This window comes from Nocardia sp. NPDC059180 (genome assembly GCF_042754945.1).
Lineage (GTDB): Bacteria > Actinomycetota > Actinomycetes > Mycobacteriales > Mycobacteriaceae > Nocardia.
This window is the reverse complement of record NZ_JBHZBU010000007.1, coordinates 208344-385422: the sequence shown is the minus strand read 5'-3', so window position 1 is coordinate 385422 and position 177079 is coordinate 208344. Positions and strand designations below refer to the sequence as shown.

162 protein-coding genes, 1 rRNA gene, 3 pseudogenes and 1 riboswitch (1 of these 167 running past the window's edge) are annotated in these 177079 nt (G+C 66.4%); of the genes and pseudogenes, 78 read left to right on the top strand and 88 right to left on the bottom strand.

Annotated features, from left to right (window positions below):
- The first annotated feature begins 227 nt into the window (after positions 1 to 227).
- Positions 228 to 344 (top strand): 5S ribosomal RNA (gene rrf / locus ACFXNW_RS22815).
- Positions 345 to 392: 48 nt separating this feature from the next.
- Here the strand turns inward: rrf and ACFXNW_RS22810 are convergent.
- Positions 393 to 836: a DUF1801 domain-containing protein gene (locus ACFXNW_RS22810; protein ID WP_379419755.1), complete on the bottom strand. Its 444-nt coding sequence runs from the start codon at positions 834 to 836 to the stop codon at positions 393 to 395.
- Positions 837 to 1055: 219 nt separating this feature from the next.
- On the opposite strand from ACFXNW_RS22810, the gene ACFXNW_RS22805 reads away from it, so the two are divergent.
- Complete coding sequence (locus ACFXNW_RS22805; RefSeq protein ID WP_379419754.1) at positions 1056 to 2513, top strand: alpha-L-fucosidase; 1458 nt, start codon at positions 1056 to 1058, stop codon at positions 2511 to 2513.
- Positions 2514 to 2537: 24 nt separating this feature from the next.
- Positions 2538 to 3161: a TetR/AcrR family transcriptional regulator gene (locus ACFXNW_RS22800; protein ID WP_379419753.1), complete on the top strand. Its 624-nt coding sequence runs from the start codon at positions 2538 to 2540 to the stop codon at positions 3159 to 3161.
- A 122-nt stretch (positions 3162 to 3283) separates the two neighbouring features.
- Here the strand turns inward: ACFXNW_RS22800 and ACFXNW_RS22795 are convergent, their stop codons facing one another.
- From ACFXNW_RS22795 to ACFXNW_RS22785, 3 genes are all read right to left on the bottom strand, one after another.
- A complete protein-coding gene (locus tag ACFXNW_RS22795) occupies positions 3284 to 3652 on the bottom strand; it encodes a hypothetical protein (protein WP_379419752.1) in 369 nt (122 codons plus the stop codon).
- Between the two features lie 239 nt (positions 3653 to 3891).
- Positions 3892 to 4548, bottom strand: a complete 657-nt coding sequence (locus ACFXNW_RS22790) for a response regulator (protein WP_379419751.1) — start codon at positions 4546 to 4548, stop codon at positions 3892 to 3894.
- Complete coding sequence (locus ACFXNW_RS22785) at positions 4545 to 5558, bottom strand: histidine kinase (protein ID WP_379419750.1); 1014 nt, start codon at positions 5556 to 5558, stop codon at positions 4545 to 4547. Before ACFXNW_RS22785 ends, ACFXNW_RS22790 begins: the two co-directional genes overlap by 4 nt.
- A 175-nt stretch (positions 5559 to 5733) precedes the next feature.
- On the opposite strand from ACFXNW_RS22785, the gene ACFXNW_RS22780 reads away from it, so the two are divergent.
- The 4 genes from ACFXNW_RS22780 to ACFXNW_RS22765 all read left to right on the top strand — a co-directional run bounded on the left by ACFXNW_RS22780 (position 5734) and on the right by ACFXNW_RS22765 (position 8447).
- Entirely contained in the window at positions 5734 to 6009 is a 276-nt protein-coding gene (locus tag ACFXNW_RS22780; protein ID WP_379419749.1) for a hypothetical protein, read from the top strand.
- Positions 6006 to 6503, top strand: coding sequence for a CBS domain-containing protein (locus ACFXNW_RS22775; RefSeq protein ID WP_256668273.1), 498 nt, complete (start codon positions 6006 to 6008; stop codon positions 6501 to 6503). Before ACFXNW_RS22780 ends, ACFXNW_RS22775 begins: the two co-directional genes overlap by 4 nt.
- 28 nt (positions 6504 to 6531) lie before the next feature.
- Positions 6532 to 7815 carry an SLC13 family permease gene (locus ACFXNW_RS22770; protein ID WP_379419748.1) on the top strand — a complete coding sequence of 428 codons (1284 nt, stop codon included), beginning with the start codon at positions 6532 to 6534 and terminating at the stop codon, positions 7813 to 7815.
- Between the two features lie 200 nt (positions 7816 to 8015).
- On the top strand, positions 8016 to 8447 hold the full coding sequence (locus ACFXNW_RS22765) for a hypothetical protein (protein ID WP_379419747.1): 432 nt from the start codon (positions 8016 to 8018) through the stop codon (positions 8445 to 8447).
- A 121-nt stretch (positions 8448 to 8568) separates the two neighbouring features.
- Here the strand turns inward: ACFXNW_RS22765 and ACFXNW_RS22760 are convergent, their stop codons facing one another.
- Together ACFXNW_RS22760 and ACFXNW_RS22755 are read right to left on the bottom strand one after the other, a co-directional pair.
- Positions 8569 to 9804 carry an FAD-dependent monooxygenase gene (locus ACFXNW_RS22760; protein ID WP_379419746.1) on the bottom strand — a complete coding sequence of 412 codons (1236 nt, stop codon included), beginning with the start codon at positions 9802 to 9804 and terminating at the stop codon, positions 8569 to 8571.
- Between the two features lie 99 nt (positions 9805 to 9903).
- Positions 9904 to 11367: an MFS transporter gene (locus tag ACFXNW_RS22755; RefSeq protein WP_379419745.1), complete on the bottom strand. Its 1464-nt coding sequence runs from the start codon at positions 11365 to 11367 to the stop codon at positions 9904 to 9906.
- A 209-nt stretch (positions 11368 to 11576) separates the two neighbouring features.
- On the opposite strand from ACFXNW_RS22755, the gene ACFXNW_RS22750 reads away from it, so the two are divergent.
- Together ACFXNW_RS22750 and ACFXNW_RS22745 are read left to right on the top strand one after the other, a co-directional pair.
- Entirely contained in the window at positions 11577 to 12218 is a 642-nt protein-coding gene (locus ACFXNW_RS22750; protein WP_379419744.1) for a TetR/AcrR family transcriptional regulator, read from the top strand.
- 149 nt (positions 12219 to 12367) lie between these two features.
- Positions 12368 to 12811 carry a hypothetical protein gene (locus ACFXNW_RS22745; protein WP_379419742.1) on the top strand — a complete coding sequence of 148 codons (444 nt, stop codon included), beginning with the start codon at positions 12368 to 12370 and terminating at the stop codon, positions 12809 to 12811.
- Between the two features lie 48 nt (positions 12812 to 12859).
- Here ACFXNW_RS22745 and ACFXNW_RS22740 read toward each other — a convergent pair whose 3' ends face one another.
- Positions 12860 to 13702, bottom strand: a complete 843-nt coding sequence (locus tag ACFXNW_RS22740) for an alpha/beta fold hydrolase (RefSeq protein ID WP_379419741.1) — start codon at positions 13700 to 13702, stop codon at positions 12860 to 12862.
- An 89-nt stretch (positions 13703 to 13791) separates the two neighbouring features.
- On the opposite strand from ACFXNW_RS22740, the pseudogene ACFXNW_RS22735 reads away from it, so the two are divergent.
- Positions 13792 to 13887: pseudogene (locus ACFXNW_RS22735) on the top strand (class I SAM-dependent methyltransferase); the annotation flags it as partial.
- Positions 13888 to 13913: 26 nt separating this feature from the next.
- Here the strand turns inward: ACFXNW_RS22735 and ACFXNW_RS22730 are convergent.
- From ACFXNW_RS22730 to ACFXNW_RS22710, 5 genes are all read right to left on the bottom strand, one after another.
- Positions 13914 to 14474: a dihydrofolate reductase family protein gene (locus tag ACFXNW_RS22730; protein ID WP_379419740.1), complete on the bottom strand. Its 561-nt coding sequence runs from the start codon at positions 14472 to 14474 to the stop codon at positions 13914 to 13916.
- Positions 14475 to 14570: 96 nt separating this feature from the next.
- A complete protein-coding gene (locus tag ACFXNW_RS22725) occupies positions 14571 to 14789 on the bottom strand; it encodes a DUF397 domain-containing protein (RefSeq protein ID WP_379419739.1) in 219 nt (72 codons plus the stop codon).
- 39 nt (positions 14790 to 14828) lie between these two features.
- Positions 14829 to 15035 carry a DUF397 domain-containing protein gene (locus ACFXNW_RS22720; RefSeq protein ID WP_379419738.1) on the bottom strand — a complete coding sequence of 69 codons (207 nt, stop codon included), beginning with the start codon at positions 15033 to 15035 and terminating at the stop codon, positions 14829 to 14831.
- 31 nt (positions 15036 to 15066) lie between these two features.
- Positions 15067 to 15273 carry a DUF397 domain-containing protein gene (locus tag ACFXNW_RS22715; RefSeq protein WP_379419737.1) on the bottom strand — a complete coding sequence of 69 codons (207 nt, stop codon included), beginning with the start codon at positions 15271 to 15273 and terminating at the stop codon, positions 15067 to 15069.
- Positions 15270 to 16151: a helix-turn-helix domain-containing protein gene (locus ACFXNW_RS22710; RefSeq protein ID WP_379419736.1), complete on the bottom strand. Its 882-nt coding sequence runs from the start codon at positions 16149 to 16151 to the stop codon at positions 15270 to 15272. Before ACFXNW_RS22710 ends, ACFXNW_RS22715 begins: the two co-directional genes overlap by 4 nt.
- Positions 16152 to 16468: 317 nt before the next feature.
- On the opposite strand from ACFXNW_RS22710, the gene ACFXNW_RS22705 reads away from it, so the two are divergent.
- Positions 16469 to 16906 (top strand): DNA-directed RNA polymerase subunit beta, encoded by a 438-nt coding sequence (locus tag ACFXNW_RS22705; protein ID WP_379419777.1) that lies wholly within the window; start codon positions 16469 to 16471, stop codon positions 16904 to 16906.
- Positions 16903 to 17463 carry a hypothetical protein gene (locus ACFXNW_RS22700; RefSeq protein ID WP_379419735.1) on the top strand — a complete coding sequence of 187 codons (561 nt, stop codon included), beginning with the start codon at positions 16903 to 16905 and terminating at the stop codon, positions 17461 to 17463. Before ACFXNW_RS22705 ends, ACFXNW_RS22700 begins: the two co-directional genes overlap by 4 nt.
- On the opposite strand, the gene ACFXNW_RS22695 is transcribed toward ACFXNW_RS22700, so the two are convergent.
- The 5 genes from ACFXNW_RS22695 to ACFXNW_RS22675 form a co-directional block, all read right to left on the bottom strand.
- Entirely contained in the window at positions 17460 to 18494 is a 1035-nt protein-coding gene (locus ACFXNW_RS22695; RefSeq protein ID WP_379419734.1) for a hypothetical protein, read from the bottom strand. The two genes, ACFXNW_RS22700 and ACFXNW_RS22695, sit on opposite strands and share 4 nt — an antisense overlap.
- Positions 18495 to 19061: 567 nt before the next feature.
- Positions 19062 to 19478: a MerR family transcriptional regulator gene (locus tag ACFXNW_RS22690; RefSeq protein ID WP_379419733.1), complete on the bottom strand. Its 417-nt coding sequence runs from the start codon at positions 19476 to 19478 to the stop codon at positions 19062 to 19064.
- Complete coding sequence (locus ACFXNW_RS22685) at positions 19475 to 19822, bottom strand: hypothetical protein (RefSeq protein ID WP_379419732.1); 348 nt, start codon at positions 19820 to 19822, stop codon at positions 19475 to 19477. Before ACFXNW_RS22685 ends, ACFXNW_RS22690 begins: the two co-directional genes overlap by 4 nt.
- Before the next feature lie 102 nt (positions 19823 to 19924).
- A complete protein-coding gene (locus ACFXNW_RS22680; RefSeq protein WP_379419731.1) occupies positions 19925 to 20401 on the bottom strand; it encodes an SRPBCC family protein in 477 nt (158 codons plus the stop codon).
- A gap of 11 nt (positions 20402 to 20412) precedes the next feature.
- On the bottom strand, positions 20413 to 20715 hold the full coding sequence (locus ACFXNW_RS22675) for an ArsR/SmtB family transcription factor (protein ID WP_379419730.1): 303 nt from the start codon (positions 20713 to 20715) through the stop codon (positions 20413 to 20415).
- A 162-nt stretch (positions 20716 to 20877) separates the two neighbouring features.
- Between ACFXNW_RS22675 and ACFXNW_RS22670 the strand changes: the two genes are divergently transcribed.
- Positions 20878 to 21018, top strand: coding sequence for a hypothetical protein (locus ACFXNW_RS22670; RefSeq protein WP_379419729.1), 141 nt, complete (start codon positions 20878 to 20880; stop codon positions 21016 to 21018).
- 199 nt (positions 21019 to 21217) lie between these two features.
- On the opposite strand, the gene ACFXNW_RS22665 is transcribed toward ACFXNW_RS22670, so the two are convergent.
- The 4 genes from ACFXNW_RS22665 to ACFXNW_RS22650 form a co-directional block, all read right to left on the bottom strand.
- On the bottom strand, positions 21218 to 22042 hold the full coding sequence (locus ACFXNW_RS22665; protein ID WP_379419728.1) for an alpha/beta fold hydrolase: 825 nt from the start codon (positions 22040 to 22042) through the stop codon (positions 21218 to 21220).
- 100 nt (positions 22043 to 22142) lie between these two features.
- Positions 22143 to 22613, bottom strand: a complete 471-nt coding sequence (locus ACFXNW_RS22660) for an arsenate reductase ArsC (protein ID WP_379419727.1) — start codon at positions 22611 to 22613, stop codon at positions 22143 to 22145.
- Between the two features lie 147 nt (positions 22614 to 22760).
- The gene (arsB, locus tag ACFXNW_RS22655; protein ID WP_379419726.1) at positions 22761 to 23867 is read right to left on the bottom strand and encodes an ACR3 family arsenite efflux transporter; all 1107 of its coding nucleotides are present in this window, start codon (positions 23865 to 23867) and stop codon (positions 22761 to 22763) included.
- Positions 23864 to 24238, bottom strand: coding sequence for an ArsR/SmtB family transcription factor (locus ACFXNW_RS22650; RefSeq protein ID WP_379419725.1), 375 nt, complete (start codon positions 24236 to 24238; stop codon positions 23864 to 23866). The genes arsB and ACFXNW_RS22650 overlap by 4 nt, the downstream gene beginning before the upstream one ends.
- Before the next feature lie 184 nt (positions 24239 to 24422).
- Here ACFXNW_RS22650 and ACFXNW_RS22645 point away from each other — a divergent pair, with 184 nt between their 5' ends.
- Both ACFXNW_RS22645 and ACFXNW_RS22640 read left to right on the top strand, forming a co-directional pair.
- Positions 24423 to 24713: an antibiotic biosynthesis monooxygenase family protein gene (locus ACFXNW_RS22645; RefSeq protein ID WP_379419724.1), complete on the top strand. Its 291-nt coding sequence runs from the start codon at positions 24423 to 24425 to the stop codon at positions 24711 to 24713.
- Positions 24714 to 24775: 62 nt separating this feature from the next.
- Positions 24776 to 25348, top strand: a complete 573-nt coding sequence (locus ACFXNW_RS22640; RefSeq protein WP_379419723.1) for a DinB family protein — start codon at positions 24776 to 24778, stop codon at positions 25346 to 25348.
- A gap of 139 nt (positions 25349 to 25487) precedes the next feature.
- Here ACFXNW_RS22640 and ACFXNW_RS22635 read toward each other — a convergent pair whose 3' ends face one another.
- Complete coding sequence (locus tag ACFXNW_RS22635) at positions 25488 to 25886, bottom strand: MerR family transcriptional regulator (RefSeq protein WP_379419722.1); 399 nt, start codon at positions 25884 to 25886, stop codon at positions 25488 to 25490.
- A gap of 113 nt (positions 25887 to 25999) precedes the next feature.
- Between ACFXNW_RS22635 and ACFXNW_RS22630 the strand changes: the two genes are divergently transcribed.
- The 3 genes from ACFXNW_RS22630 (at position 26000) to ACFXNW_RS22620 (ending at position 29384) form a co-directional block, all read left to right on the top strand.
- On the top strand, positions 26000 to 26722 hold the full coding sequence (locus ACFXNW_RS22630; protein ID WP_379419721.1) for a VTT domain-containing protein: 723 nt from the start codon (positions 26000 to 26002) through the stop codon (positions 26720 to 26722).
- Between the two features lie 276 nt (positions 26723 to 26998).
- On the top strand, positions 26999 to 28363 hold the full coding sequence (locus tag ACFXNW_RS22625) for a hemolysin family protein (protein WP_379419720.1): 1365 nt from the start codon (positions 26999 to 27001) through the stop codon (positions 28361 to 28363).
- Positions 28356 to 29384 carry a hemolysin family protein gene (locus ACFXNW_RS22620; protein WP_379419719.1) on the top strand — a complete coding sequence of 343 codons (1029 nt, stop codon included), beginning with the start codon at positions 28356 to 28358 and terminating at the stop codon, positions 29382 to 29384. The genes ACFXNW_RS22625 and ACFXNW_RS22620 overlap by 8 nt, the downstream gene beginning before the upstream one ends.
- A 16-nt stretch (positions 29385 to 29400) precedes the next feature.
- Here the strand turns inward: ACFXNW_RS22620 and ACFXNW_RS22615 are convergent.
- The 8 genes and pseudogenes from ACFXNW_RS22615 to ACFXNW_RS22580 all read right to left on the bottom strand — a co-directional run.
- A pseudogene (locus tag ACFXNW_RS22615) lies at positions 29401 to 29609 on the bottom strand (SDR family oxidoreductase); the annotation flags it as partial.
- A gap of 13 nt (positions 29610 to 29622) precedes the next feature.
- On the bottom strand, positions 29623 to 30684 hold the full coding sequence (locus ACFXNW_RS22610) for a glucose 1-dehydrogenase (protein ID WP_379419718.1): 1062 nt from the start codon (positions 30682 to 30684) through the stop codon (positions 29623 to 29625).
- Between the two features lie 166 nt (positions 30685 to 30850).
- Positions 30851 to 31441: a DUF6328 family protein gene (locus tag ACFXNW_RS22605; RefSeq protein WP_379419717.1), complete on the bottom strand. Its 591-nt coding sequence runs from the start codon at positions 31439 to 31441 to the stop codon at positions 30851 to 30853.
- Positions 31442 to 32259: 818 nt separating this feature from the next.
- Positions 32260 to 32463, bottom strand: a complete 204-nt coding sequence (locus tag ACFXNW_RS22600) for a CDGSH iron-sulfur domain-containing protein (RefSeq protein WP_379419716.1) — start codon at positions 32461 to 32463, stop codon at positions 32260 to 32262.
- Complete coding sequence (locus ACFXNW_RS22595; protein WP_379419715.1) at positions 32441 to 33097, bottom strand: HemK2/MTQ2 family protein methyltransferase; 657 nt, start codon at positions 33095 to 33097, stop codon at positions 32441 to 32443. The genes ACFXNW_RS22600 and ACFXNW_RS22595 overlap by 23 nt, the downstream gene beginning before the upstream one ends.
- A 28-nt stretch (positions 33098 to 33125) precedes the next feature.
- Positions 33126 to 34148: an iron-containing redox enzyme family protein gene (locus ACFXNW_RS22590; RefSeq protein WP_379419714.1), complete on the bottom strand. Its 1023-nt coding sequence runs from the start codon at positions 34146 to 34148 to the stop codon at positions 33126 to 33128.
- 242 nt (positions 34149 to 34390) lie between these two features.
- Positions 34391 to 34477: pseudogene (locus ACFXNW_RS22585) on the bottom strand (hypothetical protein); the annotation flags it as partial.
- A 213-nt stretch (positions 34478 to 34690) separates the two neighbouring features.
- Complete coding sequence (locus ACFXNW_RS22580) at positions 34691 to 35818, bottom strand: alcohol dehydrogenase catalytic domain-containing protein (protein ID WP_379419713.1); 1128 nt, start codon at positions 35816 to 35818, stop codon at positions 34691 to 34693.
- Positions 35819 to 35980: 162 nt separating this feature from the next.
- Here ACFXNW_RS22580 and ACFXNW_RS22575 point away from each other — a divergent pair, with 162 nt between their 5' ends.
- The 3 genes from ACFXNW_RS22575 to ACFXNW_RS22565 are packed head-to-tail and all read left to right on the top strand — an operon-like array spanning position 35981 to position 39259.
- Positions 35981 to 37843: a helix-turn-helix domain-containing protein gene (locus tag ACFXNW_RS22575; protein ID WP_379419776.1), complete on the top strand. Its 1863-nt coding sequence runs from the start codon at positions 35981 to 35983 to the stop codon at positions 37841 to 37843.
- 43 nt (positions 37844 to 37886) lie between these two features.
- Positions 37887 to 38447 (top strand): TetR family transcriptional regulator, encoded by a 561-nt coding sequence (locus ACFXNW_RS22570; protein ID WP_379419712.1) that lies wholly within the window; start codon positions 37887 to 37889, stop codon positions 38445 to 38447.
- Between the two features lie 47 nt (positions 38448 to 38494).
- Positions 38495 to 39259 carry a glucose 1-dehydrogenase gene (locus ACFXNW_RS22565; RefSeq protein WP_379419710.1) on the top strand — a complete coding sequence of 255 codons (765 nt, stop codon included), beginning with the start codon at positions 38495 to 38497 and terminating at the stop codon, positions 39257 to 39259.
- Positions 39260 to 39369: 110 nt separating this feature from the next.
- On the opposite strand, the gene ACFXNW_RS22560 is transcribed toward ACFXNW_RS22565, so the two are convergent.
- Positions 39370 to 40266, bottom strand: a complete 897-nt coding sequence (locus ACFXNW_RS22560) for an SDR family NAD(P)-dependent oxidoreductase (RefSeq protein ID WP_379419709.1) — start codon at positions 40264 to 40266, stop codon at positions 39370 to 39372.
- A gap of 211 nt (positions 40267 to 40477) precedes the next feature.
- Between ACFXNW_RS22560 and ACFXNW_RS22555 the strand changes: the two genes are divergently transcribed.
- On the top strand, positions 40478 to 41398 hold the full coding sequence (locus ACFXNW_RS22555; RefSeq protein ID WP_379419707.1) for an alpha/beta hydrolase: 921 nt from the start codon (positions 40478 to 40480) through the stop codon (positions 41396 to 41398).
- 3 nt (positions 41399 to 41401) lie between these two features.
- Here the strand turns inward: ACFXNW_RS22555 and ACFXNW_RS22550 are convergent, their stop codons facing one another.
- Entirely contained in the window at positions 41402 to 41998 is a 597-nt protein-coding gene (locus ACFXNW_RS22550) for a TetR/AcrR family transcriptional regulator (RefSeq protein WP_379419705.1), read from the bottom strand.
- A gap of 263 nt (positions 41999 to 42261) precedes the next feature.
- On the opposite strand from ACFXNW_RS22550, the gene ACFXNW_RS22545 reads away from it, so the two are divergent.
- Positions 42262 to 42825 carry a PadR family transcriptional regulator gene (locus ACFXNW_RS22545; RefSeq protein ID WP_379419704.1) on the top strand — a complete coding sequence of 188 codons (564 nt, stop codon included), beginning with the start codon at positions 42262 to 42264 and terminating at the stop codon, positions 42823 to 42825.
- 71 nt (positions 42826 to 42896) lie between these two features.
- Here the strand turns inward: ACFXNW_RS22545 and ACFXNW_RS22540 are convergent, their stop codons facing one another.
- The 4 genes from ACFXNW_RS22540 to ACFXNW_RS22525 form a co-directional block, all read right to left on the bottom strand.
- Positions 42897 to 43766, bottom strand: a complete 870-nt coding sequence (locus ACFXNW_RS22540; protein WP_379419703.1) for an SDR family oxidoreductase — start codon at positions 43764 to 43766, stop codon at positions 42897 to 42899.
- The gene (locus ACFXNW_RS22535; protein WP_379419775.1) at positions 43766 to 45229 is read right to left on the bottom strand and encodes a flavin-containing monooxygenase; all 1464 of its coding nucleotides are present in this window, start codon (positions 45227 to 45229) and stop codon (positions 43766 to 43768) included. Before ACFXNW_RS22535 ends, ACFXNW_RS22540 begins: the two co-directional genes overlap by 1 nt.
- 86 nt (positions 45230 to 45315) lie before the next feature.
- Positions 45316 to 46365 carry a PDR/VanB family oxidoreductase gene (locus ACFXNW_RS22530; protein WP_379419702.1) on the bottom strand — a complete coding sequence of 350 codons (1050 nt, stop codon included), beginning with the start codon at positions 46363 to 46365 and terminating at the stop codon, positions 45316 to 45318.
- Positions 46359 to 47282: a metal-dependent hydrolase gene (locus ACFXNW_RS22525; RefSeq protein WP_379419701.1), complete on the bottom strand. Its 924-nt coding sequence runs from the start codon at positions 47280 to 47282 to the stop codon at positions 46359 to 46361. Before ACFXNW_RS22525 ends, ACFXNW_RS22530 begins: the two co-directional genes overlap by 7 nt.
- Before the next feature lie 99 nt (positions 47283 to 47381).
- On the opposite strand from ACFXNW_RS22525, the gene ACFXNW_RS22520 reads away from it, so the two are divergent.
- Positions 47382 to 47984, top strand: a complete 603-nt coding sequence (locus tag ACFXNW_RS22520) for a TetR/AcrR family transcriptional regulator (RefSeq protein ID WP_379419700.1) — start codon at positions 47382 to 47384, stop codon at positions 47982 to 47984.
- Here ACFXNW_RS22520 and ACFXNW_RS22515 read toward each other — a convergent pair.
- Positions 47974 to 48579, bottom strand: a complete 606-nt coding sequence (locus ACFXNW_RS22515; protein WP_379419699.1) for a TetR/AcrR family transcriptional regulator — start codon at positions 48577 to 48579, stop codon at positions 47974 to 47976. The two genes, ACFXNW_RS22520 and ACFXNW_RS22515, sit on opposite strands and share 11 nt — an antisense overlap.
- A 103-nt stretch (positions 48580 to 48682) precedes the next feature.
- Here ACFXNW_RS22515 and ACFXNW_RS22510 point away from each other — a divergent pair, with 103 nt between their 5' ends.
- The 8 genes from ACFXNW_RS22510 to ACFXNW_RS22475 all read left to right on the top strand — a co-directional run bounded on the left by ACFXNW_RS22510 (position 48683) and on the right by ACFXNW_RS22475 (position 58711).
- Positions 48683 to 50215 carry an MFS transporter gene (locus ACFXNW_RS22510; protein WP_379419698.1) on the top strand — a complete coding sequence of 511 codons (1533 nt, stop codon included), beginning with the start codon at positions 48683 to 48685 and terminating at the stop codon, positions 50213 to 50215.
- Positions 50216 to 50385: 170 nt separating this feature from the next.
- Entirely contained in the window at positions 50386 to 52026 is a 1641-nt protein-coding gene (locus tag ACFXNW_RS22505) for an ATP-binding cassette domain-containing protein (RefSeq protein ID WP_379419697.1), read from the top strand.
- Positions 52027 to 52140: 114 nt separating this feature from the next.
- Positions 52141 to 52566, top strand: coding sequence for a hypothetical protein (locus tag ACFXNW_RS22500; RefSeq protein WP_379419696.1), 426 nt, complete (start codon positions 52141 to 52143; stop codon positions 52564 to 52566).
- Between the two features lie 177 nt (positions 52567 to 52743).
- Positions 52744 to 54585 carry a glycoside hydrolase family 15 protein gene (locus ACFXNW_RS22495; protein ID WP_379419695.1) on the top strand — a complete coding sequence of 614 codons (1842 nt, stop codon included), beginning with the start codon at positions 52744 to 52746 and terminating at the stop codon, positions 54583 to 54585.
- Between the two features lie 430 nt (positions 54586 to 55015).
- The gene (locus tag ACFXNW_RS22490; protein ID WP_379419774.1) at positions 55016 to 56785 is read left to right on the top strand and encodes a hypothetical protein; all 1770 of its coding nucleotides are present in this window, start codon (positions 55016 to 55018) and stop codon (positions 56783 to 56785) included.
- Entirely contained in the window at positions 56782 to 56982 is a 201-nt protein-coding gene (locus tag ACFXNW_RS22485; protein ID WP_379419694.1) for a hypothetical protein, read from the top strand. Before ACFXNW_RS22490 ends, ACFXNW_RS22485 begins: the two co-directional genes overlap by 4 nt.
- Positions 56979 to 57377, top strand: a complete 399-nt coding sequence (locus tag ACFXNW_RS22480; protein WP_379419693.1) for a hypothetical protein — start codon at positions 56979 to 56981, stop codon at positions 57375 to 57377. The genes ACFXNW_RS22485 and ACFXNW_RS22480 overlap by 4 nt, the downstream gene beginning before the upstream one ends.
- Entirely contained in the window at positions 57374 to 58711 is a 1338-nt protein-coding gene (locus ACFXNW_RS22475; RefSeq protein WP_379419692.1) for a hypothetical protein, read from the top strand. Before ACFXNW_RS22480 ends, ACFXNW_RS22475 begins: the two co-directional genes overlap by 4 nt.
- Positions 58712 to 58723: 12 nt before the next feature.
- Here ACFXNW_RS22475 and ACFXNW_RS22470 read toward each other — a convergent pair whose 3' ends face one another.
- Positions 58724 to 61684 (bottom strand): crotonase/enoyl-CoA hydratase family protein, encoded by a 2961-nt coding sequence (locus tag ACFXNW_RS22470; protein WP_379419691.1) that lies wholly within the window; start codon positions 61682 to 61684, stop codon positions 58724 to 58726.
- A 101-nt stretch (positions 61685 to 61785) separates the two neighbouring features.
- Here ACFXNW_RS22470 and ACFXNW_RS22465 point away from each other — a divergent pair, with 101 nt between their 5' ends.
- Entirely contained in the window at positions 61786 to 62436 is a 651-nt protein-coding gene (locus tag ACFXNW_RS22465) for a TetR/AcrR family transcriptional regulator (protein WP_379419689.1), read from the top strand.
- Positions 62437 to 62453: 17 nt separating this feature from the next.
- Here the strand turns inward: ACFXNW_RS22465 and ACFXNW_RS22460 are convergent, their stop codons facing one another.
- From ACFXNW_RS22460 to ACFXNW_RS22420, 9 genes are all read right to left on the bottom strand, one after another.
- Entirely contained in the window at positions 62454 to 63902 is a 1449-nt protein-coding gene (locus ACFXNW_RS22460) for a flavin-containing monooxygenase (protein ID WP_379419688.1), read from the bottom strand.
- A 143-nt stretch (positions 63903 to 64045) separates the two neighbouring features.
- Positions 64046 to 64702: a GAP family protein gene (locus ACFXNW_RS22455; protein ID WP_379419687.1), complete on the bottom strand. Its 657-nt coding sequence runs from the start codon at positions 64700 to 64702 to the stop codon at positions 64046 to 64048.
- On the bottom strand, positions 64702 to 65691 hold the full coding sequence (locus ACFXNW_RS22450; RefSeq protein WP_379419686.1) for an HAD family hydrolase: 990 nt from the start codon (positions 65689 to 65691) through the stop codon (positions 64702 to 64704). The genes ACFXNW_RS22455 and ACFXNW_RS22450 overlap by 1 nt, the downstream gene beginning before the upstream one ends.
- Complete coding sequence (locus ACFXNW_RS22445; protein WP_379419685.1) at positions 65688 to 67385, bottom strand: SulP family inorganic anion transporter; 1698 nt, start codon at positions 67383 to 67385, stop codon at positions 65688 to 65690. Before ACFXNW_RS22445 ends, ACFXNW_RS22450 begins: the two co-directional genes overlap by 4 nt.
- Positions 67385 to 68044: a GAP family protein gene (locus ACFXNW_RS22440; RefSeq protein ID WP_379419684.1), complete on the bottom strand. Its 660-nt coding sequence runs from the start codon at positions 68042 to 68044 to the stop codon at positions 67385 to 67387. Before ACFXNW_RS22440 ends, ACFXNW_RS22445 begins: the two co-directional genes overlap by 1 nt.
- A 60-nt stretch (positions 68045 to 68104) precedes the next feature.
- Entirely contained in the window at positions 68105 to 69784 is a 1680-nt protein-coding gene (locus ACFXNW_RS22435) for a SulP family inorganic anion transporter (protein ID WP_379419683.1), read from the bottom strand.
- A 46-nt stretch (positions 69785 to 69830) separates the two neighbouring features.
- Complete coding sequence (locus ACFXNW_RS22430) at positions 69831 to 70241, bottom strand: hypothetical protein (RefSeq protein WP_379419682.1); 411 nt, start codon at positions 70239 to 70241, stop codon at positions 69831 to 69833.
- 91 nt (positions 70242 to 70332) lie between these two features.
- Positions 70333 to 71508 carry an AI-2E family transporter gene (locus tag ACFXNW_RS22425; protein WP_379419681.1) on the bottom strand — a complete coding sequence of 392 codons (1176 nt, stop codon included), beginning with the start codon at positions 71506 to 71508 and terminating at the stop codon, positions 70333 to 70335.
- Between the two features lie 41 nt (positions 71509 to 71549).
- Complete coding sequence (locus ACFXNW_RS22420) at positions 71550 to 72038, bottom strand: DUF1269 domain-containing protein (RefSeq protein ID WP_379419679.1); 489 nt, start codon at positions 72036 to 72038, stop codon at positions 71550 to 71552.
- Between the two features lie 320 nt (positions 72039 to 72358).
- Between ACFXNW_RS22420 and ACFXNW_RS22415 the strand changes: the two genes are divergently transcribed.
- From ACFXNW_RS22415 to ACFXNW_RS22405, 3 genes are all read left to right on the top strand, one after another.
- The gene (locus ACFXNW_RS22415; RefSeq protein WP_379419678.1) at positions 72359 to 74944 is read left to right on the top strand and encodes a LuxR C-terminal-related transcriptional regulator; all 2586 of its coding nucleotides are present in this window, start codon (positions 72359 to 72361) and stop codon (positions 74942 to 74944) included.
- Between the two features lie 121 nt (positions 74945 to 75065).
- Positions 75066 to 75281, top strand: coding sequence for a hypothetical protein (locus ACFXNW_RS22410; protein ID WP_379419677.1), 216 nt, complete (start codon positions 75066 to 75068; stop codon positions 75279 to 75281).
- Between the two features lie 210 nt (positions 75282 to 75491).
- Entirely contained in the window at positions 75492 to 76577 is a 1086-nt protein-coding gene (locus ACFXNW_RS22405; RefSeq protein WP_379419773.1) for an alpha/beta hydrolase, read from the top strand.
- 217 nt (positions 76578 to 76794) lie between these two features.
- On the opposite strand, the gene ACFXNW_RS22400 is transcribed toward ACFXNW_RS22405, so the two are convergent.
- Positions 76795 to 79008: an MMPL family transporter gene (locus ACFXNW_RS22400; RefSeq protein ID WP_379419676.1), complete on the bottom strand. Its 2214-nt coding sequence runs from the start codon at positions 79006 to 79008 to the stop codon at positions 76795 to 76797.
- A gap of 583 nt (positions 79009 to 79591) precedes the next feature.
- On the opposite strand from ACFXNW_RS22400, the gene ACFXNW_RS22395 reads away from it, so the two are divergent.
- From ACFXNW_RS22395 to ACFXNW_RS22380, 4 genes are read left to right on the top strand one after another with little or no spacing between them, the layout of a single operon-like run.
- Positions 79592 to 86059 carry a type I polyketide synthase gene (locus ACFXNW_RS22395; RefSeq protein WP_379419675.1) on the top strand — a complete coding sequence of 2156 codons (6468 nt, stop codon included), beginning with the start codon at positions 79592 to 79594 and terminating at the stop codon, positions 86057 to 86059.
- 17 nt (positions 86060 to 86076) lie between these two features.
- On the top strand, positions 86077 to 87480 hold the full coding sequence (locus tag ACFXNW_RS22390; protein WP_379419674.1) for a condensation domain-containing protein: 1404 nt from the start codon (positions 86077 to 86079) through the stop codon (positions 87478 to 87480).
- Between the two features lie 13 nt (positions 87481 to 87493).
- Positions 87494 to 88192, top strand: a complete 699-nt coding sequence (locus ACFXNW_RS22385) for a hypothetical protein (protein ID WP_379419673.1) — start codon at positions 87494 to 87496, stop codon at positions 88190 to 88192.
- Positions 88189 to 89607 carry an MFS transporter gene (locus tag ACFXNW_RS22380; RefSeq protein WP_379419672.1) on the top strand — a complete coding sequence of 473 codons (1419 nt, stop codon included), beginning with the start codon at positions 88189 to 88191 and terminating at the stop codon, positions 89605 to 89607. Before ACFXNW_RS22385 ends, ACFXNW_RS22380 begins: the two co-directional genes overlap by 4 nt.
- A gap of 158 nt (positions 89608 to 89765) precedes the next feature.
- Here the strand turns inward: ACFXNW_RS22380 and msrA are convergent, their stop codons facing one another.
- Positions 89766 to 90233 (bottom strand): peptide-methionine (S)-S-oxide reductase MsrA, encoded by a 468-nt coding sequence (gene msrA, locus ACFXNW_RS22375; protein ID WP_379419772.1) that lies wholly within the window; start codon positions 90231 to 90233, stop codon positions 89766 to 89768.
- Positions 90234 to 90482: 249 nt separating this feature from the next.
- Entirely contained in the window at positions 90483 to 92009 is a 1527-nt protein-coding gene (locus tag ACFXNW_RS22370; protein ID WP_379419671.1) for an alpha/beta hydrolase, read from the bottom strand.
- 244 nt (positions 92010 to 92253) lie between these two features.
- Here ACFXNW_RS22370 and ACFXNW_RS22365 point away from each other — a divergent pair, with 244 nt between their 5' ends.
- The 7 genes from ACFXNW_RS22365 to ACFXNW_RS22335 all read left to right on the top strand — a co-directional run bounded on the left by ACFXNW_RS22365 (position 92254) and on the right by ACFXNW_RS22335 (position 101126).
- Entirely contained in the window at positions 92254 to 94077 is a 1824-nt protein-coding gene (locus ACFXNW_RS22365; RefSeq protein ID WP_379419670.1) for an alkyl/aryl-sulfatase, read from the top strand.
- 22 nt (positions 94078 to 94099) lie between these two features.
- Entirely contained in the window at positions 94100 to 94507 is a 408-nt protein-coding gene (locus ACFXNW_RS22360) for a hypothetical protein (protein WP_379419669.1), read from the top strand.
- 79 nt (positions 94508 to 94586) lie between these two features.
- Complete coding sequence (locus tag ACFXNW_RS22355; RefSeq protein ID WP_379419668.1) at positions 94587 to 95009, top strand: DUF6325 family protein; 423 nt, start codon at positions 94587 to 94589, stop codon at positions 95007 to 95009.
- Between the two features lie 11 nt (positions 95010 to 95020).
- A complete protein-coding gene (locus ACFXNW_RS22350; RefSeq protein WP_379419667.1) occupies positions 95021 to 95329 on the top strand; it encodes an SHOCT domain-containing protein in 309 nt (102 codons plus the stop codon).
- Positions 95330 to 95859: 530 nt separating this feature from the next.
- Entirely contained in the window at positions 95860 to 98226 is a 2367-nt protein-coding gene (locus ACFXNW_RS22345; protein ID WP_379419666.1) for a sulfatase-like hydrolase/transferase, read from the top strand.
- Between the two features lie 2 nt (positions 98227 to 98228).
- Positions 98229 to 99443 carry a DUF2254 family protein gene (locus ACFXNW_RS22340; RefSeq protein ID WP_379419665.1) on the top strand — a complete coding sequence of 405 codons (1215 nt, stop codon included), beginning with the start codon at positions 98229 to 98231 and terminating at the stop codon, positions 99441 to 99443.
- Between the two features lie 213 nt (positions 99444 to 99656).
- Positions 99657 to 101126, top strand: a complete 1470-nt coding sequence (locus ACFXNW_RS22335; protein ID WP_379419663.1) for a glyceraldehyde-3-phosphate dehydrogenase — start codon at positions 99657 to 99659, stop codon at positions 101124 to 101126.
- 90 nt (positions 101127 to 101216) lie between these two features.
- On the opposite strand, the gene ACFXNW_RS22330 is transcribed toward ACFXNW_RS22335, so the two are convergent.
- Positions 101217 to 101951: a flavodoxin family protein gene (locus ACFXNW_RS22330; protein ID WP_379419662.1), complete on the bottom strand. Its 735-nt coding sequence runs from the start codon at positions 101949 to 101951 to the stop codon at positions 101217 to 101219.
- A 713-nt stretch (positions 101952 to 102664) separates the two neighbouring features.
- Positions 102665 to 103243 carry a TetR/AcrR family transcriptional regulator gene (locus ACFXNW_RS22325; protein WP_379419661.1) on the bottom strand — a complete coding sequence of 193 codons (579 nt, stop codon included), beginning with the start codon at positions 103241 to 103243 and terminating at the stop codon, positions 102665 to 102667.
- A 95-nt stretch (positions 103244 to 103338) separates the two neighbouring features.
- Between ACFXNW_RS22325 and ACFXNW_RS22320 the strand changes: the two genes are divergently transcribed.
- Positions 103339 to 104586 (top strand): MFS transporter, encoded by a 1248-nt coding sequence (locus ACFXNW_RS22320; RefSeq protein ID WP_379419660.1) that lies wholly within the window; start codon positions 103339 to 103341, stop codon positions 104584 to 104586.
- A 56-nt stretch (positions 104587 to 104642) separates the two neighbouring features.
- The gene (locus ACFXNW_RS22315) at positions 104643 to 105032 is read left to right on the top strand and encodes a nuclear transport factor 2 family protein (RefSeq protein WP_379419659.1); all 390 of its coding nucleotides are present in this window, start codon (positions 104643 to 104645) and stop codon (positions 105030 to 105032) included.
- 99 nt (positions 105033 to 105131) lie between these two features.
- Here ACFXNW_RS22315 and ACFXNW_RS22310 read toward each other — a convergent pair whose 3' ends face one another.
- Positions 105132 to 106454, bottom strand: coding sequence for an FtsX-like permease family protein (locus ACFXNW_RS22310; protein WP_379419658.1), 1323 nt, complete (start codon positions 106452 to 106454; stop codon positions 105132 to 105134).
- The gene (locus ACFXNW_RS22305; protein WP_379419657.1) at positions 106451 to 107224 is read right to left on the bottom strand and encodes an ABC transporter ATP-binding protein; all 774 of its coding nucleotides are present in this window, start codon (positions 107222 to 107224) and stop codon (positions 106451 to 106453) included. The genes ACFXNW_RS22310 and ACFXNW_RS22305 overlap by 4 nt, the downstream gene beginning before the upstream one ends.
- 74 nt (positions 107225 to 107298) lie before the next feature.
- On the opposite strand from ACFXNW_RS22305, the gene ACFXNW_RS22300 reads away from it, so the two are divergent.
- Positions 107299 to 107856: a TetR/AcrR family transcriptional regulator gene (locus ACFXNW_RS22300; RefSeq protein ID WP_379419656.1), complete on the top strand. Its 558-nt coding sequence runs from the start codon at positions 107299 to 107301 to the stop codon at positions 107854 to 107856.
- Positions 107857 to 107896: 40 nt separating this feature from the next.
- On the opposite strand, the gene ACFXNW_RS22295 is transcribed toward ACFXNW_RS22300, so the two are convergent.
- The 5 genes from ACFXNW_RS22295 to ACFXNW_RS22275 all read right to left on the bottom strand — a co-directional run bounded on the left by ACFXNW_RS22295 (position 107897) and on the right by ACFXNW_RS22275 (position 112616).
- Positions 107897 to 108313, bottom strand: coding sequence for a hypothetical protein (locus tag ACFXNW_RS22295; RefSeq protein ID WP_379419655.1), 417 nt, complete (start codon positions 108311 to 108313; stop codon positions 107897 to 107899).
- A 114-nt stretch (positions 108314 to 108427) separates the two neighbouring features.
- A complete protein-coding gene (locus ACFXNW_RS22290; protein WP_379419654.1) occupies positions 108428 to 108991 on the bottom strand; it encodes an LGFP repeat-containing protein in 564 nt (187 codons plus the stop codon).
- Between the two features lie 140 nt (positions 108992 to 109131).
- The gene (locus tag ACFXNW_RS22285; protein WP_379419653.1) at positions 109132 to 109347 is read right to left on the bottom strand and encodes a dodecin; all 216 of its coding nucleotides are present in this window, start codon (positions 109345 to 109347) and stop codon (positions 109132 to 109134) included.
- Between the two features lie 58 nt (positions 109348 to 109405).
- The gene (locus ACFXNW_RS22280; RefSeq protein ID WP_379419652.1) at positions 109406 to 111199 is read right to left on the bottom strand and encodes an FAD-dependent oxidoreductase; all 1794 of its coding nucleotides are present in this window, start codon (positions 111197 to 111199) and stop codon (positions 109406 to 109408) included.
- On the bottom strand, positions 111192 to 112616 hold the full coding sequence (locus ACFXNW_RS22275; RefSeq protein ID WP_379419651.1) for an NAD(P)/FAD-dependent oxidoreductase: 1425 nt from the start codon (positions 112614 to 112616) through the stop codon (positions 111192 to 111194). Before ACFXNW_RS22275 ends, ACFXNW_RS22280 begins: the two co-directional genes overlap by 8 nt.
- 64 nt (positions 112617 to 112680) lie before the next feature.
- Between ACFXNW_RS22275 and ACFXNW_RS22270 the strand changes: the two genes are divergently transcribed.
- The 6 genes from ACFXNW_RS22270 to narI all read left to right on the top strand — a co-directional run bounded on the left by ACFXNW_RS22270 (position 112681) and on the right by narI (position 121071).
- Positions 112681 to 113451 (top strand): TetR/AcrR family transcriptional regulator, encoded by a 771-nt coding sequence (locus ACFXNW_RS22270; protein WP_379419650.1) that lies wholly within the window; start codon positions 112681 to 112683, stop codon positions 113449 to 113451.
- A gap of 111 nt (positions 113452 to 113562) precedes the next feature.
- Positions 113563 to 113853: a hypothetical protein gene (locus tag ACFXNW_RS22265; RefSeq protein ID WP_175583219.1), complete on the top strand. Its 291-nt coding sequence runs from the start codon at positions 113563 to 113565 to the stop codon at positions 113851 to 113853.
- A 462-nt stretch (positions 113854 to 114315) separates the two neighbouring features.
- Complete coding sequence (locus ACFXNW_RS22260; RefSeq protein ID WP_379419649.1) at positions 114316 to 117999, top strand: nitrate reductase subunit alpha; 3684 nt, start codon at positions 114316 to 114318, stop codon at positions 117997 to 117999.
- Positions 117999 to 119672 carry a nitrate reductase subunit beta gene (gene narH / locus ACFXNW_RS22255; protein WP_379419648.1) on the top strand — a complete coding sequence of 558 codons (1674 nt, stop codon included), beginning with the start codon at positions 117999 to 118001 and terminating at the stop codon, positions 119670 to 119672. Before ACFXNW_RS22260 ends, narH begins: the two co-directional genes overlap by 1 nt.
- On the top strand, positions 119669 to 120337 hold the full coding sequence (narJ, locus tag ACFXNW_RS22250; RefSeq protein WP_379419647.1) for a nitrate reductase molybdenum cofactor assembly chaperone: 669 nt from the start codon (positions 119669 to 119671) through the stop codon (positions 120335 to 120337). The genes narH and narJ overlap by 4 nt, the downstream gene beginning before the upstream one ends.
- 2 nt (positions 120338 to 120339) lie before the next feature.
- Positions 120340 to 121071, top strand: coding sequence for a respiratory nitrate reductase subunit gamma (gene narI, locus ACFXNW_RS22245; protein ID WP_379419646.1), 732 nt, complete (start codon positions 120340 to 120342; stop codon positions 121069 to 121071).
- Between the two features lie 47 nt (positions 121072 to 121118).
- Here the strand turns inward: narI and ACFXNW_RS22240 are convergent, their stop codons facing one another.
- The 12 genes from ACFXNW_RS22240 to ACFXNW_RS22185 form a co-directional block, all read right to left on the bottom strand.
- Positions 121119 to 123815, bottom strand: a complete 2697-nt coding sequence (locus tag ACFXNW_RS22240; RefSeq protein WP_379419645.1) for a fumarate reductase/succinate dehydrogenase flavoprotein subunit — start codon at positions 123813 to 123815, stop codon at positions 121119 to 121121.
- A complete protein-coding gene (locus tag ACFXNW_RS22235) occupies positions 123812 to 124549 on the bottom strand; it encodes an ABC transporter ATP-binding protein (protein WP_379419644.1) in 738 nt (245 codons plus the stop codon). The genes ACFXNW_RS22240 and ACFXNW_RS22235 overlap by 4 nt, the downstream gene beginning before the upstream one ends.
- The gene (locus tag ACFXNW_RS22230) at positions 124546 to 125370 is read right to left on the bottom strand and encodes an ABC transporter permease (RefSeq protein ID WP_379419771.1); all 825 of its coding nucleotides are present in this window, start codon (positions 125368 to 125370) and stop codon (positions 124546 to 124548) included. The genes ACFXNW_RS22235 and ACFXNW_RS22230 overlap by 4 nt, the downstream gene beginning before the upstream one ends.
- 302 nt (positions 125371 to 125672) lie before the next feature.
- Complete coding sequence (locus ACFXNW_RS22225) at positions 125673 to 127055, bottom strand: ABC transporter substrate-binding protein (RefSeq protein WP_379419643.1); 1383 nt, start codon at positions 127053 to 127055, stop codon at positions 125673 to 125675.
- 8 nt (positions 127056 to 127063) lie between these two features.
- Positions 127064 to 127291: a ferredoxin family protein gene (locus tag ACFXNW_RS22220; RefSeq protein WP_030519968.1), complete on the bottom strand. Its 228-nt coding sequence runs from the start codon at positions 127289 to 127291 to the stop codon at positions 127064 to 127066.
- Positions 127292 to 128065, bottom strand: coding sequence for a GntR family transcriptional regulator (locus ACFXNW_RS22215; RefSeq protein WP_379419642.1), 774 nt, complete (start codon positions 128063 to 128065; stop codon positions 127292 to 127294).
- Between the two features lie 161 nt (positions 128066 to 128226).
- Positions 128227 to 128868: a QsdR family transcriptional regulator gene (locus tag ACFXNW_RS22210; RefSeq protein WP_379419641.1), complete on the bottom strand. Its 642-nt coding sequence runs from the start codon at positions 128866 to 128868 to the stop codon at positions 128227 to 128229.
- 43 nt (positions 128869 to 128911) lie between these two features.
- A complete protein-coding gene (locus ACFXNW_RS22205) occupies positions 128912 to 130705 on the bottom strand; it encodes an acyl-CoA dehydrogenase (RefSeq protein ID WP_379419640.1) in 1794 nt (597 codons plus the stop codon).
- 96 nt (positions 130706 to 130801) lie between these two features.
- On the bottom strand, positions 130802 to 131344 hold the full coding sequence (locus tag ACFXNW_RS22200) for a dihydrofolate reductase family protein (RefSeq protein ID WP_379419639.1): 543 nt from the start codon (positions 131342 to 131344) through the stop codon (positions 130802 to 130804).
- A 223-nt stretch (positions 131345 to 131567) separates the two neighbouring features.
- The gene (cysC, locus tag ACFXNW_RS22195; protein ID WP_379419638.1) at positions 131568 to 133400 is read right to left on the bottom strand and encodes an adenylyl-sulfate kinase; all 1833 of its coding nucleotides are present in this window, start codon (positions 133398 to 133400) and stop codon (positions 131568 to 131570) included.
- Entirely contained in the window at positions 133400 to 134332 is a 933-nt protein-coding gene (gene cysD, locus ACFXNW_RS22190; RefSeq protein ID WP_379419637.1) for a sulfate adenylyltransferase subunit CysD, read from the bottom strand. The genes cysC and cysD overlap by 1 nt, the downstream gene beginning before the upstream one ends.
- Positions 134333 to 134341: 9 nt before the next feature.
- Positions 134342 to 135241, bottom strand: a complete 900-nt coding sequence (locus ACFXNW_RS22185; protein ID WP_379419636.1) for a helix-turn-helix domain-containing protein — start codon at positions 135239 to 135241, stop codon at positions 134342 to 134344.
- An 82-nt stretch (positions 135242 to 135323) separates the two neighbouring features.
- Here ACFXNW_RS22185 and ACFXNW_RS22180 point away from each other — a divergent pair, with 82 nt between their 5' ends.
- The 3 genes from ACFXNW_RS22180 to ACFXNW_RS22170 are packed head-to-tail and all read left to right on the top strand — an operon-like array spanning position 135324 to position 138441.
- Positions 135324 to 136487 (top strand): hypothetical protein, encoded by a 1164-nt coding sequence (locus tag ACFXNW_RS22180; protein ID WP_379419635.1) that lies wholly within the window; start codon positions 135324 to 135326, stop codon positions 136485 to 136487.
- The gene (locus tag ACFXNW_RS22175) at positions 136487 to 137263 is read left to right on the top strand and encodes an SDR family oxidoreductase (protein ID WP_379419634.1); all 777 of its coding nucleotides are present in this window, start codon (positions 136487 to 136489) and stop codon (positions 137261 to 137263) included. The genes ACFXNW_RS22180 and ACFXNW_RS22175 overlap by 1 nt, the downstream gene beginning before the upstream one ends.
- Positions 137264 to 137277: 14 nt before the next feature.
- On the top strand, positions 137278 to 138441 hold the full coding sequence (locus ACFXNW_RS22170; RefSeq protein ID WP_379419633.1) for a sulfotransferase family protein: 1164 nt from the start codon (positions 137278 to 137280) through the stop codon (positions 138439 to 138441).
- 118 nt (positions 138442 to 138559) lie between these two features.
- Here the strand turns inward: ACFXNW_RS22170 and ACFXNW_RS22165 are convergent, their stop codons facing one another.
- Entirely contained in the window at positions 138560 to 139228 is a 669-nt protein-coding gene (locus tag ACFXNW_RS22165) for a PaaI family thioesterase (protein ID WP_379419632.1), read from the bottom strand.
- 52 nt (positions 139229 to 139280) lie between these two features.
- Complete coding sequence (locus ACFXNW_RS22160) at positions 139281 to 139877, bottom strand: TetR/AcrR family transcriptional regulator (RefSeq protein ID WP_379419631.1); 597 nt, start codon at positions 139875 to 139877, stop codon at positions 139281 to 139283.
- Here ACFXNW_RS22160 and ACFXNW_RS22155 point away from each other — a divergent pair.
- From ACFXNW_RS22155 to ACFXNW_RS22140, 4 genes are all read left to right on the top strand, one after another.
- The gene (locus ACFXNW_RS22155; protein ID WP_379419630.1) at positions 139857 to 140267 is read left to right on the top strand and encodes a hypothetical protein; all 411 of its coding nucleotides are present in this window, start codon (positions 139857 to 139859) and stop codon (positions 140265 to 140267) included. The two genes, ACFXNW_RS22160 and ACFXNW_RS22155, sit on opposite strands and share 21 nt — an antisense overlap.
- Entirely contained in the window at positions 140264 to 140755 is a 492-nt protein-coding gene (locus ACFXNW_RS22150; RefSeq protein WP_379419629.1) for a hypothetical protein, read from the top strand. The genes ACFXNW_RS22155 and ACFXNW_RS22150 overlap by 4 nt, the downstream gene beginning before the upstream one ends.
- Positions 140756 to 141082: 327 nt before the next feature.
- Positions 141083 to 142402 carry a cytochrome P450 gene (locus ACFXNW_RS22145; RefSeq protein ID WP_379419628.1) on the top strand — a complete coding sequence of 440 codons (1320 nt, stop codon included), beginning with the start codon at positions 141083 to 141085 and terminating at the stop codon, positions 142400 to 142402.
- A gap of 82 nt (positions 142403 to 142484) precedes the next feature.
- Positions 142485 to 142997 carry a DUF664 domain-containing protein gene (locus tag ACFXNW_RS22140; protein WP_379419627.1) on the top strand — a complete coding sequence of 171 codons (513 nt, stop codon included), beginning with the start codon at positions 142485 to 142487 and terminating at the stop codon, positions 142995 to 142997.
- A gap of 8 nt (positions 142998 to 143005) precedes the next feature.
- Here ACFXNW_RS22140 and ACFXNW_RS22135 read toward each other — a convergent pair whose 3' ends face one another.
- Positions 143006 to 143809, bottom strand: a complete 804-nt coding sequence (locus ACFXNW_RS22135; protein ID WP_379419626.1) for an ABC transporter ATP-binding protein — start codon at positions 143807 to 143809, stop codon at positions 143006 to 143008.
- The gene (locus ACFXNW_RS22130) at positions 143806 to 144477 is read right to left on the bottom strand and encodes a FadR/GntR family transcriptional regulator (protein WP_379419625.1); all 672 of its coding nucleotides are present in this window, start codon (positions 144475 to 144477) and stop codon (positions 143806 to 143808) included. Before ACFXNW_RS22130 ends, ACFXNW_RS22135 begins: the two co-directional genes overlap by 4 nt.
- A gap of 175 nt (positions 144478 to 144652) precedes the next feature.
- Between ACFXNW_RS22130 and ACFXNW_RS22125 the strand changes: the two genes are divergently transcribed.
- Entirely contained in the window at positions 144653 to 146419 is a 1767-nt protein-coding gene (locus ACFXNW_RS22125) for a 2-isopropylmalate synthase (RefSeq protein WP_379419624.1), read from the top strand.
- 121 nt (positions 146420 to 146540) lie between these two features.
- On the opposite strand, the gene ACFXNW_RS22120 is transcribed toward ACFXNW_RS22125, so the two are convergent.
- Positions 146541 to 147062, bottom strand: coding sequence for a DinB family protein (locus tag ACFXNW_RS22120; RefSeq protein WP_379419623.1), 522 nt, complete (start codon positions 147060 to 147062; stop codon positions 146541 to 146543).
- A 100-nt stretch (positions 147063 to 147162) separates the two neighbouring features.
- A complete protein-coding gene (locus ACFXNW_RS22115) occupies positions 147163 to 147792 on the bottom strand; it encodes a maleylpyruvate isomerase family mycothiol-dependent enzyme (RefSeq protein WP_379419622.1) in 630 nt (209 codons plus the stop codon).
- A gap of 224 nt (positions 147793 to 148016) precedes the next feature.
- On the opposite strand from ACFXNW_RS22115, the gene ACFXNW_RS22110 reads away from it, so the two are divergent.
- The 3 genes from ACFXNW_RS22110 (at position 148017) to ACFXNW_RS22100 (ending at position 151141) form a co-directional block, all read left to right on the top strand.
- Positions 148017 to 148478: a thioredoxin family protein gene (locus ACFXNW_RS22110; protein ID WP_379419621.1), complete on the top strand. Its 462-nt coding sequence runs from the start codon at positions 148017 to 148019 to the stop codon at positions 148476 to 148478.
- Positions 148479 to 148576: 98 nt separating this feature from the next.
- Entirely contained in the window at positions 148577 to 150067 is a 1491-nt protein-coding gene (locus tag ACFXNW_RS22105) for a serine/threonine-protein kinase (RefSeq protein ID WP_379419620.1), read from the top strand.
- Positions 150068 to 150310: 243 nt separating this feature from the next.
- Positions 150311 to 151141 (top strand): IclR family transcriptional regulator, encoded by an 831-nt coding sequence (locus tag ACFXNW_RS22100; RefSeq protein ID WP_379419619.1) that lies wholly within the window; start codon positions 150311 to 150313, stop codon positions 151139 to 151141.
- A gap of 87 nt (positions 151142 to 151228) precedes the next feature.
- On the opposite strand, the gene ACFXNW_RS22095 is transcribed toward ACFXNW_RS22100, so the two are convergent.
- Together ACFXNW_RS22095 and ACFXNW_RS22090 are read right to left on the bottom strand one after the other, a co-directional pair.
- Positions 151229 to 152902: an FAD-binding dehydrogenase gene (locus ACFXNW_RS22095; protein ID WP_379419618.1), complete on the bottom strand. Its 1674-nt coding sequence runs from the start codon at positions 152900 to 152902 to the stop codon at positions 151229 to 151231.
- Between the two features lie 2 nt (positions 152903 to 152904).
- On the bottom strand, positions 152905 to 153576 hold the full coding sequence (locus ACFXNW_RS22090; protein WP_379419617.1) for a TetR/AcrR family transcriptional regulator: 672 nt from the start codon (positions 153574 to 153576) through the stop codon (positions 152905 to 152907).
- Positions 153577 to 153726: 150 nt separating this feature from the next.
- Between ACFXNW_RS22090 and ACFXNW_RS22085 the strand changes: the two genes are divergently transcribed.
- Positions 153727 to 154758 (top strand): zinc-binding alcohol dehydrogenase family protein, encoded by a 1032-nt coding sequence (locus ACFXNW_RS22085; RefSeq protein ID WP_379419770.1) that lies wholly within the window; start codon positions 153727 to 153729, stop codon positions 154756 to 154758.
- Positions 154759 to 154915: 157 nt separating this feature from the next.
- Complete coding sequence (locus ACFXNW_RS22080; RefSeq protein WP_379419616.1) at positions 154916 to 155575, top strand: cutinase family protein; 660 nt, start codon at positions 154916 to 154918, stop codon at positions 155573 to 155575.
- A 9-nt stretch (positions 155576 to 155584) separates the two neighbouring features.
- On the opposite strand, the gene ACFXNW_RS22075 is transcribed toward ACFXNW_RS22080, so the two are convergent.
- The 3 genes from ACFXNW_RS22075 to ACFXNW_RS22065 form a co-directional block, all read right to left on the bottom strand.
- Complete coding sequence (locus ACFXNW_RS22075; RefSeq protein WP_379419615.1) at positions 155585 to 157615, bottom strand: SDR family oxidoreductase; 2031 nt, start codon at positions 157613 to 157615, stop codon at positions 155585 to 155587.
- A gap of 382 nt (positions 157616 to 157997) precedes the next feature.
- Complete coding sequence (locus ACFXNW_RS22070) at positions 157998 to 158690, bottom strand: heme oxygenase (biliverdin-producing) (protein WP_379419614.1); 693 nt, start codon at positions 158688 to 158690, stop codon at positions 157998 to 158000.
- A gap of 149 nt (positions 158691 to 158839) precedes the next feature.
- On the bottom strand, positions 158840 to 160402 hold the full coding sequence (locus ACFXNW_RS22065) for a threonine/serine exporter ThrE family protein (RefSeq protein ID WP_379419613.1): 1563 nt from the start codon (positions 160400 to 160402) through the stop codon (positions 158840 to 158842).
- 189 nt (positions 160403 to 160591) lie between these two features.
- Here ACFXNW_RS22065 and ACFXNW_RS22060 point away from each other — a divergent pair, with 189 nt between their 5' ends.
- Complete coding sequence (locus tag ACFXNW_RS22060; RefSeq protein ID WP_379419612.1) at positions 160592 to 162523, top strand: acyl-CoA dehydrogenase; 1932 nt, start codon at positions 160592 to 160594, stop codon at positions 162521 to 162523.
- Positions 162524 to 162563: 40 nt separating this feature from the next.
- On the opposite strand, the gene ACFXNW_RS22055 is transcribed toward ACFXNW_RS22060, so the two are convergent.
- From ACFXNW_RS22055 to ACFXNW_RS22045, 3 genes are all read right to left on the bottom strand, one after another.
- Complete coding sequence (locus ACFXNW_RS22055) at positions 162564 to 163232, bottom strand: phosphatase PAP2 family protein (RefSeq protein WP_379419611.1); 669 nt, start codon at positions 163230 to 163232, stop codon at positions 162564 to 162566.
- A gap of 34 nt (positions 163233 to 163266) precedes the next feature.
- Positions 163267 to 164145 (bottom strand): nuclease-related domain-containing protein, encoded by an 879-nt coding sequence (locus tag ACFXNW_RS22050; protein WP_379419610.1) that lies wholly within the window; start codon positions 164143 to 164145, stop codon positions 163267 to 163269.
- Positions 164146 to 164276: 131 nt separating this feature from the next.
- Positions 164277 to 165686, bottom strand: coding sequence for a DUF2252 domain-containing protein (locus ACFXNW_RS22045; RefSeq protein ID WP_379419609.1), 1410 nt, complete (start codon positions 165684 to 165686; stop codon positions 164277 to 164279).
- A 217-nt stretch (positions 165687 to 165903) separates the two neighbouring features.
- On the opposite strand from ACFXNW_RS22045, the gene ACFXNW_RS22040 reads away from it, so the two are divergent.
- From ACFXNW_RS22040 to ACFXNW_RS22005, 8 genes are all read left to right on the top strand, one after another.
- Positions 165904 to 166494, top strand: a complete 591-nt coding sequence (locus tag ACFXNW_RS22040; protein ID WP_379419769.1) for a CDP-alcohol phosphatidyltransferase family protein — start codon at positions 165904 to 165906, stop codon at positions 166492 to 166494.
- Positions 166495 to 166558: 64 nt separating this feature from the next.
- Positions 166559 to 166957: a glycine cleavage system protein GcvH gene (gene gcvH / locus ACFXNW_RS22035; protein WP_379419608.1), complete on the top strand. Its 399-nt coding sequence runs from the start codon at positions 166559 to 166561 to the stop codon at positions 166955 to 166957.
- A 166-nt stretch (positions 166958 to 167123) separates the two neighbouring features.
- The gene (locus ACFXNW_RS22030; RefSeq protein ID WP_379419607.1) at positions 167124 to 167609 is read left to right on the top strand and encodes an FHA domain-containing protein; all 486 of its coding nucleotides are present in this window, start codon (positions 167124 to 167126) and stop codon (positions 167607 to 167609) included.
- Positions 167610 to 167663: 54 nt separating this feature from the next.
- On the top strand, positions 167664 to 168470 hold the full coding sequence (locus ACFXNW_RS22025; protein ID WP_379419606.1) for a MerR family transcriptional regulator: 807 nt from the start codon (positions 167664 to 167666) through the stop codon (positions 168468 to 168470).
- A gap of 145 nt (positions 168471 to 168615) precedes the next feature.
- Positions 168616 to 169089: a bifunctional nuclease family protein gene (locus ACFXNW_RS22020; RefSeq protein WP_163821623.1), complete on the top strand. Its 474-nt coding sequence runs from the start codon at positions 168616 to 168618 to the stop codon at positions 169087 to 169089.
- 228 nt (positions 169090 to 169317) lie between these two features.
- Positions 169318 to 169875, top strand: coding sequence for a MerR family transcriptional regulator (locus ACFXNW_RS22015; protein WP_379419605.1), 558 nt, complete (start codon positions 169318 to 169320; stop codon positions 169873 to 169875).
- Positions 169876 to 170192: 317 nt separating this feature from the next.
- Positions 170193 to 170289: riboswitch (glycine riboswitch) on the top strand.
- Between the two features lie 213 nt (positions 170290 to 170502).
- The gene (gcvP, locus tag ACFXNW_RS22010) at positions 170503 to 173253 is read left to right on the top strand and encodes an aminomethyl-transferring glycine dehydrogenase (RefSeq protein ID WP_379419768.1); all 2751 of its coding nucleotides are present in this window, start codon (positions 170503 to 170505) and stop codon (positions 173251 to 173253) included.
- 482 nt (positions 173254 to 173735) lie between these two features.
- Complete coding sequence (locus ACFXNW_RS22005) at positions 173736 to 174593, top strand: virginiamycin B lyase (protein WP_379419604.1); 858 nt, start codon at positions 173736 to 173738, stop codon at positions 174591 to 174593.
- A gap of 113 nt (positions 174594 to 174706) precedes the next feature.
- Here ACFXNW_RS22005 and ACFXNW_RS22000 read toward each other — a convergent pair whose 3' ends face one another.
- The 3 genes from ACFXNW_RS22000 to ACFXNW_RS21990 form a co-directional block, all read right to left on the bottom strand.
- On the bottom strand, positions 174707 to 176317 hold the full coding sequence (locus tag ACFXNW_RS22000; protein WP_379419603.1) for a VWA domain-containing protein: 1611 nt from the start codon (positions 176315 to 176317) through the stop codon (positions 174707 to 174709).
- Between the two features lie 144 nt (positions 176318 to 176461).
- On the bottom strand, positions 176462 to 176710 hold the full coding sequence (locus ACFXNW_RS21995) for a WhiB family transcriptional regulator (RefSeq protein WP_379419602.1): 249 nt from the start codon (positions 176708 to 176710) through the stop codon (positions 176462 to 176464).
- Positions 176711 to 176738: 28 nt separating this feature from the next.
- Positions 176739 to 177079: the 3' portion of an HNH endonuclease gene (locus ACFXNW_RS21990; RefSeq protein WP_379419601.1), read on the bottom strand. Its footprint extends 208 nt past the window's final position; 341 of the gene's 549 nt are visible here — the last part of the coding sequence; its start codon lies beyond the right edge, outside the window; its stop codon occupies positions 176739 to 176741.

The window sequence follows — 177079 nt, the reverse complement described above, 5'->3', positions numbered from 1 at the left end:
CCAGGTAACTGGTGGAGGTGACCGGTACTAATAGGCCGAGGACTTACCAACAAAGAAGCTACGCGTCCACTGTGCAGTATCTGAAACAACACACAACTTCGTGTGCTGGTGAAGAACCCCCGGGAAGATATTCTGGGTGCTCTCTTCATCATGGATCGGGTGCTCGAGGGCCAAGCCCTCGAAACCACCCCTGATCCGTCACGCGGAGTGTGACAGTTTCATAGAGTTACGGCGGCTATAGCGGTGGGGAAACGCCCGGTCCCATTCCGAACCCGGAAGCTAAGGCCACCTGCGCCGATGGTACTGCACTCGACAGGGTGTGGGAGAGTAGGACACCGCCGGAACATCCTTTCACGAAAGCCCCCGACCACGGTCGGGGGCTTTCGTCGTTTCTACATCTTTTCGCCGGGCAGTTTGCTTGCCTGGCCGATCCAGGAGACGAGCTGGTCCTCGTCGAGGTCGTCGTCCTCGTAGATATCGAGGTAGCGCACCTCTTCGTGCTTGGACGCCTTGGGCGGAACAGGATCGAGTGAAGTGCCGCGAAAGAACTGGATCTGAACGTAGTTCGTGTAGCAGCGGAAGGACAGGAACCAGCCCTCGCCTTCGTGGCCGTAGAACGGCTGGTTCCACTTCACGGCCTTGTGCACGTCGGGGACGGTGCCCACGATCAGGCCGTCGAGTCGCTCGCCTAGCGGACGCTTCCACTCGGGCATGGCTGCGATGTAAGCCTGCACCGGCCCGTTGCCCTCGCCCTTCGGGATCTGCGGGTTGCCTCCCGAGAGGAGCCTCGGGGCGGAGTCGGAGTTCTTCTGAATGTTCTTCGTGGTTTTCGACATCGATCCTCCGTTGTTTCTCGTCAATCGCCGAGGTGTCGTTCGAAGGCGTCGTGCTGACCGGGCTGACTCATGGAGTCATTTGCTCACGCTATGTTCACGCCTGCGCGATGGCAACGCGTGTCGGACCCACCAGCGGACCGAGTGTTGCAAGGCCTCGGCGTTCTAGCTTGCTCGTGCTATTTTTGCTTGGACAAGCAAAAATAACGTGGAGGAGTCGTCGTGGCTTACGCGCCGGACAGGGAATCGCTGGGGGCGCGGCCGCTTCCGGAGTGGTACGGCAAGGCCAAGCTGGGCATCTTCGTGCACTGGGGCCTGTACTCGGTGCCCGCGTTTGCGGAGCGCACCGACGCGGATTACTCGGTGTTCATGCGGGACTTGTCAGCAGGGAAAACCACCGCGGACCGGATCCCCTATGCCGAGTGGTATCTCAACTCGATGCGGGTGCCGGGCTCGCCGACGGCAGTACATCATGCGGCGACCTACGGTGAGCAGGCCCCCTACGACGACTTCCGCTCGTCATTCGACGGGGCGGCTCGGTCGGTCGATTTCGCCGACTGGGCGGAGCTTTTCGCCGAGGTGGGAGCCCGGTATGTCGTCATGGTCACTCGGCACCTGGACGGATATCCGTTGTGGCCCACCGGTGTCGAGCATCCCCGCAGAACCGGCTCCTATCGTTGCGATCGTGATCTGGTGGGTGAGCTGACGCAGGCGGTGCGGGCGCACGGCATGCGGATGGGGCTGTACTACTGCGGCGGGATGGACTGGTCGTTCCGGGAGCAGCCGATGCGGACCATGACCGATCTGATCAGGCATCAGGCGCTGGGGCCGCAGTATGCGCGGTATGCGGCCGCGCAGTGGCGGGAGCTGATCGACACCTATCGGCCGTCGATCCTGTGGAACGATATGGGCTGGCCGGCGGAGATCGACCCGCACGAGATCATGGCCCACTACTACGACACGGTCGACGACGGCGTGGTCAACGATCGCTGGATTCAGCCGAATCTGCCGGGCAACCGCCTTGTTCGCGCCGCGTATCTGGGGTTCATCGGTGTTGCCCTGAAGGCAATGGCGAAGCGGGGCCGCGAGATTCCCGAACCAGCCAAGAACTTCCACTATGACCTGGCAACCCACGAGTATGCTGCGCCCGCCACCGTGCAGACCGGGGCGTGGGAGCTCACCCGCGGGCTGGGCAGTTCCTTCGGATACAACGCTCAGGAAACGAGTGCGGACACCCTCACCGGCGCCCAGTTGATCCATCTATTCGCGGACGTGGTCGCCAAGGGTGGCAATCTGCTGCTCAATGTCGGTCCCGATGGTGCGGGCCGGATTCCGGAATTGCAGTTGGTGCCGTTGCGTGCGCTCGGTACCTGGCTGTCGCGTAACGGGGACGCGATCTACGACACCACGCCCTGGGAGCAGGCTGCGACCACCACAACCGCGGGTGATGACGTCCGGTTCACCTGCGAGGGCGGCACCGTCTTCGCGATCGTGCTGGCCGACCAGCCCACCGGAGAGATCACGGTCAGTGACCTTCGAATCCCATCGTCCTCCACGGTCGGACTCCTCGGTGGGGCCGCGGAACTGCGCTGGCACCAGCGCGACAGCGACCTCACCATCCAGCTACCGGCGGATGCGGAGCCCCAAGAGCACGCCTACGTCCTAACGATTACCCGGTGAGGGCGTCCGTGCTAATTTTCGCTTGTGCAAGCAAGAAAGCAGGGTGAGCTGACTGCGATCGAACGCGCCCGCCGAGCGCAGATCGTGCGGGCCGCGATCGACACCATCGCGGAAATGGGCTATGCGCGTGCGTCGTTCACCGCCATCGCACGCGCCGCCGGACTGAGCAGCACCGGCATCATCTCCTACCATTTCGCCGGCAAACAGAACCTGATGGCCGAGGTGATGGACACGATCCTGGCCGAATTCACCGCGTACGTCTCCACGCGCAGCGACCACGGCACCCCGGCCACACGCCTCAACGCCTTCGTAACAGCCAACTGCGAGTTCATCCAAGGCCACCGCAACCACCTGGTGACCATGCTGCACCTGCAAACCGCCACACCAGACACCGAAACCCGTGACCGGCAAGCGAACTCGGACCGATCGAAACTGGCCGAACTGCTCGCGGGCGGGCAGCGCGAGGGCGATTTCCGGGAGTTCGATCCGGACCTGATGGCCGGATTCATCCTCTCGCTACGCAACGGCGTCATCCTGCGCGCCGCCTCCCAGCCCGACTTCGACTTAGACGCATGCACCGCCGAACTCCTCACCACGATCCAGCTCGCCACAAGCCCGTCGCCAGTGGGTCGATCGATCCCCTGCTGAGTTCGGCAGGGAGTCGGTGGACTCTCCGTCGGGGCCGGTCGCCAGGGACGCGGTCGGTAGCGTCGTTCCATGTTGTGTTGAGCGGATCGCGCGGCGCATCCGCGGGTCGTAGAGCTTCCGGGCTATAGGCGTCGTATCCGGCTCGGATCGGGCAGCGAGTGCGGTCGTTTGTCGGTGTACCAGGCGTACTCGATCCCGCTCAACCAGCCGCCCTCGACCCACAGGATGACCTCCCCGACCGGCGTACCGTTTCGATCGCTCACCGCACCGCTGGCAAAGATTCCGTCCATCGACTCGGATGCCGGCGCCACACCGGGTTCCACCGCCAAGTCGACGCTGGGCGATCCCGGGCCCCAGGTGGCGACCACCCGCGCATACGGCACTTGCGCCAGGTACTCACTCGCCCCTGGTGCGTCGGACGACAGCAACGTCCTGACAACTCCGGCCTCCAGATCGGTCAGCGCCCGCGGCGGTATGGGAGTGTTGCTCATCTATCTCCTTGGTTCTCGCGCTACGTCACGGAATGTATGCGGTGCCGATTTTGAAGACGTCGCGAATACGGACCGTGTGGCTGCCGATCGTGCGCACCAGAGGACTCGACCCGTTGGGAACGCCGTCCGGAGCCCTGTGTCACGCCTATGTCATGCGGATTATGAGTCCACGTGTCCAATCGCTCATCAAGGAGGGGTTGTCATTATCGGCTCGGTTACCGGGCCGAATTCTCCACGTCCTACGGCTCTATCAGCCCAGCACGAATCGCGTAGCGGGTGAGGGCGAGGCGGTCTCTGAGGCCGAGTTTCTGCAGGATATTCGCGCGGTGGCGGTCGACGGTTTTGATGCTGATCACCAGGTCGTTGGCGATTTCGCGGGAGGAGTTGCCCTCGGCGACGAGTTTGACGATCTCCTCCTCGCGTGGGGTGAGGATGGTTTGGGGGAGTGGGTCGCCTTGGTTGGCGCGTTCTAGCCAGTCGCGGATGAGGGAGTTGACCGCGCCGGGGTAGAGGTACGGTTCGCCACGCAGTGTGGCTCGGCAGGCCTCGAGCAGGTCGCGGTCGGCGACGGATTTGAGGACGTAGCCGGAGGCGCCTACGCGCAGGGATTCGAAGAAATATTGCTCGTTGTCGTACATCGACAGCATCAGGATGCGAACGCCCGGGTTGTTGCGGTTGATTTCGCGGGCCGCCTGGATCCCGGTCATCCGTGGCATGGCGATATCGAGGATCGCGAGATCGACGGGCACCTGCCCTAGCTGCTGCACCGCTTCATAGCCGTTGGCGGCTTCGGCGACGACGGTGAGATCGGGTTCGGCGTCGAGGATCATTCGCAGGCCGGAGCGCACGAGGGCGTGGTCGTCGGCGAGCAGAATCCGGGCCGGGGCGGTGCTCATGATCTGCTCCCTCCGTTCGGATGCGGGATTGTCAGGCATACCTCGGTGCCTTGTTCCGGTGGGGATTCGATGGTCAGGTCGGCATCGACGAGCAGGGCGCGTTCGCGCATACCGCGGATGCCTGCGCCGTCGTCGTCGACACCGCCGCGGCCGTCGTCGCGTACCCGCAGTACGAGGGAATCCCCGGCAATCCGCAAACTCAATTCGACGCGCTCGGCCTCGGCGTGCCGGGCGATATTGGTCAAGCTCTCCTGCGCGATGCGATAGCAGACCAGCTCGACATCGGGAGCCAAGCGAGGCAGATTCCGGTCGACGTCGCGGGTCACGGTGATGCCTGCGGTGGAAGCGAACTCGGTGCACAGGGCGGCGAGCGCACTGGACAGGCCGAGATCGTCGAGGACGTCGGGCCGCAGCCGGCGCGCGATCCCACGCACTTCGTCCAGACAGGAGCGCACGGTCTCTTGCGCGCCGTGCAGCACATCGACGACGTCGTCGGGCGCGCGGTCGGCGGCGCGTTTCATGGACAACAGTGCGACGGTGAGGCTTTGGCCGATCTCGTCGTGCAGCTCTCGGGCGATGCGCTGACGTTCGCCCTCCTGCGCGGCGAGCGCCGAGGCGCTGGCGGTCGCGCGTTCGGACTCCAGCCGTTGCACCATGGCGTTGAACGAGTCGATCACCCGGGACATATCGCCGTTGCCGTGTTCGTCGAGCCGGCCGCTGCGTCGCAGTGGATCCACCCGCTGCATGGACGCGATCAGCTTTTCCAACGGCGCCAGACTCGACCGCAGCAGGAACGCGTTCGCCGCCAGGATCACCGCCAGCCCGACCAGGAGTACCGGTATCTCGGTCAGCCGCACCCGCGAGGACACCGTGGCGGGGGACAGCGCGAGCACCAAGGTGCCGAAGGTGAACACCAGACCGTTGATGAGAAAAATCCGCCGGAACAGGGCATCCGCCGGTGTCCGGGTGTGTCGCCGGAACAGGCCGATTCCACTTCCCGGACGGTCCATGACCTCAGTGTGGCCGCTGGTGCACATGGTGTCCATGGGGTGCGGCACCCATTCCGCGTCGGGCCTCTACATAGCGTCGGCCCGCACAGATGGGTGTGAGCACCGATAGTCGCGGACCCGGCCCGTCACCAAGACTGAAATCGAAACGCAGACGGTCGCGGGAGGAGTGCTCGACATGGACGTCGATCGCGCCACCGTGCCGGGCCAGGGCACTGTGCACCATCTGCTGACCCGCAGCGGGGCACGGTTCGCCCTGGTCGCAGGCAGTGACGGCAGCAAGCACGTGCTCGTCTACGACCGTGTCCGCGACGAACCCGTCCAGTCCATCGCCCTGGAACCCGACGAGGCCGATCAGTTCGCCGAACTGCTGCACAGCGCGCCGATCCCTGATCGGGTCGCTCGCCTGGAACGGCTGATGGACCAGCTCACCGGCGAGCGGAGCCGCTCATGACCACTGTCTCCCCGCACGCGCGACGGGACCAACCGATGCAAGCACACGAGATCGCGATCCAGCTGCCGACCGTCCACCCCGGTGATCCGGTGGCCAAGGCGATGCGGTTGATGGTCGTCAACCGGCTACCGGGCATGATCGTCGTCGACGATGACGACCATCCCATCGCCGTCCTCCCGGGCACCCAGGTGCTGCGGCTGGCGATCCCCAGCTCCTATCAGGACGATCCCGCGCTGGCGCGCACCATCGACGAGGTGCACGCTGAGTTGTTCTGGCGTGAACCCGGCCATCTGACGGTGGGTGATTGCCTGCCGGAACGATCGGCCAAGCCCGCGATCGTCCGCCCGGACGCGACGCTGCTCGAGATCGCTGCCTTGATGGCGCAGCGGCACAGCCCGCTGGTCGCGGTGGTGAACCATTCGCGCACGCTGCTCGGGGCGGTGACCCTCGAACGTCTGCTGATCAGCCTGGCCGTTGCCGGTCCCGACGACTGACCGCCACCCGGCCCAGGCGAGGTGAGCGATGAACCAGCTGTTGGCCGTTGCCATATTCGTCGGCGCGTTCTGGTGTATCGCGACCGAACGTGCGGACAAGGTCAAGATCGTGCTCATCGCCGCGGGGCTGATGACCGTGCTCGGTCTGGTGCCGGGCGAGGAGGTCTTCTACAACGCGCATGCGGGCATCGACTGGAATGTCATCTTCCTGCTGCTCGGCATGATGATCATCGTCGGTGTCGTCAAGCAGACCGGGCTGTTCGACTTCCTTGCCATCTGGGCTGCGAAACGTTCGCACGGAAATCCGTTCCGGCTCATGGTGATGCTGATGATCATCACCGCGGTCGCTTCACCGATCCTGGACAATGTCACGATCATCATGCTGATCGCGCCGGTCACGATCGTCGTCTGCGATCGGCTGGGGATGGCCGCACAGCCGTTCATCATCGCCGAGGTACTCGCGGCGAATATCGGCGGTGCTGCCACGCTGGTCGGCGATCCGCCGAACATCATCATCGGCAGTCGAGCGGGCTTGAGCTTCAACGACTTTCTCATTCATATGGCGCCCGCCGTGGCCGTGATCTTCGTGCTGTTCGTGGTGTTCACCCGCTGGTTGTTCCGCGCGCACCTGCGCCACGATTCCGAACACATCACCACCGTGATGGCGTTGCAGGAACGCCGGGCCATCACCGATACTCGGTTGCTCACGCGAGCATTGCTCGTGCTCGGCGGTGTGATCATCGGTTTCGGGCTGCATTCGGTTCTGCATGTCGCGCCGTCGATCATCGCGTTGCTCGGTGCCGGGGCGATGGTGCTGATCTCCCGGCTCGATATCGGCGACATTCTGCGCGAGGTGGAGTGGGGCACGCTGGTGTTCTTCATGGGGTTGTTCGTGATGGTGGCGGGGCTCGTGCATACCGGCGTCATCGACCGCATCGGTGATGCCGCGGTTGCCGCATTCGGGGACAACCCGCTACTCGCGTCGGCGACGCTGGTATTCGGCTCGGCGGTCGTCGCGTCGTTCATCGACAACATCCCGTATACGACGACGATGGCGCCCGTTGTCGAAGGGCTCGTCGCGCAAACTCCGGATCCTGTGCAGGGCCAAGCCCTTTGGTGGTCTTTCGCTTTCGGTGCCGACTTCAGTGGGAACGGGACGGCGGTCGCCGCGAGCGCCAACGTCGTCGCTTTGGATATCGCCCGCCGTGCCGGTCATCCGATCACCTTCTGGCAGTTCACGCGGTACGGGATCGTGGTGACGGTGTTGAGCAGCGTACTTGCGTGGATCTATATCGTGATGCGCTACTTCTGAGCGGCTCGACGGCGTGCACGGCATGGTTTGCATCGGGACGTCGCCTACTTCCGTTCACGGGCGTGTCCGTCCGCGACCCGATTTCTGTTCGAACAGGAGCGCGAGATGTCGACGCCGACCGCGCGGATATTCTCCGGTCGCCTGCGCTCCATCCATGGCAGACTCGGCACGAACCGACCGTTCGACGAGAAGGATCAACGATGCGCATCCACATCCGGCGATTCGGACTCGCCGCCACCCTCGGCGTTCTCGGGCTGGCGACGACCTTTGCGGCGCCCGGAGCCACCGCCGCGGTGACCGGCGTGAGCGTCGCCGCCGGCGCAGAAGGTCTGCGGGCCGGCTGTGCCTATACGGTGACAGCCACCGTCGACGCTCCGCCCTCCGAGGCCGGCGAGATCACGATCATCAACAGCGGTGGTTCGGTCCCGGGCAACGGTGACCGCCTTGGCCAGGCCGAGTACCACGCCGAAAACGGGACAGCTACTTTCAAGTGGACGCCCAAATACACGGGCCGACAGAACATCACCGCCCAGCAGTTCAAGCCCGGGCAGTACACCTCCTCGAAGTACATCGAGGTCGACGTGCAGGGGCGCGGAATCGACGCCGGAAGTTCCTGCCTGCCAATGCCATAGATGCCTGAGCGCAGCATCGACCCGGCACGCTCAGCGCGCAGCGGGCGCCCTCCGCAGCTAGCGAGTTCGATCAGCAGTCGGCCACGACGCGATCGGCTGGGTTCTCAGCTCGCGAACCTGATCAACAGGACCGAGTCCCGCGCACCGCGAATCTCCGCGGAGCGACATAAGGTTCGGGCAAAGTCAGGGCTGTGTGGGCTGGGCGCCCGGTTTCCGATGGCATGGCGGTGAGGCCGCGAAGTGTGTTGTTGCGTTTCTCGAGGGCGTCGGCGGTGGCGGGGAACAGTGCTGCGTCACCTTTGCCGACCTGGGCCTGGTTCAGTTCGACGAAACCGCGGATGTCGCGTGCGTAGGCGGCGAAGGCCGCGGTGTGGTCGCGATGGGCGGCCAGCGAGCCTGCGAGCATATAGGCGCCGACGAGGGCGAGACTGGACCCTTGCCCGGTCAGGAACGACGGGGCATAGGCGGCGTCGCCGACGAGCGCAACCCGGCCACTGGACCAGCACGGCATGTGGACTTGGCTCACGGTGTCGAAGAACGGATCGTCCGCGTCGACCATGGCGTCGACCATGGCCGGGATTTCCCATCCGTCGTCGGCGAAGGTGGTGGCGACGAGATCGCGTTGCGCCTCGGGGTCGCGGAGGGCCTCGTATGGCGGTTCGGGATGAGCGAAGTTCAGGAATGCGTGTAGCTCGTTGCTGTCACCGACCGCGTAGAGCGCCGCGCCTCTTCCGGGAGTGTTCCAGATGAGTGCTTCATGGGAGAGCCCAAAGGTGTTGGGCATGGCGAATATAGCGAAACAGTACCCGAGGTAGCGGTGGAATCGGTGCTCCGGGCCGAATACGAGCTCCCGGGTACGCGAGTGCAGGCCGTCCGCACCCAACACCAGGTCGAAGCTACGCTGGACGCCGCTGCGGAAGGTGACGTCGACACCGTGCTCGTGTTCGTCGAGCGCGGCAATGGAGTCGTCGAACACGAATTCCACCTCGTCGCGGACGGCTCCGTACAGGACTTCTGTCAAATCCCCGCGCGGCACCTCGATGTCGCGTCCCTCGACCCCGCCGGCCACCGCCTGCGGATGAACCACCGCCGCCGCACTGCCATCGGCATCGAGGAAGGTCAGCCGGCGCGACTCGATATGCGCTTGCCGGAGCTGCGGCAGGATTCCCATCCGGCGAGCCACCTCCACCGCGGTGCCACGCACGTCGATCGGGTACCCACCGCCCCGCAGTCCGGTGGACTTCTCCACCACCGTGACCGCGAATCCATACCGATGCAGCCAGAACGCCACGGCGGGGCCCGCGATGCTCGCGCCGGAAACCAGGACCTTACCTTTCGAATCGGTTCTTGCCGCCATCAGTCAACCTCCTGAAGTTCGTTCTGAGACATTCGACATCGAGTTCGGATTGCCTTGTACGCGAGGAACTCTCGCCTGGTGTCCGCCTCTTCAGAGACATCACAACGCGTCGCGCGCGAGGTCGAGCGCCGGCGAGTTGCGGCTGAGGCGTGTACTTCGCATGAGCATGACGGCCAGGACGGCGGCGATCGCGAACGCGCCAGAAGCGATCGCGATATAGCTGAACACGCCCGTGGCCGAGTTCGTTGTGTCGCCGTCGACGACTGTGGCCGTCGACTCGAGCACGGCAGCGCCTACGAAGTCCAGCACCACCGATCCGATCGCGACCATGACCATGACCAGGCTGGACACGATGCCCTGCCGTTCGGCGGGCGCCAAACTGCCCGCCATGTTGAAGCCGGATGTCCCCAGCGCTCCTACCGTGACACCAAGCAGGAATGCGAAGAAGAGCGCGGCGGGAAGCTGGGAAGCCCCGAGGAACATCCCCATGGTCGCCACCGTTCCGAGCAGGACTGCCCCGGCCAACGTCGAGGCCGGTCCGATGCGTGCGGCAAGCCATCCGGCCCCCGGACCTCCGAGCATGACCCCGAATCCGGGCGCCGCGAGCAGCAGTGCCACCGATCCCTGGTCGGCCAGTCCGTACCCGAGTTGCTGATCCGCCGAGACGTCACCGATGAGGGAGATGAGCTGAAGCATGCTCTGGTACGAACCGGCTCCGAGGAAGACGATGAGGAGCGTGAGCGCCAATGGCCCGCCGAGGTCCCTGACGTCGATCAGCGGGTCGGGCTTTCGACTCGAGACCAGCAACCATCTGGCCAAAGCCGCAACGCCACCGACGAGGAGGGCCAGCGGGCCGACGGCGAGCCAGCCGAGGTCCGAGCCCAGACTGAGGTAGCTGAGCGCCCCGGCGAGACCGCCGCCGAGGAGTAGAGCGCCGCTGACATCGATCTTGCCGGGTGTCTTGACCGGGGATTCGGGAATGACGTTGTGCACGCAGATTGCCATTGCGGCCGCAACGAAGGCCGATACCAGGAACAAGATCTGGAAGCCGGATTCCATGGCCAGTTTCTCGATGAGGAAACGGGACGCGATGTTGAGCACCGCGGAGCCGGAGGTCACGATGCCGACGATGATCATCGCGATGCGGGGTGCGCAGACGCTTCGAACGATGGCGACGGAGAGGAACACCGCGGCCAGAGATGCTCCCTGCAACATGCGCCCTGGTACGAATACCCAGATGTTGGGGGCCACGGCGCACACGATGGCGCCCGCGCAGCTGAGCAGCAAGGTCAGCACGAGCATCGTGCGCTTGCCGTAGATGTCGGCACTCTTTCCGAGCAAGGGCGCCCACAGCACTCCCGCCAGCATCGCGGTGGCGTTGAGCCACGCCGCCTGGTCGGTGTCGAAATGGTCGAGCATCTCCGGGAGGACGAGCAGCGGCGCGGCTATAGCCGAGTCGACCACGAAGTTCACCATGACCAGGACGGCCACCAGGCCGATGAGCTGCACGTTCCATCTCGTGTGCAGTCCGGCGTCTGTGCTTGCGGTCCTGCTCTGCTGCATCAAGGGCTCCCTACTACGGGCTCGCGACGGTGCCGGTACGGCCTGAGGTGTTTCGACTGGAACTGGGGGACAGGGTGATTGATGGATCCATCCCCGCAGTCGGCCGAGGAAGAGCGCCGAACGACGATGGCATTTAAGATACGAATAGGTTTCTTAACCACCAGAGTAGGGTACGGCGATAAGAAACGTCAAAGGTTCTAAGGAGAGTTGTGGGACGACGGCGCGGCGAAGCGCTCGAGGCAGCGATCCTCGAAGCGGCGTGGGACGAGTTGAGCGAGCGGGGGTATGCAAACCTGACCATCGACTCCGTCGCCCGGCGCGCCGGCACCAGCAAACCGGTGCTCTATCGGCGCTGGGCGGACAAGCAGAAGCTGGTCGAGGCGGCCGTTGTACGCCGCAATGTCATCCAGCTGATCACCCCGGCCGACACCGGGTCCCTGCGCGGCGACCTGATCGCCACCCTCACCGAGGCGAGCGAGAAACAAGGTCCGTTCCTCGCCCAGCTCAGCCTGCTGCTCGCCGGCTACTTCACCGAGACCGAAACGAGCTTCGCCGAGCTACGCGAGATGATCGTCGCCGGACGCCGCTCCGGACGCGACGAGATCATGGAGCGCGCCATCGAGCGCGGCGAACTCGACCCGGCCAAGCTCACGCCACGGATCGCCGCACTGCCCTTCGACCTGCTTCGAGGCGAGACGATGATGACGCTACGGCCGGTCGCACCCGAGGTGATCGAGGAGATCGTCGACACGATCTTCCTCCCCCTGGTCAGCGGGACTGATTCCCGCGAGCCGCGAAACTCCGTGGAGCGACAAAAGGTTCGTCGCTCCATGGAGATCAAGGGCGGTTGAACCGATGAATTCGCCGGATCCGAATCGTCTAGGTGAATGATGTGTATCGCCAGGGCACGTCGGTTTCGCCAGGGCGCCGCCCACGCCGCCCGGCGCGCACTGAGCACTGCGTTGAACGGCGCGGACAATCGAGTGGAAAGGCGTGTGGAATGCCCGAGGCCCAAGCGATGCAACGGTTCGCACCGATCATCGGTCGATGGAAGACCTCCGGTGTGGTCCTCGACGAGGACGGTCGAGCGGTGATGACCATCGACGGCACTGACGTCTATGAGTGGATGCCCGGACGGCAGTGGATCCTGCACCACGTCGACGTACTGATGGGCGAGGAACGCACCCGCGCTCTCGAACTGATCGGCGACCACGACCCACGCACCGACACCTACGCCATGCGCGCTTTCGATGCGTCGGGCGCCTACGGGAACATGACCGCCCACCCGAACGCGGACGGCACCTGGCTTTTCGACGGCGACGCGATGCGCAGCACCCTGCGGATCGCCGACGACAGATCCTCGATGTCGGCGTTCTGGGAACGCGAAATCAGCCCGGACACCTGGATTCCCTGGATGCGGATGATCTTCGCTGCGATCGAGTAGGGCCGCGGCGTCCAGCTGGACCCATACCGCTCACGCCCTCCTAGCCCCTCAGGTGCGCCCTAGGTGCTTGTGCAGCTCCGGCACAACCACGTCCCACACGGCAGGCGGCGGGATCTCATGGCCCATCCCTTCCAGCCGTACAAGCCGGGCTCCTGGGATCGCTCGCGCGAGTGCCTCTCCGTGCGGGAGCGGAAACATCGGGTCGTCGGCGCTGTGGAGGACGAGGGTCGGCACGCGAATTTCGGCCGGGTCGACCGAGTTACCGGGCTCGGCGATGAAGTGGTTCGCCATCGACGATGCCATATTGCGGCTGCGGCGGACCTCGAGCGTCGCGAGGGCGCGCACGCGCGCCTCGTCGAGCCCGAGCGGGCCGGTGTAGGGCCGCTCGGCGTCGACGCGGTAGTTGATGACCGCGTTCTCGTCGGCCCAGTCGATCTCCGGTTCGGGCTCCTCCCAGGTTGCGGCGACCTCGGGGCTCGGCGGGGGCAACTCACCATGGTCGCCGCCGGTGGGGCTGGTTTCGATAAGCGTCAGTGAGCGCACTCGCTCGGGGGCATTGACGGCGATACTTTGCGCGATACCGCCACCCATCGACATGCCGATCAGGTGTGCCTTCTCGATACCGAGGGCGTCGAGAATGCGCAGCGGATCGGCGGCAAGGTCATCACCCGTATAGTCGGGCTGCCCTGGCTTGGAGGTGGTCGATTGACCGGTATCGCGGTGGTCGTACCGAATCACTTGCAGCTCACCGCCGCCGAGCAGATCGCAGAACTCGGGCGTCCACCAGTCCATCGACTGGGCCCCGCCTGCGATGAGCAGCAGTGCGGGGGCGCCCTCGGGGCCGCGGCGCTCGATCGCCAGCTCGATGCCGTCGAGTTCGAGGATCTCCATCAGTTCTCCAGTGCTTGTGGAATGCAACCACTCGTACCTTAGATTTTCTGATTGTGAAATGCAACCAGTCGTCGCTTCATGCAGGTGCAGGGCCGCAATTCGACCCGGAACGCGTGGTGCCTGAACGAGACGGCGTGAGCTTCGCCCCCGGTGGCTTCGAACTCCGCGGGCTGCGGCCGGTGCTGGAATCGCCTGACGCCTGGTGCCGAACTCAGCGGATGCGCTGGTAGCGAAGGAAGACGACTCGGGAACCCATGATCTGGGACTCGACCAGCCGCAGGTCGAGGGGCCTGGCGAGCGGTGGAAAGTAGGGGGTGCCGCCGCCGAGGATGATCGGGTTCACGAACTGGTGGTACTCGTCGACCAGGTCCTCGGCGATGGCGGCGGCGGCGAGGTCCGCTCCACCGATGCCCACCGCGCCCTCGCCCGGCTGGTCACGCAGGCGAGTGATCTCTGTGGCGATATCGTCGGTGGCCAGGCGTGCATTGCCCTCCACCGACTCCAGCGTCCGGGAGAACACCACCTTCGGGATCGGCCGCCAGATCCGGGCGAACTCCAGTTCCGCCTCATCGGACATGGTCTGCTCGGCGGTCTCCCACACCAGCATGGCCTCGTACAGGCGGCGCCCGCACAGATGCGCTGTGATGCCGCGGGTCTGCTCGATGTGGAAGCGAAACAGCTCCGCATCCGGCGCGGTCCAGCTGATGTCGTCACCCGGTGCTGCGGTGAAACCGTCCAGCGACACGCTCATCGAGTAGATGATGGGATGCATCAGGACCTCCTCAGCTGGGCGGTGCGTTGGACCAGGTGAGGTCGCGAACGTCGCAGTGACGCTCGCGATCACCCCAAACCCTAGCCCCGGTGCTGCTCAGCCGCGGTCGAATCCGGCCTGACGGATGCGGGTGGTGAAGGCGTCCCATTCGGCGGGGTGGAAAACGAGGGCCGGGCCTGTGGGGTTCTTTGAGTCGCGGACCCCGACGTGATTTCCGTCGAGGAACGCGACTTCCACACAGTCCTTGGTGGCCGAGCTGCGAGTGCTCTTGCGCCACACCGCGCCGGAAAGGTCGACGAGGTACTGGTTGGTCACCTGGCTGCTCCCTTGGCTGTCTGGAGGATTTAGTGGTGCTTAGCTGTGCTCGAGCCCGTCGTGGCGCAAGCAGGTTGTGAAGGCGTCCCATTCGGCCGGGTTGAATACGAGGGCCGGGCCGGTGGGGTTCTTGGAGTCGCGGACCCTGACCATTCCACCGCCGAGATGGGCAACTTCCACGCACTGGGCGTTCGATTCGCTGTGGCGACTCTTGAACCACCGCGCCCCGGCTAGGTCGACGTTCACCGTGCCTCCGCAAACCTCTCGGCGCTGATGGTCAGCCGCGGCCAAGCTTGCCGGCGTGGATGGCCGCAGTGAACTCGTCCCAGGCAGTCGGAGCGAAGACGAGTGCTGGGCCGGTGGTGTTTTTAGAGTCGCGGACGCCGACGGCATCGCTGTCGAGGAATGCGACCTCGACACACTCCTTCGCGCCACCGCTGCGGCTGCTCTTGAACCAGTTGGCTCCAGATAGGTCCACGCTCACGCCAGGTACTCCCTTGCCTTGTTCCGCAACAAACTCCTGCTGGCGACCTCATCCAACGCTGCGTCGCGGAGGAGTGCGTATGCCTGCTGGTACCGCTCGACAATACCGACTTTTTCGGAGTACATATCGCTGGTGTAGTTCTCGGCGTACACGATCGTTGGCTCGACCGGATTGCCTTGGCTGTCGGTGTCGAACTCGAGGATCACGAATGGGCCGATCTGGTCTCCGGTGGGCATGCCCGCACTGAACGGCAGAACGCGAACCGTGATGTTCGGCCGCGTACCTGCGTCTGCGAGGTGCCTCAGCTGTACGGCCATGACTTCGCGCCCACCGACGACTCTGCAGAGTGCGCTCTCGAAGAGGATCACCTCCAGTTGGGCGGGACGGATGCTGCGAGTGACCAACTTCTGCCGGAGCATCCGGGGTTCGACCCGACTGGAGATTTCAGCATCGGACTCTGTGGGGAATGCGTTGCGGACGAGGGCTCGCGCATAGTCCCTGGTTTGCAGCAGGCCGGGCACCAGGTCCGGTTGGTAGCTAGTCAGGCACTTGGCGGCGGATTCCATGCCCATGTAGACGCTGAAGTTGTCTGGGATGACGCCCCCATATTCGTGCCACCACGACTTTTCGGCTGCCTGCTGGGCGAGGCCCCTGAGACCTGCAGCGCGATCGTCCCCGATTCCGTATATCTCGATCATCCCGTCCAGATCGCGGATCCGGACTTTCTGGTTCTGCCCCTTCTCGATTCGTTGCAGGCTGCTCTTACCCCACTCCATGAGGCCGGCGGCCTCTTCGAGCGTCATACCGATCGCTTCGCGCGCCTCTCGCAAGTACCTGCCGAGCTGGCGACGGGTGATGCTGCTGTCCCTGTCGGACATGCGGTCCCCTTATGAGTGGGTGAGTACTCCCGATTGGGGAACATCGTCACATGCCAATCGGCACTCGTGCAGCGGTTTTGGGCGTCTTTTTTGGGAATCCGATTCGGGCTTCCGGTCGCTGGCGATCGTGAGGTCTCCTAGTGGAGCGCCCGGCAGGGAGGACGCCAACCCGAACCCCTCCGCAACTCCCGTCCCCGGTGCCGGTCATCCACCGGGCCGGGCGCACCCAACACTTTCCGACTACCTGACGAGGTCTGCTCATGGAGCGCATGGCTTTTGGTGACACGCCTGTGTCGCGGTGCGAGTTCTACCGCAGGGTGTGTGGTTTGGCTGCTGTTGTTCGTCCCGGGTCCGGGCGGATTGTGATGCCTGCGGGGTCGGTGTGGGCGTTACGGATGACGGCGGTGCTCGGGCAGGCGGTGCGCCATGATCTGCTCAGCCGGCGGTACGCGGTGGGGCCCATCGTGTCTCATCCACGTTCGGGGACCTGGATGTTTCTGGTTCGGCCGGATCTGCCGGAATCCGATCGCCTCTTTGCCCAGTTGTACGGCGTGCGGGTTGCCGTGCATCGGCATGGTGGGGAGATTCCGCTGCCGTCGCCGGGGGATCGGCCGTTCACGATGCGGCAGTGGGTTGATCCGCTGCGCGATCAGTTCCGGCCGTCGGCGGCAATGGTGGTGGCGTCGGTGAGCCGGTGCCTGCCCGCGGGGAAGATTGATCTGCGGCTTCTCGATGATGAGCCGACAAGGCGGTGACTGATGTCGACGCCTCCGGTGATGCGATACCGAACATTCTGGGCGACGGTGGTTCTGATGTCTCGGTCGGTGCGGTACGTCCGACACTTCCGGACGCGGGCCGGTTGTTCCGGGTCTTCTGTGCAGTTGATCCTGTGGATGATCCACTGGTGCATTCAGCGGTCGCGGTGCTGTCGGTCTGGGTCCGGCACTACGAGTCCCGTCGCAGACCCATGCTCGGCCGCCTCGCCGGCCAACTCGATCTCTACATATACCTGATCGACTGCCACGCCGAAGACATCATGGCCAACCACTCCAGCAACCTCGCGGCCGACGAGATGCACTACACCTACGGCGAACACGTCGCCCTACTCACCTCGGATTTCGTCCGCTACAAAGGCGAACAATCCAGCCAAGGCGGCGTCACCGACGACCAGGCCCTCCACCACCACCGCCACTGGCGTGGCTTCGACACGATGGTGGCCGCGGTCCACGCCGGTACCGTGCGGTTGAAACCGCCGCGGGACCCGTCGTCGCCTCGGTTCACCGCACCGCGCCATCCTCGGCTGGTGGACTAGCAGCGTTCGTACTGACGCGCAAAGGGCTCCGACTCCGGTGAAACCTCGCGGCCGGGCTCTGGGCAACCGCCGACGAGGACGGCGAAACTGAAGTTGTTGCGGGTGATGATGGTGTAGTCGACCACGCCACCGCGCTGGGACAAGTGGCGCAGATGCCGGTCGGCGAGTTGTGCCGCCTGCGCAGCGCTGAATTCCTCTCCGGCGGGCGGGAACACCTTGACGTCCAGTGTGCGGCCTGCCGTGTCCGCCGGGTCGTATACCGACAGCCAGGCAATTGCCGAGGTGGGTTGATCGGTCAGGAACCACTCCCACAATTCGAGTTCGCTACTGGATGGGAAGCGGGGGCGGCTGTCCAGGTGAGTCACACTGGGTTCCAGTCTCGAGTGGTTATCACCCGAGCCCAAGCTCTCCTCATAAGTGGGGGACACCGTCCAGTTGTTGGATGCCAGTTCCGGGAAGTCCTGGATGATTCGGCGCATCGCCGCGGTGGCCTGGTGGGGTTCCGCCTCGGAGCCCGCTCGGACATCGATGGAATGGGTCACTCCGTCTGCGTCTCCGGTCGCTTTGTCGCCGCCGGTGGACAAGTGAATCTCCGCACCGGTATCGGCCGATGACACTCGGGTCCAGGTGGATGCCGCGTTCGCTTCCACGTTCACGTCCTGCCCGAACCGCCAGCCCCCGAAGTAGGAGTCTGTCATCCGGTGGATTGTGACCAAGGTCGAGTCGCCTTGATAGTGCGGCGGAAGCTGCTGGGCGCCCATAACACGCACGACAGACGCGGCCTCGGCTGGTGTGGCGTCATCGTCGAGCTGAACATCGAGTTTGGAGGTGTAGTACGAATTGGGGCCGTACGGGAAGTACTGGAACTTATGCGACGCGTCGGCCACCCCCGGAAGGTCCTCGATGGCCGTCTCGATCACCTGCGACCAGCTGTCACGCTCGTCCTGATCGGGCCCTTGCGGAAAGAGTGAACATCCGGTCAGCAGGACTGCTGCCATCATCAACACGATGGTGGGCACGGTGAAACGCATAGCAGTTCATCCTGCCAGCAGTTGGCTGCTGGGAAGGATGCTGTCGAATGTCCTTGGTTCTGCGGCTATGGACCGACTTCGACTGGGGCGCACGGGATCAGCGCCGGGCAGTCGGGGCGTCAGCCCTTCTCGACGCGGCACTAGGCATCAGTTGAGGTAGTAGCTCTTTCCGTCGTTGCCGGTACCTTCGGTCCAGGGGCGTTTGAACCCCGACTTCATGGCCAGGCCTAGAGTCGTGGGCGGCACCCAGCGGGATCGATCAGCGGACGCGCGTCCAGCCGCAGAAAACCGGCTGCAGCTCGATCACCGTCCGCAGCAACGGACTGGACTGGCTACCGGTCACCGCCACCAGCAGTGAGGCCGGGTAGGAATACATCGTGCAGAGTGAAGGCGCCGGGGCCGGATTCGCGTGTGCAGTTCCGGCCGTGACAGCAGCACCGGCGAGTACCGCGCCGACTGTGGCAACACTGGACATGAGTTTTCGCATCCCGCTCACCTCTTTGGTCAACGTGCACGGATCTTCTGTTGGAAGCGATCTGGAATATGGCTGGTGGATCTTCAGTAGCGTCAGTGGTCGGTGGTGTCGAACGGCACGGGACAAGCCGGTCGTCCGCTGCATTCGAGCAGATCGTCGCAACCTGCCGCCAGCGCCGCGAGCAGGGTGCCACGCGTCGCGGTCAGCTCGGCAAGTCTAGCGTCGACCTCGGCCAGCTTGCCTTCGACGTGGGCGTGCAACCCGGTGTCGTTGCGGCGACCGCCCGATTGGGGTGCAGCGAGCAGCTCGGCGACTTCGTCAAGGCTGAACCCGAGCCGTTGGGCCGCCTTGATTGTCCGGAGGACCGTCACCGACTGCTCCGGATACAGCCGGTGCCCGCCCAGTGACCGATCCGGTTCGGCGAGTAGGCCGCGGCGTTCGTAGTAGTGCAGAGTCTGTGCGTTCACGCCCGCTGCGGCCGCGAGCTGGCTGGTGCGCAATCCACTCATCGGTGTTCACCGCCGAGCGCGGCATCCACCCTCATCGCGAACGCATCCAGTACCTCAACGTAGGTGGCGGGAACCCCGACATGCATGACAAGCCCGGTCTCGGAGGTGTCGAAACCGAAGGTGAAGAACGAGCAGCAGCCCGTCTCCCGCGCTGCGAGATCACGGGCTGCGTCCTCGGCGTCGGCTTCGAAAAACAGATCGAGCTGGATCGGGCTCGGTCGGTGAGCGCGCTGCACTGACCCGGCGAAGAACCGGTCGAACTCCGCAACGCGGATCGGTTGCTCCACCGTCGGCAAGGTGCACGCATCCGGCACCCAATCCCCTTGAGCAGGCGAAATCATCATGAATCCACGGTAAGCCTGTACCCAGGTACAAGATGCAACCCGACGGCCGGGTGATGAACCCGTCGGTGGCCAGGATTGGCCGGCGAGGGTTTGCCTTGCGGCTTATGGCGCAGTCAGCTCGGCGAACCGCTGCAGGTAGAGCGGCCAGCCGCCATCGGTGCCCAGGCTGTCGCGCTCGCTCTGCCAGTCGTCGCCGTGACGGTCCAGGTATCGGTGCTCGAGTTCGACCCGGGTCCGCGCGGGCGCTTCGGCCACGAAGCGCACTTCGACCTCGCTGCACCGGTCGGGGTCGGTCTCGATCTGCCATTGGGGGCTGATGTCCCAGCTGATAACGAACCGGTGCGGTGGCTCGAATGCGAGTACCCGCGCAAAGCGGCATACCGATCCATCCTCGCCGCGGTCGTAGACAGCGCCACCCGGCCGGGGTTCGAACACTGTCTCAGCGATCGGAACGGCCAGCATGTTGTGTTCGCGAGGCTTGATCCGGTCGAACTGCTCGGTGAAAACGGCGAAGGCTCGCTCGACCGGGACGGCGACCTCGATCTGTAGCCGGACGGAAGTTTCGGTGGACGTGGTCATCGCGATACTCCTTATTCCTCTTCGGCAACCTGTTTGACGTTCTCGAGGGCTTTGGTCCAGAGCCCTTCCAGCTCCTTCCGCAATGCGGCCAGTCCGCCGGGGTCGACCTCGTAGATGCGGCGAGTGCCCTCTTGTCGGGCTCGCACGAGACGCGCGTCGGCGAGCACGCGCAGGTGCTGGGAGACCGCCGGGCGACTGATGGGCAGGCCGTCGGCGATCTCGGTGACCGATCGTGGCCGCTCGGTGAGGCACTCGAAAATCTGGCGACGCCTCGGGTCGCCGAGCGCGGTCCAGGCATTTTCGTAACCAGCCACTTACGTAAGCGTACGCTTACGCTTGTAAGCCGTCCAGGGGTATCGGAGCAGCAGCGTCAATCTTTTGGCTCTTGACCTCAGCTCGAAGCGGCTCGACCGTTAGGGAAAAGCCCCTGCGATCCATCGATCGATGTCATCGAGTCTGGCGAGGAGGAGACCCACGTGAATGTTCAGAAGATCTACCCCGCATTGCTCACCGCAGACCTTGCTGCGGCCGAAGACTGGTACACCGAGCTGCTCGGCCGTGGACCGGATCACCGCCCGCTGGCGACGCCGCCTGCTCGACCCTTTCCGCCGGCATGATCCGGCGGCCGACATCGGTGTCCTTTGTGCGATACCGGTCAGCCCAACTGGAGGCGCGCGACGAGCAAGTGGCGTGGTACCTCGTGCACGGTGCTCAGTGGTGGGCCCCTATCGCAGCCGCGCGATCGTCCGGCTCGCCGTCGGTTCGCCCGGCCGACCTCACCCGAATGGGTGAAAAGGAAGTTCGGCCCGGGGGCGCTCACTGAGCCGCATGCTGAGTAGCGCTGTCCGGTCCGTGGAGAAACGTGGTGATTTCCGGGGCCACGGCACGAGCGAGGTCCTCGGCTGTCCGCAAGTCGTTCGAGATCGTCGCGGTCGCGAGATGGCCGTTGCCGACCGTCCGGGCGACCTGTTCGGCGAGCGCGGTCGGGTGGCGGGCATCGGTGCCGGGGAACACCAGTGTTGGTGCGCGGATCGCAGCGAGCTCGGTGACGTCCCGGAACGAGCGGTCGTGTCCGATGGCGGCCGCTGCGACGATGCTTGCGGGATCGCAGCGGGGGATGGCGTCGCGCACCATGTCGCCGACCAGCGGCGGGAAGTTCGCGAGGATCGGCGCCCAGCCTGCCTCGATACCGTCCGCGCCAACTCGCTCGGCGAATTCGTCGAGGTAGCGGATCTCGGCGGCTTTGGCTGCGTCGTCTTCGATGTCCTCGACACCGATGAGGATCGCCGCGCGGACACGGCTGGGATGGTGTACTGCGGTGCGCAGCGTGATCGTCGAGCCGAGGCCTGCGCCACCGAGAACCGCTGTGGGAAGGCCGAGATGGTCGAGCAGTCGGAGCGTGTCGTCGGTGTACTGGCTCCAGGTGTGCCGCGACGGATCGGCGCAGACAGATCGGCCGTAACCACGCAGATCGGGCAGCACGACGTAGTGGCGTTCGGCCAGCAGCGCTGCCAGCGGCAGCATACTCTCGTGGTCGGGTCCACCAGCATGCAAAAGCATGACCGGGGGAGCGTCGTCGTTGCCCACCAGCGTTGCGTGCAGGGGATTTCCGTCGCTGCCTCGGTAGGTGATCGTTCGCATACGCGCACCGTATGGGTGAGAGCGAGCGGCGACAACGGGCCCAGCGGACATACTGTGTCGCGATACCGACATCCGGCTCAACAGGCGACCCGCCGCCGGCTCACTTCGTCATCGCCTGCTGTGCCCCGGTGGCCGATTCATCGAGTGTGGGTGCATGTTCGGTCTGGGCGGCGGACAGCAATTCGGCGATCAGCGCTTCTACTCGGGATTTGATCTCGTCTCGAATCGGCCGCACCGACTCCACGCCTTTGCCCGCGGGATCCTCGAGCACCCAGTCGCGGTAGCTCTTGCCGGGAAACACGGGGCAGGTGTCGCCGCAGCCCATGGTGATCACGACATCGGAGGACTCGACGGCGTCGTAGGTCAGGATCTTCGGTGAATGGGCCGAGATGTCGATGCCGAGCTCTGCCATGGCCTCGACTGCGGAGGGGTTGATCGAATCGCCGGGGGCGCTGCCTGCCGAGCGGACTTCGATGGCGTTGTCGGCGAGGTGGGTGAGGAAACCCGCCGCCATCTGGGAGCGGCCCGCGTTGTGGACGCAGACGAACAGGACGCTGGGTTTGTCTGCCATGGCGGGTGGACCTTTCGGTGGGGGAGCGTGGTCAGCGGTGAGGAGCTAGTCCGGGTTCGGACGCGGCCGCGAGGTGGTCTGAGCGGCTCAGCTGTGGCGCCTGCTGATTTAAGGCGGGACCGGTGCTTCCGGGTACTGGGCATCTCGTCACGACGAACTCCGCGCGTTGCCCGCAACCGACACTTGCCCGGCGGATCCGGTGAAGCGTTTCCGCAGTGCCAGCGACACATACACGAGCCCGACGAGCACCGGGACCTCGATGAGCGGCCCGACCACACCTGCGAGCGCTTGCCCGGAGGCCGCCCCGTAGGTGGCGATGGCGACGGCGATGGCGAGTTCGAAATTGTTGCCCGCGGCGGTGAAGGCGAGGGTGGTGGTGCGTTCGTAGCCCAGGCCCATGACGGCGCCGAGTAGGTAGCCTCCGCCCCACATGATTGCGAAGTAGGCCAGCAGTGGGATGGCGATGCGGACGACGTCCAGCGGTCGGGAGGTGATCTGTTCGCCTTGCAAGGCGAACAGGATGACGATCGTGAACAGCAGTCCGTATAGCGCCAACGGCCCGATCCTGGGAATCAGGGTGGATTCGTACCACGAACGGCCCTTGGCCTTTTCGCCGAAGTGCCGGGTCAGGAAACCGGCGAGCAGGGGGATGCCGAGGAAGATCAGGACGGATTTCGCGATCTGCCAGGGCGAGGTGTCGATGGTGGTTTGTTCGAGGCCGAGCCGGCCGGGCAGCACCGACAGGTAGAACCAGCCGAGGACGGCGAACATGATCACCTGGAAGATCGAGTTCAGCGCGACGAGGACGGCGGCGGCTTCTCGGTCACCGCAGGCGAGGTCGTTCCAGATGATGACCATCGCGATGCAACGAGCGAGTCCGACGATGATCAATCCGGTCCGGTACTCCGGCAGATCCGGGAGCAGCAGCCAGGCCAGCGCGAACATCAGTGCGGGGCCGAGCACCCAGTTCAGGACCAGGGAGCCGATGAGGAGTTTGCGGTCGCCGGTGACGGTGTCGAGGCGGTCGTAGCGGACCTTCGCCAGCACCGGGTACATCATGATCAGCAGGCCGAGCGCGATCGGTAGCGAGATCCCGTCGATCTCCACCGCGCTGAGCGCGTCATCCAGGCCGGGGATCGTCCGACCGAGCAGGAGCCCCGCGACCATCGCCGCACCGATCCACACCGGCAGGAACCGGTCGAGGGTGGACAGTTTGCCGACGACCGGCGTCGGGGTCTCGGTAGTGACGCTCACGCGTGAACCCCCGCCGCGCCGCTCTCGACCAAGAGAACATCCGACAGCCGCTGCAAAGCATCGGGCACAACGCGGTAGTACACCCACGACGCACGACGTTCACTGTCGAGCAGCCCGGCCTCACGCAGCACCTTGAGGTGATGGGAGATCGTCGGCTGGCTCAAGTCGATGCCCTCGGACAGGTCGCAGACGCACGCCTCCTGACCCGCGCGACTGGCGATGCTGCTCAGCAGCCGCAACCGCACCGGATCCGACAACGCCTTGAACACCGCAGCCAACTCGGCCGCGGATTCGGCGCCCAACGGTTCCCGCGTCAACGGCGCCCCGATGCACGCCTGCTCCGGAATCAACTCCAGCTCCGACTTCGACATGCATCGATATTGACAGCTATCGAATCAAGGGGCAAACCCGGGTCGTGCACGTTCACGGTGACCCCGGGGTGCGACATCGTCGCGATGACGGACCAGGCGCTGATCCTCAGATGCCGGCGAATCCCAGCCGTCGCCCCGCCCGCTGGTTCGCTCGACGGCCACCCGACCTGCGAGGATGCTCGAGGTGATCACCGAGCACGCACTCTTGAACGTCGTCTCCGGCCGCGAGGCCGACTTCGAAACCGCCTTCGCCGAAGCCCGCGCGATCATCGCGGCGATGCCCGGATTCCGGAAGCTCACGCTCTCCCGCTCGATCGAGTCCCCCAGCACCTACTTGCTCCTCGTCGAATGGGACACCCTCGAAAACCACACCGTCGGCTTCCGTCAGTCGCCGGAATACCAGCGGTGGAAGGCGCTCCTGCACCACTTCTACGATCCGTTCCCGACCGTCGAGCATTTCCGGTCGGTGTTCTGATCCTTCCTCGGGGGGCTCAAAGCCGAAAGTTGCCTGGCAGACGTCGGCGCCGCGGTGGGACGATGACAGCGGGGGTGACATCGGATCGGATCGAGGGCGTCATGCCGGATTCGGCAATCGACCGGTCGGCGCTTGCCGTCGACCTAGAGCGGGCGCGAGCCGACTTTCACGAGTTGGTCGCTGGAATGGGGGACGACGAATGGGATCGGCCGTCGTCCGGGACGCGGTGGACCAATGAGCAGCTGCTGTTCCATATGGTGTTCGGCTACATGGTCGTACGGCGCCTGCTGATCCTGGTGCGGATCTTCGGTCGCCTGCCCGACGGGGTGGGTCGGGCGTTCGCACGCCTGCTCGACTTCGTCACGACGCCATTTCACCTGATCAACTACTACGGCTCGTGTATGGCCACTCGGGTGTACAACCGCAGGCGCATGGCTGCTCAGCTCGACCGGGTAATCGCCTCGCTACAGCGTTCGCTCGCCCGCGAAGACGACGCCGATCTCCGGCGGGGAATGCACTACCCGACCCGCTGGGACCCCTACTTCCTCGACTACATGACCCTCGCCGACATCTACCGCTATCCCGGACGGCACTACGACCACCATCGTCGGCAGCTCAGTATGCAACAGTTGTGAGGGCGCCGGCTGGGGAGATTGCGTGACGTCGATCCGCCGAGATACGCACCGGCGACCCCTCCTGGTCATTTGCTGCACCGATAACGGCCACTCGCTGGTGCCGGCTCCGACCGCGCCGAATGTTCTGACGCGTATGAGCTCAAAGCATCGGCAGATCAGGCGGGATCTGGAGGGCGACGGAAACCAGCGAGTGCACCCGCGCGGCGATCACATTGAGCAGGCCCTGGATTTCGGCAGGGGCGGTTTCGGCGGCGGTCTGGAGGTTCTTCAGGTCGCCGTCGATCTGGGCGAGGGCTTTGCCGGTGTCGCCGGGGCGGGCATTGAGGGCGGTGGCGATCTCTTCGAGGGGGATGCCCTGGGCTTCGAGGCGCTGGATGAGGTGGATGCGGTCGACGTCGCCGGGCTGGTAGAGGCGGTAGCCGCCCGCGGTGCGTTCGGCGGGGGTGAGTAGGCCGAGGCTGGTGTAGTAGTCGATGGTTCGGTTGCTGACACCCGCACGGGTGGCCAATTCGCCGATCCTGACCAGGGTGTCGGTCATGGGCCCTCCTTTCGCGCGGCGGTGAAACGATACAGCGCTTGCCGGGACCGGCCTGCGAGGAGCGTCACGCGGTACCCAAACCGTACAGTTGCGCGTGTTACTGTGGGACCGCGATGACCACTTATCTCTCGGCCGAGTCGATCACCCACCTGGCGTTGCTGCCCGGATTCCTCGACCCGGTGAACCTGCTGAATTCCTTCGGTACCTGGATGCTCGTCGGCCTGCTCGCCGTCGTCTTCATCGAATCCGGGTTGCTGTTCCCGCTGCTGCCGGGCGATTCGCTGCTGTTCACCGCCGGGCTCATCGCGGCATCGAAATCCACCGAGATCGAGCCGTTCGCGCCGATCTGGTTGCTGCTGATCCTGATTCCGCTGGCCGCCATCGCTGGTGATCAGGTGGGTTATCTGATCGGATCGCGCGGCGGCACCGCCTTGTTCAAGAACAATGACGCTCGATTCTTCAAGAAGAAGTACATCGACGAGTCGCACGAATTCTTCGAAAAGCACGGCCCGATCACCATCGTGCTGGCCCGATTCGTCCCCATCGTGCGGACTTTCGCGCCGGTCGTCGCGGGCGCGTCCGGTATGCGCTATTCGATCTTCGTCGTCTACAACGTCATCGGCGGCGTGCTGTGGGGTTCGGGCGTCACCTTCCTTGGCTATCTGCTCGGGCAAATCGCGGTGGTGCGCGAGAATATCGACCTCATCTTCCTGCTGGTCGTGGCAGTGTCGGTGCTGCCGATCGTCATCGAGGTCGGAAAGCGGATGCTGGCGAGCAAGGCGGACACAGGGGCCGACGCCGAAACCGCGGACGTCGAGGAAACTGTGCGGTACTGAACATCATTCGCGGCCTCCGCACGAATCATCGATGCCGCGGATCCCTCATCTGAGCGAACGACGCTGAACCAGCGACCGAACCGCGTCGCGTCGATCGCGCGCATTCGGCCGGCGCGCCGATATCGTTGGTCACCCGTCGGCGGTCTCGTTGTCGAACCGATCGGGCGCTTCGCTCTGTTCTGTCGTTCCACGCACGGAGAGACATATGAAACGCGCATCGCGCATCTGCCGACAACCCGGCTCGCCCCCTGCCCAGTTGGATAGCGGTGAGCCCTCGTGCTGACCGCCGCGAGCATTGCGCTCGGCATCCTCGTCGTTCTGCTCATCACCGCGCTGACCGGCTACTTCGTCGCCCAAGAATTCGCCTACATGGCGGTCGACCGGTCCCGATTGAAGGCCCGCGCCGAGGCGGGCGACAAGCCTGCGCGACGAGCGCTCGGCGTCACTCGGCGCACCTCGTTCATGCTCTCCGGCGCACAGCTCGGCATCACCGTCACCGGACTGCTGGTGGGTTATGTCGCCGAACCGCTGATCGGCCGCGGTCTGGGTGAGCTGCTCGGCGGCGTCGGCGTGCCCTCCGGCGTCGGCATCGCGGTCGGTGCCGTGCTGGCGATCGCGTTTTCCACCCTCGTGCAAATGGTCTTCGGCGAACTCTTCCCGAAGAACCTCGCCATCGCCAGGCCCGAACCCGTGGCCCGATGGCTGGCCACCTCGACGACGGTCTATCTGAAGCTTTTCGGCTGGCTGATCTGGCTGTTCGACCAGTCGTCGAACCTGCTGCTCCGTGCCCTGCGGATAGAACCGGTGCACGACGTGGAACATTCGGCCACACCGCGCGACCTCGAACACATCGTCGCCAGCTCCCGCGATGCGGGGGAACTGCCGCGAGAACTGTCGACGCTGCTGGACCGGATTCTGGACTTCCCGACCGCCGACGCCGAGCACGCCATGATCGCGCGTGCTCGCGTCGACACCGTGCACGTCGACGATCCCGTCGAGGAGGTGCTCACACGTATGGGCACCGGACACACCCGCTACCCGGTCATCGGCTCATCGAGCGACGACCTGCGCGGCGTCATCCACCTGCACGATCTGCTCGACGGCCCGATCGAGGGCACAGCAGGCGAGCACCTGCGCGAGGCCGTCGTCGTTCCCGGATCCTTGGCACTGCCCGAGGTCGTCGCCCAGTTGGATGCGGCCGGTGACGAGATGGCGCTCGTCGTCGACGAATACGGCGGCTTCGCGGGCATCGTCACGATCGAGGACATCGCCGAAGAACTGGTCGGTGAGATCGCCGACGAACACGACACCGGACCCGACACCGACATCGTCGCCGAGGGTGATGGGTGGCTCGTCGCCGGTGACGTGCACCTGGACGAAATCGAACGCGTCCTCGACATCGAGCTGCCCGCCGGGGACTACGAAACCATTGCCGGGCTCGTCATCTCCGTGTTCGGCGGGTTGCCTGACGCCGGTGTACGGGTCGCGATCGAGCTCGACCCGAGTGGCGCCGACTACATCGCCGAACACCCACCATCCGCGCGCATCCTGGACACGGAGGTCAGAACCGTGGCCAACCACGTGCCCGCCTCCGTGTTCCTGAGTCTTCGCACCGAACACGAGCAGGTCGGCAATGAGTAACCCGGGGGTTGTCGCGGCGATCACGATCGGGTTGATCGGGGCCAGCGCCTTCTTCGTCGCGGTCGAATTCGCACTGATCGCCGCGCGACGGCACCGCCTCGAGGATGCCGCCGCCACCAGCCCGGCGGCTCGTGCCGCACTGCGGAGTTCCTCGGAACTGTCGGTGCTGCTGGCGGGTTCGCAGCTCGGCATCACCGTGTGCACGCTTGCGCTCGGTGCGATCACCAAACCCGCAGTGCACCATTGGCTCACCCCGCTGTTCGAGCGAATCGGCGCGCCGTTGTGGGCGGCCGATGTCGCCGGATTCGTGCTGGCGCTGGTGATCGTCACTTTCCTGCACTTGGTCGTCGGGGAGATGGCACCCAAGTCGTGGGCGATCGCGCACCCGGAGCGATCCGCCACCATGCTGGCGATCCCGATGCGTGCGTTCATGGCGGTGACCCGGCCATTGCTGAAACTGTTGAACCAGATGGCGAACTGGTGCCTGCGCCGGGTCGGCGTGACGCCGGTCGACGAGGTGGAATCCGGTCAGGACCCGGTGGCGCTGCGTCACCTGGTCGAGCATTCGGCCACTGCGGGGACGCTCGACGAGCGCTACCACGGCAATCTGATCAGCGCGCTGGAGCTGGAGCAGCTCACCGTCGGCGACCTGATGCGTCCGGACAATTCTCCGGACGCCGTGGCCCCTGACGCGCACCGAGACGCGATCCAGGCGGTCTCCCGCGCTACGGGCCATCTCCGGTTGCTCGTGCGTGACGGCCACGGATTCCGCGGTGTCGTCCATGTGCGCGACAGCCTCACGGCCGCACCGGAAGCCACGGCCGCCGAGATGATGCGTCCGGTGCTCACGCTGACCGCGTCGACACCCATCTACGAGGCGTTGCGCACGATGCGCGAGACCCGCACCCACCTCGCGGTGGTGATCGACGCCGAGGCCCCGGCCGGGCTGATCACCATCACCGATGTGCTGCGCCGCCTACTACCGACCGCTACCGGTGAGCCGAATCAGCAGGTGGTGTAGCCGCCGGTACGCGACATCACAGGATGGGCCTGCCGCCGGTGACGGCGAGGCGGGCGCCGGAGATGTGGCTGCCGTCGTCAAAGGCGAGTAAGACATACGCGGGGGCCAATTCGGCGGGCCGGCCCGCGCGGCCGAGGGGACGTCGTCGCCGAAGGCGGTGACCTTCTCTACCTGCATCGTCGAGGGGATCAGCGGTGTCCAGATAGGGCCGGGCGCCAGCCCATCGGCGTGTCATATCTCAGCCGTCGTGCTCGTCGAGGGTGATGACGACCTTCACGTCATCGGGGCCGCGGGTGAAAGCATCGGCGAATGACGACAACGGCAGCCGCCGGGTGATGAGCCTGTCCAACCAGGCGTTGTCCGCGGCGGCCAGGGCGTCTGCGGCGAGGCGGTAGTGGCGCAGGTTGGCGTTGACCGATCCGACGACGACGTCGTTCTCCAGCACGATTTCCCGGTTCACCGCTCCCGCGTCCACGTCGATCAATCGGCCCGTCGGGGAGACGCCGGTCAGGCACACCACGCCGAACGGTGCGGTTTTCCCCATGGCGGCGAAGACCACCTCATCGGCACCGGTCGCCTCCACCACGACATCGGGTCGTAGCCGCTCGGCGACCGCACCGGCGTCACCGTGGTGGTAGGTGGCGCCGAGGTCGCGGGCAAGGCGGGGTTTGGCGCCGTCCTCGACCCGGTCGAGTACGTGGACGTCGAGTCCGCGTTGGCAGCCGAGCAAGGCGGCGAGCAACCCGATCGGCCCGGCGCCGGTCACCAGCACGCGAGCGGGCTCGAACCAGCCACGTTCACCGACGCGTTCGATCTGCTCCCAGGCCTTGGTGACCACGCTGGTCGGTTCCAGCAGCACACCGACCCGAGCCAGCCGCGGGTCCAGCGTGACCGCGTATTCGGGCGCCACGCACCACTGTTCGGCGGCGTACCCGTCCAGCTCTTTGATGCCGCGTTCGGTGTAACGGCCATTGCGGCAGTTGTCGAACTCGCCGCGCGCACACGCCCCGCACGGCACCGGATCCGGACGGCGCACCACACCGACGACGAGGTCGCCGGGTGCGAAATCGCTGCCTTCGGGTGCGGTACGGACCCGGCCCAGTGATTCGTGACCGAGGACCAGCCGGTCGCGGCCCGGCGGTGGCCGGCCATAGGCGGCGCCGACGATCTCCCGGTCGGTACCGCAGACACCGACCGCGAGTCCGTCGACGAGCATTTCACCCGAACCTGGTTCGGGATCGGGCAGGTCGCTGAGGCGCAGCGATCCCGCCGTTGCCGGATCCACCGTGAGCGCACGCATAAGGCCGGTCTACCCGCATCGCGCCAGGTCATGCGCCCGAGTCGAGTCGCGCCGCACGACAACCGGTTCGTCTGCGCAGGTGAGACCGTCCGACCGGACCCGGCGTCGCCACGTCCGGAACCGGCTCTCGCCCGGAGGCCGGCGTGGGCGCCGGGTCCGGCGCCGTCTACCGGTGCCGTCGGGGTGCGGCGCCGCGCGTAGCGCTGAGGCGGCGGCGCATCGGCGCCACCAACCACACCACGACGAACACGACCGCCGTCGCGGCCCCGGTGATCATGGCGACCACCGGCCCGACGACCACATCGACGATCAGGGTGGTGACCCCGCACATGGCGACGCCCAGCAATGCCAGACCCGCCAGCGTGAACCGATGCGCCGCGGTCACGATGGTCTGCAGGCGGTGCCTGCGGAACAGCAGCCGGTGCCAGGAAACCGGCGCCACCAGGAATATCGTCCCGCCGACCGCAGCACCCGCCGTGACCAGATACACCCCGCGCATCCCCCCGTCGAGCGAGTCGAACGCGGGTTGGAACGGCAGGATCATCAGAAAACCCGTCAGCAACTGCACGCCGGTCTGTAGTACACGCAGCTCCTGCAGCAGATGCGCCCAGTTCCGGTCCAGCCGTTGGGTCGGGGTTTCGGCTCGGGCGTGCCAGTTCCAGACGTCGTGGTCGGCGCCCGCGCCGGTATTGCCACGCCGGTTGCCCTGACGCCGCGGCCGGGGGCTCCCCCCTGGATGTGTGCGACGTACCGACATGACTTCCTCTGATTCACCCGCGACGGCCCGCGTGGGACCTGATTGCGGCGTACCCGGCGCGGTCCAGGTCATTCAGTTGTCGCAGCGGGTCGCGCGGGCCCGGCGGGGCACAACCTCCGGGTTCGGTGGCGGTGCACCGGGTGCGCGCCCGATATCGGAGCTGTCCGCCCATTGTCGCGCGGCTTGGCGCCGAAACCCAGCAGGGAGGCCTGCGATAGCCCAGGGAGTGCCGCGGCCCCACGGATGGGCGAGATCAGAGCGGCGGGCCCAACCCGGCGAATCGGCGGGTGGAGTCAACGCGAACGCGCCGAAGAAGCATCTGCTCAACGTCGCAGGTCGGCTCGAGATCACTGGCCGCCGGCGGATGACCAGGGCGAACTCGTCGACGCCATCGAGGATCGCAACCGCCGGATGTCTGCGGCCCGACGCCGCTGAACTTCCTGCCCCACAGCGGTTTCGGAGGAATTATCGGGGGCATTCCGTTGTTGTACAGTGGGTCCGGCCGCCGGACATTGCGGTTTGCCGGGCGAGGACGGATCCGATGGAATCCTCTGCGATGCCGGTGGGATCTCGCCGTTCGACAATGGGGTCGACGGCCGACCCGCTCGACGGAGTCTCGAGTCCGAGAGCCACAGCGGACATCGGGACGGGCAGTGCTCCTCGGTGATCAGCGCGCCGACGATGTCGCGTCGACCCGAGAACACCGCCGCCGACAGCGGAAACCTGACACACCTCCAGCACACAGATATGCGGCTTCGCTCGCCATCAACTCGGTGGACGCGGGTTCGCATCACCAGGAGGCCACGGGCTTGCCTGGTTTATTCGCGGCGATGCCTGCGATGGCTCGTATCGCAGAGCGGATAGCACTTCGAGCGACGGCACAAGCAGATCGCGACCTGAAATCTGTCCGAGCGCACGGTGCACCCATCGGCGGTGACCAGCTCGACGGGACCTTCGACGAGAAGGGGCCCGTCCTCGGTGAACCGCAGGCACGTCGGTTCAGGGTTGGGTTCGGTCGGCACGGATCACCACCAACTCTTCATGTCGTTGCCCTGCTTCGATGAGACCTTCGGCGGCCAGCCAGCGCGCCCGCGACCGCATGACCGGCCCGAACGGAATCCGGGTCCGCGCCACCACCGCCGCTTTCAGCCCGCTCGCGCGCAACCTCGACACCGTGATGTGCGGTCCACTGACCGCCGACTGGACGAGCAACGCGACGCCATTGTGGTCGAGCAGGCCCGGCAACCGGGCGCACAGCGGGTCGAGCAAGGCCCGGCCGCGCTGCCCCGCATCCCACGCGCGGGCGCCACCGCGGGTGCGGACGCCGTCCGCGACGGGCACATACGGCGGGTTCGCCAGCACCACATCGAAACGGCGGTTGTGCATCACGGTGCGGAAATCTCCGTGCACCAGCTCGACTGCGAGTCGGCGCAGCCGCACATTCATCCAGGCCGACATCAGCGCGGCCAGCGAGATATCGACGGCGGTGACCGTCGCGGCACCGGATTGGGCCGCTTTGATCGCGACGGCACCGGTGCCGGTGCACAGATCGAGCACCCGGCCACCCGGCGCGAGCCCGGCCTCGGTCATCGCGCGCGCGAGCAACCACGAGTCGGCCTGCGGGCGATAGACGCCGGGGGTGCAAATGAGTCTCATGTGGAGGGCATATCCCGTTTGCGGCGAGTCATTCGTGCTGGTCGTCGGGTTGCGTCGGGAGCACGGACGGATCGAGCAGGGAACTGCGCCCGGCCCGCCAGCAATCGACCACATAATCACCGAAGCGGTCCTCCAACAGATTCGTTGCCTGGATACCGAACACGATCGACGGAACCAGCGCGGGTTCACGAGCCGCCAGATCACCGATGACGCCGTGTCGCATGACCTGTTCGTGTACCGCGTCGGCCTCGACGTGCTCGCGGTAGAACAGCACGCAGGCCGGATCGGCGCCCATCTGCTCCAAGATCTCGACCAGACGCGCTGAGGCGGGCGGGGAGGTGATCTCCACGGTGGCGAAATGACCGACAAGGGCGCCACGCCATTTCCGATGCAGCCCGAACAGCGACATGGTGTTGACCAGCGCGATCATCGGGGTCGGCACCGCATCCAGATAGCGCAGGTATCCCGGGTCCAAACCGGCACCGGTGAGTAGATCGGCATAGAGCTGCGCATGAATTCGCTCGCCGCGTCCACCGCCGAATTCGTCGAACTCCACCGCAACCAGCGACGCCTTGGCCTGGCCACGCAGGCGCGGAATCACCCACGCATAGGGGTCGGCTTCCTTGTGGTGGTAGATGGAGCGGTGCACGAAATATTCGCGCAGCTGGGTCCAGTCATGGTGCTCGGCCAGGTGCTGCGCGACGCCGGGTGCGTCCAATGGTGCGGTGAGTAGGTAGTTCAGTTCGCCGTCGAGGTCGTCACCGCCTGAGACGTCATCGTGTAGGGCCTCCGACCATGCCTGCTCGAGTTCGGCGCGCAGGCGTAGCAGTCCGGGATCCCACTCCCACCCCGGGTCCACTACCTCGAAACCGTGATAGTGCAGCTCATAGCAGGTATGTAGGGCCAGATGCAGATCATCGCCGTAAGGGTCGACATGACCGGCAGGCGGCACGGGATCACCGGGCTGCCCGGTCAGGGTCTCCATGACCGCTGCCGACAGCGGGCCACGAGGCCGCGGCAGCACGGAGTGTCCGTCGATCACAGGGGACATGTCCCCGGCGTACCCGGCGCCGCCGGTGGCAATCGCGGGTTACAACGCTATGCCGATGTACTTGGTCTCCAGGTATTCGGCGAGGCCTTCGGCCCCGCCCTCGCGGCCGAGGCCCACGAATGGTGCGTTGCCACCGAGTTCCATCGACACCCGCAACGTGCGTTCCGCCGCCTGAGCGGTGAGCGCACACCCTCCTCGGCGAACCAGCGGAAGAACTCCGCGCCGTAGGCGACCTCGCCGCGCGCTTCGGCGAGTGGTTTGCCCATTTCTAGGGTGATCAGGGTCGCGAACTGTTCGGGGCGTTCGTGGATCAGGCCGAACGTGGCCATCAGAATATCGCTGCGGGTGCGTGGATCGGTGGCGGCCCAGGCGGACCGCGGCGTCGAGCGCGGCCATCCCGGTCGCCGGGTCGGCGTCGGCGACGTGAGTGAGAGTCGTTCCAGTTGCTGGGTTTTCGACAGCCAGGGTGGCGGCGTGATCGGTCCAGCGGCCGTCGATGTAGTGCCCTGTCGGCACACCGGCAAGAATCTGTTCGACCGCGCTCACGCCGTCGCCTCCTCGGTCTCGTCGAACATGATGACCTGGCGGATCGCCAGACCGTCGGCCAGTAGGTCCATCGCCTCGTTGATCTCGGTCAACCCGATCCGGGAGGAGATGAGCTTGTCCACCGGGAGTTTTCCCTCCCGCCACATCTGCGCGTAGCGGGGGATATCGCGTGCCGGGACCGCGGAGCCGAGGTAGCTGCCGACGACGGTGCGTGCCTCCGCGGTGATCGTCAACGGCGAGATCGAGGCCCGCGCGGCCGGGGCGGGCAGGCCGACGGTGATGGTGGTGCCACCGGATCGTGTTGCGGCGAAGGCGGTTTCGAATGCGCGGGGGTGGCCCGCGCATTCGATGACGTAGCGGGCCTTGATCCCGCCCGCGGCGATCTGCTCGGGCGTGTAGACCTCGGTCGCACCGAGCGCCTTGGCCTGCTCGAGCTTTTCCGCGACGGTGTCGACGGCGATGATCTGCCGCACGTCGTGCGCCTTCGCGGTGATCACCGCCGCCATGCCGACACCGCCGAGCCCGACGACCATCACCGAATCCGACGGCTGCGGTTTGGCTACGTTGAGGACCGCGCCACCACCGGTGAGGACCGCGCAGCCGAGGACCGCGGCGATATCGGGCGGGACGTCGGCGTCGACCGGAACCGCCGAAGCGCGGTCGATCACGGCGTAGGTGGCGAATCCGGAGACGCCCAGGTGGTGGTGGACCGTCTCTCCGTCGCGGGTCAGGTGCCGGGAGTGGTGCAGTAGTTCACCCGCGTTGTTGGTGAGAGTGCCCGCCGAACAGGGGAGGCGTCCGTCTTCGGCGCAGGCCTCGCACTCTTCGCAGCGCGGCAGGAACGACATCACCACCCGCTGACCGGGACTCAGGTCGGTGACGGCGTCGCCCGCCGACACCACGATCCCTGCGGCTTCATGTCCGAGCAGCATCGGCGTAGGCCGGAGACGGTTTCCGTCGACCACACTCAGATCCGAATGACAGACGCCGGCCGCCTCGATTCGGACCAGCAGTTCGGTCGGCCCGGGCTCGCTCAGCTCGACCTCACCCACGGTGATCGGCCGCGACTGGGCGAACGGCCGGGCCCGACCGGATTCCTCGAGTACTGCTCCGGTGATCTTCATCGGCTACCTGACTTCGGGGTGGGGTCCGGCCGGCAGCCGGACACGACGATGGGCAAGCGGGTTCCAAGATATGACCGCAGTCACCGCATGTACATGACCCGGACGTACATTAATTCGAGCTGGAAATGTGCGTGGTGCACATAGGAAGGGTTGCTCGTGGATATGTCGACGTCGCTGCTGGAGCATATCCACGCCGGCATCTCCGAAGCCGAGCTCGACACACGGCTCACCGAGGCGCTCGAACGGCACGAGATCACTCATGCCACGGCCGACGCCGCCCGCGGCATCCATCGCAGGCTCGCCGAACGGCGCGACCGCGAGGAGCTGCTGCGAGTACTGCACGACACCGCGACCGACCTGACCGGCATCCGAGACGTGGAGGCGGTGCTGCAGGCCATCGTGCAACGCACCAGGCTGCTGACCGGCAGCGATATGGCCTACATCAGCTTGAACGACTATCGGACGCGCGAAACCTACATCCGCAAATCCGACGGAGTGATGACACACACGTACCGGACCATCAGGATGCCGATCGGCACCGGCGTGCTCGGCAAGGCCGCCGCAGGTCTGTCGCCGTATCAGTCGGCCGACTATCTGACCGACCCCGATATCGTGCACTTGCCGCAGATCGACGCCATCGTCCGCGCGGAGGGTGTGCGGGCCATTCTCGGCGTACCACTGAATCTGCACGGCAGCGTGATCGGCGCGCTGCTCATCGCAGACCGGTCACCGCGCAGCTATCCCAGCGGATTGATCGACCTCATCGACACCGTCGGCAAGCACGCCGCGGTCGCCTTGGACAACGCCGAACGCTTCACCGAGATCACGACCGCGCTCGACGATCTCGCCAAGGAACAGGACACTCACATCGGCCGGGTACGCCACCTGCAGGATGTCATCTCGCTGGACGAACGGCTGATCGAAACCGTGGTGGGCGGCCGCGGCCTGGACGGCTTCGTCGACCTCGCCCATCAGGCCCTCGCCACTCCCGCCGCGGTGCTCGATCCCGCCGGTGGGGTACTGGCGGCACACCCGGCCCATGACGGCGAACCCTCGGGGGCGTGGATCGACGCGGTCACCGACGGCGCGGAGTTCGCCAGAGCCGTCGCGACCGGCAAACCGCGATCGGTGCGCGGTGTGACGCTGGTTCCTGCCAAGGCCGCAGGCACGCATCTGGCGACATTGGTACTCGCGGAAGAGATTGCGGCGGAGCAGGGGGGATTGCTCGAGCGCCTCGCGATCTTTCTGACCGTGCTGCGGCTGTTCGACCAGGCTGCCCACGATTCCGCGCAACGGATGCAGTTCGAGGTGCTCGACGACCTCCTGTCCGGACGTCCGGTGGCGCCGGAGCAGGTGCAGCGACGGGCCGCCCGCTTCGGTCTGCGTCCCGGCGATCGGCTGACCAGCATCGTCATCGACACCCACGGCGCCGACTACCGGCGGATCGAAGGGCACGTCAGGGGCGCGCTGGGCCAGATCCGGGCTCTGGTGGCCGACCATGCCGGGCATATCTGTGTGCTGGCGGCCGACGGCGCACCGGCGGTCGCCTCGCTCGAACAGGAGTTCGCGGCGAACGGTATCGTCGCGACCATCGGGTTCGCCGGTCCGGCAGTCGGATTCGACGCTGCGCCGGCTGTCCACAAACAGGCCGAACGTGCTTTGTCGACCTTGATCGTGCTGGGCCGGACCGGCCAGGTTCTCGACGGCGCCCGCCTCGGTGCGGTCGGGCTGCTGCTGGACGCGGCAGGCACGCTCGGCTCCGACTACGACCCGCTGGGCGAGATCCGGCCACTGCTCGCCTACGACCGCGAGCACGGCACCTCGCTCACCGAGACGGCCTGGACATTCCTGGAGAACAACGCCGGCCTCGTCGACACCGCCGCCCGGCTGTTCATCCACCGCAATACGGTGCGGCAGCGGCTGGCTCGGATCGCCGAGCTGCTCGGTGACGACTGGCTCGCCGGCACTCGTCGCCTCGACCTCCACCTCGCCTTGCGCGTCTGGAAGCTGCAAACCGCCCAGTAGCCCGATAATGGCAGTTTCTGCCACAAAGGCGTAGGCTGCCGGTATGGCACGGAAGCCATTGGAACCAGAAGCGCTGGTAGCGATATCCCGCACCTGCGCGGACCTGTTCGTCCGCGCGGGCGGCTCATCGCCGACGGTGGCCGCGCTGGCTGCCGAAGCAGGGCTCGCCGAACGCAGTTTCTACCGCTACTTCCCGACCAAGGAAGACAGCCTGCGCCCGCTGTTCGACGACGGCAATCACGCCTTCGCGCAGGCGATCGACGCCCAACCGCCCGACGACGGCTTCGGCGAGGTGCTCGTGCACGCCTTCGAGCGCACCTTCGCCACCTCGGCCGACGAGCAGTCGCGCGCGATCATGGCGACCGTATTCGCCGATCCTGCGCTGCGTCGGGTGTGGTTGGAAGCCAGCTACGAGACGGCCGCGATCATCCGGCCGGGCGTCGCACGCCACATCCGTGCCGAGGAGGCGGCCATCGAAACAACCGTCGCCTGCGGGCAAGCGGTGCTGTTCGTCATCGCCGGGCTGACGCACATGGTGCGCGACGGCCTGTCCTCCGGCGCCGCTGCCGCTGCCGTCGCCCGCGCCATGTTCGGGCGCCCCTGACATCCCGAGCGGTGCCGTATCCGCACCGCGAAACGAAAGGAATATCAATGGATCTCGCTGACAAAGTCGTCCTGGTCACCGGCGGCGCCCGTGGCCTCGGTGAAGCCTTCGCGCGCGGCATCGTCGCCGCGGGCGGGCAGGTGATGATCGGCGACCTGCTCGACGACGAAGGCGCCGCCGTCGCAGCTTCCCTCGGCGACAAGGCCCGTTACGTGCACCTCGACGTCACCGACCCGGCCGGCTGGCAGGCCGCCGTAGACGCCACCGTCGCCGCGTTCGGGAAGCTGAACGGGCTGGTCAACAATGCGGGCATCTCGGCGTCGGGCCAGACGGTGGCCGACGAACCGCTCGACACCTTCCAGCGCATCATCCAGATCAACCTGGTCTCCGTACACACCGGCATCCACACCGCTGTGCCCGCCATGCGTGCGGCGGGTGGCGGCTCGATCGTCAACATCTCCTCCGCGGCCGGACTCATCGGTATGGCATTGACCAGCGGATACGGTGCCGCGAAATGGGGCGTGCGCGGCCTGACCAAGGTGGCCGCGGTGGAGCTCGGACGCGAGAACATCCGCGTCAACTCCGTCCATCCCGGCATGGTCTACACCCCGATGACCGCCCCTACCGGCATCAGCGCCGAACCGGGCGCCTTCCCCAACAATCCCTTCCAGCGTGTGGGCCGCGCCGATGAACTCGTCGGCGCCGTCACCTATCTGCTCAGCGACGCCGCCTCCTACACCACCGGGGCCGAGCTGGCCGTCGACGGTGGCTGGACCGCGGGGCCGTCGATGGAGTACATCACCGGCCAGTGAGCTGGACCGATCCTGCAGGGTGAGCAGGACCGGTGGGTGACTCGCACGACGGGCCGGTGCCGTCGACGACAGCCGGCACCGGCAGCTAGGCCGTCGGGGCCGTACATGTTTCAGCGGGACAGGCCGACCAGCCGCGCACTGTCCGCCCACAACGTTTGAGCCAGTTCGCTGTCGCGGGCGAGGTTTGACGGGTCGGGCCAGGTCAGGCGGCCGCTGCGCAGAGCGGCGTAGGTTCTGCCGTCCGGGGCAGTGATGTCGCCCAACACCAACCCCGCCAACGCCGAGCCTGCGGCGTCCGGTGTGTTCATGGTCGGGGTGAACCGTCGCAGCGGGGCACCGATCGGGGTGCCGAGCACCTTCCATGCGATGCGCAACGGCAGGGACAGATCGCGGGCCAAGCCGGTGCCGAACACTTGCCCCGGGTCGAAGGCGACGGCGGCGACTCCGCGAGCGCGCATCTCGGGGTCGGCGTTCAATACTCGGACGGTGAGAACGCTGCACAGCTTGGACGCGGTGTAGGCGTGTTCGCCTGCCTTCTTCGGTGTGGTGTGCCTGCCCGGATCCTGGTCGGGGTGGGCCAGCAGGTCGGCATCGGCGTGGCGCGGGGTGGCCAATGCCGCTCCGGTGGCCGGATCGTGCGTGCCGCTGGTGGTCAGCAGCACGTGTGCGTCGTCCGCGAGGGCAGGCATCAGTAGCCGCAGCAGCAGATAGTGTGCGAGATGATTGACGCCGAAGGTGGTCTCGAAGCCGTCGGGGGTGCGGCCGGTGTCATCGGGGCGGACGAGTCCGGCATTGAGTACCAACACGTGGATGCTGCGGTCCCCAAGACGCTGCCGCACCGACTCCGCGAAACCGCGCACCGAATCCAAGCGCGCCAGATCCAGCGAATCGGCAACGTCGGAGGGGCACCGGGCACCCACGATCACAGGATCCGCCGACGCCGCGATCTGCCGAACCGCGATCGCACCGAATCCCGAACTGCCGCCTGTCATCACAATCGTTGCCACGATCGCCCCTTCGGTCGACCTGATCGGCCGCCCTCAGCGTACTCCGGGACTCTCCGAGCGACAGGCGGCTTCCACTCCGTCGCGAATGCGAGTACCGCGATCGGTTCGGCCGAACGACGAACATCGCCGCAGTTCAGAGGGTCCTTCTCGGGCACTTTCCGTTAGCGGAACGCGAGTTGTTTCGCAGTCGCCCGCGCATGAGGCTTTTGGCATGGAATTCCTGCGATATGCCCAGTTTCTGCCCGCCGAATATCGTCGAGAGCCGATGGTCGAGCCACGGTCGACGTGGTGGTCGTGGCGCGGGCGGCGGGTGCACGTCGCGCGGGCGAATGCCACCGGGGCGCGCGTGCGGGTGCTGGCCGTGCACGGTGCAGGCGGTCATGCCGGGTTGATGTGGCCGTTCGCGGCACTCGCCGTGCAGGCGGGCGTCGATGCGATGGCGATCGATATGCCCCTCTACGGCGATACTGCGGAGCCGGATCCACGGTCGGTGCGCTACACCGATTGGGTCGATCTGCTGTGCGAGTTCGTGTGCGCGGAAACCGAATCCGACCCCAGGCCGTTGATCGTGTTCGGTGCCAGCATGGGTGGGATGCTCGCCTACGAGGTCGCCGCTCGGACGGGATGCGTCGCGCACGTCGTCGCGACATGTCTGCTGGACCCGGCTGATTCGGCAGCCCGTCGCGCTGCGGTTCGCTGGTCGCCGACCGGCGGTGTCGCACCGGCCGTCATGAGGGCGGTGCGACCTTTGGCGGGTGGGCTACGGGTGCCGATTCGATGGCTGGTCGACATGGAGAACATGAGCCTGAATCGTGAGCTGTCGCGGATGTGTAGCTCCGATCCGAAGGGTGGCGGTGTGCGTGTCCCGCTCGGTTTCCTCGCCGACTTCCTCGATTTTCCGCACACTCGGCCGGAGACGTTCACCACGGCACCGGTGACGCTGGTGCTTCCCGCGGCCGACCGGTGGACGCCACCGGAATTGAGCATGCGCTTCCTCGAACGGGTTGCGGCACCCATCCATCTCACCCTCTTGGAAGGCTGCGGGCATTTTCCGATCGAAGATCCAGGGCTCGGTCAGCTGAAAGCCACCCTGACCGACGTCCTGGCGGAAACCGCCGGCGCCCTCGAATGACGGTTATGTGGTCGGCGTGGAGATGATCTGGCGCGCCAGCAGCATCAGTGCGCCGGTGTCGATGCGGTGGCGAGTCAGGACGCGATGCAGGTGGGCGTCGATCGCGTGCACCAACGTCCGCGCGAGATAAAGCGGGTCTTCGCCGCCGCGGCCGCACCGTTCGAGGTGGAAGGCGACCTCCGCCACGAGGTGATCCTCGAAGGCTTGCAGCGCCGCCACCTCGTCGGGTAGTCGTGGGGCGACCCGGTGCAGCAGTGCGTGCAGGGCCGGTCGGTCGAGATGCAGATCGACCACGGCTTCCAGGATCGCCTGCATGGTGTCGTCGAATTCTGGTCGCGTGGCACGGAGTTCGACGAACACCGCGTCCAGCCGCACGGCCGCCCCGGCCAGATGCCGCTCGGCGATCGCCCGCAACAGAGCGTGCTTGTTCGGAAAATACTGATACAGCGTCCCGACAGACAACCCGGCCCGCTCGGCGATCCGATTGGTCGTCGTCGCCAACCCTTCCCGCGTGAACATCTGCGCGGCCGCTTCGAGCAACGTGTCCACCGTCTCCCTGGACCGCCGCTGCCGCGGAACTTTGCGCGCGAACTCACTCATCCTTGTTCCACAGTAGCGGGCTGGACCTATCGCTACCGGCCGCCCGTCGGTATCGTTCGTCGACCGTAGTCATGGCGGTGGGGGAGATGATGCGACGGCTACTCGACACTGTCGGGGCGGGCCGTCGAGATGCAGGACGAAGCACCTATTTGATAGGCAAATAGTTGATTACTCTTCACGGCGGCATTCCGATATAGTTGCGGGTGTCCAACAGGGGTATCGCTGCTGGATTTGATTAATCGCCACCCTGCTAAGCTGACCTGATGGCGTTACGACATGCGGTGCTGGCCGCGCTGATGGAAGGCGAAGCCTCCGGCTACGACCTGGCCAAGCAATTCGACGCTTCGGTCGCGAACTTCTGGATGGCGACCCCACAGCAGCTGTACAAAGAACTGGAGCGGATGACGGCGGACGGCCTCATCCAGGCTCGGGTCGTCGAGCAGGAAAAGCGCCCGAACAAGCGGCTGCATTCGATCACCGACGTCGGCCGGCAGATGCTGCACGCCTTCATCGCCGATCCCACCAAGCCCACCGTCATCCGCGACGAGATGATGGTGAAGGTGCAAGGGATGGAGTCCCGAGACGACGCTGCCGTCGAGGCCGTCCTGATCGAGCGCCGTGGCTGGGCACAGGCGAAACTCGCTCGCTACGAACGCCTGCGGGCCCGGCTCCTCGACGGACGCAGTGAGCAGGCCTATCTGAGCGAGTCCGAACGCATCGGCCCTTACCTCACCCTGCTGCGCGGAATCGCTTTCGAACAGGAGAACATTCGCTGGGTGGAGTTCAGCCTCGGCGTCATCCGTCGACGCAGCACGTCCGACGCATAGCCCAACTGGTTTCGTGCGGCATCAGGGGGTGTGGGACGCGGATTTACGCGCGGTCGGGACACCCGGCGCGATCATCGCCGCTGCTCCAGCCTCCGGATCAGTTCGTGCACCTTCCGATCAGCGGCCAGCCGGCTGTCGAGCACGATGTTCACTGCCCCGCGCAGCAGCGCGTAGGGCTCCCACCCGACAGGGGCGATCGTGCGGGACGCGCGGCGCGAGATCCCGTCGGCGATCGTACGCGCGGCCTGTTCGGCCGTAATCCGCACATTCAGCGGCCACGGCAGCATGGCGTCGAGTTCGGTACCGAGTTCGTCTTTGTCGAGCATGTCGTGAGTCATCGCGGTCTCGACCACGCCGAAGTAGGCGATGCCCGCGCTGGCGCCGACGGCGGCTAGTTCGACGCGCAGAGCCCGCCCGAACTGTTCGACCGCCGCCTTGCTCATCATGTACGGCGATCCGCCCATACCCGGTGCGAACGCCGCACACGACGACACCACTACCACATGGCCTTTCGTCGCGATGACCTCGTCGAGCGCGGGATGCACCGTATTGAAAACACCGGTCAGGTTGATGCCCATGACGCGATCGAATTCGCGCGGATCCATGGTGCGCACGGTCGCGGGGGCGGGTGTCACACCGGCATTGGCGACGACGATGTCGAGCCTGCCGAAACGGTCGACTACACGGGTCACCGCCTTGGCCATCTGCGCACGGTCGGCGACATCGGCGCCTATCGCGAATGCTCGAGGACCGAGTGCACGAGCAGCCGATTCCGCTGCCGCTTCGTCGATATCCACCAGCGCCACCGAGGCGCCGCGACCGTACAGGATCTCCGCCAGCTCGAGCCCGATCCCTTGGCCCGCGCCGGTGATCAGCGCAGTCCTTCCAGCGATACGGAAACTGCCGGTCCCGCTGAACGGGTTGAGTGCCGCGAAATCCATCAGACCGTCACCTCATAGGACTGGGCGTCGAACTTGCTGGTTCGGCGGCGGTATTCGAAACTCCAGTTGGGGTACAACCCTGAGTTGCCGCCATCAGTGGTGGTGTAATAGCTGGTGCAGCCTCCGGTCAGCCACACCGTCGAGGCGCTACGCTCCGACATCTCGCGCAGGAATGCGTCCTGGACGTGTTTGCGCACCTCGATGCGCCGGGCCCCGTTGTCCCGCACCGTTTTCAATGCGTCGACGATGTAGGTGATCTGCGATTCGATCATGTAGATCGCCGACTGATTACCCGCCGCACCGAACGGTGCGAGGGTGGCGAAGAAATTCGGGAACTCCGCGACGGCCGTACCGAGGTAGGACTGCGGACGCTGCTGATAAAGATCCGCCATGGATCGGCCCTTCCGGCCGATGAACCGGTCGAATACCGAAGGACGGGGATCGAATCCGGTGCCGTAGATGATGGTGTCGACCGGAATCTCCTCACCCGCCCACGTGACGATCGAATGCGGCCTGACCTCGGCGATCGGATCGGTGATCACCTCCACATTGGGCTGATCCAGAGCCGGGAGATAAGCGTCGGAGAAGATGGCGCGTTTGCAGCCGATCATGTAATCCGGTGTCACCTTCTCCCGCAACCTCCGGTCGCGGATCTGGCGGCGCAGCTGGATACGGCCGAGCAGCTCGTAAGGATGGCGGAACCGGTTGTCCACGAACCCCACCAAACCGAAGCTCTCGATCAGGGTGTACCACGTGCCTCGCACGGCCTTCTGGGCCAGCGGTACGTGGTCGAGCAGCATCCGTTCCAGCGCCATGGTCCGCCGATCCATCCGCGGCACGATCCACGGCGCCGAACGCTGGAATACGGTGAGCTGCCCTACTTTCGGCTGGATCTCGGGCACGAACTGCACCGCCGACGCACCGGTGCCGATAACAGCGACACGTTGACCGGTCAGATCGTGGTCGTGGTTCCAGTGCAGCGAATGGAAGCTGGTGCCTGCGAATGTTTCCAGCCCGGGCAGCGACGGATACTTCGCTTCCGCGAACACCCCTGCCGACGAGATCAGGAAATCGGCGGTGAGCTGCCCGCGTGAGGTCTCGATCCGCCAACGCGAAACCTGCTCGTCCCAGCGTGCGCCGACCAGTTCGGTGTCGAACCGGATATGACGCACCACATCGTGTTTCGCCGCCACCGACCGCAGGTAGTCGAGGATCTCGGGTTGCTTGCCGTAGGTGCGTGACCAATCCGGGTTCGGTGCGAACGAGTAGCTGTAGAGCTGGGAGGGCACATCGCAGGCGCACCCGGGGTAGGTATTGGCCTGCCAGGTGCCGCCGAGATCGCCGGCGCGTTCCAGGACGACGAGATCGTCGAATCCGGCTTCGCGCAATTTGATGGCCAATCCGATACCGCCGAATCCGGCGCCGACGATGGCGATATGTGTGTGCTCGGTGCGGGTGGGCATGATGGTCGACTCCTCGTCGGTGCGCATGGCTTCGTCGGTGTCGACGAGCGTGCGAGGTGTGGTCACGGTGGTTCGGTTCCGAGGACTCAGAGATCGACCACCAGCGTGTCGCCGGCCGCGCGGGACACACAGGTGAGCATCTGATCGCCGCGTTCGGCAGGGGTGAGGGCCCGGTCGCGGTGCTCGACCTCCCCGCCGAGCACACCGACCCGGCAGGTCCCGCAGAAACCCTGCTGGCAGGAATAGACGACATCGGGCACCGCGCGACGGATGGCGGCCAGCGCGGTTTCCTCGGCGCCGACCCGCACGGTGGTGCCGGTGCGGGCCAGGGTGAGATCGAAGGCCTTGCCATCGACGACCGGGAGTGCCGAAAAGCGTTCGGTGTGCAGCGAACCCGTCGGATTCAGGTCGAAGAAGACGCGTTGGGCCGCCGCCAGCACCGGTGGTGGTCCGCAGACGTAGACGGCGGCGCCCGGAGCGGCCCGTGCGAGCAGTTCCGCGATGCGGGGTGTGCCGGACTCGTCGTCGGGACGGATGTCGGTATGGCCGGGTACTTCGTCGAGGAACGGCATCGACGCTCGCGACCGCCCCAGATAGATGAGCTGTCCGCGCGTCCCAGCGACCTTCGCCATCGGCAGGATCGGGGTGATCCCGATTCCGGCGGCGATGAACAGGTAGGACGGAGCCTCGACGAAGGTGAACGCGTTGCGTGGGCCGCGCACGTGGATCGCGTCGCCGGTGCGCACTTCGTCGTGGACTTCGACCGAACCGCCGTTGCCGTCCGCGAGGCGGCGCACCGCAATCCGGTAGCTGAACGGATCTGCTGGGTCGCCACAGAGCGAGTACTGGCGTTGCCTGCCCGACGGCAGGAACACGTCCAGGTGCGAGCCCGGCGTCCAGGACGGCAGCCTGCCACCTTCGGCGGACCGCAGGGTGAGCGCGCGGACTTCTTCGGCTTCGGTGGTGACGGATTCCACGACAAGCGTCATGTCGAAACCATTACGCCGCAATGGTTTCGGCCGTGACAATAGCGGCGCTGCGCGTCCGGCGACGAAGACCTGCTTGTACACATCGACCGCCGTGGCCAAGGCACGCAAGCTCGCCGGGGGAGCGGGACGGTGCATCACCATCACCATGCCCCGAGGTGATCCGCACCCACCGCGGACTCGCTCGCCGCTCGGGCCGCGGGCGAATGGGCAAGATACCGCAGCGCATTGTCCATCGAACCGAGTTGCGAGGGGTGGAAACTCGGCCGCAGATACCGCGGCATCTCGGTGAAGAACACAGTCCAGCTCGGGATGACGCCCCGCGCGGTCGCGCTGACGAACTGCAGCGGCCACAACCGCCCCTTGTGCTTGGACGGATCCTTGCGGTACAGGTACGCCGTCGACACGATGAACAGCGGCAGCAGCGTCGCGGTGGCCAGCAGCGCGGTCCGCGCCCGCCGGGCATAGCTGCCGTCCAGATGCATGTAGGCGTCGAACACGACGCTGCGGTGTTCCACCTCCTCGGCGCCGTGCCAGCGGACCAGATCGAGCATCGTCGGGTGCATCCCCTTCTGCTCGAGCACATCCGCCTCCAGCAGCCACTCGCCGATCACCGCGGTGAAATGCTCCATCCCGGCGAAGAGCCCGAGACGCTCCTGCAGCCAGGTTCGCTTCGCGCGCCCCGTCAGCCCATGATCGCCGAGCACACGATCGACGAGCCACGACACCGCTTCCACATAGCCTTGCGCGTCCAGCCCGAGCGATTGCAGGTGTTTGCGGGCGCCTTCGTGACTGCCCGCGTGCATCGTCTCCTGTCCGACGAAGCCCTGCACTTCCTCGCGTAGCCGCTGGTCGTCTATGTGGGGCAGCGCCTCGGCCAACGCCATGGCCATCGCACGCTCGCCCTCGGGTAGCACCAGGTGCATCACGTTGACGATGTGAGTGGCCAGTACCTCGTCGGGGATGTAGTGCATGGGTACCGAATCGAAGTCGAAGTGCACGTCACGGGCATGAATCGCGTGCGCTTCTTCCTGGTAGGGACGCTTCGTTGCGTCGATCTCCGCCATGCGATCGACCGTACAGCGCAACAAAATGCTTTGCAATGTTGCGGCAACAAAATCTTTGCGAATGTTGCACAACGGGCCGTGGTTGCTACCGTTGGGGCTGTGACCACCGCGGCAGCCAGCACAGAAGCCACCGATTCGATCGAATCGCGGATCCTCGATGCCGCACTGGAGCAGTTCGGTCAGCTCGGGTTCAAGAAGACGACGATCGAGGACATCGCCCGCAAGGCCGGCGTCGATCGCGTCACCGTCTACCGGCGGATCGGCTCGCGTGACGATGTCGTACGCGCCGTGACCTTGCGCGAAGTGAACTCCGTCCTCACCGAACTCGACGAGGTCGCCGACCGCAACGACACCCTCGACGACGTCGTCGCCGACATCTTCGTCACCGTCGTCACGCGCTGGCGCGAACATCCGCTGGTGCAGCGGGTGCTGACGCTCGAGCCCGATCGCGTACTGCCGCAGCTCACCACCGAAGGCGGTCCGGCGTTCATGGTGTCGACGGCCGCGGGCGCGGCGGCGATCCGCAAGGTGGTCGAGCGCGGCCCGCTCCCGGAGGCGCCCGATCTGGACACTCGGGTGGAGGTCGCCTGCCGGTTCGTGCACTCACTGCTGTTGCAGCCCGCGGGAACCATTCCGCTCGACACCGATGAGCAGATGGCCGAATTCGCGCGAAACTACCTGGTGCCCATAGTCACCGGCTGAGCGCGCCGCGCGCGAGGAGGAAATCGTCGACAATGCGCATCCGCTGATCCGGCGTCGTCGCCCCGAGTCCGACCATTCTCGCGAAGATCAGCGGGCCGACAAGTTGGGTGATGACCAGGGTGAGGTCGAATTCACCGAGTTCGGCGCGAGCGTCGTCGGTGTCGAGGACGCGATCGAATGGGACCCGGTACTGCTCGATCAGCCGGTGGCGCAGCGTCGACAACTCGCCGGTGTCGGCGTTCTCGGCGCCCGTGGCCAGCCAGGCGAGGGTGGACAATTGCAGCGGAGCCTCGCGGATCACGTCGGCCTGGCGTTCGAGCAGGGTGATCAACCGTTCGCGCAGCGGCCCGGCCGCCGGCGTCTCGATCACCGGGGGAAGTAGGCGTTCGAGCGTGGCGGCCCGCAGTTGGGCGGCGCCGTCGAAATGCCGGTACAGCGTGGTCTTGGCGACCTTCGACATGCGGGAGACGGCTTCGACGGTGACGGCCTCGAGGCCGTTGGTCTTCAGGAGTGCGGCGGCGGCGTCGAGCAGCCGTGCGCGCGAACGCGCGCGGCGCGGGTCGGCGGAGTCGGTGTCGTCTGCGGGACCGGTCATGGTTCGTAGCATTCCCTTTCGCTGTGGTCTATCGCCACGCTGACCATCTGTGCTACGCATAGTAGTGCAGCGCTACGGCGCGTACTGTTTCTCGGGAGGCCAGATGGTATCCGTTGCCCGCGCGAATCCGCGGTTGTCCCTTGGACAGCGGTGGCTGCTGGTCCTGTCCTGCTTGTCGATCGCGTTGGTCGTGGCATCGATGGCGGCGCTCTACACCGCGCTGCCCGAGATCGCGGCGGCGACCGGCGCCAGCCAACAGCAGCTGACCTGGATCGTCGACGGCTACACTCTCGCGCTCGCGATCCTGGTGCTGCCCGCGGGAGCCATCGGAGACCGATATGGGCGGCGGGCGATCCTCATCATCGGACTCGTGGTCTTCGCCATGGGCTCTGCGCTGCCACTGGTGCTCGACACCCCGCACTGGCTGATCGCGGCCCGCGCGATCAGCGGTGTAGGCGCGGCGCTGGTGATGCCCTCGACGCTGTCATTGCTGACCGCGGGCTTCCCCGAGGATCGCCGGGGGAGCCCTGTGGGCTTATGGGCGGGGGTGGCCGGCGCCGGCGCGGTGCTCGGCATCCTGGGATCCGGTCTGCTGGTCGAGTGGTGGCCGTGGTGGTCGATCTTCATCGGGATGACCGTCGCCGGACTGGTACTGGCGATGCTCGCCTGCACGGTGCCGGAATCGGTCGAGGGCACACGACCGCCGATCGATATGTGGGGAGCCGTGTTCTCGGCGGTGGCAGTGGGCGCCGTCGTGGTCGCGGCGATCGAGGCGCCCGCACGCGGCTGGCTGGATCCGTTCGTCCTCGCCTCCTTCGTCACCGGGTTGGTCGCCGCACTGTTGTTCGTCGTGATCGACCGCAGGATCGAGCATCCACTGCTGGACATGCGGCTGTTCGCCGACCGTGGATTCAGCGCGGGCACGGCGACCGTTGCCGTTCAATTCCTGGTGACCTTCGGCGTTTTCATGATCGTGGTGCAGTTTCTGCAACTGGTGCTCGGCTACCGGCCGATCATGTCGGCGCTGGCGCTGTCGCCGATCATGATCCCGATGGTCGCGGTGTCGGTGGTGGCGCCGCGACTGGCCGAGCGGGTGGGACTGCGCTGGCCGATCATGACCGGGCTGTTGCTGATCAGCGCGTCGTTGTTCGCACTGGCCCGGCTCGACACCGATAGTGCCTACCTCGATCTGTTGTGGCCGTTGCTGCTGATGAGTATCGGCATGGGCCTGAGTACGGCGCCCGCGACCGCGGCGATCATCGCGGGCACACCGGTGGAGAAGCACGGTGTCGCCGCCGCGGTCAACGATGCCGCCCGCGAAGTCGGTGCCGCCCTTGGTATCGCCATCGCGGGGAGCGTGCTGGCCGCGGGCTACCGGGACCACATCGCGCCCGCACTGCCGCGTGTTCCGGAGCAGGCCCGCGGCCCGGTCGAAGATTCGCTGGCCGGTGCGCTGCACGTCAGCGATATGGCAGGACCGGTGGGGCAGCCGCTCGCCGACCTGGCACGATCAGCGTTCATGTCCGGTGCGCAGCAGTCGGCGATTGCCCTCGCCTGGGCGACGCTGGTGGCCACCGTGCTGGTCGCGATTTGGGCGCCTGGAAAATCGATGGGCAGATCCACGACGGGCTGTTAGCCTCGGCGTCATGCACTTGTACTTCCTCTAATATTTTCGAGCCCCCGTCCGCCGATGCGGATCGGTTGTGGCTCTCACCGGTGACCCGTCGCGCCGTCGGCGCGCATTCATCGATCACGGCACCGCACCTTTTCCTCGAACGAGGGTGACGTGTGCCCGGAGGAAGACAAATGACTCTGTGGATTCAGCCTGCCCGCGAGCGGGCGCAATTGACCTGTACGGATATTCACGTCCAGCGTGGTGAGCACACGGTGCTCACCGGTGTCGCGATGACGGTGTCGCCGGGTTCCCGGTGGGGGATCGTCGGCGAGAACGGACGCGGGAAGTCCACGCTGTTGCATGTGCTCGCCGGTTTGCTGGCCCCCGATGAGGGCAGTGTGCAGCGCATCGGCACGCTGGCGCTGGCGACGCAGGAAATGCCCGATCAGGACCGGCGCACCGTCGGTGACGTCATCGACGAACAACTCGCCGCCGCGCGTGCGGCGATCATCCGGCTCGACGCGGCCGCCGACGCGCTTGCCGAGGGGGTTTCCGGCGCGGAGCAGGAATACAACGAGGCCTTGGATCTCGCGCAACTGCTCGACGCCTGGTACGCCGACCGCCGCGTCGACGTCGCCCTGGACGGGCTCGGCGCGATCACCGACCGGGCACGCCCACTCGACACCCTGTCGGTAGGCCAGCGCTACCGGGTCCGCCTGGCCGTCCTGCTCGCCGCCGGCGATGACTTCCTGCTGCTGGACGAACCGACGAACCACCTCGACCGGCCCGCCCTCGAATTCCTCACCGCGCGCTTGCGCGCCTACCCCGGCGGCGTGGTCGTGGTCAGCCATGATCGGGCGCTGTTGACCGACGTGGCCGACACCATCCTCGATCTGGACCCGACCCGAGATGGCCTGCCTCGCGTGTACGCGGGCGGGTACGGCGGCTACCGCGCGGGACGCCACGCCGAATACGAGCGCTGGGAACAGGAATTCAAGCAGCAGCAGTCCGAACATGCTCGGCTGGCCGACGATCTGTCCGCGGCGCAGAACCGGCTCGTCAGCGGCTGGCGTCCGGACAAGGGCACCGGCAAGCACCAGCGCGCCACCCGCGCCGGGTCCGTGGCCCGCGCGGTGCACCGTCGTCAAGACGAATTGGAGCGCCACCGGATCACCGCACCGACGCCGCCACAGCGGTTCACTATGCCCGCGCTGCCGTCGGTGCACGGCGTCACGCTGATGCGCGCCGAGCAGGTGACGGTCTCGGATCGGCTGCCGTACCCGATCGACCTGTCGCTGGATTCCGGTGCGCGACTGGTGATCACCGGAGCCAACGGCGCGGGTAAATCCACCCTGCTCGAGGTACTGGCGGATGCGTTGACGCCGACGACCGGGCAGGTGCATCGAGCGCGCAAGGCGCGCATCCAGCTGTTGCGGCAGGAGTCTCAGCGCGCCCCGCACCGTCGGGTGCGCGAGATGTACGACGCCCACGTCGCGGAGCTGGTCAGTGCCGGCATGCTCGCCGAAGCCGACGTCGTCGGCCTGTCGAGCCTCGGAGTGCTGAGCACACGCGAGGTGAACAAGCGTATCGGCGAGCTGTCGATGGGACAGCAGCGACGGCTCGATCTCGCCTGCGCGCTGGCCGCCAGACCACATGCGCTGCTGCTCGACGAGCCGACCAACCACCTGTCCATCGGACTGGTCGACGATCTCACCGATGCCTTGCGGGCCTGCGCCGCCGCCCTTGTCGTGGCCACGCACGACCGTCAGCTACAGCGTGATATCGCGGACTGGCCGAGATTGGATCTGAGTGCCGGCGTCGTCACCGGCTGAACCGGGCCGCCGCTTCCGGGGGTAGTGCGTGCTCCCGGAAGCTTCTAGCAAGTGACGGTGTAGTCGAATAACCCTGCTGCACAACGTCTACGGGGCGTGTAGTAGAAACTGTCCATGGGTTTCGCATCCACCGTCCGCCGTAGAACCGTCGTGTCGGCCCTCATCATCTCGGTGGTGGTATTCGCCGGCGTAGGCGGTTGGCAGCTAGCGCGTGCGGAATCGACGGTCGGTGTCGACAACAATGTCGGATACACGCTGTTGGGGCCACTGTTCGCCGGATTCGTGCTCCTCGCTGTGGTCCGGGCGCGGCGGTTGGCACAGGCTTCGACCCAGCCGGGGGCGCTGATGGCTCGGGATGCGGTGGCGCAGCGGCGGCATTCCTCGCAGATGCCACCGCTGCCCTCGCATTCCATGCCGATCGAGGACCTGGAATTGGCGCGCTACAACAGGTATTTGGCCGAATTGAATGCTCGTGAGATCCGGGACGAGCTGCGTGCGGCAGGACTCGACGTGTTCGGTACGTCCGCGGGGCGTCGGTGACCCGCAGACGCTGAACCGGTTTTCCATCACACGACGTGTGATTCAAGCCACAATAGCATCTCCCTATTTCCGCTTCCGAGGTGCAGACTGAAAAGAAGCTTCCGGGCGGGTGTGTGCGGCGTTCGAACGGGGCGGCACCCCACCGATGGGTGCCGGTCCGCAACCTGAGGAGTGGTTGTGAACGCATACCCACCGATCGCGGAGCACGGCATCGTCGGCGATCTGCAAACCGCGGCATTGGTGTCCTCCGCAGGCACGATCGACTGGTGGTGCACGCCGAGATTCGATTCACCCAGTCTTTTCGCTTCGCTGCTCGACAGTGAGCGGGGCGGTTATTGCCGATTGGCGGCTGATGCGACTGCCGATGCCGCGGTCCGTCAGCTGTACATGCCCGACACCGCCATCCTGATGACACGTTTCCTCGCACCTGAGGGCGTCGGTGAGGTCGGCGACTTCATGGAACCCATCCCGGAGCGCACAGCCACCGACCGGCACCGGTTGGTTCGGGTGGTCCGGGTGGTGCGTGGGAGCGTGCCGTTCACCCTGTCGTGCCGCCCGCGATTCGACTACGGGCGTGCTCCGCACACGCTGACTCCGCACGGCCGTCATGCCGCGACTTTCCATGGCCCGGACACGGACTTGCACATCCAGGTGTCTCGTCAGATCGAGTTGGAAGACGACAACGGTGACATCGCCGCGCGGTTCACTCTGTCCGAGGGTGAGACGGCCGTGGTGGTGCTGACCAGCACTACCGCCGGCGGCCCCGCACCCGCGCCACCGCGACGGGATGAGGTCACCGCCGAACTCGAGCGGTGTCGTGGTTTCTGGCAGTCCTGGCTGCGATCGTCGACCTACCGTGGGCGCTGGCGTGACATGGTGAATCGGTCGGCCATCACCTTGAAGCTGCTCACCTATGCGCCGAGTGGTGCGCCGATCGCGGCGGCCACCATGGGATTGCCCGAGCAGGTCGGTGGGGAGCGCAACTGGGACTACCGCTACACCTGGGTTCGGGATGCCTCACTGTCGGTGCGAGCGTTGATCGATCTCGGTTTCGTGGAGGAGGCGCACGCTTTCCGGTTGTGGCTGCGTGATCGCCTCGAAGCCGGGCACACCGCATCGGGTGAGCCGTTGCAGATCATGTACCGGATCGATGGGGATCCGCGGCTGGACGAGGAAGTGCTCGACCATTTGGAGGGCTACCGGGGTTCGGCGCCGGTGCGGGTCGGCAATGCGGCCGCAGACCAGATCCAACTCGATATCTACGGCGAAGCGGCCGACGCGCTGGCGCAGACAGTTGGTACGGGCAGCGTCTGGGGGTGGCGCGCGTTCGCAGCGCTCACCGACTGGCTGACCGAGAACTGGGATCGCCCTGACGAAGGAATCTGGGAAACGCGCGGCGGCAAGCAGGATTTCACCTACAGCCGACTGATGACCTGGGTCGCGTTCGAGCGGGCTATCGGGCTCGCCACCGCATACTCCCGGCCCGCGGATATCCCGCGGTGGACACGGGCCCGCGATACGGTCTTCGATCAGATTCTCGATCGCGGCTGGAGCGAAAAGCGGCAAGCGTTCGTACAGCATTACGCCACCGACGTGCTGGATGCGTCGCTGCTTCTCATGCCGCGTCTCGGATTCCTGTCGCCGCGGGATCCGGCCTGGCTCAGCACGCTCGACGCGATGGATGAGGAGTTGGTCAGCGACAGCTTGGTCTACCGCTACGACCCTGCGGCATCGCCGGATGGCCTGCGCGGTGCCGAGGGCACCTTCAACCTGTGCAGTTTCCTGTATGTAGAGGCGCTGGCGCGGGCGGGACGGTTGACCCAGGCGCGCTACGCCTTCGACAAGATGCTCACCTACGCCAATCATGTCGGGCTGTTCGCCGAGGAGATCGGGCCTTCGGGTGAGCAGCTTGGCAATTTCCCGCAGGCCTTTACTCATCTGGCGCTGGTGGCGGCGGCGATGGCGCTCGACGAGCAACTCGATCTTGCCGAAGCCCGGCTGGGTCCCCCGGCCGGATAGGCCGCATCGTCTCCTCGGCGTTCCAACCCGCCGGACTGGGTATGCGGATGTCCGGCTCCGTGCCGGAGATGCCGCCGTAGGTAGTGGCGGAGAGGTACGGTTCGAGTCCAGGTTTCCACGGTGAGAGCGGCGTCACAGCAGGATGGTGAACGATTGTGCTCTGAAGTGTGCCGATCGTGCGCTGATCGATGGTGATGATTCGGATCGAGTATGGCAGTCGGAGCCGGCGAAAACTGTGGGCGAACTGCGTGATGACGGAGCGGCGCCAGCCATGGCATTTATGTAGTACTGTCCGTAACATTCAGATGAGACGAGTGTAAACTCATTGCAGTTGGAGGTCTTCGTGTCCGGCGCGATTCACGAAGTGGCAGGGGGACTGGCCGCACCAGGTGCCGAAGGTGGTGGTGCGGCGCTCGATCAGGTCGCCGTCATGACCGGCTCCGCGGGTGTCATCGCATTGGTGCTGCTATGGGTGGGCTATCTGCACCGCACCCGCCGCATCACCTGGCTCGGCGCGCTGGCCGATCGGGTCGGCGCCGTCGTCAACCGGCCCGGTTGGGTGGCGCTGCCCATCGTGATGTTCCTGGCCACGATTCTCACCGCGTTGCTCGGCTTCATCTGGGATGTCAGCCTGCACGTCGGCAACGGCCGTGACGAAGGGCCGCTGGCCAACCCCGCGCACTACTTCATTCTCGCGGGCCTGTTCTTCCTGTTCACCGCGGGAATGCTGGCGATGGTGCTGCCGCTGGACGGTAAACCCGGCGTGGCCGCGGTGCGGATCACCCGCACCTGGTACGCGCCGGTCGGTGGCATCCTCATCGCGGGCGCCGGGCTGTACGCGCTCATCGGGTTTCCGCTCGACGACATCTGGCACCGACTGTTCGGACAGGACGTCACCCTGTGGGGGCCGACGCACCTGATGCTGATCGGCGGCGCGGGCCTGTCGCTGGTCGGTGTGCTATTGCTGGAATTCGAAGGCGGGCGCAACCGACCCGATCCGGAACGTCCCGACGGTTGGCTCATCTGGTTGATGCGCACGTTCGCCTTCGGCGGGTTGATCATCGGATTGTCGGTATTCCAGGTCGAATTCGATTTCGGCGTCGAGCAGTTCCGGCTGGTCCTGCAGCCGATGCTGATTGTCGCGGCCGCGACTGTCACTCTGGTCGCGGCCCGGGCGACGCTCGGCGCATTCAGCACCCTTGTCGTGGTCGCCTTCGCGGCCGTTGTGCGCGGGGTGGTCGCCTTCCTCGTCGGCGGCCCGATCATCGATGCGCCGCGCAATGTGTTCCCGCTCTACCTCGGCGCTGCGGTCGTCGTGGAGCTGATGGCCCTGCTGCCGCTGGCCAAGCGGCCGATCTGGTGGGGAGCGCTGGCGGGATTCGCCGTGGCCACCGTCGGCATCTGGCTGGAATCGCTCTGGGTCTCGGCAGTTTTCGTCGATCCTTGGCCCACAGCGATGTGGCCGGAACTGCTCGCGATGACTATCCCGACGGGCGTGGCGGGCGGTGTCGTCGGCGCGCTGTTCGGGCTCGTACTGCGTGGTGAGCCGCTGCCGCGACCGCCGGTGCGCCGCGCACTGGTCGTCGCCGCAGTGGCGATTGTTGCCGCAACCGCCACCAACGGCCTGATCAGCCGCGTACCCGACGATGCGACCGCGACCGTGACGTTGCGTGATGCCGAGCCCGTCGACGGTGGGCGCATGGTCACCGCGGACGTACGGTTCACCCCGGCCGACCTGGTCGGCGAGGACCCCGAGTGGGTGCAGATCCTTGCCTGGCAGGGTGGTGTCGGTTCCGACAGCCCGGGGCGTGGCCTTGTCGTCGACCAGCTGCGGCGCATCGGCGAAGGCCATTACGAGTCCACCGAACCCGTGCCTGCGCACGGTAGTTGGAAGACCGTGCTGCGCGTGCAGGACGGGCGGATGCAGACCGCGTTGCCGATCTTCATGCCCGAGGACGCCGGTATCGGTGCGGCCGCGGTCGCCGCGCCACCGGAGTTCACGCGCGAATTCGTCGCCGAGATCACCGTCTTGCAGCGCGAGCGATCCTTCGACCATCCCGCTTGGCTGTTCGGCGCCGCCTCGCTGCTGGTGCTGGTGTGCAGCCTGATTCTCATCGGCGCACTGTCGTGGGGTGCGGCCAGGATCAATGACCGCTATCTGACGGCCGCCCCGCAGACGAGTTCGGTGAGCGGAGGATGATCGCGGCCGTCGACCGGGTGGACGTGCTCGCCGATCACTCCGTCCTGCTGGCGGTCCCCGCCTTTCTGCCTGCATTCATCGTGGTCGGGATCATCGTGTTCATCGCGGTGCGAGATCGCCGCGCCGAAAAGCGCGAAACCGATCTGGAAGCCGGGCAGAAACAACAACATTCGAATAGCGACGAGGAGCCTCGATGACCCGCAAGTGGCGCTACTGCGCGTTGGTGCTCGGAGTCGGCGCCATCGCACTCGGCTGCTCAACCTCCGAGGAGGCCACGCCTGCACAGACGACGCCAGCCCAGGCCTCGGGTTCGACAGAGGCGGATGCCGTGGTCATCGAGGTGCGTATCGCCGACGGCTCGGTAACGCCCGTGAATGCCAGGCTGGATGCGACGGTGGACCAATCAATCGAATTGGTCGTCGACAGTGACACTGCCGAGGAACTCCACGTGCACGCCACGCCGGAGCACACATTCGCGGTCCTTCCGGAAGCGGATCAGCGGTTCAGTTTCACCGTCGAGGTTCCCGGTCGTGTCGAGATCGAACTGCACGGGTCCCATCGCACGGTGGCCACGGTGGACGTTCGCCCGTGACCGATGTGCTCGCGCATGGGATCTCCGGCGCGACCGATCTGCCGATCCCGTTGTCCTATGCGCTGATCGGCGCGGCATGGGCGTTGACGTTCTCCTTCGCGGTGCTGGCGTTCGCGTGGCGGGAACCGCGGTTGGATCCGGATTCGCCCGGTGCTGCGTTGCCGCGCTCGGCGCGAGCCGTGATCGACTCGTCGCCGACGCGGTCGTTGTTCGCCGCGGCCGGGCTGATCGGTGCGGTCGGCGTGGTGGCAGTCGGGTTCGCGGGATCCCAGGATCCGGCGGAGAATCCGGCGCCCGGCATCGTCTACATCTTCATCTGGGTAGGAGTCCCGGTGGTGTCGCTGGTCGTCGGCCCGGTGTGGAAGATGGTGTCGCCGACGCGGGCGCTGCATCGCCTGCTGTGCCGGGCATCCGGTCGCGCACCCGGGGAGGGAACGTTCCGCTATCCGGAATCGTGGGGCAATCGGCCTGCCGCTGTAGGACTGTTCAGTTTCGTCTGGCTGGAATTGGCGTTCCCCGAACCGGGTTCGGTGTTCGCGGTAACGACCTGGTTCACCGGATACCTGCTGGTGAACACGGCGGGGCTGATTGCCTTCGGTACCGTATGGGCCGAGCGCGGTGACCCGCTCGAGGTGTACAGCAGCCTGCTGGCCAGGTTGAGCCCACTGGCACGCGGGCGAGACCGGACGCTGGTGCTGCGGTGGCCGCTGAACAATCTGGCGGGTACCCCCGCGCTGCTCGGATCGGTCGCGGTGGCCGCCAACTTGCTGGGATCGACTGCGTTCGACAGCTTTTCAATGTTCACCAGCTGGCGTGATCTGCTCGTCGAGGCGGGCGGCGACTCCACGCTGATCGCCACACTACTGCGCACTGCCGGTCTGCTCGGATTCATCGCGGTGGTCGGCGGTGTCTTCATCCTGGCAACCCGTGCGACCGGCGGCCTCACCCACGAAAAACGGTCGTCGCTACCGATTCAGCTCGCGCACAGTCTCACTCCGATCGTGGCCGGCTACATCATCGCCCACTATCTGACGTTCTTGGTGGAGAAAGGTCAGGCGACGCTGATCCTGTGCGCCGACCCTTTCCAGCGTGGCTGGAACATTGCGGGCCTGGCCGATCTCGACGTGCAGTACGTCCTGTCCAACCACCCGTCCGTGCTGGCCACCATCAAGGTCCTCGCCGTCCTCGTCGGCCACATCCTCGGTGTCGCCGCCGCCCACGACCGCTGTCTGCGCCTGCTGCCGCCTCGGCACCGGCTGACCGGTCAGCTGGCACTCATGCTGACCATGGTCGGCTTCACCTTTACCGGGCTCTACCTGCTGTTCGAGGCTTGAGCGAGGCCGGCGTCATCGGCCCTTCCAGATCGGGTCGCGTTTCTCGGTGAAGGCCCGCACGCCCTCGGTGGCATCGTCGGAGAACAGTGCGGTGGAAGCAATGTCGTATTGCTTGTCGAACGCTTCCCCGGTGCTCCAGTCGCCGGCTTCCTCGACAATCCGTTTGCTACCGATCAGGCTCAGCGGGGCATTGACGGCGATCCGTTCGGCCAGCGCGAGGGCAGCCTCTAGCGCGTGACCGGGTTCGGCGAGCTTGTTGACGAGCCCGAGTTCGGCCAGCCGGGTGGCCTGCATGGGATCGCCGGTGAGCGCGAGTTCCATCGCGATATTGCGTGGCAACCGCTCCCGCAGCCGCATCACGCCGCCTGCGGCCGCGATCAGACCGCGCTTGGGCTCGGGAATACCGAACTGGGAATCGCTTGCTGCCACGATCAGGTCCGCCGCCAACGCGAGCTCGCAACCGCCGGCCAGTGCGGGGCCCTCGACGGCAGCGATGAGCGGTTTACGCGGCGGCTTGCCGGTAAGCCCCAGCGCGCCACGGCCTTCGGTCAATGGCGCTTCTCCATTCGCCATGGCTTTGAGGTCCATGCCGGAGCTGAAATAGCCGTCCGCGCCGGTCAGGATCGCGACTCGGAGGTGAGGATCGGCCTCGAAGGCATCGCAGGCGCGTTCCAGTCCGACCGCCATGGCATGGTTCACCGCATTGCGAACCTGCGGCCGGTTCAAAGTGATGATCATGATCGGGCCGCGGCGTTCGACGAGTACCGGAGGCGGGGGAGGCGCGGGCAACTCGACCCGCCGTTCACCGTCGATGACGAGCTCGTCGCCCCGAAGGTCTACCGGTAGCCCGAGTGCGTCGGCATCCTCCAGCGTGTCGAGCACTGTCGGCTCGGTGCTGCGCACCAGCACTCGGGCACCGTCGGGCGTGATCAGGCTCAGGATTGCGGCTTCGGGCTTGCCGTCCCGGTCGTAGGGCAACGTGTATGCCTCGACCACGGCCGGCCCGGTGTAGCCCTGACGGACCGGACGCGAGGGCGGATTGTCGACGATCGGGCGCAGATGTGTGTACGTCTGCTGCGGTGGGGTGGCCGAGTAGATGCCGATCGCGTGCTTGGTGACGTACCAGCCGAGCGAAGTGCTCAGCCCGAACGTGTCAGGATTCGCACGCAGTTGCGCGACCATCGTGGCGACAGCGTGGGTGCCGTAGTTGTTGCCGGGCCCGCCGCCGAAAGTCAGACCGCCGGTGACCGACAGTGGCCGGTTCGGATCATCGACCGGCAAACCCAATTCACGAGCGGCGATCTGTACCGCCACCGGGAAACAGGAGTACAGGTCGACCGGGCCGACCTGATCGATACCGATACCGGCATGCTCGAGTGCTGCCGCGCCGATGGTGTGGATGGCAGGGGAGGCAGCCAACTCTGCCCGTTCGGAGACGAACCATTCGTCGTGCGCGGACGCTCCCGCATGTACGAAAACCCACCTGTCCTGCGGGATTCCCGCGGCTTCGGCCGCGGCGGCGCTGCACAGGATCAGCCCCGCGGCCATATCGACCTGGAGGTTGGCACACAGCAGTTTGGTGTAGGGAGCCGAGACCATTCGGTTGTCGGCTGTGGGGGTGGTCAGCTCGGTCGGGGTGAATTCCTGAGGCAGCCAGGCGTTCTGATTGTGGGCGCCGATGGTCGACATCCGCGACCACAACTCGCCGACCGCACGCAGGTGCTGCTTCGGTTCATGCCCGAGGCGGTGTCGATTGGCCGATTCCATGAGCGAGTACATGTAGATCGGTGCACCCAGCCCGACAGCGGTCTCGGCGGCATTATTCGCTTCGCGGTCGATGCCTGCCGTGCGCGTCGGCTCGACCTCGGGTCCCTGCTCCGGCCAGGCGACATCGGTACCCGAGCGCTGCGCGGCAGCCAGGGTCGCACCCGCCTCGGCGCCGGTGACCAGCACCATCTCATAGGTGCCGTCGGAAATGGCTTGCGCCGCTTCGTTGATCAGAAGTTGGCCGCCGTCGCCGCCGTACATCGATGACTGGACGGTATCCACGGTCTCGGCGCCGACCGCATCCGCGACCAGCGCGCCCAGGTCCCGGTACTGCCAGGATGCGCTGGCCACCGCGAAGACGGCATCAGTCGAAGCGAGCAGTTCTTCGTCGGTACCGGCGTCCGCAGCTGCCCGCCGAAGTGCGCGCGCCGCAAGTACGGCCGGGTCGGCGGCGCTATCCGGCGTGCGGGAAACGAACTGTCCCGCACCGACGAGCACCGGAGTATTCGGAGCAAGCGTTCGACCGGAAGCTCTGTGCAGTACGGGTTTCCGCGCCGCGCTTCGCCCGGACAGAGACCCGGCGCCGGCCAACTGCTCCGGTACGCGATCCAGCGAACTCCGCAGGGCTTCGGCCAGAGTGCGCACCAGCGATGCGCCCAGCGGCCCCTCGACCGGCTGGCCGGACAGTCCCGCGTCGAAGCACGCGAGCGAACCCTCGCCGTCGGGGTACACCGTCAACCAGAACCCGAGCGTCAGGCCCATCGGCCCGCGACCGCGCAGCTCGATCGCGGTGTCCTCGGCCGAAGCGATCGTCCAGGCGATATCTGCCGGGATACCCATGAATTTGACTTGCTGGACGAACTCCAGCCCCGCATACGCCCCGTTCGGCGCCTCGCCGCGGAACGCGGCATGCATGGTCAGCCAGTCGGCGAAGCGACCTGGATCGGTCAGGAACGCCGCAACCGTTTCCGCGGGAACTGCGAGGTGTTTGGCGGCGTGTGCACGCTTGCCGAATTCCGCAAGGCCTGCGGGCGGCGTGTGGTCCGCGTCGGCGATCGCCTGCGCAGCCGTCGATTCCGAGCGACCGAGCGCCCCCGCGGCGATATCCCACAGGATGCGCGGATTGCCGGCGACGGCGTCGGCGAGCTGCCGCACTGCCCGCACCTGGTTACGCGCTTGCTTCAGCGCGCGGGGAACTCGACTCACGTCGGACACCACCTTGTCTCGCCGATATGGAACTATCTACCGGTCAATAGTTCCGTGGGACTATTAGACGGTTAGTAGTTCCGCATGTCAATATTGGTGCTGTGACAAGACCGGGTGCGCCTCTGCCGAGCCTGCTCAGCCGCGCGATGACGCAGGTGCTCGGCGCCGTGCCCGGCGGCGACGACACCGATGCGAAGGTCCTCGACGCCGCATTGCGGGTACTGGCCCGCCGCGGCACCCGTGAAGCCACCATGGACGACATCGCCGCCGAATCCGGCGTCGGCCGCACCACCCTGTTCCGCCGCTACACCAGCAAAGACCAGCTCTTCGAGCGTGCGCTGGCCCGCGATATGGGCCGCATCCTCGACGATCTGGCCGAACGCTTCACCGTCGTCACCGACCCCACCGAACAGGTGGTCCTCGGCTTCATCACCGGCCTGCGCCTCGGCGACCACATCCTGTTCCGCGATTCCGATCCGGTGCGCCGGGCCGAACTCCTCCAGGCGCTGAGTCATGGTGATCCGTCCCCGATCGCGCTGGGCTTCAAGGCGGTTCGAGCCAATATCGCCGCAGCGCAAGCCGCTGGAAAGATCCCCGTCCGTGATCCCGACGCCCAGGCCGACGCACTCATCCACCTCATGATCGGCTACCTCGCCGCCCCGAGCCTCGTCGTTGATATCGCCGATCCGGTCGCGATGGAGCGCCTCGCCCGCGCGGCCGTCGCCCCGATCCTCACCGGGACTATCGACTGAACTGTGCGTCGCAACGATCAAGAGACGACGACGTCGAAGTCCGCCGGATCGAACTTCGCCTGCGCCTTGTACTCGATCCCGAGCGAGGGCCAGTTGGTGGTGATCCTGCCGTCGGGCTGGCGATACCACGAGGAACACCGGCTCCACACACTGCCGTTGAGCTTCGCCTGGATCCGCTCGTCGAACGCCTGCTCGACCTCGGGGCGCACATCCAGCGGGGCGCCGACGCCGACCATGTGCGCGACATAGCGGCCGAGGTATTTCGCCTGCGCCTCGAGGAAATAGATGATCGATCCGCCACCGGTGTTGGTGTTGGGTCCGTACATGATGAACAGGTTGGGGAAGCCGGGAACCGTCATGCCGTAGTAGGCGCGCGCCCCGTCCTTCCACTGCTCGTGCAGGTCACGGCCCGCTTCGCCGGTGATCGTCATCGGGGCGAGAAATTCGGTGGCGGCGAAGCCGGTGCCCCAGATGATCACGTCCGCCTCGTGCTCGGTCCCGTCGGTGGTCCGCACACCTGTTTCGGTGACCTCACCGATCCGCTCGGTGCACAGCTCGACGTTCGGTTCGGCCAGGGCGGGCAGATAGTCATCGGAGAACAGGATCCGCTTACAGCCCACCGGATAGTCGGGCCACACCTTCTCGAACAGTCCCGGCTTCGCCTTGGTTTGCCTGCGCATATGCCATTTGGAGACCGCCCTGATGGCGGCGGCCAGCGGTTTGGCGTAGACCCAGGCGAGGCTGAGCCCTTCGACCACGCCGTACCAGGTCACCCGCTCGCCGAGTTCGGTCACCGGCGCCTTCTCGAAGACCTTGTGATGCAACGGCGTGAACTCGCGGTCCGGCCGCGGAACGATATAGGGCGCGCTTCGCTGGAAGACGGTCAGCTGCTCGACCTGCTGCTGAATCTCGGGCACGAATTGGATCGCACTGGCACCGGTGCCGATCACCGCGACCCGTTTGCCCGTCAGGTCGATATCGTGGCGCCACTGGGCCGAATGGAAACTGGGACCGGCGAACCGCTCCCGGCCCGCGATCTCCGGCAACGCCGGCCGCGCCAGCTGACCGACGGCCGACACCAGTACATCGACGATGACGGGGTCGCCGGTGCTCAGCCGCACCGTCCACTGTCCGGTCGTCTCGTCGAATTCGGCAGCGTGCACCTCGACGCCGAACCGGATATGGCGGCGCACGTCGTATTTGTCGGCGACCTGCCGCATGTAGTCCAGGATCGCAGGCTGCCGGGAGAACCGATGCGGCCAACGCGGGTTCGGCTCGAAGGAGAACGAGTAGAACGGCGACGGTATATCGCAGGCCGCCCCCGGATAGGTGTTCTCCCGCCACACCCCACCCACGTCGGAGCCCTTTTCGAACACGACGATGTCGTCGAAGCCCTGTTTCTTCAATTCGATGACGGCGGCCAGGCCACCGAAGCCGCTGCCGATGACGGCGATGGAGGGCTTCATCCCGGTTCCTCTCGATGAGGTGTGTGGTCACCTCCAGTCTTCAGGATTCCCGGGTCGCCGCCCACATGTTCCACAGAAGTCGTCGGCGCAGGTGCGATCGACCGTCCGGCCACGGCTTCGCGGGTGTCGATGCGACGTGGCGCTCAGGCGAGGTTGACCAGACCACGGACCGTGAAGAGTGCACCGAAGCCGAACAGGACCGCGATCGTCATCATCCGGGTATTGCGGACCATCCACTCCTTGGTGGCGTCGAGGCCCTGCCTGGCGCGATCTCCCATCAGCTGATAGATCGCGATCGGTACGGCGAAATCGAGGGCAGCGGCGATCAGCAGCAGCACCGTACCGGTGAGGGCGACCGGAATCGAGGTCGACGAGCTGGCGATGATGGTCATCCCGGAGATCATGATGAAGACATTGGGGTTGATCACGCCGAGCGCGAGACCGATTGCGAAAGCCGTTCGCGTGCTGGCATTGTCGAGCTGCGCGAGCCATTTCGGTGGACCTTGCGCCGTCTGGTTGTGCCGAACCAACAGGAACACGCCGCCGGCAATGAACAGCAGCCCCACGACCAAACCTGCCCAGTGCGACACCGATTTCGACGTGGCACCCGGGTCGGTCGCACCGCCGAGCAGCGCCGCGATGGCGATCTGGGTGTAGACGAGCAGGAACGCGGACCCGAAAGCGACCGCGTTGCGTACCGGACGCTGCGAGTTCAGGAGCAGTACACAGCCCGCGACGGCCCCGGGGGTGATGGCCAGACCGATCATCTCCGGCAGCAGGAGCACGAACAGTTCGCCCATCACCTCTGCGCCTGTTCCGTCGTCACCGATGAGTGCCCGTCCGGGGCGACTTCGCCCGCTCGTGGTTCGTCGGGGAAAACTCGCGCCCAGTCGTCGTGCACGCTCACCACCTGCCATCGGTGTTCGGCGGCTACGGCCAGCGCGTGTTCGGCGCCCGCGTCGTAGGCGAATTCGCGGTCGCTGTCGTCGTGGTGGATGAGTAACCGCAAACCGTCGTCGCGGGTGAGCTCGAGCATCGGCACATCCCCGTTGGAGTTGCCTACAGCGAGCAAAGGGCGTCGTCCGATGCGGCTCCAGATTCGCACCGGTTTCTCGGGGCCGTCGTCGACGAAGGCCATCTTCGGGCTGTAATGCACAGCGCCACCACCGTATTCGAGGCCGAGGCTGGAACCGATGACCCGTTCGCGCGGCACACCGTAGAACATGTCACCGGCCGGTCGCATGAAGTCGCGGTCGCCGCCGGAGACGATATAGACCGCGAAATCATGGGCCTCCAGATACCGCATCAGTTCCAGCATCGGGGTGTAGACACATTCACCGAAAGGCCGCAGCAGCACCGGATGTACGCCGGCGGCGAGAAACTCCCTGGCGTGCGCGGTGTAGGCCTCGACGTCCAAGCCCGCCGTGGCTGCGGCGACTGCTCCGAGCAGCTGGGTGGTGGCCGAATCGTCTCCGGCGTAATGCCTGTCGACGGCCTCGGCGAGCCAGCGGTAGTCGTGGGTGGTCGCAGCGGCATAGGGTTGTCGCTCCAGCAGCCGCGGATTCTGCTCTGCCATCCTGGCCCACCGCGACAGCAGGAACACCAGCTGCACCGGCATCGGTTTCTCGGTCCACAGCGTGCCGTCGTTGTCGAAGACAGCGACCCGATCGGCGACCGGAACTCCTGTGCGTTCTACCCGGTCGACGAACTCGACGATTGCCGTGCGGGCCGGATTGTCGCGCCAGGACTCCAAGGTGACCTCCTGGGTCGCACTGTGTCGCGGCGTCATCGGCGGTCCAGATCGGCGAGAGCCGCGGCCACCGTCGGGTACACCGGGACCCGCCGATCGCGTGATACCGCCTGGCCGAGAGCGTCGCGGAATTGCCCGATATCGCGGGCGACCGCGAAGTCTATGCGCCGCCGGGCCAGGGAGTCACGCAGTTCGGCGAGCATCGACGCCGCGCTGACGTCGACGAACGGTGAGGTCTCCGCGTCGAGAATTACCAATCGGGTGCGGTCGGTGCACATGCTCTCGATGTGGTGCTCGACGTAGTCGGCGTTGGCGAAGAACAGGCCGGCCTCCACCCGTACCACGAGCAGGTCCGGTCGTTGCTCGAGCTCGGGGTGGCGATCGGTGTCGACCCACAGGGTGCCGTCCTTGGCCAGGCCGGCCACATGAGGTTGCGAGGCGCGGTACAGCAGTAGCAGCATCGAGACACCGATGCCGATGATCAGACCGGGCAGGGTGTCGAAGATCAGCACGCCCGCCATGGCGGCGATGGCGGCCGCGAAATCGGCGCGGGCGGCGTGCCCGTAGATGCTGCCGAGCCGCGTCGTCCATACCCGGTACAGCCGGCGCAGCGCGTCGATGTCGACGAGTTCGATGACCGCGGCGATGACCACGCCGGCCAGCGTCGCTTCGGGCAGGTTCTCGAACAGGCCCGTGAGAAACAGCAGCGTCACGACGACGAGTACCGCCACGACGAGACCACTCAACTGTGTCTTCGCGCCTGCGCTGCCGTTCACGGCGGTCTTGGACAAACTGCCGTTGACCACCATGCCCGAGCTGAGCCCCGACCCGAGGTTGGCGGCACCCAGGCCTAGCAGTTCCCGATTCGCGTCGACCTGGTAACCAGCCTTGGCCGCATACGTTTTCGCGGCGCCGAGCCCTTCGGCGAATCCGATCAACAGCACCCCGACCGCGGGACCGAGCAGATCGATGAGCTCGCCGATACCCACTCCGTCGGGCATGCCCACCGCGGGCAGACCCGAGTCGATATGGCCGACGATGTCGACACCGTTCTCGTCGAGCCCGAAGACGGTGACCGCGCCGATACCGAGCAGCACCGCCAGCAGCGACCCCGGCACCAACGGCAACCAGCGTTTGCACCCCAGGACGATCGCGAGCGACAACGCGCCGATCAGCAGTGTGCGCCATTGGGTGTCGCCGAGATGACGTATGACGCCCCAGGCTTGTTCGAAGAAGTTGCCCGGTGTCTTCTCGATGCCGAACAGTTTCGGCACCTGGCCGATGATGATCGTCAACGCCAGACCGACGATGAACCCTTTCAGCACCGGTTCGGAAATGAACGACGCGATGAAACCCAACCGGATCAGCCCCGCGATCAACCCGACGATGCCGGTGGCGAGGGCAAGGGCGGTCGACAGCGCGACGAAGCGTCCGCCGTCGCTGCCCGCCAAGGGCGCGATGATCGCCGCCGACAACGCCGCGGTCGCCGACATCGGCCCGACCACCAGGTGGCGGGAGCTACCGGCCAGGGCGTAGAGCACCAGCGCCGGGATCGCCGCGTACAGGCCGATCACGGGCGGCACTCCGGCGATCGACGCGTAGGCCAGCGCTTCGGGCACCAGCACCGCCCACACCGTCAGCCCCGCGACGACGTCCGCACGCAGCCAGCCGCGCTGATAGTGCTGCAGCGAACCGAATACCGGCCACGGCCGTTCGGTTGTGGGCACGGTCATTACAGACCACCGATGCCCTTGCCGACGACAACCGCACCCATCACCAGCAGGACGATCGCCATGACGATGTGGTTGTTGTCCTGCAGCCACACCTTCATCGCGTCGAGCCCACCCCGGAGCCTGTCGGCAGCAACCGCGTACCCGATCACAGGAACGATCACGGTGGAGGCAGCAAGGATGGTGAAGACCACGATGGCGACGACGTCTCCTCCCGCCGAAAGCCCGCCGGTACCGATGACGACACCGGCGGAAACGCACAGCAGCAGGTTCTTCGGATTCACCGCGGACAGCAGCAGTCCGAGCCCCGCGGCCTTGACGAAGCCGAGTTGGTCGATCGCACGCATCCAACCCGGCACCTCGGTATCACCCCGGTCGCGCCACTGCTTGGCCGCGAGCAGAATCAGCAGCGCACCGAGCACGATCTTGACCCATGAAGCGGCCGTCGAGGGCTGCTCGTCGCCGGTGTCGCTCAGCGTCCCGGACAACGCGACGAGGATGCCGGTGACGACGACGATCCCCACCACCCACCCGAGCCCGAACCCGGTGCTGGTCTTGGCGGCGTTGGCGGACAACAACATGAGGATGGCCGCCACGATCGGGATCGGCGAGATCGCCACACCCACGGCCAGGGGAAGCAGATCACCGATGACTGAGCCCATGGCGTCAACCTAACGACGCCGGGCGCAGTGCTCGTCACACGTTGAGGGTGAAATCGATCTTCAGCTCGCCGGCTGATCGCGTAGCCGGACCCGCGCCTCGGCGTACGCGGCGAGCGTCGATTCCCCCAGGGTGGCCGTCGCTGGGTACAAGTCCAGCGCAATACCCTGACGGTGTAATCGGTCCTGATTCCAGTAGGCGAGGACCTGTGCGTCGATACCACTGAGGTAGAGATGTCCGCCGACAGCATCGAGCCGCCGCGCGTAATCGCTGACCACGACGAAGAAGGTCGCGCCGAGCGTGGTCCGCCCGCGCATCCGCAAGACGACCATCGGCGATTCGGCGTCGCCGGGGTCGGGCAGGCGCACCTGAAGAGTGCGGGCACCGGCATAGAACAGACTGCCGTACACGTCGAGGATGACGATCTCGCGACTGCGCAGGGCTGTCGGTGCGGGCACCTCGATCAGCCTGCCGTTCTCGGCCCGCAGCTGGACGACCTTCAGATCCACCGCTTCCTGATTGAGTTGCAGCAGCAGCGACAACGTGACGCCGACGGCGACCGCCGCGGTGACCGGGAGGAGCAGGGTGGAGACGAAGGTCGCCACCAGGGCGATGCGGGAGGTGGACCCGCTGCGCCAGATCGCAACGATCCGCGCCGGATCGACCGAGCCGATCGCGGCGACGATGAGCACCGCGGACAACGTCGGCATCGGCACGTGGCCGACCAGTCCGGCGAACGCGACGAGGATTACCACCATCCACAGTCCCGACCACATCGGGCCCCAGCGCGTGCGCGCACCCGCGACGGTTGTCAGTGCTGTCTGCCCGACGGAGCCGCCGACCGGCATTCCACCGAAGAACCCCGAGGCGACATTGCCGACACCCTGTCCGGTGAAATCCCGGTTGATTTCTGAGCGGGTGCCATCGCGATTCGGGGCGGCTTCGGCCACCCCGACGCCCTGCACCAGCACGATCACCGCGACCGCTGCGGCGCCGCTGATCAGCGACGGTGTCAGCATCGACAGCTCGGGCAGGGCCGGAAGGGGAATCCCCTGCGGGATGTCACCGACGTCGGAAACCTGTGCCACCGAATCCAATCCGAACAGTGGCAGCATCGCGGTCGAGACGATGAGCGCGGCAAGCGAACCCAGCATGCCGAAACGAGTCCGGCTCAACCCGACGACGAGCAGCACCGTCACCGTTCCGATCAGCAACGAGGCGAGATCGATACGACCTGGGTGCAGCACGACGTCGGCAGCCTTGGTCACGGCCACGTCACCGTCGGCCGAGGCGCCGGTGAATCCGGCGAGCTGGCCGAAGGCGATGTTCGCGGCCACGCCCGACAGGAACCCGGTCATCACCGAATGCGACACGAATCGGGTATAGCGGCCGAGTTCGAGTGCTGCCGCCACGATCATCACGGCGCCGGCGACGAGAGTGAGCAGCACCATCGCCGCGGACCGATCGTCGACCGGAACCGTCGCCAACGCGGAACCTGCGGCCAGTGCCGAGGCGCTGGTCGTGGTGACGACCATGAGTTTGGTGCTGGTGGTCAGCCCGCCGAATACCCGCCCCGCCATGGACGCGTACAGCCCGTGCACCGGGTTGACCCCGGCCAGCAGTCCCGACGCCATACCGTCGGGCACGCTGCCGATCGCACCGGAAAGCCCGGCGAGCACATCGCTTTTGCGCATGCGTTCACCGGGCAGCCGGGCTCGTATCCACTGTGTGAGCCTGCTCACCGGCACCTCGGGCGTGCCAGTGCGCTGGTGAGCGGGCTCGCCGAGGTCACATCTCGCTGGGGTTCCACGTGGTGACGGCCCAGATCACGACGACGTCGAGCACGATGATCAGGATCGACCACGCCGGATAGTAGGGCAGCCACAGGAAGTTGGCGATGATCGACAGAGCCGCGATGGCCACCGCCGCGACCCGGCCCCAGGTGGTTCCGGTCATCAGCCCCAGCGCACAGATCACCAGGATGATCCCGAGGACGATGTGGATCCAGCCCCAGGTGGTGGTATCGAATTCGTACACGTATTCGATGCCGACTACGAACAGCTGGTCCTCGGCGACCGCCGAGATGCCCTGCAAGATCGACAGCACACCAACGGTGAGCAGCAGTATCGCGGCGCCGATCGAGGTCCCCGCCGCGATGCCCTGCCGCACCGGGCTTTCAGTTTCGGAGGAGTGCGTCATCGTTCATCCCTTCATGCGAAGCGGTTGTAGGTCGACATTCGCCGGTGCGCGACGCCCGCGCTTCACCCGTCCAGGGTGAATATGGTGAGCTTCAACCGGAGGGGACCGGTCCAGGTCCGGGCTGGTCGACGGTGCCGGGCTCGTCATCGCCAGGACCGTCGCCGGACATACCGGCACCCGAGCTGATCAGGACATTCGCCCAGCGCGACGACGGATCGATGTCCAGCAGCAGCGCCTTCACCAGCAGGGTCAGCGGAATGGCCAGCAGAGCGCCGAGAGCGCCGAGGATCCAGGTCCAGATCACCAGCGACAGGAAGGTGACCGTCACGCTCAAGCCGACCGCGTCGCCAACGAATTTGGGCTGGATGATCGACTGGATGACGAAATTGATCACGCAGTAGACGACGATCACCCACAACATGAGCGCTGGCCCGCTGTCGAGCAGGGCGAGCAGCGCCGGCGGGATCAGGCCGATCACGAACCCGATATTCGGGATGTAGTTGGTGATGAACGACAGCAACGCCCACAACACCGGTAACGGGACACCCATCAACCACAGGGCACCACCATCGATGACCGCGACGATCAGCCCGAAAACCGTCGACACGATGAGGTACTGGCGGGTGCCGTGGGCGAAGGTCTCCAAGGCGTAGGCGATTTCGGGCCGTGCGCGAGCCACGATCGTCATTTTGCGGTTCATGGTCATCCCGTCGAACGCCATGAACAACAACAGCGCCAGGAGGAAGAACAGGTTCGACAGGATGCCGAGCAGGCTTTGCAATGCCTGCTCGATCACCTGGACCAGCTTGCCGACGTCGATACCGCTGAGCACGTTGTTGATCTGCTCGGAATTCACCCCCGCGTCCGCGAGTGCGCTACGGACACCCGCGAGCAGATCATTGACTTGATCGGTGTATTCGGGCAGCTGCGTGGCCAACTGCGCCGCCGACACCACCAGCGAACCGACCAGCCCGATGATGATCAGGTACACCACCACCAGCGCCGCGACCATCCCCGCCCACACGGGCAGGCCGCGACGCTGCACCCACGACTGGATGGGCTGCACGGCCACGGTCAGCATCAACGCAAGAAACAGTGGCCCGAGCACCCCGGAGAACGCCTTGATCCCGGCGATCGCCACGACGGCGCCCGCAATGGTCAACAGCACGATGAGCCCGCGCGGAATCGCCCATACGGTTCCGGAGGCCGGTGGCGGTGGCTCGGACGCTCGGCGCGGCTTCTTCTCGGATCCCCGGGTCGCACGCATGCTCTGCTCTTCTCTCGGTCGGCGGGGCGGGCGAGCGAAGATCAGTCGGCAAAGACCTCGCGCAGCTGGGCTTCCTGCTCATGGGACAGGTTGGTCGAGATGAGTTCGGCGTGCTGCCCGTGGAATTCGTCGTGCACACGGTCGAGGGTCGCGTCGGAGGTCAGCACGAACAGCGCCGAGGTCCCCGGGGTGATCTGGTCCTTGAGCTTGGCGATGAACTTGTCATCGATGCCGATATCGGAGAGCGAACCGGCCATCGCGCCGACCCCGGCACCCACGGCGGCGCCGATGAGCGGGATGAAGAACAGGATGCCGAACAGCAGGCCCCAGAACGCGCCGCCGAGCGCACCGACACCGGCCAGATGGTGCAGCTGGCGCGTCTGCGGCTTTTTGGTGCCCTGGGGCCAGCTGACCATGGCCGCGTCATGGACCTTGATCAGTTCCTCGGATTGCAATCGGCTCAGCGTGTCGATCGCGGTATCGGCTCCGGTTGCGGTCGGAAACTTCCACACTGTGAGGGTCGCTGCCATCGTGTGCTCCTCTGGTCGTCGAGATCCTGAAGGCAGCCGGCGCATCGGCCGGTCGGCATCGACGCTATGAGCTGGGCGGCTCGTCGGCCTCACACGTTTCGGATGAACCCGGGTGCGGGATTTTGGATGAAAACCATGCCACAAAGTCATTACAAAGCACACTCAGTGGCAAACAAACAGATACGTTTCACTTGAACTGCAACGCAATGGCGTAGTGGCAACGATTCGTTGATGATGCAGCTCCAGGAGGCGCGGTGTCGGCTTCGCAGTCTTCAACGCCTGGCGCGGTCGATAGCCAGGCTTTTGCCGTAGATGGCGTAGTGGGCCCGGTGGTCCCGACGCTGCCGTTTCGGCCGATCCAGCTCGGCGTTGCCACCGATGCGTTGGACCTGGCTCGTGGCGGCGGCAAGGTCGCGCTGATCTGCGCACCGGCGGGCACCGGCAAGACCGCGCTCGCGGTGGCGTGGATCGAGGAACGCCTGCGCCGCGACCCCACACTTGCGGTCGGCTGGGTCACGGCTACCGAGCGGATGGGCGGCGACCCCGAAACACTGTGGGCGGCGGTCCGAGCGTCGCTGGGTCTGTCCGCTGGACCGCTGGGCCGCGGTGGGATCGACAATCCGACCGGCCACGCCGTCGCGCTCGTAGAGGAGCTGGGTGCCCGCAGCACAGCGGCCGTGCTGGTGATCGACGACGCACATCTGCTGACCGATCCGCTGAGCCTGGCCGGAGTGGAGTACCTGGTCGCGCACACCCCGGCCACGTTGACGCTGGTGGTCGTCGGCCGATTCGACCCACCGGTGCGCTGGCACGCCGTGGCGCTCACCGGACGGTTGGTGCGAATCGGGGCCGCCGAGCTCACCTTCGGCGTTCGCCAGATTGCGGAACTGTTCGATCAGCACGACATCCGCCTCACCGATGCCGAGACCGAGACGATAGAACGGCTGACCGGTGGCTGGGCCGCACTGGTTCGTATCGCGGCGATCTACCTGACCGGGCATGCGGATGCCCGAGACGGTGCACTGTCGGCCCTGGCAAGAACGCCGCATGCGGTCGCGGATTTCCTCGTCGGCGAAGTCTTCGGTCTGTTGCCGCCGCAGACCTTGGATTTCGTGCTCGGCACCGCGATTCCGGTCGCTTTCACCGTCGATATGGCCAATGATCTGTGCGGCGTGGACGCGGCCCGGATCCTGGAAGATCTCGCGCGGATGAACTTCCCCATTCATCACAAATCCCGTGATGGTGACCTCTGGTACTCCTATCATCCGATGGTCCGCATGTACTTGCTGGCCGAGCTGCGTCGACGTGATCCGCACCAAGTCGCCGGTTTACACGAGAGGGTCGCGCGCTCACTGTTGGCGGCCGGCCGGCCTCTGGAGGCCTTTCCTCATCTGCTGGCCGAGCCCGGCCGTCCGCAGGTGGTCGACTTCCTGCGCGAGTACGGCCCTCGGATCGTCTTCGGCGGGGAGGGGCCGGCTCTGTTCCAGCTGCTCGTCAGTGAACACGGCTTGGCCGACGATCCGTTCATCTGGCTACTGCGATCCATCGACGCGGTGTCCCGGGCCGACAGCGTGGAGGTCGGGGCTTATCTCGGATTGCTCACGGCCCGCGGCAGCGGCGAATCGGCGATAGTTCCGCATGCCTGGCTGCTCCCGTTGACATCAGCTGTCGCGGTGGATGCGCATATAGCCGGACACGATGACAGGATCGTCCCCGACACCAGCCACCTGCGAATGGCGCCGGTTACCGGACAAGTCGACCTGGACTGTTTCATCGTGTTGCAGGCCGCGACATACCGGACACGGCGCGGCGAGGTCCGAGATGGCGAGGCCGGGATACTGCACGCACTGGCGCTGGCCGAACAGGCCGCGCTGCCCCGGCTGGAAATTCTCGCGGTCGCCCGGTTGGCGATGTCGGCGGGGCTCTCCGGTTCGATCGTAGCGATGCGCGAGCGGGCGATGCGTGCGGTGGCGCTCGCCGAAAAGTATGGGCTGACCGAGCTGCCCGACGTGGCGCAGGCCAGGGTGATGGTCGCAGGCGCGGCCTATCTGTGTGGGCAGCCGTCGCCATTTTCCGGCGTCGAACCCGTCCGGCCACGTGGCTTCCAGGAAACCTTGATCCCGACCGCGGTCTGGCATGAGCGGCTCGTGTTCGGGCTCGTCGCCTTCGAATCCGCCTGCGATCGTCATGCCGTAGCCGAAGACCTCGATCGTGCTGCGCACCAGCTTCTCGACCAGACCCGTCCGGCGGAAGCGACCGGCAGGGTTCTGGTGCACGTGGTGTGGGTTCAACTGAAGCTTCACGCGAAAGATGCTGCGCGACGGCTGATCGAGCACGGCAGGGCAGCACTGGGGCATACTCCGGAGACCGTGGTGGTCGCCGCGGCGCTGGCCGAATCCCAGCGCAAACCGGCGAGCACGATGTCGCTGCTGGAGCCTCTGCTCGCGGACTCGGAATCCCTGCACACCAACACCGCCGTGACCGCGTGGCTGCTGTGCGCATCGGCTTGTCATCAGCTCGATCGTCCCGCCAAGGAGTACGAGGCGCTCGACAACGCGCTCGCCGCGGCCGCACCCGATCAGATCATTCGCCCGTTCCTCGACGTACCCGGCACCGTGGAGTTGCTCGACGCCAACGCTGGCCGTTTCGGGCACTGCGATGCTTTGGTGGAGATCATTCGCGCGCATCCGAGCGCGCGGCGTTCGGCTGACGCCCCGCATCTCACCGAAACCGAGCTGACGGTCCTGCGTCAGCTGCCCTCCGGGCGGACCTCGCAGAACGTCGCCAAGGACATGGGCGTCTCGATCAACACCGTCAAAACCCACCTGCGCGGCATCTACCAGAAACTCGGCACCACGTCCCGTGCCGACGCCATCGCGCAGGCCCGGCAGCTGGGCTTGCTGTAGCCGGCGGATCCGGCGGGATTCACCCCTATCGGATGATGTGGCCGCGGTGTGGTCGCCGCATGCTGAATGCAGGTTGCTCGGAGTCGACCACACACGAGGACATGAGGGAGGTACCGAGCCGATGCCAGCGCCGATGCGATATCAGTTCATCATCGAGGGCGAACTGTCCGAACGTGCGCTGGCGGCCTTCCCCGAACTGGCGGCGAGCACTCGCTCGGCGCGCGCGACCACGACCCTGTACGGACCAGTCGCCGACAGCACCGCGATGCGAGGAATCCTCGCCCGGATCGACTCCCTCGGCCTGACCCTGCTGGAAATGGCTCGATTGCCGGACTGAGTGCGGTCGGCATACATCCGCATTCGCTCCGGCCGGGCGTGGGCTCTGTCAGCAGCACCCTTCAGGTATTTGTGTCCGATACCAGGCGTGCTCCCGGTCGAGCTGGCGACGTCCACAAACCTCGATCGAATCGGCTCGGACTGGTAGGTCCGGTCGTACCGTCGACCGGACCTTTCCACATCCGATCCCATAGTGAGGTGCCGCGTGGACATCAGCGCAGGCAAGCCCGCCAGAGGCCGCGCGCGCTGTGCACGTGTCGCGGCGCTGGCCCTGGCCGTCGTGCTCGGCTGCGGTGACGGCTACGCACTGGGAGAGCCCGGCGTCGACGCACCGATTCCGGCGCGCGCGCTGGCCGCTGCGCAACCGGCAGACAACGGCTCACGCCTGGTGTCCGCCGGACAAGGACCTGGTCGGGTCGTCGACCTGATGGTTCATTCCGAGGCGATGGGCCGGGCCGTGGCAGTCGAAGTCCTTCCAGCAGTGGATAATTCGAGACCGGCGCCGACGCTGTACCTGCTCAACGGAGTCGACGGCGGATCCGATACCGGTATCTGGAGTGACGGCGATAATTGGCTCACCAAGACAGATGCCGAGGAATTCTTCGCCGATAAGCAGGTCAACGTGGTGATGCCCATCGGCGGTGGCGCGAGTTTCTACACCGATTGGCGCGCCGACGACCCGCAGCTGGGCAGGCATCGGTGGACGACCTTCCTCACCGAGGAACTGCCCGCGGTGATCGACTCGGCGTTGTCGACCACCGCTGTGAACGCAGTGGCCGGATTGTCGATGGCGGCGGCCGCGGTCTTCCAACTCGCCATCGAAGCGCCGGAGACATTCCGCGCCGTCGCCTCCTACAGCGGTTGTGTGCGCACCAGCGATCCGCGCGGCCAGGCCCTGGTCGACGCCATCGTGCTCGGTCACCAGGGCGATCCCCGAAATCTGTGGGGCTCGCCGACGGACCCACTCTGGGCCGCCAACGATCCCTACCTGCGTGCCGAAGAACTCCGCGGCACCGCGATCTACGTCTCCACCCGCAACGGGTGGCCGGGACCACTCGACACCCTCGACGGCCCTGGCATCGACGGCAACCCGGTGACACTAGCCGATCAGGTGGTGCTCGGTGGTGTGCTGGACGCGGTGGCTCATTCGTGTACGCAGCAGCTGCGGGATCGATTGCGGGAGTTGAATATTCCCGCGACCTTCGACTTCCGTCCCAGCGGCACCCATTCGTGGGGCTACTGGGAGCAGGACCTGCACAATTCCTGGCCGCTGCTCGCGGGCGCGATGACCGACTGAGGCAGGGCCTACCGCCGCGACCAGCCCGGCGAGAGGACGGTCGTCGCGGGTGACAGGGGCGAGCGCCACCAGCAAACGGACTAGCCGCCCACCTCGACCCCGACCGACCGTTCCATGCCAGTCGGTCAAGCCGCAACACCTAGCGCTCGGCTGAAGCCACTGCAGGCAACGACGTCGGGACGCAGAGCGGCGTTCGCGCGGGCACGTCGGGTGATGGTCAGTGCAGGCCGCTGGCGGTGGGTGCCGGGTCCGTGTCGTCGGGAGACAGGGCCGCGGAACCCTTATCGACGACCGTCTTCGGCTGCACGCGCTTCATCCAGGCCGGCGCCCACCAACAGGCGTCGCCCAACAGCTGCATGGTCGCGGGCACCAGCAGCACCCGCAGGATCGTGGCGTCGATGAGCAACGCGGCCACCATGCCGAACGCGATGTACTGCATCATCAGCAGATCTGAGAGCGCGAACGCGCCGGTGACCACGAGCAGGATCAGGGCTGCCGCCGTGATGATCCGCCCGGTGTGGGCGACACCCGCTCGGATCGCCTCGGTCGTGGACATGCCTGCCGCTCGCGCCTCGACGATGCGGGAGAGCAGGAATATCTCGTAGTCGGTGGACAGCCCGTAGATCACCGAGACGATGACCACCAGCACCAGCGCCATGATCGGCTGCGGTGTGAAACCGAGCAGACCCGCGCCGTGGCCATCGATGAAGACCCACGTGAGGATGCCGAGCGTGGCGCCGAGTCCGAGCAGGTTCATTGCGGCCGCTTTCACCGGAAGCACCAGCGAGCCGAAGGTCAGCGCCATCAGGATGGTGGTAGCGAGGAAGACCAGTGCGATCATGTACGGCATCCGATCGACCAGCGCGTCGATACTGTCCTTTTCGACGGTGGGCTGCCCACCGACCAGCAGGGTCGTCCCCTTCGGCAGCGGCATCGAACGCAGGTAGTCGATGGTTTCCCCAGCATCGCCGGAGTCGCCGAGCACGGTCTGGGTGGCGAAGACATTGGGCTGAGCGGGCCGCTGCATCAGCGCCGGGAACGGTGCCGCCAGCCCGGGGGCTTGGTTGGCCCTGGCCAACACTGTGTCACCGGCACTGGAATCGAAGGTGACGATCACCAGGTCGATCGGGTCGATCTGGCGCAGTGGGAAGAGTTCGTCGAAGTGCTGCTGCGCGAGCCGCGTCGGATGCTCCGGTGGCAGGAACCGCTCGTTGATGGAACCGAACGCGAGGTCGCGCATCGGCAGGATCAGCAGCAGCAATCCGAGACAGACGGTGATGGCCACCGCGAGTGGTCTTTTCATAACGCGTCCGGCGATCCGGCCCCACAGGTTGTCCGGTTCCTGGTTCGGGGTGGTGGCCTTGCGGAACCAGTCGACGCCGAGCCGGTCCACCCGTCGCCCGAGCACGGCCAGCATGGCAGGCAACAAGGTGATCGAGGTCAGCGCGGCCAGTGCGATGGTGATGATGGCGCCGTAGGCGAAGGACCTCAGGAAGCCCTGCGGGAAGACGAGAATGGCTCCGGCTGCGACGACCACGATGGTCGCGGAGAACAGCACAGTACGCCCCGCGGTCGACACCGCTCGTCGCACCGCGTCATCCACCTCGCGGCCATCGGCCAGCTCTTCCCGGAACCGGCTCAGCACGAACAGGCCGTAGTCGATGGCCAGACCCAGCCCGACCATCGAAACCACCGGTGAGACGAACGAATTCACCTCGGTGACCGTGGTGAGCAGCCGGAGCAGACCCCAGGCGCCGAGCACGGTGAGCCCGCCGACGATCAGGGGGAGTGCGGCTGCGACGACACCGCCGAAGAGGAAGAACAGCAGCGCCGCGACGGCAGGGATGGCGAACAACTCCATGCGCCGCTGGTCGTGGGCCATGGTGTCGTTCAACGCGCCGGCCACCGGTTGGCCGCCTGCAACCTCCATATCGACCCCAGGGAGATCGAAAACCTCTGCCACAGTGCGGAAGTTGCGCATTTGTGTGGTGTCGTCGCTGCCGCTGATCGCGATCGAGGCGAAAGCGTGCCGCCGATCACCGGAACCGAAGAGATCCGGCATCGCCAGACCGGTGTCGGTGGGCCAGTAGGCGCCGTTGATGCGACCGATCTCGTCCGGGAACCGCTGCGGCAGCTCGTTCAACCACGCAACGATCGGGTCGGCGAAATCGGGATCATCAATGGTCGCTCCGCTGGGAGCGTGGAACAGCAGGATGACGTCGGCGCTGTGGTCGGCACCGAACACCTCATCGCGCAGCTGCGCCGCGCGGACGGATTCCGAGCCCGGATCGTCCCAGCCGCTGGAGCTGAGCTGCGCGCCGAGGCCGAGCCCGTACCAGCCGAGGGCCAGCAGCCCGGCCACCACGACCCCGATGACGGTGAAACGCCGCCGCACCACTACATCGGCCCAGTGTGTCAATTCGGCGAACAATTGCCGTCTCCCGATTCATCGCGCGGATCGCACCTGGTCTGCTGGTACGCGACACCGATTCCGCCGGGCATCATCGGACAAGGCGGGACGAAAGAGGTCCTCAGGTATTCACCGCCGGCATCGAGGGGAATTCGAATCTGTGTTGCGCGTGAATGAGGATCGAGGCGACCATACATCCCGTAGTGCGCCATTCGATCAGATCGACATCGGTTTCCCTCTGATCACAACGACGCGCGGTAAACCGTTGTGACGCAGTTGTATAGGGCCCTGTTCCGGCGCGAACGACCGCATCCCGAGCGTGGGACGATCGTGCGAAAGTTGCCGGTAATATCAGAGTTTCTCCTGGTGGGGATGGATATTTGGACGCCATCGCCGATGTCGAGCGGCGGGTGGGAACTGGTTGAGTTCACAAGGCGCGGTGGTAGTGGCCCGTGGAGTTCCCAAACTCTGCCGATTCGATTTCGCCGTCGTTTCGTTCGGCCATAGTTTGGCCCCATCGGTCGACTGCGTAGGGCCGCATGAGACGTGTGTGATCGCCGAGACGGTTTCGGCTATCACCGTTGCCGAGACACCGGAGGAATGTGTGTCTGATATTGCCATCGTGGGTATTGGTTGTCGGTTCGCGGGTGGAATCGACTCACCGGAAACATTCTGGGATTTCGTGATCGAGAAGCGGGACGGTGTCGTCGACATGCCCGCCGATCGGTGGGACTACCGCCGCTACTACGACCCCGAGCCGCGCACTCCGGGGCGCGCCTACACCAAGCGCGGCGCCTTCATGACCAACGATGTGTGGGAGTTCGATCCCGACTTCTTCGGCATCTCACCGCGTGAGGCGACGGTGCTCGATCCGCAGCAGCGGCTGATGCTCGAAGTCACCTGGGAAGCGCTCGACGACGCGGGGATCGCCGGGCGAGCGTCAGGGGAGTCGGTCGGCGTGTACGTCGGCGGGTTCGTGGTGGATCAGTCTGTCATCGGGGTCGTAGGCCCGGCCCTGTTCCACACCGACATGCACACGCCGGCGAGTGCCTCCTACACCATGCTGTCGAACCGAATCGCCTACGCGCTGAACCTGGTCGGCCCGGCGATCACGGTCGACACGGCGTGCTCGTCCTCGCTGGTCGCGTTCCATCTGGCTTGTCAGGCGTTGGAGAACGACGACTGTAAGGTGGCGCTGGCCGGTGGTGTGAATGTCATGTTGCAGCCGGAGACGTTCGTCTTGATGTGCAAGGGCGGCTTCCTCGCTACCGACGGCCGCTGCAAGTCCTTCGATGCCGCCGCCGACGGCTACGGCCGGGGCGAAGGCGCCGGAATGGTCGCCCTGAAGAAACTCGACGACGCCGTACGCGACGGTGACCGGATCTACGCGGTGGTCAAGGCCACCGGATCCAATCAGGACGGGCGCACCACCGCGATCACCGTGCCCAACGTCGATTCCCAGGAGGCGCTGGCCCGTGCCGTCTGTGCGCGTTCGGGGCTGGCACCGGAATCGATCACCTATCTCGAGGCCCACGGCACCGGAACGCTGGTCGGCGACCCGGTCGAGTTGCGCGCGCTGGGACAGGTATTCGGTGCGCCGACCGGTCGCGCGGACAGCGTCGGAGTGGGTTCGGTGAAAGCGACGATCGGCCACACCGAGGCGGCGGCCGGCGTCGCCGGCGTCATCAAGGCGGCACTGGCAATCCAGCACCGAACGCTGCCGCCGCAGGGTTGGCTGGACAAACAGAATCCGGACATCCCCTTCGATGAACTCGGCCTGCACGTCCAGGTCGAGGCGCAACCATTGCCCGCGGACGCGCCGCCGATGTCGGTGGCGGTCAACGGCTTCGGCTACGGCGGAACCAACGCGCACGCCATCCTGCGAGAATTCCGGGCCGACTCACAGTTGCCCGAGACCCGGCCGATCCACACGCACCTCGGCATCCTGCCCATCTCCGCACGCAGTACCGCCGCCGCACGGGCGTTGGCGGGCCGATTCGCCGATCTGATCACCACGGGCGCCGACCCGGACCATCTCGCCGAAGCGGCCTGGACGCGTATGGCGCACCACCCATATCGCACCGGCGTTCTGCTGGGTGAATCCAGCGACGACCTGGTCCGGGATCTGCGCGAATACGCTGCGGGCCAGGGGCGCGACGCGTCGAAAACCATTGTCTCGCGCGCCGTGGAACCCGTCTTCGTGTTCTCGGGCATGGGACCACAGCACTGGAAGATGGGGCGCGACCTGCTGGCCGCCGGTGGCGTTTTCGCTGAGGCCGCAGCAGAAATCGATGCGGAGTTCCGTGGAGTATCGGGCTGGTCGATCATCGAGGAACTGCAGAAACCGCAGGACGAATCCCGGGTCACCCGCACCGAAGTAGCGCAGCCCGCCAACTTCCTTGTCCAGGTGGGTCTCGTGCGCGAGCTCGCCCAGTACGGCATCACACCCGCCGCAATCGTCGGCCACAGTGTCGGCGAGGTGTCGGCGGCGTATATCAGCGGGATGTTGTCGCTGCGGGATGCCGTGCGCGTCGCCTATCACCGGGCCCGGTTGCAGGCGAGCACCGCGGGTACCGGCGGGATGCTCGCGGTCGGCCTGACCAAGGAGCAGGCCGTCGAGCTCATCGGAAACGATCCGCGCGTCGACATCGCCGCCATCAACAGCCCCACCGCCCTCACCCTGTCCGGTGCGGTGGGGCTGTTGGACGAGCTGGCCGAAAAGCTCACCGAGGACGGTGTTTTCGCGCGCCGATTGCGCGTCGAGGTGCCCTATCACAGCAGGTTGATGGAGCCGATCGAAGCCGAGCTGCGCGAGGTACTCGCCGATCTGGCTCCGCAGCCGCCGACGGTGCCGCTGTACTCCACGGTTACCGGCGCACAGGTCACCGAGGGCGACTGGAGCGCCGAATACTGGTGGTCGAATGTCCGGCAGCCGGTCCGGTTCTTCGACGCGATCGGCGCACTGACAGCCGCCGGTAGCCGCGTCTTCGTGGAGGTCGGACCGCATCCGGTCCTGTCGGGCAATATCCGCGAAGCGATGCTCGGCGCCGACGTCAACGGCACCACGGTGGCGACGCTGGACCGCGAGCAGTCCGATTCGGTGAGCATTCGCCGCACGCTCATCGGCCTGCACGCCGCCGGTGTCCTCGACCGCGACCTGCTGTTCCCGGCCGACCGGCCCTCCACCCCGCATCTGCCGCTGCCGCGCTACCCCTGGCAGCGCACCCGGCTGCATTCGGCACTGCCACTGTTCGAACAGGCCAGGCTGGGCACGCCGAACTCCTACGCGATGCTCGGCGACCCGGACGTCGAGGGCCGGCCGGAATGGTTGCTGCAGGTCGGCACCGAATTGCTGCCCTGGCTCGCCGACCATGTCGTCAACGGGATCAAGATCATGCCGGGCGCTGCCTACCTGGACGCGGCGCTCAGTGCCACCGCGTCACGGATCGGCGCCAAACAGGTCGCATTGGAAGGGGTTCGGTTCGTCGCACCGCTGATCATGGGCGCACCGGACGTGCCGTTGGTGGCATTGAGTGTCGAGGAGGCCAGCGGACGCTTCCTGATCCGGTCGCGCAGTGCCACCGGCACCGCGTGGACGGTGCACGCATCGGGGCGGACGTTGACCGGTAGTCACGAACCGACGGTGGTCCGGGTGCCCGTCATCGAGGTCGGCATCGATGTCGACCTGGCGATGTTCTATTCCGGTCTCGCCGCGGCGGGGCTGCAGTACGGCCCGTCGTTCCAGCGGGTGACCTCGGTCCGAGTCGGCAAGGATGCCGTTGTCGCCTCGGTCGACGGCTCCATCGCCGCAGACTCCGGGCACCTGGCGCATCCGGCGGTGGTCGACGCGGCGATGCAATGCGCGGCATTGCTGTTCGCCGACGAACGCATCGATGAAGGTGTGCTCGTGCCGGTCGGTGTTGCCGCCGTCCGGCTGCTCGCCGAACTTCCGGAAACGATCACCGTGGTCGCGCGACGGGACCCGCATGCCCGGCTGCGGGCCGACGTGGATCTGCTGGACGGCGACCACATGCTGGTCGCGCGGCTGACCGGTCTGCAGATCGGCGCACTGAAACCCGGCGACTCTCCGCTGCACCGGATGGCCGATTTCTACTACAGCGACACAATGGAAGAGCGTGACCCGATCGATCCGGCCGCGCTCGAAGCCGGTTCGGTGGCGACCGTGATCGTGCAGTTGGGTGGGGGAAGCCGGACGGGTGAACTCGCGGCCGCACTGCCGGGCTCCCGGGTGTATGTCGCCGTTCCCGGGCAGGCCCTGGAGTCCGACTTGATGGCGAATCTGCAAGCCGCGAAGGCGGAGGGCACCGATCGGCTGCACGTCTGCCTCGTCGCCGGTGCGATCGACGACGATCTGGCAGCCCTGTGGACGTTGAAGCGCATCGCGGTCGCCGTGGACGAATTCGCCACCCCGCCCGTCGCCGGAGACTCTCCGCAATCGGTGTTCGGCGACGGGGTCGCGCACTGCACCCTGGTGACCGAAGGCGCGTTCACTCTGCCCGGCAGCCCGGTCGCACCCGATCCGCGACAGGCCGCATTGGCAGGTGCGCGGCGAGTGCTGCTCAACGAGCAGACGCCGCTGCGGTGGCGGTTGATCGACACCGAGCCCGGTACCGCCACCGCCGATCTCCTGGCGGAACTGGCTGTGCCCGGCGCCTTTTCGCATGACAACTGCGACGAGGTGCTGTTGCGCGAGGGCAAGCGCTGGGCGCCGGTGGTGACCAAGCCGTTGCTCGACCGGCTCGAGGCGCTGGATTCAGCGCAACCACTGACCGACCCCGAAGTGAACTTCGAGCTCGATATGCCACGGACCAGGCTGCTGTCCGCGCTGGCGTGGCGTGAATGCCAACGCCCGGAGCCGGGTGCCGGGCAACTCGAGGTCCGCATGCAGGTCATCGGACTGAACTACAAGGATCCGCTGAAGATCATCGGACTACTCGGTGAGCGCGAACTGGCGCCCACCTACTTCGGCACCGTGCCCGGCATGGAAGGCGTCGGGACCGTGATCCGGGTCGGTGAAGGCATCGACGATGTCGCGGTCGGTGATCTGGTCGCGGTGGCATCCAAGGGAATGATGCGGCGCTTCGCCGTCGTCGACCGGCAATTGGTCGTCGGCCTGCCTGCCGGTACCGATCCCGGCCACTGCACGAGCACCATCGCCTTCGGTACCGCCGAATACGCCCTGCTGGACCTGGCTCGCCTGGAGGCGGGGGAGACGGTGCTGATCCACGGCGCCGCCGGCGGCGTCGGGACCGCCGCCATCCAGGTGGCCAAGGCTCGCGGTGCCCGGATCATCGGAACGGCCGGCACCGACGAGCGGCGCGCCCACGTGCTCGCCCTCGGTGCCGATTACGCGGTGAACTCGCGCTCGCTCAATTTCGTCGACGACGTGCTGACGCTGACAGGCGGCGCGGGTGCGGACGTGATCATCAGCAGCGCGCCCGGGGAAATCCTGCGCCAGAACTTCAACGCCGCCGCGGAGTTCGGCCGCATCGTGGAAGTGGGTAAGGCCGACATCTACACCGGTGGTCTGCTGGAACTGGCCAACTTCGACAAGAACCTCGCCTACTACTCGATGGATCTGGATCGCCTGGTGGCGGTCAGCCCGCAGCGGCTGGCCCGGTTGCTGGAGCGAGTGTTCGAGAAGGTCACCGACGGCACCTACACACCGTTGCCCTATCAGCTGTTCGAGACCGGGGAGCTGAGCAAGGCCTTCGAGGAAACTCTGCGTTCGTCACGCCCCGCCCGGATCGCCCTGCGGATGGACTCACCGGAACCACCCGTGCGGCCCTACCTGCCCGACGTCGAGATCAGCGATACCGCAAGCTATCTCGTAACCGGCGGATTCGGCGGGTTCGGATTGGCCATCGGTCGTTGGCTGGCGCTCCGTGGGGCTCGCAGGCTGGTGCTGCTCGGCCGCAGTGGGCCTGCCACCGAGCAAGCGCGCAAGCAACTCGAGGCCTGGCGCACGGTCGGAATCGAGGTGATCGAGGAACTCGCCGACGTCACCGATGCCGCCGCGATCGCCGAGGTCGTGGCCAGAGTTCACACCGAAAAGAACCCGTTGCGCGGGGTGTTCCACGCGGCAGGCGCGGTGGCCGACAACCGAATCAGCAAGATGGAGCCTGAGCAACTGGACAAGGTGTACCGGCCGAAGGTGCACGGCGCGCAGGTGGTGCACCAGGCGGTCGCCGACGCGTGTATCGCCTTGGACATGTTCGTACTGTGTTCCTCGGGCGGCTCGATGTACGGCATCTACGGGCAGTACAACTACTGTGCGGCCAACGTCGCGGTGGAGTCGCTGGCCGAGAAATGGTCACGGGCCGGTGAACGGGCACTGTGTATCGGCTGGGGTCATCTCTCCGGCGCGACCGGCGGCATGGCCTCGGACGAAACGGCCGAAAAGTATCTCGACCTGGTCGGTTTCGGCCCGATCGATATGGCCGACGCCACCGCCTACATGGAACAGACACTGCGTCTCGGTGTGTCGCGCGCGGCGATCATCCCCACCGACTGGGCCAAACTGACCGGCACCTTCCCGCAGCTGGCCCGTACCGGACGCACGATCGCGTTGGCCAAGGCTTCCGCGAAGGACACCTCGGAACTGGCGCGGCTGCGCGAGGAACTCGCGGCCATGGAGGAGTCAAAGCGAGGGCCGCATATCGCCCGCCTGATGGCGGGGGAACTGGCCGTCGTCATGGGTGTCCCGGTGGAGTCGATCGATATGACGATTCCGGTGCCGGAGCTGGGGCTCGACTCGCTGATGGCGGTGGAATTGGGCGCCCGCGTCACCAAGGCGCTCGGCATCGACCTGATGTCGTTGCAGATGGGCCGGTCGTTCAGCCTGGAACAGGCCGGTCCGAAGGTGGCAGAGCTGATCCTCGCCCATGACGCGGGTTCCGCGCAGCCGGTGCCGGAAGCCGCAATAGTGGTCGCCCCTTCCGCGACTGGGACGAACGGGCACACCGACGATGCGGCGGCCGTGCACCACGCCGGGAACGGTTCGACGGCGAACGACATCGTCGACGAATCAACCATGGCCGCGGCGCGGTAGGAAGCGAGGTCATCGTCATGGTCGATTTCGGTCTCATCGATGAATGGACGCCGGCGCCAGGCCGGCTCATCACCTGGGTCGCGTCGACGGAGTCACTCGAGCGCGCCCAGCGGGCTCCGTTACATCCGGCCCCGCCGTCGCTACAGCAGGAACAGTATCTGCGGCTCGCCGACCGCCACGCCCACGCCGAATTCCGCTTCTCCGGACTCTGTCTGGTCACCGCGGAAATTCCCATCCCTGACCTGGACCGGGGCGCGATGACGCAGGTCATTCACCAATTCCTGCTGCGTCATGACACATTCCGAACGTGGTTCGCGATCGAACCGGATGGCGCCGTGCGCCGTCATCTGGTGCCGGAGGAGGCTGTCGAATTCGTCCCGGTCGATTACGGCAGGCTCGATGACCCCGAGTCCATCCGCACGCATGTGGAGAAGACGACACCCGGCCCGTTCCAGTGGGATTGCTTCACCTTCGGTGCGATCGAACACGGGGAATCGACCACGGTGTACCTCGCCGTCGACCACCTGCACACCGACGGGCTGGGGCAATACCTGTCCGCCTCCGACTTCGCCCAGCTGTACGCGGGGCAGATGTGGGGAGAGGCGCAACCGTTGCCGCCCGCGGCGAGCTATCTGGACTATTGCGTCACCGAGCGGGCGCACAGCTCGCAGCTGACGTTGTCGTCACCAGGCGTGCGCAAATGGCTCGAACTGTTGCGGGGCAACGACAACCGGTTGCCCGCATTTCCACTGGACCTCGGCAAGCGATCCGACGGATACAACCGCAGCGCACACCGCAGCATCCTGCTGTTGAACGAGGACGATGCGAGCAGATTCGAGCAGGTCTGCCGGGCCAACGACGCCGAATTCGTCGGCGGTGCGTTCGCCGCGGCGGCACTGGCCGAACGCGAACTGACCGACTCCGACTACTACTTCGGGATGACGCCGATCAGTACCAGGACCTCGGCCGCGGAGGGCAACTCGGTCGGCTGGTACGTGACGCTCGTGCCAGTCGCGTTTCCGCTCGGTCCCAGCACGCCGTACAGCCGTGCCCTGACGATCGCGCAGCGGGCTTATGAGAACGGACTCCGGTTGGCGCCCACGTCCTTTCACCGGGTACTCGAACTGTTGCCCGCCGATTCCGAGATCAAGGCCGAGCCGGGCTGGGTCACCCCGATGATCTCGTTCATCGACGCCAGGGATTTCGCCGGTCACGAATTCTTCGACGAGGTCACCGCCGGCGTGTACGCCAATCGTGCCGCCTCGGAGGAAGTGCTCATCTGGATCAACCGGCTGCGGTCGGGGACCCGGCTCAGTGTCATCTATCCCGGCACCGAGGCGGCGCGCGAATCCGTGGAGCGCTACGTCGCCGCCATGAAATCGGTGTTCGTGGCGATCGCCGCGACCGCGGAACTTCGCTGACCGAGGAGGATATGTGCCCACCGTGTTCCGAGATCCGTGGATTCCCGACGGCGAGAAATCGGTGTACTCGCTCCGTCTCGCGGATCGTCCGCAGGGATTCGAGATGACCAACCTCATCGCCCGCGAGACCGGCGGCTACCTGTCGACCGTCGAGGCGCGTATCGGCGGAGCGGGGCGCGGTGGCGCGGAGCTGTCGATGACGATCGAGCAGCGGTTCAAGCGGGCAGGCGAGCTCTTACGCGCCGAGCACTACCGTGCCGAAACTCGCTCGGGCAGTATGGTGGTCTCGCGTGAGGAAGCGAACTTCCTGCACACGACCCATTTGCAATTCGGTGGTGGACCCGCGCCGTTTCCGGTGAACATCATGCCAATCGCAGGTGGGCTGACCTTGCTGCGTGGCATCGAATTCGCCGAGGGCCATGTGGAATCGATCAATGCGTGGCTGGCGTTCTCCGTGCACTGGCCGCTGATCGTCAAGGTCGACAAACGCATCACGGTGGAGGTGCCCGCGGGTCATGTCCCGTGTTGGCAGTTGCGGATTCGGCCCGGATTCGCGCAGGTGAACATGCTGCTGGACAAGGTGATCGGCGGAATCCTGCCGCCGTTCATCGCACACTTCGAGCAGGCGCCACCGCACCGGCTGGTGCGGATGAGCTTCCCCACCCAGCTGACGTTGGCCGGCCCACGCGCGCTCATGGAGCTCACCGCATGACGGTGGCGTCGGGTCTGGCGACGATCCGGAACAAGGTCGGCGGCGAACTGCCCGCATGGCTGGCCTTCGCCGGATGCCTGATCGCGGTGTTCATGCAGATGATCGACGTGACGATCGTGAACACCGCCCTACCCAACCTGACCGCCGATCTGCACGCATCCCGATCGGCGCAGCTGCTGGTGATCTCCGGCTATTCACTGGCCTTCGCCTGCACCCTGCTGACCGCCGCCCGAATCGGGGCGATGGTGGGGCGCAGGGCCATGTTCCTCGCCTCGGTGACCGCGTTCACCGCCGCGTCGATGTGGTGCGGACTGGCCACCGGCGCGACGGAACTGGTCATCGCGCGGGTCGTCCAGGGCGCGGCGGGGGCGGGGATGGCGGCGCAGACCATCGCCATCCTGACTGCCGGCTTTCCGCGGGAACGCCATCCGCTGGTGTTCGCGCTGTACGGGGGAGTGGCGGGGTTCGCCGGGATGCTCGGGCCCATTGTCGGCGGTGCACTCATCACCCTCGATATCGGCGGCTGGGGCTGGCGGTCGGTGTTTCTGATCAATCTGCCGATCGGGATGTTGGCCTTCGGGCTGGCCTGGCGATATCTGCGGATGGGACGGCCGGTAAGCCGTGATCGACTCGATCTCGGCGGCGTGGTCTTGTCCACGGCCGGACTCTTTGCAGTGATCTTCGCGCTGGCCGAGATCCAGCAGCGCGGGTGGCGGCCGGAATTGAGTGCCGCCATCGTGGTCGGCCTGGCCCTGACCGCGGTGTTCGTCGCCCATCAACGCAAGCAAACCGGTCGCGGCTCCAGCCCGCTGCTACGCCTCGACCTGTTCGCCGACCACGGCTTCCGCATCGGCTCGATCCTGGTGGGCGCCTTCTTCGGTCTGTTCACCGCCTTCGTCTTCGCCGCCTCGATCACCATGCAAGATGTGCTCGGCTATTCGCCGTGGCGGACCGGCCTGGTGATGACTCTGTTCGCGCTCGGCGCGGGAACCGGCGCGATCGGCTCGCTGATTCTGGTGCAGCGCTGGGGGATTCGAGTCCTCGCCGCCGGCATCGCCTTGTTCGGCGGCTGCCTGGTCGCCGGTGCGATCTATCTTCACCTGACCTCGGGCGAAGTGAATGCCCTACTCGCGGCGGGCCCGGTCTTCGCCTCGGGCTTCGGCGTCGGCCTGTTCGGTGTGCAACTACAGCCGATCATGCTGTCCGGATTGGATACGGAGCGGATGTCGGAGGCCTCCGGGGTGCTACCGACCATCGAGCAGGTCGGCAACTCCGTCGGGCTCGCGGTCCTGACAACCCTGTTCTTCAGCGCGCACACCCTCGGCGGCAGTGTCACCATGATGGCGGCCATCGCGGTCGTGGCCATGGGGCTGGGCGTGCTGACGCTCGCCATGCCGGAGGCCGGCCGCTCCTGAGCGGGGGCACGACTGGACTGCAACGCTCGGTGTGCGCGGGCCACCACCTGTCGAGCCCGGTGAGTTCGACGGAGGTGCGGGCTCTGCGGTGCAAACAGCGACAGGGGGTGGCTGCTGGTCCGACGACCTGATGGGGCACCTCCGTACGGAGGTGTGGCCTACTGCGTAGTCGTGCTTCGCCTCGGCAGCTTCCAGCCGGGACGCGGGAAGTGGCAGGTGTAACCCTCCGGGAAGCGCTCCAGGTAGTCCTGGTGTTCGGGTTCGGCCTGCCAGAACTCGGGGGCCGGCGTCACCTCCGTGACCACCTTGCCCGGCCACAACCCGGAATCTTCGACGTCGACGATGGTTTCCAGGGCGGTCCGCCGCTGGTCGTCGTCGAGGTAGAAGATCTCCGACCGGTAGCTGGTGCCGATATCGTTACCCTGGCGGTCCTTGGTGGTGGGGTCGTGGATCTGGAAGAAGAACTCCAGCAGCGCCCGGTAATCGGTCTGCTCGGGGTCGTAGACGATCTCGACCGCCTCGGCATGACCGGGATGGTTGCGGTAGGTCGGGCGATCATTGCTACCGCCGGTGTAGCCGACTCGCGTCGACAAGACCCCCGGCTGCTTGCGGATCAGGTCCTCCATCCCCCAGAAGCATCCACCTGCCAGAACCGCTTTCCGTGGACTGCTCACACCGTCTCCTTCTCGATCGCATGTTCCTGGTACCGCCGTCCGTCCACCATGATCTTCGCCGGGTGGATCGGGACGTCGGGTCGACCCGTACAACGTGGTGGGCGGCCGACCATATTCCACCAGCTGACCAGAGGCGGCGTGGCCGAGGCCGCCGCCATGACGGCTGGATCCAGGAGAACGCAGGGGCGGGCAGGCCGTGGTTCAGTCGGTGAAGGGTACGTGGGCGGGTGGGCAAGTGGTGTCGGACAATTCCAGATCGATCAGGTAGCGCTCCTGGACGGCTCGCACGCAGGGGCTGGTCGGGTCGTGACCGTAGCCGGGGACGACAAACAGGTGCGCGTTGCCGAGAGCCTGTTCCGCGCGCTGTGCGTTCGACAGGGGAGTGGCCGGGTCGAACCGGTTGTTGATGAGCAGTGCCGGGGTCTGCGTGTGCAGCGTCCACGGGCCGGTGTAGCGCTGCGGGTAGCCCGTCGGGGGAGCGGGCCAGGAAGCGCAGGCTTGCAACGGGTACAACCAGTACGCCCCGTACTCGGGCGAGGTCGCGGCGAGTTCGGGCCAGCGGTCCGGGTCGCGGGGAAACGTGTTGTCGGCACAGGAAATCGCGGTGTAGGACTCGAGGAAGTCATTGGTGTACGGCGCCGCCGACAATATTTCGCGGGCCGTATTCGGATCGCCCTGTGCGCCGCGCTCGAGTTCGGCGAGCAGCTGTGCCAGGGCGGGCCAACCCCGCTCGGAGTCGTAGAGCAGGGCAACGTGTACCAACATGACGTCGCGATAGCTCACCGGCAGTGCTTCAGCTCCCGAACCGACAACGATCGGATCCTGCTTCAGCCCGTCCAACAGTGCGGCGGTGCGCTCCCGCACACCATCGCCCGCGAACGCGCATGCGCCCGGTTCCGCGAGTTCGCACAGCCGGGCGAATTCGGTGAACACTTCCTCGGTGCCTGCTGCCGTCCCGGCGAGCGCAGCGGCGCTGTCGTTGGTGTAGAGATCCGGAGCGATCATCGAACCGAGCTGCAACGCCCGCACCCGATCCCCGAACAATGCGCCGTACACCTGACCCAAATAGCTGGCGTAGGAGTAGCCGATGTAGTTCATCTGCGTCTCACCCATCGCTCGACGCAGCAGGTCCAGGTCACGCGCCGCATCGACGGTGGTCAAGTAGGGAAGCAGGTCACCACTGTGCTCGGCGCAGCCCGCAGCCAGTTCGCGAGCCGCCGCAGCCGCAGCGGCTTGCTGGTCAGCATTCACCGGTGGCAGCGCGACCTCGTCCCAGAACTGTTGCTGTGCAACGGGATCGGCGAAGCAGTGCACTTGGCTGCTGCGCCCGATGCCACGCTGATCGAAGGTCACGACGTCGAAGCGCCGCGCGAGCTCACCTGACAGGATGTCGGTGTCCCGTGCCCAGTCGTACCCGGAGCCGCCGGGCCCACCGACCCCGGCGAACAATGTGCCGATGCGATGTTCTGGATCCGCCGCGGGCCGACGGACCACCGCCAACGGCAGGGTGCGTTCGACCGGCCTCGAATAGTCGAGCGGCACCTGTGCCACCGCGCACTGGTATCCGTCGAGTTCGGGTTCGCCGCACGACCCCCAATTCAGCTGCGGGGTGGGCGCGGCATCGGCCTCCGCGACCAACTGCGTCACCCGAGCCGAAGCATCGTCACCACCGTCGCTGCCCTCGGTCGCCGCATCTACGCACCCGGCCAGCGTCACTGCGAGCACCACCGCAAGAACTGTTCTCGTCCATCGCACCGCTCGATGATCTGTCGGCACCGTGAGCACGACATCCTCCTTTGGATCGACATCCGACCCGGAATTCGAGGCCGCAGCATGCGGGTCGTCGCGATCCCCTGTCGCCGGTGTCCGGCAGCTGGAATTCACCCGCGACGGGTGAGCCGCGCACCGAAATCCGTCGATAGCGTCCGCGGTATCCGCTCCGGTCAGATCCGAATATCGACGTGAGGGACATATGACGACGCATCTGAACTTCGATGACACGACCGATTTCGACAATGCCGACCGCGGGTTCATCGAGGCACTGGACCCGCCGGAGATCCGCGCTGCCGACGGGCGCGTCGTTTGGGATATGGGCGCCTACAAATTCCTGACCGGCGACTGCCCGCCGACCGCGAACCCGAGCCTCTGGCGGCAGGGACAGCTGTGCGACAAGCAGGGCTTGTTCGAGGTCACCGACGGCGTCTACCAGGTGCGCAACTTCGATCTGTCGAACATGACGTTGATCGAGGGACGCGAGGGCGTCATCGTGATCGATCCCCTGATCTCGGCCGAAACCGCCGCCGCGGCACTCGCGCTGTATCGGCGCCACCGCGGAGACCGCCCGGTCACCGGCATGATCTATACCCACTCTCACGTGGACCATTTCGGCGGGGCGCGCGGAGTCGTGCCAGAGGGACACGCGCCGGTGCCGATTCTCGCGCCGGCCGGATTTCTCGAGCACTCGGTGAGCGAGAACGTCTATGCGGGCAATGCGATGACCCGGCGGGCCATCTTCATGTACGGCACCGGACTGGACAAGGCTCCCGACGGCCAGATCGGTGCAGGCCTTGGTATGACGACATCCATCGGAGCCATCTCCCTCATTCCGCCGACGGTCGATATCACCCACACCGGTCAGGTGGAGGAGGTCGACGGTGTCCGGATCGTCTTCCAGCTCACCCCCGGCACCGAAGCACCTGCCGAGATGAACTTCCTGTTCCCGGACCGGCGGGCGCTCTGCATGGCCGAGAACGCAACGCACAACATGCACAACGTGCTGACCTTGCGCGGCGCGGTGGTCCGCGACAGCCGGATATGGGCGCACTACCTCGACGAGGCGATCGGGCTGTTCGCCGACAAAGCCGATGTCGCCTTCGCCTCCCACCACTGGCCGACCTGGGGCACAGAGAACTGGACGGCATGGCTGGCACAGCAACGAGACATGTACGCCTACATGCACGACCAGACCCTTCGCTTGATCAATCGCGGCCTCACCGGCGCCGAGATCGCGGAAGAGCTGGCCCTGCCACCCGCAGTCGACGGAACGTGGGCCAACCGGGGCTACTACGGATCGCTCAGCCATAACGTGAAGGCGATCTATCAGCGATACATGGGCTGGTTCGACGGCAACCCGGCCCATTTGTGGGAGCATCCGCCGACCGAACTCGCGCAGCGTTATGTCGCCGATTACGGCGGCGTCGACGCGGTAATAGCCAAAGGACGCGATTACGCCGATCGCGGTGATCTGCGGTTTGCGGCGACCTTGCTCAACCACGCGGTGTTCGCCGAGCCGGACAACACGCCCGCCAGGGATGCGCTGGCCGAGGTATACGACAAGCTGGGCTTCGGCGCCGAGAACGGAACATGGCGCAATTTCTTCCTCGTCGGTGCGCGAGAGCTGCGGCACGGACCGACGCCCGCCGACATCGACACCACGAACGCGTCGATGATGGCCGCGTTGAGCGTCGACATGATCATCGACGCACTCGCGGTGCAGGTGGACGGGCCCCGGGCCGCGCAGTCCGACTTCACCATGGACTGGAATATGACCGACGAGGACCGCACCATCCGATTGACCATGTCGAACGGCGCGCTGACCCACCGGACAGGCACCGAGGATGCGCCACTTCGGGGCACTGCGGGCTTGACGTTGCGATTGACCAAAGAGCAGCTGCTGAGCATGTTGTCGGGTAAGGCCACCGCGGGCATCGGCATCGACGGCGACCAGTCGATCCTGCCCACACTGACCGGTTTGCTCGACAGGCCGGACCCACGCTTCCCGATCGTCACGCCGTAGTCACCGAGGAAAGGGGATTGGCATGACAAACATGACACAACCCGAACGGCATCCGGTCCGCCAGGGTGTCGCCGCCGTGACGTCCATCGCCGTGGCGGTATTGCTGCTGATCGTTGGTGTGCTCTCGATTCTTCAGGGCATCTCCGCGCTCTCGACCGATGAACTGTTCGTCACCGGACCGGAGTACGTGTACCAGTTCGACACGACGACGTGGGGCTGGATCCACATCGTGCTCGGCGCGCTGATCGCGATCACCGCGATCGCGCTGATGACCGGCGCCGTGTGGGCCCGAGTCCTCGCCGTATTCCTGGCAGGCTTGTCCATCATCGGGAATTTCCTGTGGATCCCGTACTACCCGTGGTGGTCGATTCTCGTGATCGCGCTGAACATCGTCGTCATCTGGGCGGTGTCGACGTGGCGGACCGGTTAGGTCGTGCGGCCGAGCATCTGGGCGAGTTCATCCGGATCGGGTGAAGCGCAGCGCGGCCGTGGGTCGGCACGATGAGCCCATGACGCACTCATCCGAACTCGGGCCGGTAGAGATGGTCGTCCTCTTGTTCCCCGGCACCCGTATCGACACCGCCGTCACCACCGCGCTGGCCGAAGTGGTCGACCGCGGCTACGTCACCGTGGTCGACCTCATCTACCTGGCGATGGACGACACCGGCGAGGTGCGCCAGATCGAAGTGGACGAATCGCTGACCGATATCGGCCTCGACGGTGTCACCGTCGACTCCCGCGGCCTGGTCAGCGATGACGATCTCGACGTCGTACGAGCCGCGATGGACCCTGGCACCTCGGCGGTCGTGATCGTCTACGAGGAGACGTGGGCACGGAAGCTGGCGGGCACGGTTCGCGACGCAGGCGGAGAAGTCGCACTGCACGTGCAGATCCCCCGCGACGCGGTCGAAGCCGCGCTGTCGGTTCAGTAAGAGGAGGACACATGGTTTTTCGCGGAGGACGAGCCGGGCGACCAGGTCTGCTCGGCACAGTCGCACGCACCGCTGTCATATCGGGCACTGCGCGCGCCACATCGAACGCCGTCGATCGGCGAGCGCAACGCCGTGCGGCGGAAAGCCAGGCGTACGCGGAGCAACAGCAGGCGCCGCCACCACCGATGCCCACACCACCGCCTGCTCCCTCCGGCTCCGGCGACCTGGTGGCGAAGCTGCAACAACTGGGCCAGCTGCACGATTCCGGAGTGCTGTCCGACGACGAGTTCGCCGCAGCCAAGCGCCAATTGCTCGCCTGAGAGGTAGGGCGCTTTCCCGGGGTGCTCCGCTCGCTCAGCGCGCCAGCCAGCCGCCTTCGACCGCCATGCAGTGGCCTAGGTTCTGGGGTGCGGTGCGGCTGTCACGATCGAGTCACGGCAGGGATCATGCGCTGGGTCGCCGGTGCCCGAAACCCGACTGTGGTGCGCGGCGTTCAGCCACGAACCCATGTCGCGGCCGAAGCTGCGGTCCTGCATGAGAAACATCGAGAATGCAAACGGAATCCGCTGGTAAATCATAGATTTCGCGGTCCGCGATGGTGCCGCGACGCTCTTGCGGTCGTATTCGATTGCTGCAACCGAACCATGGCGTCACATTCCGGCATCACGAAAATGACACCGGCGCCGGATATGTGTGCAGTTCGATAACAACTCTCGGTAAACGAGGGAATATCGGGAAGCATCGGGTTTTCGAGTACGCATCTCCGGGATATTGTTCTCGGCAGCAGTGCACTCTCGGGCCTGCCGAGGTCTGCGAGCGCTCCGATATCGGCAGAGGAATGTGAGTAGCCATGGTGGAGCGAAAGAATGAGCGTCGCGAGGTACTTCCAATTCCCGATCGGCAGCATCTGGGCCTGACCACCTACGATGCGAAAGATCCTGATACGGCGTTTCCGCCCATCGAACCCTTGTTGCCGCCGTCCGGGGCGCCGAATGTGCTCGTGGTTCTTCTCGATGATGTCGGATTCGGCGCGAGCAGTGCCTTCGGTGGCCCGGCGCAGACCCCGACCGCGGAACGATTGCAGCGCGGGGGATTGACCTACAACCGATTTCATACCACCGCGCTGTGTGCGCCGACCAGGGCCGCACTGCTGAGCGGACGCAATCATCACTCGGTCGGCATGGGCATGATCACCGAAACGGCGACCTCCGCGCCCGGTTCGTCCGGTTTGCGACCCAATACCAAGGCCACACTGCCGATGATGTTGAAGCTCAACGGGTATTCGACAGCGCAATTCGGCAAATGCCATGAAGTCCCACCGTGGCAGACCTCGCCGATCGGTCCGTTCGATGCGTGGCCGACCGGCGGCGGCGGATTCGAACACTTCTACGGCTTCATCGGCGGCGAGAACAATCAGTACTATCCGGCGCTGTACGAGGGCGTCACCCCGGTCGAGCCGGACACGACGCCCGAACAGGGCTATCACCTGACCGAAGATCTTGCCGACCACGCCATCGATTGGATCCGCACCCAGAAGTCGCTCGCTCCCGACCGGCCCTTCTTCGTCTATTTCGCACCCGGTGCGACCCATGCACCGCACCACGTGCCCACCGAATGGTCGGACAAATACGTGGGGAGGTTCGCCGACGGGTGGGATGCGCAGCGCGAAGCGATACTCGCAGACCAGAAGCGGCGCGGTGTGGCGCCTGACGATGCCGAACTGACCGCACGTCCCGACGTGATTCCGGCCTGGGATGATATGGATGACACGCTCAAACCGGTGCTGGAGCGGCAGATCGAGGTCTATGCGGGATTCCTCGAGCACACCGACTTCCACGTCGGACGGGTCGTCGACGCCATCGAGGCACTCGGCGCCCTCGACGACACGCTGATCTTCTACATCATCGGCGACAACGGAGCGTCGGCGGAAGGCACGGTCAACGGCGCGTTCAACGAGATGGCCAATTTCAACGGCCTCGCCGCGATCGAAACACCCGAGTTCATGGCGCAAGTCAAGGAGAAACTGGGTACGCCGGAGGCGTATAACCACTATTCGGTCGGCTGGGCGTGGGCGATGTGCGCACCGTTCCAATGGACCAAACAGGTCGCCTCGCACTGGGGTGGCACCCGCAACGGCACGGTCGTCCACTGGCCGAACGGCATCAAGAGCAAAGGCGCGGTGCGGTCGCAGTTCACCCACGTCATCGATGTGGCCGCGACGGTACTCGAGGCGGCCGGGCTGCCCGATCCCACGTTCGTCAATGGCGTTCAGCAGGCCCCGCTCGAGGGTCTGAGCATGGTGTACAGCTTCGACGAGCCCGACGCACCCGAGCAGCACGATCTGCAGTACTTCGAGATGGCAGGCAACCGCGGGATCTACTACAAGGGCTGGAGTGCCGTCACCCGGCACAGCACGCCGTGGCTTCCGAACGAGGTACTTCCGGCCCTCGACGACGATGTCTGGGAACTGTACGACGGCAGCACCGACTGGACGCAGGCGCGCGATCTGGCCGCCGAGCAGCCCGAACGGCTGGCGGCACTACAACGCCTCTGGTTGATCGAGGCGGTGAAATACAACGTCCTGCCCATCGACGACCGCAGGTTCGAACGCCTGAATCCGACCATCGCGGGTAGGCCGCAGCTGGTGACGGGTAATAAGCAGGTGCTGTTCCCCGGGATGCGCAGGCTCAGCGAGCACAGCGTCATCGATATCAAGAACCGGTCGTTCTCGGTGACCGCGGCGATCGAAACGTCGAAGGAGGGGCCGACCAACGGTGTGGTCATCGCCCAGGGCGGTCGCTTCGGCGGATGGGCGTTCTATGTGCGTGAGGGGCGGGTGAAATTCGTCTACAACCTGCTCGGGATGACCGAGTGGATCATCGGCGCGACCGAAGATCTGACCACCGGCCGTCACCAGATCCGCGCGAGCTTCGCCTACGACGGCGGTGGCCTGGCCAAAGGTGGCGAGGTCACCCTCTACATCGACGGTCGAGCCGTTGGCAGTGGACGGGTCGAGCAGACCCAGCCGATGATCTTCTCCGCCGACGAGACCACCGATATCGGGGACGACTTCGGTATGCCGGTCTGCGCCGACTACTCCGGGGTCAGCAAGTTCAACGGCAGCATCGACGTGGTTCAGCTGGACGTCGGCGACGACGACCACTCCCATCTCATCGACCCCGCTGAGGTGGCTCGCGTCGCGACCTCGCGTCAGTAGCAGTGAGCCGTCGGTCGGCGCGAAGTCGGAGCGGCCCGTACCCTCGCCGCAGCCTCCGCGCCGCGAACGCCCAGCTGCTGTGCGCAGCCGCCGGGGTGGGGCTGGGAATCGCGATGCCGCGCATTCCCGGCGGGCCGCGCGCTCCTGCCCCGCAGGTTGTCGATCTGCTGTTCACCGCTGGGCTCGGCCTGCTCGGGGCGGTCGCGCTGATCTTCTCGCTGCTGTTCCTGGTCCTGCAATGGGTCGCGACGACATTCACCCCACGCCTGACACTGTTCCGGGACGCCCCGATCGTGTGGCGGACCTTCGCCTTCGCGATCGGCCTTGTCTCGTTCTGCGTCACCGCCGCGCTGGCCATCGGCAACGACCACGACGTCTCCGTGGCCGTTCCCGTCACCGCGATGTCGCTGATGCTGATCATGCTGTGGATCCTGCGAACTCTGCAGCTGCGGGCGTTCGCCGCCATCCAGCTCGTTCCCGCGCTGAAATCGATCGCCGCCCGGGGACGTGCCGTACTCGGCGAGCTCGAGGTCAGAAGTGATCGCGCGCCGCCGGCGCGACCGGTGCCGCCGCATCGGAACACGATCAGCTGGCCGGATCCGCCGACTGTGCTGCAACGGCTGGACACAGACCAGCTGCTCGACCTCGCCCATGCCGCGGACGCGGTCCTCGTCTTGCGCGCCGCTCCCGGCGCGACCCTGCGCCGCGGCATGCCGGTAGCCGATGTGTACGGTGCCGTGCTGACCGCGGACACGGTGCTGACCGCGTTGGTCGTCGGCAATGAACGCGGTTTCGACCAGGACCCGCTGCTGGCTTTCCGGTTGCTCGCCGACATCGCGTTACGGGCATTGTCCCCAGCGGTCAACGACCCCGCGACCGCGGTTCAAGCACTCGACGAAATCGGGGACCTGCTCATGCAGGTAGCGGCGGCGCCACTGATGCCGCTGTGGCTCGCCGATCCGGATGGTGACCCAAGAGTGCTTGTCCCACTGCCAGATTGGGACACCTTCCTCCGTGTCGCGGTAGACGACATCGTCTTTGCCTCGTCCTCGCCGATGGTCCTGCGACACGTGCGCGACGTCCTCGAGCGGGTCGCCGACCACGCCGATCCGGAGCGGCGAAGCCATCTCGCGCCACGACTTTCCTGGGTCGCGGAAGAAATGCAGAACCGTTTCCCGCAAGTGGCGTTCACCACCGCCGCGTCCGACGTCAGTTGACAGTCGGGTGTGCCGACGCGGATCAGGATGATCCGCGCTCGGATGGCAAGAGCGCGTAGGCCGACGCTGTCGGATCCGATGTCTCGGCGTAGTTCGCCGCTGGTGAGCGCCGTCACCTGGCAACCTCACGAGGGGGTATCCGGCGTCGGTGATATCGCGGCCCTCATTAGCATCGATACCGCGAATACATCGAGGGAAGGCCGAGGACCCGCGTTGACTACCGAACAACTTGACCGCTGGAACGCCCAGGAAGCCGCCGCGGAGGCGATGATCCCCACCATCGGCAGGTTGTATCGGGACAAGGGTGTGACGATCCTGCTGCACAGCCGGTCGCTGGTGAACAAGTCGGTGATCAGCATCCTGCGCACGCATCGTTTCGCGCGTCAGATCGAGGGCGAAGAGCTGTCGGTGCACGAGACCCTCCCGATCCTGGAAGTGCTCACCGAGCTGGACCTGGGGCCATGCAAAATCGACCTCGGCCAGCTGATCATGGCCTATCGCGCCGACGATCGTGGACTGTCGATTCGCGAGTTCACCGCCGCCGTCCTTGCCGATGTGATCAACGACAACAAGGCCCAGGCTCAGGGGCCGCGGGATGTGGTCCTCTATGGCTTCGGCCGCATCGGTCGTCTGGTCACCCGTCTGCTCATCGAGAAGGTCGGTTCCGGTAACGGGCTGAACCTGCGTGCCGTGGTGGTCCGCAGGGGCGGCGCCGACGACCTGATCAAGCGTGCGTCGTTGCTGCGCCGGGATTCGGTTCACGGCCAGTTCAACGGCACGATCAAGGTCGATACCGACAACGACACGATCATCGCCAACGGCAACGTGATCAAGTTCATCTACAGCGATGATCCGACGACGGTCGACTACACCGAGTACGGCATCACGGATGCGATCCTGATCGACAACACCGGCAAATGGCGTGATCGCGACGGCCTGTCGCAGCACCTGCGCCCCGGCATCGCGAAGGTCGTGCTCACCGCACCCGGTAAGGGCGACGTTCCGAATGTGGTGCACGGCGTCAACCACCGGACCCTCGACCTGTCTCAGCAGATCTTCTCCTGCGCCTCGTGCACGACCAATGCGATCGTGCCGCCGCTCAAGGCCATGGATGACGAATTCGGCATCCTCCGCGGCCACGTGGAGACGGTGCACTCGTTCACAAACGACCAGAACCTGCTGGACAACTACCACTCCGCCGACCGCCGCGGCCGTTCCGCGCCGTTCAACCTCGTGCTCACCGAAACCGGTGCCGCGTCGGCGGTCGCGAAGGCGATGCCGGACTTCAAAGCCAAGATCACGGGCAACTCGATCCGCGTCCCCACCCCCGACGTCTCGATGGCGATCCTCAACCTGCACCTTCAGCAGGAGACGACGAAGGCCGACGTGCTCGAGTATTTGCGCCGGGTTTCCCTCGCTGGACCGTTGAGCCGAAACCTCGACTACACCGCCGCCACGGACGCGGTTTCCAGCGATTTCATCGGCTCCCGCGCGGCCTCGATCATCGACGCCAACGCCACAATCGTCGAGGGCGACACCGCGATCCTCTACGTCTGGTACGACAACGAATTCGGCTACTCCTGCCAGGTGGTACGGACAGTCCAGTACATCTCGGGCATCGAATACCCGACCTACCCGCAGGTCGGGGCGCAGCAGGGCGAGGCGGCACTGATCGCGCGCTGATCTCGCACCCGGCTTCCATGGCCACAACCGATTGGTCGAGCACTCTCGGTGCGGTCAGGCAATGACGATCTGGGTGTGCCGTGTCGAATGTTATCGGTGTTCGGGATTGGCGAACTCGGGTCGGCAGCCTGCGTCCCATTCGCTGCGCCGGTTGCCCTCGGCCGGGATGCCTCCGGCGTCCCGAAGCATCGCGGCCAGGTGCAGCAGGTTGTAGGTCATGAAGGTCAGGTTGCGGTTGGTGAAGTCGTTGGCCGGTCCACCCGAGTCGGGATCCAGGTAGGAGGGGCCCGGGCCCGCCTCGCCGATCCAGCCTGCGTCGGCTTGCGGCGGGATGGTGTAGCCGAGGTGCTGCATGCTGTAGAGCAGGTTCATCGCACAGTGCTTGATGCCGTCTTCGTTTCCCGTGATCAGGCATCCGCCGACGCGGCCGTAGTAGGCGTACTGCCCGGCGTCGTTGAGCAGGCTCGAACAGCCGTACAGGCGTTCGATCACCCGTTTCATCACCGAACTGTTGTCGCCGAGCCAGATCGGGCCGCACAGCACCAGGATGTGCGCCGACAAGACCTTGTCGAACAGCTCCGGCCACGCATCATGCGCCCAGCCGTGCTCGGTCATATCCGGCCACACACCGGTGGCGATGTCGTGATCGACGGCGCGAACCACGCCGACGTCTACGCCGTGCTGCCGCATGATGCCTGCCGAACGGTCGATCAGCCCACCGGTATTGCTGACTTCAGGCGACAGTTTGAGTGTTGCGTTGATGAACAACGCCTTCAGTCCCTCGAACTGGCCGGGCACCTCGCTCTGTGCTGCTGGTTGATCCACGCTCAGCTCCTTACTTCGCACCGACCGACGACCGAACTACCCGCGCGGCAACCGGGCTTCGCATTCGTCGAACGGCACACCAGACCGGACGCAGTCGTCGAGACCGCTCTGGACGTCGCCCGAGGTGGGCGGTTCACCGCAGAGCAGGCCGCAGCGTCGATAACCTGGTACGTCAGATCCATCGGGGAAGTGGCAACCGTTGTCGTCGCACGTGTAGCCGCGCGTATTCGGGTCTTTGGGTATCGGGCCTCGTGAGAGCGACCAAACGAAAGCGTCGGTGCGAGCTACTTGGGTGCAGTAGACGGTTCTTCCGTCTGCGAGGTGGCCGACTGCGCCGTGGTCGTCGCAGTAGTCGTTCAAATTGACGAGCGGGCCCGTCGTCGGAGCGGCAGAACCGGTGTCGATGCCCGGAACGGCCGTTGCGGGCCATGCAGTTGCCGTGATGAGCGCAGCGGCCCAGATGATTGCGACGACGATTCGAGAAATGATGAATCGGCCGGGCGGTTTCGCACGCATCGAGAAGGCCCCGTTCTCTGAGTCCCGACCCGATTCCTCTGCTGACTCTAACTCTCGTAGCTCATCCGTGGGGACAGTTTCCGCTGGTCGGCGAATTCGATGGGGTGCAAGGCGGCCGTGATCGGGGTGGGGCCGGCCCGATCACGGCTGACGGGAGTTGGGCCCGGCCTTGAAGTCCGGATCTCGCCACGCCAGGCCTACTTGTCGGAGGCGGACCTGCCGGCCAGTGCGCGAACGGCGGAGGAGACGGCTCCGCGGAGCCGATCCGGCGTGTAGTCGGGACCGAGAATCATGCGGCGCAGCTGCGGCATTGCGAGGCTCCATCCGACGAGTCCAAGGGTGAAGAACATGAGGGCACGCGGATCGTCGTCGCGTGCTCCTGTTGCAGCTTCGGCGGCGTTGATTTTGTCGAGGTAGTGCTGGGTACGTGCCTGCTCGTCCGGAACCGGATCGTCGCCCATTTCGAGCGCCTCCCACAGCAGTAGCCGCAGGGCTTCGGGATGGGCGTGGTGGTAGTCGAACAGGGCTGCGGCGTAGGCGCCCAGGTCGGTATCGTCGCCGGGTGGCACTGCTGCGGCCAAGTCGGTCATCAGCCGTTCCAGCACAGCCGCGAACAGCGCCTTCTTGTCACCGAAGTAGTCGTAGATGGCTCGCTTGTTGGCTTTGGCCGCGGCCGAGATGCGATCCACACGGGCTCCGGCAACACCATGCGCGGCGAATTCCTCCGCCGCCGCGGTGAGGATCCGTTCCTTGGTTGCCGCTGAGTCGTACGCCATGGCCTCGAGTGTAACGAACCAGTTCGTTTGACAGCGTCGAGCACAGGCTCCTAGCATTCGAACTAACTAGTTCGATCGCTTATGGAGAAATGGTGATGACCACTACCGAAGATCAGCAACCCGCCCCACCCTCCGCTGTTGCCGGTTTGTCCGTGCGCCCGTTGTTGTTCGCGGTGATGGCGATCTGCAGCGGAGTGACCGTGGCAAACGTGTATCTGGCGCAACCGCTATTGACGTTGTTCGCCCGAGGTTTGGGTGTCGCGCCGTCGGCGACCGGTGTGGTGGTGACATGCGCGCAGTTCGGGTACGCAGCGGGGATCTTGTTTCTGGTGCCGTTGGGCGATGTCCGCCGCCGGCGGCCGTTGCTGATCGTCATGCTGGCCGCGACCGTGATCGCGCTGCTGCTCGCTGCGGCCGCGCCTGGCCTGTCACTGCTGGCGGCAGCTGCGGCGCTGGTGGGCGGATTCACTGTCGTCCCGCAGGTGTTGGTGCCGCTGGCCGCGGAGCTGGCCTCGCCGCAGCGGCAAGCCTCGGTCGTCGCCTGGGTCCAGATCGGGCTGATGACCGGCATCGTCGGTTCTCGCGTAATCGGCGGCGCGGTAGGCGAGGCGTTCGGTTGGCGGGCGGTCTACGTGCTGGCCGCTGTGCTGACCGGCGCGTCCGGGCTGCTGACAGTTGCCCTGGTTCCGCGTGAGCCCGCCCGCGCGGCCACGATCGGCTACGGCCGCCTGCTCGCCTCCCTGCCACGACTGATGCGGGCCGAACCGGCTCTGCGCCACTCGTGCCTACTGCACGCGAGCCTGTTCGGCGCCTACAACGCCACCTGGACCTCGCTGGTGTTGGTCCTCACCCACGAGCCCTATCACTTCAGCACCGCCACCGCGGGACTATTCGGGGCACTAGGGCTGGCAGGCGCGGTCGCCGCGCCGTGGGCCGGGCGGTTCATCGACCGGCGCGGCGCTTTGCCGATCATCACCGCGGCGCTGGCGCTGACGCTGCTCTCTGCCGCGGCGTACGCACTCGGTCGCACCGCGCTGGCCTTCATGATCGTGGCGATCGTCTCGGTCAATATCGCAGTGCAGTGGAGTCAGATCGCCAACCAGGCCCGCATTTTCGTCTACCTGCCTGAGGCGCGCAGCCGCGCCAACACCGTCTACATGGTCGCAGTCTTCCTCAGCGGCGCGATCTGCGCCGCCGTGGCGGGAGTCAGCTACGCGGCCTTCGGCTGGCCCGGTGTCTGCGCCCTGCAGGCTGCGCTCGCCATCGCCGGACTGGCGGTGCTGCCCTTCGCCCGCCGCCACGACTGCAGGAACCGCAGGAACGGCACCACGGTATCCCCCTGAGCCCCAATGACTTCCCTGAGCCCTCTGTTCACACAACCACTTCAAGGAGATCACCGATGACCATGCCCGCGATGCCCGCTGCCGTGATGCAGTTCTTCACCGCCTCGCAGTCCGGCGATGCCGACGCCTGGGCCGATACGTTCGCCACGGACGGCATCTTCCACGATCCGGTCGGTGAACCGCCGATCGTCGGCCGTCCCGCCATCCGCGAGTTCATCGCCTCGGTCCTACCGAACTTCAATCCCTTCTTGGGCCTCACCCCCCGCGATGCGTACACCGTCGGAAACTCGGTCGCAGTGTCCTGGACCGGCGCGGCTGTCACCGGCACGGGCATTCCGGTGAACTGGTCCGGCATCAATGTCTACGACCTCGACGACAACGGCCTCATCCGGGAAGCTCGCGCCTACTTCAACCGGGCCATCTTCCAAGCCCAACTCGACCGATAACCCGACCATCGCGAGCCCAAGGTCCGGTCGGCGGGCCAGCGCCTGCTGTCGAGGGATCGCGCACCAGAGGCATCCCTCGGGTTATGTCAGAAACCCCGATCATGCTGTGGCTGTGTTGATTACGCGGCGGCCGGCTAGTGCGGTCACGCTGAGGGTGATGATCGCGCCGGCCATGACGGAGAGGAGGTAGGGGAGCGGGGCCAGGGCGGCGAGTGGGTTGCCGGTTTTGGTGATCGCGAAGGGCGCGGTGCTTGCGAATGCGCCGAGGCCGCCTGCGACGGCGCTGACGGTGACGGCTGCGGTGGCTTCGCCGATGAGCATGCGTCGCGACTGTGTGGCTGTGGCTCCGATGAGGTGCATGGAGGCGAACTCGGTGCGGCGGCGGGCGATGGAGGCGACGAGGTTGTTGGACAGCGCGATTGCCATGAACGCGGCGATGAGGACCACCACGAGATAATTGATAGCCGCCAGTAGTTGTCCGTCGCCGCCCTCGGCGCCGTACTGGTTCTCGATGCCCTGCATGGAGAGCGTGCCCGCGGCGACGCCGATGAACAGGGTCAGAAAGGTGACCGCAGGGCGCACTCGCTCCGGGGCAGCGGCAAGGTTGAGTGCCGTCAGATGCCCGGCCGGGCCCGCGCGCAGGGCGGGGATCTTCCCGAAGACGAACTCGGCCACGGTGATCAGTTCCGGCGCCAGGAGGCTCAGCCCGACCGCGACGAGCACGCATCCGGGGCCGGTGAGCGCGGTGGTCAAGATATCGTCTGGATCGATGGCGATTACGGGGAACGAGGAAGCGAGCCCTGCGACCAGCAGTGAGATCGCTGCGATCGGGCGGGCACGTGCTGTGCGGCCGTGCACTCGCGTTGGGCTCGGGTCGTCGACCGGGCTGCGGGAGGCGATGGCGCGACTGCCGATCCATGCGGCGGCGATACTGGCGCCGAGCATCAGCGCCGCCCCGATCAGTGGAAGCGCCGCGCCGGGGAAATAGCCGGTCGCGTCGTCGATGAGGCCGGTGCCGCGGATACCTGCGAGCAGGCCGGCGCCGAGCAGCTGGCCGCCGCCGAGGCCTGGGACGGCGGCGACGGCAGCCACCGCAGCGGTCTCGGCGACCACCATCCGGCGCACCTGTGACGGGGTCGCGCCGACGAGGCGGATACCCGCGATCTCGCCTGCCCGGCCCTGAAGCGCCACGCCGATCGTGGAGACCATGGCGAACACGACGATCGCCAGCACCCAGCCACCCAGGATCAGGGGAAACTGCACGAGAAAGTCGCGGTCGCCGACGGCGGTATCCGACGAGAGACCCGTGCCCAGCAACCCGGCCATGGCGGTGACCAGCGCTGTCCCGACCATGGCCACGAGACCGGTGGTGACCGCGGCGGCTCGGTGGTGCGCGAACGAACGCAGTGCGAGGCGGATCATCGCGACCTCACATTCGAGGCCCGCTCGGCGGATTCGACAAGCACGGCCATACGGTTGGCGACCTCCCGGGCGGTGGGCCGCGCGACGCGGTCGACCAGGCGGCCGTCGGCGAGGAAGAGAACCTCGTCCGAGTATGAGGCGGCGACCGGGTCGTGGGTGACCATGATGATCGTCTGCCCCTGGTCGGCCAGACCCCGCATGAGCGTGAGAACCTCACGCGCACTGCGGATGTCGAGCGCTCCGGTGGGCTCGTCGGCGAAGACCACGTCGGGGTTCGTGATCAGCGCCCGTGCGATCGCGACGCGCTGTCGCTGGCCGCCGGAGAGCTGGTCGGGGCGGTGTCCGGCTCGCTCATCGAGGCCTACCCGGGCGAGGAGCATTCGGGTCCGGTTGCGGTCGGGTCGATGTCCGTCCAGGCGGATCGGCAGTTCGACATTGTCGATGGTGGAGAGTGCCGGCAGCAGGTTGAAGGACTGGAAAACGAACCCGATCCGGCGGCGGCGCAGCTTCGCCAGCTGGGTTTGGTCCAGTGCGTCCAGCGGCTGCCCGTCGAAGGCGATACGGCCCGAGGTCGGCACCTGGAGCCCGGCGGCACAGTGCAGCAGGGTCGTTTTTCCGGAGCCCGACGGGCCCATGATCGCTGTGAACGAACCCGGGGCGATATCGAGGTCGACGCCTCGCAGGGCATAGACGGATCCGCTTTCCCCTGGGTACTCGCAGCGCAGTCCGCGCAGCCGCAGTACCGGCGGTGTCGAAGTTGTGGTGTGCATGGCGTCCCTTCCAGGCGTAAACAATCGTTGTAAACATTCGTCATAAACGAACGTTTATCCAATACTATAGACGCATGGGCAACCGAGACAAGCTCCTCCAGGCAGCGCGCGACTGCCTACTCTCGCTGGGGTACGCCAACACGACCGTGCGCGAGCTGGTCAAGGCTTCCGGGGCCAACCAGGCGTCGATCAACTACCACTTCGGATCCAAGGAACGCCTGCTCACCGACACGCTGCACGACCTCAACCGCGAATGGGGCGACATTCTCTTCGCCGCCATCGGCGGTGACGACCCGCCCGGCCCGGCGGGCAACGAGGCGCGGTGGGACCGGATCGTCACCTCGATCCGCAACAACCGCGCGCTCTGGTACGTGAATTTCGAGTCCGTGTCGGCGGCCCGCGACGACGAAGAGATCCAGGCGATGATCGCCAGCGGCCAGCGCACTGCCCGCCGCAGCCTCGCCCACGCCTTCGGCGGACTCGACCCCGATACCGCCGACCCGGAAACAGTCGAGGCCGTCGGCTCCCACTACTTCGCACTACTCGTCGGCGTGGCGAGCCAGTGGCTCGCAGACCCCGACAACGCCCCGGACGCCGCCCGAATCGTCGCAGCCGACACCCGCACCCGTTGACCGCTTCACGTCCTGTGGGTGGGCTGCGCGTCCGTCGGCGCTACGGCGCGGTTCGCTGGAAGTCGAAGGAGCCCGGTTTGTGTGGGGCGTTGGTGGTGAGGGTGCCGGTGATGTGGCCGGGGCCCGGGTCGAACTGGATTTGGGTGCCGCCGGTTCCGTAGATCTGCTGTCGGACGGTTCCGGTGGCGCCGGTGTCGAGGTTGTGCCAGTTCACTGCGACTTCGACCGAGCAGGGGGCGATGCCGTGCAGGGCGCTGATCAGGCCGAAGTAGGGGGTGTTGGGGCCGTAGATCAGTTCGAAGTCGATGTGGCCGACGCAGAAACCGTTGCTCGACAGTGTTATTGCGTCGTTGAGTGGATTGCTGTCTGCGATCGCGACGGGCGCGACGGCGAGCAGGGGGACCGCGACGGCGGCGGCTGCGATGAGGGATCGGGTGGTTCTTCTGCCCAGTTGCATTGGTGCCTCTTCCGTCTCGGTTGGGTGCGGAACACACGCGAGGTCACGCGGCAGGTGTCGTTCGGCCGCCGACCTCGGGTGGTGGCGGGCCGGGCTCGGCCGGCCCGCCACGGGTCACGGCTGCCAGGTGATGCGCCCGCCCTGGAAGTCTTGGGCCTTGCCGCCTTCGTGGTCGTACTCGTCGCCGGTGGGGTAGCCGTAGCGGCCGTTCTCGGCGCCCGCGGCGAGCCAGGTGTCGCGGATGGATCCCCAGATGATGTGGGCGCCGGTGGTGGACGACCAGTAGATGTCGCCGCCGTTGAAACGGTTGTTGCGGCCGTTGTTCTTGGAGATGGCTTCGTCGGTGATGGGGAAGCCGAGGGGGCTGTTTTCCCAGCCCGCGGCTCCCCATTTGTCGCGGATGGCGCCGCCGATCTGGTGGGCGGAGGTGCCGAGGGACCAGTAGATGGAGTTATTGCGCTCGAAGGCTTGGAAGCGGCCGCCGTTGGCGTCGAGTTCGGGGGTGATGGGGTTGCCGAAGGTATTGAAGCCGCCGGCCTGGTCGTATTTGACCTCGATGGCGCCGCCGACGTCGAACGGGCCGATGGGGCGGGCGCTCGCGGTGGTGGCGAAGGCGGTGGTGAGAGCCAGGCCGGTGGCGGCGAGGGCGGTGGCGGTGGTGAGGCGACGGCGTGCCAAATGATCCTCCTGGGTCAGGTGGTGCGCGGTGGGTGGTAGACGTCAGGCATCCCCGAATGCTCCTCAGCCCTATCGGCTGATCCACGATCACCGTTAGCGTGGCCCTCGTCTCGCTACGACGGGCAGGCACGCCACGGGGCTCAGCCCGCCGGATCGATCCGGAACCCGATCTTGACCGTGACCTGGGTGTGCGCGATGGCGCCGTCGACGATGTGGCCGCGCACATTCACCATCTCGAACCATTCGAGATTGCGCACGGTCTCGCCCGCTCGTGCGACCGCATTGGCTATGGCGGGGTCGACGCCGTCCGGAGAGGAACCGACCACCTCGATAACGCGATAGACGTGATCACTCATGCGATGAGTGTGTCAGCCATCACATCATCGCGGGGCGGGTTGCGCTGATCGACATCGCCTAGATATCGAGCACGTGTGGCAATCCGGCCCTGAAACGATCAGCGTCGAGCTGCTTGGCCGCCTCGAAGATCGGCAGGCTGACCAGCGGATGGATCGTCGCGCGAGGCGAAGGATCGCCGGCAGCATCGAGGATGGCGTTGGCCGCCGAACGACCGGCTTCGTTGGCGCCTTCCATGGTGGCGAGGTCGATATGGGTGCGGACGTGGTCGCCACCGAAGAAGAGGTTGGGGATGGCGCAGTGGGCGTCGGGACGGTTGGCATAGGAGCCGACGGTGTTCACCAGCAGCGGGGTCTCGTTGTAGGTGCTGCCGCCGGACCAGCTGATACCTGGGTCCAGGTGCCAGGAGTGGATGTCGTCGGCGCGCAGCCAGCCGGTGCCGGTATTGAGCCATTGCTCGAGCTGGGCCCACACTTCGGCGGCGATCTCGTCCTTCGAGCACTGCTTGGCGGTCTTGCCGTACAGGACACCGGGGGTGTCCCAATCGGAGACATCGACCGACAGGCATTCGACCGCGCGGCCGTCGCCGTAGCGTTGGGCGAAATCGCCGACCCACATCGGCGCCTGCCGCAACGCGGTGATGGCCCACGGCGAACCGAGCGCGGCGATGTGTCCCTCGGGGATGTCGGAGGGCCGGGTCAGGTAGTACTGGATGCCGACCATCCAGTCGGTGACCAGCTCGGCCATCCCACCCAGCCGTGGATCAGCGGCCAGGATCGCCGGGCTCAGCAGTGGCACCGTCCGCTCCACCGGCATCGCGCAGACGTACCAATCCGCTTCGACCGTCGACGCGGCACCACCGGAATCGACGACTGTCGCACCAGCGATGACGCCATTGCGCAGATCGAGCGCGGTCGCCCGCTGATCCATGACGAATCGCACACCGCGCCCGCGCAGATACGCGACCCACGGATCGATCCACGCCTCGTTGGTCGGCCGGTTGAGAATGCGGTCGATCCCTGCCGAATACTGCGGAATCAACCCGGTGCCAGCCAGGACCAGCGCCTCACCGATGGTGCCGATGGTCCGCGCGGAACTCATATGCGGTTTCGCGGCCACGGTGATGCGGGTCAGCGCCGACACCAGGTAGTCGCGGTAGGCCTGCGATTTTCCATCCGCGCGCAGGATCTGCTCCCACGTCAGGTACTCCCACTGCCCGAATCGTCGTTCGTTCGAAGAGGTGAACCACATCATCATCTGCTTGGTGAAGAACGCCAGCTCGGCGGGCGGCAGCTCGGGGATGAACCCGAGGCCCGTCATGATCGTGTTCTGCACCAGTTCGGGAGTGAGCTGCCCGAGTGCGGCGGGCTCGACCGGCAGGAACACCGGTGCCCTGCCGCGGAATCCGGCGACCGTCCCTTCGACACGGACGAGATTGCCCGCTACTCCATCGGGATTGCCGGGAAAAGGGATGCGCCGCATGGTATCCGGCAGATTCTGGTAGCAGCCGGGGAAGAACCGGAATCCGTGCTCGCCGGGCAGATTCAGACGGCCGCCGGCCGTGGTACCCGGGACGCCGAGGCTGCGTGCCTTACCGCCGAGATACGCCGGTTCGTACACGGTCACCGCATAGCCGCGTTCGATCAGTTCGTGCGCGGCCGACAAACCGGCCACCCCGCCACCGAGAATCGCAACCGCCCGGTTACCGCGGGCGCCGGGGGAACGACGGACGGGCGCGGCCGCAGAGGTTGCGGCGGTGCTGCCCAGTGTCAGGGCCGCTCCCGCGACGACGGCGCCGCGCAGCACATCGCGACGGGTCCAGGAGTCGGCCGTATTCGATTGCGGTTCAGACATGTTCGTCTCCAGCGCGGAAGGGGTGATCGATGAGTGTCGGCGAGTTCGGGAGGATGAGCGGACGGCTGCTGGTGGAGCGCAATACGGTTCGGGCCTCATGCCAGTCAGCGGCCGCGTCACGCAGTTCTCGGGTGACATCGGCGAGGACCGCACCCGCCGCGGCCGGGCTGTGCCGGACTGCATTGGCGGCCAGGCCGACCGCGCGGCGCGGGGTGAACACGGCGCCGGGCTCGGTGGTGCGCGAGAAGATGCCGGTGACCGCGGCAGCCAGTGATCGGTCGCGGGTGGCGGTGCGATACAGCTCGATTTCCAAGGGGTGCATGTCTTCTGCCCGCGCGAGGCGGTTGGTCCACTGATAGATCGGCAGGCAATCGCGCAATCGGGTATCGGCCCAGTGGTTCAATGCGATGTCGAGCGCCTTCGGATGCTCGAGTAGCGGGGCGGCGGTCTCGGCGAGCAACCTCCCGTATCGCAGTGCGTCCCGGATTCCCTGAGCCGTGACCGGATCTTTGAAATGTCCCGCGTCCCCGGCCAATGCCCAACCAGGCCCGCTGGAGCGCCGGAAGTAGGAAGCGATACCGGTCGCCGAACGCACCCGGCCGACCCGCTCGCAGTCACGCAGCCGATCGGTGAGGCCCGGAATGCGTGCGATCGCTTCGGTGTAGCGCTGTTCGGCGCGGCCGGGGCCGAGTGCGGGGTCATCGCTGACGGGCGGTTGTACCAGCGACAGCAGGAGTCCGTCATCGCACGGAAAGGCCGTGCCGAGATCACGTCCCGCACGCCACTGGGCGGCAATGTGCCGCCACGACGAAGCGCCGTCGCGCCAGTAGGCGTAGTAGCATTCGCGCCCGCTCGGCGTCACCAGGAAGGGCTCGCTCGCGCCGCACAGCCGTGCCACCGTGCTGCGTCTGCCGTCGGCGCCGACCACCAGCGGAGCACGCACTTCGACGACGCTGTCGTTGCGGTCGCGGTAACGCACACCGGCGCACCGGCCTTGCGCCCACACCAGTTCCATCACCCGGCAGCGTTCGCGGACATCGGCTCCCACGGTGCGGGCGGCGTCGACCAGAACCGCGTCCAAACCGGTGCGACGAACGCACATCGCGTAGTCGATCCCGTCGGCCGGAGTGAACTCCGACGGCACCCGATACCCGCCGCCGGCGGCGAAGGCAGAGGTGAGGCGTGGCGCGCCGAGGCGTTCGACCTGATCGAGCACCCCGAGCGTGCGCAACTCGGCGAGCCCGCCGGGCCACAGCAGATGAGTCGACAGGGTGTCGGACGGGAAATGCGCGCTATCGAGGACCACGACCCGACGACCTGCCCCGGACATCGCTATCGCGACGGCGGAACCCGCGCAGCGCGCGCCCACCACGATGACGTCGGTGTATTCGACCGCCGTACTGGAGGAATCGGCCATTCTCGTCCTCGGTCATCGCGTCTCGGACACTATGTCCGATTGATCGTGAACCTCGGTCGCGCCGATGTCAACGGCCGATGCCGATTCGGCCCGGTATTCGCGGTTCGAGGCACAATGGCCGCATGGAGCACTCGACCCGACATCGGACCGGCCGCAGGCCGGCCGCTGCGCGGACGGGCACCGGATGCCGTCGCTGACCCGCGTCCCGCGCGGCGCCCGCAAACCGCCCGACGACCGTCGCGCCGAATTCGAACGGCGCGTCCTGGTGGCCGTCGAGGAGCTGCTCGCCGACGGAACGCCCTATACCGAGTTGGCCGTGCAGAAGATCGCCGCCGCGTCGCAATCGGCGAGATCGACCTTCTATCGGTACTTTCCGGACAAGAGCCGGTTGCTGATCCGGATGGCGGACCTGGCCACCACCGATCTGTTCGACGCCGCCGAACAGTGGTGGACCGCCGACCACACCGACGGTGTCGACGGTGTTGTGCAGGCGATCAGCAGCATGATCGCCGGCTTCCGCAAACACCGGTACCTGCTACTGGCGCTCACCGAAGTCTCGGCCTACGACCGTGACGTCGGCGCCTATTGGCGCGCCCGCGTTGCCACATTCGCCGCGATGGTCCGGGCGCGCCTCGACACCGACCGAGCGGCAGGCCGGATCAGCTCCGACATCGATCCGACGGCCACCGCCCTGGTGCTGACCTCGATGGTGGAACGGTCTATCGCAGTCGCTTTCTCGGTCGACACCGGGACGTCCGACGACGTCCTCGCCGATACCCTCGGGCGCGCTATCTGGCTCGTCGTCTACGGCGACGCGCCGCGCGCCACGCCGTGACGCGCCGATCGTTCGTGTGTCTTCCCTCGGATCGCGAAGGCGTGCTGTTCAATTGATGCCGCCAGCGTCTCCAGCATCACTCAGCATCCGAAAAGGAGCACGATCGTGAGCATGATTCTCGTTGCGCTGCACGACAGCTACGGAACCGTGGTAGCACAGATCGGTAACCCCACCCCGGAAGCGCCGCCGTTGGCGGACAAGATCATGCAGCTGACCCGGTATCTCACCTGGTTCGTTCTGCTGTCGGGCATTACCGCGATCACCTACGGCGGTGGCCGATTCGCCTGGGAGAAGTGGAGCGGCGGCGGGCTGCAGTCACCGAAGATGGTGGCGGGTGCCATGGCCGGTGGTGTGGTCGCCACCAGTGCGGGAACCATCATGAACGCCGTGATCGGCGCCTGACCGAGGTCTGTACCGTCATGCGGGTGTCCGCGCCGACGCGTGGGCGCCCGCAGACCCGATTCGACCGGTTTCGGTGCGGATGCCGTCGACTGATCCGACGGCCATTGTGGCCGAAACGTGATCTGCTTCGACTGTTTTAGCCCCGCAGAACGAGTGCCGACATGTTCTGCTGTGACGGTGACTTCAGTTCTTGCTGAAACGCACAACCCGACGCGAGCCCGTGCCGACACACCGCCGGGCCCGGCCGATCGGCCCCGAACCATCACCGCCACCGGGAAACCGGGCGGACCCTTCCCGCCGCTGAGCAGTGCGACCAGCCTCGCCGGATGCCTCTTGCCGCGCCGTCCCTCGCTACCGAAACATCACGGCCGGATACTCGCGCTCGGCGCGGTCGACCCACGCGGCCCCTGCACCTGATCGGACGTTGCGGCGAAACCGTAGAGCGGACGAGAAGGAGACCACGTGGCGTCGAGCGAACACACCGGCGGCTCCATCGAGGACCTGCTGCTGCGCAGCGGACGATTCTTCACCCCCGGTGACTTCTCGCCGGATCGCCGCACAGTCACCAGGGAAGGCGGCCGCGAAGGCGACGTCTTCTACCGCGACCGCTGGAGCCACGACAAGGTGGTGCGCTCCACCCATGGCGTCAACTGCACCGGTTCTTGCTCATGGAAGATCTACGTCAAAGACGACATCATCACCTGGGAAACCCAGGAAACCGACTATCCGTCGGTGGGCCCGGATCGCCCCGAATACGAACCACGCGGCTGCCCACGCGGCGCCGCGTTCTCCTGGTACACCTATTCGCCCACCCGGGTGCGGTATCCGTATGTGCGGGGGGTTCTGCTCGACCTCTACCGCGCGGCGAAGGCCGAACACGGCGACCCGGTGACGGCGTGGGCGGCGATCCAGTCCGATCCTGAGGTGCGCCGGCGCTACCAGCAGGTCCGGGGTAAAGGCGGGCTGGTCCGGGCGAGCTGGGATGAGGCCACCGAGATCATCGCCGCGGCCCATGTGCACACCATCAAGACCTACGGCCCGGACCGGATCGCCGGATTTTCTCCCATTCCCGCCATGTCGATGGTGTCCTTCGCAGCGGGCTCCCGCTTCGTCGAGCTGCTGGGCGGGGTGATGACTTCGTTCTACGACTGGTACGCCGACCTGCCGGTCGCCTCGCCCCAGGTGTTCGGCGATCAGACCGATGTCCCCGAATCCGGTGACTGGTGGGACGCGGCATATCTGATGATGTGGGGCTCCAATGTGCCGGTCACCCGCACACCGGACGCGCATTGGATGGCGGAGGTGCGCTACCGCGGCACCAAGGTGGTCACCGTCAGCCCCGATTACGCGGACAACACCAAGTTCGCCGACGAATGGATGCCGTGTGCGGCGGGCACCGATGGTGCGATGGCCATGGCGATGGGGCATGTGATCGCCTCGGAGTATTTCGTTCGGCGGCGCGAGCCGTTCTTCGTCGACTACGTGCGTCAGTACACGGATCTGCCGTTTCTGATCAAACTAGAAGAGCGGGACGGGCGGCTGGTGCCGGGCAAGAACCTGACCGCGGCGGACCTGGGGGAGTCGTCGGAAAACGCTGCCTTCAAACCGGTATTGCTCGACGGCGCCACCGGCACACCTGCCGTGCCACATGGATCGCTGGGCTTCCGGTTCGGCGCCGAAGGTGTCGGCAAATGGAACCTGGACCTCGGCGATCTTGCACCGGCACTGACGGTCGACAGCAGCGACGCCGATACCGCGGTCATCACGCTGCCGCGCTTCGACAGCATCGACGGCAGCGGTAGCACCATCGAGCGCGGCGTACCCGTGCAGAGCGTGGCCGGCCACCGGGTGTGCACGGTATTCGACCTGATGCTGGCCCAATACGGTGTCGCGCGGGCGGGCATGCCGGGGCAGTGGCCGACGGGCTATGACGATCCCGACTCGCCGTGCACACCCGCATGGCAGGAGTCCATTACCGGAGTTTCTGCCGCGCAGGTGATTCGGATCGCGCGCGAATTCGCCGATAACGCGATCGAATCCGGTGGCCGTTCGATGATCATCATGGGTGCGGGGATCTGTCAGTGGTTCCACGGCGACGCCACCTACCGAGCCATCTTGAGTCTGCTGTTGTTGACCGGGTCGATGGGCCGCAACGGCGGCGGCTGGGCGCATTACGTCGGGCAGGAGAAGTGCAGGCCGGTGACGGGCTGGGCGACCGTCGCGATGGGTACCGACTGGAATCGGCCACCACGCCAGATGGCGGGCACCTCCTATTGGTATGTGCACACCGACCAGTGGCGCTTTGACGGCTACCGCGCCGATGCGTTGGCCGCACCGACCGCCCGCGGCCGGTTCCGTGGCAAGCACACCATGGATGTGCTGGCGTCGGCTGCGGCAATGGGCTGGACCCCGTTCTACCCGCAGTTCGACCGTTCGACGCTGGAGTTGGCCGACGACGCACGCGCCGCAGGCATCGATCCGGTGAAGTACGTGACCGATCGACTGTCCGACGGCGAGGTGCAGTTCGCGCTCGCCGATCCCGACGCCCCGCAGAACTGGCCGCGGGTGCTGAGTGTCTGGCGGGCCAATCTGCTCGGCTCCTCCAGCAAGGGCAACGAATACTTCCTGCGGCACCTGCTGGGTACGACATCGAATGTGCAGGCCGAACAGACGGTTCCGGATCTGCGGCCCAACGATGTCGTATGGCGGGAGCAGGCTCCCGAGGGCAAGCTCGATCTGCTCATGTCGATCGACTTCCGGATGACCTCGACCACGATGCTGTCCGACGTGGTGCTGCCCGCCGCCACCTGGTACGAGAAATCCGATCTGTCCAGCACCGATATGCACCCGTACGTGCACGCCTTCACCCCGGCAATCGATCCGCCGTGGGAGGCCCGTTCGGATTTCGATGCCTTCGCCGCCATCGCCCGCCGGTTCTCCGCGATGGCCGAGAAGCATCTGGGCAAGCGTACCGATCTTGTGCTCGGCACGCTTCAGCACGATACGCCCGGTGCCATGGCCTATCCCGGTGGATCCGAAATGGATTGGCGCACTACGCGTGTGGCGCCGGTGCCGGGTGCGACGATGGGGCCGTTGGTCGCCGTCGAACGGGACTATCCCGCGATCGCGGAGAAATGGTCGGCGCTCGGCCCGCTCGTAGAATCGAAGGGTCTGACCACCAAGGGCGTCACGGTGCATCCGGATCAGGAGGTCGTCGAACTCGGCCGCAAACACGGAGTGATGAATTCCGGTGCGGCAGCCGGACGTCCGGCGCTGGATACCGCGGACAAGATGGCCGAGACGATCCTCGCGCTGTCGGGCACCTCCAATGGCAGGCTGGCCGTGGAAGGATTTCGCGAGCTGGAAAAACGCACCGGACGCAGACTCGCGCATCTGGCCGAAGGCAGTGAGGAACGGCGGATCACCTTCGCCGACACCCAGGCCCGGCCGGTGCCGGTGATCACCAGCCCGGAGTGGTCGGGCAGTGAGACCGGCGGGCGGCGGTATGCGCCGTTCACAGTGAATATCGAGGAGCTCAAACCGTTCCACACCCTCACCGGTCGCATGCATTTCTATCTGGACCACGATTGGATCGAGGAACTCGGCGAACAACTGCCGATCTACCGTCCACCGCTGGATATGGCGCTGCTGTTCGACGAACCGCGGGTGGGTCAGCCTCGTGATGGTGTCGGGATCACGGTCCGCTATCTGACTCCACACTCCAAATGGTCGATCCACTCGGAATACCAGGACAACCTGCTGATGCTGTCGTTGTCGCGCGGCGGCCCGACCATGTGGATGAGTCCCGCCGACGCCGCGAAGATCGAGGTCGCCGACAACGATTGGGTGGAGGCGGTCAACCGCAACGGCGTGCTGGTGTGCCGGGCGATCGTCTCCCATCGGATGCCCGAGGGCGTCGTCTACGTGCACCACGCCCAGGAACGGACCATCGACGTGCCGCTCACCGAAACCACCGGCAATCGCGGCGGTATCCACAATTCGCTGACTCGGCTGCTGATCAAACCGACCCATCTCGCCGGCGGCTACGCCCAGACCTCGTTCGCCTTCAACTATCTGGGCCCGACCGGCAATCAACGCGACGAGGTGACCGTGGTCCGGCGCCGCAGCCAGGAGGTGACGTACTGATGAAGGTGATGGCGCAGCTGGCGATGGTGATGAACCTCGACAAATGCATCGGCTGCCATACCTGCTCGGTGACATGCAAACAGGCGTGGACCAACCGCGCCGGCACCGAATACGTGTGGTTCAACAATGTGGAAACTCGTCCTGGACAAGGATATCCGCGCACCTACGAGGACCAGGAGCGCTGGCGCGGGGGATGGGTACGCGACCGCAAAGGGCGCCTGCGGCTGCGCGATGGCGGCAGGCTCGCGAAACTGAGCCGTATCTTCTCCAACCCGAAGATGCCCGCCATGGACGACTACTACGAGCCGTGGACCTACGACTACGAGAACCTCACCAACGCCCCGCTCGGCGACCAGATGCCTGTCGCCCCACCCCGCAGCCTGCTCACCGGCAAACGGATGAAGGTGGGATGGTCGGCGAACTGGGATGACGATCTCGGTGGTTCACCGGAGATCGTCCCAGGCGACCCGATTCTGGCGCAGGTCAGCGAGAAGATCCGGCTGGAGCTGGAACAGACCTTCATGTTCTACCTGCCACGCATCTGCGAGCACTGCCTCAACCCTGCCTGCGTCGCGTCGTGCCCGTCGGGTGCGATGTACAAACGCACCGAGGACGGCATCGTGCTGGTGGACCAGGACAAATGCCGCGGCTGGCGCATGTGTGTCTCCGGATGCCCGTACAAGAAGGTGTATTTCAACCACAAGACCGGCAAGGCCGAGAAGTGCACCTTCTGCTATCCACGCGTCGAGGTCGGCATACCCACCGTCTGCGCGGAGACCTGCGTGGGCAGGCTGCGCTACATCGGTCTGGTGCTCTACGACGTGGACAAGGTGCTCGACGCCGCCTCCGTCGCCGACGACCGTGACCTCTACGAAGCTCAACTCGACACCCTGCTCGACCCCAGCGACCCCGAGGTCGTCGCCGGCGCGCGAGCACAGGGCATCCCGGACAGCTGGATCGAGGCCGCGCGACGCTCACCGGTGCACGCACTGATCAAGAAGTACCGGGTGGCGTTGCCGTTGCATCCGGAGTACCGCACCATGCCGATGGTCTGGTACGTGCCGCCGCTGTCGCCGGTGGTGGACGCGGTGAGCCGCGACGGGCACGACGGTGAGGACGCGGGCAACCTGTTCGGCGCGCTCGATGCCCTGCGTATCCCCATCGAATACCTGGCCGGTTTGTTCACCGCTGGCGATACCGACGTGGTTGCCGGGGCGCTCCGCAAGCTGGCCGCGATGCGCTCGTACATGCGCGATATCAATCTCGGTCGCGAGCCGCAAGGTCATATTCCGGCCGCTGTCGGGATGAGTGAAGAGCAGATGTACGAGATGTACCGGCTGCTCGCCTTGGCGAAATATGAGGACAGGTACGTGATTCCATCCGCCTACGCCGAAGAAGGGCATCGGCTGGAGGAGGCGGTCAGTGAATGCGCGCTGGACTTCGAGGGCGGCCCGGGCATGTACGGCGAGGGGCCGTTCGGCGAAAGCAGCGGCGGGCCCGTCCCGGTCGCGGTGGAGACCTTCCATGCGTTGCGACAGCGGCAGACCAGCGAGTCGTTCGGGGCGACCGAGAGAAATCCGTCCAGGGTCAATCTGCTCAACTGGGACGGCAACGGTGTACCGGAGGGCATGTTCCCTGGCGGCCACAACGGGCAGGACGGTGAGAGTCGATGAAATGGGGACGCCGCCACGGCACCGAACTCGCCCAGCGCCGGCTGGTGTGGCAGTCGGCCTCGCTGTTGCTGGCCTATCCGGACGCGGCGGCGCGGGACATGCGCCTCGGCACGGTCGAAGCGTTATACGATCGGCTACCGGATGAACGCGCAGAACCGCTACGGGCGACCGTTGCACATCTGCGGCGGATCCCGGTGTCGGAGGCCGCACGGCACTACGTCGAGACCTTCGACCTACGGCGGCGGACCACCCTGCTGCTGACCTACTGGACCGACGGCGACACCCGCAACCGCGGCACCGCCATGCTCGCCTTCGCGCAGGCCTACCGTGCGGCGGGCACGACACCACCCACCGGGGAAGCGCCCGACCATCTCGCGGTCGTGCTCGAATTCGCCGCGACCGTAGACCCGGACGTGGGAGGCAGCCTGCTCGCCGCGCACCGGCACGCCATCGACGCGGTGCATACGGCATTGACCGAACGCGAATCTCCCTATGCGGCAGTGCTTGGCGCGGTCGCGGGGTCCTTGCCCGCCGCGTCCGACCAGGATGTGCGCCGCGCCCGCGAACTGGTCCTGGCGGGCCCACCCGCCGAACAGGTCGGCCTGCAACCGTTCACGCTGACGGTCCCCCCGCGCCGCGGCACTGCAGGACAGGGAGGACGCTGACCATGTCGGCCGGAGAGATCTTCTGGGATGTCATCCCCTATGTGACGCTGGCGATCCTGGCCGTGGGGACCTGGTGGCGCTACCGCTACGACAAATTCGGCTGGACCACCCGCTCTTCACAGCTGTACGAGAGCAAGCTGCTGCGGGTGGGCAGCCCGCTGTTCCATTTCGGCATTCTCGTCGTGATCGTCGGCCACATCATCGGTTTGGTGATTCCGCAATCGTGGACGGACGCGATCGGCATGAGCGAGCACGTTTACCACATCCAAGCGCTGACGCTGGGCACAGTTGCCGGAATCGCGACCCTGACCGGCGCCGCGTTGCTGGTCTACCGGCGCCGGTCCACCGGGCCGGTCTTCACCGCAACCACCTGGAACGACAAACTGATGTACGTCGTGCTGATCGCGGCGATCGTGGCCGGTCTCGCGACAACACTGATGGGGTCGGGAGTGGTCGGCGAGGAGCACAATTACCGCGAAACCGTCTCGCCGTGGTTCCGGTCGATATGGATCCTGCAACCGCGGGGCGATCTGATGGCGCAGGCGCCGCTGTCGTTCCACATCCATGTCGTCATCGCCTTGACGTTGTTCGCGCTGTGGCCGTTCACCCGCCTGGTGCACGCGTTCAGCGCTCCCGTTGCCTACCTGTTCCGGCCCTACATCGTGTACCGCAGTCGCGGGCATGCCCGTCCGGGGGAGCTGGTGGGTTCGCGGCCACAACGGCGCGGCTGGTGACCGAGCCGGGGCGCGCGGAACACAGGTTCCGGCGCCCCGGTCGTGGTTCACCCGGTGAGGGCGCGGCGGGCATAAGCGCGGACGTCGGCATCGGGGTCGTCGACCGCCTGCTTCAATGCGATCCGGGCAGAGTCGAGGCTCGTCCAGTTCGACAGTGCCAAGACGGCGGCCTTACGGACATCGAGATGTGGATCCGACAGCGCCTCTGTCAGCGGTGGCAGTGCGAACTCCGGATCCGCGCCGACCAGCCCGCGCGCCGCGCCTACGCGCACCTGCCAGGCCGAATGCCGCAGCGCGGCGGCGAGTTCGGCGGTCGTATCGGCGTCGGTACCGAGCGCGGCGAACGCTGCCAATGCCGCGGCGCGCACCAGTGGATCACGGTCGGCCGTGAGCGTGCGCATCACTTCGGTACCACCGGTACCGATCGTCGCCAAACCCTGGGCGACCGCGATACGCACCTCTCGGTTCGGGTCGGTAGCCAAGGCGGCCACACTGTCACCGTCGTCGAGGGACACCAACGCGCGCACCGCCTCGATGCGCACCCGGTGATCGCCATCGGCGAGCGCGGCGGTGAATTGCGTGGCGGTCCCGGCGCGCAGCGCACGTAGTAGATCCACCACGGTCGACCGGACGACCGGGTCGGGGGAGTCCAGCCGCTGCGCGAGCCCGTCGGCCGAGGGCACGACCTCGACCAGTTCGCGCAGGCCCTCTGTGGCCGCATTGCGCACCGAGGCGGACCCGTCGTCGAGCGCTGCGATCAATGCGGGGGTGAACCCCTCGGGGGTGTGCTCGGTGAGCACCGACAGCGCGGCCACCCGCACGACCGGGTCGGAGTCGGCGAGGTATTCGGCCAGCTCGGGAACCGATGGCGCGTCCAACCCGAGCAGCGTGACCAGGCGGGGAGACGGCGGCGCGGCCGGCTCCCGGACAGCAGTCGCGACGGTATCCGCTGCCGGTGCGCGTTGGGCGATCAGATCGGGCTGCTCGACGAACTCGATGTCGTCATCGGCCGAGGGCAGATCATCCAAACCGGGTACCGGCACCAGATACGGCGCCACCGGACGCTTCAGGAATTCCATGCCGCCGTCGGCGTTCTTGCGCAGATTCAGGTGGTAGCGCCAGCCGACATCGTCGCGTTCGGGCAGGTCGGCACGCTCGTGATAGAGCCCCCACCGCGATTCGGTGCGGGTCAGCGAGCTGCGTGCCGCCATCTCCGCGCAATCGCGGATGAACGACACTTCCACCGAACGCATGAGCTCATGCGGAGTCCGCGCACCCATCTCGGCGATGTCGCTGCGCATCCGCTCGAAGGTCTCCACCGCGATCGACAGCTTGGCGGCGGTCTTGGGCGGAGCCACATAGTCGTTGACGAAACGGCGCAGCTTGTATTCGACCTGTGGCTGCGGTGGCCCGTCGGGATGACGCAGCGGTCGGTAGATGAGCTCGTGGGCGTCGGTGAGCTGGTCCTGTGGAAGTTCCTGGGGCGCAGCGACGTCGGCCAGCGTCGACGCGGCATGCGCGCCGGCCAGATCGCCGAAGACGAAGGCGCCGATCATGTAGTTGTGTGGCACGCACGCCAGATCGCCAGCCGCATACAGGCCTGGCACGGAGGTCCTCGCGTTCTCGTCCACCCACACGCCGGAGGCCGAATGTCCACTGCACAAACCGATTTCGGAGATATGCATCTCGATATCGTGGGTGCGGTAATCGTGGCCGCGATTGGCATGGAAGGTGCCGCGGGTCGGGCGCTCGGTGGTGTGCAGGATGCCCTCGAGTGTCGAGAGCGTCTCGTCCGGCAGATGCGACACCTTCAGATAGATGGGCCCACGCGCCGATTCGATCTCACGCTTGACCTCCGACATCATCTGGCCCGACCAGTAATCGGAGTCCACGAACCGTTCGCCCTCGGCATTGACCTGATAGCCGCCGAACGGATTGGCGACATAGGCACACGCCGGACCGTTGTAATCCTTGATCAGCGGATTGATCTGGAAGCACTCGATGCCGCTGAGTTCGGCACCCGCGTGATAGGCCATCGAGTAGCCGTCGCCGGCATTGGTCGGGTTCTCGTAGGTGCCGTAGAGGTAGCCGGAGGCGGGCAGGCCGAGCCGCCCACACGGACCGGTCGCGAGGATGACCGCCTTGGCGCCCACCGCGACGAACTCACCGGTCCGGGTGTTCAACGCCGCCGCACCGACCGCGCGGCCGTTCTCGGTGAGTACTCGTACCGGCATCAACCGGTTCTCGATCCGGATCCGTTCCCGCATCTTGCGTTGGCGCAGTACTCGATACAGCGCCTTCTTGACGTCTTTGCCCTCGGGCATCGGCAGCACATACGAGCCGGAACGATGCACTCGGCGCACCGCGTACTCGCCGTATTCGTCCTTCTCGAACTTCACCCCGTAGCTCTCCAGCCGCTGCACCATGGCGAAGCCGCGGGTCGCGGTCTGATAGATGGTGCGCTGGTCGACGATGCCGTCGTTGGCGCGGGTGATCTCGGCGACGTAGTCCTCCGGTTCGGCCTTGCCCGGGATGACGGCGTTGTTCACGCCATCCATTCCCATGGCCAGTGCTCCGGAATGGCGGACATGCGCTTTCTCCAGCAGCAGCACGTTCGCGCCCTGCTCGGCGGCGGTGAGCGCGGCCATGGTCCCGGCCGTTCCGCCGCCGATGACGAGCACATCGCAGTCCAAGCGGACGGCGTCGGCGAGATCAGGTGCCGCGAGCAAGATCGGTGCGGTCACGACAGAGCCTCCACGATCTGGGCGCGTTCGGCCGGTCGGTCGACGGCCGTACGCGGGGTGGGAACATCGATGACGGCGCGCAGCGGTCGGCCTGCTCGCCCCAGGACGGCGACCCGGTCACCTAGTAGCAGTGCCTCGTCCACATCATGGGTGACGAAGACGACGGTGGTCGGGTGGGTGCGCCAGGTGTCGATCAGCAAGCGCTGCATGGTTGTTCGCGTCTGAGTGTCGAGCGCGCCGAACGGTTCATCCATCATGACCGCGCGCGGGGCACCCGCAAGGCCGCGAGCCAGCTGGACACGCTGGCGCATGCCTCCGGACAGGCTCTTGGGCAGGAAGCCGGCGAACCCGGTCAGCCCGACCTCCTCGATCCAGCGCTCTGCCGCGGCCCGGCGGCCCTCCTTCGATTCGCCGCGCAGCTTCAGGGCGAGTTCGATATTGGAGCGCACACTGCGCCACGGAAGCAGTGCGTTGTCCTGGAACACGACTGCACGGTCGCGGGAGGTCGTTGTCACCGGTTCGCCGTCGGCCAGTATCCGGCCGGAATCGGGTGCCAGCAGTCCGGCGATGGCGCGCAGGACAGTGGATTTCCCGCATCCGGACGGGCCGGTGAGTACCAGGATCTCGCCGGGACGCACGTCGAGGGTGAGGTCGCTGATCACCGGTTCACCGGTGTAGGACAGTGAGATGCCGTCCAGGCGCAGGCTCATGCCCGTGGCTACCGCCGTGGTCATCGTGAGTTCTCCTCTCCACGCGGCAGCCAGCGAGTGACGCGGCGGCCGAGCAGTTCGATCGCCGCCGACGTCGCGAATCCGAGGACGCCGATGGTGATGATCCCGACGAAAACGCCGGGGTAGTCGACGATGGTGTACGCCTGCCAGGTCCGGTAGCCGACGCCGAGGCGTCCGGAGATCATCTCCGCGGAGATCAGGCATATCCAGGCGACGCCGATACCGACCGACAGTCCGCCGAAAATGCCGGGCAGCGCACCGGGGAACACGACCCGCACCAGCACATCCCAGCGGCTGCCGCCCAGCGTGCGCACCGAGTCCTCCCAGAGTGTCGGCAGCGCACGCACCGCGTGCCGGGTGCTGACCATGATCGGGAAGTAGGCGGCCAGGGAAGTGATGAAGACGATGCCCGCCTCGTCATCGGGGAACAGCAGGATCGCGATCGGCACCACCGCGATGGCAGGAACCGGCCGGGCGAGTTCGGTGAGGGGGCCGAGGACATCGGCGAACAGCCGGGAGCGGCCGAGCGCGATACCGCTCGCGACACCGAGCACCGTAGCGATGGCGAAACCGGTGAGGATGCGGATCAGCGACTGGCCCAGATCGAGATAGTAGGCATCGGTGCCTAGCTGACTGCCGAACGCGGTGACGATCTCGGTGACCGTCGGTAGCGTGTCGAAGCGCAACCACAGGCGAACATCGTTGGCGGTCACCAGCTGCCATAGCAGAACGGCGGCGCCCACAGAAGTGAGCTTCAGCGCCCGCGAGGACCAGGCCGAACCGCTACCGGTACGCCGCTTGCGCGCCGGTGCTACGGCGACCACCGCGCTTTCGCCCGATCTGGTGCGAGGTTCGTTGGGGTTGCCGGACCCCGCCTCAGCGCCGATCCCGGTAGTGGTGCCAGGTTGAGCGCCAGGTCCGGGCCTGGACTCGGTCGATGTTCTCGACTCCGTGCCCGCGTCGGTCCCGGTGCTCGTGGTGCCAGTCCCGGTGGTTGTGCTGGGCTCGGCCTCAGCAGGTCCGACGCTGGGTTCGGTGTATGTGCCGGCGGCGGCCCCCGATGCGGTGACGCCGCGCCGGTTGTCGATCTCGGTGCTCAGCGGGCGCGAGCCGGTGCGCGACAGTGTCATGAGCGAACCTCCGCAACGGCCTGCTCATAGCTGACCGCTTGGGCGGCGGGGTGGGTCTGACGGTAGCGTTGCGCGGCGGCCGGCGTGGTGAACGGTAGGAAGGTGTCCCCGTCGCGCAGCCACACCGCCTTGTCGGCGAACCAGCGGGTGCCGAGCTCCGCGTCGAGAATGTAGGCAGCGCGGATCGTGGCGCCCTGTGCTCGTGCGGTTTTCACTACTCGCAACAGTTCTGTGGCGTCGGCGGCCGGCTGGGTCGTGTCCTGCCCGTCGAGCCAGAGTTCGGTGCCCGAGCCGGTGGTCTGGTTGGTTGTGTCGGCGAGTGCGCTGTCGTAGTCGCGGCCGCCGCGTGCGGCGAAGGCGGATCGGATCAGCTTGTGATCAACAAAGGCGTCTATATCGAGGTCGGCGAAATCACCGATCGACTTCAGATACTGAACATCGTCTTTGAACGCCGCGATCAGGCTCGGCTTGAGCGTGGTGTCGAACGAGGTGCCGCTGGGGCCGTTGTAGAGGTACACGACCTCCTGTGGCAGCCCCGAACCCTCGGCGACCAGCCGCGCCGCCTCGAGCGGTTCCTGCCACAGGAACTCGGTGGCGTCGAGCTGGGCCTGAAGAAAAGCGTCGACCACCTCCGGATGCGCGGCGGTGTAATCCTTACGCGCCACCACCCCGTGGAAGGTCGGCACGTTCAGCTCGGCGCCGTCGTAGAGCAGCTTCGCCTTGTCCTGGAACACCAGCAGGCCGGGCCAGGCGACGAACTGCGACAGCGCGCCCACCTGCCCGGATTCCAGCGCCGACGCACCGACCTGTGGCTGTTGATTGAGCACCTCGACACCGCCGACCGGATCGATCCCGGCCCGGGTCAGCGCCTGCACGAGCGTGCCGTGCCCGGCCGAACCCACACTGGCCGACACCTTCTGTCCCGCAAGATCGGTCAGCTCGTCGGCCGCCGAATCCGGCGATACGACAACCATGTTCAGCGCGCCTTTCGGGTTGTACCCGGTGACGGAGATGAACTCGGTGCGCGAGCGTTCATCGGCCTGGGTGCGAGACCCGTTGATCAGCAACGGGTAATCGCCCATCGAACCGATATCGATCTTCTCCGCCACCATCTGGGCGGTGATCGGCGCGCCGGTGTCGTAGTCCTGCCATTCGACCTCGTACTTCGCGCCACCACCGTCGGTGATCTGCTGCAGCCGCTGTTCCAGGTAGCCCTTGGCGCGCAGCAGGGTGCCCGCGGTGACGGTGTTGATGGTCTTGGACTGATAGCCGACGACGACCTTGACGGTGTCGCCGGAACCGGTGTCTTCCAATGAGCATCCGGTGAGGGCGAGTGCCGCGGCGGCGGCAGTGGCGGCCAGGCGTTTCCAGTGTTTCATGATGTGAACTACCTCAGGAGATACGGCATGTTGACGGTGACGGCGCCGGTGGGGCAGCGCGCGGCGCAAGGGCCGCAATACCAGCACTCGTCGACATGCATGAAGGCTTTGCCGTTGTCGGGATTGATGGCAAGGGAGTCGAGCGGACAGATCTCGACGCACAACGTGCAGCCCTGGATGCACAGCGATTCGTCGATGGTCACGGGAATATCGGTGCGCTGGTTCGCCAAAGCCATCTAAAGGACCTTCCATTCGGGAATGCTGCGGGACAGGCTGCCGCGCATGGTGATTCGATCGCCACGCAGACGGATGTACTCGAGATCGACCGGGGTGCCGTCGTCGAGGCGGGTGAGGCGTTCGAGCATCAAGAGCGCGGCGCCGTCGGGAGTGTCGAGGGTGGAGGCGGTATGCGGATCGGCGGAGACTGCTTCGACCGCGAGATCGGCCGAGCCGAGCGATTGTCCGGTGATCTCTTCGAGCAGGACGAAGATGTCCGTGCGTTCCAGATCGTGGGCGAGGACCTCAGTGCCGACCTCGGGCGCGAGGTAGGTCAGATCGAGGCTCAGCGGTAGATCCGCGAGGTAGCGCAGGCGTTCGATGTAAACGACCTGCGCGCCCGGAGCCAGCGCCAGCCTGCGGGCCACGGCGGGCGGTGCGCTGATGTGGGTGGCGGCGCGGACCTCGTTGCGGACGACGCCATGACCCTTCAGTGTTTCCTGCAAGCCGAGCAGAGTGTCCAGGCCGTGGTCGAATTTCCGGGACGCCACCTTGGTACCGACCTTGGGCACCCGGGCGATGAGCCCTTCGTCGCGCAGTAGTGCCAGGGCCTCGCGCACGGTATTGCGGGAGGCCTGATGTTCGGCCGCGAGGTCTTGTTCACCGGGCAGCGTGTCGGCGAACGCGCCGGTGTGGATCTGCTGGCGCAGGATATCGGCGACCCGGCGCGCATGGTCGGCACGCAGCCGCCGCACCGGGGCGGGCGCCTCCACATTTTTGTCGCTGACCTGCATGGACAGCGACGATAGCGGCGATTTCGGCCCCTCGATTCCGGCCGTGGAGCGAGCGCGGATCGGCCTCGGTTATTGCGCCGGGTGAGCCCTGCGCTCGACCTGGGCAAATGCGGGCTTTGCGACCCATTGCGCCACCTTCGGCGCGCGGGCGTGGGTTCTGATCACGCCGATTTCAATGAACGGCCCGCCGCGGGACCGGTTCCGCCGGGATCCAGGCCGAGTAGTGCGGCCTGCACCTGACGTAGCCGGTCGACGTCGCCGTGCAGGCCGGTGACGTTGTCGCTGTAGAGGAATGCCTCGCCCAGCCGAACCATGGTGTAGGCCAGCAACGAGCGTTCCAGCGGCGGACGATAGTCGTCCTGTTCCTGGGTACGCGCGATGAGCGCGTCCACGGCGGCCACCACCCGCGGCTGCACCGGCCCGTCGCCGGTGGTGAGGATGCGCAGACCGTTGATGGGTTCGTTCTCGAAGTACCGCCGGAACGGTTCATTGCCGGCCATCCAGCGGTTCACTCGATACAGCACGTCGAGGATCCGCTGCGCGCCGGTGGCGCGCCGCCGGGCGTCCGCGCGATCGATGAGGCCCTCGAATTCACCGGCGAGCACCGCACCGAGCACGCCGTCGCGCGAACCGAACCAGCGATAGACCGAGGCGCGACTGAGCCGCAGCTTGGCCGCGATGGCCTGCACATCCACCCGCTCACCGGCCAGGAACGCCACCCGCGCCAATTCGACGACCTCTTCCCGGGTCGCGGAGGCCGGACGCCCTGGTGGACGGGGTGCGGTAGGCTCATCGCTGGTCACCCATGAATGATACATCCATAGTGGAATGTATCTAATGGTGGTGTCAGAACCAGGCGTCGCGCATCTGCACCGTAGTGGTGTCGCGGGTGGCCAGCAGGTCGAGCTGGGGTGCGGTGCAGGGGAGTTCGAAGCGGAAGAAATAGCGGGCCGCATGCCGTTTGCCGTCGTAGAAGTCGCCCTCATGGCCGGCGGCGGCCAGCACCTGCTGTAGCCAGATCCAGGCGAGGGTGATGTGCCCGAACGCCTCCAGATAGACCGAACTGTTGGCCAGTGCGGCCTCGATGTCGCCGTCGGCGAACAGGCCCGCGGTCACCTCGACCAGACGCTGCCACGAGGATTCGAGCTGCGCCGCCAGCTCGGCGGGTTCACCGCCCTGTGCGCGGGCATCGTCGATGGTGGCCCGAATGCGTTCGTCGAGTGCGCGCAGGCTCGCCCCGCCCTGCTGGGTGACCTTGCGACCGAGTAGGTCCAAGCCCTGAATACCGTGCGTACCTTCGTGAATCGGATTGAGCCGGTTGTCGCGGTAATGCTGTTCGACGTTGTATTCGCGGGTGTAGCCGTAACCGCCGAGCACCTGGATGGCGAGGCTGTTGGCCTCCAGGCACCACTGGGCGGGCCAGCTCTTGGCGATCGGGGTGAGGATGTCCAGCAGCAGTGTCACCGCGCGGCGATCCTCCTCGGAGGTCGCGGTGCGGTGCTCGTCGACCAGGCGTGCGCAATACAGCACCAGGGCGAGCGCGCCTTCGGCATAGGTCTTCTGCGCCAGCAGCATTCGTTTGACATCGGCGTGCTCGACAATCGGCCGCTGCGGCGAGGTGGGATCACCGGCGCCCTTGGTGCGGCCCTGCGCGCGGGTGCGTGCGTACTCGAGCGATTCGAGGTAGCCGGTGTAACCGAGCGCGGTGGCGACGAGCCCGACACCGATGCGTGCCTCGTTCATCATCGTGAACATGTACGGGAGCCCGCGATGTGCTTCGCCGACGAGGTAGCCGACCGCACCCGGCTCGCCTGCGGGCGTCCACTTGCCCTCACCGAAATTCAGCACTGTGTTGACCGTGCCGCGGTAGCCCATCTTGTGATTGAGGCCGGCCAGTGCCACGTCGTTGCGCTCCCCGAGCGAACCGTCGTCGGCGACGAGGAATCGCGGCACCACGAACAGTGAGATCCCCTTGGTGCCTGCGGGCCCGCCGGGGATCTTGGCCAGCACCAGATGCACGATGTTCTCGCCCAGCTCGTGATCGCCACCGGAGATCCACATCTTCGTGCCGAAGATCCGGTAGGTGCCGTCCGGTTGGGGTTCGGCGCGGGTGACGATATCGGCCAGCGACGAACCGGCCTGCGGCTCCGACAGGCACATCGTGCCGAAGAACCGGCCCTCGATCATCGGCCGCACGAATCGGTCGATGTGCTCACGGCCATGGGTGAGCAGCAGATTCGCGTTCGCCATGGTCAGGAACGGATATCCGGACGTGCCGGGATTGGCCGCCTGGAACCAGGCGAAACTGGCTTGGGCGACAGTCGCGGGCAGTTGTGATCCGCCGAGCTCGTAGTCCATCGCCGCACCGGGCAGTCCGGCCTCGGTGAAGGCGCGCAGCGCGGCAGCGATCTCCGGAATGAGCGTGACCCGGTCGCCGTCGAACGTCGGTTCGTTGGCGTCGCCGAGTTTATTGTGCGAGGCGAAATATTTGGTCGCGAGCTGCTCGCTCAGCTCCAGTACGGCATCGAAGGTCTCGCGGGAATGCTCGGCGAACCGCTTCTGTTCGGTGAGACGCTCGACATCGAGCCATTCGTAGAGCAGGAAGTCGAGATCACGCCGAGACAGGAGAGTAGACCGCATCAAGCATCCCTTCGGTACAAGTTGCCTCCTGTGTACCATACTTTGCTCGATGGCACCCGGGCGGTCGCCGCGGTGCACGATGACCGCCCGGTGCGGTCAGGCGACAGGCCCGTAGTTCAGGTGCACGACGCCATTGTCGTAGACGTCGGTCGATACGAGGGCCAGCTTGGTGGTGTCCTCGTTCCAGAACCGCTCGCCAGTGCCCAGGGCGATGGGGTAGACGAACAGGTGGAGGTTGTCGACCAGGCCGTCACGCAGCAGGGCGCGGACGAGCTGACCGCTCCCGCTGATGTAGATGATGCCGTCGGTGTCAGCCTTGAGCTTGCGGATGACCTCCGGGTCATAGGCGCCGATGCGGGTGCTGTTGGCCCATTCGGCCGCAGGCTCCTGCGCGCCGACGACGTACTTCATCGTGTCGTTGAAGAACGGTGCACCCGGGTCGTCCTCGACCGTGCGGGTGGACCAGGCCGGAGCGAACATCTCGAAGGTGTTGCGCCCGAGCAGGATCGCGGTGGCCGCCCCGGTGATCGCGCCGAGGGTCTCGCCCATCTTCGGGTCGAATCCGTAGGCGAAGGTGAAGCTCGGGTCGTCGTACATGCCGTCGAGGGAGATGAATTCGTGGACTGCGATGGTGCCCATGGCGCTTCCTTTCGGTGAATCCGCCGCCCGACGATTCGGTGCGGGTCGAAGTGTCCGGCTCGACTCTGCCGGACCGTCATACGGTGTGCTGACGTCGGCGTTCTCGCCCGACGATAGGCGGTACGGCTCGGCTACGCGGACCCTTTGCGCGGCGATTCTCGGTCCCTATGCCGGCAGGACGGCGGGTGAGGGGCCGGATCGCCTGCCCGGCCCCTTTGTGGCGTCAGTCCATACCCGCCAGCAGGGCGAGCACTGTCGACGCCATCGCGGCCGGATCGCCGTCGGCCGGACGCAACACCAATCCCGGCGTGAGCGGATGCTCGTACGGTGCGTCGACGCCGGTGAAATCGCGGATCTCGCCCGCGCGGGCCTTCGCGTACATGCCCTTCGGGTCGCGGGATTCGCACACTTCCAACGGTGTATCCACGAACACCTCGAGGAACGGGATACCGGCGGCCTCGTGCACCGCCCGAGCTTTGTCCCGGTCCGCGCGATACGGGCTGATGAGCGACACGATTGCGACCGCACCGGACTCGGCGAAAAGCCGGGCCACCTCGCCGACCCGGCGGATGTTCTCCACCCGGTCCTCGGCGGAGAAGCCGAGATCGGCGTTGAGACCGTGGCGCAGATTGTCACCGTCGAGCAGGAACGCCGGACGCCCGGACGCGACCAGGCGTCGCTCCAGCTCCACCGCGACCGTCGACTTGCCCGATCCGGACAGTCCTGTCAGCCAGACCGTCATTCCGCGGGTCGCGCGCTCCTCGCGTTCGACCGCGGTGGAATGCCACACGACCCGCGACGACGGCAGGCTCGGCCCGGTGATCATGCCCGCGCCGACGGTATTACCGGTGGTGTCATCGACCAGGATGAAGCTGCCCGTCGAGCGGTTGCGGCGGTAGGGGTCGAACAACAACGGTTGCCGGGTGCGTAGTTGGACGCGTCCGATCTCGTTGAGCGACAACGCCGTCGCATGCTCGTCGCGGTGCAGAGTGTTCACATCGAGGCGGTAGTCCAGCGACCGCACTTCGACCGGGGCCGAGCGGGTGGTGTGCCGGATCGTGTAGGTGGCGCCCGGTGTGAGGGTGGCTTCGTCGGCGAACCAGCACACCATGGCATCGAGGTCGCGCCCGGCGTGCGGGCGGTTCGCGGGGCGGCAGATGAGGTCACCGCGCGACACATCGAGTTCGTCGGCCAGCTGCACCGTCACCGCCTGGGGCGGGAACGCTTCGTCGATAGGCGCACCGCCTGGGCCGTAAATCGATCGGACCGTGGTGGTCAGGCCCGACGGCAGGACGGTCACCTCGTCGCCGGGTTTGAAGACACCGCCCGCGATGGTTCCGGCGTAGCCGCGGAAATCCGGTGTGTGACTACGGATCACGTACTGCACCGGAAGCCGCGCATCGATCAGGTTGCGGTCGGAAGCGATATGCACTTCTTCCAGATGATGTAGCAGCGGTGTGCCCTCGTACCAGGGCATGGAGGTGCCGCGGTGCACGATGTTGTCGCCGTGCAGCGCCGACATCGGCACGAACGTCAGATCCGAGACGTCGAGCTTGGAGGCGAAACCGGAGAATTCCTCACGGATCTCGGTGAAACGTTCCTGCGACCAGTCGACCAGATCCATCTTGTTCACACACAGCACGAGGTGTGGAATGCCGAGCAGGCCGGCGAGGAAGGCATGCCGCCGGGTCTGCTCGACCACGCCTTTGCGCGCGTCGACCAGCACCAGCGCCAGGTCGGCAGTGGAGGCGCCGGTGACCATGTTGCGGGTGTACTGGATGTGGCCGGGTGTGTCGGCGATGATGAACTTGCGGCGCGGCGTGGCGAAATAGCGGTGCGCCACGTCGATGGTGATGCCCTGCTCCCGTTCGGCGCGCAGGCCGTCGGTGAGCAGCGCGAGGTTCGGGTAGTCCTCGCCGCGGTCGCGGCTCGTGCGTTCCACCGCGTCGAGCTGATCAGTGAACAAGGTCTTGGAATCGAACAGCAGGCGGCCGATCAGCGTCGATTTACCGTCGTCGACGCTGCCCGCGGTCGCGAGGCGCAGCAAAGTGGTCATCAGAAGTAGCCTTCTCGTTTGCGGTCTTCCATCCCGGCCTCGGAAATGCGGTCGTCGGCGCGTGTCGCGCCACGTTCGGTGACCCGGGCCGCGGCGACTTCGGCCACCACCTCGGTGGGGGAGACGGCACTGGATTCGACACAGCCGGTACAGGTGGCATCGCCGACGGTCCGGAACCGCACGGTCGACTCATAGGGCGTCTCACCGTCAAGTAGGTGCAGAAAGCGTGTGTGCGCCAACAACATTCCGTCGCGCTGGACCACGGGCCTGCGGTGAGCGTAGTAGAGCGGTGGCAGTTCGATGCCCTCGGCGGCGATGTAGCTCCAGATATCGAGCTCGGTCCAGTTCGACAGCGGGAACACCCGGATGTGCTCGCCGGGCCGGTGGCTGCCGTTGTAGAGGTTCCACAGCTCGGGGCGCTGCCTGCGCGGATCCCACTGACCGTATTCGTCGCGGAAGCTGAACACCCGTTCCTTGGCGCGCGCCTTCTCCTCGTCGCGGCGTGCGCCGCCGAAGACGGCGTCGAAGCGTCCCTCACGCACGCTGCGCAGCAAGGTGGCGGTCTGCAGGCGATTGCGGGTGGCGCGGGGTCCGGTGTCCTCGGTGACGCGGCCGGCATCGATGTCGTCCTGCACCCGCCCGACGAGCAGCCGCAACCCGAGCCGCTCCACGGTGCGATCGCGGAACTCGATCACCTCATCGAAATTGTGCCCGGTGTCGATATGTAAAACCGGGAACGGCAGGGGAGCGGGCCAAAAGGATTTGGCCGCGAGGTGCAGCATCACCACCGAGTCCTTGCCGCCGGAGAACAACAGCACCGGACGTTCGAAAGTCGCTGCGACTTCACGGAATATATGTGCCGACTCGGCCTCGAGCGCGTCCAGATGGGGAAGCTCGTAGGTGTTTGCCGCCGACTTTGCGTACTGGCTCACAATGCAAAACTAGAACACGTTTCGGGAATTGGTCAACGGTTTGCGCCCACCGGACTTTTCGGTGACCGCATCGGCCGCGGCGACCAGCGCGTCGCCACGGCGGGTGATCTCGGCCCCGGTGATGGACGCGCCGACGTACATCGTGAGCACCATGTTCTGCCTGCCGTCGGCGTCATAGGTCGGTGCGGCGAGCAAGCTCACCGGATGTTGCTTCCGCGGACGCAGGTCGGTACCGAGATAGACCCGCTCGCCCAGGCTCGTGACCAGCTCGGCGACGACTTCGCGCAGTTCCTCGGGGAGCTCACGGGCGGCGAAGCCGGCCAGCAGCGAATACAGTCGCCGCCCCGCCGCGGTCATGCTCTCCACCAGATATCCGCGTTCCCGGCATTCGGCGACGATGCGCCGCAGTCGGGCCTCGTCCTGGCGCAACGGCACCGTCGGCGGCATGGCGAGCCAGGCATCGAAGGCTGCCTCGGCATCCCACAGCACGTACATCAGGCCGACCGGTGGCGCGAAATGGTAGGTGGCGCCCACTTTCACCATGCCGGGACCGGTGCTCTCCAGCACCATGATCTGTTCGCCGACCACCGCCGATGCCGTGCAGGTGGTGCGGTAGGTCTGGCTGAGTCGTGCCAGTTCGGGGTGGGCGACGCCCGCGATGGCGAAGCTGTCCTGGGCCACCCGGCCCGCCGCGATGAGGGCAGGTCCGGGGCCGTAGGTGCGGGTGCGCGGATCGCGCACCAGGTAGCCGCCTGCGGTGAGCTCGGTGAGGATGCCGAGCGCGGTGGGTTTGGCCAGGTCGAGGGAGCGGGCCAGTTCGGACAGCCCGACCCGCTTGCCCTGCTGCTCGACGATGAAGTCCAACACCTGCACCACCCGCTGGGTCGGTGCGGATCGACGTTCGACCATTGACCACTCCTAGAACACGTTCTAATGTCTCTGGTAGCAGAATGTACCAGAGCGGTACATATATGGAACACCGGAGAGTCTATTGCTGACGCAACCGTTCGCGGACGCCATCGCCGCCGCCGAGAAGATCATCACCGACGCACCGCACATCCGGACCGAACAGGATCTCGTCGAGGGCTACGACTATCTGGCGGGCAGCATTCGTGCCGCCATTCAAATGGCGTGGGCCTATGAACGCGATTTTCCCTTCTTCGTCCAGTCGACGGGCCCGTACACGAAAATGGGACTGGACAACCCGGACACGCTCTACTTCCATTCCTATCTGCGCCCGGATGCCGAATATGTCGTCACCGGTACGCGCGGTACCACGCGGGATCTGAGTTTCCAGGTATTGAACGGTGACTATTCACCGGTCGACGTGCCCGACAGCACCACCGCATTCGACGATCGCGCCATCGATATCGCCGCGGACGGTTCCTTCGAGGTTCGTTTCGGGCCGGGGGAGGCCGGTCCGAACTACATCACCCTTGCGCCGGATTCAGCCATGCTGGTGGTCCGCGAGGTGTTCAGCGACTGGGCCACCGAAAAGCCCGGCACCCTGCGCATTCACCGCGCCGACAAGGTCGGCGACGCGCCTCCGCCGCTGACCAAGGATCTGATGACCAAGCGTTACGGCGTGGCGGGCAAGATGCTGGTCTCCCGGCTACAGACCTTCTTGGCCTTCCCGCAGTGGTTCTATCTGAACCTGCCGGTCAACACCATGACCGAGCCCCGCAGCACGCCGGGCGGGCTGACCACGCAGTTCTCTTCGGCCGGGCACTATGAGCTCGCCGACGACGAGGCCATGATCATCACTGTGCCCAAGTCGGACGCGCCCTACCAGGGCTTCCAGCTCGGCAGCATGTGGTACCTGTCGCTGGACTACATCAACCACCAGACCAGCCTCACCGCGGATCAGGCGCACCTCGATCTGGACGGAATGATCCGATTGGTGGTCAGCGAACGCGACCCCGGCCTGGCCAACTGGATCGAATGCACCGGTCACGCACGGGGGTATCTCCAGTTCCGCTGGCAGCGGCTGGCGCGGGATATGAAACCCGAGGACGGGCCGACGGTCGAAGTGGTGAAGTTCGATGAGCTGGCGGTGCGGCTGCCGCATCACGACCAGGCACAGGTGACCCCGCAGCAGTGGCGGGAGCGGATCGCGGCCCGGCAGGCGGCGGTGGCGGAAAGGATGCTCGGCTGATGTTGTTGCAGGACAAGGTGGTTGTGGTCTCCGGCGTCGGTCCGGGGCTCGGGCGCGCGATCGCGGTGCAGGCCGCCGTCGCCGGTGCCGATGTCGTACTCGCCTCGCGCACCGAATCAAGGCTGGCGGAGGTGGCGAAGGAGATCACCGACCTGGGCAGGCGGGCGGTGGTGGTGCCCACCGACATCAATGACGAGTCAGCGGCCGCGAACCTGGTGGAGTCGGCCCACAGCGCCTTCGGCCGGGTGGACACGCTGGTGAACAATGCCTTCGCCATACCGCCGATCGTGGATCTGGCCGATGTCGAGCTGGCCGACGTGCGCGCGGGGTTCGAGACCAACGTGCTCGCCGCACTGCGGTTGACCCGGCTGTTCGTTCCGGCCCTGGAGGAATCCAAGGGCTCGGTGGTGATGATCAACTCGGCGGTACTACATCACTCCCGGCGCACCTTCGGCCCCTACAAGATGGCGAAGGCAAGTCTGCTCGCGCTGGCACAGAGCCTGGCCACCGAGCTGGGACCGCGCGGCATCCGGGTGAATTCCGTTGCCCCCGGGTATATCTGGGCCGACAATCTGAAGTGGTACTTCAACTACCTCGCGCAGCAGCGCGGCATCACCCGCGACGAGGTGTACGCCGAGACCGCCTCGACGATCGACCTGCGCAAACTTCCTGAGCCCGACGAGATCGCCGATGCGGTCGTCTTCTTCGCCTCGCCGCTGGCGCGGGCGATCACGGGGGCGTGCCTGGATGTCAACTGCGGCGAGTACCACAATTGAGGAGCGAGACGAACATGATCGGAAGGGACGATGTCGGCACCATCGACGATCTGCACGCCTCGGCGAGCAAGGTCGTCGGGCTGACCGATTTCGGTGCCGACGACTACCGCGAGGGACTCGAGGTACTGCTCGACTCCTACGCACGCGACGCGGAACTCACCCCGTTCGGCAACAAGATCAATCGGGCGTTTCTGCGTGGTGCGCTGATCGCGCGTCTGCTGAGTGAGTCGGCCTGGCAACAGTTCCCGCAACATGCGCAGGTGCCGATCGAGCGGCCGATCTTCGTCACCGGGCTACCGCGCTCGGGTACGACGGCGGTGCACCGGTTGCTGACTGCCGACCCGGCGCACCAGGGCCTGGAGATGTGGCTGACCGAGATGCCGCAACCGCGTCCGCCGCGCGAGACCTGGGAACAGAATCCGGTCTTCCAGCGGTTGCAGGCCGGATACGACAAACATCATGTCGAGCATCCGGAATTCATGGGCGTGCACCATATTTCGGCCGATCAGGTCGAGGAGTGCTGGCAGCTGCTTCGCCAATCGGCGATGTCGATCTCCTACGAGTGCCTCGGCTATCTGCCGACCTATTCGGAGTGGTTGCGTGAGCAGGACTGGACCGGCGCCTACCGCAGGCATCGCCGCAACCTGCAGCTCATCGGCCTCAACGATGCCGACCGGCGCTGGGTGCTGAAGAATCCGAGCCACCTGTTCGCGCTGGACGCCCTGCTCGCGGTGTACCCGGACGCGCTGGTGATCCAGATGCACCGCCCGCCGAGCACCATCATCGCCTCGGTGTGCAGCCTCAACGAGCAGGCGTCGACGGGGTGGTCGGACAAGTTCCGCGGACCCGTCGTCGGACGGACCCAACTCGAACTGTGGTCACGGGGCGCGCAACGATTCCTCGACGACCGCAAGAACCACAATGCCGCCCAGTTCTGCGACGTCTACTACGACGATTTCGTCGCCGACCCCATCGGCACCGTCGAGGGGATCTACCGGCACTTCGAGCTGGAACTCACGGACGCGGCGCGCAAGGCGATGGCTTCGCTGCACAGCGAGTCGACGTCCGGGGCGGCTCGTCCGGCGCACAAGTACACCCTCGCCGATTTCGATCTCACCGCCGAATCCGTTGATGCGAGTTTCGGGCCCTATCTGGAAGCGCACTTCCCGGCGCGCTGATCGGAGCGGCTCGGCCGACCTGACCGCAGTCGCGATACTGCGGCAGGTCGGCCGATGCGTCCTGCGGTGGCAGTACCGCTCTACGGACGTCCCCGCGGCGCGGTGAAACGGCCCGGGATCAGGGCTGACCGGGCTTGAGCACGATGAACAGGCCATTCGCCTCGGCGCACAGACGGTCACCATCGTGCAGTGTCGCGCGGACGTACACCTTGCGGCCGTCGCGGCGCTCGGCCCAAGTGCGCAGGCTGAGTTCCTTGTTCAGCGGGGTAATGGAGCGGTAGTCGACGGTGAGCGAGGCTGTGCGGGTGACATCACCGGCGTAGAGCGCCGCCGCCATACCCAGCAGATCATCGAAACCGACCACGACCTGGCCGCCGTGCGCGGCGGCATTCCCGCCGAGATGGAAGGTGCGGAAGGTGATCCTGGCCTCCACGCCGTCCTTGCTCGCCTTGTCGATCACATACGGCGGAATCGTGATGTTGCCGCGGGCGGGCAGGTCCGCGCGAGTCCAGGTCGGGGCCGACCATTCGTCGACGACCGCCGCGTCGAGCCGGTCGTTGAGCTGCTTGAGGACGCCGATCGTCTCCAACGCCAGCTCATCGGACGGGCACGACAACCTGGCCCGGTCCATGAGCTTGCGTACTTCTTCGATGAACGCGCCGTAGTGCGGGCCGCCGCGGGTGATGTCGGCGTTCTTGGTGGCGTCGATGAGCTCCGACATGGGCCGGAATCCGCCTTCGTGATGCGCGGCGTCGGGCAGTGCGTTACCGGCCAGGTCTTCGGTCATGAGAACACGTTATCGGTTGCCTGCCGAATGCTCGGTGGCCGGGGCGCTGGGATCAGGCCGTGCGATAGGACTCGAGCAGGGTTCTGGCGGCGCCGGTGACGTCGCGTTCGAGCCACTCCGGAAGCTCGGACGCGTGCGCATGCCTGCGTAGTGCGGCATACGGCAGATCGACGATCGCGCGGCTGACGGCGTCGACCTCGCGGTCACCGTCGCGGCCGAACAGTCCGGCCGCGATCCGGCGCAGATGCTCGATCAGCGGGGCATTCATCCCTGCCAATCGTGCGCCGAACTCCGCATCCGGGCTGCCGTCCAGCAGATCGCTGGGACGCAGGCTGAGCAGCAGCCTGGCATCCTCGGGCAGGTCGCGGCCGAATCCGATCGCTGCGCGCGCCATCGCGACTCCCGCGTCGAGCGGGTCGGGTTCGCCGGCAGCCGCCTTCACGCGGTCCTGGAAGCGCTCGAGCGCGCGGAGCCAGGCGGCGGCCAGCACCCGGTTGCGGTTGCCGAAACGGTGATACAGCGTGCCGACCGGCGCTCCGCTGGCGTCGGCGATCGCGGCCACGCTCGCGGCCCGCGGCCCCTCGGCCAGGACCAGGGTGCGCGCTGCGTCCAGGATCACATCGGTGTCGTGCTTGCGGGGCGGTGCCATGTACTAGTACGTTCCTTCCATATGGAGCGTTTGCCCTATATTGATGAGCATGCCAGATCCGTCGACGCGAATCGCGACCGGACATGGAAAGCATTGCTGAAAGTTGTCTGCAAAAATCCCGCAGACCCGGCGACCGTGCCCTCAGGCTTCGCGCTGGACGCGATCGATCCGCCGCATCGGCTCGCCCTGGCCGGCGGCCACCGATTCTCCCGCTACACGCTCACCTTCGAACTCGACGACGACGGTCCACGCCATACCGTCATCCGCGCCAAGACCCGGGCCGAATTTCCTGGTGTCGGCGGGGCGATCTATCAAGCGCTCGTGATCGGCAGCGGCGGACACAAGCTGGTGGTGCGCAGGATGCTGCGCCGGATCGCGGCGGCGTCATGAGCGTCGGTCTGGTCTGGGGCGCCACCGAGGCCGAATGCGACACCCCGCTGCCCTGCGACCAACTGGAACCGATCGCGCTCAGTGCCGACCGGGCGATCAGTATCGCCGCACCTCCCTCGCTGGTCTTCGCATGGCTGTGCCAGATGCGGGTGGCGACCTACAGCTATCGCATCGGCAATCGCTGGAGATCCAGTCCGCGGGTGCGTGATCCGCAGCTGACCGACCTGGCCGTCGGCCAGCGCTTCATGGGTCAGTTCCATCTGGAATCGTTCGCATCCGGAAGGCATGTGACGCTGCGTGCCGGCGATATCTGTGTCACCTATGCGGTGCGGGCCGAGGGATCGGGCACCCGGCTGGTCGCACGGGTGCGGTTCGGGGGTCCCCGGCTCGTGGGTCGGCTGCTCGCGCTCGGCGACGTGATCATGATGCGCAAGCAGTTGCAGACATTGAAGGAGCTGTCCGAAGCCGAAGCCTCGGCGTCCACCTGAGCGGACTCGAACATCGAATTCGAGACAGCCCGGCCCACTTTCGCCGATCCGCTGAATTCCGCGCGCGGGGTCGTGCAATGATGTCACCCGGAAAAGCGGCCGCTGCGGCGCGGTGATCGAGATGCCGTCGGCCATAACCGGGGCACGCACCGGGCTTTTCCTCGTCACACCGATCGACACTGCTCGACCACGCACCGTCGCAGACCTGATCGATAGCTCACCGAGTCGCGCCACGCCCCGTCCGCACCACGTACGGGACCGTGCGCCGACCACTGTTTCGGGACTGCTTCCGGCGCACGTCAGAACCGTTCGAACGTGGAAAGGACTGTGGCACGTGCACTACCTGGATTCATGGCCGGACGCGGCAGCGAAGGCCGGTGGTCGTTCGTGACGGCCGCGCATCAGATTCTCGAGTTGACCGACGAGTTCTATCAGGACCCACACGCCGTCTACCGGACGTTGCGTGAACGCGGTCCCATCCATCGGATCAGGTTGGACGGTGTGGTCGGCTGGCTGGTTGTCGATCATGAGGTCGCCAAGCAGGCCTTCGTCGAGCCGAACATCAGCAAACGTATCGGTTCGCCAGAAGGCCAAGCGGTACTGGCCAAGCACGGCGCGGCCGGGATGTTCAATGCCGCGATCAACGACAACATGCTCTTCGCCGACCCGCCGCAGCACACCCGGCTGCGCAAGCTGGTGTCCAAGGCGTTCGCGAGCCGCGCCATTCGCGGCCTCGGTCCGCGGATCACCGAGATCGCCGACGCCCTGCTCGACGATATGTCCGCCCTGGAGGCGGTCGATCTGCTCGACAGCTACGCCTTCCCGCTGCCGATCGCGGTGATCTGCGAACTGCTGGGCGTGCCGGACGACGACAAGGACGCTTTCCGTTCGTGGACAGCGGTTCTGGTGAACGAATCGGCCCCCATCGAAGACCGCACCAGTGCGGGCATCAGCTTCTTCACCTACCTCACCGAGCTGATCGCCACCCGCACCGACGATCCGCGTGAGGACCTGCTGTCGGAACTCATCATCGCCAAGGACGATGACGACCGGCTCGACCAGCAAGAGCTCATCGCCATGCTGTTCCTGCTGCTGGCCGCCGGGCACGAAACCACTGTCAACCTGATCGGCAACGCGGTGCTCGAACTGCTGCGCGACCCCGCCACCGCCGAGCGGCTACGCCGTGATTCCGAGGCGATTCCGGCCTTCCTCGACGAGGTGCTGCGCTGTCAGGGCCCGGTGCACCTGGCCACGGCACGCTATACGACCGCGCCGATCACGTTGGGCGGCCAGGACATCGACGCAGGCGAGTTCATCATGATCTCCCTCGCCGCCGCCAACCGCGACCCACGGATGTTCGCCGATCCCGACCGGGTCGATCCGGCCCGAACCGACCACCGCCATATCGCCTTCGGCCACGGCATCCACTACTGCCTCGGCGCGGCCCTCGCCCGCACCGAAGCCACCATCGCCCTCACCCGCTTGCTCGACCGCATCCCGGCTCTGTCACTGAACGCCGAGTTCAGCGAACTGACCTGGCGCAAGAGCTTGCTGATCCGCGGGCTCGCGGAGCTACCGGTGCGATTGGGTGCGGCAGAGCCGGTCGCGTCGACAGTGGGAGACGGCGCGCAGTACTCGATGAACTGAACGACCGGGTTGCGGGTCGATGCAATCGATGTCGGCCCGCAACCCGGGAATAGGCGCCGATTCGGAGAGCTTGGACTCAGTTATGACCAGTGCTGACTTGTTGATCGATGGGTTCGGCCGGATCCGGGAGAACGTGCACGGGGCGGTCGCCGAGTTGAGTGATGCCGAGTTGGGGGCTCGGCTGGATGCGGAGGCCAACTCGATTGCGTGGTTGGTGTGGCATCTGACTCGGGTGCAGGACGACCATGTTGCGGACGTGGCGGGTGTCGAGCAGGTGTGGACCCGTGATGGGTGGGTGCGTCGGTTCGGGTTGCCGTTCGGTGAGGCGGACACCGGGTACGGGCACAAGGGTTCCGACGTCGAGGCGCTCGCGGGTGTTTCGGCGGAGCTGCTGCTCGGGTACCACGATGCGGTGCATGCCCAGAGTGTCGAGTACGTCTCCGGGCTCACCGATGCCGACCTGCCGCGGGTGGTCGATACGCGGTGGGATCCGCCGGTGACGCTCGGTGTTCGGTTGATCAGCGTCATCGACGACGATATTCAGCACTCTGGGCAGGCGGCGTTCATTCGTGGCATCCTGCTGCGCCGCCGATAAGTCGTCGCTCAGGGGCGGGAGGGCTGAGGGATGGGGGAGTGGGCGGTCCAGCGATTGTGGCTGCGGTGCACCTCGACCGGATGATCGAAGGTCGCCGAAATCGTCTCGGTAGTGATGGTGTCCTCGGCGCTACCGCGAGCCACGATGCGGCCGGCGGCGATCAGCAGGGCATGCGTCGTGGTGCTCGGCAGTTCCTCGAGATGGTGGGTGACCAGGATCGAGGCGACCTCCGGATGGGTCCGGTCCAGTGCGTCGATGGTTTCGAGCAGCTGTTCGCGGGCGGCGACGTCCAGGCCGGTGGAGGGTTCGTCGAGCAGTAGCAGGCGCGGTTCGGCGATGAGGGCGCGGGCGATGAGGGTGCGGCCGCGTTCGCCCTGCGACAACGTCGGCCACACCTCGTCCGCTTTGCCGGACAAGCCGACGGTCTCGATCATCACGTGCGCGCGATCCAGGTCGGCGGCCGAAGGATTCCAGCGCATCGGAGTGTCGACGGTGCCGGTGATTCCGGTGAGGACGACGTCGCGGACGGTCAGCGGATAACGCAGGGGATGGCGCGGGTTCACATGCCCGATCGATCGCCGCAGCCGCTGCAACTCGACCCGGCCCAGCTGCTCGCCCAGGATCCGCACCGTGCCGGAAGTGGGATGGGTGACCGCACCGCAGAACCCGAGCAGCGTGCTCTTGCCCGCACCATTGGGGCCGAGTAGTGCCCAATGCTCGCCGGCGTGCACGGTGAGCGAGATGCCATCGAGGATCTGTTTGCCCTCGCGGCGGAAAGTCACCTCGGTCAGGTCGAGCACGGGCGGGGTCATGCGAAGGCCTCCTTCAGGGCGGTCAAGTGGGAGCGGCTGAGTTCGGCTGCCGCCGTGGGATTGCGCGCCGCGATGGCATCGGCGAGTTGTTCATGGGCTGCGTGATCGGCCCGCTCGGACGGGACCGGCCGGATCTCGAGCATGTCGATCATGGCCAGACGCAGGCGCGGCAGGAACGCGTCGAAGAGCTGAACCAAGATGTCGTTGTGTGCCGCGACGAGAACCGCGCGGTGGAACTCCATATCGGCGTCGACATGCTCGGCCACCGTCTGTCCTTCGGCTGCGCGGGCGGCCAATGCGCGCCGCAGCGAACGCAGATCGGCGGGGGTGCGCCGGTGTGCGGCGAGCGCGGCGGCCTCGGCTTCGATGGCGATGCGCGCCTCGATCACCGAGGCGATGGTGGCCCGGCGCAGCACGATGTCCCATTCCTCGGTGACATCGAGCGCGGTGACGAACACGCCGGCTCCCTGACGGCTCGCCAGCACACCCTTGCCCGCCAGCTCCCGGATCGCCTCGCGCACGGTCGAGCGCCCGACGCCGAGCTGTGCGGCCAACGTCGTCTCGCCGGGGAGTCGATGCCCCAGCGGCCATTCGCCACCACGGATGCGGCTGAGCAGCAGTTCGGCGGCCTGCTCGGCCAGCGGGTGGCGCCGCACCTGGCTTTCCATCGACGAACCTCTCTACTTGTCTGAGGAGTTGTGTATAGTCTAGCTCATGCTCACGCACAGCCTGCTCCTCGACCGCCACGGCGGGGCCTGACCGATCGGCCGCCCCGCCGTGGGGTCAGGTCGTCGGCCGGTCACTTCGTTTCGTGACGGCCGCCAGGGCCAGGAAGCAGTCCCCATGACATCGCGTGCATTCCCCACCATCGACACTCCGGCCGGCAATACCGCCGGCGACGCTCCCGCGTGGAATCGGCAACGGCACTCGCAGATGCCTTCGCATCGCTACCGCAATGTGTACGACCGAGTGGACGTGCCACTCGTCGACCGTGGCTGGCCCAACGCACGGATCACTCAGGCGCCGCTGTGGGTGCCGGTCGACCTGCGTGACGGCAATCAGGCATTGGCCGAACCCATGGATCCCGAGCGCAAACGCAGGTTCTTCGAACTGCTGGTTGCCATGGGGTACAAGGAGATCGAGGTCGGCTACCCCTCGGCCTCACAAACCGACTTCGACTTCGTGCGGTTGCTGGCCGACTCCGATATCGCGCCGCCGGACGTCACGATCGTCGTCTTCACCCCGGCCCGGCGGGATCTCATCGAACGGACCGTCGCGTCTGTGCGTGGATTGCGCAACGAGGTGGTGATCCACATGTATACCGCCACCGCACCTGTCTGGCGAGATACCGTGCTGGGAAAGGACACCGGAGAACTGCGTGAACTGATTCTGGCAGGCGGACGTGACGTGCTCGAGTTCGCCGGCGATCTGCCGAATGTGCGGTTCGAGTTCTCGCCGGAGGTGTTCAACCTGACCGAACCGGGTTACGTCCGCGATATCTGTGACGCGATGACGGAGCTGTGGGATGCGACGCCGCAACGTCCGGTCATTCTGAACCTGCCCGCGACGGTGGAGGTGGCGACGCCGAACGTGTACGCGGACCAGATCGAATACATGCACCGCACATTGGCCCGGCGCGACAGCGTCATCCTGTCGGTACATCCGCACAACGATCGCGGCACCGGCATCGCCTGCGCCGAACTCGCGGTACTGGCGGGAGCCCAGCGGGTGGAGGGCTGTGTGTTCGGCAACGGTGAACGCACCGGCAATGTCGATATCGCCACGCTCGCATTGAATCTGCACGCCCAAGGTGTGGATCCGATGATCGATTTCTCCGATATCGACGAGATCCGCCGCACGGTCGAGTACTGCACCCGGCTGTCCATCCACGAACGCCATCCCTACGTCGGCGATCTGGTGCACACCGCCTTCTCCGGCACCCACCAGGACGCCATCAAGAAGGGCATGGCCGAACATCTCGTGCGAGCAGTCGATAGGGGACGTAATGAGCGCGAGATCGAGTGGCAGGTACCGTATCTGCCGATCGACCCCGCCGATATCGGCCGCAGCTACGATGCCGTGATCCGAGTGAACTCCCAGTCCGGTAAGGGCGGAATCGCCTACCTGTTGCATACCGAATACGGCATGGAGCTGCCCCGGCGGCTGCAAATCGACTTCGCCCGCCACGTCCAGAACCACACCGACGGAAGCGGCGGTGAAATCACCGCCACCGAGCTGCGCGAACTGTTCGACCGGACCTATATGGACGCGGCTTCGGACGCAGTGACCCTGAACCACTGGCAGACCGACGAATCCACAACCACCATCACCCTGGCCGCGGACGGCCGCACCCACACCAGCGAACACCGCGGCGTCGGACCCGTCGATGCGTTGACCACCGCACTCACGGAACTGGGCCGACGCATCGAGGTGCTGGCCCTGCACCAGCAGTCGCTCGGTTCAGGCAACGACAGCTCCGCAATCACCTACCTCGAATGCCGGAGCAACGGCCGGACCGAATGGTCCTGCGGCCATAGCGACTCCGTGCTCACCGCCACCCTGGCAGCAGTCGTCCGCGCGGCAACCACAGTGGTGCCAGTATCGGTGTGAGGATCGGGTGGTGCGGTGATCAGTCGCGGTTGCCGCACCACCGCCTTGGTCCGTTGGTGGCCGCGGTGCCGCCGCCGGCGACAGGGACGCCGCGGTCCCTCGATCGGCGAGCTGGGCGGAACTACTGTCCGGTCCGCCCGTCGATGCGTTCGCGGAGGAAGTCGGCGTGGCCGTTGTGGCGGGCGTATTCCTCGATCATGTGCAGGTAGACCCAGCGGAGGGTGTATTCGGTGCCGGTGATGGGGTGGTGGCAGCGGTGGTCGAGGGGGAGCGCGGCGAGGGCGGCGTCGGCTAGTGCGGTTTCGCGCTGGTAGGTGGTGAGGTCTGTGGCGGGGTCGGCGTCGGGGACGTCGTCGAAGTCGCCGTCGGGGTTGGATTCGGAGCAGTAGAGGTAGTCGAGGGATTCGCCGGCGGCGGTGACGCGGAACCAGCCGCGTTCGTTCTCGGTCAGGTGCCGGATGAGTCCGTGTAGCGACATCGTCGACGGGGCGACACAGCGCTGGGCTAGTTGCGCGGGGTCGAGGCCCGCGCATTTCAGCAGCAGCGTCTGGCGGTGATAGTCCAGCCAGGACTGCAGCATCGGCCGTTCATCAGCCACGGACAACGTCTCGATCCGATCGATCTCGGGTGCGATCCATGCCACCGGGCGACTGTACCGTGCCCGTATCCGGGACGCGGGGTGATTTTGAGGGGGAGCCGCACCCCGCCGGTACGAACGCGGACGCTCCGCAGTGTCGGCCGCGCTACCGGGCGGCGCTGAATCGATCCGCTACCGGGCCGTGCAGATGACCGGCGGGCAAGGTGCGCCCGCACAGCACCAGCAGCAGGTCCTGGGCGCGTCCGGTGAGTGCCGTGCCGGTGCCGTAGCTCCAGTCGAGGTCGTCGGCACGCAGCTGGATACCGTCCAGGTCGACGCCGAAATACTTCGCCTGCTTCGGTCGCACGCCATTGAGCACCAGCAACAGCCGGTCCTCCGGAACGCCCTGGTCGAGGCCGAGGCCGACGGTGATGTCGAGCCCGTGGATGACGTCGTGGCTGAGCGCCGCGACGAACCCATCTCCCGGTGGTTTCCACGGATGGTTCACGTTGTTGCGCACTGACGCGAGCAGCTGCGCCGAGGTGAGCTCGGCTGCATCGGCGCGGGCGCTGCGGTCGGCCATCCGATTGAAGTCGCCGCGAGCCCTGATCATGCCGAGGACGAACCGGGGTATCGAGATACGGAACGGCATGGTGATGTGTGCGACGACCTCGCGAACCCGCCAGCCCTCGCATAACGTCGGCGCATCCCAGCCCGCCTCGTCCAGACCGGTCAGCACATCCGCGAGGTACGTGCGCTGCGCGGCGATCGCGGCCCGGACATCGGTGTCGTTCATCGTCAACTCCTCACCATTCGACACTTGGACAGGTGGGCACACCGGCCCCTCGTGAATAGGACGTGGCGAAGCGCCGGAATTCATCGCCGACCGACCAGTGAACCCGGTTGCCGCCCCTGATGTACGCCGAGGCGCGGTCGACGGTGAACTATGCGAGGATTCGAGGCGGGTGGTACGCGATGGGCGATTCGGGCCGGGACCTCGGGTCGGGCGGGAGGACAAGGATGCCGACTAGACCGCTGACCCAGCAGACCTTCGAGCAGGTCATCGCGAGCAATCACATCGTCCTGGTGGAGTTCTGGGCGTCTTGGTGCGGCTGGTGCACCCGCTTCGCACCCGTATACGGTTCTTCCGCCGACACCCACCCGGATATCGTGCACGCCACGGTCGACGGCGAGGCCGAAAACGGCCTGGTTGCCGCCGCGCAGATCGACAGCTATCCATGGCTCATGGGGTTCCGCGAAGGCCTGCTCGTCTACTCGCAGGCCGGATACCTGCCCGCCGGCCATCTCGAGGAAGTGGTCCAGCAGATCCGCTGGATGGACATGGATGCCTTCCGCCGCGAAATCCTCGACGCCGCCCGCGCCCAGGACGAGCAACCTCAACCTGCCGCACCCCCGCCCGCGCCACCCCGGCTGGCGAGCCTCGCCCCCGGTTCCCGCCAATACGGCTGGCCAGGACTCTGACCTGGGCCTCAGTTTGGCGCCGCAGTTGGTCGTTGCGATGATCCTAGGACGCCGCGCATCGGCTATGGTGTGCGGCAGTTTTCGTGGAGGGAATTCGGGTGGATCGACGGCTGGCGTCGGGGCAGGAGTTCGCCGGTTATCGGATCGACCGGCTGCTCGGGGCAGGCGGGATGGGGGAGGTGTATCTCGCTCGGGATCGGGATCTGCCGCGGCCGGTGGCGTTGAAGCTGCTCAGCCCGGTGATCGGTGACGACGGTGAGGTGCGGGCGCGGTTTCTGCGTGAGGCCGATACGGCGGCGCGGCTGGCGCATCCGAATATTGTCGCGGTGTATGCCAGGGGGCAGGAGCAGGGCAGGCTCTGGATGGCGATGCGATACATCGAGGGCACCGATGCGGCGACCGCCTTGCGCGAGGGGTCGATCCGGCCGGGTGACGCTGTGCGGATCACCGAGGAAACGGCGAAGGCTCTCGATAATGCGCACCGACTCGGGGTACTGCACCGCGATGTGAAGCCTGCCAACATCCTGCTGGAATGGGGACCGCAACGGCATGTCTATCTCACCGATTTCGGTATCGCCAAAGCCCTGGACCGCGCCGATGGCCTGACCAGAGCAGGGGAGCTGTACGCGAGCTTCCAGTACGGGGCGCCCGAACTGTTCGAGCTGCGCGCCGATACCGACCACCGCGCCGACGTGTACGCCCTCGGCTGCACCCTCTACTACATGCTGACCGGCGAGCTCCCGTATCCCGGCGAAACGCCAGGGCAGCTCATCAACGCCCATCTCAACGCGCCGATACCGCGCCCGAGCGAACACAATCCGGCCGTGGCGCCCGCCTTCGACGCTGTCATCGACCGGGCAATGGCCAAGAACCGCGACGAAAGGTACGACAGCTGCGGTGAACTGGCCGCCGCCGCGCGGTATGCGCTCACCGCCCCGCGAATCCCGGCTGGGCCCACGACTGCTACCGGTTCGACCGTCGTGTCCTCGGCCGCGTTCGAGAGTGCCCGGCTGAGTCCAACGGCCGACGCAATTCCCGCAGAGACAGCCCTTCCGCCGCCCCCGTACCCTGTCTCGGGGTCTCGATGGCGCCGAGCACGGAAACCGATCGCCGCTGCGACGGCCGCGATCGCGATATTCGCCTCGGCCGCCGTCGCGACAGTGGTTCTCCGCGGCGGCGATTCGGAGGCAGGCACCCCGCCCGCCGGTGCGAAGGTGGCCGCGGAACAGGCGGCATGCGAATACAGCAAGCTCATGAGCACCTACGACTACGACGATCCGGCCACCTGGGAGCAACAGGTGCACGACGGCGCCACCGGTGAATGGGCGACACAGGCCGCCGGGATCATGCCGATGGTCAGCATGCTCGTCGCCTCCGACCCGGTCCGCGCTCGGGCCGTCGATGCCGAATGCACCGCCACCATGAGCGAGTCCGACACCGTCGCCGACGTCGATGTCCTGCTCACCAACGTCAACTCGCCACCGGGCAAGCCGGAGGAGACCGAGCAGATCTCCATGTCCACTCGCATGGAGCTGGTCGATGGCCGTTGGTTGTGCAGCCGACTGATCACCCCGCTGCTACCGAACTGACACCGGGACCGGCCCCGGCTGCCGGAATGGGCACCTGGCAGCGCGGAGATCCGCGGATGCACGGCTTCGGCCAGACGTCCGCGCGCGGACGTCGAGACCTTGCCGCCTGACCTCGCGCCCATACGAGTCGGTGCTCATACCCACCTGTTGCGGGGTGTGATCGTGGTCTCGACCGGCCGAATTCGTGCTGTCGCCGGGTGTCCCGCTTCTAAGCTGTACCCGCTGCACAATGGAGGTTTCATCTTGACGGTCGAGGTGCCGATTCACCCCGGGGCCGGTGCGTTGTGGACCGGCCCGGATCCGGCGCCACGCCCCGAGCCTCCGGTATCGATGATCGAGCGGATGACGCTGATCCTGGACGCTTTCGACGGTGCGACCCCGATCCTCACCCTGCACCGGATCGTGGAACGCACCGCACTGCCGCGCTCCACCGTGCACCGGATCCTCGATCAGATGATCCGCCTGCGCTGGCTGGCCCACGCACCCGGCGGCTATCGCCTCGGGCTACGCGTGCTCGAACTCGGCGGATTGGCCGCCGGGCACAACGAGATCCGCGACGCGGTGAGCCCGCTGCTGCATGATCTGTGCCGGCGCAGCGACCTCGACCTCGTCGGGCACCTGGGTGTTCTGGACGGCCGCGAGGTGCTGTATCTGGACAAGGTCGGCGGCAGCCAGACCGCGAGTGTGCCGACTCGACTCGGCGGCCGGATGCCCGCACACAGCACCGCACTCGGCAAAGCGTTACTTGCCGCGCTGGAACCGGGCGTGGTCGACGCATCCTTCCGCGACCGGCTACCGCAGCTGACCTCACGCACGATCGGCGACCGTGTCGAACTGCACCGCGAACTCACCCGGATCCGGCACCGCCAGGGTGTCGCGGTCGACAACGAGGAGTCGGTGCCTGGCATCGGCTGCGTCGCGGTTCCGGTGCGCAGGCGCGGCACCGCGGTGGCGGCGCTGTCGCTGAGCACCCGGATCGGGACGGACCGGTCTGCCACCGATCTCAGTAATCAGGCCCGGATGCTGATGGGTCTCGCGCGCGAAGCGGCAGATCTGCTCGCTGCTCGTTTCTGAGCGGCGACGGTCTCGCCGGCAAACGTGGACCGATGACGGCCAGGTCAGGGCCGGGTCCGATCGTTGTCGGCCCGGCCCCGAACCGCGTCAACCCAATTCGGCCGCGATGGCGCGTCCCGCCGCACGCCCGGAGAAGATGCATCCGCCGAGGAATGTGCCCTCCAGAGCGTTGTATCCGTGCACACCGCCACCACCGAATCCGGCGACCTCGCCCGCTGCGTACAGGCCGGGCAGCGGATCGCCGTCCGATCGGATGACCCGCGACTTCAGGTCGGTTTGCAGGCCGCCGAGCGTTTTACGGGTGAGGATGTTCAACCGGACGGCGATGAGTGGTCCCGCCGCCGGATCGAGGATGCGGTGCGGTTTGGCGACTCGCCCGGCCTTGTCGCCGAAGTACTGGCGAGCGTTGGTCATCGCCATCAGCTGGGCGTCCTTGGAGAATTTATTGGCCACTTCCCGGTCACGCGCGACGATCTGGCGTTCGAGGTCGGCGTAGTCGAGCTGGGGCCCGCGGGCGATCTTGTTCATCCCGTCCACGAGTTCGCGCAAGGTATCGGCGACGACGAAGTCGGCGCCGTGCTTTTTGAACGCCTCCACCGGACCGGGTGCACCCTTGGCGACGCGGCTCTTGAGGGTCAGCTTGAAGTCCTTGCCGGTGATATCGGGGTTCTGCTCCGAACCCGAGAGCGCGAACTCCTTCTCGATTATCGACTGGGTGAGCACGAACCACGAATAGTCGTGGCCGGTGGCCAGAATCTCTTTCATGGTGGTGTTGGTGTCGAACCCGGGGAAGCACGGTGCGGGCAACCGCTTGCCATTGGCGTCGAACCACAGCGACGACGGGCCGGGAATGATTCGGATGGCGTGATCGGGCCAGATCGGATCCCAATTCATGATGCCCTCGGTGTAATGCCACATGCGGTCGCGGTTGACGATGGCGCCGCCTGCCGCCTCGCTGATCCCGAGCATGCGGCCGTCCACATGCGCGGGGACACCGGAGATCATGGTCTCCGGGCACGGGCCGAGCCGCTCGGTCGGCCAGTTCTTGCGAATGAGATCGTGGTTGTGGCCGATACCGCCGGAGGTGACCACCACCGCCTTCGCCCGGAACTCGAACTCGCCGACCACGGCGCGCGTCGAGGCCTTGCCACGGTCGAGGTCGGTCGGTTCGAGCACGCTGCCGCGCACCCCGATCACCGCACCGTCCTCGACGATGAGTTCATCGACCTGGTGCCGGAACGCGAAACGCACCAAACCTTTTCGCTCGCCCTCCAGTACCGGTTCGGCGAACACCCGGACCACTTCGGGCCCGGTGCCCCAGGTGAGGTGGAAACGGGGGACGGAGTTGCCGTGCCCGTCGGCGGTGGCGCCGCCGCGCTCGGCCCAGCCGACCAGCGGCGTCACCCGCAGGCCGAGCGCGTGCAGGTAATCACGCTTCTCGGTGGCGGCGAAACGCACATACTCCCTGGCCCACTGCCTGGCCCAATGGTCCTCGTCCTCGCGGTCGAATCCGGCCGAACCCAGCCAATCCTGTAGCGCGAGTTCGTAGGAATCCTTGATGCCGAGGCGTCGCTGCTCGGGACTGTCGACGAAGAACAGCCCGCCGAGCGACCAGAATGCCTGACCGCCGAGATTGTTGCGGTTCTCCTGGTCCAGGACCAGCACCCGCCGACCCGCGCGGACCAGTTCATAGGTGGCGACCAGGCCGGCCAGGCCTGCGCCGACGACGATGACCTCGGGCTCGTCGAGAGATGCGGACACGTTCAACCTCCGATGTCGGTGCTGTAGGCCAGCACGATATGGCAGAAAAGATCGATGCGCCGAGCGCGCACCACGGGGTTATCGGGCTCCAGCAGAATCTGCACGGAAGTGCCGTCATGTGCGGCGACCAGGGCGTGGCCGAGCGCCGCCGGATCGGGGACGGTGCGGCCGACGCCGGCGAGCGCGGTCGCGATGGTCGGCACCAGCGCGGCGACGATCGCCTCCTCACGCGCCGCCATGACCCGGCTGAGGCCGGGAGTGCGTAGCGCGTGCGCGGTGAATTCGGCGGTGATGCGGTACCAGCCGTCATCGATGGGCACCGCGTCGGTGAGGCGCTCGACGGCCGTGCGGACATCACTGACGTCGTCGATGCCGATCTCGTCCAATGTGGTGCGGACGTCGTCGAGCATGGTCGCGGCGCGCTGCTCCCACATGGTCAGGAACAGCTCATCGAGCGAGCCGAAGTTGGAGTAGAACGCACCACGAGTGAACCCGGCGGCCTCGCAGACCTGCTCGACGGTGCTGCGACCGAAACCCGCCGCGGAGAAGACCTCGTAGGCCGCTTCGAGTAGTCGGCCACGGGTGGCGGCGCGGCGGCGCGTCACCCGCTTGGCCGGGGTGTGCACCGTGGACGACGACACTCTGCACCTCTCGGTTCGCTCGAGTCGATACATTCTTGTATTCGATACGTGAATGTATCAGAACCGCTGACTCGGGGAGCGAGTTTCGGCGGAGTAGGGTCCTCGCAGGAACGACCCCGCAGCGCTCGCCGTCGACAAAGGGGAAGTGACATGGGCACAGCAGAGCTCGGAGGGGTAGCCCCGATGCGGTGCTGGCAGGTGCGCGCGCCCGGTCCGATCGATGGTGGTCCGCTGGAATTCACCACGACCGCGCGACCCGAGCCCGCGGCGGGGGAGTTACTGGTGCGGGTGCTGGCCTGCGGGGTCTGCCGCACTGATCTGCACGTCGCCGAGGGGGACCTGCCGGTGCATCGGGTCGGGGTGGTGCCGGGCCATGAGGTCGTCGGCGAGGTGGTGGAACTCGGACCGTCGCGCTCACCCGACGAGCGAGAGGTAGGTGCCGAGACCGAGAGTTTCGGGCTGGGAGATCGAGTCGGCATCGCATGGCTGCGCTACACCTGCGGCAACTGCCGCTACTGCCGCCGAGGCGATGAGAACCTCTGTCCCCATGCGCGCTACACCGGATGGGACGCCGACGGTGGATACGCCGAATATGCGTTGGTCCCGGCCGCTTACGCCCTGCGCCTACCCGATGGCTACAGCGATGTCGACACAGCGCCACTGCTGTGCGCCGGGATCATCGGGTACCGGGCGTTACGCAGAGTCGCTCTGCCCGAGGGTGGCCGGCTCGGAATCTACGGTTTCGGTGGCAGCGCCCATATCGCCGCCCAGGTAGCGATGGCCGAGGGCGCCGAGGTGCACGTCATGACTCGCGATCAGGAAGCTCGGCAACTCGCGCTCACCCTCGGGGCCGCCTCGGCTCAGGGTGCGGCGGATCCGCCGCCGGTGCCGCTGGACTCGGCGATCCTGTTCGCGCCGGTCGGTGAGCTGGTGCCGTCCGCGCTGGAAGCGCTCGACAGTGGTGGGGTGCTGGCGATCGCGGGCATTCACCTCAGCGATATTCCGGCGCTGAACTATCAGCGGCATCTGTTCCGGGAGCGCGAGATCCGCTCGGTCACCGCCAATACCCGCGCCGACGCGCGCGAATTCCTCGCTTTCGCTGGGCGGCACCGCATTCAGCTGACCACCCACCCCTATCCGCTCGGTGCGGCTGATCGGGCGCTCGCCGACCTGGCCGGCGGACGCTTCGCCGGGTCCGCGGTCCTGGTGCCCTGACCGGCCAGGACACGAATAAGCCTTGAGTCGATATCGGTTGGTACTTCTCGCTTGACCCGGCCTTCCCGCGTTCGTACCTTCGCGAATACAGCCGGGCCGGTGATGCCGACACCGTGCTCCCGGCAGGCACTTTCGGGTGTGAACGGCGGTGGTCACGATGGTCGGACGACAGCGACGGATCGATATCCGTTATGCGGCAGCATTATTCGCGACAGTTCTGCTCGCGCTCGGGATCGGATCCTGGAGTGGTATCGGACAGTCGAGGGCCGATGGTTGCGCAGCGGTGGAGCTGGTGGTCGCGCGCGGCACCCACGAGCCGGGGAATCTCGGTGCGGTGGTGGGTGATCCGCTGTATGCGGCACTGTCGGGAGTGATACCGCTGAGCGTCGGCGCTTACGCCGTGCGCTACCCCGCGGATCTGCTCGACCCCGGCTCGGTGAGCCGCGGGACCAACGATCTGGTCGACCATCTCCTGGACAGGTCTACGCGTTGTCCGGCACAGCGATTCGTAGTGGTCGGGTATTCGCAGGGCGCGGTCGTCGTGCACGGCGCGCTCGGGACCGGAGTCATGGTCGCCATGCCCGGGATCCGTCAACTGCCGCCGGTGCTGGCGCCACGAATCGCCGCCGTGCTGCTGTTCGGGGATCCGCTGCGCCTCAACGCCTGGTCGGTCGCGGATATGTACGCCGGCCGGACCAGGAACTATTGCGCCCCTGGCGATCCGATCTGCCAACTCGGCGCGACCAACCCCGACGCGCACGTCGGCTACCGCGACACGATCGCCGCGGCAGCCGACTTCGCTGCCCTCATGCTCTGAACAACGGGCCTACCAGTGCAAGCCGGGAACGACCCTGGCCATCCGCGCCGCCGGGCCGGGCAGTGCCATCAACGGCAGCAGCATCGGCGACAACACTGTCAATGGGCTGCGCGCCGGTTCGGCGAGCTGGTCGGCGGTGGCCGCCCCCGGACCCTCCGGTCGCAGCGTCGCACCCGAGGCTGCCTTGGATTCGCCGAACATCCGGTATCCCTGATGCATGATCGTCCGCTTCACCGACGGCATCAGCAGCTCGACAGCCTGCGCGAACGTGCCGACCGGAGTATCGATGCGATCCGGTCGATCGACCAACGCGCGCACCACGATGGCAGCCGCCTGTGCCGGATCTGGCACAGGCAGTGAGCGGTACAGGTCGGTCGGCGCGATCATCGGTGTCCGCACCAGCGGCATCCGTACCGAAGTGAACGTGATGCCCGCGTCGCGGTTTTCCACGGCGGCGATTTCGCTGAAGTTGTCCAGCGCTGACTTGCTCGCGACATAGGCGGCGAAGCGCGGGACCTTCGTCTGCACGGCGATGGACGAAATGTTGACGATATGGCCGAATCGGCGTTCCCGCATCGACGGCAGCAGTGCAAGTATCAACCGGACCGCGCCGAAGTAGTTGACCGCCATGGTCCGTTCGAAGTCGTGCATCCGGTCGGTGGAGTTGAGTACCGAGCGACGGATCGACCGGCCGGCATTGTTCACCAGGTAGTCGACCCCACCGTGGTCGACGAGAACATCGGTGACCAGCGCGTCGACGGCCTCGGCGTCGGTGATATCGCACGAGTAGGCATGGGCGTCACCGCCATCGGCGCGCACCGCCTCCGCCGCGGCTTCGAGCTCGGCGCGTCCGCGCGCCACCATCAGCACCGTCGCGCCGCGGCGGGCCACCGCATGGGCGGTGGCCAGGCCGATCCCGGAGGACGCGCCCGTGATCAGGACGACGCGCCGCGCGAAGGTGTTGTCGGACGAAGCCGGCCGATGACGGTTCGGATCGAGGTTGGCCCGCCAGTACTCCCACAGCCGTCCCGCGTAGCTGTCGAACTCGGGCACCGCCAGACCACGCAGCAGCGCACGGGTGGAATCGGAGACGAATTCGGCCGAGAACGACACATGCGGCGCCACCGCGGCGGGAATTCCGAGACGTTCCAGCAGGAAATCGCGGACCGTCGGAACGCCGGGCAGATGCGACAGACCGCTCAATGCGCGTCGGCTACCCGGCAGCAGCCCGACACCTGCGGGGGCACCCGCGGCGGCCGCGAGCGCGCCGTAGATCTCGCCGAACGGCTGCGGGCGCGGATTCACCAGGTGGAAGGTACGGCCGTCCAGGCCTGGCTTGCGCACGAGCTCGACCATGGCCGAGGCGACATAGTCGACCGGAACGACATTGGTCGCACCGAGATCGGGCAGCGGAAGCGGCAGCTCGGTAGGCAGCCCGCCGAGCGAGGCGATCGCGGGGAAGAAGTAGTAGGGACCGTCGATCTTGTCCATTTCGCCGGTGCGCGAATCTCCGACCACGATTGCGGGCCGGTACACCCGCCATCGCGCGCCGTGGGATTCGCGCACCATTTTCTCGGCGGCGAATTTGGTGCGATGGTACGGCGAGGTCAGCTGCTGGCCGAGGTCGAAATCCTCCTCGAAGAACTGACCGCGATGATCGCCGGCCACCGCCACCGAGGAAACGTGGTGCAGTACCGCGTCGAGTTGTTTCGTCAGTGCCAGAACCGAATTCGTGCCGCGCACATTGGCCGCGTGCGCGGTCTCCTCATCCGCGGTCATATCGTAGACGGCGCCGAGATGGATGATGTGCTCGGCGGCGGGCGCGGGCCCGGTCAGCCCGAGGCCGTCCGCGGTGAGGTCGCCGACCAGTGGAAGCACCCGTTCGCTGCCACGCCACCGGGTGGCCAGCGCGTCGAACTTCGTCAGCGACTGCGCGCGCACCAGAATGTGCACGGTCGCGTCCGGCTCATTGTCCAGAATTCCTTGTACGACCCGGCGACCCAGAAATCCGGTACCGCCTGTCACGATAAAAGAAACCACCGTCTTACCCCTGCTGTTCACTCGAAGCCGTTGTCGCACAGAGTTGCCCGGCATGCTGCGGTGAATGCGGACATCGAAAGATTTCGACCCCCCGAAGAATCCGTCGGGTCGAGAGTAGGAACACCATCGTCCTGACTGACCGGAACATTAATGGTGGTTACCCGCCGGTAGCAAGCTGGACCGGCCGGTGAGCGTTGTGGGAATGGTCACGAACGGTCGGCGGGGTTTTTGTGTGTTACAACAGTTTTCAGGTAACGAATATGCAACTCGCGGTGACAGATAACTGTGTTCACGGATACCTCGGGCGCGTGTGAAACCGCACCCGGCCCATGCGCGAGGTGACTCGGCCGGGGAGGGCAGTGCCGGGCCGGGCCGCTCGAGATCAGGACGGACGGCGCGTCGGGAATTCGTCGGCGAGTTCCTGGAAGACGGCGGTATTCATCGCGAAGGCGCGCTGCCCCTCATCGAGGACGCGGCGGCGCTCGAGATCGTCGAGCGGCATGCGATCGAGGAGCGCGCGGTACTCCCGTTTGAACGCAGCCGGATTGCCGACGGCGTCGAAGACGTAGAACCGCACACCGTCACCGCGATGCGGCAGATTCCACAGCTTCTCGGCGGTACCGCGGATGACCTGCCCGCCGGACAGGTCGCCGAGGTAGCGGGTGTAATGGTGGGCGATGTAGCCGCCGGGCCAGTCCCGGGCGCATTCGTCGATGCGCGCGGCGTAGGCGGCGGTGGCGGGCAGCGGTTCGAGCCCGTCACGCCAGCCCGGCCCGGCCAGATGCGCGAGATCGCGTTCGAGTTCGGCGGTGCGAGCCAGCTCGGGACGGATGAACGGCCCGGCGATCGGGTCGTCGGCCAAGGCATCCCAGCGGCCTTCCAGCGCCCGATAGACGAACCACAGCTGGCCGGTGTAGCGCAGGTACGACTCGACGCCGAGTTCGCCGCCGAGCATGTCGGAGATGAACGAGGAGTTCTCGGCCTCTTCGTGCTGGTGTGCGGTGGCGCTGCGGATCTGCGCCGAGAACGGCAGGGGTGCCGCCGGCGTTTCGGTGGCGTGATCGGTACTCGACATATCCGGACCATGCGACATATCCGAAACCACCTCACCATCACTGGGACCGTCGTGCGCAGCGGGCCGGGACCCGAATGCCTTATGCGGCCCGTGTACTCCCGGACCGACCGCCTCGACGATACCGGCTCACCAGTGATCCCGCGATGGGCTCACTTCTGTTTGCGAAGGTTGGGCGGGAACTCCTTGCGCAGGTAGGGCGGGATACCCACCGGACGACGCCTGCGCCGCACGATCGGCCGCTTCAGACTGCCGAAACGCCGTAGCACCGGTGGCCGGACCACCGTACGGTCGAACCATTCACCGAGCGTCACACCGGCGGCGAGCGCGCAGCCGACACCGAGCGCTGCCAGCAGCTGATTGGCGCCGATCAGCAGTTCGTCGTTGAGGGTGCCGTACAGGCCCCGGTACACGCTGAGACCTGGCAGCAGGGGCGTGATGCCCGCGACCGCGACGATCAGCGGCGGAGTCAGCGCACGTCGCGCCATCAGACCACCGGCGAGACCGATGACCGTTGCGGCGGCGCCGGAGGAGACGACCGGGCCGAACCCCGCATGCTGGACGAGGAGATAGACAACGGTGCCCACCGCGCCGCTGAGCGCCGCGGCGACCAGGGCCCGGCGCTCGGCGTAGCAGGCCAGCGCGTAGGCCAGTGCCGCGATGGCGCCTGCGAGCAGCTTGACCGGTAGGTCGGTGAAGACACGGGCGGGCGTCAGATCCAGCGGTGGTGAGGTTGCACCGAGAATCTGGCCCACCCGCAAGGCGAGCGCAATACCTGCGACGATGCCGCCGGTCATCATGATCAGCTCGAGCATGCGCGCAGCCGCGGTGATGGGACTGCCGGTGATCGCATCCTGCACCGAGCCGACCAGAGACAGACCGCTCAACAACACTGTGATGCCCGCGGCGATGATCAGGGTCGGGTCGACATTCATACCCAATGGCTCCGCCAAGGTCGCCAGCACGATCGCCGGTGTCGCGGCGATCGCCCCGCCGACCATGTGCTGGAAGAAGAACGGCAGCCCGTATCGATTGAGCACCCGATTCACCCGGTCGATCGCCGCGGTGGCGGCGAAACTGATCACAGCGACCAGGGCACCTCCGCCGAGCAGGACGGCGATAGAGGCCGCGAGCAGCGACCAGCCGAAGGTGGCCGTCCATCGCGCATAAGGGTGCGGCGCCGAGGTGATGGCGTCGAGCGCCGCGCGCGCGTCCTCGGGGTCGACGACCTGGGTGCGGATCCGGCGGGTCAACCGGTCCACCGCGGCGAGCCGGGTGAAATCCATGCCGCGGTAGTGCACGACACGCATGCTGCTCGCGGGTGGTAGTGAGCGGCCACGGTCGGCGTAGATGCGGATCGAGTCGAACGTGACATCGACATCGCAGCGCGCGAGACCGTAGGTGGCGGCGATGAAGCGGACCGTGGTGGTGGTGTCGTTGACCGACGTTCCGGAGGCGAGCACCACCTCACCCATGCGGACCGCGAGGTCGAGCACTTCGGCGACCATGGCATCGTCGCTGAGATCGATCGGCTGTAGCGGCGTCGGCGCGGCGACGATGGTGTCGGCGGTCGCTTGACGATCACCGACCAGACGTCCGAATGCCTGCGTGACCACGGGTAGCTGAAGGATCCGGCGCCGCCGTGGACCGCGCGTCGCGAACTCTTCGACCCGTGGTTCGCCGGTGTCTCCTCCCGAGGGCGCGCCAATAGCCATAGCCGTGAAGGTAGTCACCTTCACCGCCCTCGCGCATCGTGATCCGCGCAACCGTGCGCGCGCGTCGCGTGTGCCGTGGTGACGGCGCCTTTTCCGGGCCGACGACCAGTCGATGAATCGGCGCCGCGTGACCGATCTCGCGCCGCGTTCCTTCGGCCCGCCGCCCGCAGTTGCGGTTAGGGTCGGGTCATGGCTACCGGCAGCGTATCGACGGCAGATCATCTTCGGGCGGCACTGGACGGACCGTGGGGCGCGGTCCGCGAACAGGCCAGGGAGCAACTGGCGGGGGACCGGTTCATCGACGACCCCGACCTCGACTATCGCGCGGCCCGAGCCCGGGTGCTCGAGCAGATGCGGGCGCTGGGCGGGCTGGGTCTGGCCGAGCGCGGATTCCGCCGGGAGAACGGCGGCACCGGAGAACCGGGCGCGGCGGTGGTCGGCCTGGAAATGCTCGCCTACACCGACCTGTCGCTGTGGGTGAAATCCGGCGTGCAGTGGGGCCTGTTCGGCGGGGCGGTGGAGAATCTCGGCACCGAGCGGCACCGCGACTTCATCAAGCGGCTCATCTCGCTGGACCTGCTCGGCTGTTTCGCGATGACGGAGTCCGGCCACGGCAGCGACGTCGCCAATCTCGAGACCACCGCAACCTACGATCCGGCGACCCAGGAGTTCGTCGTCCATACCCCGACCCCCTCCGGGCGTAAGGACTACATCGGCGGCGCCGCCGAACATGCCCGTATGGCAGCGGTTTTCGCGCAGCTCATCACCCCGGAAGGCAACCAGGGCGTGCACTGCCTACTGGTGCCCATCCGCGACGAACAGGGCAACGACCTGCCCGGCGTCACCACCTCCGACTGCGGGCTCAAGGGCGGACTGCCCGGTGTCGACAACGGCCGCATCGTCTTCGACCAGGTGCGCATCCCGCGGGAGAACCTACTCAACCGCTACGCCGATGTCGCCCCCGACGGCACCTACAGCTCCGAGATCGAGAACCCGAGCCGCCGCTTCTTCACCACGCTCGGCACCCTGGTTCGCGGCCGGGTCAGCGTGGGTGGCGCCGCGGCCGCGGGCGCAAGGGTCGCGCTGAGCATCGCGGGGCGGTACGCGCTGAAGCGTCGTCAGTTCGGCGATCCGGACGACGGCGGCGAGATTCTGCTGCTGGACTACCGCAACCATCAGCGCAGGCTGCTGCCCCTGGTCGCGCGCTCCTACGCGCTGGCGTTCGCGCAGAACGACCTGGTCCGGCGCATGCATCTGGTGCAGACCGGCCAGGATCTCGACCCGGGCGCCCAGCGGGCCCTGGAAAAGCGCGCGGCCGGTCTCAAGGTGGCTCAGACCCGCCACGCCACCCGCGCGATCCAGGAATGCCGTGAGGCCTGTGGCGGCGCCGGCTACCTGACCGAGAACCGTCTGGTCACCCTCAAGGCCGATACCGATGTGTTCACCACCTTCGAAGGTGACAATGTGGTCCTCACGCAGCTGGTGGCCAAGGAGCTGCTGACCGCCTACTCCGACGAGGTGCGCGATCTCGACGCACTCGGCTGGGTGCGCTTCGCCGCCACCATGGCAGGCGATGTGGTGCGCAAGCGGTCGGGCGTGCGCCAATTGATCCAGACCTTGCGCGACCGCGGCGACGAATCCGTCGACGAGGGCGATCTGTCCAAGCGCGCGGTCCAGCTGCAGCTGTTCGCCGACCGCGAGGATTACCTGGTCCGCACAGCGGGCCATAGGCTGCGGGCCCGCGCGGAGGAGACCAGCCCGTTCGAGGCGTTCAACAACGCGCAGGACCATATCCTCGCCGCGGGTTCGGCCCATATCGATCGCCTCGTGCTGGAGGCGTTCATCGAGGGCATCGCCGGGATCGAGGACCCGGACGCGCGGGCACTCGCGGAAACGGTCTGCGACTTGTTCGTCTACGCCACCCTCGAGGAGAATCTGTCGTGGTTCATCATGCACCGGTTCATGTCGGTGGAACGGGCCAAAGCGGTGCGTCGCGGGGTGAACGAACTCGTCGATCGGCTGCGCCCGGACGCCATGACGCTGATCGAGGCCATGGGCGTGCCGGAATCCATGCTGCGCGCGGCCATGCTCGAGGACGCGAGCGTCTACGAACGCAGCTGATGCGGTAGCCGACGGCCGTGCCGCCGGGTGAGTTGCTGATTCACTCGGCGCCGGCCATCCGCTGCCGAACCTGTCTGCCCGCCGCGCACAACAGCACCGACAGCGCGATCGCCGCGCCCGCGCCGCCGATGATGTCGGTGGCGTGGTGATAGTCGAGCGCGATCATGCCGACCGCCGCGCACCCCCATGCCGCCACCGTGCAGCAGGCGATCACCAGCCGCGCCCTGGTGGACTCGATCAGCACGATGAACGTTGTGGCGACGGCCACCAGATGCACGGTGTGCCCACTCGGGTAGGCGAGGTAGTCGTGCAGCGGCCGTCCCCAGAACGGTTTCAACACCCAGGTATTGAGCCCCGCCGCGACCTCCGGGACCGCGACCATGGCGGCGGCCCGCCACCAGCGGTGCTGCCAGCCGAACCACGCGGCCCCGGCCAGCATCAGCGAGATCACTATCCAGGTGTTGCTCGGCAGCGCGAGCACCTCCGCGATCCACGGGCGCGGATCGAGGGCGGCGCTGATCGGGTCTTCGACGCGCTGATCGAGCCCGGTGGGTCCGCCGTCGGGTGGAATAGTCAGCGGAATCGTGGCGGTGACCGTGCCCGCGACCGCCGCGGCGCCGAAGGCGGCTGTTTGATCGGTTGGTGCGGGGTCGTGCGAGGAATCCGGTCCGCGCGCGGCGGGCTCGCCCGTTCCGGGAGCTGCGATCACCGCAACGACGATAGTCACCGACCGCGGCGGCTGCCTACGGCCCGTAGGTGAGAATCGCGGTGATGACCATCCACAGCACCCAGACGAAGGCGATGGTCATGCCGATTGCCAGGGTGGTCCGCATGAAGGCGCGCCCGAAATCGACGTCGCCGGTCTCGGGCGGATACAGCTTCCACGGGCTGTACCACGGCGCCTGGATCACCTTCGGCTTGTTCGCCTCACGTTCGGCCTCGGCCAGCTCCTCTGCATACGCCTCCGCCTGCGCCTGGGCTGGTCCGCCGTGCCACAGCGTGATGTCGATCGGTCCGAGGAATCCCTCGTTCAGCAGCTCCTGTGGTGCGGGCAGATACGGCAGGATGCCGAGACCGCGGAAGGCGACCGCGACATCGTTGGCGGTCCACAGGTGGTTCTCCTGCTCGGCAAGGGTGTCGAAATAGTGCCGCAACCGGTCCGGATCGGCGCCGAGGATGGCGTCGAAACTGGGGTCGCTCCATGCTTGTTCGATCTCGAGCCGGGCGCCGTGCATCGGCACGATGAGGGCGACCCCGTGCACCGCGCGCTGGCCGAGCCCGCGCGCGGCGAGCCAATTCTGCAGCGCGAAGGTGTGATCGCGGGAGCGTTCCAGCGGGGTGCGCCGATCCTTGTTCTCCAGGGCGGCCGCTTCACCCGACACCGTCCATGAGCCGTTGAGCGGAATCTGCAGCACGCCCTCCTGGCGCGCCATCAACGCTTCGGCCTCGATCACCACACAGCTGGTCGGGGTCCAGATCACCGCGTCGAACTGATGCAGCTTGTCCTGATGGAACAGGCTGCAGTTGATGGTGGCCACACCGTGTGGGCTGCCCGGGTCCTTCCATGTGCGCAACCAGTCGAGCAATGCCCGTTCGGCATTGGTGCCTGCGCTGTTCTGCACTCGCACGAGCATTGGCGACCGCCCTTCACGTCGACACCCGGTACCGGAAAAGGATACGAGGCGGGTCCGCGCCGACCCGAGATTTCCGCACCCCGCGCTGTGTCCTGGAGCGGGATGGCGCCGGACCGAGGCTACCCGTCCGAGGGCTCCGCGGGTAGTTGTCCGGAAGCTACCGCGGCGACCAGTGCGGCGTGATCGGCCTCGGTCTGGTCTGCGTAGCGCACCGCGAAGTCTGCGACGGCCTCATCGAAACGTTCGTCGTCGCCGAGATATCCGGCGGTGAGCCGGGGGTCGAGCGAGCGGGAATGGGCCCGAGCCAACAACGCGCCCGCGAGCCTGCCGTAGTCGTCGAGATCTTCCGAATCCAGCTCGGCAGGGTCGATTCCGCCCTTGAGGTTGCGGAACTGACGCACCACGAAGGGCAGCTCTTGCGCGGGCTCGGTCTCCGTCGCGGGCACCCGCATGCTCGTCCAGCCGAGCAGGATGTCGGTCTCGGCCTGAACGAGCCTGGCGCCCTGCACGATTCGCTCCCCCTCGTGTCGCGGCGGCGTGTGTGGCACGAACGGTGTCAGCGCAGAAGGTTTGGCCTGCTTCAACTGCAGCACCAAGACCTCGCCGTCATTGCCGTAGAGCAGGGCGACGTAGCTGTGCAGGCCTACGCTGCCGGTACCGACGATGCGAAACGCGATGTCGGACACCGAGAACCGCGCCAGCAACCCTTGGCGAGACTCGCGCAGCGTGCCCGCGTAGTTCTCCAGCGCGTCGATCGCCGCCTCGGCCACCGCCTCATCGACAAGGGTGAGGATCGGCGGATCGTTGACGAAACGATGCCTGCGGATACCGGTTTCGTGATCGTCGAGATGTTCGGTCCATTTGGCGACCACCTTGGCACTGGTGTTCTTGCGCGCCTTCTTCGCCGCCTTCTTGAAGTCGTCGAGCAGATCGTCGGCCTTGGCCTTGCTGATCATGGACTCGTCCGGCAGGGCGGTCCATGACTCCATGAACGGCATATCGGCGAGGGCGGTAATGGTGCGGCGGTAGGAGCGGACTGCGTCGCGCGCGGCGTCACGGCAGTCGTCTTCGCTCGAACCGCCTTCCCGGCCCGCCAGCACCAGGCTCGCCGCCAACCGCTCCAGGTCCCACTCCCACGGTCCGGCGATGGTTTCGTCGAAATCGTTGATATCCATCACGATGTCGCCGTGGGGAGTGCCGTAGAGGCCGAAGTTGGCCGCGTGCGCGTCACCGCACAGCTGGGCGGCCAGACCGGTGTCCGGGCCGACGGCCAGATCGGCGGCCATCAGGCCGGCCGCGCCGCGGTAGAAGGTGAACGGCGAGGTGGTCATCCGTCCGATCCGCAGGGGAATCAGATGGTCGAGGCGCCCGGCGTTGCTTTCGGTCACGAACCGCACCACATCAGGTCGGTCCGGAGCCGCGGCACCGCGATCGCGCGCGCCGAAGGGCACCTGTTCGCGCAGGGCGGCGCCACGGGCCCTGACGTCCTCGGCGGAGATATGGCTACGGAGGTCGATTCCACTGCTCATCACCGCGTACGCTACCGACTCCCGCGCCGGGTACGGGTGCCCGGTACGGGCGTATGCCCACCGGCACCCCCGCGTGGGCGGTGTTGCCGCCCGGGCGGACAACCGCACCCCGGACGCGCTGGGCCCAGATGGCGCCGCACGGTGCCGATGCGGTATGCACGGGGCTGTGACAAGCGAATCGGGGACGACCGAATCCGGCCAGGGGACCGGGCGCGAGCTGTTCGGTGGCGTCTTCGCCGACCGGATCCTGACCGTGCCCAACGCGCTGAGCGTGCTGCGGTTGATCGGCGTTCCGGTGTTCTTGTGGCTGATGCTGGTCGAGAAGGCCGACGGCTGGGCCTTCGCGCTGCTGGTGGTCAGCGGTGTCACCGACTTCCTCGACGGCAAGCTGGCCCGGCTGCTGGACCAGTCCTCCCGGCTCGGTGCGCTGCTCGACCCCTTCGTCGACAGGCTGTTCTTGGTGACGACGCTGGCCGCCTTCGTGATCCGCGGGCTCATCCCGTGGTGGGTGGCCGCCATCCTGATCGGTCGCGATCTGCTGCTCACCCTCACGCTGTCGGTGTACCGGCGCCGTGATCTGGACCCACCCGAGGTGATCTACCTGGGTAAGGCCGCCACCTTCGCGCTCATGTCGGCGCTGCCGTGGCTGCTTGCCGGGCAGATGGACTGGCCGCTCGACGGTTTCGGCCGGGCCTTCGGTGGGGCACTACTGGTCTGGGGTACCGCGGTCTACGTGTGGACCGGGGCGCTCTACGCCGGGAAAGCGATCGCCGTAGCACGGGCGATACCGCCCGCGACCGACCACTGACAGGCGCCCGCGCCGACGCTCGCTATAGAGTTGCCTGCACCGTGCACAACGAAAGGATGCCTTTGTGACCCAGACTCCCGAGGATCTGCGCTACACCGAAGAGCACGAATGGGTGCGTCGGATCGGCCCCTCCAGGGTCCGGGTCGGCATCACCGACTACGCCCAGTCCCAGCTCGGTGACGTCGTGTTCGTTCAGTTGCCTGCCGTCGACGTCGATGTCGCGGTCGGCGACAGCATCGCCGAGGTCGAATCGACCAAGAGCGTCTCCGACATCTATGCTCCCCTGAATGCGAAAGTTGTTGGGGCAAACCAGGAATTGGAGAGTGCACCGGAGACGCTGAACACCGATCCGTACGGGTCGGGGTGGCTGTTCGAGCTCGAGGTGAGTGATGCCGCGGCGCTGGACACCGCACTCGGTGAACTGCTCGATGCCGCAGGTTATCAAGGAGTTATCGGGGGCTGAGGTGGCCTTCCCAGTTCTCCCTGCACGGGCGCGCCCCGGCAGGGTACGGTCAATGCCAACGGATGTGCTGCCGGCCGCTGGTGGGTTGTGCGGCCGCGACTCGAGGTCGCGGCGGTCGAGGCAGCAGCTGCCTGCATGATTATCAGGTTCGAGGAGGAGAGAAACGGTGAGCGAGAACAAAGACCCGGGTTACGGGGAGACCGCGGCCGAGACGACGTCGGTCTTCCGTGCGGATTTCCTGAACGAGGTCGACGCGTCACGCTCCGCAGAGGCGACCGGCGAGCAGCCGGTCCAGGGTGTCGAGGGACTGCCTGTCGGCGCGGCGCTGTTGGTCGTCAAGCGCGGTCCGAACGCAGGGTCGCGTTTCCTGCTGGATCAGCCGACCACCTCGGCCGGACGTCACCCCGACAGTGACATCTTCCTCGACGACGTGACCGTCAGCCGCAGGCATGCCGAGTTCCGTCAGGACGAGGACTCCTTCCAGGTGGTCGATGTGGGCAGCCTCAACGGCACCTACGTCAACCGGGAGCCGGTGGATTCCTCCGAGCTGCAGAACGGCGACGAGGTCCAGATCGGCAAGTTCCGCCTGGTATTCCTCACCGGTCCGCGTGCCCAGACCACCGATTCGGCGGCGGGTGCGGGCAGCTTGTGACAGGCGGTGCGCCGATACTCGTGATCGGCGCTCTCACATGAAAGACTCGGTGTCATGACGGGCGCGGCGCAGTGGGCACGCGGAGGCATGTCGATCGGCTCCGTGCTCGACCTGCTGCGGCCGGATTTCCCCGACATCACCATCTCCAAGATCCGCTTCCTGGAAGCGGAGGGGCTGATCCGGCCAGAGCGTACGCCGTCGGGGTACCGCCGGTTCTCGGTGGCCGACTGCGAGCGGCTGCGATTCGTGCTCACCGCACAGCGGGATCAGTACCTTCCGCTGAAGGTGATCAAGGAGCAGCTCGAAGCGATCGACAGTGGGGCGGCGTCGCTCGGCGTGCGGGAAGCCCGCGCCCGGGCGCATTCCGTGCGTCCCGAGCCCGTCCCCGGCGACGGCGAGCGTGCCACGGCAGGGGAGCGGGCCGGCGCCCCGCGCAGGCTCGGTGTGGTCCCAGGGGAGATCTCCCCGGATGAGCTGCGCTTCGACCACGAGGTCCGGCTCACCCGCGCCGACCTGCTCGATCAGGCCGGGATCGACGAGAAATTCCTCACCGACCTCATCCGGGCGAATCTGATCACCCCCGGCGCCGCCGGATTCTTCGACGCCGACGCGGTGACGCTGGCCAAAACCGCCCGCGCCATGTCGGAGTTCGGTTTGGAGGCACGGCATCTGCGGGCGTTCAAGCTCGCCGCCGACCGCGAGGCGGCGCTGGTCGCCCAGATCGCGGCGCCCATCGCCAAGAGCCGCGACGCCGGTGCGCGGGCGCGCGCCGAGGAGACCGTGCGCGAGCTGGCGGCGTTGTCGCTGACTCTGCACACCAGCCTGGTGAAAGCATCGGTGCGCGCCTCGCTCGGCAACTGATTTCACCGCGTTCGGGCTGTGACCAACACGCCGCAACGCCGTGAACTCAGCCGTCGCGGCACCGTCGGGAATTCGCTTAGACTCGTATTACGGCGAGCTCGGTAGGGACACGGCGGGCTGTCGGCGAGTATTGGGAGGCAGTGCGATGAGCGAAATGCGCGTGATCGGCATCCGTGTCGAGCAGCCACAGAACCAGCCCGTGCTGTTGCTCCGGGAGGTTTCCGGTGACCGGTACCTGCCCATCTGGATCGGACAGGCCGAGGCCACCGCCATCGTGCTGGAGCAAGAGGGCGTCACTCCGATCCGCCCGCTCACTCACGACCTGATCAAGATCATGATCACCGACCTCGGGCACACCCTGAAAGAGGTCAGGATCGTCGATCTGCAGGAGGGCACGTTCTACGCCGATCTGGTGTTCGACAACGATCTGCGGATCTCGGCGCGTCCGTCGGATTCGGTGGCCATCGCCTTGCGCGTCGGCTGCCCGATCTATGCCGAGGAAGCGGTCCTCGACGAGGCCGGCTTGGTCATGCCGGACGAGCGCGAGGACGAGGTGGAGAAGTTCAAGGAGTTCCTCGAGTCGGTCTCACCCGACGATTTCAAGGCCACCGACAGCTGAACGCGGCAACTATTTTTTAGACCTTAACTACAGGTCGAGACTCTTACCGCGCGTCGCGTTTGGCCGGACGAGACCGCTCCCGAGACAATCGAGAAGAGTAATCTCGATAGTTGGGCCACGTCCGTTTCGGCAGGGTGGCACCGGGGTACCGGTGCTCGATTCGTGGTCGTGACGGAACCGGGTCATCGATGAGGCTGAGAACGCGTCGGCGAAACAAGGGAGTGGTCAGTGGCAGAGCATTACCAGGACGAGGTACAGCCAGGACTGTTCCCGGACGACTCGGTGCCCGACGACCTGGTGGGTTACCGCGTGCCGAGCGCATGCCAGGTGGCCGGTATCACCTACCGGCAGCTCGATTACTGGGCACGCACCGGTCTGGTGGTGCCGTCGATACGCGGCGCGGCGGGCTCGGGTAGTCAGCGTCTCTACTCGTTCAAGGACATCCTGGTCCTCAAGATCGTCAAGCGACTACTGGACGCGGGCATCTCGCTACAGAACATCCGCATCGCGGTCGACCATCTGCGCAGCCGCGGCGTGCAGGATCTGGCGGGAATCACCCTGTTCTCCGACGGCACCTCGGTCTATGAGTGCACCTCGCCCGAGGAAGTCGTCGATTTACTGCAGGGCGGGCAGGGAGTCTTCGGTATCGCCGTCAGCGGTGCCATGCGTGAGCTGACCGGCGACATCGCCAACTTCCCGGCCGAACGGGCGACCGCGGCCACCGACCGACCCGAAGACGAGCTCGCCTACCGCCGAAAAACAAGGATGAACCGCAAGACGGGGTAGTCCCCGTCCGGGCGGCCGCGGAACTTCCGCAGCCTGATCGACCGCAGAGCGAAACGATGGTCCCGACGCCGGGGATGCGCCGGGACCACCGTGAATTCGAGCACACATCAAGATCGATCGAAATGCCGCTCGCTTGCCGTCACCGCCAGACCGACCATCGGCAAACTGGCAGGTAGACATCATGGTTTTCGGTCCGGCTCGTGTTTGCGCGGGCGCAGCACATTGGCCGCAGGCGCGAATTTCGGCCGCCGAAACACGAACCATGAGGGGGCCGAAAGCTCGCTGCGCCGCAGGCGCGGCCTAAAATGGCACTGCGTCGCCGCCGTGCGGGAGAGTTCCGGGCCTCGAGTCCGGGCGCCGAAGGAGCAGCACCTCCCCGTCAATCTCTCAGGCAACAGGGACCGTACGGGCTTCGGCGCCTCTGGAAAGCGGTGGCTGCGGGCTGCCCGCCCATGGGGAAAGGGGTCCGGTTCCGGCCGTGACCACCGAAATCTCTCAGGCGCCACGACAGAGGGGGAGGGCTGGACCCGTCGACCATGTGGTCGATCCGCCCGACCTGGGAGTTATGCCGTGAGACGCACCTTCGCCGACCGCCACATCGGACCTGATCGCGCCGAACTCGACCGGATGTTGCCCGTCGTCGGCGTCGGCTCGCTCGATGATCTGGCCACCGCCGCGATTCCCGCCGGGATCCTCGACGATTCCCTGCCGGCCGCGCTCCCGCCCGCAGTGAGCGAACACGAAGCGCTGGCCGAACTCGCCGCCCTCGCGCATTCCAACACCGTCGCGACCTCGATGATCGGGCTCGGCTACTACGACACGTTGACCCCGCCGGTGCTGGTGCGCAACCTGCTGGAGAATCCGGCCTGGTACACCGCCTACACCCCGTATCAGCCCGAGATCAGCCAGGGCAGGCTCGAGGCGCTGCTCAACTTCCAGACCATGGTGTCGGATCTGACCGGCATGGAGGTCGCCAATGCGTCCATGCTGGACGAGGCCACCGCCGCCGCCGAGGCGATGACACTGCTGCGGCGCGCGAACCGCTCCGCCTCGGCTCGTCTGCTGATCGATACCGATCTGTTCCCGCAGACCCGGACCATCCTCTACACCCGTGCCGAACCGCTCGGCATCGAGATCGTGGAAGCAGATCTGTCCGGCGGGCAGTTGCCCGACGGTGATTTCTTCGGCGTGCTGGCCCAGGTTCCCGGGGCGTCCGGACGGATCGTGGACGTGGCACCGATCATCGAGGCCGCCCATGCGCGGGGCGCGCTGGTTGCCGTCGGCGCGGATCTGCTGGCGCTGACCTTGATCACATCGCCGGGTGAGCTGGGTGCCGATGCCTGCTTCGGCACCACGCAGCGGTTCGGTGTGCCGATGGGCTTCGGCGGTCCGCACGCCGGATATCTGTCGGTGCATGCCAAGCATGCACGTCAGCTGCCGGGTCGTCTGGTCGGTGTGTCGGTCGACGCCGATGGCGCGCCCGCCTACCGGCTCGCTTTGCAGACCCGTGAACAGCACATTCGCCGAGAGAAGGCCACCTCCAACATCTGTACGGCGCAGGTGCTGCTTGCCATCGTCGCCGGCATGTACGCCAGCTACCACGGAGCGGACGGCCTGCGCGCCATCGCGCGGCGTGTGCACGGGCATGCCGCCGCGATCGCAGCAGGGCTGGACGGTGCGGTGGTGCATGAGCGGTTCTTCGACACTGTGCTCGCGCACGTGCCCGGTGGGGCGGAAGCCGTTGTGGGCAAGGCGAAGTCGCGTGGTATCAACCTGCGGCTGGTGGACGCCGACCATGTCGGTATCGCCTGTGACGAGGCGACGACTGGTGCGCACGTCGCTGCTGTGCTCGAATCCTTCGGCACCGCACTGCCTTCGGAGAACCAGGGTAGCGCGCCGGTGTCGATCGAGACCCGCACCTCGGAGTTCCTGACCCATCCCGCGTTCACCAACTACCGCACCGAGACCGCGATGCTGCGCTACCTGCGCAGGCTCTCCGACAAGGACATCGCCTTGGACCGCAGCATGATTCCGCTCGGTTCCTGCACCATGAAACTGAACGCTACCGCCGAGATGGAAGCGATCACCTGGCCCGGCTTCGCGCGGGTGCACCCGTACGCGCCGGTCGAGGACGCGCCCGGTCTGCTGCGCCTGATCGCCGATCTGGAGGGGTGGCTCTCGTCGATCACCGGCTACGACTCGGTGAGCCTTCAACCGAATGCCGGCAGCCAGGGCGAATACGCCGGTCTGCTGGCGATCCGCCGCTATCACCTCGATCGCGGTGACACCCACCGCGATACCTGCCTGATCCCGTCCAGTGCGCACGGCACGAACGCGGCCTCGGCGGCCATGGCGGGCCTGCGGGTCGAGGTGGTGGCCTGCCGGGACAACGGCGACGTCGACCTGGACGATTTGCGCGCCAAGATCGCCGATCACGCCGACCGGCTGGCCTGCATCATGATCACCTACCCGTCTACGCACGGCGTGTACGAACACGAGGTCGCCGAACTGTGCGCGTTGGTGCACGACGCCGGTGGCCAGGTCTATATCGACGGCGCGAACCTGAACGCGCTGGTCGGGCTGGCGCGGCCGGGCCGATTCGGTGGCGACGTCAGCCATTTGAACCTGCACAAGACCTTCTGCATCCCGCACGGTGGGGGCGGACCCGGTGTCGGACCGGTGGCAGTGCGCTCGCATCTGCAGCAGTACCTGCCGGGTGATCCGCTGGAGGCGGGTTCGCATGCGGTGTCGGCGGCGAAGTACGGTTCGGCATCGATCCTGCCGATCACCTGGGCCTACATCCGGATGATGGGCGCCGACGGGCTGCGCCGGGCCACGCTGTCGGCGATCGCGTCGGCCAACTACATCGCCCGCCGTCTGGACGAGCATTTCCCGGTGCTCTACACCGGTGAGAACGGCATGGTCGCCCACGAGTGCATCCTGGATCTGCGTGAGATCACCAAGCAGACCGGCGTCACCGTCGACGATGTGGCAAAGCGCCTGGCCGACTACGGTTTCCACGCGCCGACCATGAGCTTCCCGGTGGCGGGCACGCTGATGGTCGAGCCGACCGAGAGCGAAGATCTCGCCGAGCTGGATGATTTCATCGAGGCGATGATCGCGATCCGTCGCGAGATCGATCAGGTCGGCGCGGGCGTGTGGCCGGTGACCGACAACCCGCTGCGCGGCGCACCGCACACCGCCGCGAGCCTGGTGGGGGAGTGGGACCACCCCTACAGCCGCGAAATCGCGGTCTACCCACGCGGTCTCGGCCACTCGCGTGCCAAGGTCTGGCCGCCGGTCCGCCGCATCGACGGTGCCTTCGGTGACCGCAACCTGGTCTGCTCCTGCCCGCCGCTGGACGCCTACACCGACTAGAACCCGCGACCTGCGCCGCCTCGGTCCCCTTGGCCGAGGCGGCGCAGCCGTTTCGCAGGCGTGTTGGCCAGCGGCATGACCACTCCGTTCTGCCACAGCAGTGTGGGGCGATCTTTGCTGCTCCTGTCCCTCCGCTTGCGGTTGCGGACAGCTGGATCGGGGAATCACGTTGCCGACGAGTGAGATCGGTGGCCTGTGCGGGCGCGGGCGGCCGCATTTGGCCGCGGCGTACGGCGCGGTTCGACTGCTGCCCGCTGATTGTGGCGCCGCTGAACGGGGTAACGGCGAGTGGTTCGGGCTTTCAGAGTGCGCCGGCGCCGGCGGCCGCGAGGGCGGCCCGGGCGGCCGCTGCAGCATCGGCTGCGGTGACGGGCTCGGATGCGTCGGTATCTTAAGGCTATACAAGTTGCGATTGAGGCTCGACCATGCAGTCGAGGCCCGCGGTGGGCACAGCAACTGAATCGAGAAGGGAACCTGCGGGCTTGGCTGACACTATTCATTCGATCGAAGTTCCGGGCGCCCCGTACGGGGTGGCGATCGCCGGCGACGGTGCGCTCTGGTTTACCATGGCGACAACCGGGGCGGTCGGCCGGTACCACGACGGCCGGGTGGACATCTTCGCCCTCGATCCCGTGGACGGGCAGCCGACCGTGATCGTCGCCGGTCCCGATGATGCGCTGTGGTTCACCGAGTTTCGCGGCAACCGGATCGGCCGGATCACGGCCGACGGCAACCGGTCGAGCATCGCGGCAGACGCGCCTTACGGACTGTGCGTGGGCCCGGACGACGCGTTGTGGTTCACCGAATTGCAATCCGGCCATATCGCCAGGCTCGGCGACGGTGGTGCGATCACCCGCTTCCCGGTCGAGGGCATGCCCTCGATGATCGTCGCGGGACCCGATGGGGCGCTGTGGTTCACCCTCAACCTCGGCAATGCGATCGGGCGGATCACCACGGCTGGTGAGATCACCGTGTACCCGCTGCCCACCGAATCGGCCAACCCGGTCGGTATCACCGTGGGCCCCGACGGTGCGCTGTGGTTTGTGGAGATCGGTGCTGGCCAGGTCGGCCGCATCACCACCAGCGGTGACATCGACGAGTTCGCTTTGCCCGACCGCAACGCGCGACCCCACGCCATCATCACCGGACCGGATAATGCGCTGTGGTTCACCGAATGGGGCGCGGGCCGCCTCGGCCGGATCACCACCGCGGGCGAGATCAGTGGGATGGAATTGCCCGGCGCCGAGCCGCACGGACTGGTCGCGGGACCGGACGGAATCATCACGGTTGCAATGGAATCGGGAGTGCTTGCCCGTATTCCTTTCGATGGATCGGTCTGAGGCGGAGGACAGTTCCGCTCGGCGACAATTCACCACTGCCGGTGAATGATGCGGCCGTTGCGACGGGCGCCGGGCAGTTCGATCTGGCGACCAACGCCGACCGGTTTCTACTGCTACGTCGTGGTGAGAGCCTGCACCATCGCGGTACCGAAGCTGATGTCGTTGGAGGTCGGCACCCGGGTGTAGGTGCCGCCGGTCTGTTCGCTGACCGTGCGCAAGGTGTCGGTGCCTTCCCCGCCGACGACGATGACGTCCACCCGGACCGGTGTGGACGCGTCGGTGGCGGCGGTGAGGTCGGCGAGCAGCTGGGTTCCGGTGAGTGCGGAATCGTCGTCGGGGCCGTCGGTGATCACCAGGATCGAATTGGTCCGGCCTGTGGTGTATCCGGCGACGGCGGCGCGGTAGGCGGCAAGCAGTGCGGGATAGCACTGATCGGTTTTCAGGCCGGTTGGGCGGATGCTGTCCAGCGACTCGGTGACCGCGGTCCGGTGTTCGGCGGCCAATGGCGCGGTCGCCGACTGCACTCGGTAGGGAGTGGTCCCGTCGAGGTTCTTCCCGAAGGTCCATACGCCGAGACCGAAATCCGGCGGCATGACGTTCATCGTCGAGCGCAGCGCGCCGAGGGTGTTGGTCAGGCGTGGGGTGGAGCCGTCGTTGCTGCCCATCGAGGCCGAGACGTCGATCAGGACGGTTGCCGAGACTCCGAGCACGGGATCGGCCAGGGTGGCGCGGACCTTGTCCAGTGTGGCACGTGTCGGCACTGGCGCGGTCGTCGCGGGCGCACCGCCGAATCCGGCAGCGGCGAAATCCGCGGCCTGCTGCGGAGCGCGGAGGTAGTCGGCGAAGACACCCGCAACCATGTTCTGGGTGGTGTCGACCCAGTGTCCGGTCATCATGGCCGTGGGGTAGTCGGCGACTGGAGCCGCCCCGGCCGGGACGAATGCGTCGAGCCCGCCGTGCGCATTGATTTGCTGCTGGGTAGCGGCGACCGCGTGGATGGTGGCGGCGGCGGGTGGCGTCGCGGTGAGCGCGCCGAGTGCGGCGGCGGTGTCGGGGATGTCGGGTGCCGTGGCGGCCAGTGCGGACACCGCGGCGACGACCTGGCCGGACTGTGCGGCGTCCTCGGTGAGCGGGTCGACGCCCGATACCCCGGACGCAACCGCGGTGGCGGCGGCCAACGTGGCATCGCCGGACGGCACCGCCATCCCGAGCCCGCCCCACGGCAGTTGCAGCTCACCGAGTGAACTACGTTGCAGGCGAGGCAGATCTGCCCAGGTGATCCCGCTACGCTCCAATGCCGCACCCAGTTCGCCGGGTACCGCCAGCGCGATCGGGCTGACCGCCACCGACGCCGGGGTGCCTTGGATGAGTCCCGGGACACGCACCGATTCGATCTGGCGCATCGACTCGGGAATCCACAGTGCGGGCTGCGGGCCCAACGCCGGATCCCACGGGGTATTGCTGGTGAACGCGGCGACCACCGCCGCGGCGGGTTGCGCCTCGATCTGCACGGTCGCGCAGTGATCGCCGACGATCGGTTCGGTGGCGTTGTACCGATCGGCGATCGCGCGCACCGTGGCGGCGAGCGACGGATCGACGGTCACATTGAGGACTGTGTCGCCTTCGACGCACTCCGCGGCCGCCGCGCTGGTGCTACTGCTGGAGCGGTCGCGTAACTGGAACCATCCGAACACGGCCCCGACGAGTAGCAGCACAGCCACCACGGTGATAACGGGACCTTTGCTGATGCCCCGGGACCTGGAACGGCTGCGATGTGTACCCACGGGGCACGAGTGTATGCGTGTGTGTGCCGCCACATACGGGCTGTGGCCCGCCGCCGATCGAACGGCGACGGGCCACAGCTCTGATCAGTCGCGGATCACCCGCCCGCGGTCGAACTCGTGCCCGCCCCATACGCCGGACTGGCCGGTGCGCTCGGCGAAGTCTTCGCACGCCACCCGGATGGGGCAACCAGCGCAGACGGTGCGGGCGTAGGCGAAGTCCTGCGAAGGGTACGGGAACCAGGCCTCATGGTTGGGGTCACCGCGGCACGCGGCGCGATGCCACTCCCTGCTGTCCGACAGCGGGAGCAGGTCGGTCAAGGTGGTGACGGTCATGGCGATCCTCTCCTTCCTGCGGATCTGTTCAGGTGGTGGCGGCGAGCTGCTTCCAGATGCGCCGCTGATGCTTGGCCAGCGGATCGGGTGCCTTGGGCTCCCACAGCAGCCGCATCCCCGCCTCCTCGGGCGTGCGGTCGGCTTTCGTGGTGTTGCACGGCGCGCAGCAGGCGATGAGGTTGGCCCAGGTATTGGGCCCGCCCCGGCTGCGCGGGCGGATGTGGTCGACGGTGCGCGCCCATGCCGCGCAGTAACCGCACCGGTGCTTGTCGCGGCGCAGTACCCCGGCCAAGGTCGCCCGGCTCTCGTCGCGCACTCGGGTCGCGTGCTCGAGGTAGACGTAGCGCAGCAGCCGGACCGTCTCGGGAA

Coding starts and splice junctions, on each gene's coding strand:
- ACFXNW_RS22345 (WP_379419666.1), top strand. CDS start 95,860: ATGGTGGAGCGAAAGAATGAGCGTCGCGAGGTACTTCCAATTCCCGAT.
- ACFXNW_RS22455 (WP_379419687.1), bottom strand. CDS start 64,702: ATGGGCGAACTGTTCGTGCTCCTGCTGCCGGAGATGATCGGTCTGGCC.
- ACFXNW_RS22630 (WP_379419721.1), top strand. CDS start 26,000: ATGACCACTTATCTCTCGGCCGAGTCGATCACCCACCTGGCGTTGCTG.
- ACFXNW_RS22785 (WP_379419750.1), bottom strand. CDS start 5,558: ATGGACCGTCCGGGAAGTGGAATCGGCCTGTTCCGGCGACACACCCGG.
- ACFXNW_RS22020 (WP_163821623.1), top strand. CDS start 168,616: ATGAGCGAAATGCGCGTGATCGGCATCCGTGTCGAGCAGCCACAGAAC.
- ACFXNW_RS22045 (WP_379419609.1), bottom strand. CDS start 165,686: ATGAGCAGTGGAATCGACCTCCGTAGCCATATCTCCGCCGAGGACGTC.
- ACFXNW_RS22220 (WP_030519968.1), bottom strand. CDS start 127,291: ATGGCTTTGGCGAACCAGCGCACCGATATTCCCGTGACCATCGACGAA.
- ACFXNW_RS22205 (WP_379419640.1), bottom strand. CDS start 130,705: ATGCGGTCTACTCTCCTGTCTCGGCGTGATCTCGACTTCCTGCTCTAC.
- ACFXNW_RS22500 (WP_379419696.1), top strand. CDS start 52,141: ATGGGTTTCGCATCCACCGTCCGCCGTAGAACCGTCGTGTCGGCCCTC.
- ACFXNW_RS22390 (WP_379419674.1), top strand. CDS start 86,077: ATGGTCGATTTCGGTCTCATCGATGAATGGACGCCGGCGCCAGGCCGG.
- ACFXNW_RS22225 (WP_379419643.1), bottom strand. CDS start 127,055: ATGAAACACTGGAAACGCCTGGCCGCCACTGCCGCCGCCGCGGCACTC.
- ACFXNW_RS22775 (WP_256668273.1), top strand. CDS start 6,006: ATGACCACTGTCTCCCCGCACGCGCGACGGGACCAACCGATGCAAGCA.
- ACFXNW_RS22420 (WP_379419679.1), bottom strand. CDS start 72,038: ATGGCAGCGACCCTCACAGTGTGGAAGTTTCCGACCGCAACCGGAGCC.
- ACFXNW_RS22170 (WP_379419633.1), top strand. CDS start 137,278: ATGATCGGAAGGGACGATGTCGGCACCATCGACGATCTGCACGCCTCG.
- ACFXNW_RS22540 (WP_379419703.1), bottom strand. CDS start 43,766: ATGGATTTCGCGGCACTCAACCCGTTCAGCGGGACCGGCAGTTTCCGT.
- ACFXNW_RS22690 (WP_379419733.1), bottom strand. CDS start 19,478: ATGAGTGGATTGCGCACCAGCCAGCTCGCGGCCGCAGCGGGCGTGAAC.
- ACFXNW_RS22730 (WP_379419740.1), bottom strand. CDS start 14,474: ATGCATCCCATCATCTACTCGATGAGCGTGTCGCTGGACGGTTTCACC.
- ACFXNW_RS22325 (WP_379419661.1), bottom strand. CDS start 103,243: ATGGCGTACGACTCAGCGGCAACCAAGGAACGGATCCTCACCGCGGCG.
- ACFXNW_RS22425 (WP_379419681.1), bottom strand. CDS start 71,508: ATGCGTGCGACCCGGGGATCCGAGAAGAAGCCGCGCCGAGCGTCCGAG.
- narJ (WP_379419647.1), top strand. CDS start 119,669: ATGAAATGGGGACGCCGCCACGGCACCGAACTCGCCCAGCGCCGGCTG.
- ACFXNW_RS22790 (WP_379419751.1), bottom strand. CDS start 4,548: ATGAGCACCGCCCCGGCCCGGATTCTGCTCGCCGACGACCACGCCCTC.
- ACFXNW_RS22770 (WP_379419748.1), top strand. CDS start 6,532: ATGAACCAGCTGTTGGCCGTTGCCATATTCGTCGGCGCGTTCTGGTGT.
- ACFXNW_RS22810 (WP_379419755.1), bottom strand. CDS start 836: ATGTCGAAAACCACGAAGAACATTCAGAAGAACTCCGACTCCGCCCCG.
- ACFXNW_RS22515 (WP_379419699.1), bottom strand. CDS start 48,579: ATGACCGGTCCCGCAGACGACACCGACTCCGCCGACCCGCGCCGCGCG.
- ACFXNW_RS22130 (WP_379419625.1), bottom strand. CDS start 144,477: ATGGAAAGCCAGGTGCGGCGCCACCCGCTGGCCGAGCAGGCCGCCGAA.
- ACFXNW_RS22760 (WP_379419746.1), bottom strand. CDS start 9,804: ATGGCGGCAAGAACCGATTCGAAAGGTAAGGTCCTGGTTTCCGGCGCG.
- ACFXNW_RS22570 (WP_379419712.1), top strand. CDS start 37,887: ATGGCACGGAAGCCATTGGAACCAGAAGCGCTGGTAGCGATATCCCGC.
- ACFXNW_RS22710 (WP_379419736.1), bottom strand. CDS start 16,151: ATGTCCGACAGGGACAGCAGCATCACCCGTCGCCAGCTCGGCAGGTAC.
- msrA (WP_379419772.1), bottom strand. CDS start 90,233: ATGGAGGACCTGATCCGCAAGCAGCCGGGGGTCTTGTCGACGCGAGTC.
- ACFXNW_RS22025 (WP_379419606.1), top strand. CDS start 167,664: ATGACGGGCGCGGCGCAGTGGGCACGCGGAGGCATGTCGATCGGCTCC.
- ACFXNW_RS22410 (WP_379419677.1), top strand. CDS start 75,066: ATGCCAGCGCCGATGCGATATCAGTTCATCATCGAGGGCGAACTGTCC.
- ACFXNW_RS22545 (WP_379419704.1), top strand. CDS start 42,262: ATGGCGTTACGACATGCGGTGCTGGCCGCGCTGATGGAAGGCGAAGCC.
- ACFXNW_RS22590 (WP_379419714.1), bottom strand. CDS start 34,148: ATGTCCCCTGTGATCGACGGACACTCCGTGCTGCCGCGGCCTCGTGGC.
- ACFXNW_RS22200 (WP_379419639.1), bottom strand. CDS start 131,344: ATGGGCACCATCGCAGTCCACGAATTCATCTCCCTCGACGGCATGTAC.
- ACFXNW_RS22060 (WP_379419612.1), top strand. CDS start 160,592: ATGGCTACCGGCAGCGTATCGACGGCAGATCATCTTCGGGCGGCACTG.
- ACFXNW_RS22135 (WP_379419626.1), bottom strand. CDS start 143,809: ATGACCCCGCCCGTGCTCGACCTGACCGAGGTGACTTTCCGCCGCGAG.
- ACFXNW_RS22605 (WP_379419717.1), bottom strand. CDS start 31,441: ATGTCGGTACGTCGCACACATCCAGGGGGGAGCCCCCGGCCGCGGCGT.
- ACFXNW_RS22160 (WP_379419631.1), bottom strand. CDS start 139,877: ATGGCACCGCCCCGCAAGCACGACACCGATGTGATCCTGGACGCAGCG.
- ACFXNW_RS22635 (WP_379419722.1), bottom strand. CDS start 25,886: ATGACCGACACCCTGGTCAGGATCGGCGAATTGGCCACCCGTGCGGGT.
- ACFXNW_RS22235 (WP_379419644.1), bottom strand. CDS start 124,549: ATGACCACGGCGGTAGCCACGGGCATGAGCCTGCGCCTGGACGGCATC.
- ACFXNW_RS22065 (WP_379419613.1), bottom strand. CDS start 160,402: ATGGCTATTGGCGCGCCCTCGGGAGGAGACACCGGCGAACCACGGGTC.
- ACFXNW_RS22150 (WP_379419629.1), top strand. CDS start 140,264: ATGAGCGTCGGTCTGGTCTGGGGCGCCACCGAGGCCGAATGCGACACC.
- ACFXNW_RS22550 (WP_379419705.1), bottom strand. CDS start 41,998: ATGAGTGAGTTCGCGCGCAAAGTTCCGCGGCAGCGGCGGTCCAGGGAG.
- ACFXNW_RS22430 (WP_379419682.1), bottom strand. CDS start 70,241: ATGACGCACTCCTCCGAAACTGAAAGCCCGGTGCGGCAGGGCATCGCG.
- ACFXNW_RS22640 (WP_379419723.1), top strand. CDS start 24,776: ATGACAGCGGGGGTGACATCGGATCGGATCGAGGGCGTCATGCCGGAT.
- ACFXNW_RS22310 (WP_379419658.1), bottom strand. CDS start 106,454: ATGATCCGCCTCGCACTGCGTTCGTTCGCGCACCACCGAGCCGCCGCG.
- ACFXNW_RS22115 (WP_379419622.1), bottom strand. CDS start 147,792: ATGAACGACACCGATGTCCGGGCCGCGATCGCCGCGCAGCGCACGTAC.
- ACFXNW_RS22165 (WP_379419632.1), bottom strand. CDS start 139,228: ATGACCGAAGACCTGGCCGGTAACGCACTGCCCGACGCCGCGCATCAC.
- ACFXNW_RS22445 (WP_379419685.1), bottom strand. CDS start 67,385: ATGACCGTGCCCACAACCGAACGGCCGTGGCCGGTATTCGGTTCGCTG.
- ACFXNW_RS22185 (WP_379419636.1), bottom strand. CDS start 135,241: ATGGTCGAACGTCGATCCGCACCGACCCAGCGGGTGGTGCAGGTGTTG.
- ACFXNW_RS22565 (WP_379419710.1), top strand. CDS start 38,495: ATGGATCTCGCTGACAAAGTCGTCCTGGTCACCGGCGGCGCCCGTGGC.
- ACFXNW_RS22660 (WP_379419727.1), bottom strand. CDS start 22,613: ATGGCAGACAAACCCAGCGTCCTGTTCGTCTGCGTCCACAACGCGGGC.
- ACFXNW_RS22535 (WP_379419775.1), bottom strand. CDS start 45,229: ATGCCCACCCGCACCGAGCACACACATATCGCCATCGTCGGCGCCGGA.
- ACFXNW_RS22280 (WP_379419652.1), bottom strand. CDS start 111,199: ATGTCTGAACCGCAATCGAATACGGCCGACTCCTGGACCCGTCGCGAT.
- cysC (WP_379419638.1), bottom strand. CDS start 133,400: ATGACCACTTTGCTGCGCCTCGCGACCGCGGGCAGCGTCGACGACGGT.
- ACFXNW_RS22580 (WP_379419713.1), bottom strand. CDS start 35,818: ATGAAGATCACCGGAGCAGTACTCGAGGAATCCGGTCGGGCCCGGCCG.
- ACFXNW_RS22090 (WP_379419617.1), bottom strand. CDS start 153,576: ATGTATCGACTCGAGCGAACCGAGAGGTGCAGAGTGTCGTCGTCCACG.
- ACFXNW_RS22275 (WP_379419651.1), bottom strand. CDS start 112,616: ATGGCCGATTCCTCCAGTACGGCGGTCGAATACACCGACGTCATCGTG.
- ACFXNW_RS22555 (WP_379419707.1), top strand. CDS start 40,478: ATGGAATTCCTGCGATATGCCCAGTTTCTGCCCGCCGAATATCGTCGA.
- ACFXNW_RS22125 (WP_379419624.1), top strand. CDS start 144,653: ATGACATCGCGTGCATTCCCCACCATCGACACTCCGGCCGGCAATACC.
- ACFXNW_RS22745 (WP_379419742.1), top strand. CDS start 12,368: ATGCCCGAGGCCCAAGCGATGCAACGGTTCGCACCGATCATCGGTCGA.
- ACFXNW_RS22695 (WP_379419734.1), bottom strand. CDS start 18,494: ATGCGTTTCACCGTGCCCACCATCGTGTTGATGATGGCAGCAGTCCTG.
- ACFXNW_RS22270 (WP_379419650.1), top strand. CDS start 112,681: ATGTCAACGGCCGATGCCGATTCGGCCCGGTATTCGCGGTTCGAGGCA.
- ACFXNW_RS22510 (WP_379419698.1), top strand. CDS start 48,683: ATGGTATCCGTTGCCCGCGCGAATCCGCGGTTGTCCCTTGGACAGCGG.
- ACFXNW_RS22680 (WP_379419731.1), bottom strand. CDS start 20,401: ATGACCACGTCCACCGAAACTTCCGTCCGGCTACAGATCGAGGTCGCC.
- ACFXNW_RS22265 (WP_175583219.1), top strand. CDS start 113,563: ATGATTCTCGTTGCGCTGCACGACAGCTACGGAACCGTGGTAGCACAG.
- ACFXNW_RS22665 (WP_379419728.1), bottom strand. CDS start 22,042: ATGCGAACGATCACCTACCGAGGCAGCGACGGAAATCCCCTGCACGCA.
- ACFXNW_RS22365 (WP_379419670.1), top strand. CDS start 92,254: ATGACGACGCATCTGAACTTCGATGACACGACCGATTTCGACAATGCC.
- ACFXNW_RS22085 (WP_379419770.1), top strand. CDS start 153,727: ATGCGGTGCTGGCAGGTGCGCGCGCCCGGTCCGATCGATGGTGGTCCG.
- ACFXNW_RS22175 (WP_379419634.1), top strand. CDS start 136,487: ATGTTGTTGCAGGACAAGGTGGTTGTGGTCTCCGGCGTCGGTCCGGGG.
- ACFXNW_RS22080 (WP_379419616.1), top strand. CDS start 154,916: ATGGTCGGACGACAGCGACGGATCGATATCCGTTATGCGGCAGCATTA.
- ACFXNW_RS22525 (WP_379419701.1), bottom strand. CDS start 47,282: ATGGCGGAGATCGACGCAACGAAGCGTCCCTACCAGGAAGAAGCGCAC.
- ACFXNW_RS22295 (WP_379419655.1), bottom strand. CDS start 108,313: ATGCAACTGGGCAGAAGAACCACCCGATCCCTCATCGCAGCCGCCGCC.
- ACFXNW_RS22795 (WP_379419752.1), bottom strand. CDS start 3,652: ATGAGCAACACTCCCATACCGCCGCGGGCGCTGACCGATCTGGAGGCC.
- ACFXNW_RS22765 (WP_379419747.1), top strand. CDS start 8,016: ATGCGCATCCACATCCGGCGATTCGGACTCGCCGCCACCCTCGGCGTT.
- ACFXNW_RS22595 (WP_379419715.1), bottom strand. CDS start 33,097: ATGAGACTCATTTGCACCCCCGGCGTCTATCGCCCGCAGGCCGACTCG.
- ACFXNW_RS22110 (WP_379419621.1), top strand. CDS start 148,017: ATGCCGACTAGACCGCTGACCCAGCAGACCTTCGAGCAGGTCATCGCG.
- ACFXNW_RS22450 (WP_379419686.1), bottom strand. CDS start 65,691: ATGACGCCGCGACACAGTGCGACCCAGGAGGTCACCTTGGAGTCCTGG.
- ACFXNW_RS22505 (WP_379419697.1), top strand. CDS start 50,386: ATGACTCTGTGGATTCAGCCTGCCCGCGAGCGGGCGCAATTGACCTGT.
- ACFXNW_RS22320 (WP_379419660.1), top strand. CDS start 103,339: ATGACCACTACCGAAGATCAGCAACCCGCCCCACCCTCCGCTGTTGCC.
- narI (WP_379419646.1), top strand. CDS start 120,340: ATGTCGGCCGGAGAGATCTTCTGGGATGTCATCCCCTATGTGACGCTG.
- ACFXNW_RS22360 (WP_379419669.1), top strand. CDS start 94,100: ATGACAAACATGACACAACCCGAACGGCATCCGGTCCGCCAGGGTGTC.
- ACFXNW_RS22070 (WP_379419614.1), bottom strand. CDS start 158,690: ATGTCGAGTACCGATCACGCCACCGAAACGCCGGCGGCACCCCTGCCG.
- ACFXNW_RS22490 (WP_379419774.1), top strand. CDS start 55,016: ATGACCGGCTCCGCGGGTGTCATCGCATTGGTGCTGCTATGGGTGGGC.
- gcvP (WP_379419768.1), top strand. CDS start 170,503: ATGTTGCCCGTCGTCGGCGTCGGCTCGCTCGATGATCTGGCCACCGCC.
- ACFXNW_RS22575 (WP_379419776.1), top strand. CDS start 35,981: ATGTCGACGTCGCTGCTGGAGCATATCCACGCCGGCATCTCCGAAGCC.
- ACFXNW_RS22460 (WP_379419688.1), bottom strand. CDS start 63,902: ATGAAGCCCTCCATCGCCGTCATCGGCAGCGGCTTCGGTGGCCTGGCC.
- ACFXNW_RS22215 (WP_379419642.1), bottom strand. CDS start 128,065: ATGCAGGTCAGCGACAAAAATGTGGAGGCGCCCGCCCCGGTGCGGCGG.
- ACFXNW_RS22140 (WP_379419627.1), top strand. CDS start 142,485: ATGACCAGTGCTGACTTGTTGATCGATGGGTTCGGCCGGATCCGGGAG.
- narH (WP_379419648.1), top strand. CDS start 117,999: ATGAAGGTGATGGCGCAGCTGGCGATGGTGATGAACCTCGACAAATGC.
- ACFXNW_RS22380 (WP_379419672.1), top strand. CDS start 88,189: ATGACGGTGGCGTCGGGTCTGGCGACGATCCGGAACAAGGTCGGCGGC.
- ACFXNW_RS22485 (WP_379419694.1), top strand. CDS start 56,782: ATGATCGCGGCCGTCGACCGGGTGGACGTGCTCGCCGATCACTCCGTC.
- ACFXNW_RS22440 (WP_379419684.1), bottom strand. CDS start 68,044: ATGGGCTCAGTCATCGGTGATCTGCTTCCCCTGGCCGTGGGTGTGGCG.
- ACFXNW_RS22755 (WP_379419745.1), bottom strand. CDS start 11,367: ATGCAGCAGAGCAGGACCGCAAGCACAGACGCCGGACTGCACACGAGA.
- ACFXNW_RS22285 (WP_379419653.1), bottom strand. CDS start 109,347: ATGAGTGATCACGTCTATCGCGTTATCGAGGTGGTCGGTTCCTCTCCG.
- ACFXNW_RS22305 (WP_379419657.1), bottom strand. CDS start 107,224: ATGCACACCACAACTTCGACACCGCCGGTACTGCGGCTGCGCGGACTG.
- ACFXNW_RS22780 (WP_379419749.1), top strand. CDS start 5,734: ATGGACGTCGATCGCGCCACCGTGCCGGGCCAGGGCACTGTGCACCAT.
- ACFXNW_RS22740 (WP_379419741.1), bottom strand. CDS start 13,702: ATGGAGATCCTCGAACTCGACGGCATCGAGCTGGCGATCGAGCGCCGC.
- ACFXNW_RS22480 (WP_379419693.1), top strand. CDS start 56,979: ATGACCCGCAAGTGGCGCTACTGCGCGTTGGTGCTCGGAGTCGGCGCC.
- ACFXNW_RS22350 (WP_379419667.1), top strand. CDS start 95,021: ATGGTTTTTCGCGGAGGACGAGCCGGGCGACCAGGTCTGCTCGGCACA.
- ACFXNW_RS21995 (WP_379419602.1), bottom strand. CDS start 176,710: ATGACCGTCACCACCTTGACCGACCTGCTCCCGCTGTCGGACAGCAGG.
- ACFXNW_RS22610 (WP_379419718.1), bottom strand. CDS start 30,684: ATGCGTGCGCTCACGGTGGATCCGGCAACGGCGGGATCGCTGCGCCTC.
- ACFXNW_RS22355 (WP_379419668.1), top strand. CDS start 94,587: ATGACGCACTCATCCGAACTCGGGCCGGTAGAGATGGTCGTCCTCTTG.
- ACFXNW_RS22530 (WP_379419702.1), bottom strand. CDS start 46,365: ATGGTGATGGTGATGCACCGTCCCGCTCCCCCGGCGAGCTTGCGTGCC.
- ACFXNW_RS22620 (WP_379419719.1), top strand. CDS start 28,356: ATGAGTAACCCGGGGGTTGTCGCGGCGATCACGATCGGGTTGATCGGG.
- ACFXNW_RS22315 (WP_379419659.1), top strand. CDS start 104,643: ATGACCATGCCCGCGATGCCCGCTGCCGTGATGCAGTTCTTCACCGCC.
- ACFXNW_RS22685 (WP_379419732.1), bottom strand. CDS start 19,822: ATGATGATTTCGCCTGCTCAAGGGGATTGGGTGCCGGATGCGTGCACC.
- ACFXNW_RS22300 (WP_379419656.1), top strand. CDS start 107,299: ATGGGCAACCGAGACAAGCTCCTCCAGGCAGCGCGCGACTGCCTACTC.
- ACFXNW_RS22650 (WP_379419725.1), bottom strand. CDS start 24,238: ATGTCGAAGTCGGAGCTGGAGTTGATTCCGGAGCAGGCGTGCATCGGG.